Source organism: Burkholderia sp. AU44665, from assembly GCF_030504405.1.
Taxonomy (GTDB): Bacteria; Pseudomonadota; Gammaproteobacteria; order Burkholderiales; family Burkholderiaceae; genus Burkholderia; species Burkholderia semiarida.
Map to the genome: position 1 here is coordinate 1 of NZ_JAUJRI010000005.1, position 225,490 is coordinate 225,490.

A 225,490-nucleotide genomic window follows, 5' to 3' on the forward strand; every position below is an offset into this window, starting at 1 on the left:
CAGCCAGGAAAACCAGCCGCGTCCGCGCGGCCGCCGCGGCGGCGGTGACCCGCGCTCGGGCCGCGGCTCGGCCGGCGACGACTCACGGGCGCGCGCATCGGCCGCGGCCGGCAGGCTCGCAAGAATGCTCGCCCGCAGCGCGTCCGGCGCGCGGTGATAATCGGCCTGCCGCACGGCCTGCACCAGCGTGACGATCCGCGCGCGTTCGCGGCGGCACGCGTCGCACCCGTCGACATGCTGCTGGACCCGCAACGCATCGGGCGCCGACAGCTCGCGGTCGACGTCCGCGTCCAGCAACGCTCGCGCTTCGTTACAGTCCATCGATAGCCTCCGATGCGGTTCCGCCCGCCGGCGTCCGGCCCGGCCGGCCTTCGGTCGTCGGCGCCGGCGCGGCGCCCAGCAGCGCGGCGAGCTTGCGCCGGCCTCGCGCGAGCCGCGACATCACCGTGCCGACCGGCACGTCCGCGATCGCCGCGATCTCGCGGTAGCTGAGGTCCTCCATCTCGCGCAGCACGAGCACCTCGCGGTATTCGGTCGGCAGCTTCGCGAGCGCCGCATTCACGAGCCGCACGTTCTCGCCGCGCAGCAGCTGCGCGAGCGGGTCCTCCGTCGCCGGCTGCCAGTCGTCGGGCACGTCCGCGTCGTCGAGCGTGTCGGGCAGCGCCACCTCGTGCGCATGCGTGCGCCGCCGCCACTCGGTGTACCAGGTGTGGCGCACGATCGTCAGCAGCCACGGCCGCGCGTTGTCGCCGCGACACGAATCGACGAAGCGCAGCGCCCGCATGCACGCGTCCTGCACGACGTCGTCCGCATCGCCGGCGCTGCCGCTCAGCCAGCGCGCGAGGTTGTACGCGGCGTCGAGATGCGGCAGCACGAGCATGCGAAACCGCTCGCCGCGCGCGGCTGCATCGTCCGCCGCCCGTTCATCGACCGCCTGTCCGGCTTGCCCCACATGGCCTCCCTGGTCCCGGCGGCCGACGCCGCGCCCGTTCCGCGCCCGGCGCCCGGACAGACCGGCAACGTGCGCGCTCGATGACCTTACCGCTGCTGCGTCGAGTTTATTCCCGCGCCGCACGCATGCAGCGTAAAAAATCGCAGGCGGCCGGGCGCGCCGGCCGTTACGGCGTGGTGCGCCAGTAACCGGGGCGCGCATACGCTTCGCGCAGGTAATCGATGAAGTAACGCACGCGCGCCGGCACGTAGCGCTGCTGCGGGTAGACGGCGAGGATGTCGTAGTCGGGCAGCGCGTATTCGTCGAGCACGGTCTCGAGTTCGCCCGTTTCGAGCTGCGCGGCGATCTCCCACGTCGAGCGCCAGCCGAGCCCGAGCCCCTCGGCCACCCAGCGGTGCAGCAGCTCGCCGTCGTTGCAGTCGAGATTGCCGGTCACGCGCATCGTCGCGATCTTGCCGTGACGCTGGAAATACCAGCCGCGGTTCTGCCCGCCCTGCAGGTTGAACGCGAGACAGTTGTGCTTGAGCAGGTCGTCGAGCGATTTCGGCCGGCCGTGCCGGCGGAAATAGTCGGGCGTGCCGCAGACCACGCGCCGGTTCGACGCGAGCTTCACCGCGACGAAGTTCGGATCGACCGCGCCGCCGATCCGGATCGACAGGTCGTAGCCTTCGCGCACGAGATCGACGACGCGGTCGGTCAGGTTGAACGACAGCTGCATCTCCGGCTTGTCGGCCAGAAAGCCGGGCGCGTGCGGCGCGACGTGCTTGCGGCCGAACGCGGCCGGCGCCGACACGATCAGGTGCCCGCTGACCGCGCGCCGGCCGGCAGCCAGCTCGTTCTCGGCCTGATCCCATTCGGACAGCAACCCGCGGCAGCGCTCGAGGAACGCGGCGCCCTCCTCGCTGACCACCAGCCGCCGCGTCGAGCGGTACATCAGCTTCACGCCGAGGCGCTTCTCCAGCGCGTCGATGCGCCGCCCCAGCACCACCGGCGACACGCCCTCCTCCAGCGCCGCGGCCGCGAGGCTGCCGGCATCGGCCACGCGCACGAACGTCTCGATCTGCTTGAAGCGGTCCATCTCCCGTCTCCGTCTTGGCTCCGACACCGGCGGGAAGCCCCGTCCGGTCGTCATTCCATACTTTTAGTTTCGAAATAAGCGACTTCGGCTGATCTTATCAAACCTTTCCTGCATCCCTAAAGTGTCCCCAACAGACCGATTCGCACGATCCGCCATATTCAAGGAGACATTCATGGCCAAGATGAGAGCCGTCGACGCAGCCGTACTCGTGCTCGAGAAGGAAGGCATCCAGACCGCGTTCGGCGTGCCGGGCGCGGCGATCAACCCGTTCTACTCGGCCATGCGCAAGTCGGGCGGCATCAGCCACGTGCTCGCGCGCCACGTCGAGGGCGCATCGCACATGGCCGAAGGCTTCACGCGGGCGGCGCCGGGCAACATCGGCGTGTGCATCGGCACGTCGGGCCCCGCCGGCACCGACATGATCACCGGCCTCTACTCCGCATCGGCCGACTCGATTCCGATCCTCGCGATCACGGGCCAGGCGCCGCGCGCGCGCCTCTACAAGGAAGACTTCCAGGCCGTCGACATCGAATCGATCGCGAAGCCGGTCACCAAGTGGGCCGTCACCGTGCGCGAACCGGCGCTCGTGCCGCGCGTGTTCCAGCAGGCGTTCCACCTGATGCGCTCGGGCCGCCCGGGCCCGGTGCTGGTCGACCTGCCGATCGACGTGCAGCTCGCCGAAATCGAGTTCGACATCGACACGTACGAACCGCTGCCGGTCTACAAGCCCGCGGCCACCCGCGCGCAGATCGAGAAGGCGCTCGCGATGCTCAACGACGCGGATAAGCCGCTGATCGTGTCGGGCGGCGGCGTGCTCAACGCGGCGGCCGAAGACCTGCTCGTGCAGTTCGCCGAAACGGTCAGCGTGCCGGTGATCCCGACGCTGATGTCGTGGGGCGCGATTCCCGACGATCACCCGCTGATGGCCGGCATGGTCGGCCTGCAGACGTCGCACCGCTACGGCAACGCGACGATGCTCGCGTCCGACTTCGTGCTCGGCATCGGCAACCGCTGGGCGAACCGCCATACCGGCAGCGTCGAGGTCTACACGAAGGGCCGCAAGTTCGTGCACGTCGACATCGAGCCGACGCAGATCGGCCGCGTGTTCGGCCCGGATCTCGGCATCGTGTCCGACGCGAAGGCGGCCCTCGAGCTGTTCGTCGCGGTCGCACGGGAATGGAAGGCCGCCGGCAAGCTGAAGGACCGCGGCGAGTGGGTGTCCGAGTGCCAGGCGCGCAAGCGCACGCTGCAGCGCAAGACGCACTTCGACAACGTGCCGGTCAAGCCGCAGCGCGTGTACGAAGAGATGAACAAGGTGTTCGGCCGCGATACCTGCTACGTCAGCACGATCGGCCTGTCGCAGATCGCCGCCGCGCAGTTCCTGCACGTGTTCAAGGCACGCAACTGGATCAACTGCGGCCAGGCCGGCCCGCTCGGCTGGACGATACCCGCCGCACTCGGCGTGCGTGCGGCCGACCCGAGCCGCCCGATCGTCGCGCTGTCCGGCGACTACGACTTCCAGTTCATGATCGAGGAGCTCGCGGCCGGCGCGCAATTCAAGCTGCCGTACGTGCACGTCGTCGTGAACAACTCGTACCTCGGGCTGATCCGCCAGGCGCAGCGCGCGTTCGACATGGACTACTGCGTGCAGCTCGCGTTCGACAACGTCAACGCGCCCGAACTGAACGGCTATGGCGTCGACCACGTGGCCGTCGCGGAAGGCCTCGGCTGCAAGGCGCTGCGCGTGTTCAAGCCGGAAGAGATCGAGCCGGCGCTGCGCCAGGCGCAAACGCTCGCGGAAGAGTTCAGCGTGCCGGTGGTCGTCGAGGTGATCCTCGAGCGCGTGACGAACATCTCGATGGGCACCGAGATCGACGCGATCAACGAATTCGAGGAGCTCGCCGAAAAGGCCGAGCACGCACCGACCGCGATCTCGATGCTCGACTGAACCGCACGACATTTTTGACCGACCGAAGAGGCTTAGCTCATGCCGAAGTTTGCTGCAAACCTGACCATGCTGTTCAACGAAGTGCCGTTCCTCGACCGCTTCAAGGCGGCCGCGGACGCGGGCTTCGACGCCGTCGAGTTCCTGTTTCCGTATCCGTACGCGAAAGAAGAACTCGCCGAGCGGCTCGAGACGCACGGCCTGCGCCTCGTGCTGCACAACCTGCCCGCCGGCAACTGGGACCAGGGCGAGCGCGGCATCGCGTGCCTGCCCGATCGCGTCGGCGAATTCCAGGAAGGGGTCGGCCGGGCGATCGACTACGCGAAGGCGCTGAAGGTGCCGCAGCTGAACTGCCTGGTCGGCATCCCGTCGGCGAGCACGGCGCGCGACAAGACGTTCGTGACGATCGTCGACAACCTGCGCTTCGCCGCCGATGCGCTGAAGCGCGAAGGCATCCGCCTGCTCGTCGAGCCGTGCAACCGCTTCGACATCCCGGGCTTCGCGCTGAACCGCTCGTCGGAAGGCCTCGACGTGATCCGCGCGGTCGGGTCGGACAACCTGTTCCTGCAGTACGACATCTATCACATGCAACGCATGGAAGGCGAACTGGCCGCGACGATCGAACGCAACCTCGCGTCGATCGGCCACGTCCAGCTCGCAGACAACCCTGGCCGCAACGAGCCGGGCACCGGCGAGATCAACTACGCGTTCCTGTTCGCGCTGCTCGACCGGCTCGGCTATGCCGGCTACGTCGGCTGCGAATACAAGCCCCGCACCACCACGACGGAAGGCCTCGGCTGGCTGCAAAGCGTGGCCGGTTGCGCACCGGCCTCGGCGCGTCGCGCCGCCTGAGTCGCACCCTTTCCGTTTTCAGCCTCACAGGAGACTTTCACATGGCAACCATCGGTTTCATCGGCCTCGGCATCATGGGCGCGCACATGGCTCGCAACCTGCTCAAGGGCGATCATCAACTCGTCGTGAACGGCGCGTTTCCGATCCCGGACGATCTGCGCGGCAGCGCCAAGGTCGTCGCGAACTCGACCGAAGTCGCGCGGCACGCGGACATCATCATCTCGATGGTGCCGGACACGCCGGACGTGCGTAACGTGCTGTTCGCCGACGACGGCGTCGCGAAGGGCCTGAGCGCCGGCAAGCTCGTGATCGACATGAGCTCGATCTCGCCGCTCGACACGCAGGCATTCGCGAAACAGATCAACGCGCTCGGCTGCGACTACCTCGACGCGCCGGTGTCCGGCGGCGAAGTCGGTGCGCGCGAGGCGACGCTGACGATCATGGTCGGCGGCCCGGAGAAGGCGTTCGAGCGCGCGAAGCCGCTGTTCGAGAAGATGGGCAAGAACATCACGCTCGTCGGCGACAACGGCGCGGGCCAGACCTGCAAGGTCGCGAACCAGATCATCGTCGCGCTGAACATCGAAGCGGTCGGCGAAGCGCTGCTGTTCGCCGCGCGTTCGGGCGCCGATCCGGAACGCGTGCGCCAGGCGCTGATGGGCGGCTTCGCCGCGTCGCGCATCCTCGAAGTGCACGGCGCGCGCATGACCAAGCGCACGTTCGACCCGGGCTTTCGCATCGAGCTGCACCAGAAGGACCTGAACCTCGCGCTCGACGGCGCGCGCAAGCTCGGCCTCGCGCTGCCGCACACCGCGAGCGCGCAGCAGTTGTTCAGCGTGTGCGCGTCGCACGGCGGCAAGGCATGGGATCACTCGGCGCTCGTGCGCGCGCTCGAGATCATGTCGAACTTCGAGATCGGTCAGACGCCGGCCGCGTGACGCGGATGCCGCAACGCGCGTGTGCGCCGCGACGGCGGACGCGCGCGACGCATATACGCGACTCGGCCGCGGCCGGTCGCACAGATGCGCGGCGTACGCGCGCATCACGGTGGGGCGCCCCGCCCGGCTCGCCAACGGCAGGCGGGACGGGGCGAAAAAACGCCGCTCTGGGCTGAGAGCGGCGTGGTGGGGTCCGCAGCGGCACCCGGCGGCGCCGGGGAAGCCTTGGTCGGTCAGACGTCGTCGTCGGGTGTCCGCCTGTCGGATTTCGCGTATTACATTTCTTTACGTTCGAGCGTGCGATTTTTCATGCAATCGTCGCGTTGAACGCCTACACTTTCGCCACGCCTTTCGAGAAAACCGCCGCGCCTGCGTTTCCCTCCGGAGACCGCACCCAGCGCGGTGTTTTTTTCGCCACTTCACGGCGCGTTTTCTTTTCAACCACCTAAGGAGTGCAACGATGGGTCTTCTTTCGTTTATTAAAGAGGCGGGTGAAAAACTGCTGGGTCACGCCGATGCACAGGCAGCGGAAGATCCGAATGCCGCGAACCAGACCGCGGCCGATGCGATCAAGAACTACATCAACTCGCAAGGTCTCGACACGTCGAACCTGACCGTCGCGTTCGACGGCGCGTCGCGCACCGTCACGCTGTCGGGCAGCGTCGCCGATCTCGACACGAAGGCGAAGGTCAAGGTCGCGGCCGGCAACGTGCAGGGTGTCGCGGGCGTCAACGACGACGGCCTGCAGCCGGACGATCCGGAAGTGCGGTACCACGACGTGAAGCCGGGCGACACGCTGTCGGCGATCGCCAAGGAAGTGTACGGCGACGCGAACAAGTACCCGGCGATCTTCGAGGCGAACAAGCCGATGCTGTCGAGCCCGGACCGGATCTACCCCGGCCAGAAGCTCGTGATTCCGCCGCAGTCCTGAGCATTCGCGCAGCGCTGATGCAAAAAAGGCAGGCCGCTCGGCCTGCCTTTCTTCATGGGCGACGCGCACCGCGCGACCGGCGCGTGTCGATCTTCCCGTCATCGAATCACAGCGTATCGAACGCGCGCTGCAATGCGTCGCGATCGTGAATGCCGTTCGCGAGCGCGAGCATCAGCAGCACGCGCGCCTTGAACGGGTGCAGCGAGCCCGCGCTCACGAAACCGAGTGCATCGTCGCTCGCGGCGCCGTTGCGCATCACGTGCCCCGACCCGACGCGCGACGCACGAACCACCGCCACGCCCGCATTGACCGCGTCGGCGAGCGCCGCCTGCAGCGTCGCATGAATCGACCCGTTGCCGGTGCCCGCGACGACGAGGCCGCGCACGCCGGCCCCGACGAGCGCATCGACGGCCGTGCGCGTCACGCCCGCATAGCTCGCGACGACCTCGACCGGCGGCCAGCTTGCCGCGATCGCCAGTTGCGTGTCGCGCGTGCGCGTGATGCGGCGCGCGAATTCGACGCGGCCGTCCTGTACCCAGCCGAGCGCCCCGAGCTCCGGCGACTGGAACGCGTCGACCGCATAGGTGCTCGTCTTCACGACGTCGCGCGCGCCGTGGATCCGGTTGTTGAACGCGACCAGCACGCCCTGCCCGCGCGCGGCCGGATGGGCGGCCACCGTCACCGCGTTCAGCAGGTTCAGCGGGCCGTCGGACGACAGCGCGGTCGCCGGCCGCATCGCGGCCGTCAGCACGACCGGCTTGTCGCCCCGGACGACCAGATGCAGCGCGTACGCCGTTTCCTCGAGCGTATCGGTGCCGTGGGTGATCACGATGCCGTCGATCGCGGGATCGGCCATCAGCGCGTCGATCCGCGCGGCGAGCGTGTTCCACAGCGGCAACGCGAGATCCTTGCTGTCGATGCTGGCGATCTGCTCCGCGTCGATGCGCGCGACCGACGCAAGCGCCGGCACGGCGTCGACCAGGAAACTGACGCCGAGCGCGCCGGCCTGGTAGCCGGCCGTGCTGGCCGCGTCGGGCGCGGCGCCGGCGATCGTGCCGCCGGTGGCGAGTACGGCGATGCGCGGCAGCGTCGCCGCGGACGAAGGGGATGCGGTGTTCGGTGTATTCATGGCCGCGATTGTAATGGCTCGCGGCCGCGAGCCGGCAGGTTCCGGCGCGACGGGCCGGCGCCGGCCGCCGCGCGTCATGGTTTGTCCCGATCTCCTGGCCGCGTGCGCCGTCAACGGCCATGGCGTCCGCAACGTTATAGAAAGTGCCGTTTTGGTGTTTTCACCTTGATTTGCCATAATCGGAACGCGTGGTGCGATGTGGCCCTGTCCACGTCGCGTCGAGCTTCATGACGGCGTCGACCACGCGCAATTCACCCCATGGGAGTGTCGAAATGAAAATCCAATCGCTCGTAGCCGCACTGCTTCTCGGCGGCATGCTGGCTTCCCCCGCCTTCGCGGCGAACAGCCAGCAGGACAAGATGAAGGCCTGTAACACGCAGGCAGCCGGCAAGACGGGCGACGAACGCAAGGCGTTCATGAAGGACTGCCTGTCGGCGAAGCCCGCGAAGGCGATGACGCAGCAGGAAAAGATGAAGGCGTGCAACACGCAGGCCACCGGCAAGAAGGGCGACGATCGCAAGGCGTTCATGAAGAGCTGCCTGAGCAATCAGCCGGCCGCCTGAGTTCCGGCGCTCCCGTCTCGAATGCCGCGCACCGCTTCGGCGGGCGCGGCATTTTCATTTTCGTTGCACGCGCATCGACGCGCGCACGCCGCCTGTCCCTCCCCGTTTTCCGGCCCGCCGTCCCGACGCCGCCACAGGGGCGGTAATTCGGGTGCGGCAATTCGCCGCGTTTTCTTCTATGATGGCTGCAACGCGGCCCACCCAAGACCAAGAAGCGCCATCGGGCCGCCCTCGAGACGAACGCGCACGCGCGTCAAACGGAGGCCTGGATGGCATGGAGACAACACCGCTGGTTTCGCCGCTGGCTGATCGTGATCGTGTTCTGGGCCGTGCCCGTCGCGATCGTCGCCGTGCGCGAGATCCGCGAGGAAATGGCCTACAACAAGGCCGACCTGCAGCTCGCGCTGACCACCTGGCAGCTCACCGACGCGCAGCAGGCCGCCGGCGCCGCCGCGAAGTGCCGCGGGGATGCCGACGAGGCGCGCGCGGCCGGTTGCCCGGCCGATGTGCTGGCCGCCAACGCGCCGCGCCAGCAGGCGGCTCGCGACGAATACGTCGTGCGCCGCAATACGCTCGCCGGCTACCTGTGGCATGCGTTCGTCGGCTACTGGGTCGTCCCGGCCGCGTTCCTGTTCGCGTGCGGCGTCGTGATCGCGCTGATCCGTCGCGCGCTGCGCCGCCCGCCGATCAAGCCGCCCGTTCCCCCCGTCACGCACTGACACCGGCGCGCCGCGGGCGCCGCCCCTGCAATCGCCCGCACGTTCCCGCACGACGCCCCTGTGCGAGGCATGCGTCGCGCGGGCGCCGCTTCGTCCGTTGGCGCGCCGCGACACCCGCGCGCGATTTGACGCTTTTTCACGTGGCAACGAAAAGTGGCCCTGATCCGCTGTGATATAACTGCCGACGTGATCCGCTCCTTGAGCGAGACTCACTCCGAACATCATCCGATGGAGAACAACGATGCAAAAACGGACTCTTGTGCTCAAAGCCGCCGCCGCGCTCATCGTCGGTAGCCTCGCGCTCACCGGTTGCACCACCACCCCGGACAAGCCGGACAATGCCGCCACCAACGCGTCGAAGCGTCAGTCGATCGACGCGAGCGTCGACGCCACGCTGTCGCGCATGTACTCCACCGTCAAGGGCTCGCGCGAGCTCGTCGCGAAATCGCGCGGCGTGCTGGTCTTCCCCGAAGTGCTCCAGGCCGGCTTCATCGTCGGCGCCCAGTCCGGCAACGGCGCGCTGCGCGTCGGCGGCAGCACCGTCGGCTACTACAACACGTCGTCGCTGTCGGTCGGCCTGCAGGCCGGCGCGCAGTCGAAGGCGGTCGTGTTCCTGTTCATGACGCAGCAGGCGCTCGACGAATTCCGCAGCTCGGACGGCTGGGCAGCCGGCGCCGGCGCATCGGTCGCGCTCGTGAAGATGGGCGCGAACGGCGCGGTCGATTCCAACACGGCCACCGCGCCGATCCAGGTCGTCGTGCTGACGAACGCCGGCCTGATGGGCGACGTGTCGATCAACGGCACCAAGGTCACGAAGCTCAAGATCTGACGTTGACGCACTGCCCGGGCGCTGCGCGCCGGGCATGCGCAAACGGCGATGTCCTCGCGGGCATCGCCGTTTTTTTATCCGCCCGCGCCGCGCGTCAGGTCAGCCAGGCTGATCGGACCGCTCAGGTCGTCGAGTCGATCACCTTGAAGCGCGAGCGCTTCTGCGCGCGGATCACCGACTGGTACACGTCCACGTACTGCTGCGCCATCCGGCGCGACGTGAAGCGCTCCTCGAAGCGCTGCCGTACGCGCGCACGCGGCAGCAGGTGCAGCCGGTTCACCGCGGCCACCGCGCTGATTTCATCCTCGACGATGAACCCCGACACGCCCTCGTCCACCACTTCGGGCACCGCGCCGCGGTTGAATGCGATGACCGGCGTGCCGCACGACATCGCCTCGATCATCACCAGGCCGAACGGCTCCGGCCAGTCGATCGGAAACAGCAGCGCATGCGCGCCCGACAGGAATTCGGCCTTCTCGTGATCGGCGATCTCGCCGATGTATTCGACGTGCGGCAACGCGAAGAGCGGCTTGATCTCGCGGTCGAAGTATTCCTGGTCGGCCGCGTCGATCTTCGCGGCGATCCGGATCGGCAGCCCGCACTGGCGCGCGATGCGGATCGCGGTATCGACGCGTTTTTCCGGCGAGATGCGGCCGAGGAACGCGAGATAGCGCGGCTCGACGGGCTGCGGCATGTACAGCGTATCGGGCAGCCCGTGATAGACGGTCGTCAGCCATTTCGCCTGCGGCAGCGGCTGGCGCTGCGCATTGGAGATCGAGATCACCGGCGCCGTGTTGAAGGTGTCGAACACCGGCTGCTGCTCGGGCAGGTCGAGCCGGCCGTGCAGCGTCGTCACGTAAGGCGTTTCCTGCCGGTTGAAGACCGAGAACGAGTAGTAGTCCATGTGGAAATGGAGCACGTCGAAATCCTTCGCGCGGCGCGCGACCGTCTCCATCAGCAGCATGTGCGGCGCGACCCGGTCGCGGATCGACGAATCGAGCCGCAGCGCGCGCGGCCACACGGCCTCGAGCGTCGCCCGCGTCGTCGAATCGCCGCTCGCGAACAGCGTCACATCGTGGCCGAGGTCGACGAGCGCCTCGGTGATGTAGGACACGACGCGCTCCGTGCCGCCGTACAGCTTCGGCGGCACGGATTCGGTCAGCGGGGCGATCTGGGCAATTCTCATGGTCCACGTCTCCTGTGTCCTGTCCGTTGCGGTACGGCCGGCGGGATGGCGCGCTTGCGTACGCCCGCCGTGCGTCCATGCGGCGCCGGCCGGCGTGGCGCCAGCCGAATATCTCATTATTATTCGCGATCCCGATGAGCGGAACCGCTGGTCTTTCATTTTTTGGGGGTTGTTACAGACCGGATACATTCGGCCGACCGGTCACGGCCGCCTCGCAGCGGGCCCGGCCGGGCCGATCACGCCCCAGGCGCACCGTCAGGCTGTCAACGCGACGGCCACTTCCAGGCCGGCAGGTCGCGCGAGTCGGCATCGACGAGCGCGGTCGCGCCGAGCTGCTTGTCGAGCACCAGCGATTCGCAGCCGGCCTCGCGCTCGAGCGTCGCGATGAGCCGCGCCGCGTGCGACACGACCAGCACCTGGGAACGCCGGGCGGCCTGCGCGATCAGGCGGCCGAGCGCCGGCAGCAGATCGGGATGCAGGCTCGTCTCCGGTTCGTTCAGCACCATCAGCGCCGGCGGCCGCGGCGTCAGCAGCGCGGCCGCGAGCAGCAGGTAACGCAGCGTGCCATCCGACAGCTCGGCCGCCGCCAGCGGCCGCAGCAGCCCCGGCTGGCGCATCAGCACGTCGAAACGGCCGCGGCCGCCCGGGTTGTCGATCTCGACCGACGCACCGGGGAACGCGTCGTCGAGCGCCGCGTCGAGCGCCGCGGCATCGCCGATTTCGCGGATCGTCTGCAGCGCGGCGGCCAGGTCGGCGCCGTCGTCCGCGAGCACCGGCGTATGCGTGCCGATGTGCGACTGGCGCGCCGGCGCGTGCGCATCGGTCCGGAAATGGTCGTAGAAGCGCCACGAGCGGATCCGTTCGCGCACCGCGATCATCTCGGGCGCGCCGGTCGGATCGGCGAATTCGGTCATCATGCTGTCGAAGCTCGCGACCGGCTGCGGAATCGTCAGCCAGTCGCCCGACGCGGTACGCGCGCGGATCTGCGCGCCCTGCCGGTCGACCAGCAGCGTGGACGGGCGCAGCACCGCGCCGCCCCAGATGCATTCGCGCTTGACCACCGGGTCGAGCGCGAACTGCGAACGGCTCGGCAACGGCAGGCCGAGATCGATCGCATAGCCGAAATCGTCGCACGCGAAACCGAGCTTCAGGCTCACCGGGCCCTTGCGCACCGTGCCCGTCACCGGCACCTCGCCGGCCAGCATCGCGCGCGAGAAGCGCTCGGGGCCGGCCCACAACGTCGACGGCAAGCCGCCCTCGCGCGCGAGCGACGGGATCACGCGGCCCTGTGCGGTATCGGCGAGCAGCCGCAGCGCGCGGTACACGCTCGACTTGCCGCTGCCGTTCGGGCCCGTGACGACGTTGAGCGCCGCGAGCGGCACGATCAGCTCGCGCAGCGAGCGGTAATTGGCGATGGCAAGCGTCTTCAGCGCGGTCATGGGAACGGGAAATGGCAAGCAGGGGCCGGGACGCGCTCAGCGGCCTTCGACGGCCTGCGGGTCGGCGGCGGTGTTGGCCGCCGTGCTGGCGGCAGGCGAGCGCACGTGCGGCCGTTCGCGATTTGGCGCATCGGGCGCCGCGTCGTGCGGATACAGCTCCATCCGGCTGCGCGGCAGGCATTGCGGATAGCGGTCCTGCAGATAGGCGATCAACCCTTCGCGCACGCGGCAGCGCAGATCCCAGCACGACGACGAATCGGCCGCGCTGACGAGCGCGCGCAACTGCATCGTGCGCTCCGTCGCGTCGGTCACCTGCAGCACCTGCACGCGGCCGTCCCACTCGGGCGCGGCGTGGACGAGCCGCGCGAGTTCCTCGCGCAGCGGCGCGAGCGGCGTGCGGTAATCGACCGACAGGTAGACGGTGCCGATGATCTCCGCGCTGCTGCGCGTCCAGTTCGTGAACGGGTTCTCGATGATCCACTGCAGCGGCACGACGAGGCGCCGCTGGTCCCACAGCCGCACCGACACGAACGAGCCGGTGATTTCCTCGATACGCCCCCACTCGCCCTGGATCACGACCACGTCGTCGAGCCGGATCGGCTGCGTGAGCGCGATCTGCAACCCGGCAATCAGGTTGCCGAGCACCGGCCGTGCGGCGATACCGGCGACCAGCCCCGCGACGCCGGCCGACGCCAGCAGGCTCGCGCCGATCTGGCGCACGTTCGGGAACGTCATCAGCGCGGCGCCGGTGCCGATGATCACGATCAGCACCATCACGGTCCGCACGAGCACCTTGGCCTGCGTATGGACGCGCCGTGCCTGCAGATTGTCGGCCGTATCGATCGGATGGGCCTGGATGATCGCGTCGCCGACGCCGGCCGCGAGCCGCACCAGCAGCCACGTGAGCGACACGATCGAGCCGACCGCGGCCGCGGTGCGCATGCCGCGCACGAACGACATGCCGTCGTCGGCCTGGATCCACAGGAATTCAAGCGCCAGCAGCGCCAGCACGACGAGCGACGGCTTGTCGATGTAGCGCAGGATCGCGCTCATCAGCGGATACGGCTGCGCGATGCGCTTGACGATGCGTGCGCCGAGGCGGTGCACGACCGTGACGACCAGTATGACGATGACCGACACGCCCAGCGTGCCGAGCCACGAATGCAGCGGCGCATCGGCGATGCGCTGCAGTTCCTCGATTGAAATCATCGGCGCCCTCGAGTGATGAAGCCCACTGGCTTCGTCCTGGATGCGTCGGCGACGCCCGGGCCGCGCACGCGCCCGGACACGGCGTCAGATCAGCTGCCGTTCCTGCAGGGAAACGCCTTGCCGAGACCGAGCGACACCGCGGTGCTCGCGTTGTAGTCGGCCAGCTTCGGATTTTCCGCGATGTACTTGCGCACCGCGTCCGTCATCTGTTGCGCCCGGATGTCGGGCGGCAGGCAGAAATACTGGCCGACGCGCGGCCCCGTGGTGCCGCCGATCGCATCGATCGTGTTGTAGACGCCGTCGGCGGCGCCTTCGATATAGGCCGCGCACGACGCCCGCGACTTGACGTCCGTCTTCGCGCACAGCCGGTCGAGATCCGCGCCCGTGAAAGCCGCCGCCGACAACGGCACGGCAAACGCCGCGGCACAAAACATTGCGCGCAACATGGTGTTCCTTCTTATGTCAAGGCGGCCCGAGACCGCCTGCTGCGTTGGCCGGTGCGGCAACGGATGCCCTGCTCCGCCCGGAAGCCGGCTGGCCGGACAGGCGCCGCCGCACCAAAAACCGTTATTTTGCACTCTTTTGAGCATCTGCCGGCGTGCCCGCACCGATACGCGTCGTCCGCTTGCTCAGGATCTCGATCGCGTCCGGCGCGTTGTAGTGCTTCGCGAACTCGAGCGCGGTGATGCCGAGCTGGTTCTTCACCTGCGGATCCGCGCCCTGGTCGAGCAGCAGCGTGACCGTCGACGCATGATTGCCGCGCGCGGCCATCATCAGCGGCGTCGTACCGTTCGGCGATGCGGTGTCGATGTACGCGTCGTGGTCGAGCAGCACCTTCACGACCGCGTCCTGGCCGTTGGTCGCCGCGTAGTGCAGCGGCGCCCAGCCCTTCTTGCTGACTTCCGCGCCCTTGTCGATCAGCAGCTTGACGAGGCCGAGGTCGCCGTTCAGCGATGCGAGCATCAGCGCGTTTTCGCCGGCCTTGTCTTCCTTCTCGAGATCGACGTTCGGCGTCGTCGCGATCGCGGCCGCGACCTTGTCGGACTTCTCGCGCGCGGCAATCACGAGGATCGGGTCGCCGTTCGGCGCGACCGTGTTCGGATCGAGCTTGCCGCTCTTGAGCTGCTTGCCGATATCGGCGATGTCGTCGAACTTGACGGCCTTGACGATCGCGTCGAGCGACTCGGCATGCGCGCCGGCGGCGGCGAACAGGCCGCTCGCGACGAATGCGGCGGCAACGAGGGCGCGTTTGGACAGATGGTTGGTCGGCTTCGTCATTGTTGTGGGCTCCTTCCCTGGGTTGTCGGCTGCGCGCGCGTCGTTAGCGGGCGATCTTGAACAGCCGGAAAAAGTTCTGCGTCGTCGCATCGGCGAGCGCCTCGACGGCGATCCCGCGCTCGGATGCGATAAAGCGTCCGACATGGCTGACGTACGCAGGTTCATTCGGCTTGCCGCGATACGGCACCGGCGCGAGGTACGGCGAGTCGGTCTCGATCAGCAGCCGGTCGAGCGGCACGCGCCGCGCGACGTCCTGCACGTCGGTCGCGTTCTTGAACGTGACGATGCCCGACAGCGAGATATGGAAGTTCTGCGCGAGCGCCTGCTCGGCAACCGGCCACGGCTCGGTGAAGCAGTGCATCACGCCGCCCGGCACGTCCGCGCGCTCCTCGGCCATGATCCGCAGCGTGTCTTCCGACGACGCGCGCGTGTGGATGATCAGCGGCTTCATCGTCGCGCTCGCCGCGCGGATGTGCGTGCGAAAACGCTCGCGCTGCCATTCCATGTCGGCGATCGAGCGGCCTTCGAGGCGGTAGTAGTCGAGGCCGGTTTCGCCGATCGCGACGACCTTCGGGTGCGCGGCCAGCTCGACGAGCTCCGCGAGCGTCGGCTCGCGCGCGTCCTCGTGATCGGGATGGACGCCGACCGACGCGTACACGTTGTCGTGCGCTTCGGCGATCGCGAGCACGTCCGGCAGCGTCTCGAAATCGACCGACACGCACAGCGCGTGCGTGACGTCGTGCTCGCGCATGTTCTCGAGAACGGCCGGCAGGCGGTCGGCCAGGCCCTTGAAATTGATGTGGCAGTGAGAGTCGACGAACATCGTGTTTCCTGAATACGTGAGACGGGCGCTCATGCGCCCGCCGGCTGGCGGCGCCGGGCGACGTGCGCGGGCCGGGCGGCCACGGCCGCGCCGCAGCGGGACCCGTTCATCGTTTCGCAACCCATCGGAAACAATGCCGGATCAAGCGAACATTTCCCGATATCCGAGAAACAATTCCTCGAATACGAGCCGCGCGTTGAGCGGATGGTTCTCGACCGTCCGCTGCCGCGTCACGGCTTTCATGAAGCGCGCGAATGCGTTCGCGTCGACCGCTTCCGCGCAGCGCGCCAAGGCGGCCGCGTGCGTCGGGAAGTAGCGCGGCGCGCCGGCCATCCGCTGCGCGAGCAGATCGTACAGCCAGCGCTGCAGCCAGCCGAGCACCAGCGGCACCGGCAGCTTCTGCAGCGTCTCGCCGCATGCGAACGGGTCGCACGCCGCGCCGGCCGCGAGTTGCCCGAGCGTGTAGTCGCGCAGCGGGCGATTCTCGTCGCTCGCGAGCGCCAGCGCGGCGAGCGGCGCGCCGCCGGCTTCGGCGAGCAGCGCGCTGGCGTGGTCGACGCCCTGCGCCGCGAGCCACGCGGCGGCCGCCTCCGGCGCCGGCACGGTCATCGGCCACTGGCGGCAGCGGCTGATGATCGTCGGCAACAGGCGGTCGATGCGCGCCGACACGAGCAGGAACACGACGCCGGGCGGCGGCTCCTCCAGTGTTTTCAGCAGCGCGTTCGACGCGGCGACATTGAGCGCCTCGGCCGGATACAGCACGACGACGCGCGCGCCGCCGCGGTGCGAGCCGACCCCGCAGAAGTCGAGCAGCGCCCGCACCTGCTCGATCTTGATTTCCTTGCTCGGCGCCCGCGTCTTCTTGCCGCCTTCGTCCGCGTCGGCCGGCTTCGCGTCGTCGGCCGCGCCCGGCGCCTCGCCCGCCAGCGCCTCGGGCAGCACGATCCGGTAGTCCGGATGGTTGCCCTGCGAGAACCAGTTGCAGGCCGCGCAGGCGCCGCACGGCTCGCCGTTCGGCTGCGGCGATTCGCACAGGAAGCCCTGCGCGAGATGCTGCGCGAACTGCAGCTTGCCGATCCCGGCCTGACCGTGCAGCAGCAACGCATGCGGCCATTGCGCGCGCAGTTGCTGCAGGCGGTTCCAGTCGTCGGTTTGCCACGGATAGATCATGGGGTGCGTTCCTTGCGGGTTACAGCGCGGCGAGCACGCGTTCGAGCTGCTGGCGGATCTCGGGAATCGATCGCGTCGCGTCGACGATCGCGAAGCGGTGCGGCGCCTCCTCCGCTCGCCGCAGGTATTCGGCGCGCGTACGCGAGAAGAACGCATCGGATTCGCTTTCGAACTTGTCGGGCATGCGCGCGGCGCCGCGACGCTCGCTCGCCACCTGCGGCGCAACGTCGAACAGCACCGTGAGATCGGGCTGGAAACCGCCCTGCACCCAGCGCTCGAGCGTCTCGAGCTTGTCGCGCGGCAACCCGCGCCCGCCGCCCTGGTACGCGAACGTCGCGTCGGTGAAGCGATCGGACACGACCCAGTCGCCGCGCGCGAGCGCCGGCTCGATCACGAGCGCGAGGTGCTCGCGACGCGCGGCAAACATCAGCAGCGCTTCCGTCTCGAGATCCATCGGCTGGTTCAGCAGGATCTCGCGCAGTTTCTCGCCGAGCTGCGTGCCGCCCGGCTCGCGGGTGACGACGACCTGCCGGCCGGCCGCGGCCAGCCGGCCCTGGAGGCGTTCGCAGAACCATTGCAGGTGGGTGGTCTTCCCCGCCCCGTCGATGCCTTCGAACGTGATGAATTTACCGCTCGCCATTATTGACCTCGTATGTACTTGTCCACGGCCTTGTTGTGGTCGCCGAGCGTGTCCGAGAACACGCTCGTGCCGTCGCCCTTCGCGACGAAATAGAGCGCGCTCGTCGGGGCCGGATTGATCGCCGCCTGCAGCGCGGCGACACCCGGCAACGCGATCGGCGTGGGCGGCAGCCCGCGTCGGGTGTAGGTATTGTAGGGAGTGTCGGCCTGCAGGTCGCGCTTGCGCAGACGGCCGTCGTACGCGTCGCCGAGCCCGTAGATCACCGACGGATCGGTCTGCAGCGGCATGCCGATACGCAGCCGGTTCGCGAACACGGCCGCGACGAACGCGCGATCGGCCGCATGGCCGGTTTCCTTCTCGACGATCGACGCGATCGTCAGCATTTCGTAAGGCGACTTGTACGGCAGCCCCGGCGTGCGCGCAGCCCAGGCCTCGTCGACGCGCGCCTGCATCAGGCGGTAGGCGCGCCGGTAGATGTTCAGGTCGCTCGTGCCCTTGTCGAACAGGTAGGTGTCGGGGAAGAACAGCCCCTCGCCGCTGCCGCGCTGCACCGCGCTCTCCGGCGCGCCGATCGCGCGCAGCAGCTCGGCGTCGCTCATGCCGGCCGTCGCGTGCGTGAGATCGGGGTTCGCGTCGAGCTCCGCGCGCATCCGCTTGAAGGTCCAGCCTTCGATGACGGTCGCGACGTACTCGTTCACGTCGCCGCGCGCGATCTTCTGCAGCACGTCGTACGGCGTGATGCCGGTCTTGAATTCGTAGTTGCCCGATTTGAGCCGGCTCGACAGCCCGAGCAAGCGCGTCATCGCGACGAACGCGAACGGCTCGACCGGCACGCCGCCGCGCTCGAGCTGCAGCGCGACGCTCTTCACGCTGCTGCGCGGTTTGATCGTGACGTCGAGCGACGCCGAGCCCAGCAACAGCGGCCGGGTCGCCCAGTAATACCCGCCGCCCGCGCCGGCAGCGGCCACAACGACGGCCAGCGCCACGATCGTCGCGGCGCATTTCTTCAGTAGGGACATGGAAACGTGACTCAGGTAAGACCCATATAATACTTGCTCGCCTCCGTCAAAGTCAGGGTTGACTGTTCCCTCATTCCATGAGCACACCGTTCGCTTCACCGGCTGCCCAGGCCGCATCCGCCTCGCTCCCCGTTTTCCCCCGCCCGTCGGCCGCCGATTTCGATGCGCCGGCCGCCTGCATGCCGCTGCCGCAGTTCGGCGTGATCGACGTGGCCGGCGACGACGCCGCGACGTTCCTGCACAGCCAGCTCACCAACGACGTCGAGCATCTCGATGCCGGCAGCGCGCGGCTGTCCGGGTACTGCTCGCCGAAGGGCCGGCTGCTCGCGTCGTTCCTCGCGTGGCGCGCCGGCCACGACGTGCGCCTGCTCGTGTCGAAGGACGTGCAGCAGGCCGTGCAGAAGCGGCTGTCGATGTTCGTGCTGCGCGCGAAGGCGAAGCTGACGGACGCGAGCGACACGCTCGCGGTGGCCGGCTTCGCGGGCGACGTGCGCGACGCGCTGTCGGGCATCTTCGATGCGCTGCCCGACGGCGTGCACGTGAAGGTCGACGGCCCGGCCGGCGCGCTGATCCGCGTGCCCGATGCGGCCGGCCGCAAGCGCTATCTGTGGATCGGCCCGCGCGCCGAAGTCGACGCGCGCGTCGCCGCGCTCGCCGGCACGCTGCCCGTCGTGTCGCCCGCCGTGTGGGACTGGCTCGACGTTCGCGCGGGCGAGCCGCGCATCACGCAGCCGGCCGTCGAACAGTTCGTGCCGCAGATGGTCAACTTCGACGTGATCGGTGCCGTTAACTTCAGGAAAGGGTGCTACCCGGGCCAGGAAGTGGTGGCGCGCAGCCAGTACCGCGGCACGATCAAGCGCCGCACCGCGCTCGCGCACGTCGCCGGCGAGACCGATACCGTGCATGCCGGCGTCGAGCTGTTCCACAGCGACGATCCGGGCCAGCCGTGCGGGATGATCGTCAACGCGGCGGCCGCGCCGGCGGGCGGCGTCGACGCGCTCGTCGAGATCAAGCTCGCCGCGCTCGACAGCGGCTCGGTGCACCTCGGTTCGGCCGACGGCCCGGCGCTCGCGTTCGACGCGCTGCCGTACGCGTGGCCGACCGAAGCCTGATGCACTGACAACCCGTTCGCGCGCCGGCTCGCGAGTCGCAGCCGGCCCGCGACGTTTCCTGCGAGAGATTCGCCCGATGTGTCTGATTGCCTTCGACTGGCAGCCCGATGCCGCCGCCGGTCCCGTCTTTACCCTCGTGGCCAATCGCGACGAGTTCTTTCGCCGGACCAGCGCGCCGCTCTCGTGGTGGGAAGACGTGCCGGGCGTATTGGCCGGCCGCGACCTCGAGGCCGGCGGCACGTGGCTCGGCGTCTCGCGCGACGGCCGCTTCGCCGCGCTGACCAACTACCGCGCGCCGTTCGACATCCGCGCGGGCGCGCCGACCCGCGGCAAGCTGGTATCCGATTTTCTCGGCGGCACGCCGGTCGCGCCGCTCGACTATCTCGCGCAGCTTGCCGAGCATGCGGCCGTCTACAACGGCTTCAACCTGCTCGTCGGCGACTGGCGCCGGCGCGAACTCGCATGGTTCTGCAACCGCGCGCCCGAGGGCGAAAGCCGGGTCGCCGCGCCCGTCGCGATCGAGCCGGGCGTGCATGCGCTGTCGAATGCACGGCTCGATACGCCCTGGCCCAAAGTGGTGCGCAAGCGCGCGGAGCTCGGCACGCTGCTCACCGACAATCCGACCCCGTCGCTCGACGAACTGATCGCGCTGATGCGCGACCCGCACGTCGCGGACGACGACGCACTGCCGCACACGGGCATTCCGATCGAGCGCGAGCGCGCGCTGTCGGCCGCGTTCATCGAGACGCCCGAATACGGCACGCGCGGCACGACCGCGCTGCGCGTCACGATGAAGGAAGGCGTGCGGCTGACGGTCGAGGTCAAGGAGCGCAGCGACGACGACGGCTCGCACCGCACCGTGCGCCCGGGCGCGTTCGAGCGCGCGTTCACGTTCGATATCGACGCGGCGCGCCCGCGCTGAACGCACGCGTGGCGTGCTACGGCGCGCGCGCCATCTCGACGTGCGGCACGCCGGCTTCGACGAACGGTTCGCCCACCGCCGCGAAGCCGTGCCGCAGATAGAACGACACCGCCGAATCCTGCGCGTACAGCCGCACGACGGCTTCGCCGCGGCGCCGCGCGGCGTCCAGCAGCGCATTCAGCACGGCCGACCCGACGCCCTGCCCGCGCACGTCGGCCAGCACCGCGACGCGGCCGATCGTGCCGGACGGCAGCAGCCGCCCCGTCGCGATCGCGCGGCGCAGCCCGGTCGCCGCGTCGGTCCGGTACGCGACCGCATGCAGCGACAGCGGATCGTCGTCGTCGAGTTCCCATTCCGGCGGAATCTGCTGCTCGCGCACGAACACCGCGTCGCGGATCCGCGCAGCGTCGCCGCCCAGTACCGTCCAGTCGCCCGTTTCCACCCTGCCCACGCCGTTCGTCATCGCCATCCTCCCGCGGCGTGCGCGCCGTCAGGCGCTCGCCGTCAAACCTCGTCGAATGCGGCCTTCAGCGCCGCGACCGCATCGGCATGCGCGGCCCGCACCTCGGGCACGTAACCGCCCATCTTGAAGAATTCGTGGATCATCCCCGGATAGCAGACCAGCGTGACCGCGTTGCCGGCCGCGCGCAACTTGTCCGCGTACGCGGCGCCCTCGTCGCTCAGCGGATCGTACTCGGCCGTCGCGATCCACGCCGGCGCGACACCGGCGAACGACGGCGCGCCGCGCGTACCGTCGAGCGGCGCGAAACGCCAGTCGTCGCGATCGGCCCGATCGCGCACGTATTGCGTGAAGAACCACTGGATCGTGTCCTGCGTCAGCAGGTAGCCGCTCGCGAGCCGCGCGTGCGATTCGGTGTCCTGGTGGCCCGTCACGCCCGGGTAGATCAACAGCTGCAGCGCAAGACGAATGCCCGCGTCGCGCGCGAGCACCGCGCAGACCGTCGCGAGCGTGCCGCCCGCGCTGTCGCCGCCGACCGCCAGCCGCGCGGCGTCGATGCCGAACGTGGCGGCCTCGCGATGCAGCCACTGCAATGCGTCGTCCGCGTCGTTCACCGCGGTCGGAAACTTGTGTTCGGGCGCGAGCCGGTAGCCGACCGACAGCACCGCGCAGTGCGCGTCGTGCGCGAACATCCGGCACAGCGCATCGTGCGTGTCGACGCTGCCGACCGTGAAGCCGCCGCCGTGGTAGTACACGAGCGCGGGCAGCGGCTCCGCGAGGCTCGGCGCGACCGGCAGATACAGCCGCGCGCCGATCGTGCGGCTGTCGCGCGTCGGCACGACGCATTCCTCCACCGCATGCATCGGCGCCGGCGCGACGTCGAGGATCGGCGCGCTCTTCTCGTACGCGGCGCGCGCCTGCTGCGGCGTCTGATGGTGATACGACGGGCGTTTCGCGCGCTCGATCATGTCGAGCACCTGGGCGATCTTCGGATTCAGCGGCATCGGTGTGGACGGCGCCGGTGCGGCGTCGTGAACGGACAAGCGTCACATGATGCCACGCGCGCGCCGGGCAGGCGCGCCGTGCCATGTACCGTTATCCCGTGCTCCAAAACGAAACGGCCCTGCCGCATCGAAGAGACAGGGCCGTGCGTGGCGGATGCTTACGCGTCGCTCGGGCCGGGCTGCGCATCCGGCGCGGTGCGCGAGCGTTGCCGCTTGATGTCCCGGCCGACCGCGAGCCGTCGCATGTACTTGAACGTGCCGAGCGCCTTCGCGACGAAATTGCCGTCGCTGTCGCGCACTTCGCCTTCGCAGTAGGCCATCGTCGTCGAGCGGTGCATCACGCGCCCGTAAGCGCGCAGCTCGCCGCGGCCCGGCTGCATGAAGTTCACCTTCATCTCGACCGTGACGACGCCGACGCCGTCGTCGGTCAGGCTGCGCGCCGCCATCGCGAGCGCGATATCGGCGAGCGTCATCGTCACGCCGCCGTGCGCGATGCTCCACGTGTTCATGTGCCGCTCCTCGAGCGGCAGCACGATCTCGCTCGCGCCATCCTTCGCGGACACAAGTTGCACGCCGAGCAGATCGACGAACGGGCTTTCGATCGACGGGCCTTCCGTCGGAGTTGCCGCGTCGCTCATCACGCGTTGTCGACGATGTAGTCGACGCACTCGCGCGATTCGGCCACCGCGACGACGAATTTCTTCACTTCCTGGTGAACCGGATGCACCTGGTATGCGTCGAGCGCGGCCTTGTCGGCAAAATCGGAGACGAGCACGACGTCGGCGGTCGCATCGAGGCCCGGCGTCGCCACGCCAACGTCGATCTGCAGGGTGCCCGGCACGAGGTCGCGGCAGCCTTCGAGCTTTTCCTTCAGCTTCAGCGCGTTCTGTGCGCGCGTCGCGCCTTCGGCCGATTCCTTCAACTTCCACATGACGATATGTCTGATCACTTCGTTCGCTCCAGTTCGTGTTGGTTCGGCGATTGGCCTGTCGTCCTTGGCAGCCGGGCACTTTACACCCTTCCGGCGTTCGCTCACGGTCACCCTCCTGCCCGGCATCAGGATCCGACAAGCTCGCGCAGGCGACAAGCCTACCAAACTTGCCGATGGCAATGGACGGTATCTTGGGGCGGGCCCGTCCGCTACCTCGCTCCGGCGCCTGTCGACTCGGTTCGCGTTCCGGCGCCCCAATGCAAAAGCCCCGAGCGCGCTTGCACCCAGGGCTTTGACAGCGTCACATTCGACCACGCCGAACTAATCCCAAACCAGGTTCTCGAACGGCGTGAACCATCCATACGTTCTTGAGCTGACCACGACTTTCCCGCCGTACACGCCGTAGCAAACGTCCTTGCTATCCACGTTTCCCACCACGGGCGCGCCACTGTCACCCGGTTGGGTCTGCGCGTCGCCGTCCAGGTTGAGCAGGACGACGTTCTTGACCTTATCGTTGGTGCCAGGCACCGTGATATCCGCATCCGCCTCGGCAACCGAGCAATTCACGAGACCGGAGAGCGCACCTTGCAACCACAAACGGTGGCCCTTTACGGGACGAACGTTTGAGCCGAACTCCACCGGTTTTTTACCACTGTCCGTCCATATCTCATTGGCCGTTGCCTTGACTCCCGACAACACCGTCACGAGGGCGATATCCTGATTTTCCTCGAGGAAGTTGACGAGCAAATCGCCCACGTGGTTTGCGTCATCGGGCTGACCCACCTTCACATCCTTCTTTCCGAACACATGGCCCGCCGTCGCAAAGCACGTACCGCCGTCATATTCCACGACCAGACCTAAAGTGCCGATCTTGCTGGGGGTCACAATTTTGATCCCGCCGACCAAAGGACGAACTTTGAGATTGTTTGCAGGCATCACGGGCTCCGCTAACGGTTGAAAAAAGCGATTGATCATTGCCGGATGACTATCAAGAACGTTGAAACATGACGCTTGTGAACCTTGGACTGTCTAGCGATCAATCGACGATCCCTCGCCGTGCGGCACAGGCGCAGGAACACGGTTTGCTCGGCTTCGCGCGTGCCGCGATTTGCATGTCGGCCTGTCACGACACTGCCCGACACAACGCGGCGATTCATTTCCTGTTGGGCATCAATGCCCGGCCCGGCATCGTATTTCCGGTCGTTTTGTCACCGGATATCCGGAGTACGTTAATTCGAATCCATTGAATCGCACATTTTACCGAAGCGACTGGCAATAATTTCATCCCATTTTTCAATTCAACATTCGAAAACAAAAACATTATTGACTTCGACTTTCCCGCAAATTTATAATCGCCTACGACGGCTTACGCATCATTTTCCGCGCCGCCCCGGATTCGCCGCTCACCCGCGCGAAGGCTGGTCTCATCGCCTTTCCAGCGGGGCATCGACGCACACCTCTGCCGTTTTCGGCTTTCGGCATTTATCGGCCAACCGGTTATTTGCCAACCTGTTTCCCTTTAGAAGAAGCGCAACACCCCGATTAATTCCCGCCATTCGCCGGAGTGAATGCAAAACAGGATCAGACGGACCCAAGATCCGTCGATTGGAACATCCAGATAAAAAATCGCGAGTCATCAGGAGGGACATCAACATGCATCGCCTTGCGAAGTCGCTGTGTCTCGGGCTCGTCTGCGCCGGCCTGCTGTCGGCCTGCAACGACGACGACGTCAAATCGAACAGCCCGCCGTCGAACACCGCCGCGTTGTCGTTCCGCATGGACACCGGCGGCCAGATCAACGCGTTCTACCGGCAGGACAAGGTCGCCGCGCATCTGCTGGCGCGCTCGTCCACGAAGCCGCGTCTGCTCGTGGTCTTCCCCGCCGGCAACAGCGGCACCGGGCTGTGGTTCGACGACACCGCGCAGCCGGTGAACTGGAGCCTCGACACGCCGCCGGCCGCACTGTCGGCCCCGGACGCGCACGGCCGTCCGCTGTACGGCATCGGTGCCGACGTGTCGGTCAATACCGCTACGCTGACGATCCGCCAGGGCGTGCTCAGCAACGTGCGCTTCCTGCGCGACTTCAACGGCGGCGCGACGATTCCGCCGCAGATCCTCACCGCGCCGACGGTCCAGGGCAACACCGCGCAATGGCAACGCGACCGGCTCGACGGCGCGCCCGGCTATGCGCTGCGCATCACGCTGCGCGACGGCGGCAGCATCGCGCCGGCAGCGGGCGGCAAGCTCGTGCTCAACGCACCGGCGGGCTCGCACACGCTGAAGCTGCACATCGATGCGCTGTCGGGCGAGACGCCGCTGTCGCCGATCACGCACGCCGACCTGTTCGCGCCGTCCGTGAACCCCGACCCGGTCAGCCAGAACGTGCTCGAATTCCTGAGCTTCAACGACAAGCTGCTGGCCGGCTCGTGGCAGTACGACACGTACTTCGGCCGCGACACGCTGATCTCGGTCCGCATGCTGATGCCCGTGCTCGAACCGGCGGCGATCGAGGCCGGGCTGTCGTCGGTGCTGAGCCGCCTGTCGCCCGACGGCAAGGTCGCGCACGAGGAAGGCATCGGCGAATTCGCGCTGGTCGACAACCAGAAGAACGGGCGGCCGAACGATGCGACACCGACCTACGACTACAAGATGATCGACAGCGACTACCTGCTCGCACCGATCGCCGCCGCGTGGCTGATCGACGATACGCGCGGCCAGGCCCGCGCGGCCGCGTACCTGGCGCAGCGCGGCAGCGACGGGCACACCAACGGCAGCCGCCTCGTCGTCAACCTGCTGCACGTCGCGACGACCGCGCAGCCGTTCGCACAGCAACCGTCGGTGGCAAACCTGATCCACCTGCGGCCCGGCGAAATCGTCGGCAACTGGCGCGACAGCACCGACGGCCTCGGCGGCGGCGTCTACCCGTACGACGTGAACGCGGTGCTCGTGCCGGCCGCGCTGCGCGCAGCGAACGCGTTCCTCGCCCGCGGCCTGCTCGATCCGTATCTCGATGCGCAGCAACGCGCGACGCTCGCCAACACGGCGAACGAGGCGGCCACATGGGAAACGCAGGCGCCGCCGCTGTTCCAGGTCAGCGTGCCGGCCGCGCAGGCGGCGACCGACGTGTCGGCCTATGCGCCATCCGCCGGCGTGCCGGCCGGCGCCGCGCCCAATGCACCGCTGGCCTTCTACGCGCTGTCGCTCGACCAGCAGGGCAACCCGATTCCGGTGATGCATTCGGACGGCGGCTTCGCGCTGCTGTTCGGCACGCCGCCGGACGATCAGCTCCAGCGGATCGTCGGCGACGTCACGCGGCCGTTCCCGACCGGGCTCGTGACCGATGCCGGGATGCTGATCGCGAACCCCGCGTATGCGAGCCCGTCACTGTGGCCGAAGTTCACGAGCTCCGCGTATCACGGCACGGTAGTCTGGTCGTGGCAGCAGGCGATGTGGGTGGCCGGGCTCGATCGCCAGCTGGCGCGCGAGGACCTGTCGGCCACGACACGCACGCTGCTCGCGCAGGCGCGGCAGACGATCTGGCAGGTGATCTCGAACGGACGCGACATGCGCACGTCGGAAATGTGGACGTGGTCCTACGTGAACGGCAAGTACCAGACCGACGCATTCGGCACGCGCAGCGCCGATGCGACCGAAGCCAACGCGGCGCAACTCTGGAGTACGACGTATCTCGCGATCCGCGACCCGCAGCAGCGCGCGGGCAAATACTGGTGGCAGGCGTCGCAGCCGACGCAGGACGAACGATCGAAGCAGGTGACGGCCGTGGCGTCGCGCTAGCGCGCGTCGCCACGCGCGTGCAGGCCGGCACCGGCGCCGGCATGCGGACTAGCGCGTCACCACGCGGTTGCGCCCTTCCCGCTTCGCCTGGTACAGCCGCTCGTCGACCACCCGCAGCAGCGCATCGACCGTGCCGCCGTCGACGCCGTATTGCGCGACGCCGACGCTGACCGTCACCTGCACGCGCTTGAAGTCCAGCCCGAACGGCGCACTCGCGATCGACGAACGCACGCGCTCGGCCGTCATCCGCGCGCCCTCGAGCGGCATCTCGGGCAGGAGCGCCATGAACTCCTCGCCGCCCACCCGCGCGAGCGCGCCCGCCGGCCGGATCGCCTCGAGGCACTGGCGCACGACGCCGCGCAGCACCTCGTCGCCGATCTGGTGCCCGTAGGCATCGTTGATGTTCTTGAAATTGTCGAGATCGAGCGCGAGCAGGCAGAACGGCGTGCCGTCGCGCTCGGCCCGCACGATCTCGCGCTCGACCTGCGCGATGAACTGGCGGCGGTTCGACGCGCCCGTCATCGGGTCGGTCGCGGCCATGTACTCGAGCTTCTGGTTCGTGCGCCGCAGCTCCTGCAGCGCGCTTTCGGTGCGCGCCATCGATTCCGACAAGCGGCTCATCAGGTCTTCCTGGCTGTAGATCGCCGAGAACGAGCGCGTCGTCTGCAGCGCCTGCACGACGCCGTAACTGAGCAGGAAGAACCCGCCCGCGAAGATCGCATGCGCGAGCCACCACATGTGATTCCACGGCTTGCCGAGGATGAACGCGAGCGACGACAGCGCGAACGCCATGATCGACACGCCGTAGATCACCATCAGCGGCGAGCGGATCCGCCGCGCGAGCAGCAGGCACACGTTCAGCAGCGAGAACACCAGCGCGCCGCCTTCCATCGACAGCCGCGTGCCGAGCGCACCGGCAACCGGCGAATACGCGACGTACGCGACCACCACGTCGACGATCAGGAAGAGCACGATCCAAGGCAGCCACGTCCGTGCGCTCGTGCGCTTGTCGACCCGGTCGGGCGGACGCGAATACGACAACAGGCCCGTGAGCAGCAGCACGGACATCGCCAACCGCGACGCGGGCCCGTACAGCAGGAACAGCCAGATATTGTGATGCGCCATCCCGGTGAACGCGCCGTGCAGCGCATAGATCATCGCGAAACCGAGAAAGCCGAGCGTCAGCCAGCGCAGCAGCGGCTCGCCGGACGACCGGTAGCACACCCACGTCACATAGGTGACGAACGCGCCTTCGATCGTCGCCGCCGCGATCGCGATTTCATGGAAAGCGTGGTTCTCGAATACGACGCTCCGGTCGCTGAAGAACCACAGATAGGCAATCAGATACGCAGGCAGCAACGCGAATCCGACCAGCAGGCATTTCGCGTAGAGCCTTGCGGCCGCACTGACGACGCGCGGCGGTTCCCCGGCTGCATAGGTCGTACTCATTCGGTCCCCGGTCGGTCTGCTGCGTTGATTGGAGTCCTCGCGGCACGGATCGCGCAACGCATGATCTGACCCATCGTGCCGAAAGGCAAATGTCAGAGCAAGTATAGGTGGGGTAATTCGTTTGACAAGTCAGGGGAAACGGCATTGCCGGGTACATGCCTTTTGCTTCCCCGTCGTTGCGAATCGCGCATCGGTCGCGCCGATTCATCGTTGCGGCGTGCGGTGACGCCGCAGCGCCACCGCGGCCGCGGCCGGTCAAAGATCAGAGGATTTCGAACAGGCCGGCCGCGCCCTGCCCGCCGCCGATGCACATCGTGACGACCACGTACTTCACGCCGCGCCGCTTGCCCTCGATCAGCGCATGGCCGGTCAGGCGCGCGCCCGATACGCCATACGGATGGCCGACCGCGATCGCGCCGCCGTTCACGTTCAGGCGCTCCTCAGGAATCCCGAGCGTGTCGCGGCAGTACAGCACCTGCACCGCGAACGCCTCGTTCAGCTCCCACAGGCCGATGTCGTCGACTGTCAGCCCGGCCTGCTTCAGCAGCTTGGGCACCGCGAACACCGGGCCGATGCCCATTTCGTCCGGTTCGCAGCCGGCCACCGCGAAGCCGCGGAACGCGCCCAGCGGCTGCAGCCCTTCGCGTTGCGCGGCGGCGGCGCTCATCACCACGCATGCCGACGCGCCGTCCGAGAACTGGCTCGCATTGCCCGCGGTGATCACGCCGCCCGGCACGGCCGAACGGATCTTCGACACGCCTTCGAGCGTCGTGTCGGGGCGGATGCCTTCGTCGGCCGAGACCGTCACTTCCTGCGTGTACAGGCGGCCCGTCGCCTTGTCGGCGATGCCCGCGAGCACGGTGATCGGCACGATCTCGTCGCGAAAGCGCCCGGCTTCCTGCGCGGCCGCGGCACGCAGTTGCGACTGCACGCCATACGCGTCCTGCCGCTCCTTCGAGATGCCGTAGCGCTTCGCGACGTTCTCGGCGGTCTGGAGCATGTTCCAGTAGATCTCGGGCTTGTGCTGGACGAGCCAGCCTTCCTGGATCATGTGCCGGTTCATCTCGTTCTGCACGCACGAGATCGATTCGACGCCGCCGGCCACATAGATCTCGCCTTCGCCCGCGACGATCCGCTGCGCGGCCAGCGCGATGGTCTGCAGCCCCGACGAACAGAAACGGTTCACCGTCATCCCCGGCACGCTCACCGGCAATCCCGCGCGCAGCGCGATCTGCCGCGCGATGTTCGCGCCCGTCGCGCCTTCGGGATTCGCGCAGCCCATGATCACGTCCTCGACGCGCGCCGGATCGAGCTTCGCGCGTTCGAGCGCGGCCGCGACCACGTGGCCGCCGAGCGTCGCGCCGTGCGTCATGTTGAATGCGCCGCGCCAGGACTTCGCGAGCGGCGTGCGTGCGGTCGATACGATTACGGCTTCGGTCATGCGAGTCTCCTTCGGTCCTGCTTCATGTCCTGAATCGGATGGGAAATGCGCTACGCCGCCGGGCGCGCGCCGGCGGACGTCGCATGCGCGACGCCCGCTGCCTGCATCTGCTGCCATGCGTGCGCGAGCGACCCGTTCAGGTCGATCGCACGGCACGCATCGTTGATCACCGCGGCTTCGAAACCGGCCGCGCGCGCATCGAGCGCCGACCATGCGACGCAATAGTCGGTCGCGAGCCCGCAGCACCACACGCGCTTCGCGCCGAGCTCGCGCAGATAGCCCGCGAGCCCCGTGCGCGTCGTGCGGTCGGCCTCGACGAACGCGGAATAGCTGTCGACCTGCGCGTCGCCGCCCTTGCGGATCACGAGCCGCGCGTGCGGGATGTCTAGGTCGCGATGCAGCGCCGCGCCGTGGGTGTCCTGCACGCAGTGCACGGGCCACAGCACCTGCTCGCCGTACGGCAGCGACAGCGTGGAAAACGGCTCGCGGCCCGGATGGTTCGCCGCGAACGACACGTGCTCGCGCGGGTGCCAGTCCTGCGTGAGCACGACCTGGTCGAAGCGTTGCGCGAGCGCGTTGATCACCGGCACGACCGCATCGCCGTCGGGCACCGCGAGCGCGCCGCCCGGCATGAAGTCGTATTGCACGTCGATCACGAGCAGGACGTCGTCGGTGCGTTTCATTTCAATTCTCCTGGGTGAATCGGGCGCGCCGTCGTGCGAGATCGTCAGCCGTTGAACCCGCGGCCGGCCTTCGCCAGTTCCGCGATCGACGGCGCGAGCTGCCACGCGTCGCCGTTCGGCGCCGCCGCGTAGCGGCGAATCGCGCGCTCGACGTTGTAGAGGCCGACCGTATCCGCGTACAGCATCGGGCCGCCGCGCCACAGCGGGAAGCCATAGCCGGTCAGGTAGACCATGTCGATGTCGGACGCCTTCGACGCGATCTTCTCCTCGAGGATCTTCGCGCCTTCGTTGACGAGCGCGAACACGAGCCGCTCGACGATCTCGTCGTCGCCGATCTTGCGCCGCTCGACGCCGCGCTCCTTCGAGTACGCGACGACCATCTCGTCGACGAGCGCCGACGGCTTCGCCTTGCGATCGCCCGGCACGTAGTCGTACCAGCCGGCGCCCGTCTTCTGGCCGAAGCGGCCCTGCTCGCACAGGCGGTCGGCGATCTTCGAATAGTGCAGGCCAGGCTGCTCGACGTAGCGCCGCTTGCGGATCGCCCAGCCGATGTCGTTGCCGGCGAGGTCGCTCATCCGGAACGGCCCCATCGCGAAGCCGAACTTCTCGATCGCGCGATCGACCTGCGCGGGCAGCGCGCCTTCCTCGAGCATGAACAGCGCCTGGCGGATGTACTGCTCGATCATCCGGTTGCCGATGAAGCCGTCGCACACGCCCGACACGACCGCCGTCTTGCGGATCTTCTTCGCCACCGCCATCACGGTCGCGAGCACGTCCTTCGCGGTCCGCGCGCCGCGCACGACCTCGAGCAGCTTCATCACGTTCGCCGGGCTGAAGAAGTGCATGCCGACGACGTCCTGCGGGCGCTTCGTGAACGCCGCGATCTTGTCGACGTCGAGCGTCGACGTGTTGGACGCAAGGATCGCGCCCGGTTTCGCGACTTCGTCGAGCTTCCTGAACACCTGCTCCTTCACGCCGAGTTCCTCGAACACCGCTTCGACGATCAGGTCGGCGTCCTTCAGGTCGTCGTAGGACAGTGTCGGCGCGATCAGCGCCATGCGCGCGTCGAGCTTCTCCTGCGTAAGCTTGCCCTTCCTCACCTGCGCGTCGTAGTTCTTGCGGATCGTCGCGAGGCCGCGCTCGAGCGCGTCCTGCTTCGTCTCGAGCAGCGTGACGGGCAGCCCCGCGTTGACGAAGTTCATCGCGATCCCGCCGCCCATCGTGCCCGCGCCGATCACGCCGACCCGGCGGATCTCGCGCAACGGCGTATCGGCCGGCACGTCGGGAATCTTGCTTGCCGCGCGCTCGCCGAAGAATGCATGGCGCAGCGCGCGGCTTTCCGGCGTCATCATCAGCGCGACGAAACCCTCGCGCTCGGCGATGCTGCCCTTGTCGAAGCCGTTCAGCACGCCGGCCTCGATCGCGTCGATGCACTTGTGCGGCGCGGGGAAATTCGGCGCGGCGGCCCGCGCGGAATTGCGCGCGAACTGGATGAAGCCCGCCGCGTTCTCGTGGACGATCTTGCGATCGCGCACGCGCGGATGCGGCCCCTTCTGCGCGCCAACCTTGCGCGCGAACGCAACGGCCGCGTCGAGCAGGTCGCCGTCGGCCATTTCGTCGAACAACCCGCTCTTCGCGAGTTGCTCCGACGGCACCGGCGCGCCCGACACGATCATGTTCAGCGCGGTTTCAAGCCCGACCGCGCGCGGCAGGCGCTGCGTGCCGCCCGCGCCCGGCAGCAGCCCGAGCTTCACCTCGGGCAACGCGACCTGCGCGCCGGGCGCGGCGACCCGGTAATGCGCGCCGAGCGCGAGCTCTAGGCCGCCGCCCATCACGACGCTGTGCAGCGCCGCGACGACCGGCTTCGCGCTCGCCTCCACCGCGCGGATCACGGTGTGCAGCGTCGGCTCCTGCAGCGCCTTCGGCGTATTGAATTCGGTGATGTCGGCCCCGCCCGAGAACGCGCGGCCCGCGCCGGTCAGCACGATGGCCGTGACCGACGGATCCTGCGCGGCGCGATCGAGCGCGTCCATGACGCCCTGGCGGGTCGACAGGCCAAGCCCGTTGACGGGCGGGTTGTTGAGCGTGATGACGGCCACGCCGTCGCGAGTCGAGTAATCCACTGCCATCTGCCTGCCTCCATGCATCGCGCGCCGGATTGGCTGCGCTTCATTGTGCGCGGTCGAACGGCCGCATGTCCGGATGAACGCAGGCAGCATACAACGAAAAAGCACGATCGTTCAATTTGAATTGCGTTCCCGATTCGGGGACGGAGCGGGGCGACCGGCATCGGGCGACCGGCGTCGGGCGACCGGCGTCGGGCGACCGGCATCGGGCGACCGGCCCCGCGTGCCGGCGGCTGCCCGGGCGCGACGGCTTACGGCGCGCCCACCGCCGTCGGCAACACGTAATCGCGGAACGTCTCGCGCAACTTCAGCTTCTGAAGCTTGCCGGTCGCGGTGTGCGGCAGCGAGTCGACGAACACCACGTCGTCGGGAATCCACCATTTCGCGACCTTGCCCTCGTAGAACGCGAGCAGCGCGTCGCGGCTCAGGTTCGCGCCTTCACGCGGCACCACGACGAGCAACGGCCGCTCGGTCCATTTCGGGTGCGCGCACGCGATGCAGGCGGCCTCGGCCACGCCCGGATGCGCGATCGCGACGTTCTCGATGTCGATCGAGCTGATCCACTCGCCGCCCGACTTGATCACGTCCTTGCTGCGGTCGGTGATCTGCAGGAAGCCGTCGGGGTCGATCGTCGCGACGTCGCCGGTCGGGAACCAGCCGTCCGCCAGCGGCGATTCATTGCCGCGAAAGTAGTGGTCGATCACCCACGGCCCGCGCACCTGCAGTTCGCCGAACGCGACGCCGTCCCACGGCAGCTCGCGGCCGTCCTCGCCGACGATGCGCATGTCGACGCCGCAGATCACGCGCCCCTGCTTCTCGAGCAGCCGGCGCTGCGCGTCGAGCGGCCGCCGCGACTGCGCCCAGTTGAGCTTCGCGAGCGTGCCGAGCGGCGACAGTTCGGTCATCCCCCACGCATGGATCACGCGCACGCCGTACTCGTCCTCGAACGTGCGCAGCATCGCGGGCGGGCACGCGGAGCCGCCGATCACCGTGCGGTTCAGCGTCGAGAAACGCACGCCGGCCTCGCGCATGTAGTTCAGCAGGCCGAGCCACACGGTCGGCACGCCCGCGGAGAACGTCACGCGCTCGGCCTCCATCAGCTCGTACAGCGATTTCCCGTCGAGATCCTTGCCGGGCAGCACCAGCTTGCCGCCTGTGAGCGGCACCGCGTACGGCAGCCCCCATGCGTTGACGTGGAACATCGGCACGACGGGCAGCACGGCGTCCATCGCGGACAGGTTCATCGCGTCGGGCAGCGCGGCGCCGTACGCATGCAGCACGGTCGAGCGATGCGAGTACAGCACGCCCTTCGGGTTGCCGGTCGTGCCCGACGTATAGCAGAGCCCCGACGCCTGCTGCTCGTCGAGGCGCGGCCAGTCGTAGCGGCCGTCCTCGGCTTCGACGAGCGTTTCGTAGCACAGGAACGGCGTCGCGCCGGACGGCACGTGCGCGGCGTCCGTCATCGCGATCCAGCCCTGCACGTGCGGGCATTGCGGCGCGATCGCATCGACGAGCGGCGCGAAATTGATGTCGAAGAAGACGTAGCGGTCTTCCGCGTGATTGACGATGTACGCGATCTGTTCGGGGAACAGGCGCGGATTGATCGTGTGGCAGACGGCACCCATCCCGCCGATCCCGTAATACGCTTCCAGATGCCGGTAGCCGTTCCACGCCAGCGTGCCGACGCGGTCGCCGGTGTCGACGCCGAGCCGCGCGAGCGCCTGCGCCAGTTGCTTCGCGCGGCGTTCGCAATCGCGGTACGTATAGCGATGCAGGTCGCCCTCCACGCGCTTCGACACGATCTCCGTGTCGCCGGCGTGCCGCGCGGCATGCGAAATCAGCGACGACACGAGCAACGGCACATCCATCATCTGGCCCAGCAACGGCTTACCCATCGTCTTGTTCTCCGTGAAGGATGCGAATCGGTGACCGGCTCCCGCGGCGCGCCCGTCGGCGGCCCGGACGGGCGCGGCGCACGGTGCGCGGGCCGCCATGCGGGCGGCGCGGCGCCGCCTTACAATATCGGCTTACCCAGAGGCGCTCAACATGTCGTTTTCCCGAAGCGCAGCCGATGCGGCTGACACCCTGCCCGACCTCGCCGCGACGCTCGGCGAGCCCGCCGAACGTGCGTTCGTGACGCTCGGCGACGCGTTTCATACGCGGCTGCCGGCCGCGCCGCTCGCCGCGCCGTACGTCGTCGGCTTCTCCGACGAAGTCGCGCGACTGCTCGACCTGCCGCCGTCGATCGCCGCGCGGCCCGGCTTCGCCGAGCTGTTCGCCGGCAACCCGACGCGCGACTGGCCCGCGCACGCGATGCCGTACGCGTCGGTCTATTCCGGCCATCAGTTCGGCGTGTGGGCCGGCCAGCTCGGCGACGGGCGCGCGCTGACGATCGGCGAACTGCCCGGCGCCGACGGCCGGCGCTACGAACTGCAGCTCAAGGGCGGCGGCCGCACGCCGTATTCGCGGATGGGCGACGGCCGCGCGGTGCTGCGCTCGTCGATCCGCGAATTCCTGTGCTCGGAAGCGATGCATCACCTCGGCATCCCGACCACGCGCGCGCTGACGGTGATCGGCTCCGACCAGCCGGTGGTGCGCGAGGAGATCGAGACGGCGGCCGTCGTCACGCGCGTGTCGGAAAGCTTCGTGCGCTTCGGCCACTTCGAGCACTTCTTCTCGAACGATCGCCCCGACCTGCTGCGCCAGCTTGCCGATCACGTGATCGACCGCTTCTATCCGGCCTGCCGCGACGCGGACGATCCGTACCTCGCGCTGCTCGAAGCCGCGACGCTGCGCACGGCCGAGCTCGTCGCGCAATGGCAGGCCGTCGGCTTCTGCCACGGCGTGATGAACACCGACAACATGTCGATCCTGGGCGTGACGATCGACTACGGTCCGTTCGGCTTCGTCGACGCATTCGACGCGAACCACATCTGCAACCACTCGGACACCGGCGGCCGCTATGCGTACCGGATGCAGCCGCGCATCGCGCACTGGAACTGCTATTGCCTCGCGCAGGCGCTACTGCCGCTGATTGGGCTGCAGCACGGCATCGCCGACGACGATGCGCGCGCCGAGCGCGCGGTGAACGATGCACAGGCCGTACTCGCGACATTCCCCGAACGCTTCGGTCCCGCGCTCGAACGCGCGATGCGCGCGAAGCTCGGCCTCGAGCTCGAGCGCGAGAACGACGCCGAACTCGCGAACAAGCTGCTCGAGACGATGCACGCGAGCCACGCGGATTTCACGCTGACGTTCCGCCGGCTCGCGCAGCTCTCGAAGCACGACGCGAGCCGCGACGCGCCCGTGCGCGACCTCTTCATCGACCGCGAAGCATTCGACGCATGGGCGAACCTCTACCGCGCGCGGCTGTCCGAGGAGACGCGCGACGACGCGGCACGCGCGGTTGCAATGAACCGCGCGAACCCCAAATACGTGCTTCGCAACCATCTGGCCGAAGTCGCGATCCGGCGCGCGAAGGAAAAGGATTTTTCGGAAGTCGAGCGGCTCGCGCGAATCCTGCGCCGCCCGTTCGACGAACAACCGGAGCACGAAGCATACGCGGCGTTGCCGCCCGACTGGGCGGGCTCGCTCGAAGTGAGCTGCTCGTCGTAAGCCCGCAACCCGCGCATCTCGACCGACCGATCAGGAGAACCTCATGTCCCACGATTCCGACGACAAAACCTACCCGTACCAGAAGGACGACGCCGAGCTGCGCCGCCGGCTCACGCCGATGCAGTACGAGGTCACGCAGCACGCGGCGACCGAGCGCGCGTTCACCGGCGAATACACCGACACCGAGGATGCCGGCATCTACAAGTGCGTCGTCTGCAGCACGCCGCTGTTCGAATCCGGCGCCAAGTTCCACTCGGGCTGCGGCTGGCCCAGCTACTTCAAGCCGCTCAACGGCGAGGTGATCGACGAGAAGGTCGACTACTCGCACGGGATGGTGCGCGTCGAGGTGCGCTGCAACAACTGCGGCGCGCATCTGGGCCACGTCTTCGAGGACGGCCCGCGCGACAAGACCGGTTTGCGGTACTGCATCAATTCGGCTGCGTTAAACTTCGAGTCCCGACCCGAAAACGAATGAGCGGCGCCGGGCGGATCTGCCGGGCGGCCAGCCTCGAGCCGGACCGCCCCGATCCGCGACGGCGATGCCTGGCGGGTCCCTACAACGGTGACGGGCCGCATGAGCGGCCCGTCACGCAGCTGCGAGCGCCATGAAATTCCTGTTCGATCTGTTTCCGATCATCCTGTTTTTTGTCGCCTTCAAGGTCTGGGGCATCTTTACCGCCACCGCCGTCGCGATCGTCGCGACGCTGGCCCAGGTCGCGTGGGTCGCCTTCCGGCACCGGAAGGTCGACACGATGCTGTGGGTCAGCCTGGGCGTGATCGTCGTGTTCGGTGGCGCCACCCTCGTCCTGCATGACGAGAAATTCATTCAATGGAAACCGACCGTGCTGTACTGGCTGTTTGCGATCGGGCTGCTCGCCGCGCGTTATGCGTTCAGCAAGAACCTGATCGAGAAGATGATGGGCAAGCAGCTCACGCTGCCGTCCCCCGTGTGGGACAAACTGAACGTCGCGTGGGCGCTGTTCTTCGCGGTGCTCGGCGTCGCGAACCTGTACGTGGTGCACAACTTCACCGAATCGCAATGGGTGAACTTCAAGCTGTTCGGTACGACGGGCGCGATGGTCGTATTCATCATCCTGCAGAGCCTGTGGCTCACGAAGTACCTGAAGGACGAATGACATGAGCGACGCCTTTCTCCACGCCTCCGCCGACGAACGCATCGCGCTGATCGAAGCGCGCCTCACCGCGTCGCTCGCGCCGCTGTCGCTCACCGTGCGCGACGACAGCGCGCAGCACGCCGGCCACGCGGGTGCGGCCGCCGGCGGTCATTTCACGGTCACGATCGTATCGTCCGCGTTCGCGGGCAAGCCGCGCGTCGCGCGGCACCGGCTGGTGTATGATGCGCTCGCTGATGCGATGCAGCGCGGCATTCACGCGCTCGCGATCGTGGCTTACACGCCCGAAGAATTCAACGAATCTTCAATCTAGTCTCATTAGGAATTCCCGATGATCCTGAAATCCCCCCGCCTGTGGGTCGCGGCGGCTGCGTTTGCAGCGGCGCCGGCATTCGCCCAGAACATCGCCGTCGTCAACGGCACGCCGATTCCGAAATCGCGCGCCGACGCGATGGTCGCGCAGCTCGTCCAGCAAGGCCAGACCGACGGCCCGCAACTGCAGCAGGCCGTGCGCCAGGAACTCGTGAACCGCGAAATCCTGATGCAGGAAGCGATCCGCGAAGGCATCCCGAATCGTCCGGACGTGAAGGCGCAAGTCGCCGTCGCGCAGCAGACCGTCGTGCTGCGCTCGATGATCGAGAGCTTCCTGAAGAAGAACCAGCCGACCGACGCCGAAGTGAAGGCGCGCTACGACGAACTCGTCAAGGGCGTGGGCGGCAACCGCGAGTATCACCTGCACCACATCCTCGTCGAGAGCGAACAGCAGGCGAAGGACCTGATCGCGAAGATCAAGGGCGGCGCGAAATTCGAGGATCTCGCGAAGCAATACTCGAAGGATCCGGGCTCGGGCAAGAACGGCGGCGATCTCGACTGGTCCGATCCGAAGGCGTACGTACCGGAATTCGCGGCGGCCGCGCAGAAGCTGCAGAAAGGCCAGATGACCGACGCGCCGGTGAAGACGCAGTTCGGCTGGCACATCATCCGCGTCGACGACATCCGCGACATCGCCCCGCCGCCGTTCGACCAGGTGAAGGCGCAGATCGCGCAGCAGCTCGTGCAGCAGAAGCTGCAGGCGTTCGAGGAAGGTCTGCGCCAGCAGGCGAAGATTCAGTAACGCCGGCGCGCGTCATACGCGCATCGCAAAGCCGCTCTTCGGAGCGGCTTTTTCTTTTGGCGCGCGCGAACATGTGTCTCGCGATGCGGCGACGCGCGGCCGACGTGCAATAAAAAACCGCTCCGAAGAGCGGCTTTGCCATGCCAGGTGTGACCGCACACCGCGTTCGCTACGCGGCGGGATAGAACACGTCGTGGTAACGCACGTTACCTGACGGCACCGGTGCCGATTCGTCGAACGACAGCGCGAGGAAATACTCGGCCGGCACGCCCGGAAACACGATGTCGCCGTGCGGTTCGAACCCGAAACGCGCGTAATACGCGGGCTCGCCGAGCACGACACAGCCACGCGCGCCGAGCCGCCGCAACGCGTCGAGCCCCGTGCGCACGAGCCCCGCGCCGATGCTTTGCCGCTGGCATTCGGGCCGCACCGCGAGCGGCGCGAGCCCGTACCACTGCTGGCTGGCGGCCGGCTCGCCGCCGATCGCAACCGGCGAGAACGCGACGTGCCCGACGATACGCCCATCGCGCTCCGCGACGAGCGACACGCTCAGCGCACCGTCGGCGCGCAGCGTGTCGACGATGCGCTGCTCGAACTGCCCGCCCTGCGGCTCGCCCGCGAACGCCGCGCGGATCACGCGGCCGATCGCGTCGGCCTCGCTCGCACGCGCGTCACGCAGCGTGACGACCTCGACCGGCGCGTTCGGGTCGAACATCATCCCCGGATCAGCCGATCCAGCGGCGTGCGTTGCGGAACACACGCATCCACGGGCTCGCCTCACCCCAGCCTTCCGGGTGCCAGCTCATCGTGACCGTGCGATGCACGCGCTCCATGTGCGGCATCAGCACCGAGAAGCGGCCGTCGGCCGTCGTGACCGACGTGATGCCGGCGGGCGAGCCGTTCGGGTTGAACGGATAGCGCTCGGTCGCTTCGCCGCGGTGGTCGACGTAACGCATCGCGACCGCGACGCGATCGATGTCGCCCTGCTGCGAGAAGTCCGCATAGCCTTCGCCGTGCGCGACCGCGACCGGAATCCGCGAGCCTTCCATCCCCGCGAAGAAGATCGACGGCGACTTCTCCACTTCGACGAACGAGAAGCGTGCCTCGAACTGCTCGGACTTGTTGCGCGTGAACTTCGGCCACGCCTCCGCGCCCGGGATCATCGACGCGATGCTCGACAGCATCTGGCAGCCGTTGCAGATGCCGAGTGCGAACGTATCGGGACGCGCGAAGAACGCCGAGAACATGTCGGCGAGGTTCGCGTTGAACCGGATCGTCTTCGCCCAGCCTTCGCCGGCGCCCAGCACGTCGCCGTACGAGAAGCCGCCGCACGCGACCGCGCCCGCGAAATCGGCCAGCGTCGCGCGGCCCGCGAGCAGGTCGCTCATGTGCACGTCGTGCGCATCGAAGCCTGCGCGGTCGAACGCGTACGCCGTTTCCAGATGCGAGTTCACGCCCTGCTCGCGCAGGATCGCGACGCGCGGCCGAGCGCCCGTCGCGATGAACGGCGCGGCGATGTCCTCGGCCGGATCGAACGTCAGCACCGGCGAGATGCCCGGATCGGCCGCGTCGAGCAGCGCGTCGTATTCGGCATCCGCGCAGGCGGGGTTGTCGCGCAGGCGTGCGATGCGCCAGCTTACTTCGCTCCATGCGCGATGGAGTTCGGTACGCGGCGCGTCGAAGATCTTCTTCGCATCGCGGTACACCTCGATCACGTCGCGATCGTTGACCGAGCCGATCACGTGCGAGCACGTCGACAGGCCGAACTCGCGCAGCGCGCCGAGCACCGCGTCGCGGTCGGACGCGCGCACCTGCACGACGGCGCCGAGTTCTTCGGAGAACAGCGCGCGCAGCGTGCGGTCGTCGCGACGGCCGCTCGTCTGCTTCGCCCAGTCCTTCGCGTCGCCGTAGTCGGATTCGTGGTTCGGGTCGAGCGTCAGCATGTCGACGTTCAGCGACACGCCCGCGTGGCCCGCGAACGCCATTTCGCACACGGTCGCCCACAGGCCGCCGTCCGAGCGATCGTGGTACGCGAGCAGCAAGTCTCGCGCATTGAGCGACTGGATCGCGTTGAAGAAGCGCTTCAGGTCTTCCGCGTCGTCGACGTCCGGCGTCGTGTCGCCAACCTGCTGCGTGACCTGCGCGAAGATGCTGCCGCCCATCCGGTTCTTGCCGCGGCCGAGGTCGATCGCGATCAGCACGCTGTCGCCCGCATCCGCCACGCGGCGCAGTTGCGGCGTGAGATGGCGGCGCACGTCCTCGACCGGCGCGAACGCGGAGATGATCAGCGACACCGGCGACACCACTTCCTTCGCGACGCCCTGCTCGTCCCACTTCGTCTTCATCGACAGCGAGTCCTTGCCGACCGGGATGCCGATCCCGAGTGCCGGGCACAGCTCCATGCCGATCGCCTTGACCGTGTCGAACAGCGCGGCGTCTTCGCCGGCCGTGCCGCACGCGGCCATCCAGTTCGCCGACAGCTTCAGCTTGTCGAGCGACGCGATCGGCGCGCTCGCGATGTTCGTGATCGCTTCGCCGACGGCCATGCGGCCCGATGCCGGCGCATCGATGACCGCGAGCGGCGTACGCTCGGCCATCGTCATCGCCTCGCCCTTGAAGCCGGCGTAGTCGAGCGCGGTGATCGCGCAGTCGGCCACCGGCACCTGCCACGGGCCGACCATCTGGTCGCGCACCGACGTCCCGCCGACGGAACGGTCGCCGATCGTGATCAGGAACGACTTGCTGCCGACCGTCGGGTGCTTCAGCACGTCGAGTGCGACTTCCGACAGCGCGATGCCCGTCACGTCGACCGGCGCGCGCTCGGTCTTCACGCGCACGACGTCGCGGTGCATGCGCGGCGGCTTGCCGAGCAGCACTTCCATCGGCATGTCGACCGGGTATTCGCCGGCGCCCGTCGCTTCGTCGTCGACGAGCTTCAGCTGGCGCTCGTCGGTCGCGACACCGACCACCGCAAACGGGCAACGCTCGCGCGCGCAGATCGCCTCGAAGCGCGGCAGGTCGGCCGGCGCGATCGCCAGCACGTAGCGCTCCTGCGCCTCGTTCGACCAGATTTCACGCGGCGACAGGCCCGATTCCTCGAGTGCGACCTTGCGCAGCTCGAAGCGCGCGCCCTTGCCCGCGCCGTCGACGATTTCGGGGAACGCGTTCGACAGGCCGCCCGCGCCGACGTCGTGGATGCTCAGGATCGGGTTTTCCGCGCCGAGCTGCCAGCAGCCGTTGATCACTTCCTGCGCGCGACGCTCGATTTCCGGGTTGCCGCGCTGCACCGAGTCGAAGTCGAGCTCGGCCGTGTTCGCGCCGGTCGCCATCGAACTCGCGGCGCCGCCGCCCATGCCGATCCGCATGCCGGGGCCGCCGATCTGGATCAGCAGCGAGCCCGCCGGCACGTCGTGCTTGTGCGTGTGCTGATCCGCGATGTTGCCGAGGCCGCCCGCGATCATGATCGGCTTGTGATAGCCGCGCACCGTGCCGCCGACGTTCTGTTCGTACACGCGGAAGTAGCCGCCGAGGTTCGGGCGGCCGAATTCGTTGTTGAATGCGGCGCCGCCGAGCGGGCCGTCGATCATGATCTGCAGCGGCGACGCGATGCGGTCCGGACGGCCGTACGGGCCGTGCGCTTCGTTCGGGTTGCGCTCGGCCATTGGCTGCGCGGCGTCGCGATCGTTTTCCCACGACCGGCGGGCGTCAGGCAGGTCGAGGTTCGACACGGTGAAGCCCGTGAGGCCGGCCTTCGGACGCGCGCCGCGGCCCGTCGCGCCTTCGTCGCGGATCTCGCCGCCCGCGCCGGTCGCCGCCCCCGGGAACGGCGAGATCGCCGTCGGGTGGTTGTGCGTCTCGACCTTCATCAGCGTGTGCGTGAGCTCGGTGTGGCGGCCATAACGTTCACCCGGCTCGCCCGCGGCACCCGACTTGCGCGGGAACCAGCGCTCGGCTTCGGCGCCGACCATGATCGACGAATTGTCCGAATACGCGACGATCGTGCCCTGCGGGCTCAGCTTCTCGGTGTTGCGGATCATCGCGAACAGCGACATGTCCTGCGCTTGCCCGTCGATCGTCCACTGCGCGTTGAAGATCTTGTGGCGGCAGTGTTCGCTGTTCGCCTGCGCGAACATCATCAGCTCGACGTCGGTCGGATTGCGTTCGAGCTTGCGGAACGCGTCGACCAGGTAGTCGATCTCGTCGTCGGCGAGCGCGAGGCCCAGCTCGACGTTCGCCTGCTCGAGCGCGGCGCGGCCGACACCCAGCACGTCGACGGTCGACAGCGGCTTGGCCGGCAGCTCGTCGAACAGATGCTTCGCGTCGTCGCGGGCCGCGACCACGCTTTCGGTCATCCGGTCGTGCAGCGCGGCCGCGACGGCCGCACGGGCGTCGTCCGACAGCGCCTTCTTGCCGCCGAGCAGGCCCGACTTCAGCGTGACCGTGAATTCGACGCCGCGCTCGATGCGCCGCACGTGCGTGAGGCCGCAGTGCTGCGCGATGTCGGTCGCCTTGCTCGCCCACGGCGAGACCGTGCCGAAGCGCGGCAGCACGACGAAGGTCTCGGTCGCGCCCTTCTCGCCCGTCGGCTGGAACGGCTCGCCGTAGTGCATCAGCGCGTCGATGCGCGCGCTGTCGTCGGCCGACAGCGGCTCGGCCGCATTGACGAAGTGCAGGAACTGGCCGCGCACCGCGACGATGTTGGCGTCGATTTGCCTGAGCGTGTCGAGCAGACGGGTTTGACGGAAATCGGAGAGGGCCGAAGCGCCGGGAAAACACGAGAAGTGAGCCATGGGCTGGACTGACGTCGAAGAGTCGCGCGAGGTGGCGACGTGGGGCGAAAGGAAGGCCGTAATTATACCCGGAAGTCGGGCGTCCCAGACCGGCCGATCGGTGCGCCTCATGCACCGCACCGGTGCCCGCGCGCGGGGCGCGCACGGCCGCCGGCCGGGCCGGCCCGAGCAGCCCGTGCGCCGCGCCGTCGTGGCGCGCCCGCACGACCCATGCTCGGCCGGCGCCGGCTCGCGCACTTTTGGCGCTATCATTCCGGGTTCACCGGGCCCGGGCCCTCAGCGAATTCTCACCGGGCGGCGTACGCGCCGCCCGTCATCGAAGCAATCCATGGATGTGATCGTCATCGGCGGCGGGATCAGCGGCGTCGCCACCGCCTACCAGCTGCGCGCGGCCGGCCATCGCGTGTGCGTGGTCGAACGCCACGCGACCGTCGCGCAAGGCGCGACCTACGGCGACGGCGGCGCGCTGCTGCCGAGCCCGCTCGACGTCTGGTTCGGCCCGACTTTCATGCGCCAGCGCCAGCCGCGCGACAGCGGCATCGTCTACAAACCGGGCTTGAACGGCGGCGTGCGCCGCTTCGTCAAGCAGCTCGGCGCGCTGCGCGAGCCCGACGCGTTCGCCGCACAGTACGCGCGGCTGCGCCCGCTGATCGACGTGTCGCGCGACACGCTCGCCGATATCGAGGCGCGCCTGGAACTCGAATTCGAGCAGAAGCCGGGCATCCTGCACGTCGTGCGCGATCCGCGCGACTGGGACGCGCTGCAACCCGCGCTCGACCTGCTGCGCACGCTCGACCAGCCGTACCGCACGCTCACCGCCGACGAATGCACGGCGCTGGAGCCGTCGGTGCCGGCCGAACCCGGCTTTGCGGGCGGCGTGCTGCTCGAAACCGAGCGCACCGGCAACTGCCCGCTGTTCGCGAAACTGGTCAAGCAGACGCTCGACGAGCACGGCGTGCAGTTCCGCTTCGGCGCGGACGTCGCCGCGATCCGCGTCGACAACGGCCGCGCCGCGGTCGAACTCGTGCCGCCGGGCAATGGAAACCCGGCGAAGGCGCGCGAGGTCGACGTGATGTCCGCCGACGCGATCGTGGTCGCGGCCGGCGCCGGCAGCCTTGCGCTGCTCGAACGGCTCGGCTGGCGCCTGCCGCTGCACCCGGTGCGCGTCCATACGCTCACCGCGCCGGTTGCATACGAAGAGCATGCGCCACACCTGAGCGTCGTCGATTCGATCAAGCGGATCTCGATCACGCGCACCCATCAGCGGCTGCGCATCGGCGGCGGCGCCGTGCTGCAGAGTCTCGCCGATACCGCGAAGCCGCTCGCCGAGCCGCTGTCCGAGGCCGCGCTCGCGCTGCTGGGCCAGGCCGTCCACGATTGGGTACCCGGCGCGGCGCGGATTTCGGCCGCCCTGTCGTGGCAAGGCATGCAACTGCTGTCGCCGGACGGCCTGCCCGTCGTGGGTCCGACCCCGCATCCACGCGTGTTCGTCAATTTCGGCCATGGCCCGGCCGGCTGGGGGCTCGCGTGCGGGTCTGCTAAAGTGGTGGCCGACTATCTGGGTGGCAACGTCCAGCACTGGCCCGCCGACACGCTCGCCGCGCTGAGCGCCGGCCGCTTCACGACCTGACCGCCGCGGGCCGTCCCGGGGCGGCATCCCTGCCAGCCGCCACGATCCCGCGATGACCGTTACCCACCCGCTTCCCGATTCCGATCCGATCGCGCTGCTGCGCGTCGCCGACCTGCGCGCGGCCGAAGCCGACGCCACCGCGGCGCTGCCGCCGCACACGCTGATGGGTCGCGCCGGCGCCGCCGCCGCACACTGGCTGTCCGAGCGCATGGCCGGCGACGAACGCGCCGTCTGGTTCGCGGTCGGCCCCGGCAACAACGGCGGCGACGCACTGGTGGCGGCCGCGCAGCTCCAGCAGCTCGGCGTCGCGACGCATGCGTGGATGCCGGTGCCGGTCAAGCCGGACGATGCGCAATGGGCGCTCGGTCTCGCGCGCTCGGCCGGCGTGCCGTTGTCGGCCGCCCCGCCCGCGTCGCTCGACGGCTATGCGTGGGTCGTCGACGGGCTGTTCGGCATCGGTCTCGGCCGCGCGCTCGACGGCGCGTTCGCCGAGCAGGCCGCGCGCATCGCCGCCCATGCGCGCGGCGGCGGCCGCGTGCTCGCGCTCGACGTGCCGAGCGGGCTCGACAGCGACACGGGCCAGATCGTCGGCGCGGGCGTCGCCGTCGCGGCCACCCACACGCTCACCTTCATCGGCGCGAAACCCGGCCTCTACACGGGCGACGGCCGCGACCTCGCCGGCGAGATCCACGTCGCGTCGCTCGACGTCGCGCCGCCGGCCGCGCCGGCCATCGTGCTGAACGCAGTCGCGCGGTTCGCCGCGGCGCTGCCCGTGCGCGCGTTCGCATCCCACAAGGGCACGTACGGCAGCCTCGCGGTGCTCGGCGGCGACACGGGCATGTGCGGCGCGCCGATCCTCGCCGCCCGCGCCGCGCTGTTCGCCGGCGCCGGCAAGGTGCACGTCGGCTTCCTTGGCGCGGGTGCGCCGCCGTACGATCCGCCCTTTCCCGAACTGATGCTGCATCCGGCCGACACCCTCGACCTCGGCGCGATGACCGCGATCGCGGCCGGTTGCGGGCTCGGCACGCGCGAGGCCGCGGCGACGCTCGTGCGCGACGTGCTCGCGCACGACACCGCGACGCTGCTCGATGCCGACGCACTGAATCTCGTCGCGACGCACGCGGACCTCGCGGCCGCGGTCGCCACGCGCGGCGCGCGCGGCAATCCATGCGTGCTGACGCCGCATCCGCTCGAAGCCGCACGCCTGCTCGGCAGCGACACCGCCGCCGTGCAGCGCGATCGCGTCGCGGCCGCACAGGCGCTCGCCGCCCGTTACGCGGCCATCGCCGTGCTGAAAGGCTCGGGTACGGTGATTGCGGCGCCCGACGGCCGCGTGACGATCAACCCGACCGGCAACGCGGCGCTCGCCACCGGCGGCACCGGCGACGTGCTCGGCGGCCTGATCGGCGCGCTGCTCGCGCAGCGGGTCGCGCCGTACGAGGCCGCGCTGGCCGGCGTCTACCTGCACGGCCTCGCGGCCGACACGCTGACCGCGAACGGCACCGGACCGGCCGGGCTGACCGCGGGCGAGCTCGCGCCGATGGTGCGCACGCTGATCAATCGCCTTTTTTATCCGTCGCCGCGCGCCGACACGTAACGCCGCTATACTGACTGCCCCGCCGCACGGCGGGCCTTCTCGTCCGCCGGCTTTCCGATCCCGATGAGCCGGCGCGGCATTCCTCCCGATTCACGCTTCACTCGAACCGCCATGACGCTGAAATCGCTCCCCGCCTGGACTGCCCTTCAATCCCACTTCGAACAGATCCGCCACGCGCGGCTGCGCGACTGGTTCGCGCCGGAAAACGACCGCGCGCCCACCCGCGCCGAGCGCTTCACGATTGCCGGCGGCGGTCTCGCGGCCGATTTCTCGAAGAACCGTATCGACGACGAAACGGTACGTCTGCTGGTGCAGCTCGCGCGCGACGCGGGCGTCGAAGCGCGCCGCGACGCGATGTTCGCGGGCGAGATCGTCAACCCGACCGAAGGCCGCGCCGCACTCCACACCGCGCTGCGCGCGACCGACCCGCAGGCGCCGTTTCACGCGCAGGTGAGCGCCGAGCGCGCGAAAATGGCGACGTTCGCGCGCGCCGTGCGCGGCGGCACGTGGACGGGCTATACGGGCAAGCGTATTCGCCACGTGATCAATATCGGCATCGGCGGCTCCGATCTCGGGCCGAAGATGGTCGTGCATGCGCTGCACCACGTCGCGACGCCCGAGATCTCGACCCACTTCGTGTCGAACGTCGACGGCGCCGATCTCGCGCGCGTGCTCGAACAGGTCGATCCCGAGGAAACGCTCGCGATCATCGTGTCGAAGACGTTTACGACGCTCGAGACGATGACCAACGCACGCTCGCTGCGCGACTGGTTCGTCGCGCGCGGCTGCCCAGAGGACGCGCTCGCGAAACACTTCGTCGGCGTGTCGGCGAACCCGGCCGAAGTCGTGAAGTTCGGCATCGCCGCGGACAACGTGTTCGAAATGTGGGACTGGGTCGGCGGCCGCTATTCGCTGTGGTCGGCGGTCGGCCTGTCGATCATGATCGCGGTCGGCCCCGAACGGTTCGACGAGCTGCTGGCCGGCGCGAACGACATGGACCGCCACTTCCGCGAAGCGCCGCTCGAGCGCAACCTGCCGGTGCTGCTCGGCCTGATCGGCATCTGGTACCGGAATTTCTTCGGCTCGCAGAGCTATCTCGTCGCGCCGTATTCGGAAGCGCTGCACTACCTGCCGTCGTACCTGCAGCAGCTCGAAATGGAGAGCAACGGCAAATCCGCGCGCCTGGACGGCACCTTCGTCGACTACCCGACGTCGGCCGTCACGTGGGGCGAGCCGGGAACCAACGGCCAGCATGCATTCTTCCAGATGCTGCACCAGGGGCCGACGATCGTGCCGATCGATTTCATCGCGGTGCTGACGCCCGAACATCCGCTGGCGAGCCATCATCCGAAACTGCTCGCGAACTGCTTCGCGCAGAGCGAGGCGCTGATGCTCGGCCGCACGCTCGAAGAAGCGCGCAAGGTGGCCGGGCCGGGCAAGGAAGCGCTCGCGCCGCACCTGACGTTCCCCGGCAACCGCCCGACCACGACGCTGCTCGTCGATGCGCTGACGCCGCGCACGCTCGGCGCGCTGATCGCGCTTTACGAGCACAAGGTGCTCGTGCAGGCGACGGTGTGGGACATCAATCCGTTCGACCAGTGGGGCGTCGAGCTCGGCAAGATTCTCGGCAAGGTCGTCGAAGCCGACCTGTCGGCCGAATCGGTCGATCCGGCGAAGCACGACTCGTCGACCACGGCGCTGATCGAGCGCGCCCGTGCGGCGCTCAAGCGTTGAAGAAGGACTGACGCGACGGCGTCGCACCCGTGCCGGCCGCGCAATTCACCATGCGCGGCCAGCACGGATATTCACGCGTCACGCGGAGCGATTGTGTGCGGCGCGACGATGCGCCCGGCGTCGATGGTGACTGTCGTCGCGCAGCGGCGCGCGAGTTCGGTATCGTGCGTGACGAGCACGAGCGTCGCGCCATGCGTGCGGTTCAGCTCGAACATCAGGTCGATGACCGCGTGCCCGGTGGCCGCGTCGAGGCTGCCGGTCGGCTCGTCGGCGAACAGGATCGCCGGGCGCGTGACGAACGCGCGGGCGAGCGCGACGCGCTGCTGTTCGCCGCCCGACAGCAGCTTCGGATAATGCGCGGTGCGTTCGCCGAGACCGACCTGCACGAGCAGCGCGCGGGCGCGGTCGGCCGCGTCGCGCGCGCTGATGCCGCCCTGCAGTTCGAGCGGCAGCATCACGTTCTCCAGCGCCGTCAGGTGCGGCATCAACTGGAACGACTGGAACACGAACCCGACCGCGCCGTTGCGCAGCGCCGCGCGTTCGTCCTCGTCGAGCGGGTCGAGCGCGCGGCCGAGCAGGCGAACCGTGCCGCTCGTCGCGCTGTCCAACCCCGCAAGCAGGCCGAGCAGCGTCGATTTGCCCGAGCCCGACGCGCCGACGATCGCGAGGCTGCTGCCCGGCTGCACGGCGAGCGTGATGCCGTCGAGGATCGTCAGCTCGCCCGTTGCATCGGCAACCCGCTTGCACACGTCATTGACTTCGATGATCGGATCGGTAATCTTGAACATGGACACGACATTTCGCTGGAAAAGACGCGCGGCGGCCGCCGCGCTGCTGGGCACGCTGCTGGCCGTCACCGTACCCGCACGCGCCGCGACGGCGCCGGCATCGAGCCCGCCCGTGATCGTCGTGCTCGGCGACAGCCTGTCGGCCGAATACGGATTACCGCGCGACACTGGCTGGGTGGCGCTGCTGCGGCAACGGCTCACCACCGAGCGAATCGATTATAGCGTCGCGAACGCCAGCGTCAGCGGCGACACCACGAGCGGCGGCCGTGCGCGGCTGCCGGCGGTGCTGCAGCGGCTCAAGCCGTCGATCGTCGTCGTCGAACTCGGTTCGAACGACGCGCTGCGCGGCGTACCGCTCGCGACGACCGAGCAGAACCTGCGCGACATCATCGCCGGCGCACGGCGTGCACAGGCAAAGGTCGTGCTGGTCGGCATGTACGTGCCGCCCAATTACGGCCCCGACTACACGCAGAAGTTCCACGCGCTCTATACGCGGCTGTCGAAGGACCTCGGCGTGCCGCTCGTGCCGTTCCTGCTGGCCGGCATCGAGAACAAGCCCGAGATGTTCCAGGCCGACCAGATGCATCCCGCGCAGCAGGCCCAGGGCATTCTGCTCGACAACGTGTGGCCGACATTGAAGCCGCTGCTCGGCAAGCCGCGCGGCTGACCGCAGCCGACGCACCGGAAAACGAAAAGCCCCGCTTCGAGCGGGGCTTTTCGATGGTTGCGGGCGAAACGACGCTCAGTTGTCGCCGTCCTGCTGCTGGCTGGCCGTCGTGCTGCCGTACAGCTTCACCTTCGAGCGATCGCGCAGCGCGGCGAGGTACGCCTCGCCTTCGCTTTGCGCGTCGACCTGGGCCATCTGCTGCTGCGCGGCCGCCAGTTGCTGCGGATCGACCGCCGAACCCGGAATGACCGCGTTCACGCGATAGATCGCATAGCCGTCCGCGCCGAGGTCGACACCGACGTAAGCCGGCAGCGTCTTCGCATCGACCTTGTAGACGGCGCTCAGCGCAGCCGGCGTCAGGCCCTGCGACTGCGTGCGCGACACCTTCTGCGCGGCCGTAAAGCCGTCCGTCGACTTCGACTTCTGCAGTTCGGCCAGCTTCGCCGCACCGTCCTTCTTCGCGAGTTCCGCGGCCTGCTCGGCGATGACCTTCTGGCGCACGACATCCTTGATCGCGTCGAGCGCGGGCACCGCGGCCGGCTTGTGCTCGGTCACGCGCGCCGAGATCAGCGTGTTGTTGCCGACGTCGATCGCCTGCGTGTTGTTCTGGTTCTTCACCGCGTCGTTCGCGAACACGGCGGCCAGGAACTTCGGATTGTTCAACGGGCTCGTCGGCGGCAGTTGCGGATTCGGCGTCGGCGTGACCGTGGCCGTCTGGATCGTCAGCTTGTACTTGTCCGCGGCCGGCTGCAGCGTCTTCGCCTTTTCGTAGACGGTCGACGTGAAGCCTTCCGCGTTGTCCGAGAACGCCTTCGATGCGTACTGCTGCTTCAGGTCGACCGCGATCTGGTCCTTCACTTCCGCGAACGGCTTGACGACGGCCGGCTTCACTTCGGTCGCCTTCAGGATGTGGAAACCGAGATCCGACTGCACGATACCGCTGACGTCGCCCTGCTTCAGCGAGAACGCGGCATCGTCGAACGCCTTGCCGCCCGCGGTCGAGCCGCGCGTGATGAAGCCGAGGTCGCCGCCCTTCGCCGCCGACGGTGCGTCCTGCGAGTTCTTCTGCGCGATCTGCGCGAACTGGTCCGGATGCGCCTTCACGTCGGCGAGCAGTTGCTCGGCCTTCGCCTTCGCGGCTGCCTTGTCGGCCGCGCTCGCGTTGCCCGGCGCGGCGATGAAGATGTGGCTCACGCGCACCTGCGCTTCGGTACGGAAGTGCGTCGGGTTGTCGTCGTAGAACTTCTTGATGTCCGCCTCGGTCGGCTGCGCGCTCGCGGCCGCCGCTGCCGGCGAATAGACGAGGTACTGGATCGTCGCGGTTTCCGGCGTCGCGAAGCTCTGCTTGTGCGCGTCGTAGTACGCGGCGAGCTGCGCGTCGGTCGGCTGGACCTTCGCTGCGAAGTCGCTCGTCTTCAGCACGAGCGCCTGCACTTCGCGCTGTTGGGCGGCGAGTTCGGACAGGCGTTGCGCGAGGCTCTTCGGCGTGAACGCGCTCGACACGATGCTTGCGGGAATCTGCTGCAGCGCGAGGCTGTAACGCACCCGCTCCTGGTACTGCTCGGGCGTCATCCCCTGGAACGACAGCAGTTGCGCATAGCGTTCGACGTCGATCGTGCCATCGGGCTTCTTCAGCGACGCGATCATCGGGTCGCTCATCAGCGCGTCGCGCACGGCATTGTCGGAGGCGGTCAGGTGCAGGCGTTGCGTCTCGTCGGCCAGCACGCGTTGCTGGATCAGGCCGTCGAGCACCTGCTTGCGATGCTCGGGCGTATCGAACATCTTGATGTCGAACTGCCCGCCGAGCGCCTGGCGCGCCTGGTCGATCTGCTGACGGAACGCGCCGTCGAATTCGACCCGCGTGATCTTGTGTCCGTTGACCTCCGCGACGTTCGCACTGTCGTCGAAGAAGCCGCGGAAGCCTTGGATCCCGACGAAACCCAGCCCCGGCAACACGATCAGGAGCAGGAGCGCCATCATCAGGCGCTGGTGATTACGGAAGAAATCGAGCATGCGTGACGGGAAAATTGGACAAAACGTCCGATATTACAACATACGGGGTGGGACGGGATAAAACGCAGGCGGCTTCCTCCGCTTCGCAGTCACGCGCCCGCCAGCGGGCGCAAAACCACAACGTACAAACAGCAATGCCCGCACGAAGCGGGCATTGCTGTTTGTTTGGCGGAGCGGACGGGACTCGCCTACATCCCGCAGGCCGCGGCTGCGCTTGCAAGCGCAGCCCTTCGAGTCCCGCCGGAAGCCGCGCAGGCGGCTTCCTCCACTCCGCAGTCACGCGCACGCAAGCGTGCGCAAAACCACAACGCACAAACAACAATGCCCGCACGAGGCGGGCATTGTTGTTTGCTTGGCGGAGCGGACGGGACTCGAACCCGCGACCCCCGGCGTGACAGGCCGGTATTCTAACCGACTGAACTACCGCTCCTTGGTCTGGCTGAATCGTGAAACTGGTGGGTGCTGAGGGGTTCGAACCCCCGACCTACGCCTTGTAAGGGCGCCGCTCTACCAGCTGAGCTAAGCACCCGCTTCCGATTCGTTCCGACTGCGATCTGCGTTTCCGCATCAACAATCAGCGAGCCCGCAAGTTTAATTCATCCCCGATCATTTTGCCAAGCCCGTGCGTGAATTTTTTTAACGCCCGCGCTCGCACGATGCCGACGCGCATAAAAAAACCCGCGGGCATCGCCGCGGGTTTCGTGAACAACCGTCAACAACGACGGTCGTCAGGGTCTCAGTGCTTGACGACTTCCGTCGAGCCGGCATCCTTCGCCGCCTCGCCGACCGGCGCCGCTGCCTTCGCTTCTTCTTCCGGCGGCAACGGAGTCGGCGAACGCTCGAGCGCGAGCTCCAGCACCTTGTCGATCCAGCGGACCGGCACGATCTCGATCGCGTTCTTCACGTTGTCCGGAATGTCCGCGAGATCCTTCACGTTCTCTTCCGGAATCAGCACGAGCTTGATGCCGCCGCGATGCGCCGCCAGCAGCTTCTCCTTCAGCCCGCCGATCGGCAGCACTTCGCCACGCAGCGTGATTTCGCCCGTCATCGCGACGTCGGCCCGCACGGGAATACCCGTCAGCACCGACACCAGCGCGGTCGTCATCGCACCGCCGGCGGACGGACCGTCCTTCGGCGTCGCGCCTTCCGGCACGTGGATGTGGATGTCCTGCTTCTCGAACGCTTCGTCCTTGATGCCGAGACGCCGCGAACGCGAGCGCACGACCGAACGCGCAGCCTCGACCGACTCCTTCATCACGTCGCCGAGCGAGCCCGTACGAATCACGTTGCCCTTGCCCGGCATCACCGCGGCTTCGATCGTCAGCAGGTCGCCGCCGACTTCCGTCCACGCGAGGCCCGTCACCTGACCGACCTGGTTTTCCTTCGCCGCGAGGCCGAAGTCGTACTTGCGCACGCCGAGGAATGTGTCGAGGTTCTCGCCATCGACCTTGATCGCACCCGATGCCTTCTTCAGCAGCAGCATCTTCACGACCTTGCGGCAGATCTTCGACACTTCCCGCTCGAGCGAACGCACACCGGCTTCGCGCGTGTAGTAGCGGATGATGTCGCGGATCGCCTGTTCGGTGACCTCGACCTCGCCTTCCTTCAGCCCGTTGTTCTTCTTCTGCTTCGGCAGCAGGTAACGCTGGGCGATGCTGACCTTCTCGTCTTCCGTGTAGCCCGACAGACGGATCACTTCCATCCGGTCGAGCAGCGGCGGCGGGATGTTCAGCGAGTTCGACGTCGCGACGAACATCACGTCCGACAGATCGAAATCGACTTCGATGTAGTGGTCGGCGAACGTGTGGTTCTGTTCCGGATCGAGCACTTCGAGCAGCGCCGACGACGGATCGCCGCGGAAATCCATGCCCATCTTGTCGACTTCGTCGAGCAGGAAGAGCGGATTGCGCACGCCGACCTTCGCGAGGCTTTGCAGGATCTTGCCCGGCATCGAACCGATGTACGTGCGGCGGTGACCGCGGATCTCGGCTTCGTCACGCACGCCGCCGAGCGCCATCCGGACGAACTTGCGGTTCGTCGCACGCGCGATCGACTGGCCGAGCGAGGTCTTGCCGACGCCCGGAGGCCCGACGAGGCACAGGATCGGCGCCTTCACCTTGTCCACGCGCTGTTGCACCGCGAGATACTCGAGGATCCGTTCCTTGACCTTCTCGAGGCCGAAGTGATCCTCGTCGAGCACCTGCTCGGCGTTCGACAGGTCGTTGTTGACCTTGCTCTTCTTGCGCCACGGCAGGCCGATCAGCGTGTCGATGTAGTTGCGCACGACGGTCGCTTCCGCCGACATCGGCGACATCAGCTTCAGCTTCTTCAGCTCGGCGTCGGCCTTCTTCTTGGCTTCCTTCGGCATGCGCGCGGCGTTGATGCGCTTCTCGAGTTCCTCGAGATCCGCGCCCTCCTCGCCCTCGCCCAGCTCCTTCTGGATCGCCTTGACCTGTTCGTTCAGGTAGTACTCGCGCTGGCTCTTTTCCATCTGGCGCTTCACGCGCCCGCGGATGCGCTTTTCGACCTGCAGGATGTCGATCTCGGCTTCGAGCTGCGCGAGCAGATGCTCGAGGCGCTCGATGACCGGGAACATCTCGAGGATGTGCTGCTTCTGGTCGAGCTTGAGCGGCAGGCGCTCGGCGATCATGTCGGCGAGACGGCCCGCTTCGTCGATGCCCGACAGCGACGTGAGGATCTCCGGCGGGATCTTCTTGTTCAGCTTCACGTACTGGTCGAACTGCGACACGATCGCGCGGCGCAGCGCTTCCGTTTCAGCGCTGTCGGCGTGATCGGGCTCGAGCGGCATCACGTCGCAGGAGAATTGCGTCTCCTGTTCCTCGATGGACAACGCCTTCGCGCGCTGCAGGCCTTCGACGAGCACCTTCACGGTGCCGTCCGGCAGCTTCAGCATCTGCAGAATGTTGGCAATACAACCGACCTCGTACATGTCCTTTTCGGTCGGTTCATCCTTGGCCGCGGTTTTCTGGGCGACGAGCATGATGTGCTTGCCGCCTTCCATCGCTGCTTCGAGGGCCTTGATCGATTTCGGCCGGCCCACGAAGAGCGGAATGACCATGTGCGGGAAAACGACGACATCCCGCAGCGGCAGCAGCGGGAGCGTGATGCGTTCCGGCGGGAGAAGTTGGGTGCCTGACATTTCATTTCCCCATGAGTGGAATCAATTGTTCGGTAATTGAGGCCGCCACAACGAATTGCAAGCCTTCAAGTGCGGGAAATATTCGGTAAGAAAGTAACCACCGCGTGTCGAGTCAGAGTTACCCACAAGATAAACGAAAAAAAGCCGCCCACGGACTCATGAACGGCCTTTTTCGATGGACATCGTCGGCAAGCCGGTCAGTTCGAACCCGCCACCTTCGGCGTGTCCTCGTAGATCAGCAAGGGCTTGCCGTCCCCATCGATGACGTTCTCGTCGATGATGACCTTGCTGACCCCTTTCATCGTCGGCAGCTCGTACATCACGTCGAGCAACGCCTGTTCGATGATCGAACGCAAACCGCGCGCGCCGGTCTTGCGGCGGATCGCCTTGCGGGCGACTGCCTGCAACGCGCCCGGCCGGATTTCCAGCTCGACGCGCTCCATTGCGAACAGCTTGTGATACTGCTTGACGAGCGCATTCTTCGGCTCGACCAGGATCTTCATCAGCGCGGCTTCGTCGAGCTTGCCGAGCGTCGCGACCACCGGCAGGCGGCCGATCAATTCGGGGATCAGACCGAATTTGATCAGGTCTTCCGGTTCCGTTTCGCGCAGCACCTCGCCCGCGTCGCGTTCCTGCTTGCTCTTGACCGTCGCGCCGAAGCCGATGCCGGTTTTCTCGGTACGATCGGTGATCACCTTTTCGAGACCGTCGAACGCGCCGCCGCAGATGAACAGGATGTTGGTCGTGTCGACCTGGATGAAATCCTGGTTCGGGTGCTTGCGGCCGCCCTGCGGCGGCACCGACGCCATCGTGCCCTCGACGAGCTTCAGCAGCGCCTGCTGGACGCCCTCGCCCGACACGTCGCGCGTGATGGACGGGTTGTCCGACTTGCGGCTGATCTTGTCGATTTCGTCGATGTAGACGATCCCGCGCTGGGCCTTGTCGACCTCGTAGTTGCAATTCTGCAACAGCTTCTGGATGATGTTCTCGACGTCCTCGCCGACGTAGCCGGCTTCGGTCAGCGTCGTCGCGTCGGCGATCACGAACGGCACGTTGAGCAACCGCGCGAGCGTCTGAGCGAGCAGCGTCTTGCCGGAGCCCGTCGGGCCGATCAGCAGGATGTTGCTCTTCGACAGCTCGACGTCGTCCTTCTTGTCGAGGTGCTTCAGGCGCTTGTAGTGGTTGTACACGGCCACCGCGAGGATTTTCTTCGCGCGCTCCTGGCCGATCACGTACTGATCGAGGATGTCGCGAATTTCCTGCGGGCTCGGCAGATCCGACCGGGACAGGCTGGCCTCGACGCCGGCGGCAGCCGCCTCGTCGCGAATGATTTCGTTGCAGAGGTCGATACATTCATCGCAGATGAACACCGACGGGCCCGCAATGAGTTTTTTCACCTCATGCTGGCTCTTCCCGCAAAACGAGCAATACAACAGCTTTTCGCTGTTCGAACCTTTTTTGTCCGCCATGAATGTAGAGCCTCCGGACAGGTAGATGACATGATACGCCGATTGCTCCGGACGCCGCGCCTAGGGCGCGACCGGAGCCGGCTGGATGCGCTTGCCGCAGATGCTCAGAGCACTCGGGACGTTTGAGGGCGCCGGCCCGAATCGGGGCGGCACCCCGTTTAAGCTCACGGGCGCTTCAGCAGCACCTGATCGATCAGCCCGTACGCCTTCGCGTCCTCGCTCGACATGAAGTTATCACGGTCGGTGTCGCGCGCGATGCGCTCGACGTCCTGGCCCGTGTGCTGCGCGAGCAGGTTGTTCAACCGCTCCTTCAGGTAGAGGATCTCGCGTGCCTGGATCTCGATGTCGGATGCCTGGCCGCGCGCGCCGCCGAGCGGCTGGTGAATCATCACGCGCGAATTCGGCAGCGCGAAGCGCTTGCCCTTCGCACCCGACGCGAGCAGGAACGCGCCCATGCTGGCCGCGAGGCCCATGCACAGGGTCGACACGTCCGGCTTGATGAACTGCATCGTGTCGTAGATCGCCATGCCGGCCGACACCGAGCCGCCCGGGCTGTTGATGTAGAGGCTGATGTCCTTGTCGGGATTCTCGCTCTCGAGGAACAGCAATTGCGCGACCACGAGGTTGGCGGTCTGGTCGTTCACTTCGCCGACCATGAACACCAGGCGCTCCTTCAGGAGACGCGAATAGATATCGTACGAACGCTCGCCGCGGCCGCTCGTTTCGACGACGATCGGCACCAGCCCCAGCGCTTGCGCCTCGAAACCCTGCGGCGCGTTCGAAGCAAGCATGTCCAGCAATTCAGCGCGAGTGATCATTCAATGAACCTTGTTCGATTGGAAAATTGAACGGAAGGAAGCCGCCCGCTCAATCGCCATATTAATGGCAACCGTGCGCTTGACGTAAAAACGGCGTGCGGGCCGTCGCTCCGACAGCCGGCACGCCGCAAGAGCGACAGTTACGCTTGCGCCGATGCGCTCGCGAGTGCCTCGAAGCTCACTTCCTTGTCCGTCACCTTTGCCTTGCCCAGCACGAAGTCGACGACGTTGCTTTCAACGACGAACGCTTCCATCTCGGCGAGGCGCTGCTGGTTGGAATAATACCAGCGGACCACTTCCTTCGGGTCTTCGTAGCTCTTCGCGAACTCGTCGACTTCCGCGCGGATCTGCTCCGGCTTCGCTTCGAGGCCGTTCGCCTTCACCAGCTCGGCCAGCACGAGGCCCAGCTTCACGCGGCGCTCGGCCTGCTCGGCGAACATTTCGGCCGGGATCGGTGCGTCCTTCGCGTTCGGCACGCCGCGCTGCGCCAGATCCTGGCGAGCCATTTCGACGAGACGTTGCTGGTCCTGCTCGATCAGCGCCTTCGGCACGTCGAGTTCGGAAATCTTCAGCAGCGCGTCCATCACCTGGTTCTTGACGATCGACTGCGTGCGGCGCTTCGCTTCGCGCTCGAGGTTTTCCTTGATCTCGGCGCGCATCTTCGTGAGATCGCCGTCTTCGATGCCGAGCGACTTCGCGAATTCCGCGTCGATTTCCGGCAGGTGCGGCCATTCGATCTTCTTCATCGTGACCGTGAACTGCGCCGTTTTACCGGCGACGTCCTTGCCGTGGTAGTCGTCCGGGAACTTGAGGTCGAACGTACGCTGTTCGCCGACCTTCAGGCCGAGCGCCGCCGTTTCGAATTCCGGCAGCATGCGGCCTTCGCCGAGCACGAACGGGAAATCTTCGGCCGTGCCGCCCTGGAACGCGACGTCGTCGATCTTGCCGACGAAGTCGACCGTCACGCGGTCGCCGTTCTTCGCCGCGGTGTCCGCGCCGCCGTCGCCGTGCTCGCCGGCTTCGCCGCGTGCGTGGTAGTGCACGCGCTGCTTGCGCAGGATGTCCAGCGTGCGGTCGATTTCGGCGTCGCCGATCGTCGTGGTCGAGCGCTCGACTTCAGCCGTCGCCAGATCGCCGATCTTCACTTCCGGGTAGACCTCGAACGTCGCGTCGAACGCGTATGCGTCCTCGGCCTGCTCCTGCTTCGGCTCGAAGCTCGGCTGGCCGGCGACGCGCAGGTTTTCCGCGCGGCTGATCGTGAAGAATTCCTGGCCGATCTTGTCGCTCAGCACTTCCGCCTCGACCTGACCCGCGTACTGTTGCGCGACCATCTTCAGCGGCACCTTGCCCGGGCGGAAACCCGGCATGCGCACGTTCTTCGCGAGTTTCTGGATGCGGGCGTCGATTTCCTTCTGCACGGTGTCTTTCGGCAAAGAAATCGTCACACGGCGTTCAAGCTTGCCGAGGTTCTCAACAACGTTAGCCATGGCTTCAATCGTCCTAAAATTATTCGAGCGAATCGGGTTTTCCTTGCCGTGCCTGCCTGCGGCGCGAGGTGCGCACACTCACACGCCGCGCCGGGGCGCCACGCCATCCCTGCACGCGCCGGATGGCTAGCGCAAGCGGCTCGGAGCACGGCTTTGGCCGGAAGAATCGACTATTCTAGCAAACAATTTTCCTCATACCGCCAGATCGGCGCGACACAGGTTGTCCCGGCCCTGTCTGCGGCCCGTCGCACGCCCCTGCACGCGGATCGCCGCTATGCCGAACGGCGTATCCTCCCCGGCCCCGCCATCCTGTAAGCTCCGATAACGTGCGAGCCACCGTCGTGGCCCGACCTTCATACCAATCACGCCTTTTGGAGACACCATGCCGCACCGCCCGTCCGCGCCTGTCGTCGTCATCGCGCCCGATTCGTTCAAAGGCTCGCTTTCCGCCGAGCAGGTCGCGGACGCGATCGCCACCGGCATTCGCCGTGCCCGGCCCGACGCCGTCGTGCGCTGCTGCCCGATGGCCGACGGCGGCGAAGGCACGCTCGACGCGATGCTGGCGGGCGGCGGTACGCGGCGCACGCTGCGGGTGGCCGGCGCGTCGCTCGCGGCGCGCGATGCGGCGGTCGGCGTGATCGACGCGCGCACCGCGATCGTCGAGACGGCGGAGATCGTCGGCATCACCGACCCGGTCGGCATGAGCGTGCCGGTCGATGCGCGCAGCACGCGCGGGATGGGCGAAGCGATCCGCCTGCTGCTCGACGAAGGCGTGCGCCGCTTCTTCGTCGCGCTCGGCGGCAGCAGCACCAACGACGCGGGCGCGGGGCTTCTCGCGGGCCTTGGCCTGCAGTGCCTCGACGCGAGCGGCCAGCCGGTCGAGCCGGTGCCGTCGCGGCTCGCCGACGTCGCGCGCATCGACGCGTCGGGGCTCGATCCACGACTGAAGGAAACCGAATTCATCGGCATGTCCGACGTCGACAATCCGCTGACGGGCGCGCATGGCGCCACCGCAGTGTTCGGTCCGCAAAAGGGCGTGACGGCAACGCAGGTCGCGACCCTCGATGCCGCCCTTGCCCGCTTCGCCGATCTGCTCGAGGCCGCGCTCGACCGCCGCGGCCGCGATCTGCCGGGCGCGGGCGCCGCGGGCGGCCTCGGTTTCGCGCTGCACATGCTCGGCGCACGCTTCGAGGCAGGCGCCGAAGTCGTCGCGCGCCAGGTCGGGCTCGACGCCGCACTGGCCGGCGCCGACTGGCTGATCACCGGCGAAGGCCGCTCCGACGTGCAGACGCTGCACGGCAAGGCGCCGTTCATCGCGTGCCGGCACGCGCGGGCCGCCGGCGTCCCCGCGTCGCTGCTGTCGGGCGCGATCGATCCGGCCGCGCTGCCGCGCCTGTCCGAGCATTTCTCCGGCTGCTTCTCGCCGGCTCCCGGGCCGATCACGCTCGACGTCGCAATCCGCGATGCGGCGAATCTGCTCGCGAACGAAGCAGAACAGTTGACACGGCTGAAGTACGGCGCACACTGACCGTTGACCCGAGCGCGCGATACAGGAACAATCGGGCCCGCCCTTTTTCTTCAGGATTCGACATGAAAGGCCGCCAAGCCGGGCTCGATCAGTTTCTGACCTATCGCCTCCATGTGCTCACGAAGCACTCCGACCGCGGAATCGGCGAGGTGTACCGGCACAAGCTCGACATTTCGCTGCCCGAGGCGCGCGTGATCGCCGCCGTCGGCGCGTTCGGTCCGTTCTCGATCATGGATCTCGCACGCCACACCAATCTCGACAAGAGCCAGGCGAGCCGCGCGGCCGAAGCGCTGCTGCGCCAGGGGCTGCTCGAGCGCGGCGCGAGCGAGGAGGACGGCCGGATCGTGCTGATCGCGCTGACTGCCGACGGCCGCGCGCTGTATCGCAAGATCATGCCGATCGTGCGCAAGTGGAACGACGGCTTGCTCGCATGCCTGTCCGACAGCGAACGTCAGACGTTCGAGCGGCTGCTCGACAAGGTCGTCGCGCACGCGACCGAGCGCGACGACTGAGCGTCGCGTCGGCCCCGGCATCGCCGGACGGCCGCTTGCCGCGAGCCGCATTGATCCGATGAATCAGACTGGCCGCGCGGGTCGCGTCACACGCGATCCGGGCGGCCGGTTTTGCATCATGCGGCGATCTCGCGCGAAGCGCGCGTTGCCGGCAGCCGCGCATTCGCGCCGGCCTGGCGCACACTACAACCCGCTGTTCGTCGCGCGCTGACGCAACAATCCGAGCACTGCGTCGCAGTACGGGGTCGGCACGCCAAGCTTGCGGCCGAGTTCCGGAAACACGCCGAGAATCGGCCCGATCTCGAGCGGGCGCCCCGCTTCGAAATCCTGCAGCATCGACGTCTTGAACGCGCCGAGCTTGCGCGTGACCGCGATCCGCTCGGGACCGCTCATCCCGGTGGACAGGCCGAGCTTCGCGCCGATCGCGGCCGCCTCCTCCATCATCCGCAACGCCAGATCCTGCGTGAACGGATCATCGAGCAACTGCTCGGCCGTTGAACCGGTCAACGCGCTCAGCGGGTTCATGTTCATGTTGCCCCAGAGCTTCGTCCAGATCTCGGTCCGGATCGCGGGTGTCGACTCGACGTCGAAACCGCCGGCCGAGAGTGCCGCGGCGAACCGCGCCGTGGGCACGTCGAGCCGCGGATCGGGGGTGCCCACGATCAGCCGGTTGCCGCGCCCGCGCCGCACGACGCCCGGCGCGTCGGTACTCGACGACAAGTGCACGACGCAGCCGATCGCCCGCGCGGGCGGCAATGCCGCCGACACCGCACCGGCCGGATCGACCGCCTCGAGCGGCACGCCGTCGAGCGCTCCTTCGAGCCCGTGCGTGAACCACCACGGCAACCCGTTCATCGCCGCGACGATCACGGTGTCGGGCCCGACCAGCGGCGCAATGCGCGCGGCCAGCGCCGGCAGCGCCTGCGCCTTCAGCGCGATCACCACGTAGTCCTGCACGCCGAGCGCGGCCGCATCGTCGCTTGCCCGCACCGGCACCGACGACGTTGCGCCCGCCTCGTCGATCACGCGCACGCCATGCGTATTCAGCGCATCGAGCGTCGCGCCGCGTGCGTACGCGCTCACGGTCATGCCGGCTCTGGACAACGCGGCCGCGAGCAATCCGCCGATCGCGCCGACCCCGACCACCGCCGCGCGCACCGACCCTGAATTCGTGTCGTTCATGATGGGATTCCGTCTTCCGAGAGCAGACGAGCATAACGCTCAATAGTTGCGGGCACAACCATTCCGACAACGCCGGCCGCTCCCTGCGGCACCCGGTCATGCGTGCGCGTCAGCGCGGCATGCCGCCGGCTTCCACCGCCTCGTCGTCGGCCGTACCGCCCGTCGTCGCACCGAGCACGCCGGCTATCTGGCTCTTGTCGTGCATGCCGAGCTTGCGGTACGCGCAGCGCAGGTAATGGCGCACGGTCGTCGGCGAGATCGCCATCTGCTGCGCGACTTCCTTGTGCGAGCGCCCGGCACCGTAATAGCGGATCGCCGCGAGCTCGCGCGGGCTGAGCCGGTCGAGCAGCGAGCGTGGCCGTGCCTCGATCTGGAACAACCCGGCGACGGGCACGCACTGGATGCGCAGCGCGTCGCCGACGAACGGCTGGCCCGACTGGCGTCGCAGGTGCGCGACGAGCGCCTCCGGCACGCGCGGGCCCGCCCAGGCCGGCCACTCGGCGCGCAGCACGTCGTCGAAACCGGGGTCGGCATGGTGCAGCACGCCGAAGTTGTCGCACAACGCTCGCGCGGCCGGGGCGACCGTGTCGGCGCGCTCGCGTTCGCGCGTGAGCTGCGCGGCGCGATTGATCGTCAACGCCGCCGCGAGGTGCGGAATGAGTTCCTCGAAACGATGTGCGTCGTTGTCGCCGAACGGCCGATTCAGGCCCTGGCGGTAAATCGACACGAACGTCGTCAGGCCGAAGCGGCGATCGATCGTACAGACGAACATCAGTTGCGCGAGCCCGTACTTCACGCACCAATCGCGAAATCGTGCATCGAGCCCCGGCTCGATGACCGTCAGCCGCACCGCGCGACCGTGCGCGCCGTGCAGCGTGCGGTGCGCGAGCGGATCGCAATCGCGCACACGCTTCCAGTCGGTGAAGAACGCGTGCGGCAACCGGTACAAAAAGCTGTTGTGCATCACGGGGCCGGTCGGCACGTGGGTCGCGACGCCCGTCCACGCGGCGTCGAACGGAATGAGGGCCTGCAGCAGCGAAAAGAACCGGTACTCGAATTCGCCGATGGCGGACTGCGCGGCCACCGCGTACAGGTCGAGCAGCATCAGGCCGAGTTCGCGCTGCGGCGCGTCGCCACGCGTGACGCCGTCGAAATCGGCGCGCCGGGACGGCCGCGTCGGCCACGCGAATTCGTCGAGCACGATGGCGGCCGGCACGTCGCGCAGCGCGTCGAGGTCCTGCCCGATATCCGTCGTGATCCTCACTTTCCGCTCCCCTGCCCGGTCGGGCTGCTGATGTGCGCAACGACACCGGCCGATTATAGCGAGCCGCTTTTTTGGCGGGCCACGGTGCCGGAACGCTCGTCAACCCCATCCATTTGAACGGTGCACCGCGCATTGCTGCTGCGCAGCACCGCGCGCGCCGGCATCGCACGGCGTTCATGCGGGGCACCGCGGGTTTTCCGCACCGTTCATCTGGACGACTGTTCGAAGGTTTTCCCGCTACGGACACTGCGTCGCGACAACACCAACGACAAATCGATGCAGCACGGTATGGAGAACCCCACGTGACGACACCCCGCTTCATCCGCATGGCCGCGGCCGCCGCGACGCTCGCCGCATGCGGCGGCGCCGCGCACGCGCAGTCCGCCCTCACGCTGTACGGCGCGCTCGACGCCGGCGTGCAGTACCTGACGCACGCCGACGGACATCAGTCGGCCGTGCGATTGCAAAACTACGGCATCCTGCCTTCGCAGATCGGGATCAAGGGCCACGAGGATCTCGGCGGCGGCTGGCGTGCGCTGTTCAAGCTCGAACAGGGCCTCGACCTCAACGATGGCACCGCGACCGTGCCCGGCTATGCGTTCTTTCGCGGCGCATACGTGGGGATCGCGGGGCCAGTCGGCACCGTCACGCTCGGCCGCCAGTTCAGCGTGCTGTTCGACAAGACGCTGTTCTACGACCCGCTCTGGTATGGGTCGTACAGCGGCCAGGGCGTGCTCGTGCCGATGAACGCGAACTTCATCGACCACTCGGTCAAATACCAGTCGCCGACCTTTGCCGGCTTCGACGTCGAGGTGCTCGCCGCGACCTCCGGCGTCGCCGGCAATACGCGCGCCGGCCGCGTGCTCGAGCTCGGCGGCCAGTACACGAGCAACGGCCTGTCGGTCGGCGCGGTGCTGCACCAGGCGCACGGCGACGTATCGGCGGCCGGCGATGCATCCGCGCGGCGTCGCGAACTGGGCACGCTCGCCGCACGCTATGCGTTCGCCGCGCTGCCGCTCACCGCCCATGCAGGCGTCGAACGCCTGACCGGCGACCTCGACGCGGCGCGCACGATCGTGTGGGGTGGTGCGCGTTACCTGATGTCGAACGGGATTGGCCTGAACGCCGGCGTCTACCACACCGATTCGCGCACGCCGGCGATCGGCCACCCGACGCTGTTCATCGCGAGTACCACGTACGCGCTGTCCAAACGCACCGTCGCCTACGTGAACCTCGGCTATGCGCGCAACGGCGGGCAAAGCTCGCAGACCGTCTACGAATACGACCCGACACCGCTTGCCGGCGCGTCGCAGTTCGGCGCGATGGTCGGCATGTACCACCTGTTCTGATTCCCTCGACGAGATCCCGCCATGAAAATCCTGTCCCCGGACGCCGCCCGCTCGCCCGACGGCCGCGCGTCGACGTTCGCACGCTCGACGCTCGTCGCGCTCGTCGTGTTCGCGGCCATCACGCCGCTGTTGCTGCTCGTGGCGCCCGCCGTCGCCGGCCAGCTCGCGACGCAGCTCGGCTTGACCGCATCGCAGATCGGCACCTACTTCTTCGTCGAACTCGGCGCGTTCAGCCTCGCGACCGTGCCGTCGTACCTGTGGCTCGGCCGGGTCGACGCGCGCCGCGTCGCCGCGTTCGCCATCGCGCTGTTCGGCGCGGGCAACCTGCTGACCGCGCTGTGGATGCCCGGTTTTGCCGCGCTGCTCGCGCTGCGCGCCGTCACCGCGCTCGGCGGCGGCTCGCTGATGGTGCTCTGCATGACGAGCGCCGCGACGAGCGGAAACAGCGACCGCGTGTACGGCCTGTGGGTCGTCGGCCAGTTGATCGCGGGCGCGATCGGCCTGTTCGTGCTGCCGCACGTGTTCGCCGCGTTCGGGCTACGCGCGCTGTACGTCGCGCTCGCCGTGCTCGCGCTGCTCGCGGCGCCGCTGTCGCGCGGGTTTCCGTCGTCGCTCGGCATGCGAACGGCATCCGCGCGCACCGCGCACGGCGACGCGCCCCGCACGCCCCGAAGCTTCGTGGTGCTCGCCATCGGCGCGGTGCTGACGTTCTATCTCGCGATCGGCAGCGTATGGACGTTCGCGAGCCGCGCGGCGGCCGAGGCCGGGCTCGATCCGCAGTCGACCGGCAACGTGCTCGCGATCTCGAGCGTGATGGGCATCGCCGGCGCGGCGCTCGCATCGTGCGCGGGCGGCCGGCTCGCGCGGCGCGCGATGCTCGCGGCCGGCTACGCGCTGCTCGCGGCATCGCTCGTCGCGCTCGCCGCGATGCGCCACGGCGGCAGCTACAGCGCGGCGATCTTCGCGTTCAAGTTCGCATGGACCTTCGTGCTGCCGTTCATTCTCGCGACGGTCGCGCAGATCGACACGTCTGGGCGGCTCGTCGCGACGCTCAACTTCGTGATCGGCGCGGGGCTCGCCGCGGGCCCGCTGCTGGCCGGCCTGATGCTCGACGCCGGCGGCACGATGCGCGCGCTGTTCGTGGCCGCGACGGCCGTCGCGATCGTGTCGTTCGCCGCGCTGCGCCACATCGATCGCCGCGCGCGCCCCTCCGTTTCCTCCCAACCGTGACAGGTCAAGCACCCATGAATCGCACTGCCTTCTTCACCGACGAACGCACTTTCTGGCACACCGGCGGCACGCACGCGCTGTTCCTCCCGGTCGGCGGCTGGGTCCAGCCGCCGTCGAGCGCGGGCTACGCGGAATCGCCCGATTCGAAGCGCCGCTTCCTGTCGCTCGTGCAGGCGTCGGGGCTGGCCGCCCGGCTCGACCTGCGCGGCGCGGCACCCGCGACGACGGCCGACCTGCTGCGCATTCACCCGGCGCACTATCTCGACGCGTTCCGCGCGCTGAGCGACGCGAGCGGCGGCGACCTCGGCGATCTCGCGCCATTCGGCAAGGGCAGCTACGAGATCGCCGCGCTGTCGGCCGGCCTCGCGATCGCGGCGGTCGACGCGGTCGTCGGCGAGCGCGCGGCGAATGCGTTCTCGCTGTCGCGTCCGCCCGGCCATCATTGCCTGCGCGACCGCCCGATGGGCTTCTGCCTGCTCGCGAACATCCCGATCGCGATCGAGGCCGCGCGCGCGAAGCACGGCATCGAGCGCGTCGCGGTGATCGACTGGGACGTGCATCACGGCAACGGCACGCAGTCGATCTACTACGACGATCCGGATACGTTGACGATCTCGCTGCACCAGGATCGCTGCTTTCCGCCCGGCTACAGCGGCGCGGACGACCGAGGCGAAGGCGCGGGCATCGGCTCGAACCTGAACGTGCCGCTGCTCGCGGGCAGCGGCGACGATGCCTACCGGTATGCATTCGATCGGATCGTGCTGCCGGCGCTCGCCCGTTTTCGCCCCGAGCTGATCGTCGTCGCGAGCGGCCTCGACGCGAGCGCGGTCGATCCGCTCGCGCGCATGCAACTGCATACCGACAGCTACCGGTTCATGACCCGCGTGGTGAAGGACGCCGCGCAGCGTCATTGCGGCGGGCGGCTCGTGATCGTTCACGAAGGCGGCTATTCGGAGGCGTACGTGCCGTTCTGCGGGCTCGCGATCGTCGAGGAACTGGCCGGCATTCGCACCGAGGTCGCCGATCCGATGCTCGATCTCGCGATCGCGCAGCAGCCGGGCGAACGGTTCGTCGCGTTTCAGCGCGAACTGCTCGACGAACTGGCCGCGTCGTTCGGGTTGTAACGGGCGGGAACGGACGTGGCAAGGGCCGGCCCGCGCCGGCCCTTGCGCGATCCGCGCGGATGGGGTTTCCTGTGCCTTTACCCTTGTTCCGGCACGAGGCCGCACTCTTCCGATGAAATCGTCCCCGCGCGATCACGACGACAACACCAAAACGCGCCGCCAGCCGTCGAAGCTGGCCCTGAACATCGCCGCCGTGACGGTCGGCCTGATCACGTTCGCGATCGGTGCGGCGTGGGTGATCTATAGCTGGGTCGTCGATCGCGAAGCGCAGTATTTCGCGATTCCGCTGGTGTTCTCGGTGCCGGTGATCGTGGCCGTCGCGATCCGCAGCTTCTGGGAATAGGCGTGGCGGAAACGACGAAGCGGCGCGCTCGGGCGACGCGCGGCGCTTGCTTGTCGAACGACGCAGCGCTCATCTACGAGCCATTTGCAGGCCGGCATGCGGTTCCGGATTGTTGCAGCCTGCCCTTCGATACAACACTGAGCGCGGACACGGCCAGCACCGTACCGACCGATTTCAGCACGGACTCCGCGGAAGGACGCTCGCCGCCTGCGATCCGCCACCCCGCAGAAGTGGAAGTGGAAATGGACGTGGGGCAGTCAAGCGGCTTCCGGGCGGTCGGCCCGGGGCTCGTGCTCCACGCCACGTTGTCGGCAGGCGTGGCCGCGACAGCCGGCATCGCCAGCATCAGCGCCAAAACGCCGATCGTGCGTACGGTGTTGGTCATCGACGGTCCCCGGTTGAACAGCCCGCGTGCATGAATGGTTGCGTCATATTACACATCGCCGATTTACCGTGCCTGCGCGAACGGCATCATCGCCGCTGAGGGCCATCAACAAAAAAGCGCTGCGGTCAGCCGACCGGCAGCGCTTTTTCGCGAACGGCCCGTGACGGGACACGTTCGACTTCTGGTGCGTGAGGCCGGACTCGAACCGGCACACCCTTGCGGGCGTCAGGACCTAAACCTGGTGCGTCTACCAATTTCGCCACTCACGCGCATTCCGTCGCCTGACCGCGCGGCACGCAAGATGCGTGCTCCACGCGCCCGGGACTTCACGCCGGCCCGAAAACCGGCACGCCCGATCAGGCGAGCGCGAGATTCTACCCGATCCCTGCGGTCTTGTCTCGCCCTGCCGGCGCCCGTCGTGCCGCGGTGCTAGAATGCCGCGCTCGACGTTTCGGCAACGCGCCGCCGCGCGTCCCCCGAACCCGCCCCACCCGATTCAGCCCGTGAACTTCGACGACTACTGTCAGCAAAAGGCCGCCCCCGCAGGCTCCAGCGTCTACTACGCGCTGCGCCAGGCGCCGCTCGCCACGCAGCCGCGCCTGACCGCGCTGTTCGCGCTGCGCCGCGAACTCGAGGAAACCGTCAAGGAAACCAGCGATCCGACGGTCGGCCACACGAAGCTCGCCTGGTGGCACAAGGAACTCGCGGCACTGGCCGACGGGCAGCCGTCGCACCCCGTCACGAAGGCGCTCGCGCAGCATCACCCGGCGATCGCCGCCGAAGCCGATGCGTTGCGCACGCTCGTCAACGGTTACGGGATGGATCTCGAACAGGCGCGCTACCTCGACTTCGCGAACCTGCAGCGCTATATCGCGCAGGTCGGCGGCACCTTCGCGTCGCTGGTCGCGCGCGCCAGTTCGGCGAATCCGGCCGCACCGCAACCGTGGGCCGCGGACGTCGGCCGCGCGCTGATGCTCGCGCAATTCGTGCAGGAGCTCGGCAACGACGCGCGCCACGGCCGTATCTATCTGCCGATCGACGAACTGCAGCGCTACAACGTAACCGCGGCCGATCTGCTGAACCGCCGCTACAGCCCGGCCTTCACCGAATTGCTGCAATTCCAGACGACCCGTGCGCGCGACGCGCTCGCGGCGGCCGATGCGGCGATCCCCGCCGCCGAACGCCGCGCGCAACGCACGCTGCGCGCGCAGATCGCGCTGGCCGGCGCGCTGCTCGACGAAATCGCGCGCGACGGCTACCAGGTGCTGCACCAGCGCATCGCGCTGACGCCGATCCGCAAGCTGTGGATCGCGTGGCGCGCCGCGCGCCGCCGCTGAGCGGCGCGCCTCACGCCTTCAGCAGCGGCAGCGTGTCGAAGCGCTGCTGCAGCACGCGCGTCGCATCGAGCCCCCACCAGGACCCAAGCACGGTGGCGTAAAGCTGGCGGAAATCGACCGCGACCGGCAGGTTGCCGTTGCCGTCGAGCCGCCCGAGCGCCGGCGGCGCGCCGTACAGCCCGCCGGCCACGCGGCCGCCCATCACGAAGTGCGGCGCGGCCGTGCCGTGATCGGTGCCGTTGCTCTGGTTCTCGCGCACGCGCCGCCCGAATTCCGCATACGTCATCACGAGCGTCTCGTTCCAGCGCCCGAGTTCGATCAACGCGGCGCGCATCGCGCTCATCCCTTCCGCGAACTGCTTGAGCAGCGCGGCGTGCTGCGCCGGCTGGTTCTGGTGCGTGTCGAAGCCGTTGAGCGTCAGGCGCAGCACCGCGACGCCGTCCTGCACGCCGGGCCCCGACGCTTCGCACGCGGCCAGCACCTGCATCGCGGTCTTCACCGACGTGCCGAATGCGCCGGCCGGAAAGGTCGTCCTGAATTCACGCATCCCGCCGCGCGGGCGCAGCCGGTCGGCCGCTTTCACGATGTCGTTCTCGACGTCGATGATGTGCGCGAGCGCCGGGTTCTGCTCGCGCAGCGACGACGGCTCGGCGAGCCGGGCCGCACGGATGAACTGCGCGGGATTGACGAGTGCGATCGCGCGCGCGCCGTTCGACAACGGCCCCATCTCGGCGCTGCCGAGCACGACGCCGTCCGCCGCGAAACCGGGCGGCACGGGCGCCTGCGCGAACGTGCGCGTGAGCCAGCCTTCGTGCAGGTACTGATCCGAGCGCGACGCGGTGTCCCAGATCTCGATCGAGCGGAAATGCGACAGGTTCGGCTGCGGATAGCCGACGCCCTGCACGACCGCGACCTGACCGTCGCGCCACAGCGGCATCAGCGGCGCGAGCGACGGATGCAGCCCCGTCCGCGCGTCGAGCTGCAGCACCTGGTCGCGCTTGATGCCGATGCTGCGTCGGCACTGGTAGTACAGCGGATCCGCGTACGGCACGACCGTGTTGAGGCCGTCGTTGCCGCCCTTGAGCTCAACGAGAATCAGCACGTTCGCATACCCGGCCGCCGGCTTTCGCTCGGCCGGCGTCGCGCCAGCCGCCGTCGCGGGCGCCTGCCACATCGACACGCCGGCGGCGGCCGCGGCACCGGTCAGCGTCAGAAAATCACGTCGGTTCATCGCACATCCTTCGGTTCTCCGCCCGGCGCCTTGGCCGCGGCGGCTGCCCGCTTCGTCATCGTTCGCATCATTTCAGTTGATAGGCCGGATCCATCAGCAGCGCCTCGAGATACGCGCCGCCGGTCGAATCCGTGTCGATCGCGGCGACCGGCGAGAGTTGCAGCACCGCATGCTGCAACTGCAGCTCGGTCGACAATCCCGCGATCGCCTGCGGCCGCGCACGATACTGGGCCAGCCAGCGCTCGAGATCGAACCGCAGGCCGCTGCGCGCCGGCTTCGCGGGCGTGCCGCGCATACCGGCCGACGCCGCGTCGGCCACCGGCATCGCCTGTGCCCGCGCGTTCGGCGGCGCCGGAACCGCACGGGCCGGCGGCCGCATGCCGGCCGTCTCGGTCGCGCGGAACAGTTGCTCGACGAACTGCTTGCGCGACAGCAGCGTGGTGCTGTTGATCCACAGCGCGCCGCCCGGCCAGCCCTTCACGTTCGGCGGATAGAACAGGTTCTGCCCGAGCGTGCGCACGGTGTTCGCGAGCATCTGCGGATCGCCGTACGCGACGTCGAACAGCCGCACCGAGCCGACGACGAATTCCACCGGCGACTTGACGAGCACGCCGCGGTTGCGCGGATCCCAGAACGCGTCGGTCGACCACAGCGCGGCGAGCGCCGCGCGAATGTCGTAGCCGCTCGCGCGAAACCGGTCGGCCACCGCATCGAGCGCACCCGGCTCCGGCGTATCGGACACGAACTCGCGCCACAGCTTGCCGGCGATGAAGCGCGCGGTGTCCGGCCGCTTCAGCAGGATGTCGAGAAAGCCGTCGCCGTCGAACGGCCCGGTTTCGCCGAGGATCGTCTTGTCGCCGGCATCGTGCCAGTCGGGCCGCACCGCGAAGCGCAGCGTGTCGGGATCGACCGTCCAGCCCGTCATCGCGCGCGCGGCTTCGGTCACGTCGTGTTGCGTGTAGTGCCCTTCGCCGAGCGTGAACAGCTCCATCACCTCGCGCGCGAAATTCTCGTTCGGCCGCCCCTTGCGATTGCTCGCGCCGTCGAGATACTGCAGCATCGCCGGATCCTTCGCGACCGCGTGCAGCAGCGTGCCGAAATTGCCGAGCGCCTCGCGGCGAAACAGCGCGTTCTGCGCGGCCATCGTCTGCGGGTAAGGCACCTTGTCCTGCCCCGACGTGAAGTGCCCGTGCCAGAACAGCGTCATGCGCTCGGTGAGCGGCGACGGCGTCGCGACCATCTCGTTGATCCAGGTCGCCCGCAACGCATCGTAGCGGCGATTGCGCTCGCGCTGCTCGTCGCGCCGCATGTCGGGCGTGAGCGCCTGGCGCTGCGCGCGCGTCGGCGGCGGCTCGGCGAGCCAGTCGGGCCACGTCGTGACGGGCTCGCGTCGCGCATTGCCGAGCGTGTCGGCCACGACCTGCGCACGCGTCATGCCGACGATGCGCGCGACCTCGGCGGGTGCGGGAGAGAAACCGGTGCGGCTGAGGAAAAACAGCGCGTCGTCGGCATCGAGCGGCGACTGCATGGCAGGCGACGGCGCCGGTGCGGCAGCGTTCGCTTTCATCGTCATGGACTCCCGGAACGCACCGGCGGTGCGGATGCCCGTACAACGGCATTCGGCGGCCGAAAGTTGACGGAAAAAGTGCTACGAATTCTTTCCGCGCGGGCATTTCCGCGCAGGAAAAACGACGGCACGCATCAGCGCTTGTACAGCTCGCGAACGGCGTCTTCGATGTGTTGGCGCAACAGGTGCCGCTCTTCGGGCGTCATGTGCCCGTCGCGGCGGCGCTGTTCGAGATCGGGAGGCACGGCGGAACGGGCCGTCATGTCGGCGGCGCGATCGGGTTGCGACGCTTTGCCGCGCGGCAGCTTGCGCGACGGTGCGCCCTGCTCGGGGCGCTGCGCATACGCGAAGTTCGACGCATACGGACCGGCAAGCGCGATCGTCAGCATCAGTGCAATCCGGGCAGATCGCATGACCGTCCTCGCTTCTTTGGTCGATTTGTTCCCTTCGTCACGCGGCAACCGGCTACCTCTGGTACTTGAAAAACCCTGCGGAATTCGGGTGTGCAAAGATGAAAGATGGAGTGCAGGGGAGTATCTACCGAATTTCGGCTTCGAGTAAAGGAATCTATATAGCCTGCCTTTACTCGGCGCGACACTACGGGTAAATTTTGTAACCGACTGTAACGCACGAAAATACGCGGCCGTGCGTCAATTCCCATTCGCGATAAGATGCCGATCATGGAAACGAAAAACCCCTCCAAGATTCTCGTCGTCGACGACGACCCTCGCCTGCGCGATCTGCTGCGCCGCTACCTCGGCGAGCAGGGTTTCAACGTCTACGTCGCGGAAAACGCGACCGCGATGAACAAGCTCTGGGTACGCGAGCGTTTCGACCTGCTCGTGCTCGACCTGATGCTGCCCGGCGAAGACGGCCTGTCGATCTGCCGCCGCCTGCGCGGCAGCAACGACCGCACGCCGATCATCATGCTCACAGCGAAGGGCGAAGACGTCGATCGCATCGTCGGCCTCGAGATGGGCGCCGACGATTACCTGCCGAAGCCGTTCAACCCGCGCGAGCTGGTCGCGCGCATTCACGCGGTGCTGCGCCGCCAGGCGCCGGCCGAACTGCCGGGCGCGCCGTCGGAAACCACCGAGGTGTTCGAGTTCGGCGAATTCTCGCTGAACCTCGCCACGCGCACGCTGACGAAGTCCGGCCAGGAAATTCCGCTGACCACCGGCGAATTCTCGGTGCTGAAAGTCTTCGCGCGTCATCCGCGCCAGCCGCTGTCGCGCGAAAAGCTGATGGAGCTCGCGCGCGGCCGCGAATACGAAGTGTTCGACCGCAGCCTCGACGTGCAGATCTCGCGCCTGCGCAAGCTGATCGAACCGGATCCGGGCAGCCCGCGCTTCATCCAGACCGTCTGGGGCCTCGGCTACGTGTTCATCCCGGACGGCGCCGCCTGAGTTTTTTCTTCCCGGTTTCGCCCCGCCCACGGCCCGTCCCATGCGTATCGACCGGCGCCTTCTGCAGCTCGCGTTCGGCGGGCTGTTCTGGCGCACCTTCCTGCTGATCGCGCTGCTGATCTCGGTCAGTCTCGCCGCGTGGTTCCAGAGTTTTCGCGTGATCGAGCGCGAGCCGCGTGCGCAGCGCGTCGCGCTCCAGCTCGTCGCGGTCGTGAAGCTCACGCGCACCGCCCTGCTCTATTCCGATCCCGACTTGCGGCGCGCGCTGCTGCAGGATCTCGAGAGCAACGAGGGCGTGCGCGTGTACCCGCGCGAGAAAACCGACAAGTTCAAGCTGCAGCCCGACGAATCGCTGAACCGCCTGATCGAGCACGACATCCGCAGCCGCCTCGGCGACGATACCGTGATCGCGCAGTCGGTCAACGACATTCCCGGCGTATGGATCAGCTTCAAGATCGACGACGACGATTACTGGGTCGCGCTCGACCGCGACCAGCTCGACAACGTCACGGGCCTGCAGTGGGCCGGCTGGGGGCTGTTCGCGCTCGCGCTGTCGCTGTTCGGCTCCGCGTTCATCACGAGCCTCGTGAACCGGCCGTTCTCGCGGCTCGCGCTCGCCGCGCGCCAGGTCGGTTCGGGCCAGGCGCCCGAGCCGCTGCCCGAGCGCGGGATGGGCGTCGCGGCCGAAACCAACCGGAGCTTCAACCAGATGGTGCGCGACCTCGAACAGCTCGAGGCCGATCGCGCGCTGATGCTCGCGGGCATCTCGCACGACCTGCGCACGCCGCTCGCGCGGCTGCGGCTCGAAACCGAGATGAGCCCGTCCGATCAGGCGACGAAGGATGCGATGGTCGACGACATCGAGCAGATGGACCGCATCATCGCGGCCTTCATCGACTACGCACGCCCGTCGCAGCGCAAGCCGGAACCGGTCGACCTGTCGTCGATCGCGCACGAAGTCGCCGCGCGCGTGTCGGGCGAGGACGGCGTCGAGATCCGCACGCGGCTCGCGCCGAGCGCGATCATCGAAGCCGACGAGACCGACATGCGTCGCGTGATCGGCAACCTCGTCGAGAACGCGCGCAAGTACGGCCAGAGCAAGCAGGACGGCATCTCGCGCATCACGCTCGAGACGCGCGTGTCGCATGCGCGTGTCGAACTGGCGGTGAGCGACGAAGGCCCCGGCATCCCCGAGGATCAACTGCCGCTCGTGATGCGGCCGTTCTACCGCGTCGACACCGCGCGCACCAAGGCGGACGGCACGGGCCTCGGGATGGCGATCGTGCTGCGGCTCGTCAGCCGTTATCGCGGCGCGCTGCGCCTGCGCAACCGCCACCCCGAAGCGGGCCTGGAAGTCACGCTCGAGTTCCCGGGCGCCGGCAAGGCGCGTGCGACCGCGTGACACGCTCGCGCACGCATCTTGCGCGTCACACTATCGGCCCGGTTGATAAAAGCTATGAGGGTAGTTAGTCAAAATCTATTGAAGTGCCTTATTAATAGTGTTATAGTCCTCAGCATGCTGTCACATCATCGTTGCAGCACCGAGGTAGCTTGACTCAGTCTTCTTCCCAACTCACACAGGAGTATCCGCATGAAAACCGTGGGCGATAAACTCGAAGCATTCACCGTCGTAGCCGCGAAGCCGGGCTTCAACAATCATGAGGAAAACGGCCAGTCGGCGTTCGAGACGATCACCGAAGCGTCGTTCCCGGGCAAGTGGAAGATCATCTACTTCTATCCGAAGGATTTCACGTTCGTGTGCCCGACGGAAATCGTCGAATTCGCGAAGCTCACGAAGCAGTTCGAAGAGCGCGACGCCGTCCTGCTCGGCGGCAGCTCGGACAACGAATTCGTCAAGCTCGCATGGCGCCGTGAGCACAAGGATCTCGACAAGCTGAACCACTACTCGTTCGGCGACGTCAAGGGCGAACTGATCGACCAGCTCGGCGTGCGCGACAAGGAAGCCGGCGTGGCCCTGCGCGCGACGTTCATCGTCGATCCGGACAACACGATCCAGCACGTTTCGGTGAACAACCTGAACGTCGGCCGCAGCCCGGAAGAAGTCCTGCGTATTCTGGACGGCCTGCAAACGGACGAACTGTGCCCGTGCAACCGTGCAGTCGGCGGCGCAACGCTGTAAGCGCATCGATGCACGAAGCCCGCGGCGCACGTCCTGCCTGCGGGCTTTTTTAACGGCCAACCCATAGGAGATATCAATGGAATTCATCGACTCGATTAAGGCGCGTATCCCCGACTACGCGAAGGACATTCGCCTGAACCTCGACGGCACGATCTCGCGCTCGTCCCTCGAAGGCACCGACGCGGTCGGCGTGGCGCTGGTGGCGGCCATCGCGGCGAAGAGCACGGTGCTCGTGAAGACGATCCGCGAAGCCGGCGTGCTGTCGCCCGAAGAGACGAACGCCGTGCTGACGGCGGCCGCGCTGATGGGGATGAACAACACGTGGTATCCGTATGTCGAGATGGCCGACGACGCCGACCTGAAGACGCAGCGCGCCGAATTGCGGATGGGTGCGTATGCGACGCACGGCGGCGTCGACAAGCGCAAGTTCGAGATGTACGCGCTTGCCGCGTCGATCGTCGGCAAGTGCCACTTCTGCGTGAAGTCGCACTATGCGCTGCTGAAGAACGAGCAAGGGATGACCGTCACGCAACTGCGCGACGTCGGCCGCATCGCGTCGGTGATCAACGCCGCCGCGCAGGTGATCGCCGCCGAAGGCGAATGAGCGAATGAGCGGTTGCGCGGCGCTCGCCATACGCGGCGCCCGCTTCCAACGAAAATGCCACGCATGCGCGTGGCATTTTTCATTTCGGCGGCGCGGCGTGCGGCGCGAACCGCACGCCGCCACGGCCGGACGTCAGCCGCCCTGCTTCACCAGCAGCGCGGCGGCCTGCGCCTCGATCCCCTCGCCGCGGCCGAGATAGCCGAGCTTCTCGTTGGTCTTCGCCTTCACGTTCACGCGCTCGAGCGGCAGCCCGAGATCCGCGGCGATGTTCGCGCGCATCCCGTCGATATGCGGCGCGAGCTTCGGCGCCTGCGCGATCACGGTGCTGTCGACGTTCTGGATCGCGAAGCCGGCCGCCTTCACGCGCTCGGCGCACGCGCGCAGCAGCACGCGGCTGTCGGCGCCCTTGAACGCCGCGTCGGTGTCGGAGAAATGGCGGCCGATGTCGCCGAGCGCCGCCGCGCCGAACAGCGCGTCGGTGATCGCGTGCAGCAGCACGTCCGCGTCCGAGTGGCCGAGCAGGCCGCGCTCGTACGGAATCGTCACGCCGCCGATGATGAGGGGGCGTCCTTCGACGAGCTGGTGCACGTCGTAGCCTTGTCCGATTCTGAAATCCATGCGTGTTCCGATTGAGAGGAGTGAAAGTCAGGAAGCGTTTTCGGGGCGCGCGAGGATCGCCTCCGCGAGCGCGAAATCTTCCGGGTACGTGACCTTGAAGTTGCGCAGGCTGCCCTGCACGACGCGCGGCGTATGGCCGGCCCATTCGATCGCGCTCGCTTCGTCGGTCAGGTCGTGCCCTTCGCGCTGCGCGCGCAGGATCGCTTCGCGCAGCATGCCGATACGGAACATCTGCGGCGTCTGCGCCTGCCACAGCGCGTCGCGCGGCTCCGTGCGCGCGATCGCGTCGCCGCCGGCCGGCACGCGCTTGAGCGTATCGGCCACCGGCAGCGCGACGATCCCGCCGACCGGGTCATCCTTCAGCGTCGCGACGAGCGTGCGGATCAGCGCCGGCGTGATGCCCGGGCGCGCGGCGTCGTGCACGAGCACCCAGTCGTGGTCGGTCGCGCCGAATTCCGCCAGCTCCAGCAGCCCGTTGAGCACCGACGCCTGCCGCGAGCCGCCGCCGCAGCGACGCACCGCGAAGCGCAGGCCCGCGAAGCGGCGCGCGTCGAAATGGGTATCGTCGGGCGCGAGCACGACGAGCGTCTGCGCGAACTCGCTGCACGCGTCGAACGCGGCGAGCGTGTAGTGCAGCAGCGCGCGGCCGGCCAGCGTGCGGTATTGCTTCGGCACGGCCGAACCGGAACGGCTGCCCGTGCCGGCACAGGGAATCAGGGCGAAAAGTCGGGGAGTCACGAAGGGAAACGCCGGAAAGGTGAAATCGAGAAGCGGATTTTATAATAGGTCTTTCGTCTCGACCGGCGCACCGCGATGCGCCCGTGCACGCCACCCCTGTCGTCCCTATGCCAGATAACGCTTCCACCCCGTCCGCTTCACCCGTTGCCCGCGTCAAGCCCGGCCAGCGTTTCGCCTTCGACGGCGCGCACGGCTCCGCCGACGCGCTCGCCATCGCCCGTTATCTCGCCGACAACCGCCAGGACGTGCCGCTCCTCGCGGTGATCTGCGCGAACGCGGTCGACGCGCAGCGGCTGTCGCAGGAAATCCACTACTTCTCGCCCGACGCGCGCGTGCGCCTGCTGCCCGACTGGGAAACGCTGCCGTACGACACGTTCTCGCCGCACCAGGACCTCGTGTCCGAGCGGCTGGCGACGCTGCACGACCTCGGCGAGGGCCGCTGCGACATCCTGCTGGTGCCCGCGACCACCGCGCTGTACCGGATGCCGCCCGCGTCGTTCATGGCCGCGTACACGTTCGCGTTCGCGCAGGGCGAGCGGCTCGACGAGGCTAAGCTGAAATCGCAGCTCACGCTGGCCGGCTACGAGCACGTGAGCCAGGTCGTGCGGCCCGGCGAATACTGCGTGCGCGGCTCGCTGATCGACCTGTACCCGATGGGTTCGCCGCTGCCGTACCGGATCGACCTGTTCGACGACCAGGTCGACTCGATCCGCGCGTTCGACCCCGACACGCAGCGCAGCCTGTACCCGGTGCGCGACGTGCGCCTGCTGCCCGGCCGCGAGTTCCCGTTCGACGAGGCCGCGCGCACGGCCTTCCGCAGCCGCTGGCGCGAAACCTTCGAGGGCGACCCGAGCCGCGCGCCGATCTACAAGGACATCGGCAACGGCGTGCCGTCGGCCGGCATCGAGTATTACCTGCCGCTGTTCTTCGACGAGACGGCCACGCTGTTCCACTACCTGCCGCAGGACGCGCACCTCGTGTTCACCGGCGATCTCGAAGCGTCGATCCGCCGCTTCACGGCCGATACGAAGCAGCGTCACGCGTTCCTCGCGCACGATCGCGAGCGGCCGATTCTCGAGCCGCAGCGGCTGTTCCTGTCCGACGAGGATTTCTTCGCGTTCGCGAAGCCGTTCGCGCGCGTCGTGCTGCCCGCGCAGCCGGCCGGCGGCTGGGCGACCGCGCTGCCCGAGCTCACCGTCGACCGCCATGCGGAGGATCCGCTCGCGTCGCTGCGCACGTTCGTCGAATCGTCGGGCAAGCGCGTGCTGCTCACCGTCGAATCGGCCGGCCGTCGGGAAACGATCCTGCAACTGCTCGCGGAACATCACCTGCGGCCATCCTCGAACGACGATTTCGCGAGCTGGCTCGCGAGCGACGCGCGCTTCGCGCTCGGCGTCGCGCCGCTCGCGAACGGTTTCGCGGTGCCGGGCGAAGGTTACGCGATCGTCACCGAAACCGAGCTGTACGGCGCGCTCGGCCGCCGCGCGGGCCGCCGCCGGCAGGAACAGGCGAGCAACGTCGACGCGATGGTGCGCGACCTGTCCGAGCTGAAAGTGGGCGACCCGGTCGTGCACGCGCAGCACGGCATCGGCCGCTACATGGGCCTCGTGTCGATGGATCTCGGCGAAGGCGAGACCGAATTCCTGCACCTCGAATACTCGGGCGACAGCAAGCTCTACGTGCCCGTCGCGCAACTGCACGTGATCTCGCGCTACAGCGGCGCCGATCCCGACAGCGCACCGCTGCACGCACTCGGCTCCGGCCAGTGGGAGCGCGCCAAGCGCAAGGCCGCGCAGCAGATCCGCGACACGGCCGCCGAGCTGCTGAACCTGTACGCGCGCCGCGCGGCCCGCGAGGGCCACGCGTTCGCGCTCGACCCGCGCGACTACGTGAAATTCGCGGAAAGCTTCGGCTTCGAGGAAACGCCCGACCAGGCCGCGGCGATCGCGGCCGTGATCGGCGACATGACGAGCGGCAAGCCGATGGACCGCCTCGTGTGCGGCGACGTCGGCTTCGGCAAGACCGAGGTCGCGCTGCGCGCCGCGTTCATCGCGGTGATGGGCGGCAAGCAGGTCGCGCTGCTGTCGCCGACGACGCTGCTCGCCGAGCAGCACACGCAGACCTTCGCCGACCGCTTCGCGGACTGGCCGGTGCGCATCGTCGAGCTATCGCGCTTCAAGACCGCGAAGGAAGTGAACGCGGCGATCGCGCAGATCAACGAAGGCAGCGTCGACATCGTGATCGGCACGCACAAGCTGCTGTCGTCGGACGTGCAGTTCAAGCGCCTCGGCCTCGTGATCATCGACGAGGAGCACCGCTTCGGCGTGCGCCAGAAGGAAGCGCTGAAGGCGCTGCGCGCGGAAGTCGACGTGCTGACGCTCACCGCGACGCCGATCCCGCGTACGCTCGGCATGGCGCTCGAAGGGCTGCGCGATTTCTCGGTGATCGCGACCGCGCCGCAGAAGCGGCTCGCGATCAAGACCTTCGTGCGCCGCGAGGAAGAAAGCGTGATCCGCGAGGCGATGCTGCGCGAGCTGAAGCGCGGCGGCCAGGTGTACTTCCTGCACAACGAGGTCGAGACGATCGAGAACCGCAAGGCGATGCTCGAGGCGCTCGTGCCCGAGGCGCGCATCGTGATCGCGCACGGCCAGATGCACGAGCGCGAGCTCGAACGCGTGATGCGCGATTTCGTCGCGCAGCGCGCGAACGTGCTGCTGTGCACGACCATCATCGAGACTGGCATCGACGTGCCGAGCGCGAACACGATCATCATGCACCGCGCGGACAAGTTCGGCCTCGCGCAGCTTCACCAGTTGCGCGGCCGCGTCGGCCGCTCGCACCACCAGGCCTACGCGTACCTGCTGGTCAACGATCCGCAGTCGTTGACCAAGCAGGCGCAGCGCCGGCTGGAAGCGATTCAGCAGATGGAGGAACTGGGCTCGGGCTTCTATCTCGCGATGCACGACCTCGAGATCCGCGGCACCGGCGAGGTGCTCGGCGACAAGCAGTCGGGCGAAATCCACGAGATCGGCTTCCAGCTCTATACGGACATGCTGAACGACGCGGTGAAGGCGCTGAAGAACGGCAAGGAACCCGACCTCACCGCCCCGCTCGCCGCGACGACCGAAATCAACCTGCATGCGCCCGCGATCCTGCCGGCCGACTACTGCGCGGACGTGCAGGAGCGACTGTCGCTGTACAAGCGGCTCGCGAACTGCGAGCACGGCGACGCGATCGACGGCATCCAGGAGGAACTGATCGACCGCTTCGGCAAGCTGCCGCCGCAGGCGCACGCGCTCGTCGAGACGCACCGGCTGCGGATCGCCGCGAAGCCGCTCGGCATCGTGAAGATCGACGCGAGCGAGGCCGCGATCGGACTGCAGTTCGAGCCGAACCCGCCGATCGATCCGATGCGGATCATCGAGATGGTGCAGAAGCATCGCCACATCAAGCTCGCGGGCCAGGACAAGCTGCGCATCGAGACGCGCTCGCCCGACCTCGCGATCCGCGTGTCGACGATCAAGGAAACGCTGCGCGCGCTCGCCCCGAAACAGGGGGCGGCCGTCGCGGCCCGTTGATGCAGCGCCGACGCGGCGCCGATGCGATCCTGACGGGCGCGACGTTGCTGCACCGCATCGCGCCCGGCGAAGGCGGCCGGGCGCGTTTTTGAGTATGATTTCCTATTCATCAGACGGAGTTTTGCCATGTCCACTCCCGACGCGACGGCGCCGTCCGCCGCCACCGAAGGCGACGCATTGCTCGTCAGCCTGCCCTGGGTCAAGCAACTCGTGTCGATGGACACGACGAGCCGCGTGCCGAACCTCGGCCTGATCGAGACGGTGCGCGACGCGCTCGCCGCGAAGGGCATCGCGTCGACGATCACGCACGACCCGCGCGACGGCTGGGCGAACCTGTTTGCCACCGTGCCCGCGCACGACGGTTCGACGAACGGCGGCATCGTGCTGTCGGGCCATACCGACGTCGTGCCGGTCGACGGCCAGCAATGGGACAGCAACCCGTTCGCGCCGGAAATCCGCGACGGCCGCCTGTACGGCCGCGGCACCTGCGACATGAAGGGCTTCATCGGCGCGGCGCTCGCGCTGCTGCCCGAGATGCAGGCGACGAAGCTCGCGAAGCCGATCCATTTCGCGCTGTCCTACGACGAGGAAATCGGCTGCGCGGGCGCGCCGCTGATGATCGCGGATCTCGTGAAGCGCGGCGTGCAGCCGTCCGGCTGCATCGTCGGCGAGCCGACCAGCATGCGGCCGATCATCGCGCACAAGGGCATCAACGCGTACCGCTGCTGCGTGCGCGGCCACGCCGCGCATTCGTCGCTGACGCCGAAGGGGCTCAACGCGATCGAGTATGCGGCGCGCCTCATCTGCCACATCCGCGACATCGCCGAGCGCTTTCGCGCCGAAGGCCCGTTCGACGAACTGTACGACGTGCCGTTCACGACCGCGCAGACGAGCACGATCCAGGGCGGCAACGCGATCAACACCGTGCCGGCCGAGTGCCGCTTCGACTTCGAATTCCGCAACCTGCCGACGCTCGATCCCGAACAGATCTTCGCGCGCATCGAAGCCTACGCGCAGGAAACGCTGCTGCCGCAGATGCTGCGCGAGCATCCGGGCGCCGCGATCGAGTTCTCGAAGATCGCCGCGGCGCCCGGCCTCGACGCGACCGAACAGGCGGCGATCACGCAGCTCGTGCGCGCGCTGACGGCCGACCAGGACAAGCGCAAGGTCGCGTACGGCACCGAGGCCGGGCTGTTCGCCCGCGCGGGCATCCCGAGCGTCGTGTGCGGGCCCGGCAACATCGAGCAGGCGCACAAGCCGAACGAATATGTCGAGCTCGCGCAGCTCGCCGGCTGCGAGCAATTCCTGCGCAAGTTCATCCGCAGCATGTCGGTCGACGCGCACTGACTGCCTCCCGCCACGCCGGCCCGCGTGCGCGGGCCGGCCCACTCCGCCACCCGCCACGTCATGTCGACTGAACAACAGGGCACGGCCCATACGACGATCGACGGCGAGCCGATTCCGACGCTCGACGAGATTGCCGCGCAGCATTTCGCGTTGTCGCCGTGGGTCGCGCGCACGCCCGTATTCGAGCGCGCCGACCTGCCCTCCCTCGAAGGCACGCACGTCAACTTCAAGTTCGAGCTGCTGCAGGCGAGCGGCAGCTTCAAGGCGCGCGGCGCGTTCACGCACGTGCTCGCGCTCGACGAAGCCCGCAAGAACGCGGGCGTCACCTGCGTGTCGGCCGGCAATCACGCGGCGGCCGTCGCGTACGCGGCGATGCGGCTCGGCAGCAGCGCGAAAGTCGTGATGTTCCATACCGCGAGCCCGACGCGCATCGCGCAGTGCAAGCAGTACCGCGCGGAAGTCGTGCTCGCGGGCAGCGCGTCGCAGGCATTCGACCTCGTGCGGCGCATCGAGGCCGAGGAAGGCCGCTTCTTCATTCATCCGTTCAACGGCTATCACACGATTCTCGGCACCGCGACGCTCGGCTACGAATGGGCGACGCAGACGCCGGACCTCGACGCGGTGATCGTGCCGATCGGCGGCGGCGGGCTCGCGGCCGGCATGGCGACCGCGCTGCGGCTCGCGAATCCGCGCGTGCACGTGTACGGCGTCGAGCCGGAAGGCGCCGACGCGATGAGCCGCAGCTTCGCGGCCAATCACACGATCAAGATGAGCGCGATGCAGTCGATCGCCGATTCGCTGATGGCGCCGCATACCGAGGAATACAGCTATCAGCTGTGCCGGCGCCATCTCGATCGCATCGTCACCGTCTCCGACGATGCACTGCGCGCCGCGATGCTGTTCCTGTTCTCGCACCTGAAACTGTCGGTGGAGCCGGCCTGCGCGGCCGCGCTCGCGGCGCTCCTCGGCCCGCTGCGCGAAACGCTGCAGGGCAAGCGCGTCGGCGTGCTGCTGTCGGGCACGAACACCGATCCCGCCACGCTCGGCATGCACCTCGCGCACGCGCAACTGCAGCACTGACCACGCGTCGTGCGTGCGCAAACCGACCCGGGGTTATCCCCAGATTATGTTGACAGCCCTGTTGATAACCCGCCGGACAAGCGCGCAAGTGGTTGAGCGGGCGGCGTTTTGCGCGCGCGAAGGTCGATCGTCACGAAATGGGCAGATGCGGCGGCTGGCCGCATGCGCTGCGGTGCTCGCCCTGCTCGCCGGTTGCGCGGCGCCACCCTCGTCCACCTCCCCCGCGCAATCTGCGTCCTGCGCGCGGCCGGGCGAAAGCCGCATGCTGCAGGCCGACCTGCTGTTCGGGCGCGACATCGCCGGGCGCGGCCCCGTCACCGATGCCGAACGCGCGGCATTCCTCGCCGACACGGTCACGCCACGCTTCGCCGACGGCCTCACGTACTGGGACACGCACGGCCAGTGGCGCGACCGCGCGAGCGGCGCGATCACGCGCGAAGACAGTTTCGTGATCCGTATCATCGCCGACGATACGCCCGACACGCGTACGCGGCTCGCCGCGATCCGGCAAGCGTACGTCGAGCGATTTCATCAGCAATCGGTCGGCATGACCGTCGTGCCGGCCTGCGCGTCGTTCTGATTCACCGTCTTTGCTGCCCGGCCGCACGCAAAAAAAACGGGCGCCCGAAGGCGCCCGTCGCATGCGCGGAGAACGGCGTATCGCTTACTTGCTCTCGAACATGTCCATGATCTGCTGCTTCTCCTGCGGCGTGACGGGCGGCGGCGCCAGCCCTGCCGCGCCGGCGGAACCGAGGGCGTCGTTCGCGCTGATCGCGTTCTCGGCCGGGTTGATGTCGACGTTCGCGACGAAGCCGTTGCCCGGCGTGCGATCGGCGTAGTACAGCTCGCCGTCGATCGTGGTCAGGCCGTCCGGCATCGGCATCTGCTGCTCGGGCACGCCGTTCAGCGCGGTGCGCATGTAGTTCACCCAGATCGGCAGCGCGAGCTGCGCGCCGAATTCGCGGCTGCCCAGGCTCTTCGGCTGGTCGAAGCCCATCCAAGCCACCGCGACGAGCGACTGCTGGTAGCCGGCGAACCAGCCATCCTTCGCATCGTTCGTCGTACCCGTCTTGCCCTGCAGGTCGTTGCGGCCCAGCGCGTTGGTGCCCGCGCCCGTGCCGGCCGTCGCGACCGAATGCAGCAGGCTGTTCATCACGTACGCGTTGCGGCCTTCGATCGTGCGCGGCGCCGTGCTGCCCGCGACCACCGGCTGCGACTTCTGCATCGGCTGGCCGCGCGCGTCGTCGACTTCGGCGATCAGGTACGGGTCGACCTTGTAGCCGCCGTTCGCGAACACCGCGTAGCCGGTCGCGAGCTGCAGCGGCGTCACGAGCCCCGCGCCGAGCGCCATCGGCAGGTACGGCGGCGTCTTCGCCGGATCGAAGCCGAAGCGCTGCGTCACGTACTGCTGCGCGTACTGCGTGCCGATCGACGCGAGGATCCGGATCGACACGAGGTTCTTCGAACGCTGCAGGCCGGTGCGCATCGTCATCGGGCCGTCCGGCTGGTCGTCGTCCTTCGGCTCCCACGCGGTGCCGCCCGGCACGCTCGGCGGGAAGTACAGCGGCGCGTCGTTGATCATCGTCGCCGGCCCGAGCCCCTTGTCGAGCGACGCCGAGTAGATGAACGGCTTGAACGACGAGCCCGGCTGCCGCCACGCCTGCGTCACGTGGTTGAACTTGCTCTTGTTGAAGTCGAAGCCGCCGACGAGCGAGCGGATCGCGCCGTCCTGCGGCGCGATCGCGACGAGCGCGCCTTCGACCTGCGGCAACTGCACGACCTGCCAGCCCGCCTTGCCGTCCTTCAGCACGCGCACGACCGAGCCCGGCTTGATGCGCAGCGCGTTGTTCGCGCGCGGGCCCAGCGCGGCCGACACGAAACGCAGCCCGGCCGGGCCGATCGTCGTGGTCGCCCCGCCGACGAACTGCACCTCGACCGCATTCGGCGACGCCGACAGCACGACCGCCGATTGCAGGTCGCCGTTGTCCGGGTGATCGGCGAGCGCGTCGTCGATCGCCTCGTCGCGCTCGTCGCCGGCCGCAGGCAGGTTGATCGACGCTTCGGGGCCGCGATAGCCGTGGCGGCGCTCGTAGTCGAGAATCCCGCGACGCACGGCCTGGTATGCGGCTTCCTGGTCAGCCGAATTGATCGTCGTCGTGACGGTCAGCCCGCGCGTGTAGGTTTCGTCCTTGTATTGCTCGTACATCATCTGCCGCACCATCTCGGCGACGTACTCGCCGTGCACCGCGTATTGATTGCCCGGCGTGCGCACGTGAATCTCTTCCTTGATCGCTGCGTCGTACTGCGGCTGCGTGATGTAGCCGATGTCGAGCATGCGCTTCAGGATGTATTCCTGACGCACCTTCGCGCGCTTCGGATTGACGACCGGGTTGTACGCGGACGGCGCCTTCGGCAGCCCCGCGAGCATCGCCGCTTCCGCGAGCGTGATGTCCTTCAGGTCCTTGCCGAAGTACACGCGCGCGGCGGCCGCGAAGCCGTACGAACGCTGGCCGAGATAGATCTGGTTCATGTACAGCTCGAGGATCTGGTCCTTCGTCAAGGCCTTCTCGATCTTGTACGCGAGCAGCATTTCGTAGATCTTGCGCGTGTAGGTCTTCTCGCTCGACAGGAAGAAGTTGCGCGCGACCTGCATCGTGATCGTACTCGCGCCCTGACGCGCGCCGCCGTGCATCAGGTCGGCCACGCCCGCGCGCAGGATGCCGAGGAAATCGACGCCGCCGTGCTCGTAGAAGCGGTAGTCCTCGATCGCGAGCACGGCCTTCTTCATCACGTCGGGAATGTCCTGGAAGCGCACGAGGCTGCGGCGCTCCTCGCCGAACTCGCCGATCAGCACGTGGTCGGCCGTGAACACGCGCAGCGGCACCTTCGGCTGGTAATTCGTCAGCGCATCGAGCGACGGCAGTTGCGGCGCCATCACGACGAGCGCGTAACCGACGATCAGCGCGCCGACCACCGCAAGCGTCGCGATGAGGCCGACGAACCACAGCGCGACGCGCGAGCCGAACGTGCGGCGGCGCCCTCCGCCTCCGCCACCGCGCTGCTGCGCACGGCGGCCGTCGTCGCGATCGTCGTCATCGGGGTAATAGGCTCCGGACGGCGAACGGCGCAGCGTGTAGTGGGGTTCGTTCCTGTCGGAAGAAGAAGGCGGTCGTTTGATAATTGGCATGTCGGAATGGCGGGCGGTCGTGGCGCCCTCGGACGCATGCGGAAATGCAAGCGGATGAATCAGAGTGGGTGCATCGAGATGCGGCTGTCACGTCGACAGACCCCGCCGCGCGGCGATCCGTTCCCGCGACGTGACAGCGCATTTTAATGAAATCGACCGGGGGCCTTCGCGATTTTTTGTAAAAATTCCCGCAATGGCGTGATTTGCGGCACGTATTGTCGGCATCCTCGGCCTATGATGGACACGCGACACGGCGCGTGCGCACGCGTTTCTTTCAGCCGCGAAAGGTTGGGCGTCCTGATGCACGAGCCGCTTGAACTCGCGCGTTTAAGCCGTATTTAAGTGAACCGGTGGTGTAATATCCGCCGGCTCACGCGGGCCGGAACCGTAGCGGGACCGAAGCGGGACCGTAGCGGGACCAGCTCGCAGCGGGCATTGCCGCGGTCACGCGGCGCCTTTCAACCACGGAGGATTTCATGTCGCTTTTCGACTCTATTTCGCGCACGATCAAAGGCCTGCTGAACGATGCGGCCGATTCGGTACAGGATCCGTCGCGCGACGCACGGCAGATCGTGCGGGAGCTCGACGACAGCATCGGCCGTGCCGAGAATTCGCTGATCGAAATCGAGGCACAGGTCGCCACCCAGCGCAGCAAGCGCGATGCGGCCGACGACAAGGTGAAGAAGTACGAGGACGGCGCGAAGCGTGCGCTGCAGGCCGGCGACGAAGCGCTCGCCCGCGAGGCGCTCGCCGCACAGTCCAACGCGGAAGCCGAGCGCGATGCGCTCGCGGCCGAACTGGCGACGCTCGAGCCGTCGGTCGACAAGCTGAAGGGGCAGATCGCCGACATGCGCCAGCGCCGCAACGACCTCAACGCGCGCTCGAACATCCTGCAGGCCAAGCAGGAAATCGCGCAGGCGAAGGACGTGGCCGCCAGCGCGCTGGGCGGCATCGGCGGCAAGAACCTGTCCGAGGATTTCCAGAAGCTCGAGGACAAGGTCGCGCTGCAGAATGCCCGCTCGGACGCGCGCCTCAATTCCGCCGACACGTCGAGCGGCAAGGCGCTCGAGGACAAGCTCGCCGCGTTGAACAAGGGCCCGTCGGTCGAAGATCGTCTCGCCGCGCTGAAGAAGCAGCTCGATACGCCCGCGCAGTAACCGCCGCCGCGAGCCCCCGCGTCGCGCCCCGGCCCGGGCGCGCGGCGCGAACCGATCGTCAGGAGACGGGCGCGTCGCGCCCGGTTCGACCATGAAGAAATCTCTCGCCGCACTCGGCCTCTCGCTGATGTTGCTGTCGTCCGCCGCGTTTGCGGTCCCGTCGCTGCAGCAGGTCGAGCAATCGATCGCGCAGCGCAACTGGCAGCAAGCCGACACGCAACTGTCGCAAGTCATCGACGCCCATCCGAACAACGCGCACGCGCGCTACCTGTATGCGCAGGTGCTGGACCGCGAAGGCCGCGCGTCCGACGCGCTCGCGCAACTGCAGCGCGCGAAATCGCTCGATCCGCAACTGAAGTTCACCGACGCGTCGCGCTTCGCGCAGACGGAGTCGCGCATTCGCGCCGATGCCGCGCGCGTGAGCGGCAACGCGCCGTCGGCCGCGCAGGCGGGCACCCTGCAGCCGGGGCTCGCTCCCGCCGTCGCGCCGGCCGAAAAACACGGCCCGTCGACCGGCATGTGGATCGGCCTCGGGCTGATCGTCGCCGTGATCGCGCTGGTGCTGCGCTGGACGCTGCAACGCGCGCGCACGGCCGACGACGGCCGCGCCGACGACGAACGCCGCACGCAGCTCAAGCGCGCGACCGACGTGCTGAACGACATCCGGCCGCTGAAGCTCGATGCGAAGCTGTCGACGGCGCCCGGCGCCGCGGCGCTGACCGGCGAGCTCGAAGCGATCGAGAACGACGCGCGCACGCTCGTCGAGACGCTCTCGAGCGGCAAGAATCCGGTGCCGCCGTATCGCGTCGATGAACTCGAACAGCGCCACGCCAGCGTGAAGGCGCGCGTCGAAGGCCGTCCCGACCCGGCGGCGCAGCCCGCGGCGCCGGCGAACGGCAGCGGCTCCGTGTACGCGCAGGAAGCCGACCGCATGACGGGCGCCCAGGGCCAGCCGTATCAGCAGCAGCCCTACCCGCCGCAACAGCCCTATCCGCAACAGCAGCCGCCCGTCGTGATTCAGCAAGGCGGCGGTTTCGGCGGCGGGATGGGCGGGCTCCTGACCGGCGTGCTGCTCGGCGAAGCGATGTCGGGCGGCCGCGAGCGCGTGGTCGAACGCGACGTGATCGTCGACGGCGAACGCCACCGGCAGGAGGCCGACCCGGGCTTCGACCTCGGCCGCGGCGACGATTCGAGCTGGAGCGACGGCAATGGTGGCGGTGGGGGCATGGACCTCGGCAGCAACGACGACGGTTGGACCGACGACAACACCTGAAGCACCGACGGCCAGGCGTCGACGTCCGTCTCGACGCCCGGCCGCGCACGCCGCGCGCTGCCGCATGGCCGCCCGCTGCCGACGCGCGGATTTGTCAATCATTTCAAGATGGACTACCGGCAATGGGGCACGTTCGCTATCATGCGGCCATCGGCGTGCCACCGACCCTCATTCGACGCAAGGCAATCCTGCGCGTCGCGGCACGCCTCCCCCGCCCCAAACAGGAGAAAGCCGCTCATGAGCATCATCAAGGAATTCAAGGAGTTCGCCGTCAAGGGCAACGTGATGGATCTCGCCGTCGGCGTGATCATCGGCGGCGCGTTCTCGAAGATCGTCGACTCGGTCGTGAAGGATCTCATCATGCCGGTCATCGGCGTGCTGACCGGCGGCCTGGATTTCTCGAACAAGTTCATTCTGCTCGGCACCATCCCCCCGTCGTTCAAGGGTAATCCCGATTCGTTCAAGGACCTGCAGGCCGCGGGCGTCGCCGCATTCGGCTACGGCTCGTTCATCACCGTGGCGATCAATTTCGTGATCCTCGCGTTCATCATTTTCCTGATGGTGAAATTCATCAACAAGCTGCGCAAGCCGGAAGAAGCCGCGCCGGCCGCGACGCCGGAAGACATCGTGCTGCTGCGCGAGATCCGCGATTCGCTCAAGCAGCGCTGATCGCGCCGCGTTTCGCGTGCCAGGCCCGCCCCGTGCGGGCCTTTTTATTGCGCATGCGATGCACCGCCGCATGCGGCCCATCTCACTTTTTTGTGACGGGCGAATGCACGCGCGGGAAAAGCAGGTCTATGATGGAGACTAAACGACAGTACGGGCGCCAAGACGCTGGCTGTGTCGATCATGGCGAGCAGGTCGACGGGAGACATTGATCGTCGTACTGCACGAATGCAGCATTTTCGTGTGCTATAAAGGATCGACATGCGGCGTACATAGCCGGGAGTGGGTCGCATGAAAGTGCCGCATTTCTTGCAATTGTTTTTGAGGCGAGTGTTTATGTCCTTCCCGAAAAAACGTCGGCGTGCGCCGCAGGATGGCCAGGAGTCGTTCCTCGCGGTCTTGCGCCACTCGAAGCCGTTTGCCCAGCTCGACACCAAGATTGCCCGCGCCCGCGCGCAGGACGAGCCCGTCCTCTATGCGCACGTGCTGCCCGGCCTCGACGTGCTCCTGTGCAGCGTGCGCGGCGCGCAGCCGCCCTATCCGGCCATCGCCGAGCTGCGCAAGCGCTGCATCGAATCGATCGCCAACGCGCTCGAGCAACCGCTCGACGGCCTCGAGAACGGTGGTTACTGGTACGAAGCGAACGGCTTCGGCTTCCTCGTGTTCGCCAGCCGCGCGCGTGCGCGCATCCTGCCCGAGTTTGGTGCGGGCACGAAAGCGAGCCTGCGCGGCGGCCTCGGCCGCCAGAACGCCGGCGATACGACACCCCGCTCGCTCGGCTGATCCCCCAGTCATTCGATGGGCCGCCTCCGGGCGGCCCATCTGCCATTCACACGCCCTGCTTGCCCGTCACGACGCCTGCCGGCGACCGTTGCCCGGCCGCACGATGTCGATGAACGCGGCGAAATCGGCACCGGCCAGCCCCTGCGCGGCGCCGAGCCTCAGCACCTGCTGCACGGTGGCCGACACGGGCATCACCGCGCCCGTGTCGCGCGCGGCGTCCGCGATGGCATCGACATCCTTTTGAAACGTACTCAGCGCGCCGATCGCAGGATGGCCGCCCGACGTCATGCGCGGCACGAACGTCTGCAGCAGCACCGAATCGGCCCATCCGCCGGCCAGCGCCTCGGCCAGACGCGCGGCATCAATGCCGCTCGCCTGCGCGAGGCCCACAGCCTCGGCGATCGCGGTGACCGTCGCGGTGACGATCGCCTGGTTGCACAGTTTCGCCGTCTGGCCCGCCCCCGCGTCGCCCATGTGCGTGATGCGCGACGCGTACGTATCGATCAACGGGCGCACCGCGTCGAGATCGGCCGCGCGGCCGCCGGCCATCACCGCGAGCGTGCCGGCCTGCGCGCCCGGCACGCCGCCGGACACCGGCGCATCGACCCAGCCGACGCCGAGCGCGGCCGCACGCGCCGCATAGTCGCGCGTGACGGCGGGCGGAATGCTCGAATGATCGACGATGCGCCGCACGCGACGCGCGCTCGCGTCACCGGAAAGCAGCCCGTGCTCGCCGAACACGACGTCGCCGACTGCCCGGCCGTCGAGCACGCACACGAACGCCGTCTCGACGCGCTCGGCCAGCTCGCGCGGCGTGCCGACCACCTGCGCGCCGTCCTTCACCAGCGCCTCGGCCTTCTCGCGCGAGCGGTTCCACACGCTCACGCGATGCCCGGCCGCCAGCAAATGCCGAATCATCGGCGCGCCCATCAATCCCGGTCCGCAAAATCCGACTTCCACGTTCGTCGTCTCCGATATGGGTTGCAGTTGCCGCCCATCATACCTATCACTCAAGAAGCCGGGCACGCACCGGAACCGTAGCGGGACCGTAGCGGGACCGAAGCGGGACCGCCTCGGGACCGCGCCTTGCACCGGCAAAACAGATCGATATCCCAGGGAGGCATCATGAGCGACCACGTGTACAAGATGATCGAGCTGACCGGTTCGTCGCGGCAATCGAGCGACGACGCGATTCGCAACGCGATCTCGAAAGCCGGCAAGACGCTGCACAACCTGCACTGGTTCCAGGTGACCGAAACCCGCGGCCACATCGAAGGCGATCAGGTCGTGCACTGGCAGGTCACGCTGAAGGTCGGCATGCGCATCGACGACTGACGCACCCGTCGCCACCCGCCGCGCCGCGGTCCGGATCCGCGCAATACGGATCCGCGCGGCGCCGCGCGCCCATCCGTTCAGGCCCCTTGTCGCGGCCCGGCCGGCGGATACCTGCGGGTATCCATCTCTTGACGCTGATTTTCGTTCATATTAAAAACGATATACCCCACCCACTCCTCGATCAGCCCAGCCATATAACCCGGAGATAACATGAGTCAGCAACGCGAGGCGATCGACACGTACCTCTTGCGCGTCTTGCACACCTTGTTGATGGAGCGCAGCGTCACGCGCGCGGCCGTCAAACTGAACCAGTCGCAACCGGCAATCAGCGCCGCGCTGCGGCGCCTGCGCGACATCACCGGCGATCCGCTGCTGGTGCGCGGCAAGTCCGGCATGGTGCCGACCGAATACGGGCTGCGCCTGCTCGAGCCCGTGCAGAACGCGCTGCGCGAAATCGAGCGCATCAAGTTCCAGCAGCACAACTTCGACCCGGCCACGTCGATCCGCTGCTACCGGATCGGCTGCCCCGACTACCTGAACGTGCTGTTCGTGCCGACCGTCGTCGAACGCTTTCGCCTGGCCGCGCCGAATGCGACGCTCGAGTTCCACTCGCTCGGCCCCGCGTTCGACTACGAGCTCGCGCTGGAAGACGGCAAGCTCGACATCGTCGTCGGCAACTGGCCCGAGCCGCCCGAGCAACTGCACCTGTCGAACCTGTTCGTCGACGAAATCGTCTGCCTGATGAGCAACACGCACCCGTTCGCGAAGCGCGGCGGGCTCACGCTCGACCAGTACCTGAACGCGCCGCATCTCGCGCCGACGCCGTACTCGGTCGGCCAGCGCGGCGCGATCGACGTGCATCTCGCGCGCGAACGGCTCAAGCGCCACGTGGTCGTCACGCTGCCGTACTTCAACCTCGCGCCTTACGTGCTCGTGAAGTCGGACCTGATCTTCACGACCACGCGGCTGTTCGCCGATCACTACGCGAAGTTTCTGCCGCTGTCGGTCGTGCCGGCGCCGCTCGACTTCCCGCCGATGCAGTATTACCAGCTGTGGCACGAGCGCTGCCATTACTCCGACGAAGTGCGCTGGCTGCGCAGCCTCGTCGCCGAAGCCACCCGCACGCTGATCGAGGCGTAGGCGCACAGGGCGCGCCCCGCGCGCGCGCCGGTCACGCCGTTGTGCGTGGCCGCGGCGGGTTGCGCGGCGGGCGGTGGCCGCCACGGCCGCGCAACCGATCCGCAACGTGCTGCGCGATCTCCGCGCCGACGCGTCAGCGCGACGCTTCCACGAGCGCGTGCGCGAGCGCGTTGTGGCGCTCGATCACGGGCGGCAGATCGAGCGTGGCCAGCCGCCCTTCGCGCACCACCACCTTGCCGTTCACCACCGTGTACGCCGTCTGCGACGGCGCGCAGAACACGAGCGCCGCGACCGGATCGTGCAGCGCGCCCGCGAACAACGGCTGACGCAGGTCGAACGCGGCGAAATCTGCGGCCATGCCGGGCTTCAGCGCGCCGATGTCGTCGCGGTTGAGCACCTTCGCGCCGCCGAGCGTCGCGATCTCGAGCGCCTCGCGCGCGGTCATCGCGTCGGGCCCGAAGCCGACGCGCTGCAACAGCAGCGCCTGGCGTACCTCGGCGACCATCTGCGCGCCGTCGTTCGATGCGGAACCGTCGACGCCGAGCCCCACCGGCACGCCCGCGAGTCGCATCTTCTTCACCGGCGCGATGCCGGACGCGAGCCGCATGTTCGAACAAGGACAGTGCGCGACACCCGTGCCGGTGCGCGCGAACAGGCCGATGCCCGCATCGTCGAGCTGCACGCAGTGCGCATGCCACACGTCGTGGCCGACCCAGCCGAGGTCTTCCGCGTATTCGGCGGGCGTCATCCCGAACTTCTCGCGGCTGTACGCGATGTCGTTGACGTTCTCCGCGAGGTGCGTATGCAGCGACACGCCGTATTCGCGCGCGAGCACGGCCGCGTCGCGCATCAACTCGCGGCTCACCGAGAACGGCGAGCACGGCGCGACCACCACGCGCAGCATCGCGTAGCGCCCTTCGTCGTGATAGGTCTCGATCAGGCGCTGCGTGTCGCGCAGGATATCCGGTTCGCGCTCGACGACCGAATCGGGCGGCAGCCCGCCGTCGCGCTGGCCGACGCTCATCGCGCCGCGGCTCGCGTGAAAGCGCATGCCGATCCGCCGCGCGGCGCCGATGCTGTCGTCGAGCCGGCTGCCGTTCGGATAGATGTACAGATGGTCGCTCGACGTCGTGCAGCCCGACTGCAGCAGCTCGGCCATCGCGGTGAGCGTCGACACCTCGATCATCTCGGGCGTCAGGTGCCCCCAGATCCGGTACAGGTTCGTGAGCCAGCCGAACAGTTCGGCGTTCTGCGCGGCCGGCACCGCGCGCGTGAGGCTCTGGTACATGTGGTGATGCGTGTTCACGAGCCCCGGGATCACGAGGTGGCCGCGCAGGTCGAGCACTTCGTCGGCCGTGTCGGGCAGCTCGGCGCTCGGGCCGACCGCGACGATCCGGTTGTCTTCGATGTAGAGTCCCGCGTCGCGCAGCTCGCGGCGCGTGTCGTCCATGGTCACGAGCACGTCGGCGTGCTTGACCAACAGGGTCGTCGGGCGGGATGAGGTGGGGTTCGGCGCGCGTGCGCCAGCGTGCTGCTCGAGATTCATGCGTTCTCCGCGTCGGTCTGCCTCCCGGGTTGCCCTGGAGGCGGTCACACAGCCGTTCGAACGCTGAATCGCGGCACGCCCCGGTGCCTGCGTCCGTTCGAACGCCCTGGCCCGGTTACCCGGCGTGCTCGCCGTCTTCGGGGTACGCGCGGGCCACGGGCCGACGCGCACGGCGGGAGGATCGCCCAAGCGCGCGCCGCGCACAATGCGCGATCCCGAATACCGTCCTTCAGGGATTCGGTATGGTACGCCGCCCGCCACCCCGCCGGGCGCCCGGCATCCACGCGCGAAGCCCTGTCGGGCGGGCCGTCGACAGCCGCTCATGCGCGGCGCATTATCTTCGATATCGCGCACGTATTTGCACGGGGAACCTTTTTACAATGCCTGCACGGCGCTCGCTTCACGCTCGCCGACGGGTATGTAGCCACGTGACGTGGAGCCTCGATCCGCCGCACAGTCATGGATCGGGTCGCCGCCGAACCTCGCATTCACACAAGGACACAACGAATGGGAAAGCTCACTACCCACGTACTCGATACGGCGCACGGCCGTCCCGGCGCGGCCATCAAGGTCGACCTCTACGCGCTGGACGGCGAATCGCGCCGCGCGATCAAGACCGTGCTGACCAATAGCGACGGCCGCTGCGACGAACCGCTGCTCGAAGGCGCCGCGCTCGCCGCCGGCGAATACGAACTCGTGTTCCATGCCGGCGACTACTTCGCGTCGCTCGGCGTGAAGGTGCCCGAACCCCGCTTCGTCGACCGCGTCGTGCTGCGCTTCGGCATCGCCGACACCGGCGCGCACTACCACGTGCCGCTGCTCGTGTCGCCGTGGTCGTACAGCACCTATCGCGGCAGCTGACACACGAATCAGCGCCTGCATCAAGACAAACGATCTGAGTCTGGAGGAGTTTCATGGAAGGCTTCATCACCGACTGGCTGAACCTCGCGCTGCGATGGCTGCACGTCATCGTCGCCATCGCGTGGATCGGCGAGTCGTTCTATTTCGTCGCGCTCGACAACAGCCTGAAACCGCCGACCGACGCGAACCAGCGCAAGCGCGGCGTGTTCGGCGAGCTGTGGCACGTCCACGGCGGCGGTTTCTACAACATGCAGAAGTACACGGTCGCCCCGCCGGAAATGCCGGACGACCTGCACTGGTCGAAGTGGCCGTCGTACACGACGTGGCTGTCGGGCTTCACGCTGTTCTTCGTGCTGTACCTGCTCGCCCCGAACACGTACCTGATCGACAAGAACGTGCTCGACATGGGCCCGGTCGTCGCCGTCGCCTCCGCGCTCGGCTTCCTCGCGGCCGGCTGGATCGTCTACGACTCGCTGTGCCGCATCCTCGGCACCAACGACCGCGTGCTCGGCATCTGCGTGGGCCTCTACGTCGTCGCCGCCGCGTACCTCGCATGCCACATCTTCTCGGGCCGGGCCGCCTACCTGATCGTCGGCGCGATGCTCGCGACGATCATGTCGGCGAACGTGTTCTTCGTGATCATCCCGGGCCAGCGCAAGATGGTCGACAAGATGCTCAAGGGCGAGGAGCCGAACCCCATCTACGGCAAGCGCGGCAAGCAGCGCTCGGTGCACAACACGTACTTCACGCTGCCGGTCGTGTTCGCGATGCTGTCGAACCACTATGCGATGACGTACACGAACAAGTTCAACTGGGTCGTGCTCGTGCTGATCATGCTGGCCGGTGCGCTGATTCGCCAGTTCTTCGTGATGCGCCACCGCGGCAAGCAGCTGTGGTACCTGCCGATCGGCGGCGTCGCGCTTCTGGCGGGCGCGCTGGTGTGGACGATGCCGAAGCCGGTCGCGCCGGAAGCGCAAGCGGCCAACGCACCGAAGATCGTGATCAACGACATCATGCCGATCCTGCAGCAGCGCTGCGTCGCGTGCCACTCGGCCAAGCCGACGCTGATGGGCAGCGCGCCCGCCGGCGTGATGTTCGACACGCCCGACGAAGTGTCGAAGAACGCGCAGCGCATCTACGACCAGGCCGTGCGCCTGAAGGCAATGCCGATCGGCAACGTCACGCACATGACCGACGACGAGCGGACGAAGCTCGCCGCGTGGTTCGAGGGCGGCGCGGTCAAGTAAGCCGCCCGCCGGGCGCCGGAAATCATTCGCCGGCGCCAGCCTCTCGTTCTCGGGCCCGGTGACGGGCCCGTTTTTTTGCCCGCGCGGGGGTGAATGCGCTTCGCGCGTCAGCCGGGCGAGTGGACGTGCCGACCCCGTTCGCGCGCCTGATCCTGATCCCGGCGCTTCCCGCGTTTCATGCGCGCCATCCGGACATCCAGCTCGACATGGGCGTGAGCGACCGCGTGGTCGACGTGATCGGCGAGAACGTCGATTGCGTCGTGCGCGGCGGCGAGCCGACCGACGGCGCGCTGGTCGCACGCCACATCGGCGACCTGCGGCTCGGCATGTACGCATCGCCCGCCTATCTCGCGCGCGCCGGCACGCCATCGCATCCAGATGAACTCGAGGATACGCATCACCGGGTCGTCGGCTTTCTGTCGGCGCGCACCGGCAAGACGCTGCCGTTCGCGATGGCACGCGACGGCGAGCAGGTCAACGTGCGCGGGCGCTACGTGCTCGCGGTCGACGACGGCAATGCGTACCTCGAAGCCGGCCTCGCGGGGCTCGGCATCCTGTGGCTGCCGGACTACATGGCCGCCGCGCATCGCGCGAGCGGCGAGCTGGTGCCGCTGTTCGAGCAGTGGCAACTCGAACCGATGCCGATGTATGTCGCCTTCCCGCCGAATCGGCACGTCAGCGCGAAGCTGCGCGTATTCGTCGACTGGGTGGCCGAGCTGATGGCGCGGCATGCGCCGGTCGCGAGCCGCCGCCGCGGTCAGGGTGCGCGCGATACGCGCAAGGGCACGGCGGCCTGATTCGCCTGAAAACAACGCGCATGAAAAAACCCGCGCGAATGGCGCGGGTTTCGATCGACGGACGATCGGCCCGACTCAGGCCGTCAACGCATGCAGCGCGTCGTCGGTGAGCCACAGCGATTCCGGCAGATCCTGCTCGTTCAGGTTCAGGCCGTCGCCGCCGCGATCGACGACGATGAAGTCGCTGACGCCGCCGAGCGCGATCAGCGGGTGATGCCACACGCCCTTCGCATAATTCACGCCCTGCCAACCGCTCGTGACGAACGCGCGGATCTTCGCCGGATCGAGATCGCCCGCCGGCGCGACGACGACGAGATACGGCCGGTCGTTCAGCGGCACGAACGCCTGGCTGCCGAGCGGGTGCCGCTCCAGCATCTTCACTTCGAACGGCAGCGTGCGCGGCTGGCCGCGAAACAGGTTGACGAGCGGGCGGCCGCCTTCGTCGGCCACGTCGACTTTCGCGAGATCGTGAAAGCGGATCGTCGTGCCGAGGTTGATCGGGATCTGCTTCGCCCCTTCCGTTTCGATCACGTCGCCGAACGGCGCGAAGGCTTCCCTGGTCAGCGGTTCGATGGCAAGCGTCTTCATTTGTCGAGCGTCCCCCACAGGCGCAGGCGCGACACGCCGCCGTCCGGAATGATGTTCAGCCGCACGTGCGTGACCGGGCCGAGCGACGCGATCTCATGTTCGAAGTAGTGCTGCTTGTCCATCTGCAGCTTCTGCTCGCCGAGCAGCACCGGCCAGAACATCGACTGCGTGATCAGCGAGCTGTCGGTGCCGCCCGACACGTACGCGGCCTGGATCGAGCAGCGGTCCGGGTAGTTGCCCTTGAAGAACGCGGTATCGACTTCGATCTTGCGGATCACGCCCGGCTGCGCGAGCGCGATGATCGCCCAGTCGTTGCCCGGTTCGCGGCGGCGGCGGGTTTCCCAGCCGTCGCCCATGTTCACGCCGCGGCCCGGCAGCAGCAGGTTCGACGCGACGCCGAAGTGCTGGTTGTTCGCGGCCACCACGTAGCCGCCGTTTTCCATCGCCGCGAGATCGAACTGCTCGGTCGCGCTCGCGCCGGCCCAGTCGAGCCGCGGCTGGCCGTACACGCGCAGGCGCGCGATGCCGCCGTCCGGGTAGATGTTCACGCGCAGGTGCGTGAACGCACGCGCGTCGCTCGCTTCGACGTAGTGGTGGCTGTTGCCCTGCAGCGTCGTCGACGGCACGATCTCGACCCAGTCGGTCGCCTGCGTCGGCGCGCCGTCGGCCACGAACGCGGCCTCGATCGACGCGGCCGGCGGGAAGTTGCCGGTGAAGTGGCTCGTGTCGATGTCGAAGCCCTTGATCACGCCCGGCCGCGCGAGCTTGACGATGCACCAGTCGTAGCCGGTCGTACGCTTGCGGCGCGTTTCCCAGCCGTCCATCCACTTGCCGTGATCGTCGTACTTGCCGGGAATGAAGACGGCCGGCTCGGGGTTCAGCATCCGCTCCTTCGGCGCGAAGAAATCGTCGCTGGCCTCGAGCGCCTGCGCACCGAGACGCGGGTCGGCAAGGTTCACGTAGCGCCGCGTGAAATCGGGTGCGTTCGGATCGAGAAGCGGAACAGCCATGATGTTTCCTTGTTTCAGTGAAGCGATCGGGCCGCCGCGACGCGGCGGCCCAGAGTGCGGTGTCAGGCGTCGACGTCAGGCGTCGATCAGGTCGTCGAGGCGAAAGCGCGCGATCCGGTAGATCTGGTCGAGGCTCGCGCGCAGCTCCTCGTCGCGCGAATGATTCACGCGCGACTCGAAGTTCGCGATGATGCCGTGCCGGTCATAGCCGCGCACCGCGAGGATGAACGGGAAGCCGAATTTCTCGCGATACGTGCGGTTCAGCGTCAGCAGCTTGTCGAATTCTTCCTGCGTGCACTGGTCGAGGCCCGCGCCGCTCTGCTCGCGGGTCGACTCGGCCGTCAGCTCGCCGCGCACGGCGGCCTTGCCGGCCAGCTCCGGGTGGGCGTTGATCAGTGCCAGCTGGCGCGCTTCGCCGCCGGTTTCCACCGCATCCGACATCGTCTCGTGCAGCGCGTCGATGCTCGCGAACGGCCGCTTGCCCGCGGCGACCTCGGCCACCCACGGCGAATGTTCGAAGATGCCCGACAGCGCCGCGACGAATGCGCCGGGCGCCATCGTGTTCAGTTGCTCCAACGTGTAACGCATCGCCTTCATGCTTTCCCTTCGTTTCGATGATTGGGCTGATACGGATGATGTTCACGCCAGTGACGCGCGATATCGACACGGCGCGTCACCCATACGCGATCGTGCTGCTCGATGTGGTCGAGAAAACGCTGCAGCCCGCGGAACCGGCCCGGCCGGCCGAGTAGCCGGCAGTGCATGCCGATCGACAGCATCTTCGGCGCCTCGTCGCCCTCCGCGTACAGCACGTCGAAGGCGTCGCGCAGGTACTGGAAGAAGTGGTCGCCGGTGTTGAAGCCCTGCGGCGTCGCGAAACGCATGTCGTTCGTGTCGAGCGTGTACGGCACGATCAGTTGCGGCGACGTGCGGCCGCCCGACACCTCGACGTCCATCCAGAACGGCAGGTCGTCGCCGTAGTTGTCGGAGTCGTACAGGAAGCCGCCGTATTCGGCGACCAGGCGGTGCGTATTGGGGCTGTCGCGGCCCGTATACCAGCCGAGCGGACGCTCGCCCGTCACGCGCTCGATCGCCTCCATCCCGAGGCGCATGTGCTCGGCTTCGAGCTCCGGCGTCATGCTCTGGTAGTGGATCCAGCGCCAGCCGTGGCACGCGATTTCATGGCCGAGCTCGACGAATGCGCGCGCAAGCTCCGGATGACGCTCGATCGCCATGCCGACGCCGAATACCGTCAGCGGCAATCCGCGCTTCTCGAACTCGCGCAGGATGCGCCACACGCCGGCCCGCGACCCGTATTCGTAGATCGACTCCATGCTCATGTGGCGGTCCGGGTACGCGGCCGCGCCGACGATTTCGGACAGGAACTGCTCGGAGCCCGGATCGCCGTGCAGCACGCAGTTCTCGCCGCCCTCCTCGTAGTTCAGCACGAATTGCACGGCGACGCGGGCGCGCCCCGGCCAGTTCGCCTGCACGGGATGGCGGCCGTAGCCGATCAGGTCGCGAGGATAATTGGGATCGAGTGGCATGGGTTCGAGGTGCGGCGAAAGCCTTGCTGAAGTAATGGGTTCGCATCGGCTGCACGGCGCCCGAGGCCGGCCGCACGAGCCGATGCGATGACGGCCCAGTGTAGCGAAAACGCTCATACGCGCCCATACAGCGGCGCAGATAGTGCGTGTCAGACGGTGTGTATGTGCGGTTGCGGCAAATTCGGGCCCGGCTCCGCCGCTTCGCCATCCGGCGGGCTGAAGCGGGCGAACGCGCCGTCGTAGCGCTTCGGCAGCGGGCGCGCGTAGTCGCCGCGCTTCGCGGTCGCGAGGCGCAGCGCGACGAGCGCCTCGGCCCACTTCACGGCCGCCGTGACGCCCTCGACCACCGGCGCGCCGATCTGCTGCTCGATCTCGTGCGCGAATTCGGCCATGCCCGCGCAGCCGAGCACGATCGCGTCGGCGCCGTCCTCGTCGAGCGCGCGCCGGCATTCGTCGGCGATGATCCGGCGCGCGGCCGAGCCGGGCCGGTCGAGTTCGAGCACCGCGACGTCGGTCGCGCGCACGTTGCGGCAGAACCGCTTCATCCCGTAGCGTTCCGCGAGGTGCCACGCCATCCCGCAGGTGCGCGCGAGCGTCGTCACGACCGAAAATCCCGGCGCCAGCACACTCGCCGCATGCATCGCGGCCTCGGCGATGCCGATCACCGGCCCGCGCGCGAGCTCACGCGCCGCATACAGGCCCGGATCGCCGAAACACGCGATCACGTACGCGTCGCAACCGTCGCGCTCGCCTTGCGCGATCTCGGCAAGCAGCCCCGGCGTCGCGAGCGCCTCGTCGTAATACCCTTCGATCGACGGCGGACCCATCGGCGGGCTCACGGCCACGATCTCCGTGCCGGCGGCCGCGACCTCGCGCGCGCAGCGGCCCATCGCGTCGGTCATCCGCTGCGTCGTATTCGGATTGATCAGTCGGATCTTCATCGCCCGCTCCTTACGCCTTCGCACTCGCGAGCATCCGGTAGAACACGAAGCCGAGCCCCGCGCCGATGAACCACGAGAAATTCGCGACGCCCTCCCAACCCGGCACCATCACGCAGGCGACCGCGATCACCGCGGCCGGCAGCAGCGCGGCAAGCGCGCGGCGATTCACGCCGCCCGTATACCAGTAGGCGCCGCTTTCCGACATCGTGTACAGGTCGTCGCGCACGAGGCGGCCGCGCTTGACGAGGTAGAAGTCGGCGATCAGCACGCCGTACAGCGGGCCGATGAACGCGCCAAGCACGTCGAGCGTGTAGTGGATCACGGCCGGGTTGTTGAACAGGTTCCACGGCGTGATGAAGATCGACGCGACGGCGGCGAGCATCCCGCCCGCGCGCCAGCTGATCAGGCGCGGCGCGACGTTCGAGAAATCGAACGCGGGCGACACGAAGTTCGCGACGATGTTGATGCCGATCGTCGCGATCGTGAACGTCAGCGCGCCCAGGATCACCGCGGTCGGATGGTCGATGCGGCCGACCGTCTCGACCGGGTCCGTGATGAGCTGGCCGAACACCGGCAGCGTCGCGGCGGTGGTGATCACCGTGACGAGCGAGAACGCGAGGAAGTTGACCGGCAGCCCCCAGAAATTGCCGCGCTTCACGTCGCCGAACGAGCGGCAGTAGCGCGAGAAATCGCCGAAGTTCAGCATCGGCCCGGAGAAGTACGACACGACGAGCGACACGGCGGTGATCATCACCGGAATCACTTCCGCGCCGTGATACTTGACGCCGCCGAGGTTGATGCCGATGTTGCGCCAGCCCGCGCGCCACACCATGTAGCCGGCGAGGATGAACATCACGACGTAGACGGCCGGGCCCGCGAAATCGATGAACTTCTTGATCGTCTCCATCCCGTTCCAGAACACGAACGCCTGGAGCACCCACAGCAGCATGAAGCCGGCCCAGCCGACCGCCGACAGCCCGAGAAAGCCGTAGCGATGGACGTCCGCGTACGGCAGCCATTGCGGGAAGAATTTCAGCACGACGATCACGAGCGCGCTCGACGCCAGATACGTCTGGATCCCGTACCACGCGATCGCGATCAACCCGCGGATCACGGCCGGCACGTTCGCGCCGAGCACGCCGAACGTCGCGCGGCACGCGACCGGATACGGCACGCCGATCTGCTGGCTCGGCCGCGCGATCAGGTTGCACAGCGCGTTCACGAGGCCGATGCCGACGATCAGCGCGATCAGCACCTGCCAGCTCGTCAGCCCGAGCGCGAACAGGCTGCCCGCGAACACGTAACCGCCGACGCTGTGGACGTCCGACATCCAGAACGCGAAGATGTTGTACGCGCCCCATGTCTGATTCTTAAGGGGTGCCAAATCTTCGTTATACAGACGTTCGCTGTAACCATCCGGCAGTGCCGAACCACCGCCCTCGCCGCCTTCTTCCGCCGGATAGGCGCTGTCGTGCGCCACACTGAACTGAGCCATGACTTCTCCTTGACGCGGCCGCAAGGCCGCTCCACCGTCATCGATATCGCCCCGGATCGTCGCCCGGAGTCGGACCAGCGGCCCGCGGCAAACGCCGCGGGCCTGCATTTCGCTCGTTCTGTGGCGCGCGGCCGGGTTCGCGTCGCCGCTCAGGCGCCGCCGAACACTTCGCGCAAATCGACCTGCCCTTGCGCGGGCCGGTCCAGCATCTTCAGTTCGACATGCTGCAGGTGGCGCGCCATCAGCGTCACCGCCTGCTTCGGATCGCCCGCCTCCAGCGCGGCGAGGATCTCGTCGTGGTCGTCGCACGAGCACGGGCTGCGCCCGTGCGATTCGTACAGCGCCGACATCAGCGTCGAGCGTGCGACGAGCCCTTCGAGGCACTCGCTGAGCGTCGCATTGCCCATCAGCGCGGCAAGCGCCGTATGGAATTCGCCCGACAGCCGGATCCACGCCGCGAAGTCGTGCCGCTCGAACGCCTTGCGTTCCTTGTCGATCAGCGCGGCGACGCCCTTCAGCCGCCTGGCGCCGGGGCCGGTCGCGAGCCGCTCGACCACGGCCAGCTCGATGATCCGGCGCATCTCGAACACTTCGTGCACGTCCTGCAGCGTCGGGCTCGCGACGAACGCGCCGCGGTTCGGCTCCAGGTCGACCAGCTTGTCGGTCGCGAGCTGCGCGAGCGCCTGGCGGATCGTTCCGCGCTTCACGCCGAACACGTCGCAGAGCTGCGCCTCCGTCAGCTTCGCGCCGGGCGCGAGCCGATGCTCGAGGATCGCGGTGCGGATCCGCTCGGCGATCGCTTCAGGGCTGGCCGCACCGGACGGAGGGGAATCGGGCTCGTTCATGATCGGCATCGTGTGATGGTCCTCATCCTAGGGTGGACATAAAGATTGTCAACAATTCTTTTGAAGGATTTCGCACAATCGGCGTGCGCCGGCGTGCCTGCATTCGGTGCAATGCGCACGAAATCCATGCATATCACGCCTCACAGGCAAGACGGAGGCCCTTCTCGTCGTATACCCGTGCGGCCATTTTGTTGACAAAAATGGTGCAAAACCGGGCGAAACTCAGGTCGGCGTCAATGAAAAATATCGACGGTTAGTTGCGTATTTGCATAAAGAAAAAGGCGGAAGCCCGCCTTTCGATCGATCGCGCCGGCATCGCCGGCGTCAGCCGAGATGCGGATAGTCCGACAGCGTGAGCCGGAACCCGTGCGCATTCGCGACCAGTTGTGCCTGTGCGCCGAACGGCAGCGTCAACAGGTCGGGCACATGGCCGAACTGGAGCCCCGTGACGACCGGAATCCCGACCACCGCCCGTACCTGGTCGATCATCGCCTGCATGTCGTAGCCGTTGTCGTACTCGAACGGCCGCGCGCCGGTGAACTGGCCGAGCACGAGCGCCTGCTGGCGCGCGAGCAGCCCCGACAGGTGCAGTTGATAGATCATCCGCTCGATCCGGAACGGCTGCTCGTTGACGTCTTCGATGAACAGGATGCCGCCCTCGATGTCGGGCATGTATGGCGTGCCGACCAGCGACGTGAGGATCGCGAGGTTGCCACCCCACAGCGTGCCCGTCACGTTCACCGCCTGCACCTGCGGGGCGTCGGCCACGATCGTCGTGCTCGGCTGCGTGAGCGTCTGCCAGAAATGCTGCATCGTGAAGTCGCTCGGCGTTTCCGCGCCGAAATCGGCCGACAGCATCGGGCCGCCGAACGTCTTGATGCGCGCCTTCGCGTACAACGCCAACTGGATCGCCGTGAAGTCGCTGTGACCGACGAGCGCGACCGGCTGGTCGCGCAGCCGGCGTTCGAGCCCGCGATAGTCGAGCCCGTGCAGGATGCGCGCGGCGCCGTAGCCGCCGCGCACCGCGAGCCCGATGTCCGGCAACGGCCGTGCGGGATCGGCGAGGCGGTTCAGGTCGCCTGCCCGCTCGCCGTCGGTGCCGCCGAAACGCTGGAAGCGACGCTGCGTCGCCTCGATGTTCTCGATGCGCTGCTGCGCGGTGCTCAGGCGCTCGAGCGCGCGGTTGATCGCGTCGGGGTCGTGCGGATAGCCGGACGGCGCCAGCAGGCGGATGGTATAGGACGCGGCGGGCTGGAAGGACATGGCGGAAGGTGTCGGAGGTCGTCAAAGCTGCTTAGAGGGTCCGAACCGTGGGCGGTTCACGAAACCATGCGCGCCCACAACGACGGGCGCGGCGGCGACGCGCCTATGACGCGCCGGATTCGGCGTCGCGGGCAAGCCGTGCTTCGCGCAGCGCGCGTCGGCGCTCGGCGAAGAACGACTTCAGCGCGGCGCCGCATTCGTCGGCGAGCACGCCGCCCGTCACTTCGGTGTGGTGGTTCAGTTGCGGATTCGCGAATGCGTCGATCACGCTGCCGCACGCGCCCGTCTTCGGGTCGGCCGCGCCATAGACGACCCGCGCGATGCGGGCATGCATGATCGCGCCCGCACACATCAGGCACGGCTCGAGCGTCACATACAGCTCGCAGCCGGGCATCCGGTAATTCCGCAGGTGCTGCGCGGCCATGCGCAGCGCGGCCATTTCGGCATGCGCGGACGGGTCGTGCCCGCCGATCGGATGGTTGAAGCCGCGCGCGATCACTTCGTCGCCGCGCACGAGCACCGCGCCGACCGGCACTTCGCCGGCCGCGCGCGCCTCTTCGGCGGCGGCCTGCGCAAGACGCATGAAATGCAGATCGCGCGCCGAGATGGGCGCGGCTTCCAGAACGGGAGAATCGGCGGCGGGTTCGGCGCCCGAGGCGGGTGCCGCAAGGCCAGCAGGGGCTGCGTCGGGCAGCGCGCCGGACGTCACATCGGCCCCGCTTCGGCGGGCGCTTCGTCGAGCCCGCGCTCGCACAGGCGTTCCGCGATACGCCGGCAGTAGTCGCGCGGCATCACCATCGGGCCGCCGCGCAGCGATTCGAGCGCCATGTCGAGCGCGAGGATCTTCGCTTGCAGCCGGCAGCGCGCGGCGCGGTCGCTGACCGCCTGCACCTCGTCGTGCAGGTTGCGCAGCGCGCGCAGTTGTTCGACGGCCGGCGGCACGAAGCCCGCATTCTTCAGGATACGGTTGGCCACCCGCACCTCCTCGGGCACGAGCAGGTCGTCATCCAGCGCCTGCGGCGCGCCGGTACCCGGCAAATCGTCGAACTCGCCCCGCGCGGCGGCGGCGGCAATACGTTGTTCGACCAGAGCGTCAAGCAATCTCATCAGTCAATCGGAACAATGCGGCAGGCCGAATTCTATCAGGGTGACGCCGGTATGACAGGCCCTTCGAATACATGCTCGATATTGTGCTTTTAGGGGCCGAATCGCAGCGCATGCGCGCCGATCGCAGCCACTTGCCGCGCTGCTGCGCCGCAGCAGGCCGAGCGCCGTTCGGCCGCGTCCGACCGGGCGCGATGTCCGACCCATTTTTTATAGCGCCAGGGCGGTGGCCGCTGCCCACCCCGAGAAAACGCGAGGCGCCCCACTCCCAGCCCGATTACGCAGCCACCGTTTCCTGTCGCGCTTTCGCGAACGGGCGGAACAGCGTCGCGATCAGGAACGCGCCGATCCCGATCGCGAACGAGCCGAGGTACAGCCAGCCGTAGCTGCCGAGCGCATCGACGATCAGCCCGCCGGCCACCGGGCCCGCGGCCATCCCCAGGCTGCCGGCCATCGCACAGCCGCCAATCACCGTGCCCATCATGCGCAGCGGGAAATTCTCGCGCGCGAGCACCGAATACAGCGGCATCACGCCCGCATAGATGAAGCCGAACAGCGTCGCGACCGCGTAGAAGCCGTCGAGCGTGCGCACGAAGTAGTAGCCGAGCGCGCCGAATGCCTGCGCGAGCAGTCCGGCGACCAGCATGCGCTTGGCGCCGAGGCGGTCGCCGAGTATCCCGAACGCGATCCGGCCGCCCATGCCGGCCAGCCCTTCGACGCTGTAGATCGACACGGCGACGATCAGCGGAATCCCGCAGGTCACCGCGTAGCTGACCGTATGGAAGATCGGGCCCGAATGCGTCGCGCAACAGAAGAAGTTGGTCAGCACCAGCACCATGAACTGCGGCGAGCGCAGCGCATCCGCGACCGACATCGTCGGGGCCGGCGCGCCGGCAGGCGCCGACTCGGCCGCCGCCTGCGCGGGCGCGTACTCGAGCGCGGGCGCCCGGCGCACCAGCAGCGACACCGGAATCATCACGACGGCCGCCAGCACGGCGATCAGCAGCATCGACATGCGCCAGTCTCGCACCGACACGAGCCACGCGGCCAGCGGCGCCATCGTCATCGGCGCCATTCCCATGCCGGCCGACACGAGCGACACCGCGAGGCTGCGGTGCGTGTCGAACCAGCCGGTCACGCACGCCATCATCGGTGCGAATATCGCGGCCGTCGCGCTGCCGACGGCCAGCCCGAAGGTAAGTTGGAACACCAGCAGCGACGGCGCGCGGCTCGCGAGCGCCAGGCTGGCCGACAACAGCACGGCCCCCGCGATGACGACGGGCCGCGTGCCGACGCGGTCCGACAGGCTGCCCCACGCCATGCTCGCAAACGCCATCGCGATGAAGCCGAGCGTCATCGCCGCGGAAATACCGGTCATCGACCAGCCCGTATCGTGCGCGATGGACCGCAGGAACACCGGCAACGAAAACATCGCGCCGATCGCGACGCAGCCCATCAGGCCGCCCGCGGCGACAATGACCCAGCGGTATCGGGAATCCGGCATGTGGCGTGTCATGGGGTCTCTCCTCGTTCGTTGCGCCATTCGCGGAAAACCGGGGTGCCGGCCGCATGGCGCGGCGCACTGCCCGGTCGATATCGATACGACGGGCGACGCATCCGGGAATCGACATGCGGCGCGCATCGGGCCACGTTTTTTTATTGTCGGCGATCCCGCTCGCCTCGCAAGGGTCGGTTCACCCGCTCACGTCGCCGCCCCCTTTTTCCGCCACGGGAAATCGAAATCAGAAATGCTTGGTTGGGGCGCGCCCTTGCGCTGGCTACACTCGCCTCATCTTGTCATAACAAGTTGACCGATGCCCCCACCCAACGTCGTGCCGCTGTCAGCGGCCCCGCTCTACGTGCAGATCAAGGACACGCTGCGCGCGCGCATTCTCGACGGCACCTATGCGCCGCACAGCCGGATGCCGTCCGAGCACGAACTGTGCGCGATGTTCGACGTCAGCCGCATCACGGTGCGCCAGGCGCTCGGCGACCTGCAGAAGGAAGGCCTGCTGTTCAAGCTGCACGGCAAGGGCACGTTCGTGTCGAAGCCGAAGGCCTTCCAGAACGTGACGTCGCTGCAAGGGTTCGCCGAGGCGATGTCGTCGATGGGCTACGAGATCGTCAACCAGTTGCGCAGCCTGCGCACCGTGAAGGCCGATCGCCATCTCGCGACGAAGCTGAACGTGCCGGAAGGCGCGCCGCTCGTCGAGATCCATCGCGTGCGGCTGCTGAACCGCGAACCCGTGTCGCTCGAACAGACCTGGGTGCCGGAGGCGCTCGGCAAGCGGCTCGCGGGTGCCGATCTCGCGACCCGCGACATCTTCCTGATCCTGGAGAACGACTGCGGCATCCCGCTCGGCCACGCCGACGTGTCGATCGACGCGATCCTCGCCGACGACGACATCGTCGACGCACTGCACGTCGAGGAAAGCAGCCCCGTGCTGCGCATCGAGCGCCTCACGCACGACGCGTCGGGGGCGCCGATCGACTACGAACACCTGTACTTCCGCGGCGACGCCTTCCAGTACCGGTTGCGCGTCGACCGGCAGAAGGCGCGCAAACCTGCAAGGAACCCACGATGAACACCCATGTGCACGAATACGACATCGTCGTGGTCGGCGGCGGCACGGCCGGGCCGATGGCGGCCATCAAGGCGAAGGAGCGCGATCCGTCGCTGCGCGTGCTGCTGCTCGAGAAGGCCAATGTCAAACGCAGCGGCGCGATCTCGATGGGGATGGACGGCCTGAACAACGCGGTGATTCCCGGCCATGCGACGCCCGAGCAGTACACGCGCGAGATCACGATCGCCAACGACGGGATCGTCGATCAAGCGGCCGTGTACGCGTACGCGGCGCACAGCTTCACGACGATCGAGCAGCTCGATCGCTGGGGCGTGAAGTTCGAGAAGGACGGCACCGGCGACTACGCGGTGAAGAAGGTCCACCACATGGGCTCATACGTGCTGCCGATGCCGGAAGGACACGACATCAAGAAGGTGCTGTACCGGCAACTGAAGCGCGCACGCATCGCGATCACGAACCGGATCGTCGCGACGCGCGTGCTGACCGACGCGCAGGGCCGCGCGAGCGGCGTGCTCGGCTTCGACTGCCGCACCGCCGAGTTCCACGCGATCCGCGCGAAGGCCGTGATCCTGTGCTGCGGCGCGGCCGGCCGCCTGGGCCTGCCGGCGTCGGGCTACCTGATGGGCACGTACGAGAACCCGACCAACGCGGGCGACGGCTACGCGATGGCCTATCACGCGGGCGCGGCGCTCGCGAATCTCGAATGCTTCCAGATCAATCCGCTGATCAAGGACTACAACGGTCCGGCGTGCGCGTACGTGACGGGGCCCCTGGGCGGATTCACCGCGAACGGCAAGGGCGAACGCTTCATCGAATGCGACTACTGGAGCGGCCAGATGATGTGGGAGTTCTACCAGGAACTGCAAAGCGGCAACGGCCCGGTATTCCTGAAGCTCGACCATCTCGCGGAAGAAACGATCCAAACCATCGAACAGATCCTGCATACGAACGAACGGCCGAGCCGCGGCCGCTTCCATGCGGGGCGCGGCACCGACTACCGCCGCCAGATGGTCGAGATGCACATCTCCGAAATCGGCTTCTGCAGCGGCCACAGCGCATCCGGCGTGTACGTGAATGCACGCGCGGAGACGACCGTGCCGGGGCTTTACGCAGCGGGCGACATGGCGGCCGTCCCGCACAACTACATGCTCGGGGCGTTTACGTACGGCTGGTTCGCCGGGCAGAACGCGGCCGATTACGTGGCCGGCCGCGACCATGCGCCGGTGGACGACGAACAGGTCGACGCCGAGCGCACCCGCGTGCTCGCACCGCTGCTGCGCGAGCGCGGCCTCGCGCCGGCGCAGGTCGAGTACAAGCTGCGCCGCATGGTGAACGACTACCTGCAACCGCCGAAGGTGACGCGCAAGATGGAAATCGGGCTGCAACGCTTTGACGCCATTACCGAGGATATCGAAGAGATCAAAGCAAACCATCCGCACGAGCTGATGCGCGCGGCCGAAGTGCGCGCGATCCGCGACTGCGCGGAAATGGCCGCACGTGCATCGCTGTTCCGCACCGAAAGCCGCTGGGGGCTGTACCACCATCGCGTCGATTTTCCGCATCGCAACGATGCCGAATGGTTCTGCCACACCTGGCTGCGCAAGGATGCCGCGGGCGCGATGCGCAGCGAGAAGCGGCCGGTCGAGCCGTACGTCGTGCCGCTTGCCGACGACGAACGCGGCGCCTACGCGCAATTGCGCATCCGCGAACCGGCCGCGCTCGCGGCCGCCCTTTGAGGAGCCTTGCCATGCCGCATACCCCGCACGACATCTTCCAGCGCAGCAGCGCGCCCGTGACGATCGACGAGTCGCTGTGCATCGCCGACAAGGGCTGCACCGTGTGCGTCGACGTATGCCCGCTCGACCTGCTCGCGATCGACGTCACCAAGGGCAAGGCCTACATGCAGTTCGACGAATGCTGGTACTGCATGCCGTGCGAACGCGATTGCCCGACCGGCGCGGTCAGGGTCGACATCCCTTACCTGCTGCGCTGACACGGCGCGCGGCCCCGCACCGGCGACGGCACGACCGAGCCGGCTTTCGTCGACATCGAGCGCCGCTGTCTCGCGCTATTGCGCGAGCGTCGCATCAGTACGCATGCCGGCCCGTTCACCGCACCGACTTTATCCATGACCGCTTCTTCCTCCGCTTTTCCGCTTCCGGGCGTGCCGGCCGGCGATCACGCCGATCACGCCGATCACGCCGCGCTCGTCGCGCGCCTTGCCGCAGCCGATGCATCGGTGCGCCGCATCGCGCTGCTCGAACTCGCCGATCTCGAAGCGCCCGAACTCGTGCCGTCGTTCGTCGCGGCGCTGCGCGACGATGCGTCGGCCGATGTGCGCCGCGAGGCTGCACGCGTGCTCGACGCGTGGGAGCAGCCCGATGTCGTCGACGCGCTGTGCCACGCGCTGCTCGATCCGGACGGCGGCGTGCGCGCGACCGCCGCGCAAAGCCTGTCCGAACTGAAGAGCGCGGCATCGGGCGCCGTGCTGTGCCGCTGGGCCGACCGGCCCGAGCCGTTCGTGCGCGCCGCCGTGCTGCGCGGCTTGCGCGAGTTGCGCGACCCCGATGCGTTCGCGCCGGCGCTGCGCGCGCTCGATGCAAGCGATGCGGACGTCCGCGCCGAGGCGGTCGTCGTGCTCGGCTGGCTCAAGGACGGCCGCGCGCTGCCGCCGCTCGCGCGCGTCGCGACCACGGACACCGATGTGGACGTGCGGCGCGCCGCGGTCGGCGCAATCGGATTTGCTTCGGCGAGCGATGCGGCCGTCGTCACCGCATTGCTCGCCGCGCTGCGCGACGCCGCATGGCAGGTACGCGAGGAAGCCGCTGCCACGCTCGGCAAGCTGCGCGCCGCCGTTGCGCGCGACCCGCTCGTCGCCGCGCTCGACGACGATTACTGGCAAGTGCGCGTGCGCGCCGTCCGCGCACTCGGCCAATTGCGCGATGCGGCCGCGGCATCGGCCGTCGTCGCGCTGCTCTCGCATGCGATCAGCAATCTGCGCAAGGAAGCCGCACTCGCGCTCGGCGAATTGCGCAACCGGGAAACGCTGCCGGCGCTGCACGGCGCACTCGACGATCGCGACCCCGAAGTACGCAAGGCCGCACGGATCGCGATCGGACAGATCGACGAGGCGTCGCGATGATCGCGCCGACCGAAATTGCACTCGATCACCCCGCGCATGCACTGACGTTGCACTGGCCCGGCGGCGTCACGCAACGCATCGGCTATGCGCGGTTGCGCGGCGATTGCCCGTGTGCGCAATGCCGGAGAATCCGCTTCGATGGCGGCCATATCGACGCGCGGGCCAGCCTGACGTTGGACGGCGTGGAAGCGCTCGGCTACGGCGTGCGCTTCCTGTTCGGCGACGGCCATGCACGCGGCATCTATCCGTGGCCGTACCTGGCGGAGATCGCGTCGCGGCGATGACCCGGCTGCCGCGGTCGCGCGGGCCGGATGGCAGGCATGCGCAAACGCTGCGATACTGACGCCCACGATCGCATCACTCACCGTGGGAGCAGCATCATGCAAACCGCAGTCGGATTCATCGGCCTCGGCGTGATGGGCACGCCGATGGCGCTCAATCTCGCGCGGGCCGGCACGCCGCTCGTCGTGTGGAGTCGTTCGCACGGCAGCGACGATGCACTGCGCGACGCCGGCGCACGGGTGGCCGACGGCATCGACGACGTATTCGCGTCCTGCCGCACCGTGATCCTGATGCTCGCGAACGACGCGGCCATCGATGCCGCTCTCGCCCGCGGCACACGTGCTTTTGCCGCGCGGGTCGGTGGACACACGATCGTCAACATGGGCACGAATGCGCCCGAGTATTCTCGCGCGCTCGCCGACGACGTCGCCGCCGCGTCGGGCCGCTACGTCGAGGCGCCGGTATCGGGCTCGCGCAAGCCGGCCGAAGCCGGTCAGCTCGTCGTGATGCTGGCCGGCGCGCCGGACGATGTCGATGCCATCCGCACGCTCGTGAAGCCGCTGTGCCGCGACAGCTTCGTGTGCGGCGAAGTGCCGGCGGCGCTGACGATGAAACTCGCGGTCAACCTGTTCCTGATCACGATGGTCACCGGTCTCGCCGAAGCCACGCACTTCGCGCAACGTCACGGCATCGACCTCGCGCGCTTCGCCGACGTGCTGAATGCCGGCCCGATGGCGAGCGACGTGTCGCGCGTGAAGCTCGGCAAGTTCGTCACGGAAGATTTCTCGGTGCAGGCCGCGATCAGCGACGTGCTGAAAAACGCGCGCCTCGTCGCCGAGTCCGCGCGCGGCATCGGCATCGCGTCGCCGCTGCTCGACATCTGCCATGCGCTTTACGGCGAAACCGAACAGGCCGGACATGGCGCGGCCGACATGGTCGCCGTGATCCGCGCGATCGAACGGCGTACCGGGGACATGCGATGAGCGGCGTGCACACTCACCTATTCGTTCGCAGCGGCAGGTAGGCACAACCATGTCCGCAACCGGCACGTCCGCAACCGGCAACGCTGCACCGTTGCGCCCCGTTCCCGCCGTGATCGGCATCGTGCTGCGCGAGCGCGACGTGCTGCTCGTGCGCCGCGCGAACCCGCCCGATGCCGGCTGCTGGGGCTTCCCCGGCGGCAAGATCGAGCCCGGCGAGCCGCTTGCCGAGGCGGTCGTGCGCGAGATCGCGGAAGAAACGACGATCGACGTGGAGGCGCTCGACGCCTTTACCGCGCTGGACGCGTTCGATTACGATGCGCACGGCGCCGTGCGCCAGCATTTCATCATGGTCGCGGTGCTGTGCAGATGGCTGCGCGGCACGCCAGCCGCCGGCGACGACGCGCTCGACGCGCGCTGGTTCGGCCTCGACGAACTCGACCGCGACGATTTGCCGATGAGCGCGGGCGTGCGCGATGTCGCGCGACGGGCGATCGAGCGGGCGGCGGTGCTGGAGCACGCGCGGCAGCCATCCGCGTGACACTTCGCTGTCGCTTGTGCATTACCGCGACGCGTTCGCTCCGTCACCGAGGCGGCCCCAGCCGAGCGCCAAGTCATCCCATATCAAACCATGATCAAAATTCGACAATCCACCGAGGCCGACGGCACACGCGTACTGGACATCTGGCGCCAAGCCGTCGATGCCACGCATCACTTCCTGAGCGAAGACGATCGTCGCGCGATCGAATCCGAAGTCGTCGCGTTCCTGCCGAGCGCACCGCTCGATCTGGCCGTCGACGAAACCGATCGCCCGATCGGCTTCATGCTGCTCGACGGCAGCCACATGGAAGCGCTGTTCGTCGATCCCGCCCACCATCGCGCGGGGGTCGGGCGGCTGCTCGTCGAAGAGGCGATCAAGCGCCATCCCGACCTGTCGACCGACGTCAACGAACAGAACGAAGCGGCGGCACGATTCTATGAACGGCTCGGATTCGAGCGCTGCGGGCGATCGGAGCTGGATGGACAAGGGCGGCCTTATCCGCTGATTCACCTTCGTTATCGCGGGTGCGGTCGAGACTGAAAATCATCCCGACGGGCTGAGATTTTCATTATCGTCAATCGGCAGCCTGCCCACTCGCCGCTCGACGAACCCGCCGTTCGCGCGCCCGAAGATGCTACCCTCTCGGCCACACTCGACATCTTCTAATGAAGCACCCGAATTCAACCATGCAAACCGTCGCGGTACTGGACTTCGAAACAACCGGGCTGTCGCCGAATCTGGGCGACCGTGCAACCGAAATTGCCGTCATCCTGCTGCGCGACGGGCAGGTCGTCGACCGTTTCCAGAGTTTGATGAATGCAGGCCGACGCATCCCGTCCGACGTCGTCGCGCTCACGGGCATCACGAACGACATGATCGCGGCGGCGCCCCCGGCTTCCGAAGTCATGAAGGAAGCGGCGGCGTTCGTCGGCCAGCATGCGGTCGTGGCCCACAACGCCGGTTTCGACAAGCGCTTCTGGCAGTCGGAACTCGGGATGCTCGGCATGTCGGCCGACCATGCATTTGCGTGCACGATGCTGGTGGCGCGACGGATCTACCCGGACGCGCGCAGTCACCGCCTGTCGAGCCTGGCCGAGATGCTGCGGCTGCCGCAATCGGGCCGTGCGCACCGCGCGATGGTCGATGCGGAGATGGCTGGCCATCTGTGGTGCCGGTTGCAGCAGGACATTTCGCGGACTTATGGGCTGGATCGCATCGATCATGCGCTGATGTCACGGGTTCAGGCGACGACCAAGGCGAAAGTGCCGATGTATCTGCGGTCGCTCGGGCGGGCGCATGTGTGACGTATCCGGTCCCGGAACGGAAAACGCCACGCTCGCCGATTTCATGCGTTAACGCAAAACGGCCTGGCAATCCATTGCCAGGCCGCTTCTTGCCCCTGCGTGAGCCGGGGCAGCAAGCCAACCGAATCGGTCATCCGCTTGCGAACTATCGCGACATCAAGCGATGCGCCACGACACAAGCGGAATCGAACGCCGATTTAGCCGAAATGCTCACTCCCACTCGATTGTCAACAAGCCGGCCAAACCCTTACGGGCATTGGCTTTCAAGACTCGCTGCATTCGCCGTACCGTCGCGGATACCGTCAGGCTGCACATGCATTCCGCACCGTGCGGCCTGACACATCGAACAGGCTTGCTACCTGCGCGACGGCGTACCCGTTCGGCAATCCCTCGCCCACCATCTCGCCAACCATGCGCGCCATTTGCTGGTCGCGGTATCGGCGGTAAATCTCGCTGCAGTTTGGTGGGTTCAGATTTAGGCCGCCGAACTCGCGGCAAAGCGCTTCGGCGTCGGCGCGGCCCAAGATGCGCACCAGGTCATGATCGTCCCGCAGGCGCTGCGGCGTCGGCACGTACAGGATGACCCGCGACGATTGCTTGCCACTCACGCCGCCAACGTATCGCGGCAGTTGGCCAATCAGATACAACGCGCGTTCACGCCCTATCACGTCCGCTATTTCTTGCACGCTGGCAGGCAATTGCATGGCTCGGTCCACGTTGTCCCATTGAGACGGCATGATACCGCTTGGTGCAGTCCAGCGCAAGAAATCCGTTAAAAATCATACGCTTAGTTCACGAACGTGAATACTCGGTGCTACTGCATTGCTGTGCCACGTCCAGCGAGAGCGGCCTTCACCTTCGTGGTCGAGTGAACCGCCAACACGTTGCACACAAAGCGCGTGCCGCTGTTACGCGCTCCAATGGCGCACACAAGGTACTGCAGGCCAAACAGCCCGCCAGCGATCCATCGGCTTGTGGACGGCGCCCCAGCGTACCAAAGCGCGGCTGGCACCAGCGGGATTAACAGCAACGACATGGCCGCCATGTCCCGATACATCAGGTAGAGCTTGTGTGCGTGCGACACGGCTGGGTCATCGCCCACCAGGCGATAGAGCTTGTACCACTTCGCATTCTGTTCGCCTGGATCGGTCGGCAAGGCACCGACATTCTTTGCCAGCGCCTTCATGTCGATGCGGGCATCTGCCGGTGCGTACTTCGTGAACGCCTGGCTACCTGGCAGCGGATTTTTGATCCTCCAGTACACAAGCCGCGCCTTAGCATCGTGCGACAGAAGACCTGTCAGCAACAGAATCACCACGGGCAACAGCGGCGCTGCACTGGCGCGGAGCATCGCCATCTTGCTGGCGTCCACCAACTCAGGCGCAATGAAAAGAAGCACCACAGCCGCGTCCAGGATGGCCAGCATAACCAGCCACTTAATGTTCGCGTCCTTCAGGACATTCGAGCGGGCTTTCATCCTTGGCACTCCGTATCGATGAAACAGACGCCGTTGTCATCCACTTCGAACTGAATCCAGCCATCTCGCCTGGTGGTCAAAACATGGCGTCGCTTGCCGGTCGTTCTCACTATCACGCCGCTGTCGCGCACGACGGCCCGATAGTCCGGCACAGTGCGCTGCGTGTCATGGACAATTGGCTTGTCGGAAATGACGACAGCATGCGGCCAGCAGTGGTCGAATACTTCCTGACAGAACCCGTTTTCCCGTCCGTGGTGTGATGCCATCAGGACGCCTACGTCACCCAGGCGGACGCGGAAATCTGGCCGCTGCAGCAGCGCAAGCCATCCGTCACGCTCCAAGTCGCCTGGGAAAAGAAAAGTCGTGCCTGCATAACGGATGAACACCACCAGGCTTAGATTGTTGGTATCCGTGAATCTCGGAAACGGATTGCTGAATACCTCGTAGGTGATCCCGTTCATGCACTGATTGAACGGGGCCTGGGTGGGCACACTGTAGCTATCGCACGCCCCCACGTACCATTCAGCGTCCCCAGTCAATGGGCCGCCGCCTAGTTTGATCGCGCGCATTGCGGCGCCAGTGTAAGAGGTGTTGCGGATGAGCGTATCGACGGTCACGCCAGCCCGTTCCAGGCCGCGCAGGTCGCTCATGTGGTCCTGGTCCGCGTTCGTGATGAACAGGTAGTCGAGTGTCGTCCTGCCCAGGACATACCGAATGTAGGCGCTGGGCGACCATGTACCGGAATCCCCGGAATCGATCATCGCCAGCTTCCCGCCGACATCGCCAGTAGGTGTCGGCGTGACATGCTGAATCATGGCGCAAGCGCCGTGCTCCACGTCCCAAACGCGGAGCCGCATAACCCCAGGCATAGTAGCCCCCAAGTCCCAAGACAGGAGCTAATGTAATGCCTGGTGCCTGCAGCCGCTAGTTTTGGCGGACTGCCCCCTCAACTTACCAACAGGTCCGCCGCCATTTGCCCTTCCCCAGCGGCGCGTAGGGCTGCGGCAGCCAGAGCCAGCGCATTGGTGCGCCGCTGCTCACGGTCGCGCTGCGTCACCACCGGGCCTAGTAGCCCAGCCACCGCCGTATCCCACAATTCCGCGTCCGTCATCAGCACAGCCGTGGGCGCGCGGTAGGCTTGGCCCTTCATCGCGCCACCAGTTGCAAGGCGCGGCCAACGGCCAGCAGCGCAGCGTCACGCGTCAATCCGTTGCGTTCGAACAGCCGGCCGAACGCGGCCAGGTCGTCTTCGCTGGGATTGTCGTTTGTGCCGGACAGCCAGCCCAGTGCCATCAGCGTGTCGCGGTCGGGGCGCTTGCGCAGGTTGCTCGCGCGCTTCTCACCCACGCGCAGGTTCAGCAGCCAGGCAACGTCAAACTTGCCGCGCTCGACGGTCGGCAGCAATTGGTCGTCGCGGTATTGGCCGATGCGGCGTGGCGTAAGTCCGAACATCTTCGCCAGTTCCAGCGCGGTCATTGCGAAATCGTTCATGCGGCTTTCTCGTCGGGCTTGGTGGGGGTCGGCGTCGGTGCTGGCGTCCAGTCGCGGAAGGCGAACGATGCGCCCCGCCATGTTTTCATCGCCTCGCCGATGAGCCTCGCCTTTTCGCGATCCGCCGCCGTTTGGCGCGTGTCTTTGGCAATCTCGGCAGCGGTGCTTGCAGCCGTAGTAATCAACGCAAACAGATTTTTTTCATCGACCATTTTTTGCTCCACGTGCTTGTTCCAGCCAGGGGCCGTTCGGATCGATCTTGCGAGTACCAGGCGATGCGCGGCGTTTGACGCGTTTCAGCTTCCTGCGGTCCTGTCGCGGCTTGGTGTCGGCAAGTGCCAACGGAGTGATTGACGGTGCAGTAGGCGCTGTGTCCTCGTTGCCCTGGCGGGCACGGATGAGCTTCAAAATCATTTTCAGCATGGATCAACACTCCAAGGTGGAACGGTGGCTTCTTGCTGCCTCGCGCTGGGTGTTCGCCAGGTCGATTGCCAGCACTTCTAGTTCGGTGACTACAGCGCGAATTTCTGCGACTGAATCCACCGCCGCTTGGCTCAGCAGATCAGCGGTGGCCAGCACATTTCGGCGCACCTTTAGGTGCTCGATGGCGCTGTTTAAACGGGTTGCAAATTCTGTGGTTCTCATTGGGCTTCTGGTCTGTGAGGGGTGGCAGACTATTTCCGGCGGTCTGCCAGCGCGGATACAGCCGCGTAGGCATCAAACGTCCTGGTGCGGCAAACTCCCAGGCTCGCGCGCTTTCTCAACCAAGGCAGCGCGAGTAGCCTTGTCCGCTTACCCAGCGGCCGGGGACAGATCGGTTTGCGTCGTCAGCGCGCGCTGCAGCAACGCTTGCGCGGTCTGGCTCAGCGTCAGGTCGCATCCCGTGCGTTCGCTCATGGTGCGGCGTTGGGCTTCAAGCTGCGCCCGCAGCGCAGCGGGCAGCGTGATGGATACTTTTTCGCGTTGCATGTCATGCTTCCAGGTCAAAGACGTTCAAGCGGCGACCAGTCCTTCCAGCGATAGCCGCGACGTTCTGCAGCGGCTATCGCTGCATGCTCGCGCTGGGCTTCCAGAACGCGCGCATCCAGCAACTGAAGGGCGCGGATGGTCTGCGCTTCGCTCAATTCCGCCCAGTTCGCCGCAAGCCAGGCGCGTGGTTGCTTGTCGTCGCGCCAGAAGCTGCCGCGCGCGGTTTGCACCAGGATGCGCGGGCTGTTCTCGTCGGCACCCTCCCGCTCCATGACGCGGGCCGATGCAATGACGGTCTGCAGTTCCGGCGGCAGCATGTCGGTGGGCGTTGCGGTGGGCTGTTGGCCGCCCACCAGGGCGCTGAGGCGGCCGAACATTACGCGCTCACCGTCCAGAAGTCGGCGGCGTTCGGCAACACGGCCTGCGCATTTGCGAACACGGTCAGTTCGCTGTCGCCGTTGGCGTTCAGCCGCTTGACATGCACCGACAGTTCCGGCCGGAACGCAATGGCGGCGCGATTAAACAGGCCGACCACGGTCTTGTCGGTCGCGGCGGTCAGTTCTGCGAAAACGCCGGCAGCGCGGAACGAACCATCACCAGCGATTTCCGCACCGTTGCCAGCCGTGCCAACCAGGGCGCGAAGTTCGTCAATCTTTGCGTGGCGCGCAGCGGCGGCGCCAAACGTGAACGCGGCCGGGGTGGCTGCCAGGATCGCGGTAAGCAGCAGCTTGTCGGCCAGTTCGCCCAAACCACGCAGCACCGAAATCATGAAAGCGTCATGCAATTGGTCGCCGCCGATAGCACGGTGGTCTGCACGCGTGATCTTTGCGCGGAATGCCTGGTGCGGCGTGGTCCCCCAGCCAAAGGCTGCGTCGTGGATCGGCATCGCGGAAAGCGTCGCATCGGCGCCATCAACCACAGTAGCGAAGGCCGCCGGGTCAACTACGCGCACCAGGGCGGCGTCACGATAGAACGCCGGCTGACCGTCGAAAGTCGGCGCAGGCTTCGGGTGCGCAATGATGACGCGCGCACCAGCCGTCACCACGCGGCTATTCGCTTCGATGACGCTGCGCGGGTCCAGGTCGGTCGTTTCGCCGGCCGGCACCATGTTCAGGCCGTACACGCCCTCGGGAGTGGCACCCAGCGTCAGGGCACGCGACAGGTCCATGCTGCTGCTGGCAACGGCAGGCGCTGGGATGCGCTTCGGCTCGTCAAAGCCTGGCGTGTGGTGTTCACGGAAGCCCATGGCGTGGCGCGCTTCGGCAGCGGCGTGGGCGATGGGGTTTTGCTGCGTCGTGTAGTGGTTCAGGTCGGGCATGTTGTCGCTCGGTTTCGGTTCAGGAATTACGCGCTGTTGTTGCGCCGTTCCTGAATCATCCTCCGCTAGCGAACACGTTTCCTCAGGTGGAATTGCACGAAGCCTCACGCTGCATCACGGTTGACGGTCCCGGATGCCATGCCGATTCCACATTATGAGAAACGGAAATGCGCTTAAAAAACCCACGCAGATGTCAGAAGCGGCGGGACCGCTGCTCCCGTAGGCCGCACCCCTTCTGGAAGGACCCGCTACGTCACATAGCCCTGCCAGCCGCCTTGGCAGCCCGCCTGCGCCCTTCATCGGTCAGCATGTACCTGCGTCTGCCATCCCTCGCCACCAGCCCAGCACGCACCAGTAGCGCAAGCCTGCGCACCACTGTTCCGTATGGCATGCCCACATACGCCGCCAGCTTGTACGCGGTGAACGGCTTTGCCTCCAGGTCGCCAATGGCCACGCCAACCAGCAGCAGCACATCACCCGCGTTCGACGCAAACCGGCGCTCTCTAAGCAGAGCGAATGACAGGTGGCGCATGTCATCCAGGACACGGTGCAGTGCTGTTCGTTTGGACATTCGCGAGGTAACGGGTAACGGTTGATAACGGGGCTCTCTATAGCCTTCCCAAAAACAACATGTTCACATTCGTGAATACACCTTTTTTCTGGTCTAACTGGAAAGAGCGTTACCTACCGTTACCGTTACCTCAACGCAGGGCCACGGAATGTCACGCAGCGCAACTCGCTTCAATTCCACGTAATCTGCGCCCCCAACAAAAAACCCGCCGTGGCGGGTTGTGTCGTCGTTGCCTGGAGGCATTCAGAATGGCCGTTCTTCGCGCTCCGGTGCAGACAGCACATCCATTGCGGATTCCCATCCATCCGGCCTGGCACGCGCAATCTCTGCGGCCAGTTCAAACGACTTCGCGTCGATCCATTTGTCCGCGTTCCTGAGGATCCAGCACTTCGTCGGCTTGTATCGGGTTTTGATGGTGCGGCCGACTGCTAGCGCGCCCAGTTCATCAAGCACCCGTCGCATTGCGGCCGTCACGCTCTTTTCCGCGCCGTCCCCCAGCACGGCCACAATGTCATCGTTCATCACCACGTCAGCGGGCCAGTGCGCAATCAATTCTTCCGCGTTGCGCTGGATGATGGATTTCGACGCATCCAGGGCGGCGCGCTTCGCCTCGCTCATAGGCGGCCGTTCGCCAGGATTGAACGCGCCGATATCGCGCTCACGCAGATACACGCCCACCGCGTTGATGAATTCGTCATCGTCCAGCATGGCGTAAAGCTTCGCATACGTCTCTGGCGAGCGCGGCGCGGCGTTGTGGCGAACCACGCGCCAGCGGCGGTCAGTGTCGTTCAGCGGCAGCGCGTTGTCGTGGTTGCTGAACACCAGCCAACGGCAGGAATTGTGTTCCTTGAACTGGCGGCCGAATTTTGGGTTGATGATCCGTTCTTCGGCGTTGACCAGCGACTTCAGCCGGTTTGCGTGGCGGAATTGGTTTTCGCCGCCGCCTTCCTGCACTTCGTCAACCATCGCCAGCACGCGGCCAGCCAGCGCGCCGTTGAACTGGCTTTCCAGCAGTGCCGGCAGGTCTACGTTAGGCGCAACATAGCCGCGCCACACACGCGCCAGGACGGAAGCCAGCCAGTTACGGCCAGTGCCGGTGTTCTTGGCGATGTGCAGCCAGCCATAGTGCGGCAGCACGCCAGGGCGCTGCTCGATGTGGGCCAGCCAATCCAGGAACGCCGCGCGCTCAGTCGCGTCCTCGACCAGATATTCAATCTGCTCCAGGAATAGACCGATATCAGACGCCGCCGGCCGACGTTCGATAGGCCGCCAGGAATTGATTGCCTGTTCGCCATCAGGGTCGCGGCAGATTTCGCCAGCGCCAGCGTGGAACGTGCGCGCGTGCACCGTCTTGCGGGCCGCGTCCTTCTTCCACAGCACCGCGTTCGGCACCTGACGCGGCTTCGCCTTGCTGTCCGGGTCGCTCACTTCGGTGGTGTTGCACGCCGTCCAATCGCAAAACTCCCCGAACGACAAAACCGTCTTCGGCGCGCTCAGTCGGCCTACCTGGCTGCCCGCCGCAATCCATACGCAGTCTGCCAGCATATCTTCCACGGTCATGACAGGCGGCAAAACGCTAGCGGGATCGTCCTGGATGCGAGCGTTTTCCTCTCGTTGCCGGCGGCGCCGTTCTTCGTCGCGCGCTTCCCGCTGCTGCCTCTCCCACTCCAGCAGCGCTTCGGGCTTCGGAGTACGCGGCGGCGTCGGCTTCTTCTTCGGCTTCGGTGCGGCCACAACTGGCGGCGTATCAATACCGGCCAGGCGCTTGAATTCAGCATCCAGATTAGCGTTTTCCGCAAAGGTCATTTCGCCCCCTTGCGGTCAACCCAGCCAAGTTCGCGGAACAGTTCGCGCGCCACTTCCGAGTAGACGGCCGGCCAGTATTTCGGGCGCATGCAATCGCGGAAATATCCGTCACCTGCATCCTGGATGCTGGCACCGAAACGGACGCGAGATTGCAGGTAGTTCAACGCCTTTTCTGCCGCCAGGGTTCGCATCCTGGTTTGCTCGACCTTGATGGCTGCGTTGTTGGCGACGTACCACGCTTTGAAATCGGCGGCTGTTTGCATTTGGTCAGTGCTATTATTGGGTTCACGCAGAGTTTTTACTTCAGGGGTGTTCTTCATTGAGCGCCCCTTTTTTATTGCGCATTCGCAGCTTCCAACTGCGCGCGCTGCCATTCTTGAATGTCGCTCAGCTTCCAGGCGGTTACGCCTGCGGAAAGCTTCACCGGCTGCGGAAAACTCTTGTCCCGGACCTTCCGCCAGAGCGTTGCCTTCGTGAACGGAACGAAGCGTTCGCCAAGCAATTGCGATTCGCGGAGAAAGACCTCAAGACCCAGCTTTTTTGCGTTGAGCATTTGTTGCGGCTCCAAGTGAGATTGCATGGAACCAATTCTCTTGATCCGTGCTGCTCAATTCCCCAGGTGGGATTTGTCTAAGCTTCATCCGCCGTCACGCCCATTCACTTCCGAAAAGCCGCCGCATAAAAAAACCCGGCCGAAGCCGGGTTCTCATGTGAGCGCACTGCTTTACAGGTCGTCATCCAGGTCATCTTCGTGGACTTCGGCCGCCCGTCGCTTTGCATCGGCAATTAGCTCGCGCGCAGACTCACCGCGCATCCAGGCGTCAATCATGTCCGCCCAGCACTGCAGCATGATTTTCCGTTCCGACAGGTAGCGGTTCACGTTGTAGACGGCGGCAATCCGGTTTCGCGGTGCGTGCGCCAGCGACATTTCAATCCAGCGCTCGTCAAACTTCGCACGGTTCAGACCGGTGGAGAATGTCCGCCGCAGGTCGTGCACGCCAAAAGTCTGGAATTCCGGGTCATCCTTTCGAATGCGCTCCACGGCTGCATCGATGACACGATTTAGCGTCGCGTTGCTGATTGGCAAGTCGTGGTCGTAGCGGCCTGGATGCAGGTAGTTACTCGCGCCAAAGCAGGACCGTAGCGCTACCAGAATATCCAGCGCCTGTTCACTCAGCGGGATGACATGCGCCTTCCCGGCTTTCATGCGTTCGGCCGGGATGGTCCAGCGTTCGGCGTCGAAATCGACTTCGGCCCACACGGCGTCGATGAACTCGCTTTTCCGCACGCCAGTCAGCAAAACGAACTTCAGCGCCAGGCGCAGTGTTGGCGTCGTGGCCACCTGCTCCAGCGCCGTCAGGAACGTGCGAATTTCGGCCGGAGACAATGCGCGGTCGCGCGGCTCAAACGTGGCGATTGTGCTGGCGCGGATGGCTTCTGCCGGATTGCTCACCGCCTGGCCGCTGCCTTGTGCATGCCGGAATACCGCCTGCACAACCTCACGAACGTGCACCGCCACGGCAGGCCCGCGTCGCTCTTTCGTGCCGTCACACAGGCGCTTCAGCCGTTGGGGCGTCACTTCCTCCAGGCGAAGTTTGCCGAACTCCGGTTCGATAACGCGGCGATAGGTGGAGCGCCGGAACGCCAGGGTGCTGTCCGCCAGTTGCTCGGCGCCACTCTTTGGGTCCGCCTTGTGGGTGAAATAGCTTTCGGCCCAGCCGCCGAACGTAAGCGCGTCGGCCGCTGCCGTGCGCTTTTCCACCTTGGCGCGTGACGGCGATGCGCCCCGCTCCACGTCGCGCCTGGCACGGTCAAGCAGCGTGCGCGCCTCGCGCAGCGACATGTCCATACCGTATTCGAGCGCGTCCGGCTCGCGGGTCGGCGCGCGCGCCAGGTCGGCATCGTACCGACCGATGGCCAGCGTTTCGCGGCGCCCGTTCAGGCGATAGTCGTAGCGAAAGGAAATGGTGCCGGTGGGAAGGACGGCGGCATACATGCCGTCACGGTCGGTCACCTTGAAGGTTTTATCCCTGGGCTTGAGGGTGCCCAGTTCTCTGTCTGTCAGCAAAATCGGCCTCCGGTCTGGTTTGCCGCACGATACCGTCAGACCGTCTGACGGTACTTCGTGTGGCTTTTCCAGCCGTCTCATGCCGTACCGTCATTCGTACCGCCCGAATGACCGAGATTGAGTGATACGGGGTGACACTCCCTGAATCACTCAAACCCTTGATCTAAAAGGCTCACGGCCGATTTTTGATACCGCTTGAGACGACGTGAGCCGAGTTTGAATCACTCCCACTCAATCGTCGCCGGCGGCTTCCCCGAGATGTCGTACACGACCCGGTTGATCCCGCGCACTTCATTGATGATCCGGTTCGACGCGCGGCCGAGCAGCGCATACGGCAGATGCGCCCAATGCGCGGTCATGAAGTCGGTCGTCTGCACCGCCCGCAACGACGTCACATAGTCATACGTCCGCCCATCGCCCATCACGCCGACCGACTTCACCGGCAGGAACACCGCGAACGCCTGGCTCGTCAGGTCGTACCAGCTCTTGCCGACGTCGGCGTCGCCGCACAGGCCGGCCGCCGCATCCTGCGCGGTCGCGACCGTGCCGCGCAGTTCCTCGATGAAGATCGCATCCGCGCGGCGCAGCAGATCCGCGTACTCGCGCTTCACTTCGCCGAGAATCCGCACGCCGAGGCCCGGGCCCGGGAACGGATGGCGGTACACCATCTCCGGCGGCAGGCCGAGCGCGACGCCCAGCTCGCGCACTTCGTCCTTGAACAGGTCGCGCAGCGGTTCGAGCAGCTTCAGGCCGAGCGTTTCCGGCAGGCCGCCGACGTTGTGGTGGCTCTTGATCGTCGTCGCCTTCTTCGTCTTCGTGCCGCCCGATTCGACCACGTCCGGGTAGATCGTGCCCTGCGCGAGCCACTTCGCCTTCGACAGCTTCTTCGCTTCCGCCTGGAACACCTCGACGAACTCGCGGCCGATGATCTTGCGCTTCGCTTCCGGATCGGTCACGCCGGCCAGATGGCCGAGGAACTGGTCGGACGCGTCGACGTGCACGACCTTCGCATGCAGGCGGCCCTCGAACATGTCGAGCACCATCTTGCCTTCGTTCAGGCGCAGCAGGCCGTGGTCGACGAACACGCACGTCAGTTGATCGCCGATCGCACGATGGATCAGCGCGGCCGCGACGCTCGAATCGACGCCGCCCGACAGGCCGAGAATCACTTCCTCGTCACCGACCTGCTCGCGGATCTTCGCGACGGCTTCCTCGATGTGGTTCTTCATGATCCAGTCGGGCTTCGCGCCGGCGATCTGCAGCACGAAGCGTTCGATGATCTGCCGGCCCTTCACCGTGTGCGTGACTTCCGGGTGGAACTGCACCGCGTAGTAGCCGCGCGCCTCGTCGGCCATACCGGCGATCGGGCAGCTCGGCGTCGACGCCATCAGCGCGAAGCCCGGCGGCAGCTCGGCCACCTTGTCGCCGTGGCTCATCCAGACCTTCAGCATCCCGTGGCCTTCGGCCGTCGTGAAATCCTCGATGCCGTCGAGCAGGCGCGTATGGCCGTGCGCACGCATTTCCGCATAACCGAATTCGCGATGGTCGCTCCACTCGACCTTGCCGCCGAGCTGCACGGCCATCGTCTGCATCCCGTAGCAGATGCCGAGCACCGGCACGCCGAGATCCCACACGGCCTGCGGCGCACGCAGCTGGTGGTCTTCATACGTGCTCGCGTGGCTGCCCGACAGGATCACCGCCTTCGGCGCGAACTCGCGGACGAAGTCGTCGGACACGTCGTTCGGGTGAATTTCGCAGTAGACGTGCGCTTCGCGCACGCGGCGCGCGATCAGTTGGGTGACTTGCGAACCGAAGTCGAGAATCAGGATTTTGTCGTGCATGGCTGCGGACGGGATGAAGAGAATAAGAAAAGCAGCGCATCGAGCGCTGCGTCAAAAACATGGACAGCGGCGTCGGGCGGCAGGCGGCTCGCGCGACGCATCGCCGGTCAATCCTGCGACGGCGGGCGCGCGTCGAACGCGACGCTGCCTGACGCACGGTCGGATGCGGCCGACGGGGTAGCCGCGGCCGGCGCCGCAGGCGCCACCGGACGGCTGACGACCGGCTCGACTCGCGGCTGCGCCACGGAGGCCGGCGCCGGTTCGACCGGACGCTTCGCATCGCGGCCCTCGAGCGCCTGCGCCTTGTCGGCCCTTTCGCGCCGGCGCACGGCCGATGCGAGCCGCACGCCGCCGAGGCCGAGCACGATCAGCGCGACGCCGGCCACGGCCGACAGCACCCGGCCGGCGGCCGCGAGCGCCGGCCCGCTGCCGGCGCCGATCGACCACACGACCGTCAGCACGCCGGTCAGCCAGTACACGTGGCCGACCGGGCGCGCGACGGGCGCCGTGAGATCGCCGTTGAACGCCGCATGAAACGCGAGCCACGCGAGCCCGAGCAGCGCGATGCCGAACGCCTGGCCGAGCATCGCGGGCTGGATGTTCGCCAGTTGCAGCGCATTGAACAGCGCCTGCCAGGGCGTCAGCACGAACAGCGCGCCGAACGCCAGCAGCAGTACGGCATCGACGATCAGCACGGCTCGCAGCAGCGGTTTCATCGGCGATCAGTCCACGTGGTAGTTCGGTGCTTCCTTCGTGATCTGCACGTCGTGCACGTGCGACTCGCGCATGCCCGCCGCGGTGATCTGGACGAATTCCGCCTTCTCGTGCAGCTCGTCGATCGTGCGGCAGCCGCAGTAGCCCATGCTCGCGCGCACGCCGCCGACCAGCTGGAACAGGATCGCGTTGACCGAACCCTTGTACGCGACGCGGCCTTCGATGCCTTCCGGCACGAGCTTGTCGATGTTCGCCGAGTTGTCCTGGAAGTAGCGGTCAGCCGCGCCGTCCTTCATCGCACCGACCGAACCCATGCCGCGGTACGACTTGTACTGGCGGCCCTGGTACAGGAACACGTCGCCCGGCGCCTCTTCCGTGCCCGCGAACATGCTGCCCATCATCACCGCGTTCGCGCCGGCCGCGAGCGCCTTCGACACGTCGCCCGAGAAGCGCACGCCGCCGTCGGCGATGCACGGCACGCCGGTGCCCTTCAGCGCCTCCGCGACGTTCGCGATCGCGCTGATCTGCGGCACGCCGACACCCGCGACGATCCGCGTCGTGCAGATCGAGCCCGGGCCGATACCGACCTTGACCGCGTCCGCGCCGTATTCGACGAGCGCCTTCGCGGCGGCGGCCGTCGCGATGTTGCCGCCGATCACCTCGACGTGCGGAAAGTTCTGCTTGACCCAGCGCACGCGCTCGAGCACGCCCTTGCTGTGGCCGTGCGCGGTATCGACGACGATCACGTCGACGCCGGCCTGCACCAGCAGTTCGACACGCTCTTCGTTGTCCGGGCCGACGCCGACCGCCGCGCCTGCGCGCAGCTTGCCGTGTTCGTCCTTGCACGCGTCCGGGTGCTCGGTCTGCTTCGTGATGTCCTTGACGGTCATCAGGCCGCGCAGCTCGAACGCGTCGTTGACGACCAGCACGCGCTCGAGGCGGTGGCTGTGCATCAGCGCCTTCGCTTCGGCGAGCGGCGTGCCTTCCTTGACCGTGACGAGGCGCTCGCGCGGCGTCATGATCGACTTGACCGGCTCGTCGAGGCGCGTTTCGAAACGCAGGTCGCGGTTCGTGACGATGCCGACGAGCTGCGGGCCTTCGACGACCGGGAAGCCCGAGATGCCATGCTGGCGCGACAGCGCGATCACGTCGCGCACCTTCATTTGCGGCGGCACCGTGATCGGGTCGCGGACGACGCCCGACTCGAAACGCTTGACCTTCGCGACTTCGCGGGCCTGCTCGGCCGGCGTGAGGTTCTTGTGGACGATACCGACGCCCCCCTGCTGCGCCATCGCGATCGCGAGGCGACCTTCGGTGACCGTGTCCATCGCGGCGGACACGAGCGGCATGTTCAGGGAGATGTTGCGGGTCAGCTTGGTCTTGAGGCTGGTGTCGCGCGGGAGAACGTCGGAGAAGGCGGGAACGAGGAGCACGTCATCGAAAGTGAGTGCTTTTTGGATCAGACGCATGGCAAATCCTATGGGCGCAAAAGCGAATTATACGCGAAGCGCCGTGATTTTTCACAACACGAACAACGGCTTAGCCGGTTTCGGCGGTTCGGGGGCCGAATCGTTCGGATCGCCGTTCGGTTCGTTTTCGATCGACTTTCGTTTCACCGCTGCGTCGAGCCATTCGCGCAGCCGGCGGCCGGACGGCACGTGCGCGTGTCGCGGCGAGGCGACACGTGCGCGACGGCGGCGGCCGCGCACGGCCGGCGACCCGCACGCCGAAGCGGCTTGCCTGCCCGACCTCACGCCAGACCGGCCGCACGGGCGATCATCGCGATGCCGCCCGCCACCGTCCCGCAACCGACGATCCGCCACACGCGCCAGCCGGCAGGCGCAACGCGTTCGGCGGCGATCGCGACCGTCACGGCGGCCATCACGCGCAGGTCCATCATGCCGGCCGCCAGCGCGACCGCCATCAGATTCCCGCAACATGCGCCGCATCGGATCGCGGCGTGCACGCCGTACCGCCATGCCGTGACGCCCGCTGCCCGTGGCCGATGCACGTCGTGCGCCGTCGGGTGGCGGCAGCACGCGAGCCGCCGCGCCTTCCATTCGGTGAATTGCAACGTGCCCGCGGCCAGCACGACGGCGCCGGCCACGAACGGCATCGCCCCGACGAGCGCCGGCAGACGGGCAGCGGCCGCCGTCAGCGCAGCGCCGGCCGGCAACACGAGCGCCCCGAGCGCCATCCAGACCGAGAAATATCCCGCCCCCGCGACGACGACGAGCCAGGCCGACCGCGCCGCCGCCTGCGGGCCGATGCGCCACCGGTAATGCCAGAGCTGCGGCGCGAGCACCGGCAGCATCATCGTCACCGTCATCGCGCCCCACATTCCGGCGAACGCCGCGAATGCGCGGCCGGCGCCCTGGCCGCACGGTCGCAGCCATACGGCCGAAGCCATCCAGCCGCCGGGCATCGGTTCGCCGCCCATCGCACTCATCGACGCGTGCTGCGCCAACGTCGCCATCGCGGCGAGCGCGAACACGGCGGTGGCCGCCACGCCGAATGCCCACGGACCGGGGGCCGCCTCGCCGGTTGCCGTTCGCGTCATCGCGCGCTCCCGCCCGTGGCCGGCCCGCTCAGCCACGCGCGTATTCGTCGTGACGGCGCCACCACGGGCCGGCCTCGTTGCGTCCGCGCGGCGCGCGATCGAGCCACTGGTACATCCCCCACAATCCGTCGAGGCCGCGCGCGTAGGTCGAATACGTGTGATAGACGGCGCCGTCCTCGCGCACGAACGCGCTCATCCCCGGCCGATCGAGCGCATACGTGACCGGATCGGTGCCGCACGTGGCCGCGAACTGCACGACGGGCGCCGGCGGCGGATCCATGTCCATCGCGTGTCCAGCCTTTGCATAGTTGTATTCGACGTCGCCCGCGCGCTGCTGCGCTTCGGTGAACGACACGTTGAAGTCGAAGTTGAAATCGCTGCCGACCGACGACGCCCACGGGAACGTCCACCCCATCCGCTGCCGGTACGCGAGCAGTTTCGCGAGCGGCGCGCGCGACACGGCCGCGAGCGTCACGTCGTGATGCGCCAGATGCACGGCAAAGCCGTCGAAGCCGTCGGCGAGCGCGGAGCACGACGGGCAGCCCGCCTTGTAGTCGGGGCCGAACATGAAGTGATAGACGAGCAGTTGCGAACGGCCGCCAAACAGGTCGTCGAGCGTCGCCTGCCCTGCTTCGGTGTCGAACCGGTAGGTCTTGTCGACGCGCACCCACGGCAGCGCCTGGCGCTGCCGCGCGAGTTCGTCGCTGTGCCGCGTCAGCGCCTTTTCCGCGTCGAGCAGCGCGCGGCGCGCGGCCAGCCATTCGTCGCGGGTGCCGGTGAGATGGGTCGTCATGGTGGGGTCCTCCTTCCGATGGGTGTCCGGGCACGGCGTACGGGCCGTGTGCGTGGTGCTAGATTAGTGGCGGGCATCGGACCGAAGGGAGTGACAAGTGTGTCGGGATTCGAATGGATTCGCTGATCACGGCGGCCGCGCACGCGCTCGCGGCCGGTGACGCGCTCGGCGCGCTGAACCGCGTCGCGCTGCGCGACGATGCGCCGGCACTCGCGCTGCGCGGGATCGCGCTGGCGCAGCTCGGCGATTTCGAACGTGCACGGTCGCTCGTGCGCGGCGCCGCACGCGCATTCGGCGCGAAGGAAGCGGTCGCACGGGCGCGCTGCGTCGTCGCGGAAGCGGAAATCGCGCTCGCGTCGCGCGACCTGCGCTGGCCGACGCGCGCGCTCGACGCGGCCTGCGCGACGCTCGACGCGCATGGCGACCGCGCGAACGCCGCGCATGGCCGCTATCTCGGCGTCCGCCGCTTGCTGCTGATCGGCCATCTCGACGAGGCCGAGCGGCTGCTCGCGCATCTCGACCCCGCGCCGCTGCCGCCCGCGTCGCGCGCCGCCCATGAATTGATCGCGGCCGGCATCGCGATGCGCCGCATCCGCACGCACGCGGCCCGCGCGGCGCTCGACCGCGCACGGACAGCCGCCCGCGCCGCCGGCATCGCCGCGCTGGCGGCCGAGGTCGACACCGCGGCGCGCGTGCTCGACGCACCGGCCGCGCGGCTCATCGCGCGCGGCACGTCGCGGCTCGTGCCGCTCGACGAAGTCGAGACGCTGTTCGAGTCGAATGCGCTCGTCGTCGACGCGTGCCGCCACACGGTGCGCGATGCGCGCACGAGCGTGTCGCTCGCGCGGCGCCCGGTGCTTTTCGTGCTCGCCCGTGCACTCGGCGAGGCCTGGCCGGCCGACGTGTCGAGAAATGCGCTCGTCGCCGCCGCGTTCCGCGCGAAACATGCCGACGAATCGCACCGCGCGCGGCTGCGTGTCGAGATCGGCCGGCTGCGCGCGGTGCTGCGCCCGCTCGCGAACGTCGTCGCGACGCCGCGCGGCTTCGCGCTCGAACCGCTCGGCGTGCGCGAAACCGTCGTCCTCGCGCGGCCGGTCGACGATCGGCACGCGGCCGTGCTCGCGCTGCTCGCCGACGGCGAAGCGTGGTCGAGCTCCGCGCTGGCGCTCGCGCTCGGCGCCAGCCAGCGCACCGTGCAGCGCGCGCTCGATGCGCTCGCGCAAACCGGCAAGGTGCAGACACTCGGCCGCGGACGCGCGCGCCGCTGGCTCACGCCGCCGCTGCCCGGATTCGCGACGACCTTGTTACTCCCGCTTGCGCTGCCGGGCGATTAGGATGGCCCCATCGAACGACGAGGTGACGAACATGAAGCGCTCCACCGCAGACATCCTTCACGAGTACGGCCCGTTTCCGGGCGTCGACGGCGTGCACGGCGTCACGTTCGACGGGCGGCACGTGTGGTACGCGTCCGGCGACAAGCTGAATGCGCTCGACCCCGAGCGCGGCACGATCGTCCGCTCGCTCGACGTCGCCGCGCACGCGGGCACGGCGTTCGACGGCCGCCACCTGTTCCAGATCGTCGAGGACCGCATCGAGAAGATCGACCCCGAATCGGGCCGCGTGCTCGCGACGATTCCGGCGCCCGGCGGCGGCGCCGATTCGGGGCTCGCGTGGGCGGAAGGCACGCTGTGGGTCGGCCAGTACCGCGAGCGCAAGATTCATCAGGTGGATCCGCAATCGGGCGCCGTGCTGCGCACGATCGAGTCGAACCGCTTCGTCACCGGCGTGACGTGGGTCGACGGCGAGCTGTGGCACGGCACGTGGGAAGCCGACCGCAGCGACCTGCGGCGCATCGATCCGCGCACGGGCGAAGTGCTCGAGCAGGTCGACATGCCGCCCGGCGTCGGCGTGTCGGGCCTCGAATCCGATGGCCGCGACCGCTTCTACTGCGGCGGCGGCAACAGCGGCAAGCTGCGTGCCGTGCGCCGCCCGACGCGCACGGATGCTGCCGGCGACGGCACGCGGCCAACCCCCGATTCGGCGGACGAATGATTCGCCGCCCGCCGAAGCCGCGTGACGGCCGCAGCCGGCCGCGAGTGCAGGAATGAACAAGACGCCGCCGCGACGGCATCGCTAAGATGCGCGCACCTCAGTCATTCGTTCGGAGCGGTCGATGCAGCGCGGCGTGGTGTACGGTGTCCTGGCAGGCGCCCTGTGGGGCATGGTGTTTCTCGTTCCGCGGCTGCTGACCGATTTCTCGCCGCTGCTGCTGAGCGCCGGCCGCTACACGATGTACGGCCTCGTGTCGCTCGCGGCCGCGCTGCCGGCCGCCCGCTCGCTGCTCGATCGGCTGACCCGCGCGGATCTCGTCGCACTGGTGAGGCTCGCCGTCATCGGCAACGTCGCGTATTACATGCTGCTGTCCGGCGCCGTGCACCTGATCGGCATCGCGCCCAGTTCGCTGATCGTCGGCGTGCTGCCGGTGACCGTCACGCTCGCGGGCCTCGGCGACCACGGCGCAATGCCGCTGCGGCGGCTCGCCGCCCCGCTCGCGCTTGTGATCGCGGGCATCGTCTGCATCAACGTCGATCTGTTTACGTCCGAAGCCGCGCACGCGACGACGCTCGCCCAGAAGCTCGCGGGCATCGCCTGCGCGGCGGGCGCGCTCACGAGCTGGACCTGGTATGCGGTGGCGAACACACGCTACCTGCAGCGCCATCACCGCTTCGGCGGCAACGAATGGTCGGTGCTGTGGGGTGTCGTGACGGGCCTGATCGGCGGGCTCTGCTGGCTGGCGATCCTCGCGCTGCCCGCCGGGACGGTACAGGCGGCCGTCCCCGCCTCGCGCTGGCAATTGTTCTGGCTGCTGAACCTCGTGCTTGCGATCGGTGCGTCGTGGCTCGGTAACGGACTGTGGAATGCCGCGTCGAAGCGGCTGCCGCTCACGCTGTCGGGCCAGTTGATCGTGTTCGAAACCGTGTTCGCGATGCTGTATGCGTTCGTGTACGACCAGCGGATGCCGCGCGCACTCGAGGTCGCCGCGCTCGTGCTGCTGCTCGCGGGCGTATACGGCTCGGTGCGACGGCACGGCGACACGCCGGGCGGCGCGCCCGCAAACGCAAACGCCGCGGCCCACTGAGCGCCGCGGCGTTTGATCGGACCAACCTGAGCGGACGACGCGTCAGCGCGCGTCCTTGTGCATCCACTTGCGGCCCTCGATCGAGCCGTCGCGGCGCGATTTGTCGACACGCCGCTGGCGTGCGAGCTTCGGATCGACGATCAGCGGACGATAGATCTCGACGCGGTCGTGATCGACGAGCGGCGCATCGAGCGGCGCGAGCTTGCCGTAGACGCCCGTCTTCGCGTGCGCGAGATCGATCTCCGGGTGCAGCGCGAGCACGCCGCTCGCGTCGATGGCCGAGCGCACGGTCGCCCCTTCGGGCAGCGACAGCGGAATCAGCGTCTGGCGGTCCGGCAATGCGTAGCAGACTTCGATCGACAGCATCGCGTCACCCCTTTCCGTACCGCTGGTCCGCACGCTTCACGAACGAATCGACGAACGTGTTCGCGATGTGGCTGAACACCGGCCCGATGATCTTCTCGAGCAGGATGCTCGAAAATTCGTAGTGCAGCGCGAATTCGATCTTGCACGCGTCGGCGCGCAGCGGAATGAAGCGCCACGAACCCGTGAACTTCTTGAACGGCCCGTCCGCGAACTCCATGTCGATGCGGGTCGGGCGCTGCTGCGTGTTGCGCGTCGCGAAATGCTGCTTGATGCCCTTGAAGTTGATGTCGATGCGCGCTTCCATTCCGCTCTCGTCCTGACGGCGAATCTCGACACCGCCGCACCAGGGCAGGAAATTGGGGTAGTCGGCCACGTCGGTGACGAGGTCGAACATCTGTTCCGCCGAATGGCGAATCAATACGGTTTTCTGGACATCTGCCATAAATCGCGCGGCATCGCTGAAAGTGGAAACGCCAAGCCGGGCAATTGCCGCCCCGCTTTGCTAAAATCGTGATTTTAAACGAGTTGGCCCAATCCTTTCATGAGCATCATCGACAACAGGAAAGCGCACTTCGATTATCACATCGAGGAACGCTACGAAGCGGGGCTCGTGCTGGAGGGCTGGGAAGTCAAGGCGCTGCGCGCCGGACGCGGCCAGATCAAGGAAGGCTACGTCGTGGTGAAGAACGCCGAGATCTTTCTGATCGGGACCCATATCAGCCCGCTGCCCGAGGCTTCGACGCACATCAAGCCCGACCCGGTTCGCACGCGCAAGCTGCTGCTGCACCGCGAGGAAATCAAGAAACTGATCGGCAAGGTCGAGCAGCGCGGCTACACGCTCGTGCCGCTGAACTTCCACTACAAGGGCGGCCGCGTGAAGTGCGACATCGCACTCGCGAAAGGCAAGAAGCTGCACGACAAGCGCGAAACCGAGAAGAAGCGCGACTGGGAACGCGAGAAGGCACGCATCATGCGCGCCGGCACCTGACGCCCACCGCATTCATCGCACACGACACGGCCCGCTCGAAGCGGGCCGTGTTGCTTTGGACGCGGTGAATCGCACCGGCCGGTCGCGCGGCTGCGCGACGATTCGCCGCACGACGACGCGCACGCGGCAACCGCGCGCGCGTCGATGTCGGCTCAGCCCTTCGCACCCGACGCCGCGCCCGCGCTCTTGACGATCGTCAGCGCCGACGAGATCGCGGTGCCGAGATCCGACAGGTTCGACGGCACGATCAGCGTGTTGCCCTGCTTCGCGAGATTCGCGAACGCGCCGACATACTGCTCGGCGACCTTCAGGTTCACGGCATCCATCCCGCCTTGCGACTGGATCGCGCTCGCGATCTTCTGGATCGCCTGCGCGTTCGCCTCGGCCACCGCCAGAATCGCGGCGGCTTCGCCCTGCGCCTGGTTGATCGCGGCCTGCCGCTCGCCTTCGGACTTCTGGATCGCTGCTTCGCGCGCACCCGACGCGAGGTTGATCTGTTCCTGCTTGCGGCCTTCGGAGGCGGCGATCAGCGCGCGCTTTTCGCGCTCGGCGGTGATCTGCGCCTGCATCGCATGCAGGATTTCCTTCGGCGGCGTCAGGTCCTTGATCTCGTAGCGCAGCACCTTCACGCCCCAGTTCGCCGCGGCCTGATCGAGCGCCGACACGATGTTGTGGTTGATGAAATCGCGTTCCTCGAACGTCTTGTCGAGTTCGAGCTTGCCGACCACCGAGCGCAGCGTGGTTTGCGCGAGCTGCGTGATCGCCAGCACGAAGTTGCTCGACCCGTACGACGCCTTCATCGGATCGGTCACCTGGAAGTACAGCACGCCGTCCACCTGCAACTGCGTGTTGTCGCGCGTGATACAGACCTGGCTGGGCACGTCGAGCGGAATTTCCTTCAGCACGTGCCGGTACGCGATGCGATCGACGAACGGCAGCACGATATTGAGACCGGGCGACAGCGTCGCGTGATAGCGCCCGAAGCGCTCGAGCACCCATGCATGCTGCTGCGGCACGATCTTCACCGTCTTCGACACGATCACGATCGCGATGACGAGCAGGACAACCCAGATGATCAGCGAATCCATGAAATATTCCCTCCTTGTTGTATTGGCGGACGATCAGCCCGCGGGTTTCGCCACGACCACGAGACAATTGCCGCGCACGGCGCTCACCTGGTACACGTGCGCATCGTCGCGCTCGCCGTGCGCGAGCTCGACGTCCCAGTCGGCGCCGCGATACTGCACGCGCGCGCGGCCGTCACGCCACGCGTCGATCGTGACGGTCGAGCCGATATCGAGATTGACGTCGGGATTCGCCGACGTGTCGCGCTTCTGCTTGCGGCCGAGCCCCGACCGGCGCAGCACGATCATCGCGACGATCGCCACCGCGGCCGCCGCGCCGAACTGCACGTGCGGCGCGAAACCGGCCAGTTGCAGCAAGCCGCCCGCGAGAAAGCCGAGTGCGATCATCAACAGATAGAACGTGCCCGTCAGCAACTCGGCGACGACCAGCACGCCCACCGCGACCCACCAGAACAGATGCCCCGACATCATTGTGGTCTCCCGAAAAACGCCCCCGATGCTCACTATATTCGCCGCGCTCGCAACTGGGCGAAGCGGCCGGCGCGTACCGACGAAAAAAAACACCCCGGTGCTTACCGGGGTGTTTATAGCATGAACCTTGCATTTTGCCTTCAACGAAAGCGCGGTGGACCGCCCTTTCGCCGAAGTCGCATGACGGATCGTTACTTCCGGTTGGCGAGCGCCTGCCACGTATCGATGATCGTGTCCGGGTTCAGCGAGATCGACGCGATGCCTTCGTCGGTCAGCCATTGCGCGAAATCCGGGTGATCGGACGGGCCCTGGCCGCAGATACCGACGTACTTGCCCATCTTGCGGCAGGTATCGATCGCACGCTTCAGCAGGAACTTGACGGCCGGGTCGCGTTCGTCGAAGTCGACTGCGAGCAGTTCCATGCCCGAATCGCGGTCGAGGCCGAGCGTGAGCTGCGTGAGGTCGTTCGAGCCGATCGAGAAACCGTCGAAGTGTTCCAGGAACTCTTCGGCGAGGATCGCGTTGGTCGGGACTTCGCACATCATCACGAGGCGCAGGCCGTTTTCGCCGCGCTTCAGGCCGAACTTCTCGAGCAGGCCGACGACGCGCTCCGCCTGCTTCACGGTCCGCACGAACGGCACCATGATCTCGACGTTGGTCAGGCCCATCTCGTCACGCACGCGCTTCAGTGCACGGCATTCCATCTCGAACGCCTGCGCGAAGTCGTCGGCGATGTAGCGCGACGCGCCGCGGAAGCCCAGCATCGGGTTTTCCTCGTCCGGCTCGTAGCGCGAACCGCCGATCAGCTTCTTGTACTCGTTCGACTTGAAGTCGGACAGACGCACGATCACGGGCTTCGGATAGAACGCCGCCGCGATCGTCGCGACGCCTTCCGTCAGCTTGTCGACGTAGAACTGACGCGGCGACGCGTGGCCGCGCGCGACGCTCTCGACCGCCTTCTTCAGGTCCTGGTCGATGTTCGGGTACTCGAGAATCGCCTTCGGGTGCACGCCGATGTTGTTGTTGATGATGAACTCGAGACGCGCGAGGCCAACACCACCGTTCGGCAGTTGCGAGAAGTCGAACGCGAGCTGCGGATTGCCGACGTTCATCATGATCTTGACCGGGATTTCCGGCAGTTCGCCGCGCTGCACTTCCGTGACTTCCGTCTCGAGCAGACCGTCGTAGATCTTGCCTTCGTCGCCTTCCGCGCACGACACGGTGACGAGCGCGCCGTCCTTCAGGATGTCGGTCGCATCGCCGCAGCCGACCACCGCCGGCACGCCGAGCTCACGCGCGATGATCGCCGCGTGGCAGGTGCGGCCGCCGCGGTTCGTGACGATCGCCGCCGCGCGCTTCATCACCGGCTCCCAGTTCGGGTCGGTCATGTCGGCCACCAGCACGTCGCCCGGCTGCACGCGTTCCATTTCCGACGGATCCTGGATCACGCGCACGGGGCCCGCACCGATCTTCTGGCCGATCGCACGGCCCGTCGCGAGCACCTGCGACTGACCCTTCAGCTTGAAGCGCTGCTCGGCCTTGCCGGATGCCTGGCTCTTCACAGTTTCCGGGCGTGCCTGCAGGATGAAGATCTTGCCGTCGCGGCCGTCCTTGCCCCATTCGATGTCCATCGGACGCTGGTAGTGCTTCTCGATGATGACCGCGTACTTCGCGAGCTCGATCACGTCTTCGTCGGTGATCGAGTAGCGGTTGCGCTGCTCGTGCGGCACGTCGACCGTCTTCACGCGGCCCGGCTCGCCCGGCTGCGTGAATTCCATCTTGATCAGCTTCGAGCCGATCGAGCGGCGGATGATCGGATACTTGTCCTGCGCGAGCGTCGTCTTGAACACGTAGAACTCGTCCGGGTTCACCGCGCCCTGCACGACGGTTTCGCCCAGGCCGTAGCTCGACGTGATGAACACGGCGTCCTTGAAGCCCGATTCGGTATCGATCGTGAACATCACGCCGGCGGCGCCGACGTCCGAGCGGACCATGCGCTGCACGCCGGCCGACAGCGCGACTTCGGCGTGCGTGAAGCCCTTGTGCACGCGGTACGAGATCGCGCGGTCGTTATACAGCGACGCGAACACGTGCTTCATGCGGTCGAGCACGTCGTCGATGCCGACGACGTTCAGATACGACTCCTGCTGGCCCGCGAACGATGCGTCGGGCAGGTCCTCCGCGGTCGCCGACGAGCGCACGGCGAACGACAGCTCGCTCGGCGAGCCGTTCTTCAGCACTTCGAACTGCGCGCGGATTTCCTGCTCGAGGCGCGGCTGCAGCGGCGCGTCGACGATCCACTTGCGGATTTCGGCACCGGCTTCGGCGAGCGCCTTCACGTCGTCGATGTCGAGCGACTCGAGACGCTTGGCGATGCGATCGGTGAGGTCGTTGTGCTTGAGGAAATCGCGGAATGCGAGCGCGGTCGTGGCGAAACCGGTGGGTACGCGAACGCCTGCTTCGGAAAGCTGGCTGATCATCTCGCCGAGCGACGCATTCTTGCCGCCCACGATTTCCACATCGGTCATCCGCAACTGCTCGAACGGAATTACATACGCCTGGTCCTTTGCGACGTTTGCTGCGTTAGTCATACAAGCCCCTAAGTGTGAAAAAAATGCTCGATCGCGCAAGTGGGCTCGAACGCTGGCGCTTGCAAAAAGGCGCGGCGCGTCTTGCGCAACCTGTTAGATAAGCACTCGCAGCGGCGAAAATGTTCCGACCCGATTTGCAAAAATCCCGGCAGAAGGGCGATATTTGCAGACAAATCGCCAGACTTGCCGGGAATTCTGGAATCGTGCGGCCCAGCTACGGGCCGCCGTTCGCGCCCCGCCCCGCAATTGCTTATCCAACAGGTTGCCGCTATTCTACCGTGCCGGCTGCCGGATGTGGCGCGACCTTGTCACTGCGTGTGGAGGCGAACCTCCAGCGGTCCGCGCAACCGCCCTTCACGCTCGACGTCCAGATTCATGCTGCCTACCGTATTCATCGTCTCCGACGGCACCGGGATCACTGCCGAAACCTTCGCGCACTCGATCCTCTCCCAGTTCGACCAGAAATTCCGCCTCGTGCGCGTGCCGTTCGTCGACTCGCTCGACAAGGCCTACGCGACCGTCGAGAAGATCAACGAGGCCGCCGTGCACGACGGCCGTCGCGCGATCGTGTTCACGACGCTCGTGGACAGCGAGTCGAACGACATCGTCAAACGCTCGAACGCGCTCGTGCTCGACATGTTCCAGCGCTTCGTCGAACCGCTCGAGCAGGAACTGGAGCTCAAGTCGAGCCACGCGATGGGCCGCGGCCACCAGAACGCGGACACCGAGGAATACAAGACGCGGATCGAGGCGATCAACTTCTCGCTCGCGCACGACGACGGCCAGTCGAACCGCAACCTGTCGGAGGCCGACGTGATCCTGGTCGGCGTGTCGCGCAGCGGCAAGACGCCGACGAGCCTGTACCTCGCGATGCAGTACGGCGTGAAGGCCGCCAACTATCCGCTGATTCCGGAGGATTTCGAACGCGGCAAGCTGCCGTCGGCGCTGGCGCCGTACAGCGAGAAGCTGTTCGGGCTGTCGATCGACCCGCAGCGCCTGTCGGAGATCCGCAACGAACGCCGGCCCGGCAGCAAGTACGCGGCGCCCGAGAACTGCCGCTACGAGATCAACGAGGCCGAGGCGATGATGCGCCGCGAAGGGATCAAATGGCTGTCGTCGACGCACAAGTCGATCGAGGAAATCGCGACGACGATCCTGCAGGAAATCCGCCTCGACCGGCAGTCGTACTGAGCGCGGATGAGCGGGAGGCTGTCCAGCCGCCGCCGAAAGCAACAAGGCCGCGTCGAACGCGGCCTTGTTTCGTTTTACGGTAATCAATTGCGCGCGTGCGGCGTCACGCGGGCCGCTGCTGCCGCACCTGCTCGAACAGGCACACCGCGGCGGCGGCCGCGACGTTCAGCGACTCCATCCCGCCCGGCTGCGGAATCGTCACGCGATGCGTGGCCGCGTCGCGCCAGAATGCCGACACGCCGGCGCCTTCGTTGCCGAACACCCATGCGACGGGCCCCGACAGATCGCAGTCGTAAACCGCCCGCGCGCCGTGCGAATCGGTCAGCGCGACCGGTACGTCGAGGCGTTCGGCAAGCGCCGCGGCTTCGACGTCCTCATGGATCGACAACAGGAAATGCGCGCCCATGCCCGAGCGCAGCACCTTCGACGACCACGCATAGGCCGTCCCCGGCGCGCAGAACACGTGACGCACGCCGGCCGCCGCCGCGCTGCGCAGGATCGAGCCGACGTTGCCGGCATCCTGCACGCCGTCGAGCACGATCGACGTATGCGTCACGCGCGCGGGCAGCGGGTGCGCCGGCCGGTCGACCAGCAGCAGGAAGCCGACGCCGTTGACGACGTTCGACAACTGCCCGAACAGCGCGTCCGGCAGCGAGACGACCCGCTGCGCGTCGATGCGCGCGACGATCGCCTGCGCCTCCGCGTGGCCGAGCGCACCTTCGGTCGTGACGCACAACTCCGGCGTCGCGCCCGTATCGAGGTACGCGCTCGCGAGATGGAAACCTTCGAGCAGCGCCTGGCCGCTGCGGCGCTGCTGGGGCGTCGAACCCGCGAGCGCCTTCAGGCGCTTGTACAGCGGGTTGTCGCGGGAAGTGATGCTTTTCATCGAATCAGATCGAGCGCCGCACGAACCGGCGCGAACGAGCGCCGGTGCGCTTCGCACGGGCCGTGCTCGCTCAGTGCGGCAAGATGTTTCGCGGTGCCGTAGCCCGCGTGCACGTTGAAGCCGTACACCGGGAAGCGTTCGTGCAGGTCGACCAGCATGCGGTCGCGCGTGACCTTCGCGAGGATCGACGCGGCCGAGATGCTCGGCACGAGCGCGTCGCCGCTGACGATCGCCTCGGCGCGCACGCTCAGCGTCGGGCAGCGGTTGCCGTCGATCTGCGCAAGCGTCGGCAGCACCGACAGGCCCTCGACGGCCCGCTTCATCGCGAGCATCGTCGCGTGCAGGATGTTCAGCGTATCGATCTCGTCGACACTCGCCGACGCGACGCAATACGCGTGCGAACGCGCGACGATCAGCTCGTACAGCATGTCGCGCTTCTTCGCGGACAGCGCTTTCGAATCGTCGAGCCCGTCGATCGGCCGAGCCGGATCGAGGATCACCGCGGCGGCCACCACCGGCCCCGCGAGCGGGCCGCGGCCGGCTTCGTCGACGCCGCAGACGATCTCGTCCGGGCGGCTGAAATCGAAACCGCCCTGCACGTCGGCCGACGGGTTGCGACGTGGCGCACGGACTGCGGTCATGCGCGCCCCTTGCGTTGTTCGAGCACGCGCACGACGGCCTCGGCCGCCTTCGCGGCCGTGTTCTGCCGCAGCGAAAGATGCATTTCAGTAAACACTTCGGTCAGCGTGCGGCGGTTCGCGTCGTCGCGCAGTTGCGTGAGCGTCGCATCGGCGAGCGCCTCGGGCGTCGCGAAATGCTGCAGCAGCTCCGGCACGACGAAGCGCCCCGCCAGGATGTTCGGCAGGCCGACATACGGCAGGTAGCCCTGCCGGCGCATGATCTGCCCGGTCAGCCAGGGCACCTTGTACGAGATCACCATCGGCTTTTTCAGCAGCGCGGCTTCCAGCGTGACGGTGCCGCTCTTCACGAGGATCGCGTCGGCGGCCGTCATCGCGACCTGCGAACGGCCGTCGGTGATCGTCAACGCGAGCTGCGGATGCGCGTCGACGAGCGGCTGCAGCAGTTCGCGCAGCGCGGGCGTCGCGGCCGGCATCACGAATCGCACGCCGGGCTCGCGCTGCTGCATCAGCGCCATCGCCGCGAAGAACGTCGGGCCGATCAGCGCGATCTCCGAGCGCCGGCTGCCCGGCAGCACCGCGATCACGGGGCCGTCGGCCGGCAGGCCGAGCGCAATGCGCGCGCCGTGCGTATCGGGTTCGAGCGGGATTTCGTCGGCGAGCGGATGACCGACGTAGGTCGATGCGACGCCGGCCTTGTCGAGGATCGCCGGTTCGAACGGGAACAGGCACAGCATGTGGTCGACGGATTTCGCGATCTTCTTGATCCGGCCGCCGCGCCACGCCCAGATCGACGGGCACACGAAGTGGATCGACGGGATGCCTGCGTCGCGCGCGGCCTGTTCGACGTTGAAGTTGAAATCGGGCGCGTCGACGCCGATGAACGCGTCCGGCCGCTCGGCGAGCAGTTGGCGCTTCAGTTCGCCGCGAATCCGCAGGATCTCGGGAATCTGGCCCAGCGCCTCGACATAGCCGCGCACGGTCAGCTTGTCCATCTGCCAGTGCGAGTCGAAGCCCTGCGCGATCATGCGCGGCCCGCCGATCCCGTAATACTGGGCCGATTCGGGCAGCCGCTCGCGCAGGCCGCCGAGCAGCGAGGCCGCGAGGAGGTCGCCCGACGGTTCGCCGGCCACCATCGCGAGCCGGAGCTGGTTGGTCGGAAGCGGCATCGCTTAGCGGATGATGCCGCGTTGCGACGCGTCGATGAACTCGACGAGCGCCTTCACCGGTGCATCGCCGTCGCCGCCCGCTTCCGCGAGCTCGCGCAGTTGCACCTTCGCTTCCTCGAGCGACAGGCTGTTCTTGTACAGCACGCGGTACGCGCTGCGCAGCGCCGAGATCGCGTCGGCCGAGAAGCCGCGCCGGCGCAGCCCTTCGACGTTGATCCCGTGCGGCTCGGCCTTGTTGCCCGCCGCGATCACGAACGGCGGGATGTCCTGCACGAGCGCCGACGCGCCGCCCAGCATCGAATGCGCGCCGATGCGCACGAACTGGTGCACGCCCGACATGCCGCCGATGATCGCGAAGTCGCCGATCTCGACGTGGCCGGCCATCTGCGCGTTGCTCGACAGGATCACGTTGTTGCCGACGCGGCAGTCGTGGCCGATGTGCACGTAGGCCATGATCCAGTTGTCGTCGCCGAGCGTCGTCACGCCGACGTCCTGCACGGTGCCCGTGTGGATCGTCGTGAATTCGCGGATCGTGTTGCGGTTGCCGATCACGAGCTTCGTCGGCTCGTCCTTGTACTTCATGTCCTGCGGACGCCCGCCGACCGACGCGTAATGGCCGATGCGGTTGTCCTCGCCGAGCGTCGTATGGCCTTCGATCACGCTGTGCGAGCCGATCGTCGTGCGCGCGCCGATCGTGACGTGCGGGCCGACGATCGCGTACGGGCCGATCTCGACCGATTCGTCGATCTGCGCGCCCGGCTCGACGATCGCGGTAGGATGAATCCTGGTCATGCGCCGTTGCCTCTCGATATGATGTGTCGCGTTGCTCGCGTTATGTTGCCCATGCGTGCCGCGTCGCTCAGGGCGCCGCGTCGGCCGTCTTGACCGTGCACATCAGCTCGGCTTCCGCCGCCACCTTGCCGTCGACTTCCGCCACCGCCTTGAACTTCCAGATGCCGCGAATGTAGCGTTCGAACGTCACGTTCAGGATCAGCTGGTCGCCCGGTTCGACCACGCGCTTGAAGCGCGCACCGTCGATTCCGACGAAGTAGTACAGCGTGTTCTCCGGATCCTTCGGCTGCTCTTCCGCGAACGTCAGCAGCGCCGCGGCCTGTGCGAGCGCCTCGAGGATCAGCACGCCCGGCATCACCGGCCGCTTCGGGAAATGCCCCTGGAAGAACGGCTCGTTGATCGACACGTTCTTCAGCGCTTTGATCCCTTTGTGCGGTTCGAGTTCGAGCACGCGGTCGACGAGCAGAATCGGGTAGCGATGCGGCAGCAGCGTGAGGATCTTGTGGATGTCGAGATTGATTTTTTCAGTGCTCATGATGGTTCGTCTCACGCAGAGGCTGCGCGGTGGTGATGCAAAGGCTGAAGCGGGCCGCCGCGCGGCCCAGTCTGGCAAACCGGGCCGGTTGCGCTGGCCGTGCCCGGTTCGTGATCTCGCATGATGGGCTCAGGCGTGGGTGCCGCCCTGGGCGGCGAGCGCGGCTTCGAGCGCCTTGATGCGCTCGCGCAGCTTGTCGAGGTTGCGCACGAGCGCGGCGCTCTTGTTCCACTCGCCGTGGTCGACGGCCGGGAACGCGCTGGTATAGATGCCGGCCTTCGGCAGCGACTTCGATACGCCCGACTTCGCGGTGATGATGACATAGTCGCCGAGCGTCACGTGGCCGGCGATCCCGGCCGCGCCGCCGATCATGCAATGGCGGCCGATCGTCGTGCTGCCCGCGATGCCGGCGCTGCCGGCGATCACCGTGTACGCGCCGATCCGGCAGTTGTGGCCGATCTGGACCTGGTTGTCGATCTTCACGCATTCCTCGATGACGGTATCCGCCATCGCACCGCGGTCGATCGTCGTGTTCGCGCCGATCTCGACGTCCGGGCCGATCGTCACGCCGCCGACCTGCGGAATCTTGACCCAGCTGCCGGTGCGCGCGTCGCCGTCGCCGACGAAATCCGGCGCGAAGCCGAAGCCGTCGGAACCGATCACGGCGCCCGCATGGACGATCGCGCGCGGGCCGATCTTGCAGCCGTGGTACACCGATGCGTTCGGATAGAAGTGCGAGCCGGCGCCGATCGTCGTGCCGCGGCCGACGAATACGTTCGCGTCGAGCTGCACGCCGTCTTCGATCACCGCGCCGGCCTCGACCGTCACGTGCGGGCCGATCACCGCGGTCGCGGCGACCTTCGCGGCCGGATCGATCGTCGCGCTCGGATGCACGCCGGCCGCGCGCGGCGGCGTGGCGAGATCGATGAACATCTGCGCGACGCGCGCGAAGTACGCGTACGGATTCGGCGTCACGATGAAGTTGCGACCCTTCGCGGCCGCGCCCAGCTTTTCCAGATCCTTCGGCGCGATCAGCACCGCGCCGGCGCGGGTCGTCTCGACCTGCGACAGGTACTTCGGGTTCGCGAGGAACGCGAGCTGCTGAGGGCCTGCCTGGTCGAGCGGCGCGAGGCCGCCGACCGTGCACTGTGCATCGCCGGCGATCTCGCCGCCGAACCGCTTTACGAGTGCCTCAAGCGTCAATGCCATTCGTCGTCTGCTCCGTTCAGTTCGTCGAGCCGGACGCGAGCGCCTTGAGCACCTTGTCGGTGATGTCGATGCGCGGGCTGACGTACACGGCTTCCTGCACGATCAGGTCGTAATTCTGCTGCTCGGCGATCTGCTTGATGACCTTGTTCGCCCTTTCCAGCACGGCCGCCAGCTCTTCGTTGCGCCGCTGGTTCAGGTCTTCGCGGAACTCGCGCTGCTTGCGCTGGAAGTCGGTGTCGAGCTGCGCGAGATCGCGCTGCTTCTGCGCGCGATCGGCCGCCGACAGCGACGTGCCGTTCTTGTCGAGCGAATCGGACATCGACTTCAGACGGGCCGCCAGGTCCTGCAGATCCTTGTCACGCTTCGCGAACTCGGCTTCGAGCTTCGTCTGCGCCGCCTTCGCGGGCGCCGACTCGCGCAGGATCCGATCCGAATTGACCGCCGCGATGCGGGCGACGTCCTGTGCGTGCACCGTTGCCGCGCCCAAGGCCAGCGCAACGGTCAGCGCGCACATCACTCGTTTCGAAAACTTACCGGTTAGCAAAATTACCCTCTCGTTGCTGTTGTCATGCGTTCGGTCAGAACGCCGTCCCGATCTGGAACTGGAATTTCTGGTACTGGTCGCCTTCGTGCTTCTGCAGCGGGAAGCCGAGGCTCAGCTTCAGCGGGCCGATCGGCGAGATCCACGCGAGACCCACACCGTAGCCGTAGCGCAGGCCGTTGGCGCCCGTACTCGTGCCGCCCGGCGCGTTGCCCCACACGTTACCGCCGTCGAGGAACGTGAACACGCGCAGCGTGCGGTCGTAGCCGGTGCCCGGCAGCGGGAACGTCAGCTCGATGTTGCCGACCAGCATCTTCGAACCGCCGATCGGGTCGTTCGTCTTCGTGTCGCGCGGGCCCAGCGAGCTCGGCTCGTAGCCCCGCACGGAGCCGATACCGCCCGCGTAGTAGTTCTTGAAGATCGGGTACGGGTTGCCGATACCGTTACCGTAGCCGCCTTGCAGGTTCAGGCCCAGGATGAAGCCGCGCGAGAACGAATAGTAGTACTGCGCCTGCAGGTCGGCCTTGTAGTACTGGATCTTGCCGACCGGCACGCCGTACTCCATGTTCGCCTGCGTGAAGTAGCCGCGGCTCGGAATCAGCGCGCTGTCACGCGCGTCGCGCGACCATGCCACCGTCAGCGGCACCGTGTTCGACACGCGGCCGAACTCGTTCACGTAATCCTGGTAGCTCTGCGGCGTGTTCGAATCGACGTCGAGGCGGTTCTGTTCGAAGCCCGCGCCGAAGTAGACGGTGTCGACTTCCGAGAACGGAATGCCGAACTTCAGGTTGCCGCCCGCGCTGATGATCCGGAAGCTCGAGCTCGTCGAATAGTAGAGCGGCTGGTACGTGCGGTAGTAGACGTCGGTGATCCGCTTGATGCCGTCGACCGTGAAGTACGGGTCGACCTGCGTGACGGTCAGCGTGCGGTAGCTCTTCGCGGTGTTGACGTTCACCGACAGGCTCGTGCCCGAGCCGAACACGTTGTCCTGCGACACGCCGGCCGACAGCACGACCTTGTCCGTCGACGAGAAGCCGGCGCCCAGCGTGATCGCGCCGGTCGGTTTTTCGTCGACCTTCACGTTCACGTCGACCTGGTCGTTCGTGCCTTCGACCGGCACCGTCGTCACGTCGACGTTGGTGAAGTAGCCGAGGCGGTTCACGCGGTCCTTCGACAGCGCGAGGCGGTTCGAGTCGAACCACGAGCTTTCGAGCTGGCGCATTTCGCGGCGCACCACTTCGTCGCGCGTACGCGTGTTGCCGACCACGTTGATGCGGCGCACGTACACGCGGCGGCTCGGATCGACGACGAGGTTCAGGTTCACCTTGTGGTTCGCCTGGTCGATGTCCGGCTGCGCGTTGACGGTCGCGAATGCGTAGCCGTATTCGCCGAGCTTGTCGACGATCGACTTGGTGGTCTGCTGCAGCTTTTCGGCCGAGAAGCGGTCGCCCGGCTTGATCTTGATCAGCTTGTTGAGTTCGGCCTCGCGATCGAGCAGGTTGCCCGACAGCTTGATGCCCGACACCGTGTACGGCTCGCCTTCGTGCAGCGTGACCGTCAGGTACATGTCCTTCTTGTCCGGCGAGATCGACACCTGGGTCGACTCGATGTTGAACTCGAGGTAACCGCGGTTCAGGTAGTACGAGCGCACGGCCTCGAGGTCGCCCGTGAGCTTTTCCTTCGAGTACAGGTCGTTCTTCGTGTACCAGGAGAACCAGTTCGGCGTCGACAGCTGCATCTCGTCGCGCAGCGTGCTCGTGCTGAACGCCTTGTTGCCGATGAAGTTGATCTGGCGGATCTTCGCGCTCGGGCCTTCGGCCACCGCGAACAGGATCGACACGCGGTTCGCGTCGACCGGCGTGATCGTCGTCTTGACTTCGGCCGCATAGAAGCCGCGCGTCAGGTACTGGCGCTTGAGCTCCTGCTCCGCCTTGTCGACGAGCGCCTTGTCGTAGTAGCGGCCGTCGGCGAGGCCGACCGCACGCAGCGCCTTCGTCAGGTTGTCCTTGTCGAATTCCTTCGTGCCGGTGAAGTCGATCGACGCGATGGCCGGCCGCTCCTGCACCTGCACGATCACGACGTTGCCCTGCGTGGCGACGCGCACGTCGTTGAAAAAGCCCGTCGCGTACAACGCGCGGATTGCTTCGGATGCCTTGTCGTCCGTGAAGGTATCGCCCTGCTTGATCGGCAGATAGGCGAACACCGAACCCGCTTCGACGCGCTGCAGCCCCTCGATCTTGATGTCTTGCACCACGAACGGTGCCGCTGCATGCGCCGCGAGGCCGTGCGCGGCGAGCGCGGCCGCTGCAACTGTCTTAGGTACAAAGCGATGAGGTTTGAACAACATGCATCCCCAATATTTAGCTGCATCAAATCGGGCGGCTGGCCAGCGGCCGCCGCCTGACGCTTCAGAAATGGATTAACCGAGCCAGATCGTTGAACAGCGCGATCGCCGACAACGCGACGATGCAGATCAACCCGGCTCTTTGCAGAATCAGCTGCCAGCGTTCCGAGACGGCTTTCCCGGTCGCGGCTTCAACCGCATAATATAACAGATGCCCCCCGTCCAAAACGGGAATCGGCAACAAGTTCAGGACGCCAAGGCTAATGCTGACAAGGGCGAGGAACGACAGGAACGCCGACGGACCGAGCCGTGCGCTCTTGCCTGCGTAGTCGGCGATCGTCACCGGGCCCGACAGGTTCTTCAACGACGCGTTGCCCGTGATCATCCGCCCGAACATCTTCAGCGAATACACGGAAATGTCCCACGTGCGGTGCGCGCCGAGCCGCAGGCTCTCGATCGGCCCGTAGCGCACGTCCACCGACGGTGCGTGCATCGACAGCGCCGCGCCGATGCGGCCGACCTGCTGCCCCGATTCGTCGTCGCGCTGCATCTGCGGCACGATCGACACCGTCCGCGCGGCGCCGTTGCGTTCGATCTGCAGCGCGAGCGGCTGGCCCGCATGGTGCTTCACCGTATCGATGAAACGCGACGCGCCGCCGATCGGCTTGCCGTCGAGCGCGACCAGCTTGTCGCCGGCCTTCAGGCCCGCCTGCTCCGCCGCACTGCCCGGCTGCACCGACGCGACCGACAACGTGCCGCCGCCGGCCTCGAAGCCGAGATGGGCCATGAAGTCGTCGTCGAGCTGGCTGTCGGGCACGTTGCGCAGGTCGACGCGGAAATCGAACGTCGCATTGCCGTCCCGCGCGCCGAGCACGACCTCGCGATGGTCGAGCGCGGCCGACAGCAGCTTCCAGCGCAGGTCCGACCACGATCGCACCGGCTCCGACTCGCCGCCCTGCGCGTCGCCCACGCGCACGTCGCGGATCGACACGACCGTCTCGCCGCCGTCGAAGCCCGCGCGAGCCGCCACCGTGCCGGCGGCCGGCGGCGCGACGATCGCGGTCGGCTCGGTCACGCCGGTGGCGAATATGGCGGAGAACAGCACGATTGCCAGCAGGAAGTTCGCAATCGGTCCGGCCGCGACGATCGCGATGCGCTTGTAGACCGACTGGCGGTTGAATGCCTGCCCGAGTTCCTCGGGCGGAATGCCGCCCGGGCCCGGATCGCGCTCGTCGAGCATCTTCACGTAGCCGCCGAGCGGCAGCGCGGACAGCGTCCACTCGGTGCCCGTCCTGCGGCTGACCCAGCGCGCGACGGGCTGGCCGAAGCCGATCGAGAAACGCAGCACCTTCACGCCGCACCAGCGCGCGACGCGATAGTGTCCATACTCATGCACGACGACCAGCACCCCGATCGCCACCGCAAACGCGACCAGTTCGACCAGTACGTTCATGAGCACTCCATTCAGACCGCACGCTCCACGCGTGGCGCAGGCGCTTTCGCAATGATCGCGGCGGCGAGGCGGCGAGCCTCGGCATCCGCCGCGAGGACGTCGTCGAGCCCGTCGGGCGCGCGGTTCGGCAGCGTGTTGAGCACGGCGTCGACCGTCGCCGCGATCGCCATGAAGCCGATCCGGCGCTCGAGAAATGCTTCGACCGCCACTTCGTTCGCCGCGTTCAATGCGGCGCTCGCGATACCGCCTTCCTCGAGCGCCTTCAGCGCGAGCGCGAGGCACGGGAAGCGCGCGTAATCGGGCTTCTCGAACGACAACTGGGCGATCTGCGCGAGGTCGAGCTGATCGACGCCCGCGTCGACGCGCTCGGGAAACGCGAGCGCGTGCGCGATCGGCGTACGCATGTCGGGGTTGCCGAGCTGCGCGAGCACCGAGCCGTCGCGATACGACACGAGCGAATGGATCACGCTCTGCGGATGGATCAGCACGTCGATCCGGTCGCCCGGCAGCCCGAAGATCCAGTGCGCCTCGATCACCTCGAGGCCCTTGTTCATCATCGTCGCGGAATCGACCGAGATCTTGCGGCCCATCACCCAGTTCGGGTGCTTGCACGCCTCGTCCGGCGTCACGTCGACGAGCGTGGCCGGCTCGCGCGTGCGGAACGGGCCGCCCGACGCGGTCAGGATGATCTTCGAGATCCCGCCGTGCTCGGCCGCGTCGCGCGGCATGCACTGGAAGATCGCGTTGTGTTCGCTGTCGACCGGCAGCAGGATCGCGCCATGGTCGCGCACGGCGTCCATGAAGATCGCGCCCGACATCACGAGCGCTTCCTTGTTCGCGAGCAGGATCCGCTTGCCGGCGCGCGCGGCCGCCAGGCTCGGCGCAAGGCCGGCCGCGCCGACGATCGCGGCGACCACCGTGTCGCAGCCGTCGCTCTTCGACACGTCGACGAGCGCCTGCGGCCCGTGCAGCACGACCGTCCTGCTGCCCGCCGCGCGCAGTTTCGCGTCGACGTGCGCGGCCGTCGCGGCATCGCCGACCACCGCCACTTCAGGCGCGAAGCGCAGACACTGCTCGACGAGCTTGTCGCCGTTGCGGTGCGCGGTCAGCGCGTAGACCGAGAAGCGCTCGGGATGGCGCGCGACCACGTCGAGCGTGCTGTCTCCGATCGAGCCCGTGGAACCGAGCAATGTCAGGCGTTTTTGCATAACAGAAATAATGGTTTAACCAAGCAGCAGCATCGCGAGCGGCAGCACCGGCAGCAGCGCGTCGACCCGATCGAGCACGCCGCCGTGGCCCGGCAGCAGTCCGCTCGAATCCTTCACGCCCGCCTGCCGCTTCAGCAGCGACTCGAACAGGTCGCCAATCACGCTGTATGCAACCAGCAGCGTCAGTGCGGCCCACGCGCCGGGCATTCCGTAGCGCGCGGCGAGTGCGGAAAACAGGGTCGGTTCGAAAGCGTGTACGGCCATCGCGACACCGGCGACGACCATCACCGCGAACCAGCCGCCGATCGCGCCTTCCCAACTCTTGCCGGGGCTGATCGTGATGGCCAGTTTACGCTTTCCGAAGGCCTTGCCGGCGAAGTATGCGCCGATATCGGCCAGCCAGACGACCAGAAGCAGCGACAGCACGAACGGCACGCCCTGCGCGCGGGCTGCCACGAGCGCGTGCCAGCAGGCGGCGAACACGACGAGGCCCGCGGCCAGCAGGAACGGTCGCCACACGCCGCCCGCGAGTTCGGGCTTGCGCCGCAGCGCGAACGGGCCGACCAGCAGCCAGAACACGCCAGCCGCGATGAAAAGGGGACGGGACGAAGCCGCGTCGACGCCGAGCGGCGCGGTGGCCGCGAGCGCGAGCGCCGCGACGAGCGCATAGACGACCGGCGCGGCGCCGCCGAGCTTCAGCAGGCGCGCCCACTCCCACGCGGCGAACACCAGCACGACGCCGATCAGCGCGCCGAACCCGGCGAGCGGCGCGAACAGCGTCACCGGCAGCAGCACGGCCAGCATCACGATCGCCGTGATCACACGGGTTTTCAGCATGAAAGGGAGTCGGCGTTCTGCGATTGCGGTTCGAGCTGCGCACTCGTGCGCCCGAAACGGCGCTCGCGCTCGGTATACGACGCCATCGCGTCGGCCAGTGCCGCGCCGTCGAAATCCGGCCAGTACTTGTCGGTGAAATAGAATTCGGCGTACGCGAGCTGCCACAGCAGGAAGTTGCTGACGCGCTGCTCGCCGCCCGTGCGGATGAAGAGATCGGGCTCCGGCGCGTAGGCCATCGCCAGGTGCGGCGCGAAAGCGTCCTCGGTCACTTCGATCTCGCGACCTTCGCGCACGGCCTGCTCGACGAGCTTCTTCGTCGCCTGCAGGATGTCCCACCGGCCGCCGTAGTTGGCCGCGATGGTGAGCGTCAGACGGGTATTGCGCGCCGTCTTGGTTTCGGCGCGGCGAATCAGTTCACGGATGCGCGGCTCGAAACGGTCGAGATCGCCGACGACACGCAGGCGGATCCCGTTCGCATGCAGCTTGCCCACCTCGCGCTCGAGCGCGGTGATGAACAGCCGCATCAGGAACGACACTTCGTCGTTCGGCCGGCGCCAGTTTTCCGAACTGAACGCGAACAGCGTCAGGTATTCGACGCCGGCGCGCGCGCAGCCTTCGACCACCGCCCGCACGGCATCGACGCCGCGGGTGTGCCCCGCGACGCGCGGCAAGCGGCGTTCGGTCGCCCAACGGCCATTGCCGTCCATGATGATCGCGATGTGACGCGGCACGACGCCGACGTCAGGCACGCGAACGGTAGAGCTGGTATAGGTCATGGCCGTTGAGACAGTAATGCGGGAAGAAGGCGGCGCGCGAGGACGGTCGTCAGACCGTCATGATCTCGGCTTCCTTGGTCTGCACGAGCTTGTCGACTTCGGCCACGTGCTTGTCGGTCAGCTTCTGCACGTCGTCGCTTGCGCGGCGCTCGTCGTCTTCCGAGATTTCCTTGTCCTTCACGAGCTTCTTGAGCGCTTCGTTCGCGTCGCGGCGCAGGTTGCGGATCGCGACCTTGGCCGTTTCGCCTTCGCTCTTCACGACCTTGGTCAGCTCGCGGCGGCGCTCTTCCGTCAGCGCGGGCATCGGCACGCGGATCAGGTCGCCGGCCGTGGCCGGATTCAGGCCCAGATCGGCTTCGCGGATGGCCTTCTCGACCTTCGCGACCATGTTCTTTTCCCACGGCTGCACGCCGATCGTGCGCGCGTCGACGAGCGTCAGGTTCGCGACCTGCGAGATCGGCACCATCGAGCCGTAGTAGTCGACCTGAACGTGATCGAGCAGACCGGTGTGTGCACGGCCCGTACGGATCTTGGCCAGATCGTTCTTGAACGCTTCGATCGAGCGCTGCATCTTTTGCTCGACGCCCTTCTTGACATCAGCGACACTCATTTCAACCTCCGAACCTTCAAACCTTCAAAGAACGCGAGCGCCGACCGGCGCATGTCGCGCGCCGCGGCCGGCAACCCGCAGCCAGTCGCACATAGCCGGTGGCCCGCCGTCAGTCGCCCGCATCCGCGGGAGTTTACACGTGGACGAGCGTACCTTCGTCCTCGCCCAGCACGATGCGCTTGAGCGCACCCGGCTTGTTGATCGAAAACACGCGAATCGGCAGCTTCTGGTCGCGGCACAGCGCAAACGCCGTCGCGTCCATCACCTGCAGGTTGCGGCTGATCGCCTCGTCGAAGCTGATCGTCGTATAGCGCGTAGCCGACGGATCCTTCTTCGGATCGGCAGAATATACGCCATCGACCTTGGTCGCCTTCAGCACGACTTCGGCGCCCACTTCCGAGCCGCGCAGCGCGGCCGCGGTATCCGTCGTGAAGAACGGGTTGCCGGTGCCGGCCGCGAAGATCACGACACGGCCTTCCTCGAGCTGACGGATCGCGCGGGGCCGGATGTACGGCTCGACGACCTGGTCCATCCGCAGCGCCGACTGCACGCGCGCCTCGATGCCCGCGTGGCGCATCGCGTCCTGCAGCGCCAGCGCGTTCATCATCGTCGCCAGCATCCCCATGTAGTCGGCCGTCGCGCGGTCCATGCCGGCCGCGCCGCCCGCGACGCCGCGGAAAATATTACCGCCACCGATCACGACCGCGAGCTGCGTGCCGAGGCGCACGACTTCTGCGATATCCGCCACCATCCGCTCGATCGTCGCGCGATTGATGCCGAAGGCGTCGTCGCCCATCAGCGCTTCGCCGGAGAGTTTGAGGAGGACGCGTTTATAGGCATTGGACATAGGGGCTTCCGAGCGACGAGAGGATGACAACCACGAACTGTAGGGGCGAAATACTGATTCGGGCAAGCGCCGACGACCGGGCCGGGGTTCCCGGCCGGCCGGCGGCGCCGCCGGCCGCGGCGGAGCGGACGCCCGCCGCGGTTACTGCCTGACTGCTTACTGCTGCTTTGCTGCTGCGACTTGCGCGGCCACTTCGGCGGCGAAGTCGTCCTGGCGCTTCTCGATGCCTTCGCCGACGACGAACAGCGCGAACTTCTGCACCGCGGCATTCGCTGCCTTCAGCATCTGCTCGATCGTCTGCTTGTCGTTCTTCACGAACGTCTGGTTCAGCAGCGACACTTCCTTCAGGTACTTCTGGACGCTGCCGTCGACCATCTTCGCGACGATTTCGGCCGGCTTGCCCGATTCCGCGGCCTTCTGCTCGGCCACGCGGCGTTCCGTCTCGATCAGTTCCGCCGGCACGTCGGCCGACGACAGCGCGACCGGCTTCATCGCCGCGATGTGCATCGCGACGTCCTTGCCGACCTGCTCGTCCGCGCCCGTGTACTCGACGATCACGCCGATACGCGCGCCGTGCAGGTACGTGGCGATCTTGTTCGCGGTTTCGAAACGGACGAAACGGCGGATCGACACGTTCTCGCCGATCTTGCCGATCAGCGCCAGACGCACTGCGTCGACGGTCGAGCCGTCGAGCGGCAGCGCCGACAGTGCCGCCACGTCGGCCGGATTTTGCGTCGCGACGAGTTCCGCCACCGTCTTCGAGAACGCGAGGAAGTCGTCGTTCTTCGCGACGAAGTCGGTTTCGCAGTTCAGTTCGACCAGCGCGCCTGCGTTGCCGCCGACGAACGATGCGACGACGCCTTCCGCCGTCACGCGCGACGCGGCCTTGCTCGCCTTGTTGCCGAGCTTGACGCGCAGCAGTTCTTCAGCCTTGGCCAGATCGCCGTCGGCTTCCGTCAGCGCCTTCTTGCACTCCATCATCGGTGCGTCGGTCTTTGCGCGCAGTTCTGCCACCATGCTTGCGGTAATTGCCGCCATCATTCGCTCCTTGAGTCTGTATTCACAACGCCGCCCGCTTGGACGCGAACGGCCGAGATTCGTTTCCGGACCCGCGCCGATTCGGCGCGATCAGGTCCGGCGCACAAGCTTAAAAAAAGGGGGCCTGTTGAGAGCCCCCTTTTTGCGCCGGCTCGGGGCCAGTTACGCGTTTTCCTCGACGTACTCGTCGTCGCCGCGTGCAGCCTGGACCACTTCGTTGACCGCGTTCGCACGGCCTTCGAGGATCGCGTCGGCCACGCCTTCCGCGTACAGCGCGACTGCCTTGCTCGAGTCGTCGTTACCCGGGATCACGTAATCCACACCTTCCGGCGAGTGGTTCGTATCGACCACGGCGATGACCGGCACGCCCAGCTTGTTCGCTTCCGTGACGGCGATCTTGTGGTAGCCGACGTCGACGACGAAGATCGCGTCCGGAATGCCGCCCATGTCCTTCACGCCGCCGATCGACTTCTGCAGCTTGGCGATTTCGCGTTCGAACAGCAGCGCTTCCTTCTTGCTCATCTTCTCGAGCTCGCCTGCCTCGACAGCCGCTTCCATGTCCTTCAGGCGCTTGATCGACACCTTCAGCGTCTTGAAGTTGGTCATCATGCCGCCGAGCCAGCGTGCGTTGACGTACGGCATGCCCGCACGCTGCGCTTCCTGGGCGATCGTGTCACGCGACTGGCGCTTCGTGCCGACGAACAGGATCGTGCCGCGGTTCGCTGCCAGCTGGCGCACGTACTTCTGTGCGTCCGTGAACATCGGCAGCGTCTTTTCGAGGTTGATGATGTGAATCTTGTTGCGGTGACCGAAAATGAACGGAGCCATCTTCGGGTTCCAGAAGCGCGTCTGGTGACCGAAGTGGACACCCGCTTCCAGCATTTGGCGCATCGTGACTGCCATGTAAATTCTCCACGAGGGTTGGGTCTTAAGCCGGCTGCCGTACCGCCGCGCGAACCCGCCCGAAGGGCGCGGATACCGCGCGGCCGGCACCCTGGTTGCGCCGGCTTGCGATTCGGCACGTGCAAAACGCCCGTGCCGTAAGCCTTTCATCGTGATGCCGCCCCAAGACGGGGAAAATTCGGCGTTTGGATATCGACTTAGCCAGAGAGTATAGCACGCGGAATTGTCCGCTCTCAAGTCGCGCGGCACTTTCGCGTGCCGTGCGGCAGCGGGCCGGACAATCCGCGAAAACCCGCATCCGCGCGGCCGGCAGGGGCTGCGAGGCCCGCCATAAGGTGCGATAATCCGTCAATTCACCGCATTGCAGGCATACCTCGATGGCTATTACGCTCAAAAACGAACACGATATCGCCCAGATGCGCGTCGCCTGCCGTCTCGCGAGCGAAGTGCTCGACTTCATCACGCCGCACGTCGTCGCGGGCGTCACGACCGCCGAACTCGACCGCCTCTGCCACGAGTACATGCTCAACGAGCAAGGCACGATCCCCGCGCCGCTGAACTACCAGCCGCCCGGCTATCCGCCGTACCCGAAGGCCACCTGCATTTCGGTCAACGACGTGATCTGCCACGGCATTCCGGGCGAGAAGGTGCTCAAGAACGGCGACGCGCTGAACATCGACATCACCGTGATCAAGAACGGCTATTTCGGCGACACCAGCCGGATGTTCATCGTCGGCGAGGGGTCGATCCTCGCGAAGCGCCTCGTGCAGACCACCTACGAATGCATGTGGCTCGGCATCGACCAGGTCAAGCCCGGCGCGCACCTCGGCGACATCGGCTACGCGATCCAGAAGCACGCGGAAGCGCAAGGCTACAGCGTCGTGCGCGAATACTGCGGCCACGGCATCGGCACGGTGTTCCACGAGGATCCGCAGGTCGTCCACTACGGCCGCCCGGGCACCGGCGTCGAGCTGAAGGCCGGCATGATCTTCACGATCGAGCCGATGATCAACGCCGGCAAGCGCGACATCCGCACGATGCCCGACCAGTGGACGGTCAAGACGCGCGACCGCAGCCTGTCCGCGCAGTGGGAGCACACGGTGCTCGTCACCGAAACCGGCTACGAAGTGCTGACCGTGTCGGCCGGCACGCCGGCGCGCCCCGTGTTCGCGCAACCGGCCGCCGCCGTCTGAGCGACGTCACGCCAGCCCGCCCCACTTTCGCACCTGAACGGCTGCCCATGAGCGCTCACGCTGCCCCCTCGCCCGAAGCGCTGTCGCGGCGCGCCGAATTCAAGGCCGCCAAGACGGAAATGCTCGAGCGTTTTCGCCGCGCGGCGAACGTCGCGTCGCTGATGCACGCGCTGTCGAAACTCACCGACGACGCGTTGAAGCGCGTGTGGGACGAATGCGGGCTGCCCGCGACGCTCGCGCTCGTCGCCGTCGGCGGCTACGGGCGCGGCGAGCTCGCGCCCTATTCCGACGTCGACATCCTCGTGCTGCTGCCCGATGCGCACGACGCGGCGCTCGACGCGCGCATCGAGCGCTTCATCGGGATGGCGTGGGATCTCGGCCTCGAGATCGGCAGCAGCGTGCGCACGGTCGCGCAGTGCATCGAGGAGGCGTCGCAGGACGTCACGGTGCAGACCTCGCTGCTCGAAGCGCGCCGCATCGTCGGCAGCACCGCGCTGTTCGAGCGCTTCACCGTGCGCTACCACGAAGCGCTCGACGCCCGCGCGTTCTTCACCGCGAAGGTGCTCGAGATGCGCCAGCGCCATGCGAAGTTCCAGGACACGCCGTACAGCCTCGAGCCGAACGTGAAGGAAAGCCCGGGTGGGCTGCGCGACCTGCAGACGATCCTGTGGATCGCGCGCGCGGCCGGCTTCGGCAGCAGCTGGCGCGAACTCGACACGCGCGGGCTCATCACCGACCGCGAAGCACGCGAGCTGCGTCGCAACGAAGGCTTCCTGAAGACGCTGCGCGCGCGGCTGCACGTGATCGCCGGGCGCCGTCAGGACATGCTCGTGTTCGACCTGCAGACGCAGGCCGCCGAGAGCTTCGGCTACCAGCCGACGCAGGCCAAGCGCGCGAGCGAGCAACTGATGCGCCGCTACTACTGGGCCGCGAAAGCCGTCACGCAGCTCGCGACGATCCTGATCCAGAACATCGAGGCGCAGCTCTTCCCCGCGACGAGCGGCATCACGCGCGTGCTGTCGGCCGATCGCTTCGTCGAGAAACAGGGCATGCTCGAGATCGTCGACGACGGCGTGTTCGAGCGCCATCCCGACGCGATCCTCGAAGCGTTCCTGCTGTACGAGACGACGCGCGGCGTGAAGGGCCTGTCCGCCCGCACGCTGCGGGCGCTGTACAACTCGCGCGAAATCATGAACAACGCGTGGCGCCGCGATCCGCAGAACCGCCGCACGTTCATGCGGATCCTGCAGCAGCCCGAAGGCATCACGCATGCGTTCCGGCTGATGAACCAGACGAGCGTGCTCGGCCGCTACCTGCTGAATTTCCGCCGTATCGTCGGTCAGATGCAGCACGACCTGTACCACGTGTACACGGTCGATCAGCACATCCTGATGGTGCTGCGCAACATCCGCCGCTTCGCGGTGGCCGAGCATGCGCACGAATACCCGTTCTGCAGCCAGCTGATCGGCAACTTCGAGCGCCCGTGGGTGCTGTACGTCGCGGCGCTGTTCCACGACATCGCGAAGGGCCGCGGCGGTGATCACTCGACGCTCGGGATGGCCGACGCGCGGCGCTTCTGCCGCGAGCACGGGATCGACGGCGACGACGCGGCGCTGATCGTGTGGCTCGTCCAGCATCACCTGACGATGAGCCAGGTCGCGCAGAAGCAGGACACGAGCGACCCCGAGGTCATCAAGCGCTTCGCCGAAGTCGTCGGCAACGAACGCTACCTCACCGCGCTCTACCTGCTGACCGTCGCCGATATCCGCGGCACGAGCCCGAAGGTATGGAACACATGGAAGGGCAAGCTGCTCGAGGATCTGTACCGCATCACGCTCGCGGTGCTCGGCGGCGCGAACCCCGACGCACATTCGGAGCTGAAGTCGCGGCAGGAGCAGGCGCTCGCGCTGCTGCGCCTGGAAACCGTGCCCGACGACGCGCACCGCGCATTGTGGGATCAGCTCGACGTCGGCTTCTTCCTGCGTCACGACGCGGCCGACATCGCGTGGCAGACGCGCGTGCTGTACCGGCACGTGAACGCCGAAACCGCGATCGTCCGCGCGCGGCCGTCGCCGATCGGCGACGCGCTGCAGGTGCTCGTGTACGTGAAGGACCGCCCCGACCTGTTCGCGGGCATCTGCGCGTATTTCGACCGCAACGGGCTGTCGGTGCTCGACGCGCGCGTCAGCACGACGCGGCACGGCTATGCGCTCGACAACTTCATCGTCACGCAGACCGAACGCGACGTGCGCTACCGCGACATCGCGAATCTCGTCGAGCAGCAGCTCGCGACCCGGCTGGCGGAAACCGCATCGCTGCCGGAGCCGTCGAAGGGCCGCCTGTCGCGGCTGTCCCGGACGTTTCCGATCACGCCGCGCGTCGACCTGCGGGCCGACGAGCGCGGTCAGTACTACATCCTGTCCGTGTCGGCCAACGACCGGCCGGGCCTTCTCTATTCGATCGCGCGCGTACTCGCCGAACATCGGATCGGCGTCCATGCGGCGCGGATCAATACGCTCGGCGAGCGCGTCGAAGACATCTTCCTGCTCGCGGGTGCCGGCCTGTCCGACAACCGCCTGCAGATCCAGCTCGAAACCGAATTGCTGCGTGCGATCGCAGTCTGAATGAATCCCAGCGTTTATGCGCACCAAATTAACCGTCAAGAATCCGAAGCCGGCGTCGCCGACTCGCGCCCCCGTCCGCTCCGGCAGCCTCGTCGCCCGCAAGGCGGTACGCCCCGCCGCGCCGCCCGCGGCGGACAAGCCGGCCCGCCCGAAGAAGGCGCCCGCGGCGGCCGCCACCGGCGAGCGCTCGTTCAAGCCGCGCGGCGCCGCCGGCGCCGAACGCCCCGGCGCGGATCGCGCACCGGCCAAGCGCGCGCCGCGTGACGGCGGCGCCGAGCGCGGCACGCGCGCGCCGTATCGCGACAATGCGGCCGGCGAAGGTGCGAAGCGCGGCTTCGGCGAGCGTCGCACGTCGTCGGATCGCCCGCCGCGCCGCAGCGATGACGATGCGCGGCCGCGCCGTGCCGGTGGCGACGAAGGCAAGCGTCCGTCCTACCGTGACAACGCGGCCGGCGAAGGCGCGAAGCGCGGCTTCGGCGAGCGTCGCACGTCGTCGGATCGCCCGCCGCGTCGCGATGACGACGCACGTCCGCGTCGCGCGGGTGGCGACGAAGGCAAGCGCCCGTCCTATCGCGACAACGCATCCGGCGAAGGCGCGAAGCGCAGCTTCGGCGAGCGTCGCACGTCTTCCGACCGCCCTCCCCGCCGTGATGACGACGCCCGTCCGCGTCGCGCAGCAGGCGGTGACGACAGCAAGCGCCCGTCCTATCGCGACAAGGCCGCCGGCGAAGGTGCGAAACGCAGCTATGGCGACCGCAATACGTCATCGGATCGCCCGCCGCGCCGCAGCGACGACGATACGCGTCCGCGCCGTGCACCGGGCGGTGACGACAGCAAACGCCCGTCCTACCGCGACAAGGCCGCCGGCGAAGGCGCGAAGCGCAGCTATGGCGAGCGCCGTACGTCGTCCGATCGCCCGCCCCGTCGTGATGACGACGCACGCCCGCGCCGCACGGCAGGCACCGACGACGGCAAACGCCCGTCCTACCGCGACAAGGCCGCCGGCGAAGGCGCGAAGCGCAGCTTCGGCGATCGCCCGGCCCGCCCCGCGCGCGACGGCGAGCGCCGTTCGTTCGGCGCGGTGAAGACCGCGCAACCCGTCAAGCGCGCGGTGGCGGCCGATGTCGACTACGGCGACGAAACGGGCCTGATGCGCCTGTCGAAGCGGATGTCCGAGCTCGGCATGTGCTCGCGCCGCGAAGCCGACGAATGGATCGAAAAGGGCTGGGTGCTCGTCGACGGCGAACGCATCGACACGCTCGGCACCAAGGTGCGCGCCGATCAGAAGATCGAGATCGACGAGCGGGCGAGCGCCGCGCAGGCCGCGCAGGTGACGATCCTGCTGCACAAGCCGGTCGGCTACGTGTCGGGCCAGGCGGAAGACGGCTACGAGCCGGCGTCCGTGCTGATCACGCGCGCGAACCGCTGGAGCGGCGATCATTCGCCGCTGCGCTTCTCGCCGCAGCATCTGCATGCGCTTGCGCCGGCCGGCCGTCTCGACATCGACTCCACCGGCCTGCTCGTGCTGACGCAGAACGGCGTGATCGCGAAGCAGCTGATCGGCGAGCAGTCGGACATCGACAAGGAATACCTGGTGCGCGTGCGCTTCGGCGAACGACTGATCGACATCGACCAGCACTTCCCGGCGGAATCGCTCGCGAAGCTGCGCCACGGCCTCGAGCTCGATGGCGTTCCGCTGAAGCCGGCGATGGTGAGCTGGCAGAACGGCGAACAGTTGCGCTTCGTGCTGCGCGAAGGCAAGAAGCGCCAGATCCGCCGCATGTGCGAACTGGTCGGCCTCGACGTGATCGGCCTGAAGCGCGTGCGGATGGGCCGCGTGATGCTCGGCGCGCTGCCGCAGGGCCAATGGCGCTACCTGTCGGCCGACGAGACGTTCTGACCTCGGGCACGCGCGACGTGCGCCCCGCCATGACGAAGCCCGCTTGTGCGGGCTTTTTCTTTTCCGCGCAAAGCGCGGACGATCAGTCGTCGTCGGCCGGATCGAGCCCCGGGAACAGCACCTCGGTGAAGCCGAAGCGCGTGAAGTCGGTAATCCGCATCGGATACAGCTTGCCGATGAGGTGATCGTATTCGTGCTGGACCACGCGCGCGTGGAACCCTTCGGCGACGCGATCGATCTTCTGGCCGAACTGGTCGTAGCCGCTGTAGCGCACCTTCGCGTAGCGGCTGACGACGCCGCGCATGCCCGGCACCGACAGGCAGCCTTCCCAGCCCTCTTCCATGTCCGGCGGCAGATACTCGATCTTCGGGTTGATCAGCACGGTCTCGGGCACCGGCGGCGCGTCCGGATAGCGGTTGTTGTTGCCGAAGCCGAAGATGATGATCTGCAGCCCGATGCCGATCTGCGGCGCGGCCAGCCCGGCGCCGTTCGCGTGATGCATCGTCTCGAACATGTCCGCGACGATCTCGTGCAGCTCGGGGGTATCGAACCGCTCGACCGGTTGGGCGATTTCGAGCAGGCGCGGATCGCCCATCTTCAGGATCTCGCGAATCATGGCGTATTGCCCTCCAGGAGTTGGTGCAGACCGTCTTCGTCCAGCACGGGGATGCCGAGTTCCTCGGCCTTCGCGAGCTTGCTGCCGGCTTCGGCGCCCGCGACCACGTAATCCGTCTTCTTCGACACCGAACCGGCCACCTTGGCGCCCGCCGCTTCGAGCATTTCCTTCGCCGCATCGCGCGTGAGAGTCGGCAGCGTACCCGTCAGCACGACCGTCTTGCCGGCCAGCACGCCCTGCGGCGCCTTCGGCGCGGGCGGGCCTTCGGGCCACGTGACCTTGCCCGGCGCGCGCAACTGCTCGATCACGGTCCGGTTGTGCTCTTCCGCGAAGAACTGGTGGATCGACTCGGCGACGATCGGCCCGACGTCGTTGACTTCGAGCAGTTCCTCGATCGACGCATCCATGATCGGCGTCAGCGAGCCGAAATGCTTCGCGAGATCCTTCGCGGTCGATTCGCCGACATGGCGGATGCCGAGCCCGTAGATGAAGCGCGCGAGCGTCGTATGCTTCGCCTTCTCGAGCGAATCGAGCAGATTCTGCGCGGATTTCTCGGCGAACCGGTCGAGTTCGGCCAGCGTCGCGAACCCGAGATTGAACAGGTCGGCCGGCGTGCGCACCAGATTCAGCTCGACGAGCTGGTCGATGATCTTCTCGCCGAGGCCGTCGATGTCGAGCGCGCGGCGCTGCGCGAAATGCCACAGCGCCTGCTTGCGCTGCGCCGGGCAGAACAGCCCGCCCGTACAGCGCGCGATCGCCTCGTCCGGCAGGCGCTCGATCTTCGAGCCGCACACCGGGCATTCGGTCGGCATCACGAATTCGGCCGCATCCGCCGGGCGCCGGTCGAGCAGCGCGCCGACCACTTCCGGAATCACGTCGCCCGCGCGGCGCACGATCACGGTGTCGCCGATCCGGATGTCCTTGCGGCGCACTTCGTCCTCGTTGTGCAGCGTCGCGTTGGTCACGGTCGCGCCGCCGACGAACACCGGCTCGAGACGCGCGACCGGCGTGATCGCGCCGGTGCGGCCGACCTGCACGTCGATCGCGACGAGCTTCGTCAGCGCTTCCTGCGCGGGGAACTTGTGTGCAAGCGCGAAGCGCGGCGCGCGCGACACGAAACCGAGGCGCTCCTGCTCGTCGCGCCGGTTGACCTTGTAGACGACACCGTCGATGTCGTACGGCAGCGACTCGCGCTTCTCGCCGACCTTGCGGAAGAAGTCCAGCAGGCCTTCGGCGCCGTGCACGACCGCACGCTCGCGGTTCACCGGCAGGCCGAGCGACTCGTACCAGTCGAGCAGCGCGCTGTGCGTGTCGGGCATCGGCATCCCGTCGAGCACGCCGATTCCGTATGCGAAGAACGACAGCGGCCGCTGCGCGGTGATCTTCGAGTCGAGCTGGCGCAGGCTGCCGGCCGCCGCGTTGCGCGGGTTCGCGAATTCGCGCTGCTCGGCCGCGCGCTGGCGTTCGTTCAGGCGCGCGAAATCGCGCTTGAACATCAGCACCTCGCCGCGCACGTCGAGCACGGCCGGCACGTGCTTACCCTTCAGCTTCAGCGGAATCGAGCGGATCGTGCGCACGTTCTCGGTCACGTCCTCGCCGGTCGTCCCGTCGCCGCGCGTCGCCGCCTGCACGAACACGCCCTGCTCGTAGCGCAGCGAAATCGCGAGGCCGTCGAACTTCAGTTCGCACGCATATTCGACGGGGTCCGTCACCGAGCCGGCGAGATCGGTCGTCTTGGCGAGCGCGTCGGCGACGCGCTTGTCGAACGCGACGATGTCCTCGTCGGCGAAGCCGTTGTTCAGCGACAGCATCGGCGCATCGTGGACGACCGGCGTGAAGCCGCCAGCCGCTTCGCCGCCGACGCGCTGCGTCGGCGAATCGGGCGTCACGAGTTCGGGATGGTCGGTTTCGAGCTGCTGCAGCTCACGGAACAGCCGGTCGTATTCGGCGTCGGGCAGATCCGGCTGATCGAGCACGTAATAGGCGTAGTTCGCCCGCTCGAGTTGGTCGCGCAGCCACGCGGCGCGCGCGTCGGGCTGGCTGGCTGGCGGTTCGGCTTGGGTTCGGGCCATGCTGGCGGCAGATTCGTTCTGAAAAATCGGATTTCCGATTATCTCAGTTTGACGCCGCGGCGGGGTGCGCAATGCGGGCCCGATGGCATGCTGCGGCGCACACCGAGCGGTGTGCGCCGCGGCGACGAACGACGGCGCCAGGGGCCGCCGTCCGCGCGATCGCGTTACTGGCTGAAGAGGCGGCGCGTGACCGGCGAACCGGCCGGAATGCCGGCTTCCTCGAGCTTCGCGTACAGCTTCATCAACTGCTGCTCGATCGCGAGCAGCGTCGACTCCGGCAGCGGCCGGCGCGAATCGTCGACGACGCGCGCGCCGATCCGCTCGGACAGCGACTTCGCGTAATCGCACATCAGCCGGAACGGCAGGATGTCCTCTTCGGCCACCGGCACGTCGAGCACCAGCGTGATCATGTTGCCGCCCTTGTACGTCAGGTCGTCGCGCAGGAAGTTCGTATCGCCGAACTGCAGCATGAACACCGGATTCTGTTTCGCGTCGAGCTTCACGAAGCGCGTGCCGTCGCGCGACAGCAGCAGCCCGTCCTGCGACGCGACCGCCTGCACGTAGTTCGCGGACCACGGCGCGCCGTCCGACATCACGTTGATCGACAGTTGCGCATCGCACTGCGCGGCAAACGCGTCGAGCTCGCGCGCCATCGCGACCGTTTCCATCATGTCCGGGAATTCCGGCGCGCCGTCGATCGCATCGGCGAACTGCTGGACGCCCGTCACGAATTCGGAGAATTCGAGCTCGTTCAGCGCGCCGCCGCGGTTCGCGAGCTGCGCGGCTGCGCGCAGCTCTTCGTAGCGCACGCCGTTCTGCAGCAGCTCCCATTGGCCGCCTTCCGGCTTGCCTTCGATGTGCACGGGCTTGCTGCCCGCGCGGCGCAGCCGCTGCGCGATCGGCAGGATCTTGTCGCCCGGCAGCGGCCCGGTGAGACGGATCGGCACGATGCAGTCGATCCGGCGATCGACGATCGCGGGCGGCGCCGACGAGATCGTCGTCGCGGCCGGCAACACCGGCTCGGTCGGCTCGGCCGCCGCCTCGTGCGTGGCGGCGGGCACGGCTTCCTCGCCCGCGGCCGGTTCGGTCGGTTGGGCCGACGTGTCGACGCCCGTCGCCTCGGCCTGCAGGTCGGCCGGCGTATCGGCCGGCGCGGCGCCGCCCGCGGCCGCACCGAAGGTGGGCTCGACGCGCGCGGCTTCGGCCGTGGCCGCCGTACCCGCGGAGACCGGCGCCGCGGGCTCGCGACGCACCGGCTGACGCACCGGCTCGATGAACGGCGGCTCTTCGTCGCGCTCGGGGCGGTTCATCGCCTCGGCCGCTTCCTCCGGCATCGGGCGCGGCATCCTGCGCCGCACTTTCGCGCCCTGCCATGCGTTGTAGACCACGACGCCGCCCACCACGACGGCGCCCGCGCCGATCAAACCGAGTGTCAACTCGTCCATGCACGCTCCATCAGCAATTCTTTTTCGTCGGGACCGCGAACGGGCGCCCATGCGCCGCGCGAACGCGGTCCGGTTTCGTCAAACGTCAATTCTGGGCAAAACCCGCGGCGGTTTCCATGTCCACCGCGACGATCCGCGACACGCCCTGCTCCTGCATCGTCACGCCGATCAGCTGCTGCGCCATTTCCATCGCGATCTTGTTGTGCGAGATGAACAGGAACTGCGTCTTGTCGGACATCGCGCGCACGAGATTCGCGAAACGCTCGGTGTTCGCATCGTCCAGCGGCGCGTCGACCTCGTCTAGCAGGCAGAATGGCGCCGGGTTCAACTGGAACATCGCGAACACCAGCGCGGTCGCGGTCAGCGCCTTCTCGCCGCCCGACAGCAGGTGAATCGTCGCGTTCTTCTTGCCCGGCGGCTGCGCCATCACCTGCACGCCGGCATCGAGAATCTCGTCGCCCGTCATGATCAGCTTCGCCTGCCCGCCGCCGAACAGGCGCGGGAACAGATCGCTGAAATGACGGTTCACCTCGTCGAAGGTGCCCTGCAGCAGCGTGCGGGTCTCCTGGTCGATCTTGTGGATCGCGTCCTCGAGCGTCGTGATCGCGTCGATCAGGTCGGCCGACTGCGCGTCGAGGAACACCTTGCGTTCGCTCGCGGCCTTCAGCTCGTCGAGCGCGGCCATGTTCACCGGCCCGAGCGCGTTGATCGCGTTGTTCAGGCGCGTGACTTCGCCCTGCAGGTACGACGGCTTGAGATCCGGCGTCAGCTTCGCGGCCAGCGCGGCCTCGTCGACCTCGGCGGCCGCGAGCTGCTCGGCGAACTGCTCGACGGACAGGCGCGCGGCCTGCTCCTTCAACTGCAGCTCGGTGATGCGGTCGCGCAGCGGTTGCAGCGAACGCTCGGCGACGAGCCGTTGCTCGTCCGACGCGCGCAGCTTCGCGGTCAGGTCGTCGAGCTCGATGCGCGCGGCCTGCAGCGCTTCCTCCTTCACCGCGCGAATCTCGAGCGCGTCCTGCAGGCCCGTGTGCGCGGTCTGCTCGTTGATCGTCTCGAGTTCGGCGCGCGCGTCTTCCAGCGACGCGGCGACGCGCTCGCTCTGCTCGTGCGCGACCTGGATCGTGCGCTTGAGTTCGTCGATGCGGGTCGCCGCGTTGCGTGCGGCAAAGCGCGCGTCGTTCGCGCCGCGCTCCAGGTCGCGCGCTTCCTGACGCGCCTGCGTCAGCGATTCGTCGAGCGACTCGAACGCGAGCTGGTTGTCCTCGAAGCGCGCCTGCAGTTCCGCGAGCTCGCCGTCGAAGCGCTCGAAATTCGCTTCCGACTCCGCGCGCAATGCACGCTGCTCCTCGATCTGCGCGCCGATTTCCTCGAGTTCCTCGCGGATCTGCGTGCTGCGCTGCGTATAACGCTCGTGCGCCTGCGCGAGCTTCAGCACGTCCATCTGCAGCGCATGCACGCGCTGCGTCGCGCGCTCGGCCTGCGCGCGCACGTCGCCGAGCGCCTGCGTGGCCTGCGTGTGCGCGGCTTCCGCCCGCACGGCCGCCGTGCGCGCCTCGTCGGCGAGCAGCGCCTGCGCGCGCACCTGGCGTGTCAGGTTTTCGATTTCCTGCTGGCGGGCCAGCATCCCGGCCTGCTCCGAATCGGCCGCGTACAGCTGCACGCCGACGCGCGTGACGATGTGGCCGGCCTTGACGACGAACGCGCCGCCTGCCGGCAACTGCGTGCGCGTGGCGAGCGCCTGCGCGACGTCGTCGGCGACGTACACGTTGCCGAGCCAGTCGTTCAGCACCGCGCGGATACCGGCGTCGTCGATGCGCACGAGCGACAGCACCGGCCGCAGCCCGGCCGCCGCGGCGGGCGGCTCGCCGGCCGCGGGCGGCGCATAGAACGCGAGCTTCGCGGGCGGCGCGTCGGCCGCGAATGCCTTCACCCAGTCGAGATTCGACACTTCGAGCGCGGCGAGGCGCTCGCGCAGCACGGCCTCGAGCGCCGCTTCCCAACCGGCCTCGACGTGCAGCTTCTTCCACAGCCGCGGCAGCGCACCGAGCTCGTGCTTGTCGAGCCACGGCTGCACCTTGCCTTCGGTCTGCACGTTCTCCTGCAGCTGCTTCAGCGCGGCGAGGCGCGCCTCGAGCTGGTGGATCTGCGCGGCTTCGGCCTGCACGCGCTCCTGCGCGGCACGACGTTCGCCGTCGAGGCGCGGCACCGTTTCCTGCGCGTCCGCGAGGCGCGCCTGCGCTTCAGCGAGAATCTCTTCCTGCTCGGCCAACTGCATACGCAGCTCTTCGAGCTGCGTCTCGTCCGGCGCGTCGAGCCCGCCCGCTTCGCTCTTCAGGCGCTCGTGGCGCTGCTGAAGCTGCTGGAGCTGCTGGTCGGCGTTGCGCTGGTGCGCGGCTTCGAGCTTCAGCGACTGCTCGGTCTGCGCAATCCGCGCGCGCTCGTCGTTGAGCTGCGCCTGCGCGTCGCGCCACTTCGCTTCGAGCGCCGGCAGCGCATCGTGCTTCGCGGCCGCGTTGTCTTCGGCGAGCGCGGCCTTCTCGTCGGCCATCGCGCGCGCCTCTTCGGCTTCCTCGAGCTCGTCCTGCGACTTCTCGGCCTGCGCGCGCCACTGCTCGCGCTGCGCGTTCAGCGCGGCGATCTGCGCCTGCACGCGATTGCGCGATTCGACGATGAACTTGATTTCCGCTTCGAGGCGGCTCACCTCCGCGTTCGCCTCGTAGAGCGCGCCCTGCGCGCCCTGCATCGCGTCGCTCGCCGAGTAGTGCGCGACGCGCAGCGTCTCGAGCTGCGCCTCGACTTCGCGCAGCTTGGCCGTCTGCGCCTCGAGGTCGATCTGCGCCTGCTCGATCGCGCGCTGCTGCTTCTGCTGCTCGCCGGCGGCCTCGTTCTTGCGCAGCAGCCACAAGAGGCGCTGCTTCTCCTCGCCGTCGGCGACGAGCTCCTTGTACTTGGTCGCGACCACCGCCTGCGCCTCGAGCTTCTCGAGGTTCGCGCCGAGTTCCCGCACGATGTCCTCGACGCGCGTCAGGTTCTCGCGCGTGTCGTGCAGACGGTTCTCGGTTTCGCGGCGGCGTTCCTTGTACTTCGACACGCCGGCGGCTTCCTCGAGGAACACGCGCAGCTCTTCGGGCTTCGCCTCGATGATCCGCGCGATCATGCCCTGCCCGATGATCGCGTACGCGCGCGGCCCGAGGCCCGTGCCGAGGAAGATGTCCTGGATGTCGCGGCGGCGCGCCGGCAGGTTGTTGATGTAGTAGCTCGACGTGCCGTCGCGCGTCAGCACGCGCTTCACGGCGATTTCGCCGTACTGGCCCCACTGCCCGGCCGCGCGGCCGTCGGAGTTGTCGAAGATCAGTTCGACGCTGGCCCGGCTGCCGGGCTTGCGGGCGGTCGAACCGTTGAAGATCACGTCCTGCATCGATTCGCCGCGCAGCTCGGACGCGCGCGACTCGCCGAGCACCCAGCGCACGGCATCGATGATGTTGGACTTGCCGCATCCGTTCGGGCCGACCACGCCGACGAGCTGGCCCGGAACCTGGAAATGCGTGGGATCGACGAAGGATTTGAAGCCAGCGAGTTTGATCGAGCTCAGACGCACGGCGGTATCGGATGTGAAGAAGGTGTGAGACGGACGGGGCCGCACGGCGCGGGGCCGGAGAGCCCCTGCGCGCCACGCGCCCCGGAATTCAAAAACGGGGCCGCGCGCATCCAGCGTTGGGCCCCGCAAACGGCGTCCATCATACCATCGCGCGTGCGCCGTCCCGACCGGCGTCGGGTTTGTCCGGCGCCGGCGCGGCACGATGGACCCGGCTCGACAGCAGCGTCGCCAGCACGATGCACGCGCCACCCGCCCACTCGCGCGCGCTCGGCAGCTCGTTCGCGAACACCCACGCGGACAGCGCGGTGATCACGATCTCGAACAGCATGATGATCGATGCACGGTTCGCCGGCACGCGCGCGAGGCCGTACTGGACGAGCAGGTTGTTCGACGCCATCGTCACGCCGATCGCCGCGATGATCAATGCGGCCACGCCAAGCTGGCCGCTTGCCGGCGCGGCCGGCAGCCCCTCGAACAGCGACGCGATCGCGCCGAACACGGCCGCGCCGCCGAACAGCGTCGCGGTGCGCATTTCCGCGCGCATGTCGGGCAGCTCGCGGCTCGCCTTGATCACCAGCACGTTGCTCATCGCGAAGCTCAGGCCGGCCGCAAGGCCCGCCCATTCGGCCGGGTTGGCCGGCAGCGGCAAGCCCAGCGTCGGCGACCACAGCATCAGCATCGCGCCGCCGATCGACAGCGCCGCGAGCCCCGCGCCGGCCCAGGTCAGCCGCTCGCGCAGCAGGAAGTGCGCGTAGATCGCGGTCCAGGCCGGCGTCAGGTAGAACAGCAGCATCACGCGCAGCACCTCGCCGTGGATCGTGCCCCACACGAAACCGAGGTTCGTCACGCCGGCCGTCACCGCGATGCCCGGCAGCACCCAGTGCCAGCGCAGCGTCGCGATCGTGCGGCGCCGCGCGACGATCACGAACAGGAATGCGACGAGGCTCGTCAGCGCGCTCGCCAGCGTGCCCGTCACGCCGAGCGACGCGAGGATCCGCAGCGGATACCAGATCAGGCCCCATACCGACGCGCCGATCAGGATGGCCAGCGTCGGCAGGCTGCCGCGTACCGCGTTGTTCATCAGAATTTGCTCCGAGAAACCCCGCCATTGATGGCGGGAAGGAAAGGCGTGCTGTTGACAGGCAGCTTTTCCCACAAGTTAGGATCACCGGCATGATCCTTGTCTACCGCTACCGGGTGAAATCGCTCAACGGACTGCTTAACAAGCAGAGCCGCGCGGTGAACTACGTCTGGAACTTCTGCAATGACACGCAGAAGCACGCGCTCAAGTGGAGCAAGAAGTGGCCGACGGGGTTCGATCTGAACGTGCTGACGACGGGGAGCAGCAAGGAACTCGGCATCCACTCCGGCACGATCAACGCGACGTGCGAGCAATATGCGAAGTCGCGCAGTCAGCACCGACGGCCCTACCTGCGCTATCGCGGCAGGAAATCGCTGGGCTGGGTGCCGCTGAAGGGCCGTGACCTGAAGCGCGAGGGTGACGCGTTCCGTTTCGCCGGCAACACGTTTCGCGTGTTCAACAGCCGACCGCTTCCCGAAGGCAAGATCAAGGACGGGACCAACTTTGCGCAGGATGCGCGCGGCAACTGGTTCCTGAACATCGTGATCGAGATGCCCGATGTGCAGGCCCGCCCGATCCGTTCCGGCGTCGGCATCGATCTCGGTCTGAAAGACTTCGCCACACTTTCGACCGGCGAGAAGCTGCCCAATGAACAGTTCGGTCGACGGGCGGCGGAAAAGCTGGCGAAAGCGCAACGGGCGCGAAAGCACAAGCGTCATATCGCGAAGTTGCACGCCAAGGTCGCGAATGCCCGTGCCGATTTCCAGCATAAGCTCGCGCTCGATCTGGTGCGGCGTTTCGATTACATCGCTGTCGGCGACGTATCTGCCGTCAAACTTGCCAGAACCAGGATGGCGAAGAGCGTCTACGACGCATCCTGGTCGTCCTTCCGAAACAAGCTCCGCTACAAAGCGATCGCGCACGGGGCCACGTTCGAGGAAGTCGACGAAAGCGGTTCGACCCAGTCCTGTTCGTCGTGCGGGTCGCAAGACAGCACGACGCGGCCGAAAGGTATCGCGGGACTGCGAATAAGAGAGTGGACCTGCAGTGACTGTGGTGTCGAACATGATCGTGATATCAACGCTGCGCTGAACATTCTCCGATGCGGACGTGCATCGCCAGGTGTGGGAATCCTCCGCCTTTAGGCGGACGAGGACGTCAATTGGTTCGATACCCTTTATTCGAGCGGCCCCGGCCGCCGCGCCGGCAGGCCGTGACCGTATTCCGTCACGCTATAATCGTCCGCTGCGACCCGCGCCCCGGCGCCCGTTCGCAGCCGCGCGGCGCGCCCGCCGCTTCTTTCGCTCCAACCGGCCGCGATGGCCGCTTCGCCCGTGAACCCTCGACTCGACTCGCTCCAGCCCTATCCCTTCGAAAAGCTGCGCGCCCTGTTCAAGGACGTGACGCCTTCCGGCGACCTGAAACCGATCAGCTTCGGCATCGGCGAGCCCAAACACGCGACGCCGACGCTGATTCGCGACGCCGTGGTGGCCGCGCTCGACGGCCTCGCGTCGTATCCGGCCACCGCCGGCTCGGACGCGCTGCGCACGTCGATCGCACGCTGGCTCGAGCGCCGCTACGGGCTGCCGGCCGTCGATCCGGCCACGCAGGTGCTGCCGGTGTCGGGCTCGCGCGAGGCGCTGTTCTCGCTCGCGCAGACCGTGATCGACGCGCGCACGACCGCGGACGGCAAGAAGGCGATCGTACTCTGTCCGAATCCTTTCTATCAAATTTACGAAGGCGCGGCGCTCCTGGCCGGTGCCGAACCCTATTTCGCGAACAGCGACCCGGCCCGCAACTTCGCGTGCGACTACGCGGCCGTGCCCGACGACGTGTGGGCGCGCACGCAGCTGCTGTACGTGTGCTCGCCGGGCAACCCGACAGGCGCCGTGCTGACGCTCGACGACTGGCGCGAGCTGTTCGCGCTGTCCGACCGCCACGGTTTCGTGATCGCGTCCGACGAGTGCTACTCGGAAATCTATTTCGACGAAGCGGCGCCCCCGCTCGGCGGCCTCGAGGCCGCGCACCGCCTCGGCCGCGGCTTCGAGCGCCTCTTGATGCTGTCGAGCCTGTCGAAGCGCTCCAACGTGCCGGGCATGCGCTCGGGCTTCGTCGCCGGCGACGCCGCGCTGCTCAGGAAATTCCTGCTGTACCGCACGTATCACGGCGCCGCGCTGTCGCCGGTGTGGCAGCACGCGAGCATCGCCGCGTGGAACGACGAGGCGCACGTGCGCGAGAACCGCGCGCTGTACCGGCAGAAGTTCGATACGGTCACGCCGATGCTCGCCGACGTGATCGACGTGAAACTGCCCGACGCCGCGTTCTACCTGTGGGCCAACGTGTCGCGCACCGGCCTGTCGGACACCGAGTTCGCCCGCCGCCTGTACGCCGACTATAATGTGACGGTTCTGCCCGGCTCGTACCTCGCGCGCGATGCGCACGGCGCGAACCCGGGCCGCGATTTCATCCGGATCGCGCTCGTCGCGGGCACCCCCGAATGCGTCGAGGGCGCGCAACGCATCGTCGATTTCTGCCGGGCTCTCGCGCGGTAAGACGTCCATCCCGATCAATTCCATCCATCTCCTGCGAAAACGAACATGTCGCAACAACTTCAGCAAATCATCGATACCGCCTGGGAAAACCGCGCCGAGCTGTCGCCGAAGGCCGCGCCCGCCGACGTCCGCGAGGCCGTCGCTCACGCGATCGAGCAACTCGACAAGGGCGCGCTGCGCGTCGCCGAGAAAATCGACGGCAACTGGACGGTCCACCAGTGGCTGAAGAAGGCCGTGCTGCTGTCGTTCCGCCTGGAGGACAACGCGCCGATGCCGGCCGGCGGCTACTCGCAGTTCTACGACAAGGTGCCGTCGAAGTTCGCGAACTACACGGCCGAGGATTTCGCCGCGGGCGGCTTCCGCGTCGTGCCGCCGGCCATCGCGCGCCGCGGCTCGTTCATCGCGAGGAACGTCGTGCTGATGCCGTCGTACACCAACATCGGCGCGTACGTCGACGAAGGCACGATGGTCGACACGTGGGCGACGGTCGGTTCGTGCGCGCAGATCGGCAAGAACGTGCACCTGTCGGGCGGCGTCGGCATCGGCGGCGTGCTCGAGCCGCTGCAGGCGAACCCGGTCATCATCGAGGACAACTGCTTCATCGGCGCGCGCTCGGAAGTCGTCGAAGGCGTGATCGTCGAGGAAAACTCGGTGATCTCGATGGGCGTGTACCTCGGCCAGAGCACGAAGATCTACGATCGCGAGACGGGCGAGGTCAGCTACGGCCGCATCCCGGCCGGCTCGGTCGTCGTCGCCGGCAACCTGCCGTCGAAGGACGGCTCGCACAGCCTGTACTGCGCGGTGATCGTCAAGAAGGTCGACGCGAAGACGCGTGCGAAGGTCGGCCTGAACGAGCTGCTGCGAGGCGACTGATGGCGAAGCCGCACACCGTGGTCGTCTACGGCATTCCGAACTGCGACACCGTGAAGAAGGCCCGCGTGTGGCTCGACGATCACGGCGTCGAATTCGAGTTCCACGATTTCAAGAAGCTCGGCGTCAGCGCGCCGCTGATCGAAGACTGGCTGAAGGACGTGTCGCTCGACGCGCTCGTGAACAAGCGCGGCACGACGTGGCGCGGCCTGGACGACGCGATGAAGGCGGCCGCCGAAACGAAGACCGGCGCGGTCGCGCTGATGATCCACAAGCCGTCGGTCATCAAGCGCCCCGTGCTCGTCGTCAACGGCCGCGTGAAATCGCTCGGCTTCGCGGCCGACCAATACGCGGCGCTGTTTGCCGCATAGGGCTGCCCGCGCCGCGCCTGCGGGCGGGCCTGTTCACGCTAATAACGGGCTTGCGCTGGCCCGACGCCCTGTCGCTGCCGGCCACCGCGCCGGCATTTTTTATCGAAAGTGGTCCGAACCATGTCCGCCACCCTAGCCCTTACCGAACAGCTGATCGCCCGCGCGTCCGTGACGCCCGACGACCAGCACTGCCAGCAGATCATGACCGAGCGCCTCGCCGCGCTCGGCTTCGAATGCGAGACCATCGCGTCGCACGGCGTGACCAACCTGTGGGCCGTCAAGCGCGGCACCGACGGCCGCGACGGCAAGCTGCTCGCGTTCGCGGGCCACACCGACGTCGTGCCGACCGGCCCGCTCGAACAGTGGACCTCGCCGCCGTTCATCCCGGCCCATCGCGACGGCAAGCTGTATGGCCGCGGCGCGGCCGACATGAAGACGTCGCTCGCGGCGTTCGTCGTCGCGTCCGAGGAATTCGTCGCGGCCCATCCAGGCCACCGCGGCGCGATCGCGTTCCTGATCACGAGCGACGAGGAAGGCCCGGCCACCGACGGCACCGTGAAGGTCGTCGAGCTGCTGCAGGCACGCGGCGAGCGGCTCGACTACTGCATTGTCGGCGAGCCGACGTCGACCGCCGAGCTCGGCGACGTCGTCAAGAACGGCCGCCGCGGCTCGATGTCCGGCGAACTGGTCGTCAAGGGCGTGCAAGGCCACATCGCGTATCCGCACCTCGCGAAGAACCCGATCCACTTGCTCGCGCCGGCGCTCGCCGAGCTCGCCGCCGAGCAGTGGGACGCCGGCAACGAATACTTCCCGCCGACCACCTGGCAGGTGTCGAACCTGCACGCCGGCACCGGCGCGACCAACGTGATCCCCGGCCACGCCGACCTGCTGTTCAACTTCCGCTTCTCGACCGCGAGCACGGTCGAGGGCCTGCAGGCCCGCGTGCACGCGATCCTCGACAAGCACGGCCTCGAATACACGCTGAAGTGGTCGGTGAGCGGCCTGCCGTTCCTCACGCCGCGCGGCGAACTGTCGGGCGCGCTGGAAAACGCGATCCGCGCCGAGACCGGCATCACGACCGAGCTGTCGACGACGGGCGGCACGTCGGACGGCCGCTTCATCGCGCGCATCTGCCCGCAGGTGATCGAGTTCGGCCCGCCGAACGGCAGCATCCACAAGATCGACGAGCACATCGAGCTGCGCTTCGTCGACCCGCTGAAGAACGTGTACCGACGCGTGCTCGAACAACTGATCGCCTGACGGAGCCTCGCATGACGACACCTTTTGCCACGGTCCGCGACCTGCTGCGCTACGCGGTCACGCGCTTCTCGAAAGCGAAGCTCGCGTTCGGCCACGGTTCCGACAACGCGTACGACGAAGCGGCCTACCTCGTGCTGCATACGCTCGACCTGCCGCTCGACACGCTCGAGCCGTTCCTCGACGCGCGCCTCTTGCCCGACGAAATCGCGGCCGTGCTCGCGGTGATCGAACGACGCGCGACCGATCGCGTGCCGGCCGCGTACCTCACGCACGAAGCGTGGATGCATGGCCACCGCTTCTACGTCGACGAACGCGTGATCGTGCCGCGCTCGTTCATCGGCGAACTGCTCGACGACGGGCTGCAGCCGTATGTCGCCGATCCCGAGCAGGTTGGCGCGGTGCTCGAACTGTGCACCGGCTCCGGCTGCCTCGCGATCCTCGCGGCGAGCGCGTTCCCGAACGCGGAGATCGACGCGGTCGACCTGTCGGACAAGGCGCTCGAAGTCGCGGCAATCAACGTGCGCGACTACGGCCTCGAAGATCGCATCGGGCTGCACCGTGGCGATCTCTACGCACCGCTGCCCGCGTTCCGCACCGATCCCGAATCGCGCTACGACGTGATCCTGACGAACCCGCCGTACGTCAATGCCACGTCGATGGCCGCGCTGCCGCCCGAATACCGGCACGAGCCGGAAATGGCGCTCGCCGGCGGCGACGACGGGATGGACATCGTGCGACGCATCGTCGCCGAAGCGCACCGCTGGCTGCACGACGACGGCGTGCTCGTCGTCGAGATCGGCAACGAACGCGAGAACGTCGAAGCGGCGTTCGGCGGCCTCGAGCTCACGTGGCTGCCCACCAGCGCGGGCGACGACGCGGTGTTCCTGATCCAGGCATCGGACCTGCCGCGCAAGGCCTGAGCGTGTGCGGGCCACCCGCCGTGCGGCGCACCGTTGCGCCGCACGGTTGGGTAAGATGCGCGTAGGCGGCCGCCCGGCCGCACGCCCTGCGGAATCCCTTCGGGAGCTCTCCCGGCAGCACCCCGGCAGTTCTTTACGCGCTCATGACCCTCGACTGGCTACATCTCGGCACCCTGATCCTGATCATCCACGTGCTCGGGATCGTCGCGGCGTGCCACGCAATTATGAACACGCGCACGTCGCAAGGCGCGATCGCGTGGGCCGTGTCGCTCACGGCCATGCCGTACCTGACGCTCGTTCCGTACCTGTTCCTCGGCCGCAGCAAATTCTCCGGCTACGTCGACGCCCGGCGCCACGAGCTGGAAATGTTGCGCACGCACACGCCTCGCTCGCCGTGGCGCACCGCCGACGCGACCGACGGGCCGGCCGCGGACGCGCTGGGGCAGGCCGCCGTGCTCGCGCTCACGCGGCTCGGCGGCATGCCGTTCCTCGGCGGCAATTCGGTGCGCACGCTCGTCAACGGCGACGCGACGTTCTCGGCCATCCTGGCGGCGATCGACGCCGCGCGCGACTACGTGCTCGTCCAGTTCTTCATCGTGCGCGACGACGCGCTCGGCCGGATGCTGCGCGACTCGCTGCTCGCGCGTGCGGCGGCCGGCGTGCGCTGCTGCGTGCTGTACGACAGCATCGGCAGCTTCGACCTGCCGCACCGCTACGTCGACGCGTTGCGCCGGGGCGGCGTCGAGGTCCATCCGTTCGCGACCAACCGGAAATTCGTCAACCGCTTCCAGCTGAACTTCCGCAACCACCGCAAGATCGTCGTCGTCGACGGCAATCGCGCGTTCGTCGGCGGCCACAACGTCGGCGTCGAATATCTCGGCGCGAATTCGCGGCTGTCGCCGTGGCGCGACACCCACATCGAGATCCGCGGGCCCGTGGTGGCGAGTATTCAATACGTGTTCGCCGAAGACTGGCACTGGGCGACGCAGAAGCTGCCGCCCATCGCGCTGCCGCCGCCCGCGCAGCCTGGCGACGGCATGCATTGCCTCGCGGTGCCGATGGGGCCGGCCGACAAGCAGGAAACCGGCTCGCTGTTCTTCGTCGAATCGATCAATGCCGCCCGCGAACGGGTCTGGATCACCACGCCGTACCTCGTTCCCGACGAAGCCGTGGTCTGCGCGCTGAAGCTCGCCGTGATGCGCGGCGTCGACGTGCGCATCCTGATCCCGAGCCGGCGCGATCACTACGTCGTGTTCGAGGCGTCGAAGCTTTACGCACGCGAGCTGGTCGATGCGGGCGTGAAAGTGTTCCGCTACCGGCCCGGCTTCCTGCACCAGAAGGTCGTGCTGATCGACCGCATCGCGGCGGCGGTCGGCAGCGCGAATCTCGACAACCGCTCGTTCCGCCTCAATTTCGAGGTCATGGTCATGACCGTCGATCGCGCGTTCGCCGACGAGGTGGAAACGATGCTCGATGCCGACTTCGCGCAGGCATACGAGGTCGATGCGGACGAATACCGTCGGTCGCCCGCCTGGCGGCGCATCGCGATGCACGTCGCGCGGCTGTTCGCGCCGATCCTGTAACGGCCGCGGCGCATGCCGCGCGTCACCGTCAAAGCAGCTTGTCGATGTCCGCGGCGATTTCGTCGGGCTTGGTGGATGGCGCATAGCGCTTGACGATGCGCCCTTCGCGGTCGATCAGGAATTTCGTGAAATTCCACTTGATCGCCTTGAGGCCGAGAATGCCGGGCGCCTCGTCGGTCAGGTAGCGATACAGCGGATGCGCATGGTCGCCCTTCACGTCGATCTTCGCGAACATCGGGAACGTGACGCCGTAGTTGCGCTCGCAGAACGCACCGATCTGCGCGGCGTCGCCCGGCTCCTGCCTGCCGAACTGGTTGCACGGGAAGCCGAGCACGAAGAAGCCGCGCGCCGCGTACTGGTCGTACAGCTTCTGCAGCCCAGCGTACTGCGGCGTGAAACCGCACTCGCTCGCGGTATTGACGATCAGCAGCACCTTGCCGCGATACACGTCGAGCGATACCGGCGCACCGGCGAGCGTCTCCGCGCTGAACGAATACAGGGTGGACATCGGGCACTCCTTTTACGAAACCGGATCGACGTGGAGTCTAGGCGAAATTGCGCCGTTGCGGCATCCGCCGATCGGCCGATGCCCGACGCACGCGGCGCGCAGTCTAGAATAGCGGTTTTGGCCAGCCATTTCCGCCGTGATCCGTTTCAATCAGTTCAGCCTTGCGCGCGGCACCAAGCCGCTGTTCGAGTCGGCCTCGTTCGTGCTCAATCCCGGCGAGAAAGCCGGCCTGATCGGCGCGAACGGCGCCGGCAAGTCGACGCTGTTTTCCGTCCTGCGCGGCGAGCTGCATTCCGACGGAGGCGATTTCTCGATGCCGCCGTCGTGGCGGATCGCCCACGTGTCGCAGGAAACGCCCGCGGTCGACCGCTCGGCGCTCGACTACACGCTCGACGGCGACACCGCGCTGCGCGAGATCGAGGCGCGCATCGCCGCCGCGTCGGCCGCGCATGACGGCGCAGCCGAAGCCGACGCGCACGCGGCGTTCGCCGATGCCGACGGCTACACCGCGCCGGCCCGCGCCGAAGCGCTGCTGCTCGGCCTCGGCTTCACGCTCGCGCAAACGCGCGAATCCGTCGCGAGCTTCTCCGGCGGATGGCGCATGCGCCTGAACCTCGCGCAGGCGCTGATGTGCCGCTCCGACCTGCTGCTGCTCGACGAACCGACGAACCACCTCGACCTCGACGCGATCGTCTGGCTCGAAGACTGGCTGCACCGCTACGCCGGCACGCTCGTCGTGATCTCGCACGATCGCGAGTTCCTCGATTCGATCTGCAACGTCACGCTGCATCTGGAAAATCGCCAGGTGAAGCGCTACGGCGGCAACTACTCGCAGTTCGAGGTGCTGCGCGCGCAGCAACTGGCGCTGCAGCAAAGCGCCTACGAAAAGCAGCAAAAGACGATCGAGCACCTGCAGAGCTTCGTCGACCGCTTCAAGGCCAAGGCGACCAAGGCCAAGCAGGCGCAAAGCCGGATGAAGGCGCTCGAGAAGATGGAGCTGATCGCGCCCGCGCACATCGCGTCGCCGTTCACGTTCGAATTCCGCACGCCCGACGCCGCGCCCAACCCGATGATGGTGATGGAGGACGTCCGCTGCGGCTACCATGCCGACGACGGAACGGACATCCCGATCGTCGAGCGCGTCTCGCTGTCGATCCAGAACGGCCAGCGCATCGGCCTGCTCGGTGCGAACGGCCAAGGCAAGTCGACGCTGATCAAGACGCTGGCCGGCACGCTCGCGCCGCTGTCCGGGCACGTGCGCGACGGCAAGGGGCTGACGATCGGCTATTTCGCGCAGCACCAGCTCGAAACGCTGCGCGAGGACGATTCGCCGCTCGCGCACCTGGCGCGGCTCGCACCCGACACGCGCGAACAGGAATTGCGCGACTTCCTCGGCGGCTTCAATTTCTCGGGCGACATGGCGACCAGCCCGGTCGGGCCGTTCTCCGGCGGCGAGAAAGCCCGCCTCGCGCTGGCGCTGATCATCTGGCAAAAGCCGAACCTGCTGCTGCTCGACGAACCGACGAACCACCTCGACCTCGAAACGCGCCACGCGCTGACGATGGCGCTCGCGCAATTCGAAGGCACGCTGATCCTCGTGTCCCACGATCGCCACCTGCTGCGCGCGACGACCGACCAGTTCATGCTGGTTGCGAAGCACCGGCTGCAGCCGTTCGACGGCGACCTCGACGACTACCGCGACTGGCTGCTGCAGCATGCGGCCGAGCAACGCGCGGCCGCGAAGGCCGACAGCGCGGCAGCCGCGGGCGCCGATCCGGGCGTCAACCGCAAGGATCAGAAACGCCAGGCCGCCGAGGAACGCCAGCGGCTGTCGCAACTGAAAAAGCCGCTGCAGAACCGCATCACGAAGCTCGAAAAGGAAATGGAGACGCTGCACGCGGAGAAAGCGCGCCTCGACGCGTTCGTCGCCGATCCGGCGAGCTACGAGGCCGCGCGCAAGACGGAGCTGACCGACGCGATCCGCAAGCTCGGCGAAGTCACGACTCGGCTCGAGACGGTCGAGGCCGACTGGCTCGCCGTGCAGGAAGAACTCGAGCAGATCGGCTGAACGCGGCGCGGGCGTCGTCAGCCGATCGCTTCATCGGCGGCGGGTGCGCCGCGGCGGTCGGGGTGTCGACGCCCCACGAACCCGCCTGGCCGCGGCCCCGCCCCCTGAAACGACGAGGCCGGGCGCGCCGGCCCGGCCTCTTTGTCACGGCTGCGTCCGACGCGGCTGCATCGGCCGGCCCTTATGCCCGCCGCACCATCCGCTCAGCGGCGCGGCAGCGTGTCGCGCGGCATCTGCTCGTCGTCGCCCATCAGGTGCCGGCGCCCTTTGATCGGCCGGCGGATCGCCGCGGCGACTTCCGCTTCCGTCACGTCCTCGGACACGACCTTGCGCGCCAGCCGCCCTTCTTCGTCGATCCATTCGACGATCCGGCATCCGCCACCCCACGGCTGGCGGATCGGCTCCGACACGCGGCAGCCGCGCAGGTTGTAAAGGCGTCCGCCAGGCGCTTCCCCATACGATTTCAACATAGGTTCCCTTCGCATTGCGCGGTTCGACAATCCGGCCAAGGATAGGGAAAAGCGATGTCCGGCGGGTTACATCAGCCTACATATTCTTTACAGCGAATTACGCGACAGATCGCCCGGCTCGATACGGCCCGTGCACGGGCCGGGCCGCTCATTCAAGATCGCGCACGCGGTCGATCGCCTGCTCGAGCCGCTCGACGGCCATCACGTTCAGCCCTTCGATCGGCTGCTTCGGCGCATTCGCCTTCGGAATCAGCGCGGATGTGAAGCCGAGCTTCGCCGCTTCGCGCAGCCGCTCCTGCCCGCGCGGGGACGGCCGGATCTCGCCCGCCAGACCCACCTCGCCGAACACGATCAGCCCTTTCGGCAGCGCCTTGTTGCGCATCGACGAGTGAATCGCGAGCAGCACCGCGAGGTCGGCGGCCGGCTCGGTGATCTTCACGCCGCCCACCGCGTTGAGGAACACGTCCTGATCGAAGGCCGCGATGCCCGCGTGCCGGTGCAGCACCGCGAGCAGCATCGCGAGCCGGTTCTGCTCGAGGCCGACCGCGAGCCGGCGCGGGTTCGGCACGTGCGCCGTATCGACGAGCGCCTGGATTTCGACGAGCAACGGGCGCGTGCCTTCCTGCGTGACGAGCACGCACGAGCCGGGCACGACCTGCTCGTGCTGCGACAGGAACAGCGCGGACGGGTTGGCTACGCCGCGCAGCCCGCGCTCGGTCATCGCGAACACGCCGAGCTCGTTGACCGCGCCGAAACGGTTCTTGAACGCGCGCACGAGCCGGAACGACGAATGCGTGTCGCCCTCGAAGTACAGTACCGTGTCGACGATGTGCTCGAGCACGCGCGGGCCGGCAAGGTTGCCCTCCTTCGTCACGTGCCCGACCATGATGATCGCGGTGCCCGACTGTTTCGCGATGCGCGTGAGCTGCGCCGCGCATTCGCGCACCTGCGCGACCGAACCGGGCGCCGACGTGAGCGCCTCGGAATAGACGGTCTGGATCGAGTCGATCACGGCCACGTCCGGCCGCTCCGCATCGATCGCGGCCTGGATCTTCTCGAGCTGGATCTCGGCGAGCAGCTTCAGTTCGGCCGCCGGCGCGCCGCCGTCGAGCAGCGCGAGCCGTTGCGCGCGCAACGCGATCTGCGCGGCCGATTCCTCGCCGCTGATATAGAGCGCGCGCCGCTCGCTCGCGATATCCGCGAGCGACTGCAGCAGCAACGTCGACTTGCCGATGCCCGGATCGCCGCCGATCAGCACGACGCCGCCCGGCACCAGCCCGCCGCCCAGCACGCGATCGAATTCGCCGATGCCGGTCGAGAAGCGCGGTACGTCGGCGGCCTCGATGTCGACGAGGCGCTGCACCGGCGCGCGCTTCGCGAGCGACTGGAAACGATGGGCGGCCGGCGACTCGGCAACCGATTCGACGAGGGTGTTCCACGCCTGGCACGACGGGCACTGGCCCTGCCATTTCGGGGTCTGTCCGCCGCACTCGCTGCAGACGTATACGGTTTTCTGTTTGGCCACGCGCGACGCCCTTATTCCGCTCGCACCGGCACGCGGGCAGCGACCGCGCACATCAGCTCGTAGCCGATCGTCCCGCAATGGCGCGCGACGTCGTCGATCGGCAGCGCATTGCCCCACAGCTCGACGCGCGCGCCGACGCCGGCCTGCGGGCACGGCGTCAGGTCGACGGTGATCATGTCCATCGACACGCGGCCGACGATCCGCGTGCGGATGCCGTCGACGATCACCGGCGTGCCTTCGGGCGCGACGCGCGGATAGCCGTCCGCGTAGCCGCACGCGACGACGCCGATGCGCATCGGCGCCTGCGCGGAGAACGTCGAGCCATAGCCGATCGCCTGCCCCTTTCCGATCGTCTGCACCGCGATCAGCTCCGACGCGAGCGTCATCGCCGGCTTCAGCCCCGTGTCCGCGATGTCGGATGACAGCCCGGACGGCGACGCCCCATACAGCACGATCCCCGGCCGCACCCAGTCGAAGTGCGTATCCGGATGCCACAGCACGGCCGCCGAATTCGCGAGACTGCGCGCGCCGGCAATGTTTTCCGCGCCGCGCTCGAACGTCGCGAGCTGCTCGGCGACGCCGCGCTCGTTGTCCGCGTCCGAAAAATGGGTCATCAACGTGATCTGGCCGATGCCGGGGCACGCGCGGGCACGCTCCCAAGCGGCGCGGTATTTCTCCGGCACGTAACCGAGCCGGTTCATCCCGCTGTTCATCTTGAGCTGCACGTTGACGGGCTTCGACAGCCGCGCCGTTTCCAGCATCCGCATCTGCTCGTCGTTGTGGACCGTCGTGGTCAGGCTGTAGCGGTCGATCACGTCGATGTCGGTCGAGCGGAAGAAGCCTTCGAGCAACAGGATCGGGCCGGCCCAGCCGAGCTCGCGCAGCTTCACGGCCTCGTCGAGGTCGAGCAGGCCGAAACCGTCGGTGCCGCGCAGGCCCGGAAACACGCGGGCGAGACCGTGGCCGTACGCGTTGGCCTTGACGACCGCCCAGACCTTGGACGGGCCGGCAAAGCGGCGGACGACGGAGAGATTGTTCGCGAGAGCGGCGGTGTGGATGGTGGCGGAGATCGGGCGCGGCATGGGAAATTTACGTAAAGACGCTTGCGAATCATCAGCTTACCGCGCCTTTTGAGCACCGAAGCCGACAATTTGCGGAACGATCGGGGAATCTTGCTAGTCCGAATTCGCGTATTTTCATGTTATAAAGCCGTGCGCACAACCCATTTCGAACGGAATAAGCCGATCGCATACCAGGCGGCCTACGCGGCCCTGCCGCAGCGACGAAAGCATCGCATCAGATGAAAAAAGGTTTTTACACCATCATGGCCGCGCAGTTTTTTTCGTCGCTGGCCGACAATGCGCTCCTCATCGCCGCCATCGCCCTGCTGAAAGATCTCCACGCCCCCAACTGGATGACACCGCTGCTGAAGCTGTTCTTCGTGTTGTCGTATGTGGTGTTGGCGGCGTATGTCGGTGCGTTCGCGGATTCGCGTCCGAAGGGCCGCGTGATGTTCATCACGAACTCGATCAAGGTGATCGGCTGCCTGATCATGCTGTTCGGCGCCCACCCGCTGATCGCGTACGGCATCGTCGGCTTCGGCGCGGCAGCCTACTCGCCGGCCAAGTACGGCATTCTCACCGAGCTGCTGCCGGCCGACCGGCTGGTCGCCGCGAACGGCTGGATCGAAGGCACGACCGTCAGTTCGATCATCCTCGGCACCGTGCTCGGCGGCGCGCTGATCAGCCCGCACATCGCGTCGCACGTGATCGCGCACACGCCCGCCTGGATCGGCACGCCCGCCGAAGCGGCGATGGCGATCATCATGGCGATCTACGTGGTCGCCGCTCTGTTCAACCTGCGCATTCCCGACACGGGCGCCCGCTATCCGAAACAGGAGCGCGGCCCGGTCAAGCTGCTCACCGATTTCGCCGACTGCTTCATGGTGCTCTGGCGCGACAAGCTCGGCCAGATCTCGCTCGCGGTCACGACGCTGTTCTGGGGCGCGGGCGCGACGCTGCAGTTCATCGTGCTGAAGTGGGCCGAGGTGTCGCTCAACATGTCGCTGTCCGAAGGCGCGATCCTGCAGGCCGTGGTCGCGGTCGGCGTCGCGGCCGGCGCGATCGCCGCCGCCGCCCGGATCCCGCTGAAGAAGTCGCTGACCGTGCTGCCCGTCGGCATCATCATGGGCATCGCGGTGATGCTGATGGCGTTCTACACGCGCGACCTGTTCCCGTCGCACTGGGCCGTGCATGTCGGCCACCTGCGCCTGCCGTTCTACCTGATCGTCGCCTACATCTTCCTGATCGGCGTCGGCGCGCTGTCCGGGTACTTCGTCGTGCCGATGAACGCGCTGCTGCAGCATCGCGGCCACGTGTTGCTGTCGGCCGGCCATTCGATCGCGGTGCAGAACTTCAACGAGAACCTGTCGGTGCTCGTGATGCTGTGCCTGTATGCGGTGCTCGTGTGGCTCGACGTGCCGGTCGGCGTCGTGATCGTGCTGTTCGGCACGTTCGTCTGCCTGACGATGTGGCTCGTGATGCGCCGCCATCAGGCGAACCAGCGCCAGTTCGACTCGGTGGCACTGATCGGCGAATCGCGGCACTGACGCTACACTGTCCGTTTCCGTCCGCCGGCGCCGGGCCTCGAACCGGCGCATTGCCCTCATGACGCACCCGATACCCAACATCCTGACGATCGCCGGCTCCGATTCGGGCGGCGGCGCGGGCATCCAGGCCGACCTGAAGACGTTTTCCGCGCTCGGCGCGTATGGCGCGAGCGTGATCACCGCGCTGACCGCGCAGAACACGCGCGGCGTGACGGGCGTGCACGCGCCGGACGCCGCCTTCGTGACCGCGCAGCTCGACGCGGTGTTCGGCGACATCCGCATCGATGCGGTCAAGATCGGGATGCTCGCGAACGCGGCGATCGTGCAGGCGGTGGCCGACGCGCTGCGCCGTTACGCGCCGCGCTTCGTCGTGCTCGACACGGTGATGATCTCGAAGAGCGCGCACGCGCTGCTCGCGCCCGATGCCGTCGACGCGCTGCGCGACACGCTGCTGCCGCTTGCGACGGTCGTCACGCCGAACCTGCCCGAGGCAGCCGCGCTGCTCAACGACGCACCCGCCACCACCGAAGACGACATGGTCCGGCAAGGCCAGGCGTTGCTGCAGACGGGCGCACGCGCCGTACTGATGAAGGGCGGCCACCTGCCCGACGCGTCCGCGAGCCCCGACTGGCTCGTCGAAACGACGCGCACCGTGCGGCTCGACGGCACGCGCGTGCCGGTCAGCAACACGCACGGCACCGGCTGCACGCTGTCGTCGGCGATCGCGGCGCTGCTGCCGCAGCAGCCCGACCTCGAAAGCGCGGTACGTGAAGCCAAGACCTACCTGACCGGCGCGATCGTCGCGAGCGCCGACCTCGACGTCGGCCACGGCGTCGGCCCGGTCCACCACTTTCATCGCTGGTGGTGAGCGGCCGCTCGCGCGGCGTCAGCGATCCTGTGCGGCGAACGCCTGCGCGCGCGCCGGCCAGTCGTCCGGCACGACGAAACCGCGCGCCGTCTCGCGCCACGTGCCGTCGCCGGTCCTTTCGTGGATCGCGATCAGGTCGGGCGCTCCGCGCGCCGCCAGCACGGCCGGCAACTCCGGTGCGCTCGCCAGCGGCTCGGGCTCGAAACCGGCGCCGGCGACGGCACGCCGCGGCGCCAGCCACGCCAGTCGCGGCAACACGCTCCATGCGGCGCCGTCACGCTGCGCGGCCGCCCACGCCGGCCACTGCGCGTGCGTGAGCCAGAAACCTCGCGGGTGATCCGGCGCGATTTCGGCGGATACTGGCAACACCGGCGCGCCGTGCGGATGGAACAGCCAGCCCTTGATGAACATCTGCGCGTCGGACGGCGCGCCGTAGCCGAGCCGGGCAAAAGCGTCGTGCTGGCCGAGCCGCAACTGGTGGTCGAGCAGCCGGCTGCGCTTGCGGTCGAAGCGGTCGACGAGATTGGGGCCGACGAAGTCGGCGAGCGCCGCGCCGCCGCGCACCGGCGCGCACAGATAGCACTTCACCGCGAGTTCCCAGTGCAGGCGCCGGCCGTCCGGCGCATCGACCAGAAAATCGACTTCACCGAGCGTGCGGCCATTGCTGCGCAGCGGCAGATTGGCCGCGACGAGCCGTAGCGCCGGCCCGTGCGTCAGAAAGTATTCGAGCAGGCATTCGGCGTAGCGGCCGAGCCGCGTGGGCCGGAACCCGTCGAGCGCGCGATGCAGCGGCCCGGGGTGCGCATCGAGCGCGGCAAGCCAGGCTTCGACGGCCGCTTGGCCCGCCGCATCCGGCCACGGGCGCGCGAGCGGCGCGCCCGGTGCCGCGGTGAGCAGGCTCGGGCTGGCCAGCAGCCAGCCCAGATCGCGCACCGCGACGTCATGCAGCGTATCGACGAACGCGTACGCCGCGCCGGTCGTCATGGCCCGGTCGGACCGTTCGCGTCGGCGCCTTGCGCACGCCGGAACGTGTCGCGCGCGAGGCACAGGTCGGCCCACGCCTTCGCCTTGTCCTGCAGGCTGCGCAACAGGTAGGCCGGGTGGTACGTGACGATCACCGGCACGCCCTCGTACGCATGCACGCGGCCGCGCAGCGACGCGATGCTCGCGTCCGTCTTCAGCAGCGTCTGCGCCGCGAAACGGCCGAGCGCGACGATCAGCTTCGGCTTCACGAGCGCGACCTGGCGCTGCAGATACGGCTCGCAGCGCGCGACCTCGTCCGGCTCCGGATTGCGGTTGCCGGGCGGCCGGCACTTGATCACGTTCGCGATGTAGACGTTGTCGCCGCGCTTGAGCGACAGCGACTGCAGCATGTTGTCGAGCAGCTTGCCGGCCTGGCCGACGAACGGCTCGCCCTGCTTGTCCTCGTTCTCGCCCGGCGCTTCGCCGATCAGCATCCAGTCCGCTTCGCGGTCGCCGACGCCGAATACGGTGTTGGTCCGCTTCTCGCAGAGGCGGCACAGCGTGCAGCCGGCCACGCGCTCGGCCAGCGCATCCCAGTCGAGCGCGGCGACCGGCATGCCGGCGGGGCGCGATTCGACGGCCGGCACGGGCACGGATTCGCCCGGCGGCGCCGCGTCGAACCACGCGAAATCGTCGTCACCTGCCGGCGGCGCGTCACCCTTCGGCGGCATCGTATCGGGCGATGCCGCCGATGCGGTCGATGCGGCCTGCGCGGGCGGGCGATCGCGATCGACGACGCCGTGCGCCGCCGGCGACTCGCGAGCCGGCACACCGCCGGCCGCGCCATGCGCGACGGCCGCGGGCGCATCGTCCCGCACCGGCGCCCGCGCGGCGCGCACCGGCCGCTCGGCCGCGACGGCGTGACCATCGTCGGCCGTCGCGGCCTGTACGACGGCCGGCGCGTCGGCGGCCGCGCCTTCGTCCGCGCGCTGCCCGCGCCGCACCCAGATTTGCGCGAGACCCAGTTCCTCGAGCGCCGCTTCAGCCCACGCCATGCGTGTCCCCCTCGTCCTTGTTCAGCGTCAGACGCATCACGATCGCGTCCTCCCGGCTGCGATGCTTCGCCGGATAGTAATTCTTGCGCCGGCCGATCGTCACGAAGCCGAAGCGTTCGTACAGATGAATCGCGCGCGAATTGGTCGGCCGCACTTCGAGCAGCACGCCGTCGAGCCCCTCCGCGCGCGAAATGCGCACCGCCTCGCGCAGCAGCGCGAGGCCCGCGCCCGCGTGCTGCGCGGCCGGCGCGACGCACAGGTTCAGCAAATGCATCTCGTCGATCACGGGCATCAGCACGCAATAGCCGACGAGCGACCCCGTCACGTGCCGCAGGCACACGCCCAGATAGCCGTTGCGCAACGAATCCTCGAAGTTGCCGCGGCTCCACGGAAATTCGTACGCGACGTGCTCGATCGCGACGACCTCGTCGAGATCGGCGTCCGTCATCGGCGCCAGATAGCGGTCGCTCAGCAGGACGCCCGTCATCCCTTCGCCCCGCCCGTCTGTGCCGCTCGTGCCGCGACGCGCTCGGCCGTCGTCTGCGCGACCTTGTCGCGCACGTACTCGGGCGCGGCCTGGTCGGCCGGCACCGCGCGCCCGGCGCGAAACGCGCGCAGCGCGGCATGCGCGACCGCCAGCGCATGCGGCAACGCATCGCCGTCGATCGAGGCTGCCCGCGCGGCGGCCGGCAATTGCGCGCCGAACGCCGCGGCCGCATTGCCGGCGAGCGTGAACGGCGCGTCGGGCACGCCGACGGCGCCCGGTGCGTCGAGCGACGCCGGATGCCGCGTGCGCCAGTCGCCGGCGGCGGCGTCCCATTCGAAATCCGCCCAGTAGGCTTCGTCCATCCGCGCGTCGAGCGCGGCGAGCACGCGGGTCGTACCGGGGGTACGCAGCCGCGCATGTTCGGCGCACGCGAGCAGCGTGCCGATCGGCACGACCGGCAGCCCGGCGCCGAACGCGAGGCCCTGGGCAATGCCCGTCGCGGTCCGCAGGCCCGTGAACGAGCCCGGGCCCGCGCCGAACGCGATCGCGTCGCAGTCGGCGAGCGTCAGCCCGGATTCGGCGAAGAGTTCCTGGATCGCCGGCAGCACGCGCGTGCTCGACACGGCGCCCGTCAGCTCGTGACGGACCCAGGTTTGCGGGGGGGAAACGGCGTCATCGGCGTGGGCCGAGCGCAGCAACGCGACCGAGCAGTATTCGGTCGACGTATCGATGGCGAGGAGCACTGTTTGCGTCATGGGCGACATTGTAATGCGCCGCCCCGCTCCCACGGGCGATCGGGCCCGATCTGTCGCGCGTGCGGCGTCGCCCGCGGTTTGGAAGGATCGCTCGACCCCGCGCGGCGGTCCGCTTGTTAAGATCGGCCGACCTGAAACCCTTACGGAGACACCCGATGAGCGACCTCACCGCGCAATTCGACCAGGCCCAGATCGACGTCAAGCAACTGACCGAACGGCCAGGCAACCTGACCCTGCTGCGCCTGTATGCGCTCTTCAAGCAGGCGACCGACGGCGATGCGCACGGCGACAAGCCCGGCTTCACCGACATCGTCGGCAAATACAAGTACGATGCCTGGGAAGCCCTGAAGGGCACGTCGCAGGATGCGGCGAAGCAACAGTACGTCGAACTCGTCGAATCGCTGAAAAACGGCACGGCGTCCTGACCGAATCGCCGTCATCGCAATAGGCAATCAAATCAGTGGCGCAGCGCAGCAAATTTCTTTATAATGCTGCCTGCGTCATCTCCCGCGCTCGGCTCGCAAGCCGTTCCGGCCCGACGCCTCGTAGCGTTAAGCTCCAATCCGGTTTAGAACCTGTCCCCTCCTGCTTCGACCCTTGCGGTCGTCAACTAGGCTGGCGGCCCCGCTCCTGAAGCGCGCCGCACCCAAAACAGCTTCTAATGCCTCATCCGCCGACGGTTCGGCGGATTGCACCCGTTTCCCGATTTGCTCGCTGAATCCGACGACTTGGGTATGCGCGATTGGCGCCGACGTTTCACCCACTGTGTTTCAAGGATTGTTATGACTTCGAGCATCAACACCAGCCCGCTCAACGCGATCGCCGACGAGGCGCTCGGTCTCGACGACGCCGCCGCACCGGCCGCGGTCGAACCGGCGTCGGACGAGCCGAGCTTCGCGTCGCTCGGGCTGTCGCCGGAGATCGTCTCCGCGCTGCAGGCCGCCGGCTACGTGAAGCCGACGCCGGTCCAGCAGCGCGCGATTCCGGCCGGCATCGCCGGCCGCGACCTGCTGGTGTCGAGCCCGACCGGTTCGGGCAAGACGGCCGCATTCATGCTGCCCGCGATCGAACGTTTCGCGCAGCTCCAGAAGACGCAGGCGCAGCAACCGCGCGCGCCGCGTGAACCGAACCAGGGCGATCGCCGCGCGCGCCGCCCGCAACCCGTCGCGCGCCCGGGCCTGCTCGTGCTGACGCCGACCCGCGAACTCGCGATGCAGGTCACGACGGCCGCGTCGACGTACGGCAAGCACCTGAAGCGCCTGCGCACGGTCAGCATCCTCGGCGGCGTCGCCTATGGCCAGCAGCTGATGCTGCTCGCGAAGAACCCGGAAATCCTGGTTGCCACGCCGGGCCGCCTGCTCGACCACCTCGAGCGCGGCCGCATCGACCTGTCGGAACTGAAGATGCTGGTGCTCGACGAAGCCGACCGCATGCTCGACATGGGCTTCATCGAAGACATCGAAACGATCGTCGCCGCCACGCCGGAATCGCGCCAGACGATGCTGTTCTCGGCCACGCTCGACGGCAAGATCGGTTCGCTGACGAGCCGCCTGCTGAAGGATCCGGAACGCATCGAGATCCAGCAGCGCCTCGAATCGCGCGCGAACATCGCGCAGACCGTCCACTACGTCGACGACCGCGATCACAAGGATCGCCTGCTCGATCACCTGCTGCGCGACGACGCGCTCGACCAGGCGATCATCTTCACGGCGACCAAGATCGACGCCGACCAGCTCGCCGGCCGTCTCGCCGACGCAGGCTTCGAATCGGCCGCGCTGCACGGCGACCTGCCGCAGGGCGCGCGCAACCGCACGATCCGTGCGCTGCGCGAGCGCCGCGTGCGCGTGCTGGTGGCCACCGACGTCGCGGCACGCGGCATCGACATCCCGGGTATCACGCACGTGTTCAACTACGACCTGCCGAAGTTCGCGGAAGACTACGTGCACCGTATCGGCCGTACCGGCCGCGCAGGCCGTTCGGGTATCGCGGTGAGCCTCGTGCATCACGCCGAGCAAGGCGCGCTCAAGCGCATCGAGCGCTTCGTGCGCTCGCCGCTGCCGGTCAACGTGATCGAAGGCTTCGAGCCGCGCAAGGCGCCCCCGCGTAACGGCGGCACCGGCGGCCGCGGCCGTCCGGGCGGCGGTAACGGCGGTCGTCGTTTCGGCGGCAAGCCGGGCGGCGGTTATGGCGGCAGCGGCAACGGCCGCAGCTACGGCGGCGGCAATGGCGGCGGCTGGAGCGGCAAGCCCGGCGGCAGCCGCGACGGCGGCCCGCGTCGCGACGGCCAGCGCAGCGGCGGCCCGCGCCGCAGCAATTCGGCATCGTAAGCACACACGGGCGGCCGTCGGCCGCCCAGTGGATCGGCAACCCGCCCATCCCAGCCGACCGGCGCATCCGCGCCGGTTTTTTTCGCCCCTTCCGCATATTTCACAATACGAAAAAAATTTTTGTGTCGTAAAAAATCATGCTGCACGGCACAACCCACGCGATTGCAGGATAGGAAAATGCATTTCTTATCTCGAAACTACGCGCGCAAGCCATTGATTCAAAACAATTAAAAAATTACGCGCGTCACGAACCGGCCCCTGTTTCACTCCCGTCGATTTGCCTAGACTCTTATACAAGACCTCGCGAAACGGAACGCATTGCTTCCCCGCTTCGCGAACGGCATCACCGTCAGATTCGGCAGGCATACATCGCATCAAGGAGCTCATCATGTCGCGTCAGCAACAGGCACAGGAACTGCAACAGCAATGGGAAACCGATCCGCGCTGGAAGGGCATCAAGCGCAGCTACTTGGCTGAGGACGTGGTCCGCCTGCGCGGCTCGGTCCCGATCGAGCACACGCTGGCCAAGCGCGGTGCGGAAAAACTGTGGAGCCTCGTCAACAACGAGCCGTTCGTCAACGCACTCGGCGCGCTGACCGGCAACCAGGCCATGCAGCAGGTGAAGGCCGGCCTGAAGGCCATCTACCTGTCCGGCTGGCAAGTGGCCGGCGACGCCAACGTCGCGGGCGAAATGTACCCGGACCAGTCGCTGTATCCGGCGAACTCGGTGCCGCTCGTCGTGAAGCGCATCAACAACACGCTGACGCGCGCCGATCAGATCCAGTGGTCGGAAGGCAAGAACCCGGGCGACGAAGGCTACGTCGACTTCTTCGCGCCGATCGTCGCCGATGCGGAAGCCGGTTTCGGCGGCGTGCTCAACGCGTTCGAGCTGATGAAGGCGATGATCGAGGCAGGCGCTTCGGGCGTTCACTTCGAGGACCAGCTCGCGTCGGTGAAGAAGTGCGGCCACATGGGCGGCAAGGTGCTCGTGCCGACGCGCGAAGCCGTCGCGAAGCTGTCGGCCGCGCGTCTCGCGGCCGACGTGATGGGCACGCCGACCGTGCTGATCGCGCGCACCGACGCGGAAGCGGCCGACCTCATCACGTCCGACGTCGACGACAACGACAAGCCGTTCCTGACGGGCGAGCGCACGGTGGAAGGCTTCTTCCGCACGAAGCCGGGCCTCGAGCAGGCGGTCTCGCGCGGCCTCGCGTATGCGCCGTACGCGGACCTGATCTGGTGCGAAACGGGCAAGCCGGATCTCGAGTACGCGAAGAAGTTCGCGGAAGCGATCCACAAGCAGTTCCCGGGCAAGCTGCTGTCGTACAACTGCTCGCCGTCGTTCAACTGGAAGAAGAACCTCGACGACGCGACGATCGCGAAGTTCCAGAAGGAACTCGGCGCGATGGGCTACAAGTTCCAGTTCATCACGCTGGCCGGCTTCCATGCGCTGAACTACTCGATGTTCAACCTCGCGCACGGCTATGCCCGCACGCAGATGAGCGCGTTCGTCGAACTGCAGCAGGCCGAGTTCGCGGCCGCCGACAAGGGCTTCACGGCCGTCAAGCATCAGCGCGAGGTCGGTACGGGCTACTTCGACGCGGTCACGCAGACGGTCGAACGGGAAGCGTCGACGACCGCGCTGCACGGGTCGACCGAGGACGAACAGTTCTTCGACGGCAAGAAGGTCGCGTAACGCACGCAGGCGCTACGCCGATGCCCGCCGCGTCTCGCGACGCCGCGGCGTCGGCCACCGGAACAACAATCAGGGAGGAGACGGCAGGCGCGCGAGTCCCATCGCGCGACCGGCCGCGCGGCCTGCGGGCCGCCAGCAACGATGCGCGCCGGCTTGGTCCGGCGCGCCCTTTTTCCGCGGTGCAGCCGCCCGGCCACGGCCGGCGCTGCCCTACCGATAGACGATCACCGGAATTTTCGTATGGGTCAGCACGCGCTGCGTCTCGCTGCCGATCAGCAGGCTGCCGAGCCCGCGGCGTCCGTGGGACGCCATGAAGATCACGTCGCACCCGCCGCGTTCGGCCGCCTCGATGATGCCGAGATACGGCGACGGATGCACGCTCGTCCACGTGTCGCACGCGACCCCGGCCGCCTTCGCGGCCGCTTCCACCTCGTCGAGATGCGCACGCGCCTCGCGCTCGCTGCGCGCGCGGAAATCCGCGGGCGGCTCGATGATCACTTCGGAAAACGGCGAGTACGGGTATTGCGGCAGGCACGCGTAGGCCGTCACGCGCGCGCCGACCGCGCGAGCCAGGTCGATCGCACCGTCGATCGCCTTTTGCGACAGTTCGGAGCCGTCGGTTGGAACGAGGATGTGCCGGAACATCGCGCCCTCCTTCGTCGATTGCACGCCACGCGCCGCGGCGCCGGCCGAGCCGGCCGCGACACGGCGCGCATGCCTCTTACGATTGTAGTGCGCGAAACCGCGCACGCCGCGCCGCCAGCGGGTTCGCCCTCATATCGGAAACACGCGGGCGCGCGTCGCCTACCCGCCCCAATAGCCGGGCCGCTCGTACGTATGCTTCAGGTAATCGAGAAACAGGCGCACGCGCAACGGCAGATGCCGGCGCTGCGGAAACACCGCATGGATGCCGATCGGCGGCGCGGCGAATGCATCGAGCACGCTGACGAGCCGGCCGGCCGCGATGTCCTCGCCGACTTCCCACCACGAGCGCCACGCCAGGCCATGGCCGGCGAGGCACCACTCGTGCAGCACCGCGCCGTCCGAGCATTCCATCGTGCCGTTCACGCGGATCGACACGACCTTGCCGTCCTCCTGGAACGTCCAGCCGCGCTGCTGGTTCGCGTTCGCCGCGAGCGCGAGGCAGTTGTGCCGCGCCAGTTCCGCGAGCGTGACCGGCATGCCGCGCCGCTCGAGATACGCGGGAGACGCGACGCACACGCGGCGATTCTCGCCGAGCTTCAGCGATACCAGCGACGAGTCGGGCAGCTCACCGAGCCGCACCGCGCAATCGAATCCTTCGTTGACGAGATCGACCATCCGGTCGGACAGGTCGAGCGTGACCGACACGTCCGGGTGCCCGACGCTGAATTCGGGCACGAGCGGCGCGACGTGCCGGCGGCCGAAGCCGGCTGGCGCGGAAATGCGCAGGTGGCCGCTGGCCTTCACGCCGCCGGCGGACACGCTCGCTTCCGCGTTCTGCATGTCGTTGATGATGCGCTGGCAATCCTCGAGGAACGCCGAACCCTCGAACGTCAGCGTGAGCTTGCGCGTCGTGCGCACCAGGAGCTTGACGCCGAGCCGCTCCTCGAGCGCGTCGAGGCGGCGGCCGATGATCGCCGGCGCGACCCCTTCCGCATGCGCGGCCGCCGACAGGCTGCCTTTTGCCGCGACCGCGGCGAACGTTTCGATCTGTTTGAACCGGTCCATGACGCTCGCGAGAGGACGGCATCGCCGCCCTTCAAATAGCTTGAGCCGCTCAGATTAGGTATATGAAAGTAAAAGATCAAGTGATGTTTAGCGTATTTTTTAGCATCTTCTATCACGAATACAATCGACCCGACCTCTGAAACTGGAGCGCAAGGCTATGTCGGCCACAACGACACTCTCCTCTCCCGACGCCATTCTCTTCGACGCATTCGGCACGTTGTTCGACGTGCGTGCCGTGCTGGCCGCGGCAGAGCAGATGTTCCCCGGACACGGGGAACGGTTGTCGCAGCTGTGGCGACGCAAGCAGATCGAATACTCGCAGCTGCGCACGCTCGCCGATCCGGCCGGCGCGCACTACCGCCCGTTCCGGGACATCACGCTCGATGCGCTGCGGTTCGCCGCGCGCCGGCTCGGGCTCGCGCTGAACGGCGCGGCCGAGAAGCGGCTGATGGACGAATACGCGTGCCTGTCCACCTATCCCGACACGGTGCCCGCGCTGCGCAAGCTGCGCGCGCTCGACCCGCGCCCGCCGCTCGCGATCCTGTCGAACGGCACCCCGCAGATGCTCGACATCGCGATCAAGAGCGCGGGCATGTCCGGCCTGTTCGATCGCGTGCTGTCGGCCGACACCGTGCGCGCGTACAAGCCGAGTCCGGCCGCCTATGCGCTCGGCACCGCCGCGTTCGCAGCGAACCCGCGCGACATCGTGTTCGTGTCGTCGAACGCGTGGGACGTCGCCGGCGCGACCTGGTTCGGCTACACGACGTTCTGGCTCAACCGCACGGGCGCGCCCGCCGAGGAACTCGGCGCGCCGCCCGACGGCACCGGCACCGGCATGGCCGACCTGCTCGCCTTCCTCGCCACACCCGCCCCGGCTCCGTCCGGCAGACCCGCGAACCGCACGCGCCCCGGCCCGGGTGCATGACGCTCGCGGATGCCGCCTTCCCCCTTCACCGAAACCGCAACTGACCGACCAAGGAGATGAGACTCATGAGCACCCCGATCACGCTGCCGCAAGGCATGACGATCACCGGCGAAATCAAGCCGGGTTACGAAGCGATCCTGACGCCCGACGCGCTGGCACTCGTCGCGGCGCTGCACCGCACGTTCGAATCGCGTCGCCAGGCGCTGTTGCAGGCCCGCGTCGAGCGCACGAAGCGCCTCGACGCGGGCGAACGCCCTGATTTCCTCGCCGAGACGAAGGCGATCCGCGAAGGCGACTGGAAGGTCGCGCCGCTGCCGGCCGACCTGCAATGCCGCCGCGTCGAGATCACGGGCCCCGTCGAGCGCAAGATGATCATCAACGCGCTGAACTCGGGCGCCGATTCGTACATGACGGACTTCGAGGATTCGAACGCGCCGAGCTGGACGAACCAGATCGACGGCCAGATCAACCTGAAGGACGCGGTGCGCCGCACGATCTCGCTCGAACAGAACGGCAAGTCGTACAAGCTGAACGACAAGGTCGCGACGCTGATCGTGCGCCCGCGCGGCTGGCACCTCGACGAGAAGCATGTGACGGTCGACGGCCAGCGCGTGTCCGGCGGCATCTTCGATTTCGCGCTGTTCCTGTTCCACAACGCGAAGGAACTGCTCGCGCGCGGCTCGGGCCCGTACTTCTACCTGCCGAAGATGGAAAGCCATCTCGAGGCGCGCCTGTGGAACGACATCTTCGTCGCCGCGCAGGAAGCGGTCGGCGTGCCGCGCGGCACGATTCGCGCGACGGTGCTGATCGAGACGATCCTCGCCGCGTTCGAGATGGACGAGATCCTGTACGAGCTGCGCGAGCACAGCTCGGGCCTGAACGCCGGCCGCTGGGACTACATCTTCTCGGCGATCAAGAAGTTCAAGAACGACCGCGACTTCTGCCTGGCCGACCGTTCGAAGATCACGATGACGGTGCCGTTCATGCGTGCATACGCACTGCTGCTGCTGAAGACCTGCCACAAGCGCAACGCGCCGGCGATCGGCGGGATGAGCGCGCTGATTCCGATCAAGAACGATCCGGAAGCGAACGACAAGGCGATGGGCGGCGTGCGCTCGGACAAGCAGCGCGACGCGACCGACGGCTACGACGGCGGCTGGGTCGCGCACCCGGGCCTCGTGCCGATCGCGATGGAGGAATTCGTCAAGGTGCTCGGCGACAAGCCGAACCAGATCGCGAAGCAGCGCGACGACGTGCAGGTCGAAGCGAAAAACCTGCTCGACTTCCAGCCGGAAGCGCCGATCACCGAAGCCGGCCTGCGCAACAACATCAACGTCGGCATCCACTACCTCGGCGCGTGGCTCGACGGCAACGGCTGCGTGCCGATCCACAACCTGATGGAAGACGCGGCGACGGCCGAGATTTCCCGTTCGCAGGTGTGGCAATGGATCCGCTCGCCGAAGGGCGTGCTCGACGACGGCCGCAAGGTCACGGCCGAGCTCGTGCGCGAATTCGCGAAGATCGAACTCGACAACGTGAAGCGCGCGGTCGGCGGCAACACGCAGCCGTACGAACGCGCCGCGGCGATCTTCGAGCAGATGTCGACGTCGGAAGGCTTCACCGAATTCCTGACGCTGCCGCTGTACGAGGAAATCTGACGGCACGTCCGTTGCGATCGGCGGCCGGCCCCACGCCGCACCGCCGGCCGCATGGAGGACGGCATGAAGGAAGCGCCCCACGGGGCGCTTTCTTTTTGCAGCGATGCCAGCCGCCACCGGCAGGCACGCTCAGGCGGCGGCTTCCTGCTCGCGCCGGTGCTGGACCCAGTCGCCCGACGTGATGCGCGGGCGCCCGGCTGCCGCGTGCGCGGCGACCGGATAATACAGGCAGGCATACTGCCGGCCGCCGAGCTCGACCGTTACCTCCTCCGGCTTGAACAGCGAGTCGACGCCCGGATAGACGCGCTCGATTTCGTCGAGCACCGGGACGAGCCGCTCGTCGACCTCGTAGACGTCGCCCCACACCAGCGACTTGCCGGCCGTCCCGGCAATCATGCCCGGATACGTGCCGAAATCGTACAGCTCACCCGGCAGCGCGGCCGCGCCCAGCAGCGTCGGCGCGGCGATGCCGTGGCGGGCGGCCGCATGGCCGATGTCGTTGGCCTGTCCGGCTCTCAAGGTGCCATAGACGAATACGTGGCGCATCGTGGTTCTCCTCTTCAATTCGTGTGTTGCCGTGTTTGCGTGCGATCGGTGCGCGATGGGCGCGACCTGGCGCACGCATCGATAGACCGCGATACCGGCCCGATGGTTCGAACGGTCGGCACGCGCGGCGGCGGCAGCCGCCCCGGATTCGCCGATGCCCACACAAAGTTCATTTGAACCCGGCATGATGACCCGACAAACCGCCGCACGCGCACGCGCTGCGCCTTCTAAAATGACGGCAACGCCGCCGCGCCGCCCGAACCGTTCATGAATCCGCCCGCTCCAGCCGACGTATCGAACCCGTACGACGTCATCGACATCCCGCCGGAATTCGCACCGACCGCCGTTCATCCGATGCGCGTGCGCGCACGGCGGGTCGATGCCGGCCACCGCATTCCGCTGCACACGCATGCGTGGGCGCAACTCGCATACGCATCGCGCGGCGTGCTGCGCGTGGCGACGACCGGCACGACCTGGATGGTGCCGCCGTCCCGCGCGATCTGGGTGCCGCCGCACGTGACGCACGAAGTCACGATCGTCGAAGAGGCCTACTTGCGCACGCTGTACATCGACGAATCGATCGTGCCGGGCGGCCTCGATGCGTGCCGCGTCGTCGAGGTGACGGGGCTGCTGCGCGAACTGATCGTCGCACTCGATGCGCGCGAACTGAGCACCGCGCGCGAGCACCTGCTGTGCGGGCTCGTGCTCGACGAACTGAGTCATGCCGAACCGTTGCCGCTCGCAGTGCCGATGCCCGACGAGAAACGGTTGCGCCTTCTGTGCGAATCGGTACTCGCGCACCCTGCGCATGCGGAGTCGCTCGAACACTGGGCGAGCGAGGTCGGCGCGAGCACGCGCACGATCTCTCGGCTCTTCAAGCAGGAACTCGGGGTGAGCTTTTCGCAGTGGCGTCAGCAGGCGCTGCTCGCACGGGCGATCCCGCTGCTGAACCAGGGGCGCCCGCTGTCGCATATCGCGCGCGAACTCGGCTACCAGAGCCAGAGCGCGTTCTCGGCCATGTTCCGCCGGGCATTCGGCGAAAGCCCGCGTGCGTTCATGCTGCGCGGCTACGAACATCGAGGCCCGGAAGGCCGCGGCGCGGACGACGACGCGCGGGACGGCGACGGCGCGATCGACACTGTGCGCTGATCCTCGCGCGCCAGCGCGCCGGGCCGTCAGACCGGCCGCACCATGTGGCGGATCGAGCCGAGTTGCGCGAGCCGCGGGCCGGTCACCTGGTAGCCCATGCGCAGGTACAAACGCGCGGCAGGGTTGTCGACGAACACGCGCAACTGCAGTTCGTGCAGCCCGCGCGCACGTGCCCAGCGATGCGACATCTCGAGCATGTAGGTGCCGGCGCCCTGCCCGCGATGGCCGGCCGCGATCTGCACGTCGCGGATATGCAGCGAATCGCCCTCCTCGGTCACGCGCAGCACGCCGATGCGCTCGCCGTCGGCCTCGAGGATGAAGTTTTCGGATTCGCGCCAGCTCGCATAGAACAGGTCGCTGCGCCATACGAGCCCATGGCGCTTGTAGTAGCCGCCCATGTTGCCGTGCGTCAACGCTTCGGCATACGGAAAATCATCGCGCTCCGCGGGCCGGAGCTGATACAGGAGTCGCAGGTCGGTCGGATCGAGCATCGCGCAGGAGTCGGAAACGCATCCCGCCACGATAGCGCAGTCGCGTACGGATGCAATCGCGAATTTCTCGTAGGGGCGCGGTGCTCGATGCAGCATGCGGGACCACAACGCACAAACAACAATGCCCGCACGAGGCGGGCATTGTTGTTTGTTTGGCGGAGCGGACGGGACTCGCCCACATCCTGCAGGCTGCGGCTGCGCGTGCACGCGCAGCCCTTCGAGTCCCGCCGGAAGCCGCGCAGGCGGCTTCCTCCACTCCGCAGTCACGCGCCCGCCAGTGGGCGCAAAACCACAACGCACAAACAACAATGCCCGCACGAGGCGGGCATTGTTGTTTGTTTGGCGGAGCGGACGGGACTCGAACCCGCGACCCCCGGCGTGACAGGCCGGTATTCTAACCGACTGAACTACCGCTCCAGTCTTGCTGCTTGCCTGGCAGGTGTCGGTTACCTCCTGCCGGCGCGTCGTTTGTTCGAACGACGCCGAAATCTGGCGTCCCCTAGGGGATTCGAACCCCTGTACTCACCGTGAAAGGGTGATGTCCTAGGCCTCTAGACGAAGGGGACAACGTACTGCTTACATCCTTAACGAGAAAGCCCGTTCAAAAAACGCTTTTGAACGGGCTTCGTTCTGGCGGAGCGGACGGGGCTCGAACCCGCGACCCCCGGCGTGACAGGCCGGTATTCTAACCAACTGAACTACCGCTCCAGCTTTCTGCACTACCGCCTGCAGGATCTCGTCACGTTCCTGCGGGCGCTGCGACACTTCCATGAAACGCCGCTGAATCTGGCGTCCCCTAGGGGATTCGAACCCCTGTACTCACCGTGAAAGGGTGATGTCCTAGGCCTCTAGACGAAGGGGACAACGTACCGCTTACATCTTTAATACAAAAGCCCGCTCAAAAACGTCTTGAACGGGCTTCGTTCTGGCGGAGCGGACGGGACTCGAACCCGCGACCCCCGGCGTGACAGGCCGGTATTCTAACCGACTGAACTACCGCTCCAGCTTTCTTACCCAACCTGCGGGACGTCGGTTACGTTCCCGCAAGCCTCGCGACACTTCCATGAAACGCCGCTGAATCTGGCGTCCCCTAGGGGATTCGAACCCCTGTACTCACCGTGAAAGGGTGATGTCCTAGGCCTCTAGACGAAGGGGACAAAATCTTTTCAGATTTGTCTGACTTCCGCTATTTACTTTCAGTCAACAGCGAAGGCCGAAATTCTAACTGCTTTGAATCATTTTGTGAAGCATTTATTACTACCGCTGCTTCGCCAATCAATTCGGTTTGTTCTGATGGTGGAGGTAAGCGGGATCGAACCGCTGACCTCTTGCATGCCATGCAAGCGCTCTCCCAGCTGAGCTATACCCCCTTGCAGAACAGAAATGAGATTATATGGACCTACTTTGATCTTGTAAATACCCTTTTTGCGATTCGTGCGAAATTTTTTGCGAAGCTGCCGCGCGCTCACGCGCAGACAGCTTCAATGACGCACGAACTCAGGCCAGCGCGGCCTCGATGCGCGACACCACGACGTCGCGCCCGAACAGCACGAGCACCGCGTCGATCGACGGCGTATGCGTCGTGCCCGCCACCAGCAGACGCACCGGCATCGCGAGCTGCGGCATCTTCAGCTTGTGCGCGGCGAGCGTCGCCTTCAGCGCGGCGGACACCGCCTCCTTCGTCCACTCGGCCGCCTTCAGCGCGGCGACGAGATCCGCCAGCGCCGGCCGTACCGCATCGGTCACGTGCTGTGCGAGCGCGTCCGCGTCGGGCGCCGGCACACGGTAGAACATCGTCGCGCCTTCCGCGATCTCCTTGACCGTCGTCGCACGGTCCTTCATCAGGCCGACCACCGCATCGAGCGCCGGGCCCGTCGCGATCGCCGCGTCGTCGATGCCGAGCGCGTCGAGAAACGGCTTCGCGAGTTCCGCAAGGCGTGCGTTGTCGGCTTCCTTGATGTAGTGCGCGTTCAGCCAGCTCAGCTTGCTGTGGTCGTACTGCGCGGGCGACTTGCCGAGATGCTCGAGATCGAACCATTCGACGAACTGCTCGCGCGAGAAGATTTCCGCATCGCCGTGCGACCAGCCGAGACGCGCGAGATAGTTGACCACGGCTTCAGGCAGGAAGCCCGCATCGCGGTACGCCATCACGCTCATCGCGCCATGCCGCTTGCTCATCTTCTCGCCCTGCTCGTTCAGCACGGTCGGCAGGTGCGCATAGACGGGCGGCTCGCCGCCGAGCGCCTTCAGGATGTTGATCTGGCGCGGCGTGTTGTTCACGTGGTCGTCGCCACGGATCACGTGCGTGATGCCCATGTCCATGTCGTCCACCACCACGCAGAAGTTGTAGATCGGCGTGCCGTCCGGGCGCGCGATCACGAGGTCGTCGAGTTCCTCGTTCGAGATCTCCACACGCCCCTTCACCGCGTCGTCCCACACGACCGTACCCGTCAGCGGATTGCGAAAGCGCAGCACCGGCTTCACGCCGGCCGGCGGCTCCGGCAGCACCTTGCCGGGCTCCGGACGCCACGTACCGTCGTAGCGCGGCTTCAGGCCGGCCTCGCGCTGGCGTTCGCGCAGCGCGTCGAGTTCCTCGGCCGACATATAGCACGGATACGCGAGGCCCTTCTCGAGCATCTGCGCGAGCACTTCGCGATAGCGGTCCATCCGCTGCATCTGGTAGATCGGACCTTCGTCGAAGTCCAGCCCGAGCCATTGCATCCCTTCGAGGATCGCATCGACCGCTTCCTGCGACGAGCGCTCGACGTCGGTATCCTCGATGCGCAGCACGAACGTGCCTTTCATCTTGCGGGCGAACGCCCACGGATAGAGTGCGGAGCGGATGTTGCCGAGGTGGATGAAGCCGGTGGGACTCGGCGCGAAGCGGGTACGGACAGGACGGGTCATAAACGGTAACTCGAACGCCTGGGGCGCATGAATGATTCGACGCGGGACGGTGGCGGCAGCGTGGACAGCAACGGAGCCGGCGACGCCCGGAACGGGAAAGAAGCCGGAATTATACTCGCGCCGGACATCGCGCCAAGCGCGCCGCTTGCTTTATGATGTGCGCGCCGCGGCCGCCAGCCGGCGCCGCGCCGGCCGCACGGAACCCGCCGCGCGGCCTCGGAAACCATCGCAGCCGCGGGCCGCACGACCCGCCGCGCCAAGCCGCCGGAGAACCATTCGATGTCGTCCCCTCGCCTGTCGCGCCGCCACTTCACGATCGCGTGCGCGTCCGCCAGCCTCGCCGCCTGTACGTCCATCGGCGACAAGTCCCGCCCCGGCACGGCATTGCCGCAGGAGAAGCCGGTGAAGATCGGCATCGCGCTCGGCGGCGGCGCCGCGCGCGGCTTCTCGCACATCGGCGTGCTGAAGGCGCTCGAGGCGCGCGGCATCCCGATCGAGATCGTCGCCGGGACGAGCGCGGGCTCGGTGGTCGGCGCGCTCTACGCGTCGGGCATGAACGCGCTGCAGATCAACAAGATCGCCCTCGACATGGACCAGGCGTCGATCAGCGACTGGGCGTTGCCGTTCCGCTCGCGCGGCCTGCTGCAAGGCGTGGCGCTGCAGAATTTCCTGAACAAGACACTCAACAACCGGCCGATCGAGAAGATGGCGAAGCCGCTCGGCATCGTCGCGACGGACCTCCAAAGCGGCCAGCCGATCCTGTTCCAGCAAGGCAACACGGGGCTCGCGGTGCGCGCGTCGTGCAGCGTGCCGTCAGTGTTCGAGCCGGTGAAGATCGGCAGCCGCGAATATGTGGACGGCGGCCTCGTGAGCCCGGTGCCCGCATCGTTCGCGCGCAAGATGGGCGCGAGCTTCGTGATCGCGGTCGACATCTCGGCCCGGCCCGACGGCGCGGCGACCAACAACCCGATCGAGATGCTGTTGCAGACCTTCACGATCATGGGTCAGACGATCAAGACCTACGAACTCGACAAGTATGCGGACGTCGTGATTCGTCCGAACCTCGCGGCGATGGGCGGCAGCGACTTCAACCAGCGCAACGCGGCGATCCTCGCGGGCGAGGAAGCGGTCGCGCGCATCATGCCGGAACTGCAGCGCAAGCTCGCGGCGGCGCGTGGCGTGACTGCCGCCGCATAACACGATGGGCGGGAGGCCGCGGCACACGCGCCTGCCGGTGGCCGACGGAACGATTTCCGCCTCGTCCGTCGTCCGCGCCGGCCTCAAAACAAAAAACCCTGCCGCCTTCCGGTGACAGGGTTTTTTATTGTCCGGCCTGACCGACCGGCCAACGTCAGTTGCTGCCGTTCGCCGAATCGTCGCCGAGCGTCGCGCGCACGCGCTGACGCAGGTCTTCGGGCTTCATCGGGAATTCCGATTCGATCCGGCGCGCGCCGGTGAAACGCTTTTCCCAATAGCCGCTGTCGAGATCGTCGACGCGGACGGTGCTGCCCGTCGACGGCGAATGCACGAACTTGTTGTCGCCGATGTAGATGCCGACGTGCGAGAACGTGCGGCGCATCGTGTTGAAGAACACGAGATCGCCCGGCTTCAGGTTGCTCATGCTCACCTTCTCGCCGACACGGCTCATCTCTTCCGCGCGACGCGGCAGCGACATGCCGAGCGTGTCCTGGAACACGTAGCGCACGAAACCGCTGCAGTCGAGGCCCGAATCCGGCGAGTTGCCGCCCCAGCGATACCTCACGCCGATCATGTTCAGCGCGCCGACCACCACGTCGCCTGCCTTGCCCGCCATGCCGGCAAGGAACGACTTCGCGCCGCCGCTGGACGGCTGCGCGCTGGTCTGCTGGAGGGAGGAACTCGACCCGATCTGAGTCGAATTGGTGACATTCTGGTTAAAACTGCTGACTTCGTCGGCGAACGCGCCGGGAGCTGCTGCGAACAGGGCGCCGATGAATAGCCCGGCGATGGTGCGCGCGCATGCCTGGGTCAGGGATCGATGCTGCATTGGTCGATGGAATGTGCTTAAAAATCAGCTGATTGGCGGAAAATTTCGGTCGATACTAGCCAGCGCGTAATCGTTTGTCAAAACAAATTAAAAAATACAATCGAGATGGTCAGACCATTGGACGCCTATCACGCTTTCCAGACCGCTTTCAACAGCTTTTGTGTGTAAGGATGTGACGGTCTCGCGAAGACGTCGGCCACCTCCCCCGACTCGACGACGGCGCCGTCCTGCATCACCGCGACGCGGTGCGCCATCGCGCCGATCACCTCCAGGTCGTGGCTGATGAAGACGTAGCCGAGGTTGTATTTCTGTTGCAAATTCGCGAGCAGCTTCAGCACCTGCTGCTGGATCGACACGTCGAGCGCCGAGGTCGGCTCGTCGAGGATCAGGATGCGCGGCTCCAGCACCAGCGCGCGCGCGATCGCGATCCGCTGGCGCTGGCCGCCCGAGAATTCGTGCGGATAACGGTGCAGCACCGTGCGGTCGAGGCCGACTTCGCGCAGCACCGCGAGCGATTTCGCGCGGCGCGCATCGGGCGTCATGTCCGGGCGGTGCAGCTCGAGCCCCTCGCCGACGATCCGCTCGATCGTGTGACGCGGCGAAAGCGAACTGAACGGATCCTGAAAGACCACCTGCATGTTCGAGCGCAGCGCGGTCTGCTCGCGGCCGCGATAGGTCGACAGCGCGCGTCCCTGGAATTCGATCTCGCCGCCGGCCGTCTTCTGCAGCCCGAGCAGCGCCATCGCGAGCGTCGACTTCCCCGATCCCGATTCGCCGACGATCCCGAGCGTTTCGCCCTGCCGCACCGACACCGACACGTCGGCCACGGCCGTCACCGGCACCGTGCCGAACCAACCCGCGAAGCCCGGCCGCTTGCGCGCGAACTGCACGCTCACGTGGCGCGCGTCGAGCACGACGGGCGCGATCGGCATCACCGGCGTGACCGCCCGCTGCGGCCGGCTGTTCAGCAGCCGCTGCGTATACGGATGCTCGGGCGCCGCGAAGATCCGCTCGACGGGCCCGCTCTCGACCAGCCGGCCGTGCTCCATCACCGCGACGCGCTGCGCGAAGTGCCGCACGAGATTCAGGTCGTGCGTGATCAGCAGGATCGCCATCCCGCGCTTTTCCGCTTCCTCGCGCTGCAGTTCCAGCAGCAGATCGACGATCTGCGCGCGGATCGTCACGTCGAGCGCGGTGGTCGGCTCGTCGGCGAGCAGCAGGCGCGGCCGGCACGCGAGCGCCATCGCGATCATCGCGCGCTGCCGCTGGCCGCCCGACAACTGGTGCGGGTAGCTGTCGACGCGCTTGTCCGGCTCCGCGATGCCGGTGCGCGCGAGCAGCGCGATCGCCCGCTTGCGCGCCTCCACGGCCGATACGCCGTCGTGCAGCACGATCGTCTCGCCGATCTGCACGCCGATCGTGTACAGCGGATTGAGCGCCGTCATCGGCTCCTGGAAGATCATCGCGATGTCCGAGCCGCGCAGCCCGCGCATCTCGCGCTCGCTCCTGGCCGCCAGATCCTGCCCCGCGAAGCGGATCGCGCCCGTGACCTCGGCGTCGCGCAGCAACCGCAGGATCGACAGCGCGGTCACGCTCTTGCCGGACCCCGACTCGCCGACGAGCGCGACGCGCTCGCCGCGCCCGATCGCGAGCGTCACGTCGTCGACCGCGACCGTGTCGCCGAAACGGACGTGCAGACGCTCGAGCGACAGCAGCGGCTCGTGTTGCGTCGATACGGTCGACTCGCTCATCGCTGCCCTCCCGCCGCGCGCACCGAATCGGCGATCCGCGTGTCGAGCGCGTTGCGCAGCGCATCGCCCATGAAGGTCAGCAGCAGCAGCGTCGCGACCAGCACGCCGAACGTCGACAGCGAGATCCACCACGCATCGAGATTGCCCTTGCCCTGCGCGAGCAGCTCGCCCAGGCTCGGCGTCGGCGGCGGTACGCCGAGGCCGAGGAAATCGAGGCTGGTGAGCGCGAGGATCGAGCCGCTCATCCGGAACGGCAGGAACGTGATCACCGGCGTCAGACTGTTCGGCAGCACGTGGCGCCAGATGATCTGCCAGTTCGTCAGCCCCATCGCGCGGGCCGCGCGCACGTAGTCCTGCGTGCGGTTGCGCAGGAATTCCGCGCGCACGTAGTCGGCGAGCCCGATCCAGCCGAACAGCGACAGCAGCACGATCAGCAGCAGGAAGCTCGGCTCGAAGATCGACGCGAAGATGATCAGCAGGTACAGCTCCGGCAGCGAGCTCCAGATCTCGATCAGCCGCTGCCCGACGATGTCGATGCGCCCGCCGAAGAAGCCCTGCACCGCGCCCGCGGCGATCCCGAGCAGCGTGCCGATCGCGGTCAGGATCAGCCCGAACTCGACCGACACGCGGAACCCGTACACGAGCCGCGCGAGCAGGTCGCGGCCCTGCGCATCGGTGCCGAGCCAGTTCTCGCGCGACGGCGGCGCCGGATTCGGCACGTTCGAGAAGTAGTTCAGCGTGTCGTAGTAATAGCGGTTCGGCGGATAGACGACGAAGTTGCCGGGCGCCTCGAGCCGCTTGCGCACGTACGGATCGAGATAGTCGGCCGGCGTCGGGAAATCGCCGCCGAAGGTCGTCTCCGGGTACGCATGGAACATCGGGAAATAGGTCTGGCCGTCGTAGCGCACGACGAGCGGCTTGTCGTTCGACCACAGCGGCGCCGCAAGGCTCGCGGCAAAGGCCACGACGAAGATCACGAAGCTCCAGTAGCCGAGGCGCTGCTGCCTGAAGCGCTGCCACACGCGGCGCGCGGGCGACGGCGACACGCGCGCGCGCGCGGCATCGATGCGGGGGGATGCGACGGCCCGGTTCATCGCGCGCCTCGCCCGATGACGCCGGGCATGCGAACGGCTCGTTTCATGTCAGCGCTCCAGGTTGTCGAATTGAATGCGCGGATCGACCCACACATAGCAAAGATCGGAGATCAGCTTGGTCGCGAGCCCGATCAGCGTGAACAGGTACAGCGTGCCGAGCACGACCGGGTAATCGCGCCGCACGACCGACTCGTACGACAGCAGGCCCAGGCCGTCGAGCGAGAACAGCGTCTCGATCAGCAGGCTGCCGGTGAAGAACGCGCCGATGAACGCGGCCGGAAAGCCGACGATCAGCGGCAGCATCGCGTTGCGGAACACGTGCTTCCACAGCACGCTGCGCTCGGAGAGCCCCTTCGCGCGCGCGGTCAGCACGTATTGCCGGCGGATCTGGTCGAGGAACGCGTTCTTCGTGAGCATCGTGACGACCGCGAAACTGCCGACGACCGACGCGGTGATCGGCAGCGCGATGTGCCACAGGTAGTCGAGCACCTTGCCGGCGAGCGACAACTGCGCGAAGTTGTCCGACGTGAGGCCGCGTAGCGGAAAGAGCTGCCAGAACGAGCCGCCGCCGAACAGCACGAGCAGCAGCACGCCGAGCACGAAGCCCGGAATCGCGTACCCGACGAGCACGACGAGGCTCGTCGCGACGTCGAACGGCGAACCGTTGCGCACGGCCTTCGCGATGCCGAGCGGCACCGAGATCAGGTACGTGAGGAAGAACGTCCACAGCCCGATGCTGATCGACACGGGCAGCTTCTGCACGACCAGCGCCCACACGCTCTGGTGGCGGAAGTAGCTGTCGCCCAGATCGAAGCGCGCGAAGCGCTTCAGCATCAGCCAGTAGCGTTCGAGCGGCGGCTTGTCGAAGCCGTACAGCGCCTTCAGTTGCGCGAGCTGCTGCGCGTCGACGCCGGTGTGCGCGCGCATCCCGAACGGCGTCGCGCCCTGCTCCGTCGCGCCCTTGCGCAACTCCTGCACGGCCTGCTCGACCGGGCCGCCCGGCACGAACTGGATCACCGCGAACGTGAGCGTCAGCACGCCGACGAGCGTCGGGATCATCAGCAGCAGGCGTTTGAGGATGTAGCTCCACATAGGGCGTCGACTCGTGATCGGTGGCGGGTTGGTTGAAGGGCCGGCGCGGGTCAGTGATCGGGCTTCGCCCACCAGGTCGACACGACCCAGCCCTCGGCCGAATAGTACAGCGGCAGCGTCCGCGGATAGGCGAGCGTGCGCTTGTACGCGATGCGGTGCGTCGTGCTGTACCACTGCGGGACCGCGTAGTAGCCGTGCATCAGCACGCGGTCGAGCGCGTGCGTCGCGTCGAGCAGCTCCTCGCGCGTCTGCGCGGCGCCGAGCGCGTGCAGCAACGCGTCGACGGCCGGCGATTTCAGCCCGATGAAGTTGTCGGAACCCGGCTCGTCGGCGAACTTGCTCGCGTAACGCGAGTACTGCTCGGCGCCCGGCACCTGCACGCCCGGCAGGCGGATCGTCGTCATGTCGTAGTCGAACGCATCGAGGCGCTTTTGCAGCAGCGCGTAATCGGCCGTGCGAAACCGCACGTCGATGCCGAGCTTCGCCAGGTTGCGCTGGTAGGCCGTCACGATGCCCTCCATCGCGCCGCCCGCGTCGTCGAGGATCTCGAACGCGAACGGCTCGCCCTTCGCATTGCGCAGCGCACCGTCGCGATAGGTCCAGCCGGCCTGCGCGAGCAGCGCACGCGCCTTCAGCAGGTTCGCGCGCAGCGAGCCCGGCGGGTTCGTGTCCGGCTGCGTGACCATCGGGCCGAACACGGCCGGATCGAGCTGCGCGCGCAGCGGCTCCAGCAGCTTCAGCTCGCCTTCGCCAGGCGTACCGGTCGCCTGCAGGTCGGTATCGGCGAAATAACTGTTGAGGCGCGTGTACGCGCTGTAGAACAGCTGGCGGTTCAGCCATTCGAAGTCGAACGCGAGGTCGAGCGCCTGGCGCACGCGCACGTCGCGGAACAGCGGCCGGCGCAGGTTCATGAAGAAGCCCTGCATGCCGGCGCCGTTATGCTGGCGGAATTCGCGCTTGATCAGTTCGCCGCTGTCGAAGCGCTTGCCGACGTCGCGCCGCGCCCAGTTGCGCGCGATGTACTCGACGAGCACGTCGTATTCGCCGGCCTTGAACGCCTCCAGCCGCGCGACGCCGTCGCCGTACAGCTTGTAGACGATCCGCTCGAAGTTGTGGGTGCCGACCCGCACCGGCAGGTCGGCGCCCCAGTACGCGGGGTTGCGCCGGTAGGTGATCGTGCGGCCGTTGTCGTAGCGCTCGATCACGTAAGGGCCGCTGCCGATCGGCTGCTCGAACGCGAGCTGGTCGAACGGGATGCGCGAGCCGTCCGCCCGCAGGCCCCATTTGCGCGAGAACACGGGCACGCCGCCGGCGATCAGCGGCAGCTCGCGATTCGCGCTGCGGAACTCGAAACGCACGGTCGCCGGATCGACGACCACGGCCTTCGCGATCTCCGCGAAATACGCGCCGAACTGCGGCGCGGCCTGCTTGCTCTTCAGCGTATCGAACGAAAACTTGACGTCGTCGGCGCTCACGCGATCGCCGTTCGAGAAGCGTGCGCGCGGATTCAGGTGGAACGTGACCGAACGGCGGTCCGGCGCGACGTCGATGTCGTCGGCCAACAGCCCGTATGCGGACGCCGGTTCGTCGGAGCTGCCCGTCGTGAGGCTCTCGAACAGCATGTCGATGCCGGGCGCGGCGTTGCCGCGCATCGTGAACGGATTGAACTTGTCGAACGACGTCAGCCGGTTCGGGTTCGCCAGCACCAGCGTGCCGCCCTTCGGCGCGTCGGGATTCACGTAGTCGAAATGCTTGAAGCCCGGCGGATACTTCGGCTCGCCGTACTGCGCAATCGCATAGGCCGCGTGCGCGGCCGGCGCGGCGAGCGCCGCGTGCAGCGCCAGCACCGCGGCCACGCGGCCGGCAGCCCGCAGCACGCCGAAGCGGGCGCGCGTGGCGGCGGCCCGGGGCGAACCCTTCGTCATAGAGGCCCTGTCGTCGAATGAGGGTAGTAACGTGGAGCGATTCTACCCATTCATCCGTCGAGCCAAAAGAAAACCGCCGACGCGAGCGGTCTTCTTCGCGAGCAGTTGTCGCGCACGCGGCACGCATGCACGAGCCGCCCGTCAGCGCCAGCCGTTGTGGCGGCCGTGATCCCAGTGACCGCGATCGCCCCAGCCGCGACCATGGTGGCGATACCATTCGTCGCGGCCCCAGTAGCGGCGGCCGTCCCAGTAGCGGTCGCCGTGCCAGCCGATCACGATCGCCGGCGCCGGCCCGTACACGGGCGCCGGCGCATAGACCGGCGCCGGCTGGTAGACGACCGGCGGCGGAGGCGGCGGCGCATACACGGGCGCGGGCGCGACGTAGACCGGTGCCGGCACGCCGACGTTGATCCCGACATTGACTCCCGCCATTGCTGCGCCCGACACGAGCAAGGCCGTCATACCGGTCAGGAGCGAGGCAACACGCAAAGTCTTCATGGATTCCTCTTCTGGTTGTGTCATGTGTGATTCGACTATAGCGGCAAGCGCCGCGCCCGCATATTTCAAGTTTGTAAGAACTGATGCGCGGCATCGCAACGGGAAGCCCGCGCTAACGTCTTGTAACAATCGGCCCCCGCCCCCGTCCCCCGCTCTTTCCTCCCTTGAACATCCTTCATCCCGCGTCGCGCCCGGCGTCAAGCGGCCCCACGCCCTCCGGGCGGGCCGGACCGGGCCCGTCTAACCCCTTCTTGCCGAGCGCCGATATCCGTCACCCGCCCGTATCGAACCGGAAACCGAATCTCGCGACCGTTTCGATCCGGGCGGAGAACGCGTGTGCAACCAGCTTGCGCCGCAACCGCACGACCAGCGCATTGACCGTCTCGGGTTCGATGTCGGCATCGTCCCACGCATAACGCAGCACGGCGTCGCGGCCGACCGGCCGCCCCGCTTCACGCAGCAGGCATTCGACCACGCGAAATTCCCGCGCGGTGAGCGCGAGCCGCCGGCCATGCTCCTCGAGCGCGCGCGTGGCCGTATCGAGTCGAACCGATTCACGCGTGGCGACGACGCCCGCGCGGCGCCACAGCGCGCGCAACCGCTCGTGCAGTTCGACGAACGAACACGGATGGGCAAGACATACGTCGCAGCCGGCCTTCAGCAGTTGCGCGCGCCGGGCGGGCGTGGCGCCGGCGACGATCGCGGCAATCGTCGTGCCGCCGGCCGACGCGGCGAGCCGCGGTAATCCTTCGAGAATCGCCGGGCGCGCGGCGGCATCGGTCGCGACGATCACGATCGCGTCGAACCGGCCCTGCGTCGCCGCAAAACAGCCATCGCGCCATTCGTCGACGCGCTCGACGCCGTGCATGCTTTCCCGAAACGCCTTGTCGAGCCGCGACGCGCCCGGGCTCGGCGGCGCAATCAGCAGGATGCGCATCGATCGGGTTCCTGCGCCGTCACGCGAGCGAGCGCGGCCAGCATTCGACCGTGATCGCCGCACCGGCCGGCCGCGCATCGCCGATTCGCAGCGCGAAATCGTGCACGCGCATCACCGCCGATACGACGCTCAACCCGAGCCCGGAGCCGTTCACATGACGCGTGCGTTCGCCGCGATAGAAGCGTTCGAGCACTGCATTGCGCTCGGCGGGCGGGATACCGGGCCCGGTGTCCTCGAACCGGACGAGCGGACCGTGCGGCGTCGCCTGGAGCATGACGCGCACACGGCCGCCCGGCGGCGTGAACTTGATCGCGTTGTCCGCGAGATTGCTGAACGCCTCGAACAACAACGCGCGGTCGCCATGGATGCCGTCGACCGCGGCCGCCTCGAGCGCGAACGACACGTCGACGGCCTCGGCCAGCGGTTCGTAAAGCTCGCACACATCGCGCAGCAAGGCCGCGACGTCGACCGCGGCAAAACCGCCGCGCCGGCTCAGCGTGCCGATCTCGGAGATGCGCAGCATCGCGCGAAAACGTTCGAGCAGCCGGTCGGTCTCGTCGCGCGCCGACGCCAGCAGCGCCGCCGACGCGGGATCGTGTGCGCAGAACGGCTGGCCCGAGAGCCGCGCCAGCATCGTATGCACGCGTGCGAGCGGCGTGCGCAGGTCGTGCGCGATCCCGTCGCAGGTATGCCGCACCTCGCCCATCAACCGCTCGACTTCGTCGAGCATGTGGTTCACCAGATGCGCGAGCAGATCGAGTTCGTCGTAGCCGCCCACCGGCAGCCGCTTGCCGAGATCGCCTTCGGCGATCTGCCGCGTGACGCGCCGGATCGCGGCGACGCGGCGCATCTGCCGCATGCCGAGCATGCTGCCGCCCGCGACGCCCGCGATCAGGATCATCACGCCGCCGATCACGAGCCCGCGAATCGCGACGTCGCGGATCTGGATGAAATGCGACAGGTCGCGCGCGACCACCAGCGTCATCCCGTTGTCGCGGCGCACGGCCATCGCGCGCGCGATCGGCGACGATTGGCCGTCGAGCAGCACCAGCGTGCGGTTCAGCGTGCGGCCGTGGCGATCGGTGCGCAGCGCGGGCGGTGTCGTGATGTCGCCCGCCACGCGGCGCCCGCTCGCATCGAACAGCCCGTAGAAATTCGTGTGCATGTGCTCGTGCTCGAGCCGCCGATGGATCGCGAGCGGCAGCTCGGCATCGGGAATCGAATCGAAATAGATCAGTTGCCACGCGAGCACCTCGTCGGTGTCGCGCGTCATCGTGTGGGTCGCGGCCACGCTGATCACGCCCGCGAGCAGCAGTAGCGACACCGAGAAGATCGCCGCGTACGCGCACAGCCAGCGAAACGTCGTCGTATGCCAGCGGCGCGTGAAGTTCGCCGCGCGGGCTGCGTCCATCCGTGCCTCCGTCAAGCGAGCATGTAGCCCGATCCGCGTACCGTCTGGATCATCGGGTTCGCGCCGGGCGGATCGATCTTCTTGCGCAGCCGGCCCATGTGGACGTCGATCAGGTTGGTGCCGGGATCGAAGTGATAGCCCCACACGGCCTCGAACAGCATCGTGCGCGTGATCGTCTGGCCTGCGTTGCGCATCATGAATTCGAGTACGCGGAACTCGGTCGGCAGCAGCGCGATCTCGTCGGCGCCGCGGCGCGCGCGGCGCGAAATGAGGTCGAGCTCGAGCGCGCCGACCTTCAGCAGCGTCTGCTGCGGCACGCCCGATGCCTGCCGGCGGCGCAGCAGCACTTCGATGCGCGCGCTCAGTTCGCCGGAATCGAACGGCTTCGTCAGGTAATCGTCGCCGCCCGCGCGCAGCCCGCGAATGCGCTCGTCGACGTCGCCGAGCGCGCTCAGCATCAGCACCGGCGTGTCGATGCCGACCGTGCGCATCGCGGTCACGATCGCGAGACCGTCCGCGCCCGGCAGCATCCTGTCGAGCGTGATCGCGTCGTACGACGCGCTCATCGCGCGCATCATCCCCTCGCGACCGTTGTCGATCCAGTCGACCGCGAAGCCGCGTGCGGTCAGTTCGCCGACGATTTCGTTCGCGGTCACCGCATCGTCCTCGACCGTCAGTACTCGCATGGTTGCCCTCGCAATGAACTTCGAGACGGGCGCATACGACGCGCCCGCCACTATCGTAAGCGCCGCGATCGCCGTGCGGCGCAAGATGAAAATAGCTTCATCCGGCATCGCGGCAAGCGCGCGTGAAAAATGTTTCATCCGTCCGTCGCCTGCCCCGCGACCGCGGCCGTCTACGCTGACATCGTGCGGCAACGGGCCGCGAAACCAGGAGCTACCGGATGAAACTGTCGACCACCCTCGCCTGCATGCTGCTCGCATGCGCCAGCACCGCCGCGTTCGCGGGGCCCCACCTCACCCCGCAGGAATGCACCGCGTACCCGTTCGTGCACACGGGCAGCGGTGTCACGCGCGCGGACCTCGTGCGCGAGCTGACCGAACTCGAACAGGTCGGCTACGAGCCGGCCCACGCCAGCCCGTATTACCCCGACGATCTCGCCGATGCGAAGCATCGGCTCGCCGCCGAATACCGCGCCGACTGCACGCACGCGCTGACGGCCGACGCGGGCGCGCACCACTGACCGCACGGCCGGCGCAACGCAGCCGGAAAGCAAAAAGGCGGCACGCGCGTGCCGCCTTTCTTCATGAACGCGCATCGACGTGGACGCGACGCGCCACGCCGGCGCTCAACGCGACATCATGTTCATGCTGACGTTGTGCATCACCCACAGCGTGCCGACGATCAGGATCGCCGCGGTCAGCACCGTATAGCTGAACGCCATCACGTTCCAGCGCTGGCCCGACGAGCCGTTCATGTGCAGGAAGTACACGAGGTGCACGACGATCTGCACGAACGCGAGCACGGCGAGCCCGATCAGCGACGCATGCGGCGACAGCACGCCGCCCATCACGAGGCCGAACGACGCGGCCGTGAGCAGCACCGACAGGATGAAACCGGCGACGTAGCCGCCGACGCTGCCGTGCCCTTCTTCGAGTTGAGACGAATGCGAATGGGCCATTTAGATCACGCTCGCGAGATAGACAAAGGAAAACACGCAGATCCACACGATGTCGAGGAAGTGCCAGAACAGGCTCAGGCACGTCAGGCGCCGCAGGTCGCGATCGGTCAGGTCGCCGCCGCGCGACATGATCTGCGCGGCGAGCACGATCATCCACAACAGGCCCGCCGTCACGTGCAGCCCGTGCGTGCCGACCAGCGTGAAGAACGCCGACAGGAACGCGCTGCGCTGTGGGCCGGCGCCTTCCGCGATCAGGTGCGAGAACTCGCGCAGCTCCATCGCGAGAAACGCCGCGCCGAGCACGAACGTCACCGCGAGCCAGGCGAGCAGCGCGCCGCGCCGCTGCTTGTACGCCGCGAGCATCGCGAAACCGTACGTGATGCTCGACAGCAGCAGCGCGGCGGTTTCCACCGCGACGCCCGGAATGTCGAACAGGTCCTTCGCGGTCGGACCGCCCGCGTACTGATTGCCCAGCACCGCGAACGTCGCGAACAGCGCCGCGAAGATCACGCAGTCGGTCATCAGGTACAGCCAGAACCCGAACACCGAATGCGACGGCGGATGGTCGTCGTGCTCGAGCAGGGTCGCGCTCAAGGTTTTCTGCAACATCAGTTGGCCTCCAGTTCCACGTCGTCGACGCGCGCGACCGTGCGCCGCGTCGGCTGCTTGTCTTCGGTCTTGCGTACCGTCGACGCAGGGATGTAATAGCCGTCGTTATCGCGCGAGCTGTAGATCACGAGCGTCGCGATGATGCCCACGAGCCCGCCGATCGCCATCCACCAGATGTGCCACACCAGCGCGAAGCCGAGCACCAGGCTGAAGATCGCGATCACGAGGCCCGCACACGTATTCGACGGCATGTGGATGTCGCGAATCGCCGCCGGGTTCGGCCGGCCTTCGCCGCGCGCCTTCATGTCCGCGTACGCGTCGAGCGTGCGCACCTGCGGGATCACCGCGAAGTTGTAGTCGGCCGGCGGCGACGACGTCGCCCACTCCAGCGTGCGGCCGCCCCACGGGTCGCCCGTCGTGTCGCGGTACGCGGGCAGGTTGCGATTGCGGATGCTGACCACCAGTTGCAGCAGCTGGCACGCGATGCCGATCGCGATCAGCACGGCGCCGAACGCGGCGACCAGCAGCCACGGATGCCATGCCGGGTTGTCGTAGTGGTTCAGGCGGCGCGTCATGCCCATGAAACCGAGCACGTAGAGCGGCACGAACGCGACGTAGAAGCCGACCTGCCAGAACCAGAACGCGGCCTTGCCGAGCTTCTCGTTCAGCTTGAAGCCGAACGCCTTCGGGAACCAGTAGTTGAAGCCCGCGAGATAGCCGAACAGCACGCCGCCGATGATCACGTTGTGGAAGTGCGCGATCAGGAACAGGCTGTTGTGCAGCACGAAGTCCGCGCCCGGAATCGCCATCATCACGCCGGTCATGCCGCCGAGCGTGAACGTGACCATGAAGCCGATCGTCCACAGCACGGGCGTCGTGAACTCGATCCGGCCGCGATACATCGTGAACAGCCAGTTGAATACCTTCACGCCGGTCGGGATCGCGATGATCATCGTCATGATCCCGAAGAACGCGTTCACGTTCGCGCCCGAGCCCATCGTGAAGAAGTGATGCAGCCATACGAGGAACGACAGCACCATGATCGCGCAGGTCGCGTACACCATCGTCTTGTAGCCGAACAGCGGCTTCTTCGCGAACGTCGCGATGACTTCCGAGAAGATCCCGAACGCCGGCAGGATCAGGATGTACACCTCCGGATGGCCCCACGCCCAGATCAGGTTCAGGTACAGCATCGCGTTGCCGCCGGCTTCGTTCGTGAAGAAGTGCATGCCGAGGTAACGGTCGAGGCCGAGCAGCGCGAGCGTCGCGGTCAGGATCGGGAACGACGCCATGATCAGCACGTTCGTGCAGAGGGCCGTCCACGTGAACACCGGCATCTTCATCAGCGTCATGCCCGGCGCGCGCATCTTGATGATCGTCACGAAGAAGTTCACGCCGGTCAGCAGCGTGCCGACGCCGGAGATCTGCAGCGCCCACAGGTAGTAGTCGACCCCTACCCCCGGGCTGAACTGCAGCTCCGACAGCGGCGGGTACGCGAGCCAGCCCGTCTGCGCGAATTCGCCGATCACGAGCGACACGTTGATCAGGATCGCGCTGACCGCCGTCATCCAGAACGACAGCGAGTTGATGAACGGGAACGCGACGTCGCGCGCACCGATCTGCAGCGGCACGACCAGGTTCATCAGGCCGACCATGAACACCATCGCCATGAAGAAGATCATGATCACGCCGTGTGCCGTGAAGATCTGGTCATAGTGGTGCGGCGGCAGGTAGCCGGGCGCGTTGTACGCGAGCGCGAGCTGCATGCGCATCATGATCGCGTCGGCGAAGCCGCGCAGCAGCATGATCAGCGCGACGATGATGTACATCACGCCGAGTCTCTTGTGGTCGACCGTGGTCAGCCATTCCGTCCACAGCCATTTCCAGCGGCCGGTGATCGTCAGCGCGGCGAGAATGCCCAGCACGACCAGCCCCATGAAGGCGCCGGCCCCCATGATGATGGGCTGATCGAACGGGATCGCCGAAAGTGTGAGTTTGCCGAACATGCGTTACCCCTTCGTGCCGCAGGCGGCGTCCTTCAGGTCGAGGACGTGGCCATCGTTGTATTTCGCGATGATGTTGTGGAAGAGCCGCGGATCGACCGACGAGAAATAGCGCACCGGCGCCTTCTCGCTCGGCTGCGCGACGGTGCCGTACACCGTCGCGTCGAGCCGTTCCGGCGACGCCTTCACCTTCTGCACCCACGCATCGAACTGCTCGCGCGGCTCGGCGAGCGTGCGGAACTTCATGTCGGAGAAACCGCGGCCGCTGAAGTTGGCGGACGTGCCCGCGTAGTTGCCCGGCTCGTCGGCGATCAGGTGCAGGCGCGTCTGCATGCCGGCCATCGCGTAGACCTGGCCGCCGAGCTGCGGGATGAAGAACGAATTCATCACCGAATCCGACGTGATGCGGAAGTTCACCGGCGTGCCGACCGGAATCGCGAGCTGGTTCACCGACGCGATGCCGAGTTCCGGATAGATGAACAGCCACTTCCAGTCGAGCGCGACCACCTCGACGTCGATCGGCTTCACGGCCGATTCGAGCGGCTTGTACGGATCGAGCTCGTGCGTGGTCTTCCACGTGAGCACGCCCAGGAACAGGATGATCAGCGTCGGCACCGTCCAGATCACGACCTCGATCGCGGTCGAGTGCGACCAGTTCGGCGCGTACGCGGCGTTGCGGTTCGACGCGCGGTAACGCCACGCGAACCACAACGTGAGCAGAATCACCGGCACGACGACGATGAGCATCGCCCAGGTGGACGTCGCGATCAGCGCCTTTTCGGCCGCGCCCACGCTTCCTTTCGGATTTAGTACATCTAAATTACAACCTGACAAGCTCAGCGTCGCGCCGATTGACATCAGCGCCGCCCAGCCTCTTGAAGCTCTTCTTCTCATCACACAGCCCCGCGGGTCATTGAATCCGTTTGCGTATGCCCGATGCGCATTCGATTCACGAAATTGGCCGAATCATACGTCGCGCGAGTGCGATGAAAAACCGGTGCATGCGGCAAATCATCATTGCAAAATCTGCCGTGAGTCACATTGTCGCGGGGCAATTTCACGCAGCCGGAAGCGGGCCCGGCACCTTGCCGTGCCGGGCTGCGGATCGATGCGCGCGCAACCATGCGCGCCGCGCGATGCGGCGGGCTGGCGCGGCGTGGCGCGGCTCGACGTGCCGCGATCAGTCGTGCGTCGACGCCATGTACGACGGCAGCGCCGGCGCGGGGGCGTCCCCTGCCGGCACTTTCGAATGGCTCGCTTCCTGGATCAGCTTGCCGACGGTCGGATCGATCGCATCGGTGAACGGCTTCGGATCGATGCCGACCGCCAGCACGATCAGCGCGAGCGACGCGAACATCACGATCTCGCGACGGTTCAGGTCGGCGAGCTTCGCGATCTGCTGGCTCGCGACCTTGCCGAACACGACGCGCTTGAGCATCCACAGCGTGTACGACGCGCTGAGGATCAGCGTGAGCGCCGCGATCGCGCCGATCCAGAAGTTGAAGCGGATCGCGCCCATGATCACCATGAACTCGCCGACGAACCCCGACGTGCCCGGCAGGCCGACGTTGGCCATCGCGAACAGCAGCGTGAAGGTCGCGAAACGCGGCATCACGCCCGCCACGCCGCCGTACGCGGCGATCTCGCGCTGGCGGGTGCGGTCCACGAGCACGTTCACGCACAACAGCATCGCGCCCGCGACGAAGCCGTACGACACGAGCTGCACGATCGCGCCTTCGACGCCGATCCGGTTGAACAGGAACAGCCCGAGCGTGACGATCCCCATGTGCGCGACCGTCGAATACGCGAGCAGCTTGCCGAGATCGGTCTGCGCGAGCGCGATCAGGCTCGCGTAGACGATCGCGAACAGGGACAGCGCGATCACGGCCGGCGCGAAGAAATGACTCGCGTCGGGCGTGATCGGCAGCGCGAAGCGCAGGAACCCGTACCCGCCGAGCTTGAGCATCGCGAGCATCAGCGCGGCGCCCGTCGGGCCGTCGGTGTACACGTCGCTCAGCCACGTGTGGACCGGCCACATCGGCACCTTGACCGCAAACGCGGCGAAAAAGCCGACGAACACCAGCAACTGCGGCGCGAAGCCGAGCTGCAGCGTGCGCCACACGGCCATGTCGAACGTATGCGACTGCGCGTACAGGTACAGCATCGCCATCAGCAACAACAGTGAGCCGGCGAACGAGATGAAGAAGAACTTCACGGCCGCATACACGCGGCGCTCGCGCCCCCACGTGCCGATCAGCAGGTACAGCGGGATCAGCGTCGCCTCGAAGAAGATGAAGAACAGCAGCCCGTCCTGCGCGACGAACACGCCGACCATCAGCCCCGACAGGATCAGGAACGACGCGTAGTACTGCGCGACGCGCACCGTGACCGATTCCCACGACGCGACCACCACCACGAGCGTCGTGAACGCGGTCAGCACGACGAGCCACAGCGACGCGCCATCGATGCCGACCCGCCATCCGGCATTGAATGCCGCGAGCCAGTCGCGTCTTTCGACGAACTGCATCGCAGCCGAATGCGCGTCGAAGCCGGCAACCAGCGGCACGACGGGCGCCAGTCCGGCGATCGCGCCGACCAGCGCGATCAGCCGTATTCGCCGTGAATGCTGGTCGGAACCGGCGCGCAGCAGGCCCGCGCCGAACAGTATCGGAACCCAGATGGCCAGGCTCAGGAAGGGAAAATCATGCATGTCAACAACGCCTTGAGGAAGTCGCACCCTGCATCGGGGACAGGCGCGACGAAAGGAACGAAATCAAATCGACAGGTAGATTTCGTGAATCGCCAATGTTGGCTAAATGTAAAGCGACATCAGCGGAAAACTTGATGCCGCTCAAACGCGATCGGGTTAACCAGCATAAGGCGATTGATTATTTTCTGCAGCGCAGCAGAACGTTGTTTTTTGGCGTCGGCGTAGTTCGCTGATTTTTATGAGTAATTTTTTGTATTGCTTGAGATTGGGCGCGACGGAAATAGACGCAGCGCCGCATTTTTGAGGTTGACCGGTCATTTTGAAGGGTCGGAACGGCATGGTCGGCATTCCGCGATCTCACGATCGCACGGCACACCATTCCTTACGGGCGTGCTTTCATTTCCACTTCATTCGATTCGTGTAGCGCATATCGGGAGAAGAGTCGCCTTCGCCCGCCGCTTCTCGCCCGGCCCCTCCTAACGCGGATAAGTCGAGCGGTCCCATACACGCATCGTCACCGCGCGAGAGTGATCGACGGTCTGGAGTGACGGTGTCTTAATCGATTCGATCGCCGGGGCGCGGCCGCTCATGGCGCGCCAGGCGCCCGGAATGACGAGACGTGAACGGGGCGCCGGCGCCGGATTACGACTTCCGTTACGTAACGGCGTTCGTCGACGATGCCGAACGGCCCCAGCGCTGGGCTGCCGCGATCGGCTTCGACGCGTTTCCACGCCATCACCAGATTCGCCCTCGCGAGCGCCTGCGCAAGCAGGTCATCTCGCTCTGAACCTCCGGTTTCGAATCGCACCGACCGTGCTTCATCACGCATTACTTCAGGCGCGGCTTCACGTCGCCCTCCCGCGTTCGCCCGGCACTCGCGGGCTTCTGATGCTCTGCACCTCAGAGCGACACGGCCTTCGGCCTTCCCACTCGCTTGGCCTTTCGCCCACAACCGGCAGCGACTACAACCTGTGCTGACTTTTCGCTCCGGCTTGCCACCGTCGCCCTTTCAGGCATGAGGCGAGATCTCCCCATTGGGTAAGAACGCACTCCTTCGCTGCACAACCGCCAGATTTACGCCACTTCGCCTTGATCACAAGAGCTTCGCGGCTCTTTGCCTGGTCGCCCTGCTCGGCAGCGCCTTCTATCCGATTCTTGTCCATCGGCTCGCAGCTTGCGCTCCACGCTTCCTCCCTACGCTCGGTCACCCTCCCGCAGTTGCGCTTCGCTTCATTCGCTGTGGTCAACTCATGGCGAGACTTTCACTCGCAGGAGTTCGCCCATGCTGGGCGCACAAAGAAAAAGCCCCGCAAGTCCGAGAACTTGCGGGGCTTTGTCACCGCTTTTGGCGGAGACGGAGGGATTCGAACCCTCGATCCAGGTTTTGGCCCAGATGCTCCCTTAGCAGGGGAGTGCCTTCGACCTCTCGGCCACGTCTCCCAAACTTTCGCTCGCACCAGGGAGGCAGTGCGACGAGAACGAAATAATATAGGGTTTCGAACCGTACGTCAAATTCCGTGATGCATTTTCTTCAATGCATCACGAAAAATTCACGATGCCTGGTCGAGTTCGAAAGCCTTGTGCAGCGCGCGGACGGCCAGCTCCATGTATTTCTCGTCGATCAGCACCGAGATCTTGATTTCGGACGTCGAGATCATCTGGATGTTGATGCCCTCTTCCGACAGCGTGCGGAACATCTTGCTCGCGACGCCCACGTGCGAACGCATGCCGACGCCGACGACCGACACCTTCGACACCTTCGGATCGCCCTGCACGCGCTCGGCGCTCACATGGCCCTGCACCTGGTTGGTGAGGATGTCCATCGCCTTCTGGTAGTCGCCGCGACCGACCGTGAACGTGAAGTCGGTTTTGCCTTCGACGCTCTGGTTCTGGATGATCATGTCGACGTCGACGTTCGCATCGGCCACCGGGCCGAGGATCTGATATGCGATGCCCGGCTTGTCGGGCACGCCCATCACCGCAATGCGTGCTTCGTCGCGCTGGAACGCGATGCCGGAAATGACTGCCTTTTCCATGGTCTCGTCTTCTTCAAAAGTAATCAGGGTGCCCGAGCGCATTTCTTCGTCGAGCGCAATCAGCGGATCGGTCAGGCTCGACAGCACACGCGTCTTCACCTGGTATTTGCCGGCGAATTCGACCGAGCGGATCTGCAGGACCTTCGAGCCGAGGCTGGCCATTTCCAGCATCTCCTCGAACGTCACGCGGTCGAGGCGGCGCGCCTCTTCGACGACGCGCGGATCGGTCGTGTAGACGCCGTCGACGTCGGTATAGATCAGACACTCTTCGGCACCGAGCGCAGCCGCCACCGCCACCGCCGACGTGTCCGAGCCGCCACGGCCCAGCGTCGTGATGTGACCGTCCGGATCGACGCCCTGGAAGCCCGTGATGATCACGACCTTGCCCGCGTTCAGGTCGTCCTTCACGCGCTCGTCGTCGATCGAGTGGATGCGTGCTTTCGTAAACGCGCTGTCGGTCTTGATCGGCACTTGCCAGCCGGCATAGCTCACGGCCTCGACGCCGATTTCCTGCAGCGCGATCGACAGCAGGCCGACGCTGACCTGCTCGCCGGTCGACGCGATCATGTCGAGCTCACGCGGGCTCGGCTGGCTCGAAATCTCTTTCGCAAGACCGAGCAGACGGTTGGTTTCGCCGGACATCGCCGAAGGCACGACCACCATCTGGTGCCCGGCCCGATGCCATTTTGCGACGCGTTTCGCGACGTTCTTGATGCGCTCGACCGAGCCCATCGAAGTGCCGCCGTATTTGTGTACGATGAGTGCCATTGTCGTTCTGAACTGGAGGAGAAGCCGCACGGGCGCGCTGGGCAGGCCGCATAGCCGTTCGGTCACGCGGCTTGTGGCTGTGGACGGACGACAAGGGGGACGGCTGGGACGCAACACGCAAGCGTGACGGATTTTGCCCGGAAGGCCGATCAGGCCGCGCAAACCGGGTACGTCACGCGGAAAACCTGCACAAAACGCTCAAAAATCGAGCCGAGCAAACGACCGAGCGTACCCGATAGAAGCCCGCTTGACAAGCCGCGCGCCGTGGCGGCCACCGTTCCGGCGCTGTTTACCAAATGGTGAAAATGGGCGCGCCATCGCGCCGCCGGAAGCGTGCCGCCGTTACGCGATCAGCAGATCGGGACGCCACTCGATCCGGCGCCATGCGGCGGCGCCGGGCGCCGCCCCGTCAGGCATGCCGATGTCGCGATTGACACCCAGCCGCGGCACGTAGATCAGCCGGTCGCCCGCGAACAGCAGCGGCACGTCGCGTTGCCAGGCCGGCACCCCGCGCTCCTGGAACAGGTTCTTCAGCGTTCGGCCCGGGCCGCCCGGCGACGTACGCATCCGTTCGCCCCCGGCCCGGGCGCGCGCCGCCAGCCGCGCACCGCGCAGCAGCTCCTCCGGCACCGCGTCGGCGCTGCCCGCGTCGGCGGGCGCAAACACGAACGTGCCGCGCCATTGCGGCAGGTGCCACACCTGCTGTCCGTCCCATGCGAGCGCCGCCTCCGGTTGCGGCGTACCCGTACCGTCGTCGGCCGGTTCGCTGCTGTCGCCGGCTTCCCAGTAGACGACGTCGCGATAGAGCCGCAGGCACTGCCCCGCGTGATCGACGCGCAGCGCATGCGCGTCGTGCGCCGCGCGCAGTTGTCGCATCATGTTGGCGAGCCGGGCGGCCGACGCGCCCGGCAAACCGAGCCGGCGCATCCAGAAGCGCAGCAGGTTCGCGCCGCGCGTGTCGTCGAATCCGATCAGCGCGTCGCGCGACAGCGCCTGCCCGTCATCGCGCGCGGCGACGGCGAAATCCAGCTCGGCCAGATCGTCGAGCAGCCGCTGAGCCGCCGCCGCGTGCTGCGCCGCGCGACCGAGCGCATCGCGAAAGCCCGGGAAATGCACGGCCAGCGCCGGCAGCACGTCGACGCGCAGCGCATTGCGCGCATAGCGCGTGTCGCCGTTCGATTCGTCGTCGATCCACGCGAGCGCGTGCTGCTCCACATAGCGCTCGAGTTGCGCGCGCAACAGTCGCAGCAACGGGCGCACGCGCTCGATGCTCACGCCGTCGGGGCGATAACGCGGCGCCATCGCGGCAAGCCCCGCGATTCCCGCACCGCGCAACAGTTGCAGCAGCACGGTCTCGGCCTGGTCGTCCGCATGTTGCGCGAGCCACAGCGCCGCCACGCCATGGCGTTCGCCCATCGCGTCGAGCGCCGCGTAGCGACGCTCGCGCGCCGTCGCCTCGATACCGAGCCCGCTGTCGCGCGGTACGTCGACGCGCATCGATTCGAATGCGACGCCGAGCCGCGCCGCCTCCGCTTCGGCATGCGCGACCCATGCGTCGGCATTCGCGCTCAGGCCGTGATGCACGTGCAACGCGACGCAGCGCGATGCGCCCGCGACGCGCACGGCCGCATCGAGCAGCACCGTCGAATCGAGGCCGCCGCTGTAGGCGATCGCGATGCGCGCATCCGGCGGCAGGCCGGAAAGCGCAACGCCGACCGCGTCGAGGACGACACGGTCGGCGGAGAATTCGGTGGGCGGGATCACGAGCGGGACGCGCGCGCCGCGGCGCGCGCATTGAATACACGGCCGGTCATGCGCCCGGCGTGGTTTCCTTGAACTTGCCGTAGGCCATCAGGCGCTCGAAGCGGCGCTCGCGCAGCGCATCGATGCTCATGCCCTGGAACTGGCGCAGCGAATCGGCCAGCGCGCGGCGCAGCAGCGCGGCCATGCCCTTCGGATCGCGATGCGCGCCGCCGAGCGGCTCGTTGATGATCTTGTCGATCAGGCCGAGCGCCTTCAGGCGGTGCGCGGTCAGGCCCAGCGCTTCCGCGGCTTCGGGCGCCTTCGCGGCGCTCTTCCACAGGATCGACGCGCAGCCTTCCGGCGAGATCACCGAGTAGGTCGAGAACTGCAGCATCATCACGG

The 225,490-nt window shown here is 67.2% G+C and carries 208 protein-coding genes, 11 tRNA genes and 2 pseudogenes (1 of these 221 cut by a window edge); 82 read left to right on the top strand and 139 right to left on the bottom strand.

The window, feature by feature from the left end:
- The 3 genes from QZM15_RS12800 to QZM15_RS12810 form a co-directional block, all read right to left on the bottom strand.
- Positions 1-321 (bottom strand): anti-sigma factor (locus QZM15_RS12800; protein ID WP_302106513.1); only part of this gene is annotated, 321 nt, incomplete at its 3' end.
- Positions 311-952, bottom strand: coding sequence for an RNA polymerase sigma factor (locus QZM15_RS12805; protein ID WP_059585261.1), 642 nt, complete (start codon positions 950-952; stop codon positions 311-313). The genes QZM15_RS12805 and QZM15_RS12800, both read right to left, overlap by 11 nt.
- Before the next feature lie 166 nt (positions 953-1,118).
- Positions 1,119-2,030, bottom strand: coding sequence for a LysR family transcriptional regulator (locus tag QZM15_RS12810; RefSeq protein WP_059645602.1), 912 nt, complete (start codon positions 2,028-2,030; stop codon positions 1,119-1,121).
- Between the two features lie 172 nt (positions 2,031-2,202).
- Between QZM15_RS12810 and gcl the strand changes: the two genes are divergently transcribed.
- The 4 genes from gcl to lysM all read left to right on the top strand — a co-directional run bounded on the left by gcl (position 2,203) and on the right by lysM (position 6,693).
- On the top strand, positions 2,203-3,978 hold the full coding sequence (gcl, locus tag QZM15_RS12815; protein ID WP_302106514.1) for a glyoxylate carboligase: 1,776 nt from the start codon (positions 2,203-2,205) through the stop codon (positions 3,976-3,978).
- Between the two features lie 39 nt (positions 3,979-4,017).
- Positions 4,018-4,827 carry a hydroxypyruvate isomerase gene (gene hyi / locus QZM15_RS12820; protein ID WP_059645599.1) on the top strand — a complete coding sequence of 270 codons (810 nt, stop codon included), beginning with the start codon at positions 4,018-4,020 and terminating at the stop codon, positions 4,825-4,827.
- A gap of 41 nt (positions 4,828-4,868) precedes the next feature.
- Positions 4,869-5,762 (top strand): 2-hydroxy-3-oxopropionate reductase, encoded by an 894-nt coding sequence (locus tag QZM15_RS12825; protein WP_059585257.1) that lies wholly within the window; start codon positions 4,869-4,871, stop codon positions 5,760-5,762.
- Between the two features lie 460 nt (positions 5,763-6,222).
- Positions 6,223-6,693, top strand: coding sequence for a peptidoglycan-binding protein LysM (gene lysM / locus QZM15_RS12830; protein ID WP_059585256.1), 471 nt, complete (start codon positions 6,223-6,225; stop codon positions 6,691-6,693).
- 106 nt (positions 6,694-6,799) lie between these two features.
- Here the strand turns inward: lysM and QZM15_RS12835 are convergent, their stop codons facing one another.
- Positions 6,800-7,822 (bottom strand): asparaginase, encoded by a 1,023-nt coding sequence (locus QZM15_RS12835; RefSeq protein ID WP_059645590.1) that lies wholly within the window; start codon positions 7,820-7,822, stop codon positions 6,800-6,802.
- 272 nt (positions 7,823-8,094) lie between these two features.
- Here QZM15_RS12835 and QZM15_RS12840 point away from each other — a divergent pair, with 272 nt between their 5' ends.
- From QZM15_RS12840 to QZM15_RS12850, 3 genes are all read left to right on the top strand, one after another.
- On the top strand, positions 8,095-8,385 hold the full coding sequence (locus QZM15_RS12840; RefSeq protein ID WP_059585254.1) for a PsiF family protein: 291 nt from the start codon (positions 8,095-8,097) through the stop codon (positions 8,383-8,385).
- Positions 8,386-8,654: 269 nt separating this feature from the next.
- Positions 8,655-9,104, top strand: a complete 450-nt coding sequence (locus QZM15_RS12845) for a hypothetical protein (protein ID WP_059585253.1) — start codon at positions 8,655-8,657, stop codon at positions 9,102-9,104.
- Positions 9,105-9,345: 241 nt separating this feature from the next.
- Positions 9,346-9,933 carry a YSC84-related protein gene (locus QZM15_RS12850; RefSeq protein WP_059585252.1) on the top strand — a complete coding sequence of 196 codons (588 nt, stop codon included), beginning with the start codon at positions 9,346-9,348 and terminating at the stop codon, positions 9,931-9,933.
- 121 nt (positions 9,934-10,054) lie between these two features.
- Here QZM15_RS12850 and QZM15_RS12855 read toward each other — a convergent pair whose 3' ends face one another.
- The 9 genes from QZM15_RS12855 to mltG all read right to left on the bottom strand — a co-directional run bounded on the left by QZM15_RS12855 (position 10,055) and on the right by mltG (position 18,697).
- Positions 10,055-11,119: a glycosyltransferase family 4 protein gene (locus QZM15_RS12855; protein WP_060316529.1), complete on the bottom strand. Its 1,065-nt coding sequence runs from the start codon at positions 11,117-11,119 to the stop codon at positions 10,055-10,057.
- 263 nt (positions 11,120-11,382) lie between these two features.
- Positions 11,383-12,558, bottom strand: coding sequence for an AAA family ATPase (locus QZM15_RS12860; RefSeq protein WP_226225707.1), 1,176 nt, complete (start codon positions 12,556-12,558; stop codon positions 11,383-11,385).
- A 36-nt stretch (positions 12,559-12,594) separates the two neighbouring features.
- Positions 12,595-13,767 carry a mechanosensitive ion channel family protein gene (locus QZM15_RS12865; RefSeq protein WP_124861793.1) on the bottom strand — a complete coding sequence of 391 codons (1,173 nt, stop codon included), beginning with the start codon at positions 13,765-13,767 and terminating at the stop codon, positions 12,595-12,597.
- 89 nt (positions 13,768-13,856) lie between these two features.
- Positions 13,857-14,213, bottom strand: a complete 357-nt coding sequence (locus QZM15_RS12870; protein WP_059585248.1) for a Rap1a/Tai family immunity protein — start codon at positions 14,211-14,213, stop codon at positions 13,857-13,859.
- 121 nt (positions 14,214-14,334) lie between these two features.
- Positions 14,335-15,045 (bottom strand): ankyrin repeat domain-containing protein, encoded by a 711-nt coding sequence (locus QZM15_RS12875; protein WP_302106515.1) that lies wholly within the window; start codon positions 15,043-15,045, stop codon positions 14,335-14,337.
- Positions 15,046-15,088: 43 nt separating this feature from the next.
- Positions 15,089-15,868 (bottom strand): TatD family hydrolase, encoded by a 780-nt coding sequence (locus QZM15_RS12880; RefSeq protein WP_059645574.1) that lies wholly within the window; start codon positions 15,866-15,868, stop codon positions 15,089-15,091.
- A gap of 141 nt (positions 15,869-16,009) precedes the next feature.
- Complete coding sequence (locus QZM15_RS12885; protein WP_059585245.1) at positions 16,010-17,038, bottom strand: DNA polymerase III subunit delta'; 1,029 nt, start codon at positions 17,036-17,038, stop codon at positions 16,010-16,012.
- 19 nt (positions 17,039-17,057) lie between these two features.
- Positions 17,058-17,678 (bottom strand): dTMP kinase, encoded by a 621-nt coding sequence (gene tmk / locus QZM15_RS12890; protein WP_006478605.1) that lies wholly within the window; start codon positions 17,676-17,678, stop codon positions 17,058-17,060.
- On the bottom strand, positions 17,678-18,697 hold the full coding sequence (mltG, locus tag QZM15_RS12895) for an endolytic transglycosylase MltG (RefSeq protein WP_226225709.1): 1,020 nt from the start codon (positions 18,695-18,697) through the stop codon (positions 17,678-17,680). Before mltG ends, tmk begins: the two co-directional genes overlap by 1 nt.
- A 77-nt stretch (positions 18,698-18,774) precedes the next feature.
- Between mltG and QZM15_RS12900 the strand changes: the two genes are divergently transcribed.
- Complete coding sequence (locus QZM15_RS12900; protein WP_060316546.1) at positions 18,775-19,809, top strand: folate-binding protein YgfZ; 1,035 nt, start codon at positions 18,775-18,777, stop codon at positions 19,807-19,809.
- Positions 19,810-19,885: 76 nt separating this feature from the next.
- A complete protein-coding gene (locus tag QZM15_RS12905; protein ID WP_059585242.1) occupies positions 19,886-20,731 on the top strand; it encodes an NRDE family protein in 846 nt (281 codons plus the stop codon).
- A 16-nt stretch (positions 20,732-20,747) separates the two neighbouring features.
- Here QZM15_RS12905 and QZM15_RS12910 read toward each other — a convergent pair whose 3' ends face one another.
- The 5 genes from QZM15_RS12910 to QZM15_RS12930 all read right to left on the bottom strand — a co-directional run bounded on the left by QZM15_RS12910 (position 20,748) and on the right by QZM15_RS12930 (position 24,062).
- Positions 20,748-21,194: a GNAT family N-acetyltransferase gene (locus QZM15_RS12910; protein WP_302106516.1), complete on the bottom strand. Its 447-nt coding sequence runs from the start codon at positions 21,192-21,194 to the stop codon at positions 20,748-20,750.
- A gap of 41 nt (positions 21,195-21,235) precedes the next feature.
- On the bottom strand, positions 21,236-22,195 hold the full coding sequence (locus QZM15_RS12915) for an alpha/beta hydrolase (protein WP_226225716.1): 960 nt from the start codon (positions 22,193-22,195) through the stop codon (positions 21,236-21,238).
- A gap of 158 nt (positions 22,196-22,353) precedes the next feature.
- Positions 22,354-22,833, bottom strand: a complete 480-nt coding sequence (locus tag QZM15_RS12920) for a PaaI family thioesterase (protein WP_006483907.1) — start codon at positions 22,831-22,833, stop codon at positions 22,354-22,356.
- Positions 22,833-23,144, bottom strand: coding sequence for a Dabb family protein (locus QZM15_RS12925; protein WP_124861800.1), 312 nt, complete (start codon positions 23,142-23,144; stop codon positions 22,833-22,835). The genes QZM15_RS12920 and QZM15_RS12925 overlap by 1 nt, the downstream gene beginning before the upstream one ends.
- Positions 23,145-23,447: 303 nt before the next feature.
- Positions 23,448-24,062 carry a hypothetical protein gene (locus QZM15_RS12930; protein WP_302106517.1) on the bottom strand — a complete coding sequence of 205 codons (615 nt, stop codon included), beginning with the start codon at positions 24,060-24,062 and terminating at the stop codon, positions 23,448-23,450.
- 68 nt (positions 24,063-24,130) lie between these two features.
- Here QZM15_RS12930 and QZM15_RS12935 point away from each other — a divergent pair, with 68 nt between their 5' ends.
- Entirely contained in the window at positions 24,131-24,373 is a 243-nt protein-coding gene (locus QZM15_RS12935) for a hypothetical protein (protein WP_226225713.1), read from the top strand.
- A 406-nt stretch (positions 24,374-24,779) separates the two neighbouring features.
- Complete coding sequence (locus tag QZM15_RS12940; protein ID WP_302106518.1) at positions 24,780-26,921, top strand: hypothetical protein; 2,142 nt, start codon at positions 24,780-24,782, stop codon at positions 26,919-26,921.
- Between the two features lie 48 nt (positions 26,922-26,969).
- On the opposite strand, the gene QZM15_RS12945 is transcribed toward QZM15_RS12940, so the two are convergent.
- The 5 genes from QZM15_RS12945 to QZM15_RS12965 form a co-directional block, all read right to left on the bottom strand.
- The gene (locus QZM15_RS12945; protein ID WP_124658603.1) at positions 26,970-28,370 is read right to left on the bottom strand and encodes a GGDEF domain-containing protein; all 1,401 of its coding nucleotides are present in this window, start codon (positions 28,368-28,370) and stop codon (positions 26,970-26,972) included.
- A 262-nt stretch (positions 28,371-28,632) separates the two neighbouring features.
- The gene (locus QZM15_RS12950; RefSeq protein WP_089464845.1) at positions 28,633-29,811 is read right to left on the bottom strand and encodes an acetyl-CoA C-acyltransferase; all 1,179 of its coding nucleotides are present in this window, start codon (positions 29,809-29,811) and stop codon (positions 28,633-28,635) included.
- A 50-nt stretch (positions 29,812-29,861) separates the two neighbouring features.
- Entirely contained in the window at positions 29,862-30,494 is a 633-nt protein-coding gene (gene pncA / locus QZM15_RS12955; protein WP_302106519.1) for a bifunctional nicotinamidase/pyrazinamidase, read from the bottom strand.
- A gap of 44 nt (positions 30,495-30,538) precedes the next feature.
- Positions 30,539-32,623 carry a 3-hydroxyacyl-CoA dehydrogenase NAD-binding domain-containing protein gene (locus QZM15_RS12960; protein ID WP_060966923.1) on the bottom strand — a complete coding sequence of 695 codons (2,085 nt, stop codon included), beginning with the start codon at positions 32,621-32,623 and terminating at the stop codon, positions 30,539-30,541.
- Positions 32,624-32,871: 248 nt separating this feature from the next.
- On the bottom strand, positions 32,872-34,515 hold the full coding sequence (locus QZM15_RS12965) for a 3-(methylthio)propionyl-CoA ligase (protein WP_302106520.1): 1,644 nt from the start codon (positions 34,513-34,515) through the stop codon (positions 32,872-32,874).
- A 151-nt stretch (positions 34,516-34,666) separates the two neighbouring features.
- Here QZM15_RS12965 and QZM15_RS12970 point away from each other — a divergent pair, with 151 nt between their 5' ends.
- The 5 genes from QZM15_RS12970 (at position 34,667) to QZM15_RS12990 (ending at position 38,482) form a co-directional block, all read left to right on the top strand.
- Complete coding sequence (locus tag QZM15_RS12970; protein WP_302106521.1) at positions 34,667-36,235, top strand: YdiU family protein; 1,569 nt, start codon at positions 34,667-34,669, stop codon at positions 36,233-36,235.
- A gap of 43 nt (positions 36,236-36,278) precedes the next feature.
- Positions 36,279-36,710, top strand: a complete 432-nt coding sequence (msrB, locus tag QZM15_RS12975) for a peptide-methionine (R)-S-oxide reductase MsrB (RefSeq protein WP_302106522.1) — start codon at positions 36,279-36,281, stop codon at positions 36,708-36,710.
- Between the two features lie 130 nt (positions 36,711-36,840).
- Positions 36,841-37,371: a septation protein A gene (locus QZM15_RS12980; protein WP_059585190.1), complete on the top strand. Its 531-nt coding sequence runs from the start codon at positions 36,841-36,843 to the stop codon at positions 37,369-37,371.
- A gap of 1 nt (position 37,372) precedes the next feature.
- Positions 37,373-37,681: a BolA family transcriptional regulator gene (locus tag QZM15_RS12985; protein WP_050013273.1), complete on the top strand. Its 309-nt coding sequence runs from the start codon at positions 37,373-37,375 to the stop codon at positions 37,679-37,681.
- Between the two features lie 18 nt (positions 37,682-37,699).
- Positions 37,700-38,482 (top strand): peptidylprolyl isomerase, encoded by a 783-nt coding sequence (locus QZM15_RS12990; RefSeq protein WP_050013274.1) that lies wholly within the window; start codon positions 37,700-37,702, stop codon positions 38,480-38,482.
- A 169-nt stretch (positions 38,483-38,651) separates the two neighbouring features.
- Here QZM15_RS12990 and QZM15_RS12995 read toward each other — a convergent pair whose 3' ends face one another.
- Both QZM15_RS12995 and purL read right to left on the bottom strand, forming a co-directional pair.
- A complete protein-coding gene (locus QZM15_RS12995) occupies positions 38,652-39,200 on the bottom strand; it encodes a GNAT family N-acetyltransferase (RefSeq protein ID WP_302106523.1) in 549 nt (182 codons plus the stop codon).
- Between the two features lie 7 nt (positions 39,201-39,207).
- A complete protein-coding gene (purL, locus tag QZM15_RS13000; protein ID WP_302106524.1) occupies positions 39,208-43,272 on the bottom strand; it encodes a phosphoribosylformylglycinamidine synthase in 4,065 nt (1,354 codons plus the stop codon).
- A 328-nt stretch (positions 43,273-43,600) separates the two neighbouring features.
- On the opposite strand from purL, the gene QZM15_RS13005 reads away from it, so the two are divergent.
- From QZM15_RS13005 to pgi, 3 genes are all read left to right on the top strand, one after another.
- A complete protein-coding gene (locus tag QZM15_RS13005) occupies positions 43,601-44,902 on the top strand; it encodes an FAD-dependent oxidoreductase (protein ID WP_124658600.1) in 1,302 nt (433 codons plus the stop codon).
- Between the two features lie 52 nt (positions 44,903-44,954).
- Entirely contained in the window at positions 44,955-46,499 is a 1,545-nt protein-coding gene (locus QZM15_RS13010; protein ID WP_226225157.1) for an NAD(P)H-hydrate dehydratase, read from the top strand.
- A 111-nt stretch (positions 46,500-46,610) separates the two neighbouring features.
- Complete coding sequence (pgi, locus tag QZM15_RS13015) at positions 46,611-48,233, top strand: glucose-6-phosphate isomerase (RefSeq protein ID WP_059585184.1); 1,623 nt, start codon at positions 46,611-46,613, stop codon at positions 48,231-48,233.
- A gap of 71 nt (positions 48,234-48,304) precedes the next feature.
- Here the strand turns inward: pgi and QZM15_RS13020 are convergent, their stop codons facing one another.
- Entirely contained in the window at positions 48,305-49,021 is a 717-nt protein-coding gene (locus QZM15_RS13020; RefSeq protein WP_302106525.1) for an ABC transporter ATP-binding protein, read from the bottom strand.
- Here QZM15_RS13020 and QZM15_RS13025 point away from each other — a divergent pair.
- The gene (locus QZM15_RS13025; RefSeq protein WP_059645533.1) at positions 49,020-49,688 is read left to right on the top strand and encodes an arylesterase; all 669 of its coding nucleotides are present in this window, start codon (positions 49,020-49,022) and stop codon (positions 49,686-49,688) included. The two genes, QZM15_RS13020 and QZM15_RS13025, sit on opposite strands and share 2 nt — an antisense overlap.
- Positions 49,689-49,763: 75 nt before the next feature.
- Here QZM15_RS13025 and QZM15_RS13030 read toward each other — a convergent pair whose 3' ends face one another.
- From QZM15_RS13030 to tig, 7 genes are all read right to left on the bottom strand, one after another.
- Positions 49,764-51,701 (bottom strand): SurA N-terminal domain-containing protein, encoded by a 1,938-nt coding sequence (locus QZM15_RS13030; protein WP_302106526.1) that lies wholly within the window; start codon positions 51,699-51,701, stop codon positions 49,764-49,766.
- 353 nt (positions 51,702-52,054) lie between these two features.
- Positions 52,055-52,131 (bottom strand) — tRNA-Asp (locus tag QZM15_RS13035).
- Positions 52,132-52,154: 23 nt separating this feature from the next.
- Positions 52,155-52,230: transfer RNA gene (locus tag QZM15_RS13040), tRNA-Val, on the bottom strand.
- 207 nt (positions 52,231-52,437) lie between these two features.
- A complete protein-coding gene (lon, locus tag QZM15_RS13045) occupies positions 52,438-54,861 on the bottom strand; it encodes an endopeptidase La (protein ID WP_059585180.1) in 2,424 nt (807 codons plus the stop codon).
- A gap of 197 nt (positions 54,862-55,058) precedes the next feature.
- Complete coding sequence (clpX, locus tag QZM15_RS13050) at positions 55,059-56,330, bottom strand: ATP-dependent Clp protease ATP-binding subunit ClpX (protein WP_006489345.1); 1,272 nt, start codon at positions 56,328-56,330, stop codon at positions 55,059-55,061.
- Positions 56,331-56,494: 164 nt separating this feature from the next.
- Positions 56,495-57,148: an ATP-dependent Clp endopeptidase proteolytic subunit ClpP gene (clpP, locus tag QZM15_RS13055; RefSeq protein ID WP_006496351.1), complete on the bottom strand. Its 654-nt coding sequence runs from the start codon at positions 57,146-57,148 to the stop codon at positions 56,495-56,497.
- 140 nt (positions 57,149-57,288) lie between these two features.
- Positions 57,289-58,635 (bottom strand): trigger factor, encoded by a 1,347-nt coding sequence (tig, locus tag QZM15_RS13060; RefSeq protein WP_059585179.1) that lies wholly within the window; start codon positions 58,633-58,635, stop codon positions 57,289-57,291.
- A gap of 382 nt (positions 58,636-59,017) precedes the next feature.
- Here tig and QZM15_RS13065 point away from each other — a divergent pair, with 382 nt between their 5' ends.
- Positions 59,018-60,163, top strand: a complete 1,146-nt coding sequence (locus tag QZM15_RS13065) for a glycerate kinase (RefSeq protein WP_302106527.1) — start codon at positions 59,018-59,020, stop codon at positions 60,161-60,163.
- Positions 60,164-60,225: 62 nt separating this feature from the next.
- On the top strand, positions 60,226-60,675 hold the full coding sequence (locus QZM15_RS13070) for a MarR family winged helix-turn-helix transcriptional regulator (protein ID WP_060316602.1): 450 nt from the start codon (positions 60,226-60,228) through the stop codon (positions 60,673-60,675).
- 183 nt (positions 60,676-60,858) lie between these two features.
- Here QZM15_RS13070 and QZM15_RS13075 read toward each other — a convergent pair whose 3' ends face one another.
- Both QZM15_RS13075 and QZM15_RS13080 read right to left on the bottom strand, forming a co-directional pair.
- Complete coding sequence (locus QZM15_RS13075; protein ID WP_089464854.1) at positions 60,859-61,857, bottom strand: 2-dehydropantoate 2-reductase; 999 nt, start codon at positions 61,855-61,857, stop codon at positions 60,859-60,861.
- A gap of 109 nt (positions 61,858-61,966) precedes the next feature.
- The gene (locus tag QZM15_RS13080; protein WP_060316608.1) at positions 61,967-63,121 is read right to left on the bottom strand and encodes a LuxR C-terminal-related transcriptional regulator; all 1,155 of its coding nucleotides are present in this window, start codon (positions 63,119-63,121) and stop codon (positions 61,967-61,969) included.
- Between the two features lie 302 nt (positions 63,122-63,423).
- Between QZM15_RS13080 and QZM15_RS13085 the strand changes: the two genes are divergently transcribed.
- The 5 genes from QZM15_RS13085 (at position 63,424) to QZM15_RS13105 (ending at position 67,586) form a co-directional block, all read left to right on the top strand.
- Positions 63,424-64,470, top strand: a complete 1,047-nt coding sequence (locus tag QZM15_RS13085) for a porin (RefSeq protein ID WP_302106528.1) — start codon at positions 63,424-63,426, stop codon at positions 64,468-64,470.
- A 21-nt stretch (positions 64,471-64,491) separates the two neighbouring features.
- Entirely contained in the window at positions 64,492-65,700 is a 1,209-nt protein-coding gene (locus tag QZM15_RS13090; RefSeq protein ID WP_124658595.1) for an MFS transporter, read from the top strand.
- Between the two features lie 14 nt (positions 65,701-65,714).
- Positions 65,715-66,824 carry a class II histone deacetylase gene (locus tag QZM15_RS13095; RefSeq protein ID WP_302106529.1) on the top strand — a complete coding sequence of 370 codons (1,110 nt, stop codon included), beginning with the start codon at positions 65,715-65,717 and terminating at the stop codon, positions 66,822-66,824.
- A gap of 112 nt (positions 66,825-66,936) precedes the next feature.
- A complete protein-coding gene (locus QZM15_RS13100) occupies positions 66,937-67,167 on the top strand; it encodes a hypothetical protein (RefSeq protein WP_059585171.1) in 231 nt (76 codons plus the stop codon).
- A 50-nt stretch (positions 67,168-67,217) separates the two neighbouring features.
- Positions 67,218-67,586 (top strand): hypothetical protein, encoded by a 369-nt coding sequence (locus QZM15_RS13105; protein WP_302106530.1) that lies wholly within the window; start codon positions 67,218-67,220, stop codon positions 67,584-67,586.
- Between the two features lie 148 nt (positions 67,587-67,734).
- On the opposite strand, the gene QZM15_RS13110 is transcribed toward QZM15_RS13105, so the two are convergent.
- Positions 67,735-67,821: transfer RNA gene (locus QZM15_RS13110), tRNA-Leu, on the bottom strand.
- Between the two features lie 234 nt (positions 67,822-68,055).
- Here QZM15_RS13110 and hpnD point away from each other — a divergent pair.
- On the top strand, positions 68,056-68,889 hold the full coding sequence (hpnD, locus tag QZM15_RS13115; RefSeq protein WP_059585325.1) for a presqualene diphosphate synthase HpnD: 834 nt from the start codon (positions 68,056-68,058) through the stop codon (positions 68,887-68,889).
- A 10-nt stretch (positions 68,890-68,899) separates the two neighbouring features.
- On the opposite strand, the gene QZM15_RS13120 is transcribed toward hpnD, so the two are convergent.
- The 3 genes from QZM15_RS13120 to QZM15_RS13130 form a co-directional block, all read right to left on the bottom strand.
- Positions 68,900-70,120, bottom strand: a complete 1,221-nt coding sequence (locus QZM15_RS13120) for a DUF1501 domain-containing protein (protein ID WP_059585170.1) — start codon at positions 70,118-70,120, stop codon at positions 68,900-68,902.
- 67 nt (positions 70,121-70,187) lie between these two features.
- Positions 70,188-71,687 carry a DUF1800 family protein gene (locus QZM15_RS13125; protein WP_302106531.1) on the bottom strand — a complete coding sequence of 500 codons (1,500 nt, stop codon included), beginning with the start codon at positions 71,685-71,687 and terminating at the stop codon, positions 70,188-70,190.
- 134 nt (positions 71,688-71,821) lie between these two features.
- Positions 71,822-72,100, bottom strand: coding sequence for a hypothetical protein (locus QZM15_RS13130; RefSeq protein ID WP_059585169.1), 279 nt, complete (start codon positions 72,098-72,100; stop codon positions 71,822-71,824).
- 267 nt (positions 72,101-72,367) lie between these two features.
- Between QZM15_RS13130 and ompR the strand changes: the two genes are divergently transcribed.
- From ompR to QZM15_RS13150, 4 genes are all read left to right on the top strand, one after another.
- Positions 72,368-73,093, top strand: coding sequence for a two-component system response regulator OmpR (gene ompR / locus QZM15_RS13135; protein ID WP_004199523.1), 726 nt, complete (start codon positions 72,368-72,370; stop codon positions 73,091-73,093).
- A 40-nt stretch (positions 73,094-73,133) separates the two neighbouring features.
- Positions 73,134-74,495: an ATP-binding protein gene (locus QZM15_RS13140; protein WP_059585168.1), complete on the top strand. Its 1,362-nt coding sequence runs from the start codon at positions 73,134-73,136 to the stop codon at positions 74,493-74,495.
- A 189-nt stretch (positions 74,496-74,684) separates the two neighbouring features.
- Positions 74,685-75,233 (top strand): peroxiredoxin, encoded by a 549-nt coding sequence (locus tag QZM15_RS13145; RefSeq protein WP_034207560.1) that lies wholly within the window; start codon positions 74,685-74,687, stop codon positions 75,231-75,233.
- A gap of 76 nt (positions 75,234-75,309) precedes the next feature.
- Positions 75,310-75,837, top strand: coding sequence for a carboxymuconolactone decarboxylase family protein (locus QZM15_RS13150; protein ID WP_302106532.1), 528 nt, complete (start codon positions 75,310-75,312; stop codon positions 75,835-75,837).
- Positions 75,838-75,969: 132 nt separating this feature from the next.
- Here the strand turns inward: QZM15_RS13150 and ispF are convergent, their stop codons facing one another.
- Complete coding sequence (gene ispF / locus QZM15_RS13155) at positions 75,970-76,455, bottom strand: 2-C-methyl-D-erythritol 2,4-cyclodiphosphate synthase (protein ID WP_059585167.1); 486 nt, start codon at positions 76,453-76,455, stop codon at positions 75,970-75,972.
- Between the two features lie 27 nt (positions 76,456-76,482).
- Positions 76,483-77,193, bottom strand: coding sequence for a 2-C-methyl-D-erythritol 4-phosphate cytidylyltransferase (gene ispD, locus QZM15_RS13160; protein ID WP_059585166.1), 711 nt, complete (start codon positions 77,191-77,193; stop codon positions 76,483-76,485).
- A gap of 107 nt (positions 77,194-77,300) precedes the next feature.
- Here ispD and mfd point away from each other — a divergent pair, with 107 nt between their 5' ends.
- The 4 genes from mfd to QZM15_RS13180 all read left to right on the top strand — a co-directional run bounded on the left by mfd (position 77,301) and on the right by QZM15_RS13180 (position 83,778).
- Positions 77,301-80,771, top strand: coding sequence for a transcription-repair coupling factor (gene mfd / locus QZM15_RS13165; RefSeq protein WP_059585165.1), 3,471 nt, complete (start codon positions 77,301-77,303; stop codon positions 80,769-80,771).
- Between the two features lie 126 nt (positions 80,772-80,897).
- Complete coding sequence (argE, locus tag QZM15_RS13170) at positions 80,898-82,118, top strand: acetylornithine deacetylase (protein WP_302106533.1); 1,221 nt, start codon at positions 80,898-80,900, stop codon at positions 82,116-82,118.
- 60 nt (positions 82,119-82,178) lie between these two features.
- Positions 82,179-83,198, top strand: a complete 1,020-nt coding sequence (locus tag QZM15_RS13175) for a threonine/serine dehydratase (RefSeq protein ID WP_124658588.1) — start codon at positions 82,179-82,181, stop codon at positions 83,196-83,198.
- Positions 83,199-83,343: 145 nt separating this feature from the next.
- On the top strand, positions 83,344-83,778 hold the full coding sequence (locus QZM15_RS13180) for a DUF3574 domain-containing protein (protein WP_059585162.1): 435 nt from the start codon (positions 83,344-83,346) through the stop codon (positions 83,776-83,778).
- 84 nt (positions 83,779-83,862) lie between these two features.
- Here QZM15_RS13180 and QZM15_RS13185 read toward each other — a convergent pair whose 3' ends face one another.
- Complete coding sequence (locus QZM15_RS13185; RefSeq protein ID WP_226225140.1) at positions 83,863-86,385, bottom strand: penicillin-binding protein 1A; 2,523 nt, start codon at positions 86,383-86,385, stop codon at positions 83,863-83,865.
- Between the two features lie 476 nt (positions 86,386-86,861).
- On the opposite strand from QZM15_RS13185, the gene QZM15_RS13190 reads away from it, so the two are divergent.
- The 4 genes from QZM15_RS13190 (at position 86,862) to QZM15_RS13205 (ending at position 90,264) form a co-directional block, all read left to right on the top strand.
- Positions 86,862-87,542, top strand: coding sequence for a PspA/IM30 family protein (locus tag QZM15_RS13190; protein WP_059585160.1), 681 nt, complete (start codon positions 86,862-86,864; stop codon positions 87,540-87,542).
- A 91-nt stretch (positions 87,543-87,633) separates the two neighbouring features.
- Positions 87,634-88,815 (top strand): tetratricopeptide repeat protein, encoded by a 1,182-nt coding sequence (locus QZM15_RS13195; RefSeq protein ID WP_302106534.1) that lies wholly within the window; start codon positions 87,634-87,636, stop codon positions 88,813-88,815.
- A 237-nt stretch (positions 88,816-89,052) separates the two neighbouring features.
- Positions 89,053-89,484, top strand: coding sequence for a large conductance mechanosensitive channel protein MscL (gene mscL, locus QZM15_RS13200; RefSeq protein ID WP_059585158.1), 432 nt, complete (start codon positions 89,053-89,055; stop codon positions 89,482-89,484).
- 333 nt (positions 89,485-89,817) lie between these two features.
- A complete protein-coding gene (locus QZM15_RS13205) occupies positions 89,818-90,264 on the top strand; it encodes a hypothetical protein (RefSeq protein ID WP_006488003.1) in 447 nt (148 codons plus the stop codon).
- A 66-nt stretch (positions 90,265-90,330) separates the two neighbouring features.
- Here the strand turns inward: QZM15_RS13205 and QZM15_RS13210 are convergent, their stop codons facing one another.
- The gene (locus tag QZM15_RS13210) at positions 90,331-91,224 is read right to left on the bottom strand and encodes an NAD(P)-dependent oxidoreductase (protein WP_059645485.1); all 894 of its coding nucleotides are present in this window, start codon (positions 91,222-91,224) and stop codon (positions 90,331-90,333) included.
- 165 nt (positions 91,225-91,389) lie between these two features.
- Between QZM15_RS13210 and QZM15_RS13215 the strand changes: the two genes are divergently transcribed.
- Both QZM15_RS13215 and QZM15_RS13220 read left to right on the top strand, forming a co-directional pair.
- Positions 91,390-91,599 (top strand): dodecin, encoded by a 210-nt coding sequence (locus QZM15_RS13215; RefSeq protein WP_006493215.1) that lies wholly within the window; start codon positions 91,390-91,392, stop codon positions 91,597-91,599.
- A gap of 210 nt (positions 91,600-91,809) precedes the next feature.
- Positions 91,810-92,739 (top strand): LysR substrate-binding domain-containing protein, encoded by a 930-nt coding sequence (locus QZM15_RS13220; RefSeq protein ID WP_006478550.1) that lies wholly within the window; start codon positions 91,810-91,812, stop codon positions 92,737-92,739.
- A 133-nt stretch (positions 92,740-92,872) separates the two neighbouring features.
- On the opposite strand, the gene QZM15_RS13225 is transcribed toward QZM15_RS13220, so the two are convergent.
- Positions 92,873-94,285, bottom strand: a complete 1,413-nt coding sequence (locus QZM15_RS13225; protein WP_302106535.1) for an 8-oxoguanine deaminase — start codon at positions 94,283-94,285, stop codon at positions 92,873-92,875.
- Positions 94,286-94,792: 507 nt separating this feature from the next.
- On the opposite strand from QZM15_RS13225, the gene uraH reads away from it, so the two are divergent.
- From uraH to QZM15_RS13240, 3 genes and pseudogenes are all read left to right on the top strand, one after another.
- Entirely contained in the window at positions 94,793-95,146 is a 354-nt protein-coding gene (uraH, locus tag QZM15_RS13230) for a hydroxyisourate hydrolase (RefSeq protein WP_060966249.1), read from the top strand.
- Between the two features lie 53 nt (positions 95,147-95,199).
- Positions 95,200-96,393, top strand: coding sequence for a urate hydroxylase PuuD (locus QZM15_RS13235; RefSeq protein ID WP_302106536.1), 1,194 nt, complete (start codon positions 95,200-95,202; stop codon positions 96,391-96,393).
- Between the two features lie 116 nt (positions 96,394-96,509).
- A pseudogene (locus QZM15_RS13240) lies at positions 96,510-97,190 on the top strand (LysR substrate-binding domain-containing protein); the annotation flags it as partial.
- A gap of 75 nt (positions 97,191-97,265) precedes the next feature.
- On the opposite strand, the gene QZM15_RS13245 reads toward QZM15_RS13240, so the two are convergent.
- The 11 genes from QZM15_RS13245 to QZM15_RS13295 all read right to left on the bottom strand — a co-directional run bounded on the left by QZM15_RS13245 (position 97,266) and on the right by QZM15_RS13295 (position 107,487).
- Positions 97,266-97,778 (bottom strand): ureidoglycolate lyase, encoded by a 513-nt coding sequence (locus QZM15_RS13245; RefSeq protein ID WP_059585151.1) that lies wholly within the window; start codon positions 97,776-97,778, stop codon positions 97,266-97,268.
- Entirely contained in the window at positions 97,775-98,788 is a 1,014-nt protein-coding gene (alc, locus tag QZM15_RS13250) for an allantoicase (RefSeq protein ID WP_059645470.1), read from the bottom strand. Before alc ends, QZM15_RS13245 begins: the two co-directional genes overlap by 4 nt.
- Positions 98,789-98,863: 75 nt before the next feature.
- On the bottom strand, positions 98,864-99,385 hold the full coding sequence (uraD, locus tag QZM15_RS13255) for a 2-oxo-4-hydroxy-4-carboxy-5-ureidoimidazoline decarboxylase (protein ID WP_059585149.1): 522 nt from the start codon (positions 99,383-99,385) through the stop codon (positions 98,864-98,866).
- On the bottom strand, positions 99,382-100,335 hold the full coding sequence (gene puuE / locus QZM15_RS13260; RefSeq protein WP_059585148.1) for an allantoinase PuuE: 954 nt from the start codon (positions 100,333-100,335) through the stop codon (positions 99,382-99,384). Before puuE ends, uraD begins: the two co-directional genes overlap by 4 nt.
- A 149-nt stretch (positions 100,336-100,484) precedes the next feature.
- Positions 100,485-101,276, bottom strand: a complete 792-nt coding sequence (locus QZM15_RS13265) for an aspartate/glutamate racemase family protein (protein ID WP_059585147.1) — start codon at positions 101,274-101,276, stop codon at positions 100,485-100,487.
- 10 nt (positions 101,277-101,286) lie between these two features.
- Positions 101,287-102,771, bottom strand: a complete 1,485-nt coding sequence (locus QZM15_RS13270) for an NCS1 family nucleobase:cation symporter-1 (RefSeq protein WP_302106537.1) — start codon at positions 102,769-102,771, stop codon at positions 101,287-101,289.
- A gap of 149 nt (positions 102,772-102,920) precedes the next feature.
- Positions 102,921-103,625: a GntR family transcriptional regulator gene (locus tag QZM15_RS13275; RefSeq protein ID WP_060316692.1), complete on the bottom strand. Its 705-nt coding sequence runs from the start codon at positions 103,623-103,625 to the stop codon at positions 102,921-102,923.
- Positions 103,626-103,940: 315 nt separating this feature from the next.
- Positions 103,941-104,879, bottom strand: coding sequence for a muramoyltetrapeptide carboxypeptidase (gene ldcA / locus QZM15_RS13280; protein WP_059608799.1), 939 nt, complete (start codon positions 104,877-104,879; stop codon positions 103,941-103,943).
- 103 nt (positions 104,880-104,982) lie between these two features.
- Entirely contained in the window at positions 104,983-105,501 is a 519-nt protein-coding gene (gene tadA / locus QZM15_RS13285; RefSeq protein WP_264160052.1) for a tRNA adenosine(34) deaminase TadA, read from the bottom strand.
- Positions 105,502-105,584: 83 nt separating this feature from the next.
- Positions 105,585-105,986 (bottom strand): DnaJ family domain-containing protein, encoded by a 402-nt coding sequence (locus QZM15_RS13290; RefSeq protein WP_012328731.1) that lies wholly within the window; start codon positions 105,984-105,986, stop codon positions 105,585-105,587.
- Positions 105,987-106,260: 274 nt separating this feature from the next.
- Positions 106,261-107,487 (bottom strand): MFS transporter, encoded by a 1,227-nt coding sequence (locus QZM15_RS13295; RefSeq protein ID WP_302106629.1) that lies wholly within the window; start codon positions 107,485-107,487, stop codon positions 106,261-106,263.
- A 310-nt stretch (positions 107,488-107,797) separates the two neighbouring features.
- Here QZM15_RS13295 and QZM15_RS13300 point away from each other — a divergent pair, with 310 nt between their 5' ends.
- The 10 genes and pseudogenes from QZM15_RS13300 (at position 107,798) to QZM15_RS13340 (ending at position 114,817) form a co-directional block, all read left to right on the top strand.
- Positions 107,798-108,568 carry a GntR family transcriptional regulator gene (locus tag QZM15_RS13300; RefSeq protein WP_059573723.1) on the top strand — a complete coding sequence of 257 codons (771 nt, stop codon included), beginning with the start codon at positions 107,798-107,800 and terminating at the stop codon, positions 108,566-108,568.
- Positions 108,565-110,304: a fumarate reductase/succinate dehydrogenase flavoprotein subunit gene (locus QZM15_RS13305; RefSeq protein WP_060316695.1), complete on the top strand. Its 1,740-nt coding sequence runs from the start codon at positions 108,565-108,567 to the stop codon at positions 110,302-110,304. Before QZM15_RS13300 ends, QZM15_RS13305 begins: the two co-directional genes overlap by 4 nt.
- 11 nt (positions 110,305-110,315) lie before the next feature.
- Positions 110,316-110,561: a ferredoxin family protein gene (locus QZM15_RS13310; RefSeq protein WP_124864134.1), complete on the top strand. Its 246-nt coding sequence runs from the start codon at positions 110,316-110,318 to the stop codon at positions 110,559-110,561.
- 6 nt (positions 110,562-110,567) lie between these two features.
- Positions 110,568-110,648, top strand: a pseudogene (locus QZM15_RS33990) (ABC transporter ATP-binding protein); the annotation flags it as partial.
- A gap of 48 nt (positions 110,649-110,696) precedes the next feature.
- On the top strand, positions 110,697-111,710 hold the full coding sequence (locus QZM15_RS13315; protein WP_302106538.1) for a HEAT repeat domain-containing protein: 1,014 nt from the start codon (positions 110,697-110,699) through the stop codon (positions 111,708-111,710).
- Positions 111,707-111,994, top strand: a complete 288-nt coding sequence (locus QZM15_RS13320; RefSeq protein WP_059573720.1) for a gamma-butyrobetaine hydroxylase-like domain-containing protein — start codon at positions 111,707-111,709, stop codon at positions 111,992-111,994. Before QZM15_RS13315 ends, QZM15_RS13320 begins: the two co-directional genes overlap by 4 nt.
- A gap of 36 nt (positions 111,995-112,030) precedes the next feature.
- Complete coding sequence (locus QZM15_RS13325) at positions 112,031-112,975, top strand: NAD(P)-dependent oxidoreductase (RefSeq protein ID WP_302106539.1); 945 nt, start codon at positions 112,031-112,033, stop codon at positions 112,973-112,975.
- A gap of 49 nt (positions 112,976-113,024) precedes the next feature.
- Entirely contained in the window at positions 113,025-113,513 is a 489-nt protein-coding gene (locus QZM15_RS13330; protein ID WP_302106540.1) for an NUDIX hydrolase, read from the top strand.
- A gap of 90 nt (positions 113,514-113,603) precedes the next feature.
- On the top strand, positions 113,604-114,053 hold the full coding sequence (locus tag QZM15_RS13335) for an acetyltransferase (RefSeq protein WP_302106541.1): 450 nt from the start codon (positions 113,604-113,606) through the stop codon (positions 114,051-114,053).
- 146 nt (positions 114,054-114,199) lie between these two features.
- Positions 114,200-114,817, top strand: a complete 618-nt coding sequence (locus QZM15_RS13340; RefSeq protein WP_059645438.1) for a PolC-type DNA polymerase III — start codon at positions 114,200-114,202, stop codon at positions 114,815-114,817.
- Between the two features lie 302 nt (positions 114,818-115,119).
- On the opposite strand, the gene QZM15_RS13345 is transcribed toward QZM15_RS13340, so the two are convergent.
- The 20 genes from QZM15_RS13345 to QZM15_RS13440 form a co-directional block, all read right to left on the bottom strand.
- Positions 115,120-115,521, bottom strand: coding sequence for a hypothetical protein (locus QZM15_RS13345; protein ID WP_302106542.1), 402 nt, complete (start codon positions 115,519-115,521; stop codon positions 115,120-115,122).
- A 110-nt stretch (positions 115,522-115,631) separates the two neighbouring features.
- The gene (locus QZM15_RS13350) at positions 115,632-116,294 is read right to left on the bottom strand and encodes a hypothetical protein (protein WP_302106543.1); all 663 of its coding nucleotides are present in this window, start codon (positions 116,292-116,294) and stop codon (positions 115,632-115,634) included.
- A complete protein-coding gene (locus QZM15_RS13355; protein WP_302106544.1) occupies positions 116,291-117,109 on the bottom strand; it encodes a ComEC/Rec2 family competence protein in 819 nt (272 codons plus the stop codon). The genes QZM15_RS13350 and QZM15_RS13355 overlap by 4 nt, the downstream gene beginning before the upstream one ends.
- A gap of 331 nt (positions 117,110-117,440) precedes the next feature.
- On the bottom strand, positions 117,441-117,785 hold the full coding sequence (locus QZM15_RS13360; RefSeq protein ID WP_302106545.1) for a hypothetical protein: 345 nt from the start codon (positions 117,783-117,785) through the stop codon (positions 117,441-117,443).
- A complete protein-coding gene (locus QZM15_RS13365; RefSeq protein ID WP_302106546.1) occupies positions 117,782-117,997 on the bottom strand; it encodes a hypothetical protein in 216 nt (71 codons plus the stop codon). Before QZM15_RS13365 ends, QZM15_RS13360 begins: the two co-directional genes overlap by 4 nt.
- Positions 117,987-118,208, bottom strand: coding sequence for a hypothetical protein (locus QZM15_RS13370; protein WP_302106547.1), 222 nt, complete (start codon positions 118,206-118,208; stop codon positions 117,987-117,989). The genes QZM15_RS13365 and QZM15_RS13370 overlap by 11 nt, the downstream gene beginning before the upstream one ends.
- 3 nt (positions 118,209-118,211) lie before the next feature.
- The gene (locus QZM15_RS13375; protein ID WP_302106548.1) at positions 118,212-118,430 is read right to left on the bottom strand and encodes a hypothetical protein; all 219 of its coding nucleotides are present in this window, start codon (positions 118,428-118,430) and stop codon (positions 118,212-118,214) included.
- 147 nt (positions 118,431-118,577) lie between these two features.
- Positions 118,578-118,754: a hypothetical protein gene (locus QZM15_RS13380; RefSeq protein ID WP_302106549.1), complete on the bottom strand. Its 177-nt coding sequence runs from the start codon at positions 118,752-118,754 to the stop codon at positions 118,578-118,580.
- 14 nt (positions 118,755-118,768) lie between these two features.
- The gene (locus QZM15_RS13385; protein WP_302106550.1) at positions 118,769-119,131 is read right to left on the bottom strand and encodes a hypothetical protein; all 363 of its coding nucleotides are present in this window, start codon (positions 119,129-119,131) and stop codon (positions 118,769-118,771) included.
- Positions 119,131-120,072, bottom strand: coding sequence for a hypothetical protein (locus tag QZM15_RS13390; RefSeq protein ID WP_302106551.1), 942 nt, complete (start codon positions 120,070-120,072; stop codon positions 119,131-119,133). The genes QZM15_RS13385 and QZM15_RS13390 overlap by 1 nt, the downstream gene beginning before the upstream one ends.
- A 253-nt stretch (positions 120,073-120,325) precedes the next feature.
- Positions 120,326-120,643, bottom strand: coding sequence for a hypothetical protein (locus QZM15_RS13395; RefSeq protein WP_302106552.1), 318 nt, complete (start codon positions 120,641-120,643; stop codon positions 120,326-120,328).
- Positions 120,644-120,886: 243 nt separating this feature from the next.
- Positions 120,887-122,449: a primase-helicase family protein gene (locus QZM15_RS13400; RefSeq protein ID WP_302106553.1), complete on the bottom strand. Its 1,563-nt coding sequence runs from the start codon at positions 122,447-122,449 to the stop codon at positions 120,887-120,889.
- Entirely contained in the window at positions 122,446-122,769 is a 324-nt protein-coding gene (locus QZM15_RS13405; protein WP_302106554.1) for a hypothetical protein, read from the bottom strand. Before QZM15_RS13405 ends, QZM15_RS13400 begins: the two co-directional genes overlap by 4 nt.
- Before the next feature lie 14 nt (positions 122,770-122,783).
- Positions 122,784-123,029 carry an AlpA family transcriptional regulator gene (locus tag QZM15_RS13410; RefSeq protein ID WP_302106555.1) on the bottom strand — a complete coding sequence of 82 codons (246 nt, stop codon included), beginning with the start codon at positions 123,027-123,029 and terminating at the stop codon, positions 122,784-122,786.
- A 144-nt stretch (positions 123,030-123,173) separates the two neighbouring features.
- Positions 123,174-124,598, bottom strand: a complete 1,425-nt coding sequence (locus tag QZM15_RS13415; RefSeq protein WP_302106556.1) for a site-specific integrase — start codon at positions 124,596-124,598, stop codon at positions 123,174-123,176.
- Positions 124,599-124,738: 140 nt separating this feature from the next.
- Positions 124,739-126,358, bottom strand: a complete 1,620-nt coding sequence (gene guaA / locus QZM15_RS13420; RefSeq protein ID WP_059573715.1) for a glutamine-hydrolyzing GMP synthase — start codon at positions 126,356-126,358, stop codon at positions 124,739-124,741.
- A gap of 107 nt (positions 126,359-126,465) precedes the next feature.
- Positions 126,466-127,074: a hypothetical protein gene (locus QZM15_RS13425; protein WP_302106557.1), complete on the bottom strand. Its 609-nt coding sequence runs from the start codon at positions 127,072-127,074 to the stop codon at positions 126,466-126,468.
- Positions 127,075-127,080: 6 nt separating this feature from the next.
- The gene (gene guaB, locus QZM15_RS13430; protein WP_034207642.1) at positions 127,081-128,541 is read right to left on the bottom strand and encodes an IMP dehydrogenase; all 1,461 of its coding nucleotides are present in this window, start codon (positions 128,539-128,541) and stop codon (positions 127,081-127,083) included.
- Between the two features lie 281 nt (positions 128,542-128,822).
- Positions 128,823-129,632 carry a DUF2182 domain-containing protein gene (locus tag QZM15_RS13435; RefSeq protein WP_302106558.1) on the bottom strand — a complete coding sequence of 270 codons (810 nt, stop codon included), beginning with the start codon at positions 129,630-129,632 and terminating at the stop codon, positions 128,823-128,825.
- A gap of 28 nt (positions 129,633-129,660) precedes the next feature.
- Positions 129,661-130,425: a DUF899 domain-containing protein gene (locus tag QZM15_RS13440; RefSeq protein WP_059573712.1), complete on the bottom strand. Its 765-nt coding sequence runs from the start codon at positions 130,423-130,425 to the stop codon at positions 129,661-129,663.
- Between the two features lie 113 nt (positions 130,426-130,538).
- On the opposite strand from QZM15_RS13440, the gene QZM15_RS13445 reads away from it, so the two are divergent.
- The 3 genes from QZM15_RS13445 (at position 130,539) to QZM15_RS13455 (ending at position 133,564) form a co-directional block, all read left to right on the top strand.
- Complete coding sequence (locus QZM15_RS13445) at positions 130,539-131,759, top strand: helix-turn-helix domain-containing protein (protein WP_302106559.1); 1,221 nt, start codon at positions 130,539-130,541, stop codon at positions 131,757-131,759.
- Between the two features lie 31 nt (positions 131,760-131,790).
- Positions 131,791-132,477, top strand: a complete 687-nt coding sequence (locus QZM15_RS13450; RefSeq protein ID WP_059573731.1) for a PQQ-binding-like beta-propeller repeat protein — start codon at positions 131,791-131,793, stop codon at positions 132,475-132,477.
- 121 nt (positions 132,478-132,598) lie between these two features.
- Complete coding sequence (locus tag QZM15_RS13455; RefSeq protein WP_302106560.1) at positions 132,599-133,564, top strand: DMT family transporter; 966 nt, start codon at positions 132,599-132,601, stop codon at positions 133,562-133,564.
- A 42-nt stretch (positions 133,565-133,606) separates the two neighbouring features.
- On the opposite strand, the gene QZM15_RS13460 is transcribed toward QZM15_RS13455, so the two are convergent.
- Complete coding sequence (locus QZM15_RS13460; protein WP_050012887.1) at positions 133,607-133,930, bottom strand: RnfH family protein; 324 nt, start codon at positions 133,928-133,930, stop codon at positions 133,607-133,609.
- Between the two features lie 4 nt (positions 133,931-133,934).
- A complete protein-coding gene (locus QZM15_RS13465; protein WP_006483809.1) occupies positions 133,935-134,372 on the bottom strand; it encodes a type II toxin-antitoxin system RatA family toxin in 438 nt (145 codons plus the stop codon).
- A gap of 99 nt (positions 134,373-134,471) precedes the next feature.
- On the opposite strand from QZM15_RS13465, the gene smpB reads away from it, so the two are divergent.
- A complete protein-coding gene (smpB, locus tag QZM15_RS13470; protein ID WP_006478511.1) occupies positions 134,472-134,918 on the top strand; it encodes an SsrA-binding protein SmpB in 447 nt (148 codons plus the stop codon).
- A gap of 152 nt (positions 134,919-135,070) precedes the next feature.
- Here smpB and QZM15_RS13475 read toward each other — a convergent pair whose 3' ends face one another.
- The 3 genes from QZM15_RS13475 to ppsA all read right to left on the bottom strand — a co-directional run bounded on the left by QZM15_RS13475 (position 135,071) and on the right by ppsA (position 139,065).
- A complete protein-coding gene (locus tag QZM15_RS13475) occupies positions 135,071-136,006 on the bottom strand; it encodes an SPFH domain-containing protein (protein ID WP_059573709.1) in 936 nt (311 codons plus the stop codon).
- Positions 136,007-136,039: 33 nt separating this feature from the next.
- A complete protein-coding gene (locus QZM15_RS13480) occupies positions 136,040-136,474 on the bottom strand; it encodes an NfeD family protein (protein WP_302106561.1) in 435 nt (144 codons plus the stop codon).
- A 191-nt stretch (positions 136,475-136,665) separates the two neighbouring features.
- The gene (gene ppsA / locus QZM15_RS13485; protein ID WP_059573707.1) at positions 136,666-139,065 is read right to left on the bottom strand and encodes a phosphoenolpyruvate synthase; all 2,400 of its coding nucleotides are present in this window, start codon (positions 139,063-139,065) and stop codon (positions 136,666-136,668) included.
- A 375-nt stretch (positions 139,066-139,440) separates the two neighbouring features.
- Here ppsA and QZM15_RS13490 point away from each other — a divergent pair, with 375 nt between their 5' ends.
- Entirely contained in the window at positions 139,441-140,256 is an 816-nt protein-coding gene (locus tag QZM15_RS13490) for a pyruvate, water dikinase regulatory protein (protein ID WP_011549549.1), read from the top strand.
- A 103-nt stretch (positions 140,257-140,359) separates the two neighbouring features.
- On the opposite strand, the gene QZM15_RS13495 is transcribed toward QZM15_RS13490, so the two are convergent.
- From QZM15_RS13495 to rpsB, 16 genes are all read right to left on the bottom strand, one after another.
- Entirely contained in the window at positions 140,360-141,142 is a 783-nt protein-coding gene (locus tag QZM15_RS13495; RefSeq protein ID WP_060010462.1) for an RNA methyltransferase, read from the bottom strand.
- Positions 141,139-141,783, bottom strand: coding sequence for a ribonuclease HII (rnhB, locus tag QZM15_RS13500; protein WP_302106562.1), 645 nt, complete (start codon positions 141,781-141,783; stop codon positions 141,139-141,141). The genes QZM15_RS13495 and rnhB overlap by 4 nt, the downstream gene beginning before the upstream one ends.
- A complete protein-coding gene (lpxB, locus tag QZM15_RS13505; RefSeq protein ID WP_059573704.1) occupies positions 141,780-142,949 on the bottom strand; it encodes a lipid-A-disaccharide synthase in 1,170 nt (389 codons plus the stop codon). The genes rnhB and lpxB overlap by 4 nt, the downstream gene beginning before the upstream one ends.
- A 3-nt stretch (positions 142,950-142,952) precedes the next feature.
- Positions 142,953-143,741: an acyl-ACP--UDP-N-acetylglucosamine O-acyltransferase gene (gene lpxA, locus QZM15_RS13510; protein WP_059573703.1), complete on the bottom strand. Its 789-nt coding sequence runs from the start codon at positions 143,739-143,741 to the stop codon at positions 142,953-142,955.
- 67 nt (positions 143,742-143,808) lie between these two features.
- The gene (gene fabZ / locus QZM15_RS13515; protein ID WP_006495559.1) at positions 143,809-144,276 is read right to left on the bottom strand and encodes a 3-hydroxyacyl-ACP dehydratase FabZ; all 468 of its coding nucleotides are present in this window, start codon (positions 144,274-144,276) and stop codon (positions 143,809-143,811) included.
- Between the two features lie 129 nt (positions 144,277-144,405).
- Positions 144,406-145,485, bottom strand: coding sequence for a UDP-3-O-(3-hydroxymyristoyl)glucosamine N-acyltransferase (gene lpxD, locus QZM15_RS13520; protein ID WP_060966269.1), 1,080 nt, complete (start codon positions 145,483-145,485; stop codon positions 144,406-144,408).
- Between the two features lie 16 nt (positions 145,486-145,501).
- Positions 145,502-145,999 (bottom strand): OmpH family outer membrane protein, encoded by a 498-nt coding sequence (locus QZM15_RS13525; RefSeq protein ID WP_048248617.1) that lies wholly within the window; start codon positions 145,997-145,999, stop codon positions 145,502-145,504.
- Between the two features lie 64 nt (positions 146,000-146,063).
- Positions 146,064-148,373: an outer membrane protein assembly factor BamA gene (gene bamA, locus QZM15_RS13530; protein WP_059573701.1), complete on the bottom strand. Its 2,310-nt coding sequence runs from the start codon at positions 148,371-148,373 to the stop codon at positions 146,064-146,066.
- A 61-nt stretch (positions 148,374-148,434) separates the two neighbouring features.
- On the bottom strand, positions 148,435-149,823 hold the full coding sequence (rseP, locus tag QZM15_RS13535) for an RIP metalloprotease RseP (protein ID WP_302106563.1): 1,389 nt from the start codon (positions 149,821-149,823) through the stop codon (positions 148,435-148,437).
- Positions 149,824-149,834: 11 nt separating this feature from the next.
- On the bottom strand, positions 149,835-151,031 hold the full coding sequence (locus QZM15_RS13540; RefSeq protein ID WP_089464911.1) for a 1-deoxy-D-xylulose-5-phosphate reductoisomerase: 1,197 nt from the start codon (positions 151,029-151,031) through the stop codon (positions 149,835-149,837).
- A gap of 15 nt (positions 151,032-151,046) precedes the next feature.
- On the bottom strand, positions 151,047-151,868 hold the full coding sequence (locus tag QZM15_RS13545) for a phosphatidate cytidylyltransferase (protein WP_302106564.1): 822 nt from the start codon (positions 151,866-151,868) through the stop codon (positions 151,047-151,049).
- On the bottom strand, positions 151,862-152,644 hold the full coding sequence (gene uppS, locus QZM15_RS13550) for a polyprenyl diphosphate synthase (RefSeq protein ID WP_034201584.1): 783 nt from the start codon (positions 152,642-152,644) through the stop codon (positions 151,862-151,864). Before uppS ends, QZM15_RS13545 begins: the two co-directional genes overlap by 7 nt.
- A gap of 49 nt (positions 152,645-152,693) precedes the next feature.
- Entirely contained in the window at positions 152,694-153,254 is a 561-nt protein-coding gene (frr, locus tag QZM15_RS13555; protein WP_006483822.1) for a ribosome recycling factor, read from the bottom strand.
- A gap of 133 nt (positions 153,255-153,387) precedes the next feature.
- Complete coding sequence (gene pyrH / locus QZM15_RS13560; protein WP_006402648.1) at positions 153,388-154,101, bottom strand: UMP kinase; 714 nt, start codon at positions 154,099-154,101, stop codon at positions 153,388-153,390.
- Between the two features lie 156 nt (positions 154,102-154,257).
- Complete coding sequence (tsf, locus tag QZM15_RS13565; RefSeq protein ID WP_006483826.1) at positions 154,258-155,139, bottom strand: translation elongation factor Ts; 882 nt, start codon at positions 155,137-155,139, stop codon at positions 154,258-154,260.
- Positions 155,140-155,301: 162 nt separating this feature from the next.
- Positions 155,302-156,042 (bottom strand): 30S ribosomal protein S2, encoded by a 741-nt coding sequence (rpsB, locus tag QZM15_RS13570; protein ID WP_006483818.1) that lies wholly within the window; start codon positions 156,040-156,042, stop codon positions 155,302-155,304.
- A 377-nt stretch (positions 156,043-156,419) separates the two neighbouring features.
- Here rpsB and map point away from each other — a divergent pair, with 377 nt between their 5' ends.
- From map to QZM15_RS13585, 3 genes are read left to right on the top strand one after another with little or no spacing between them, the layout of a single operon-like run.
- A complete protein-coding gene (map, locus tag QZM15_RS13575; RefSeq protein WP_059573697.1) occupies positions 156,420-157,235 on the top strand; it encodes a type I methionyl aminopeptidase in 816 nt (271 codons plus the stop codon).
- A gap of 47 nt (positions 157,236-157,282) precedes the next feature.
- Positions 157,283-159,859, top strand: a complete 2,577-nt coding sequence (locus QZM15_RS13580; RefSeq protein WP_059573696.1) for a [protein-PII] uridylyltransferase — start codon at positions 157,283-157,285, stop codon at positions 159,857-159,859.
- A gap of 16 nt (positions 159,860-159,875) precedes the next feature.
- Positions 159,876-161,759 (top strand): pseudouridine synthase, encoded by a 1,884-nt coding sequence (locus QZM15_RS13585; protein WP_302106565.1) that lies wholly within the window; start codon positions 159,876-159,878, stop codon positions 161,757-161,759.
- Between the two features lie 82 nt (positions 161,760-161,841).
- Here QZM15_RS13585 and def read toward each other — a convergent pair whose 3' ends face one another.
- The 5 genes from def to QZM15_RS13610 all read right to left on the bottom strand — a co-directional run bounded on the left by def (position 161,842) and on the right by QZM15_RS13610 (position 170,571).
- Positions 161,842-162,375 carry a peptide deformylase gene (def, locus tag QZM15_RS13590; protein ID WP_059573695.1) on the bottom strand — a complete coding sequence of 178 codons (534 nt, stop codon included), beginning with the start codon at positions 162,373-162,375 and terminating at the stop codon, positions 161,842-161,844.
- Entirely contained in the window at positions 162,372-164,447 is a 2,076-nt protein-coding gene (gene ligA, locus QZM15_RS13595) for an NAD-dependent DNA ligase LigA (protein WP_059573694.1), read from the bottom strand. Before ligA ends, def begins: the two co-directional genes overlap by 4 nt.
- 164 nt (positions 164,448-164,611) lie before the next feature.
- A complete protein-coding gene (locus QZM15_RS13600; RefSeq protein WP_059573693.1) occupies positions 164,612-165,892 on the bottom strand; it encodes a cell division protein ZipA C-terminal FtsZ-binding domain-containing protein in 1,281 nt (426 codons plus the stop codon).
- 85 nt (positions 165,893-165,977) lie between these two features.
- Entirely contained in the window at positions 165,978-169,490 is a 3,513-nt protein-coding gene (gene smc / locus QZM15_RS13605; RefSeq protein WP_059645383.1) for a chromosome segregation protein SMC, read from the bottom strand.
- Positions 169,491-169,629: 139 nt separating this feature from the next.
- Complete coding sequence (locus QZM15_RS13610; protein WP_124863695.1) at positions 169,630-170,571, bottom strand: DMT family transporter; 942 nt, start codon at positions 170,569-170,571, stop codon at positions 169,630-169,632.
- 92 nt (positions 170,572-170,663) lie between these two features.
- Here QZM15_RS13610 and QZM15_RS13615 point away from each other — a divergent pair, with 92 nt between their 5' ends.
- The 7 genes from QZM15_RS13615 (at position 170,664) to cls (ending at position 178,127) form a co-directional block, all read left to right on the top strand.
- A complete protein-coding gene (locus QZM15_RS13615) occupies positions 170,664-171,716 on the top strand; it encodes an RNA-guided endonuclease TnpB family protein (RefSeq protein ID WP_059573690.1) in 1,053 nt (350 codons plus the stop codon).
- 174 nt (positions 171,717-171,890) lie between these two features.
- Entirely contained in the window at positions 171,891-173,123 is a 1,233-nt protein-coding gene (gene dapC, locus QZM15_RS13620; protein ID WP_302106566.1) for a succinyldiaminopimelate transaminase, read from the top strand.
- A 45-nt stretch (positions 173,124-173,168) separates the two neighbouring features.
- Complete coding sequence (gene dapD, locus QZM15_RS13625; protein WP_059573688.1) at positions 173,169-173,996, top strand: 2,3,4,5-tetrahydropyridine-2,6-dicarboxylate N-succinyltransferase; 828 nt, start codon at positions 173,169-173,171, stop codon at positions 173,994-173,996.
- The gene (locus tag QZM15_RS13630) at positions 173,996-174,364 is read left to right on the top strand and encodes an ArsC family reductase (protein ID WP_034207673.1); all 369 of its coding nucleotides are present in this window, start codon (positions 173,996-173,998) and stop codon (positions 174,362-174,364) included. The genes dapD and QZM15_RS13630 overlap by 1 nt, the downstream gene beginning before the upstream one ends.
- A gap of 120 nt (positions 174,365-174,484) precedes the next feature.
- Positions 174,485-175,624 carry a succinyl-diaminopimelate desuccinylase gene (gene dapE, locus QZM15_RS13635; RefSeq protein WP_059573687.1) on the top strand — a complete coding sequence of 380 codons (1,140 nt, stop codon included), beginning with the start codon at positions 174,485-174,487 and terminating at the stop codon, positions 175,622-175,624.
- A gap of 11 nt (positions 175,625-175,635) precedes the next feature.
- Positions 175,636-176,544 carry a 50S ribosomal protein L3 N(5)-glutamine methyltransferase gene (gene prmB / locus QZM15_RS13640; RefSeq protein ID WP_302106567.1) on the top strand — a complete coding sequence of 303 codons (909 nt, stop codon included), beginning with the start codon at positions 175,636-175,638 and terminating at the stop codon, positions 176,542-176,544.
- A gap of 143 nt (positions 176,545-176,687) precedes the next feature.
- Positions 176,688-178,127, top strand: coding sequence for a cardiolipin synthase (gene cls / locus QZM15_RS13645; protein WP_060010433.1), 1,440 nt, complete (start codon positions 176,688-176,690; stop codon positions 178,125-178,127).
- A 28-nt stretch (positions 178,128-178,155) separates the two neighbouring features.
- Here cls and QZM15_RS13650 read toward each other — a convergent pair whose 3' ends face one another.
- Positions 178,156-178,635 carry a glutathione peroxidase gene (locus tag QZM15_RS13650; protein WP_302106568.1) on the bottom strand — a complete coding sequence of 160 codons (480 nt, stop codon included), beginning with the start codon at positions 178,633-178,635 and terminating at the stop codon, positions 178,156-178,158.
- Between the two features lie 136 nt (positions 178,636-178,771).
- Here QZM15_RS13650 and QZM15_RS13655 point away from each other — a divergent pair, with 136 nt between their 5' ends.
- Positions 178,772-180,703, top strand: a complete 1,932-nt coding sequence (locus QZM15_RS13655) for an ATP-binding cassette domain-containing protein (protein ID WP_302106569.1) — start codon at positions 178,772-178,774, stop codon at positions 180,701-180,703.
- Positions 180,704-180,906: 203 nt separating this feature from the next.
- Here the strand turns inward: QZM15_RS13655 and QZM15_RS13660 are convergent, their stop codons facing one another.
- The 3 genes from QZM15_RS13660 to alr all read right to left on the bottom strand — a co-directional run bounded on the left by QZM15_RS13660 (position 180,907) and on the right by alr (position 183,780).
- Positions 180,907-181,173 (bottom strand): DUF2866 domain-containing protein, encoded by a 267-nt coding sequence (locus tag QZM15_RS13660; protein ID WP_006488228.1) that lies wholly within the window; start codon positions 181,171-181,173, stop codon positions 180,907-180,909.
- Between the two features lie 148 nt (positions 181,174-181,321).
- Entirely contained in the window at positions 181,322-182,698 is a 1,377-nt protein-coding gene (gene radA / locus QZM15_RS13665; protein ID WP_060316840.1) for a DNA repair protein RadA, read from the bottom strand.
- 11 nt (positions 182,699-182,709) lie between these two features.
- Complete coding sequence (gene alr, locus QZM15_RS13670) at positions 182,710-183,780, bottom strand: alanine racemase (RefSeq protein WP_059645348.1); 1,071 nt, start codon at positions 183,778-183,780, stop codon at positions 182,710-182,712.
- Between the two features lie 218 nt (positions 183,781-183,998).
- Between alr and lplT the strand changes: the two genes are divergently transcribed.
- A complete protein-coding gene (gene lplT / locus QZM15_RS13675) occupies positions 183,999-185,306 on the top strand; it encodes a lysophospholipid transporter LplT (RefSeq protein WP_059573680.1) in 1,308 nt (435 codons plus the stop codon).
- 58 nt (positions 185,307-185,364) lie between these two features.
- Complete coding sequence (thiD, locus tag QZM15_RS13680; RefSeq protein WP_302106570.1) at positions 185,365-186,174, top strand: bifunctional hydroxymethylpyrimidine kinase/phosphomethylpyrimidine kinase; 810 nt, start codon at positions 185,365-185,367, stop codon at positions 186,172-186,174.
- 18 nt (positions 186,175-186,192) lie between these two features.
- On the opposite strand, the gene QZM15_RS13685 is transcribed toward thiD, so the two are convergent.
- Genes QZM15_RS13685 through tsaB form a run of 4 tightly spaced genes read right to left on the bottom strand, consistent with a single transcriptional unit; the run spans position 186,193 to position 189,443 of the window.
- Positions 186,193-187,158, bottom strand: coding sequence for a DUF1853 family protein (locus QZM15_RS13685; RefSeq protein WP_302106571.1), 966 nt, complete (start codon positions 187,156-187,158; stop codon positions 186,193-186,195).
- Positions 187,155-188,192: a uracil-DNA glycosylase gene (locus QZM15_RS13690; protein ID WP_060316850.1), complete on the bottom strand. Its 1,038-nt coding sequence runs from the start codon at positions 188,190-188,192 to the stop codon at positions 187,155-187,157. The genes QZM15_RS13685 and QZM15_RS13690 overlap by 4 nt, the downstream gene beginning before the upstream one ends.
- The gene (rimI, locus tag QZM15_RS13695) at positions 188,179-188,679 is read right to left on the bottom strand and encodes a ribosomal protein S18-alanine N-acetyltransferase (RefSeq protein ID WP_059573676.1); all 501 of its coding nucleotides are present in this window, start codon (positions 188,677-188,679) and stop codon (positions 188,179-188,181) included. Before rimI ends, QZM15_RS13690 begins: the two co-directional genes overlap by 14 nt.
- On the bottom strand, positions 188,676-189,443 hold the full coding sequence (gene tsaB / locus QZM15_RS13700) for a tRNA (adenosine(37)-N6)-threonylcarbamoyltransferase complex dimerization subunit type 1 TsaB (protein WP_059645332.1): 768 nt from the start codon (positions 189,441-189,443) through the stop codon (positions 188,676-188,678). Before tsaB ends, rimI begins: the two co-directional genes overlap by 4 nt.
- A gap of 146 nt (positions 189,444-189,589) precedes the next feature.
- Between tsaB and QZM15_RS13705 the strand changes: the two genes are divergently transcribed.
- The 3 genes from QZM15_RS13705 to aceA all read left to right on the top strand — a co-directional run bounded on the left by QZM15_RS13705 (position 189,590) and on the right by aceA (position 193,457).
- On the top strand, positions 189,590-189,859 hold the full coding sequence (locus tag QZM15_RS13705; protein WP_011885170.1) for an acyl-CoA-binding protein: 270 nt from the start codon (positions 189,590-189,592) through the stop codon (positions 189,857-189,859).
- A gap of 357 nt (positions 189,860-190,216) precedes the next feature.
- Positions 190,217-191,761, top strand: a complete 1,545-nt coding sequence (locus tag QZM15_RS13710) for a DEAD/DEAH box helicase (RefSeq protein ID WP_302106572.1) — start codon at positions 190,217-190,219, stop codon at positions 191,759-191,761.
- Positions 191,762-192,149: 388 nt separating this feature from the next.
- Positions 192,150-193,457 (top strand): isocitrate lyase, encoded by a 1,308-nt coding sequence (gene aceA / locus QZM15_RS13715; protein WP_059645325.1) that lies wholly within the window; start codon positions 192,150-192,152, stop codon positions 193,455-193,457.
- 210 nt (positions 193,458-193,667) lie between these two features.
- Here aceA and QZM15_RS13720 read toward each other — a convergent pair whose 3' ends face one another.
- Entirely contained in the window at positions 193,668-194,102 is a 435-nt protein-coding gene (locus QZM15_RS13720; protein WP_011549516.1) for a universal stress protein, read from the bottom strand.
- A gap of 159 nt (positions 194,103-194,261) precedes the next feature.
- The gene (locus QZM15_RS13725) at positions 194,262-195,167 is read right to left on the bottom strand and encodes a LysR family transcriptional regulator (RefSeq protein WP_059573672.1); all 906 of its coding nucleotides are present in this window, start codon (positions 195,165-195,167) and stop codon (positions 194,262-194,264) included.
- A 157-nt stretch (positions 195,168-195,324) separates the two neighbouring features.
- On the opposite strand from QZM15_RS13725, the gene QZM15_RS13730 reads away from it, so the two are divergent.
- Both QZM15_RS13730 and aceB read left to right on the top strand, forming a co-directional pair.
- Positions 195,325-196,092 (top strand): haloacid dehalogenase type II, encoded by a 768-nt coding sequence (locus QZM15_RS13730; protein WP_060966285.1) that lies wholly within the window; start codon positions 195,325-195,327, stop codon positions 196,090-196,092.
- A gap of 65 nt (positions 196,093-196,157) precedes the next feature.
- Positions 196,158-197,750, top strand: a complete 1,593-nt coding sequence (gene aceB / locus QZM15_RS13735; protein ID WP_059573729.1) for a malate synthase A — start codon at positions 196,158-196,160, stop codon at positions 197,748-197,750.
- Positions 197,751-197,879: 129 nt separating this feature from the next.
- Here the strand turns inward: aceB and QZM15_RS13740 are convergent, their stop codons facing one another.
- Positions 197,880-198,296, bottom strand: coding sequence for a gamma-glutamylcyclotransferase (locus QZM15_RS13740; protein ID WP_124863709.1), 417 nt, complete (start codon positions 198,294-198,296; stop codon positions 197,880-197,882).
- Positions 198,297-198,563: 267 nt separating this feature from the next.
- Between QZM15_RS13740 and QZM15_RS13745 the strand changes: the two genes are divergently transcribed.
- Positions 198,564-199,445 carry a helix-turn-helix domain-containing protein gene (locus QZM15_RS13745; RefSeq protein WP_124863711.1) on the top strand — a complete coding sequence of 294 codons (882 nt, stop codon included), beginning with the start codon at positions 198,564-198,566 and terminating at the stop codon, positions 199,443-199,445.
- A 26-nt stretch (positions 199,446-199,471) separates the two neighbouring features.
- On the opposite strand, the gene QZM15_RS13750 is transcribed toward QZM15_RS13745, so the two are convergent.
- The 9 genes from QZM15_RS13750 to gltX form a co-directional block, all read right to left on the bottom strand.
- Positions 199,472-199,936, bottom strand: coding sequence for a GNAT family N-acetyltransferase (locus QZM15_RS13750; RefSeq protein ID WP_302106573.1), 465 nt, complete (start codon positions 199,934-199,936; stop codon positions 199,472-199,474).
- A gap of 340 nt (positions 199,937-200,276) precedes the next feature.
- Positions 200,277-200,353 (bottom strand) — tRNA-Asp (locus QZM15_RS13755).
- A 73-nt stretch (positions 200,354-200,426) separates the two neighbouring features.
- Positions 200,427-200,502, bottom strand: a tRNA-Glu gene (locus QZM15_RS13760).
- Positions 200,503-200,567: 65 nt separating this feature from the next.
- Positions 200,568-200,644, bottom strand: a tRNA-Asp gene (locus QZM15_RS13765).
- Between the two features lie 79 nt (positions 200,645-200,723).
- A tRNA-Glu gene (locus QZM15_RS13770) sits at positions 200,724-200,799 on the bottom strand.
- A 63-nt stretch (positions 200,800-200,862) separates the two neighbouring features.
- Positions 200,863-200,939 (bottom strand) — tRNA-Asp (locus QZM15_RS13775).
- Positions 200,940-201,017: 78 nt separating this feature from the next.
- Positions 201,018-201,093: transfer RNA gene (locus tag QZM15_RS13780), tRNA-Glu, on the bottom strand.
- Between the two features lie 137 nt (positions 201,094-201,230).
- Positions 201,231-201,306, bottom strand: a tRNA-Ala gene (locus QZM15_RS13785).
- Positions 201,307-201,433: 127 nt separating this feature from the next.
- Positions 201,434-202,843 carry a glutamate--tRNA ligase gene (gene gltX, locus QZM15_RS13790; RefSeq protein WP_060310058.1) on the bottom strand — a complete coding sequence of 470 codons (1,410 nt, stop codon included), beginning with the start codon at positions 202,841-202,843 and terminating at the stop codon, positions 201,434-201,436.
- Between the two features lie 279 nt (positions 202,844-203,122).
- On the opposite strand from gltX, the gene QZM15_RS13795 reads away from it, so the two are divergent.
- Complete coding sequence (locus QZM15_RS13795; RefSeq protein ID WP_099316541.1) at positions 203,123-204,040, top strand: patatin-like phospholipase family protein; 918 nt, start codon at positions 203,123-203,125, stop codon at positions 204,038-204,040.
- 154 nt (positions 204,041-204,194) lie between these two features.
- Here QZM15_RS13795 and QZM15_RS13800 read toward each other — a convergent pair whose 3' ends face one another.
- The 9 genes from QZM15_RS13800 to QZM15_RS13840 form a co-directional block, all read right to left on the bottom strand.
- Positions 204,195-204,869 (bottom strand): C40 family peptidase, encoded by a 675-nt coding sequence (locus tag QZM15_RS13800; protein WP_226226137.1) that lies wholly within the window; start codon positions 204,867-204,869, stop codon positions 204,195-204,197.
- 128 nt (positions 204,870-204,997) lie between these two features.
- Positions 204,998-206,620: an ABC transporter ATP-binding protein gene (locus tag QZM15_RS13805; protein ID WP_060966290.1), complete on the bottom strand. Its 1,623-nt coding sequence runs from the start codon at positions 206,618-206,620 to the stop codon at positions 204,998-205,000.
- A complete protein-coding gene (locus tag QZM15_RS13810; RefSeq protein ID WP_059573665.1) occupies positions 206,617-207,714 on the bottom strand; it encodes an ABC transporter permease in 1,098 nt (365 codons plus the stop codon). The genes QZM15_RS13805 and QZM15_RS13810 overlap by 4 nt, the downstream gene beginning before the upstream one ends.
- A 48-nt stretch (positions 207,715-207,762) precedes the next feature.
- A complete protein-coding gene (locus tag QZM15_RS13815; RefSeq protein ID WP_059573664.1) occupies positions 207,763-208,806 on the bottom strand; it encodes a microcin C ABC transporter permease YejB in 1,044 nt (347 codons plus the stop codon).
- Between the two features lie 50 nt (positions 208,807-208,856).
- Positions 208,857-210,731, bottom strand: coding sequence for an extracellular solute-binding protein (locus QZM15_RS13820; protein ID WP_302106574.1), 1,875 nt, complete (start codon positions 210,729-210,731; stop codon positions 208,857-208,859).
- A gap of 141 nt (positions 210,732-210,872) precedes the next feature.
- Entirely contained in the window at positions 210,873-211,229 is a 357-nt protein-coding gene (locus QZM15_RS13825) for a hypothetical protein (RefSeq protein ID WP_060310064.1), read from the bottom strand.
- 271 nt (positions 211,230-211,500) lie between these two features.
- Positions 211,501-212,166, bottom strand: a complete 666-nt coding sequence (locus QZM15_RS13830; RefSeq protein ID WP_124658730.1) for a winged helix-turn-helix domain-containing protein — start codon at positions 212,164-212,166, stop codon at positions 211,501-211,503.
- Positions 212,167-212,185: 19 nt separating this feature from the next.
- Positions 212,186-213,577 (bottom strand): HAMP domain-containing sensor histidine kinase, encoded by a 1,392-nt coding sequence (locus tag QZM15_RS13835; protein WP_302106575.1) that lies wholly within the window; start codon positions 213,575-213,577, stop codon positions 212,186-212,188.
- A gap of 11 nt (positions 213,578-213,588) precedes the next feature.
- Positions 213,589-214,263 (bottom strand): response regulator transcription factor, encoded by a 675-nt coding sequence (locus tag QZM15_RS13840; RefSeq protein ID WP_059573726.1) that lies wholly within the window; start codon positions 214,261-214,263, stop codon positions 213,589-213,591.
- Between the two features lie 218 nt (positions 214,264-214,481).
- Here QZM15_RS13840 and QZM15_RS13845 point away from each other — a divergent pair, with 218 nt between their 5' ends.
- Positions 214,482-214,781: a DUF4148 domain-containing protein gene (locus QZM15_RS13845; RefSeq protein ID WP_059643974.1), complete on the top strand. Its 300-nt coding sequence runs from the start codon at positions 214,482-214,484 to the stop codon at positions 214,779-214,781.
- A 105-nt stretch (positions 214,782-214,886) separates the two neighbouring features.
- On the opposite strand, the gene cyoD is transcribed toward QZM15_RS13845, so the two are convergent.
- The 5 genes from cyoD to QZM15_RS13870 form a co-directional block, all read right to left on the bottom strand.
- Complete coding sequence (gene cyoD / locus QZM15_RS13850) at positions 214,887-215,219, bottom strand: cytochrome o ubiquinol oxidase subunit IV (protein ID WP_059573658.1); 333 nt, start codon at positions 215,217-215,219, stop codon at positions 214,887-214,889.
- The gene (cyoC, locus tag QZM15_RS13855) at positions 215,220-215,828 is read right to left on the bottom strand and encodes a cytochrome o ubiquinol oxidase subunit III (protein ID WP_059573657.1); all 609 of its coding nucleotides are present in this window, start codon (positions 215,826-215,828) and stop codon (positions 215,220-215,222) included.
- On the bottom strand, positions 215,828-217,834 hold the full coding sequence (gene cyoB, locus QZM15_RS13860) for a cytochrome o ubiquinol oxidase subunit I (protein ID WP_099316544.1): 2,007 nt from the start codon (positions 217,832-217,834) through the stop codon (positions 215,828-215,830). Before cyoB ends, cyoC begins: the two co-directional genes overlap by 1 nt.
- 3 nt (positions 217,835-217,837) lie before the next feature.
- Positions 217,838-218,725 (bottom strand): ubiquinol oxidase subunit II, encoded by an 888-nt coding sequence (gene cyoA / locus QZM15_RS13865; protein WP_302106576.1) that lies wholly within the window; start codon positions 218,723-218,725, stop codon positions 217,838-217,840.
- Between the two features lie 286 nt (positions 218,726-219,011).
- Positions 219,012-220,541, bottom strand: a complete 1,530-nt coding sequence (locus QZM15_RS13870; protein WP_059573654.1) for a NuoM family protein — start codon at positions 220,539-220,541, stop codon at positions 219,012-219,014.
- A 619-nt stretch (positions 220,542-221,160) separates the two neighbouring features.
- On the opposite strand from QZM15_RS13870, the gene QZM15_RS13875 reads away from it, so the two are divergent.
- On the top strand, positions 221,161-221,328 hold the full coding sequence (locus QZM15_RS13875; protein ID WP_302106577.1) for a hypothetical protein: 168 nt from the start codon (positions 221,161-221,163) through the stop codon (positions 221,326-221,328).
- A 559-nt stretch (positions 221,329-221,887) separates the two neighbouring features.
- On the opposite strand, the gene QZM15_RS13880 is transcribed toward QZM15_RS13875, so the two are convergent.
- The 4 genes from QZM15_RS13880 to QZM15_RS13895 all read right to left on the bottom strand — a co-directional run.
- A tRNA-Ser gene (locus tag QZM15_RS13880) sits at positions 221,888-221,981 on the bottom strand.
- A gap of 110 nt (positions 221,982-222,091) precedes the next feature.
- Complete coding sequence (locus QZM15_RS13885; RefSeq protein ID WP_124658725.1) at positions 222,092-223,345, bottom strand: aspartate kinase; 1,254 nt, start codon at positions 223,343-223,345, stop codon at positions 222,092-222,094.
- Positions 223,346-223,687: 342 nt separating this feature from the next.
- Entirely contained in the window at positions 223,688-225,109 is a 1,422-nt protein-coding gene (gene tilS, locus QZM15_RS13890) for a tRNA lysidine(34) synthetase TilS (RefSeq protein WP_302106578.1), read from the bottom strand.
- A gap of 46 nt (positions 225,110-225,155) precedes the next feature.
- On the bottom strand, positions 225,156-225,490 hold the end of the coding sequence (locus tag QZM15_RS13895) for an acetyl-CoA carboxylase carboxyltransferase subunit alpha (RefSeq protein WP_006401892.1). 637 nt of this gene lie beyond the right edge of the window; the window shows 335 of its 972 coding nt (coding positions 638-972); its start codon lies off the right edge, out of view; its stop codon occupies positions 225,156-225,158.

Excerpts from the sequence above, each read along its gene's own strand:
- QZM15_RS13795 (WP_099316541.1), top strand. The coding sequence starts at position 203,123 with ATGTCGTCCCCTCGCCTGTCGCGCCGCCACTTCACGATCGCGTGCGCG.
- lpxA (WP_059573703.1), bottom strand. The coding sequence starts at position 143,741 with ATGACCAGGATTCATCCTACCGCGATCGTCGAGCCGGGCGCGCAGATC.
- thiD (WP_302106570.1), top strand. The coding sequence starts at position 185,365 with ATGACGCACCCGATACCCAACATCCTGACGATCGCCGGCTCCGATTCG.
- QZM15_RS13705 (WP_011885170.1), top strand. The coding sequence starts at position 189,590 with ATGAGCGACCTCACCGCGCAATTCGACCAGGCCCAGATCGACGTCAAG.
- dapE (WP_059573687.1), top strand. The coding sequence starts at position 174,485 with ATGTCCGCCACCCTAGCCCTTACCGAACAGCTGATCGCCCGCGCGTCC.
- QZM15_RS13145 (WP_034207560.1), top strand. The coding sequence starts at position 74,685 with ATGAAAACCGTGGGCGATAAACTCGAAGCATTCACCGTCGTAGCCGCG.
- QZM15_RS13095 (WP_302106529.1), top strand. The coding sequence starts at position 65,715 with ATGAATCGCACTGCCTTCTTCACCGACGAACGCACTTTCTGGCACACC.
- uraH (WP_060966249.1), top strand. The coding sequence starts at position 94,793 with ATGGGAAAGCTCACTACCCACGTACTCGATACGGCGCACGGCCGTCCC.
- hyi (WP_059645599.1), top strand. The coding sequence starts at position 4,018 with ATGCCGAAGTTTGCTGCAAACCTGACCATGCTGTTCAACGAAGTGCCG.
- QZM15_RS13480 (WP_302106561.1), bottom strand. The coding sequence starts at position 136,474 with ATGATGTCGGGGCATCTGTTCTGGTGGGTCGCGGTGGGCGTGCTGGTC.
- guaA (WP_059573715.1), bottom strand. The coding sequence starts at position 126,358 with ATGCACGACAAAATCCTGATTCTCGACTTCGGTTCGCAAGTCACCCAA.
- QZM15_RS13725 (WP_059573672.1), bottom strand. The coding sequence starts at position 195,167 with ATGGACCGGTTCAAACAGATCGAAACGTTCGCCGCGGTCGCGGCAAAA.
- QZM15_RS13270 (WP_302106537.1), bottom strand. The coding sequence starts at position 102,771 with ATGGCTCAGTTCAGTGTGGCGCACGACAGCGCCTATCCGGCGGAAGAA.
- QZM15_RS13220 (WP_006478550.1), top strand. The coding sequence starts at position 91,810 with ATGAGTCAGCAACGCGAGGCGATCGACACGTACCTCTTGCGCGTCTTG.
- frr (WP_006483822.1), bottom strand. The coding sequence starts at position 153,254 with ATGAGTGTCGCTGATGTCAAGAAGGGCGTCGAGCAAAAGATGCAGCGC.
- QZM15_RS13330 (WP_302106540.1), top strand. The coding sequence starts at position 113,025 with ATGTCCGCAACCGGCACGTCCGCAACCGGCAACGCTGCACCGTTGCGC.
- QZM15_RS12935 (WP_226225713.1), top strand. The coding sequence starts at position 24,131 with ATGACGCTTGTGAACCTTGGACTGTCTAGCGATCAATCGACGATCCCT.
- uppS (WP_034201584.1), bottom strand. The coding sequence starts at position 152,644 with ATGACCTATACCAGCTCTACCGTTCGCGTGCCTGACGTCGGCGTCGTG.
- QZM15_RS13380 (WP_302106549.1), bottom strand. The coding sequence starts at position 118,754 with ATGCAACGCGAAAAAGTATCCATCACGCTGCCCGCTGCGCTGCGGGCG.
- alr (WP_059645348.1), bottom strand. The coding sequence starts at position 183,780 with ATGCCGCGCCCGATCTCCGCCACCATCCACACCGCCGCTCTCGCGAAC.
- QZM15_RS13490 (WP_011549549.1), top strand. The coding sequence starts at position 139,441 with ATGCTGCCTACCGTATTCATCGTCTCCGACGGCACCGGGATCACTGCC.
- QZM15_RS13395 (WP_302106552.1), bottom strand. The coding sequence starts at position 120,643 with ATGTCCAAACGAACAGCACTGCACCGTGTCCTGGATGACATGCGCCAC.
- QZM15_RS12840 (WP_059585254.1), top strand. The coding sequence starts at position 8,095 with ATGAAAATCCAATCGCTCGTAGCCGCACTGCTTCTCGGCGGCATGCTG.
- QZM15_RS12910 (WP_302106516.1), bottom strand. The coding sequence starts at position 21,194 with ATGACGAACGGCGTGGGCAGGGTGGAAACGGGCGACTGGACGGTACTG.
- QZM15_RS13465 (WP_006483809.1), bottom strand. The coding sequence starts at position 134,372 with ATGGCAGATGTCCAGAAAACCGTATTGATTCGCCATTCGGCGGAACAG.
- QZM15_RS13075 (WP_089464854.1), bottom strand. The coding sequence starts at position 61,857 with ATGAACGACACGAATTCAGGGTCGGTGCGCGCGGCGGTGGTCGGGGTC.
- clpP (WP_006496351.1), bottom strand. The coding sequence starts at position 57,148 with ATGATCACTCGCGCTGAATTGCTGGACATGCTTGCTTCGAACGCGCCG.
- fabZ (WP_006495559.1), bottom strand. The coding sequence starts at position 144,276 with ATGAGCACTGAAAAAATCAATCTCGACATCCACAAGATCCTCACGCTG.
- QZM15_RS13820 (WP_302106574.1), bottom strand. The coding sequence starts at position 210,731 with ATGACGAAGGGTTCGCCCCGGGCCGCCGCCACGCGCGCCCGCTTCGGC.
- QZM15_RS13245 (WP_059585151.1), bottom strand. The coding sequence starts at position 97,778 with ATGAAGACGCTTGCCATCGAACCGCTGACCAGGGAAGCCTTCGCGCCG.
- gcl (WP_302106514.1), top strand. The coding sequence starts at position 2,203 with ATGGCCAAGATGAGAGCCGTCGACGCAGCCGTACTCGTGCTCGAGAAG.
- QZM15_RS13310 (WP_124864134.1), top strand. The coding sequence starts at position 110,316 with ATGCCGCATACCCCGCACGACATCTTCCAGCGCAGCAGCGCGCCCGTG.
- QZM15_RS13410 (WP_302106555.1), bottom strand. The coding sequence starts at position 123,029 with ATGCAATCTCACTTGGAGCCGCAACAAATGCTCAACGCAAAAAAGCTG.
- QZM15_RS12950 (WP_089464845.1), bottom strand. The coding sequence starts at position 29,811 with ATGACCGAAGCCGTAATCGTATCGACCGCACGCACGCCGCTCGCGAAG.
- QZM15_RS13130 (WP_059585169.1), bottom strand. The coding sequence starts at position 72,100 with ATGCGATCTGCCCGGATTGCACTGATGCTGACGATCGCGCTTGCCGGT.
- puuE (WP_059585148.1), bottom strand. The coding sequence starts at position 100,335 with ATGCCACTCGATCCCAATTATCCTCGCGACCTGATCGGCTACGGCCGC.
- QZM15_RS13745 (WP_124863711.1), top strand. The coding sequence starts at position 198,564 with ATGAATCCGCCCGCTCCAGCCGACGTATCGAACCCGTACGACGTCATC.
- QZM15_RS13685 (WP_302106571.1), bottom strand. The coding sequence starts at position 187,158 with ATGACGACCGGCGCGGCGTACGCGTTCGTCGATACGCTGCATGACGTC.
- QZM15_RS13750 (WP_302106573.1), bottom strand. The coding sequence starts at position 199,936 with ATGCTCGATCCGACCGACCTGCGACTCCTGTATCAGCTCCGGCCCGCG.
- def (WP_059573695.1), bottom strand. The coding sequence starts at position 162,375 with ATGATTCGCGAGATCCTGAAGATGGGCGATCCGCGCCTGCTCGAAATC.
- QZM15_RS13375 (WP_302106548.1), bottom strand. The coding sequence starts at position 118,430 with ATGAGAACCACAGAATTTGCAACCCGTTTAAACAGCGCCATCGAGCAC.
- QZM15_RS13845 (WP_059643974.1), top strand. The coding sequence starts at position 214,482 with ATGAAACTGTCGACCACCCTCGCCTGCATGCTGCTCGCATGCGCCAGC.
- QZM15_RS13425 (WP_302106557.1), bottom strand. The coding sequence starts at position 127,074 with ATGAAACCGCTGCTGCGAGCCGTGCTGATCGTCGATGCCGTACTGCTG.
- QZM15_RS13460 (WP_050012887.1), bottom strand. The coding sequence starts at position 133,930 with ATGCTGTCGATCGAAGTCTGCTACGCATTGCCGGACCGCCAGACGCTG.
- lon (WP_059585180.1), bottom strand. The coding sequence starts at position 54,861 with ATGTCAGGCACCCAACTTCTCCCGCCGGAACGCATCACGCTCCCGCTG.
- QZM15_RS13580 (WP_059573696.1), top strand. The coding sequence starts at position 157,283 with ATGAGCGCTCACGCTGCCCCCTCGCCCGAAGCGCTGTCGCGGCGCGCC.
- QZM15_RS13415 (WP_302106556.1), bottom strand. The coding sequence starts at position 124,598 with ATGAGACGGCTGGAAAAGCCACACGAAGTACCGTCAGACGGTCTGACG.
- QZM15_RS13120 (WP_059585170.1), bottom strand. The coding sequence starts at position 70,120 with ATGAACCGACGTGATTTTCTGACGCTGACCGGTGCCGCGGCCGCCGCC.
- QZM15_RS13125 (WP_302106531.1), bottom strand. The coding sequence starts at position 71,687 with ATGAAAGCGAACGCTGCCGCACCGGCGCCGTCGCCTGCCATGCAGTCG.
- QZM15_RS12835 (WP_059645590.1), bottom strand. The coding sequence starts at position 7,822 with ATGAATACACCGAACACCGCATCCCCTTCGTCCGCGGCGACGCTGCCG.
- ldcA (WP_059608799.1), bottom strand. The coding sequence starts at position 104,879 with ATGTCCTTCCAGCCCGCCGCGTCCTATACCATCCGCCTGCTGGCGCCG.
- aceA (WP_059645325.1), top strand. The coding sequence starts at position 192,150 with ATGTCGCGTCAGCAACAGGCACAGGAACTGCAACAGCAATGGGAAACC.
- tsf (WP_006483826.1), bottom strand. The coding sequence starts at position 155,139 with ATGGCGGCAATTACCGCAAGCATGGTGGCAGAACTGCGCGCAAAGACC.
- QZM15_RS13840 (WP_059573726.1), bottom strand. The coding sequence starts at position 214,263 with ATGCGAGTACTGACGGTCGAGGACGATGCGGTGACCGCGAACGAAATC.
- ppsA (WP_059573707.1), bottom strand. The coding sequence starts at position 139,065 with ATGACTAACGCAGCAAACGTCGCAAAGGACCAGGCGTATGTAATTCCG.
- aceB (WP_059573729.1), top strand. The coding sequence starts at position 196,158 with ATGAGCACCCCGATCACGCTGCCGCAAGGCATGACGATCACCGGCGAA.
- argE (WP_302106533.1), top strand. The coding sequence starts at position 80,898 with ATGTCCACTCCCGACGCGACGGCGCCGTCCGCCGCCACCGAAGGCGAC.
- mfd (WP_059585165.1), top strand. The coding sequence starts at position 77,301 with ATGCCAGATAACGCTTCCACCCCGTCCGCTTCACCCGTTGCCCGCGTC.
- QZM15_RS13100 (WP_059585171.1), top strand. The coding sequence starts at position 66,937 with ATGAAATCGTCCCCGCGCGATCACGACGACAACACCAAAACGCGCCGC.
- QZM15_RS12915 (WP_226225716.1), bottom strand. The coding sequence starts at position 22,195 with ATGCCGCTGAATCCGAAGATCGCCCAGGTGCTCGACATGATCGAGCGC.
- cyoD (WP_059573658.1), bottom strand. The coding sequence starts at position 215,219 with ATGGCCCATTCGCATTCGTCTCAACTCGAAGAAGGGCACGGCAGCGTC.
- QZM15_RS13325 (WP_302106539.1), top strand. The coding sequence starts at position 112,031 with ATGCGCAAACGCTGCGATACTGACGCCCACGATCGCATCACTCACCGT.
- tig (WP_059585179.1), bottom strand. The coding sequence starts at position 58,635 with ATGGCTAACGTTGTTGAGAACCTCGGCAAGCTTGAACGCCGTGTGACG.
- QZM15_RS13275 (WP_060316692.1), bottom strand. The coding sequence starts at position 103,625 with ATGCCGATCATGAACGAGCCCGATTCCCCTCCGTCCGGTGCGGCCAGC.
- QZM15_RS13020 (WP_302106525.1), bottom strand. The coding sequence starts at position 49,021 with ATGTTCAAGATTACCGATCCGATCATCGAAGTCAATGACGTGTGCAAG.
- QZM15_RS13185 (WP_226225140.1), bottom strand. The coding sequence starts at position 86,385 with ATGCCAATTATCAAACGACCGCCTTCTTCTTCCGACAGGAACGAACCC.
- QZM15_RS13390 (WP_302106551.1), bottom strand. The coding sequence starts at position 120,072 with ATGCCCGACCTGAACCACTACACGACGCAGCAAAACCCCATCGCCCAC.
- QZM15_RS13385 (WP_302106550.1), bottom strand. The coding sequence starts at position 119,131 with ATGTTCGGCCGCCTCAGCGCCCTGGTGGGCGGCCAACAGCCCACCGCA.
- QZM15_RS13090 (WP_124658595.1), top strand. The coding sequence starts at position 64,492 with ATGAAAATCCTGTCCCCGGACGCCGCCCGCTCGCCCGACGGCCGCGCG.
- QZM15_RS12875 (WP_302106515.1), bottom strand. The coding sequence starts at position 15,045 with ATGACGAAGCCGACCAACCATCTGTCCAAACGCGCCCTCGTTGCCGCC.
- QZM15_RS13195 (WP_302106534.1), top strand. The coding sequence starts at position 87,634 with ATGAAGAAATCTCTCGCCGCACTCGGCCTCTCGCTGATGTTGCTGTCG.
- QZM15_RS13265 (WP_059585147.1), bottom strand. The coding sequence starts at position 101,276 with ATGAAGATCCGACTGATCAATCCGAATACGACGCAGCGGATGACCGAC.
- prmB (WP_302106567.1), top strand. The coding sequence starts at position 175,636 with ATGACGACACCTTTTGCCACGGTCCGCGACCTGCTGCGCTACGCGGTC.
- QZM15_RS12845 (WP_059585253.1), top strand. The coding sequence starts at position 8,655 with ATGGCATGGAGACAACACCGCTGGTTTCGCCGCTGGCTGATCGTGATC.
- rseP (WP_302106563.1), bottom strand. The coding sequence starts at position 149,823 with ATGAACGTACTGGTCGAACTGGTCGCGTTTGCGGTGGCGATCGGGGTG.
- QZM15_RS13355 (WP_302106544.1), bottom strand. The coding sequence starts at position 117,109 with ATGATTCAGCATGTCACGCCGACACCTACTGGCGATGTCGGCGGGAAG.
- lpxD (WP_060966269.1), bottom strand. The coding sequence starts at position 145,485 with ATGGCATTGACGCTTGAGGCACTCGTAAAGCGGTTCGGCGGCGAGATC.
- QZM15_RS13205 (WP_006488003.1), top strand. The coding sequence starts at position 89,818 with ATGTCCTTCCCGAAAAAACGTCGGCGTGCGCCGCAGGATGGCCAGGAG.
- QZM15_RS13825 (WP_060310064.1), bottom strand. The coding sequence starts at position 211,229 with ATGAAGACTTTGCGTGTTGCCTCGCTCCTGACCGGTATGACGGCCTTG.
- QZM15_RS13600 (WP_059573693.1), bottom strand. The coding sequence starts at position 165,892 with ATGGACGAGTTGACACTCGGTTTGATCGGCGCGGGCGCCGTCGTGGTG.
- QZM15_RS12825 (WP_059585257.1), top strand. The coding sequence starts at position 4,869 with ATGGCAACCATCGGTTTCATCGGCCTCGGCATCATGGGCGCGCACATG.
- QZM15_RS13140 (WP_059585168.1), top strand. The coding sequence starts at position 73,134 with ATGCGTATCGACCGGCGCCTTCTGCAGCTCGCGTTCGGCGGGCTGTTC.
- cls (WP_060010433.1), top strand. The coding sequence starts at position 176,688 with ATGACCCTCGACTGGCTACATCTCGGCACCCTGATCCTGATCATCCAC.
- QZM15_RS13815 (WP_059573664.1), bottom strand. The coding sequence starts at position 208,806 with ATGTGGAGCTACATCCTCAAACGCCTGCTGCTGATGATCCCGACGCTC.
- QZM15_RS13810 (WP_059573665.1), bottom strand. The coding sequence starts at position 207,714 with ATGAACCGGGCCGTCGCATCCCCCCGCATCGATGCCGCGCGCGCGCGC.
- alc (WP_059645470.1), bottom strand. The coding sequence starts at position 98,788 with ATGGCTGTTCCGCTTCTCGATCCGAACGCACCCGATTTCACGCGGCGC.
- QZM15_RS13400 (WP_302106553.1), bottom strand. The coding sequence starts at position 122,449 with ATGACCTTTGCGGAAAACGCTAATCTGGATGCTGAATTCAAGCGCCTG.
- dapC (WP_302106566.1), top strand. The coding sequence starts at position 171,891 with ATGGCCGCTTCGCCCGTGAACCCTCGACTCGACTCGCTCCAGCCCTAT.
- QZM15_RS13830 (WP_124658730.1), bottom strand. The coding sequence starts at position 212,166 with ATGCGCATCCTGCTGATTGCGCCGCCGAGCCCGGGCGCGTCGCGGCTC.
- QZM15_RS13540 (WP_089464911.1), bottom strand. The coding sequence starts at position 151,031 with ATGCAAAAACGCCTGACATTGCTCGGTTCCACGGGCTCGATCGGAGAC.
- QZM15_RS12920 (WP_006483907.1), bottom strand. The coding sequence starts at position 22,833 with ATGAGCGACGCGGCAACTCCGACGGAAGGCCCGTCGATCGAAAGCCCG.
- ligA (WP_059573694.1), bottom strand. The coding sequence starts at position 164,447 with ATGGCCCGAACCCAAGCCGAACCGCCAGCCAGCCAGCCCGACGCGCGC.
- purL (WP_302106524.1), bottom strand. The coding sequence starts at position 43,272 with ATGGCTCACTTCTCGTGTTTTCCCGGCGCTTCGGCCCTCTCCGATTTC.
- QZM15_RS12810 (WP_059645602.1), bottom strand. The coding sequence starts at position 2,030 with ATGGACCGCTTCAAGCAGATCGAGACGTTCGTGCGCGTGGCCGATGCC.
- pyrH (WP_006402648.1), bottom strand. The coding sequence starts at position 154,101 with ATGTCCAATGCCTATAAACGCGTCCTCCTCAAACTCTCCGGCGAAGCG.
- QZM15_RS13070 (WP_060316602.1), top strand. The coding sequence starts at position 60,226 with ATGAAAGGCCGCCAAGCCGGGCTCGATCAGTTTCTGACCTATCGCCTC.
- QZM15_RS12855 (WP_060316529.1), bottom strand. The coding sequence starts at position 11,119 with ATGAGAATTGCCCAGATCGCCCCGCTGACCGAATCCGTGCCGCCGAAG.
- QZM15_RS12885 (WP_059585245.1), bottom strand. The coding sequence starts at position 17,038 with ATGATCTATCCGTGGCAAACCGACGACTGGAACCGCCTGCAGCAACTG.
- QZM15_RS13405 (WP_302106554.1), bottom strand. The coding sequence starts at position 122,769 with ATGAAGAACACCCCTGAAGTAAAAACTCTGCGTGAACCCAATAATAGC.
- QZM15_RS12880 (WP_059645574.1), bottom strand. The coding sequence starts at position 15,868 with ATGTTCGTCGACTCTCACTGCCACATCAATTTCAAGGGCCTGGCCGAC.
- tmk (WP_006478605.1), bottom strand. The coding sequence starts at position 17,678 with ATGGCGAGCGGTAAATTCATCACGTTCGAAGGCATCGACGGGGCGGGG.
- QZM15_RS13305 (WP_060316695.1), top strand. The coding sequence starts at position 108,565 with ATGAACACCCATGTGCACGAATACGACATCGTCGTGGTCGGCGGCGGC.
- QZM15_RS12980 (WP_059585190.1), top strand. The coding sequence starts at position 36,841 with ATGAAATTCCTGTTCGATCTGTTTCCGATCATCCTGTTTTTTGTCGCC.
- QZM15_RS13495 (WP_060010462.1), bottom strand. The coding sequence starts at position 141,142 with ATGAAAAGCATCACTTCCCGCGACAACCCGCTGTACAAGCGCCTGAAG.
- bamA (WP_059573701.1), bottom strand. The coding sequence starts at position 148,373 with ATGTTGTTCAAACCTCATCGCTTTGTACCTAAGACAGTTGCAGCGGCC.
- QZM15_RS13190 (WP_059585160.1), top strand. The coding sequence starts at position 86,862 with ATGTCGCTTTTCGACTCTATTTCGCGCACGATCAAAGGCCTGCTGAAC.
- QZM15_RS13150 (WP_302106532.1), top strand. The coding sequence starts at position 75,310 with ATGGAATTCATCGACTCGATTAAGGCGCGTATCCCCGACTACGCGAAG.
- QZM15_RS13435 (WP_302106558.1), bottom strand. The coding sequence starts at position 129,632 with ATGACGCGAACGGCAACCGGCGAGGCGGCCCCCGGTCCGTGGGCATTC.
- cyoA (WP_302106576.1), bottom strand. The coding sequence starts at position 218,725 with ATGAGAAGAAGAGCTTCAAGAGGCTGGGCGGCGCTGATGTCAATCGGC.
- QZM15_RS13365 (WP_302106546.1), bottom strand. The coding sequence starts at position 117,997 with ATGGTCGATGAAAAAAATCTGTTTGCGTTGATTACTACGGCTGCAAGC.
- gltX (WP_060310058.1), bottom strand. The coding sequence starts at position 202,843 with ATGACCCGTCCTGTCCGTACCCGCTTCGCGCCGAGTCCCACCGGCTTC.
- QZM15_RS12850 (WP_059585252.1), top strand. The coding sequence starts at position 9,346 with ATGCAAAAACGGACTCTTGTGCTCAAAGCCGCCGCCGCGCTCATCGTC.
- QZM15_RS13740 (WP_124863709.1), bottom strand. The coding sequence starts at position 198,296 with ATGCGCCACGTATTCGTCTATGGCACCTTGAGAGCCGGACAGGCCAAC.
- pgi (WP_059585184.1), top strand. The coding sequence starts at position 46,611 with ATGACGCTGAAATCGCTCCCCGCCTGGACTGCCCTTCAATCCCACTTC.
- smpB (WP_006478511.1), top strand. The coding sequence starts at position 134,472 with ATGAGCATCATCGACAACAGGAAAGCGCACTTCGATTATCACATCGAG.
- QZM15_RS13360 (WP_302106545.1), bottom strand. The coding sequence starts at position 117,785 with ATGAACGATTTCGCAATGACCGCGCTGGAACTGGCGAAGATGTTCGGA.
- lplT (WP_059573680.1), top strand. The coding sequence starts at position 183,999 with ATGAAAAAAGGTTTTTACACCATCATGGCCGCGCAGTTTTTTTCGTCG.
- QZM15_RS12900 (WP_060316546.1), top strand. The coding sequence starts at position 18,775 with ATGAGCACACCGTTCGCTTCACCGGCTGCCCAGGCCGCATCCGCCTCG.
- QZM15_RS13005 (WP_124658600.1), top strand. The coding sequence starts at position 43,601 with ATGGATGTGATCGTCATCGGCGGCGGGATCAGCGGCGTCGCCACCGCC.
- mltG (WP_226225709.1), bottom strand. The coding sequence starts at position 18,697 with ATGTCCCTACTGAAGAAATGCGCCGCGACGATCGTGGCGCTGGCCGTC.
- QZM15_RS13300 (WP_059573723.1), top strand. The coding sequence starts at position 107,798 with ATGCCCCCACCCAACGTCGTGCCGCTGTCAGCGGCCCCGCTCTACGTG.
- QZM15_RS13445 (WP_302106559.1), top strand. The coding sequence starts at position 130,539 with ATGGATTCGCTGATCACGGCGGCCGCGCACGCGCTCGCGGCCGGTGAC.
- QZM15_RS12965 (WP_302106520.1), bottom strand. The coding sequence starts at position 34,515 with ATGGGTAAGCCGTTGCTGGGCCAGATGATGGATGTGCCGTTGCTCGTG.
- QZM15_RS12960 (WP_060966923.1), bottom strand. The coding sequence starts at position 32,623 with ATGGCAGTGGATTACTCGACTCGCGACGGCGTGGCCGTCATCACGCTC.
- QZM15_RS12995 (WP_302106523.1), bottom strand. The coding sequence starts at position 39,200 with ATGATGTTCGACCCGAACGCGCCGGTCGAGGTCGTCACGCTGCGTGAC.
- clpX (WP_006489345.1), bottom strand. The coding sequence starts at position 56,330 with ATGGCGGACAAAAAAGGTTCGAACAGCGAAAAGCTGTTGTATTGCTCG.
- QZM15_RS13215 (WP_006493215.1), top strand. The coding sequence starts at position 91,390 with ATGAGCGACCACGTGTACAAGATGATCGAGCTGACCGGTTCGTCGCGG.
- QZM15_RS13885 (WP_124658725.1), bottom strand. The coding sequence starts at position 223,345 with ATGGCACTCATCGTACACAAATACGGCGGCACTTCGATGGGCTCGGTC.
- lysM (WP_059585256.1), top strand. The coding sequence starts at position 6,223 with ATGGGTCTTCTTTCGTTTATTAAAGAGGCGGGTGAAAAACTGCTGGGT.
- QZM15_RS13545 (WP_302106564.1), bottom strand. The coding sequence starts at position 151,868 with ATGCTGAAAACCCGTGTGATCACGGCGATCGTGATGCTGGCCGTGCTG.
- ispF (WP_059585167.1), bottom strand. The coding sequence starts at position 76,455 with ATGGATTTCAGAATCGGACAAGGCTACGACGTGCACCAGCTCGTCGAA.
- QZM15_RS13065 (WP_302106527.1), top strand. The coding sequence starts at position 59,018 with ATGCCGCACCGCCCGTCCGCGCCTGTCGTCGTCATCGCGCCCGATTCG.
- QZM15_RS13870 (WP_059573654.1), bottom strand. The coding sequence starts at position 220,541 with ATGCATGATTTTCCCTTCCTGAGCCTGGCCATCTGGGTTCCGATACTG.
- QZM15_RS13610 (WP_124863695.1), bottom strand. The coding sequence starts at position 170,571 with ATGAACAACGCGGTACGCGGCAGCCTGCCGACGCTGGCCATCCTGATC.
- guaB (WP_034207642.1), bottom strand. The coding sequence starts at position 128,541 with ATGCGTCTGATCCAAAAAGCACTCACTTTCGATGACGTGCTCCTCGTT.
- QZM15_RS13650 (WP_302106568.1), bottom strand. The coding sequence starts at position 178,635 with ATGTCCACCCTGTATTCGTTCAGCGCGGAGACGCTCGCCGGTGCGCCG.
- map (WP_059573697.1), top strand. The coding sequence starts at position 156,420 with ATGGCTATTACGCTCAAAAACGAACACGATATCGCCCAGATGCGCGTC.
- QZM15_RS13025 (WP_059645533.1), top strand. The coding sequence starts at position 49,020 with ATGGACACGACATTTCGCTGGAAAAGACGCGCGGCGGCCGCCGCGCTG.
- mscL (WP_059585158.1), top strand. The coding sequence starts at position 89,053 with ATGAGCATCATCAAGGAATTCAAGGAGTTCGCCGTCAAGGGCAACGTG.
- QZM15_RS13660 (WP_006488228.1), bottom strand. The coding sequence starts at position 181,173 with ATGTTGAAATCGTATGGGGAAGCGCCTGGCGGACGCCTTTACAACCTG.
- QZM15_RS12860 (WP_226225707.1), bottom strand. The coding sequence starts at position 12,558 with ATGACCGCGCTGAAGACGCTTGCCATCGCCAATTACCGCTCGCTGCGC.
- QZM15_RS13370 (WP_302106547.1), bottom strand. The coding sequence starts at position 118,208 with ATGCTGAAAATGATTTTGAAGCTCATCCGTGCCCGCCAGGGCAACGAG.
- QZM15_RS12970 (WP_302106521.1), top strand. The coding sequence starts at position 34,667 with ATGTCGTTTTCCCGAAGCGCAGCCGATGCGGCTGACACCCTGCCCGAC.
- rnhB (WP_302106562.1), bottom strand. The coding sequence starts at position 141,783 with ATGACCGCAGTCCGTGCGCCACGTCGCAACCCGTCGGCCGACGTGCAG.
- cyoB (WP_099316544.1), bottom strand. The coding sequence starts at position 217,834 with ATGTTCGGCAAACTCACACTTTCGGCGATCCCGTTCGATCAGCCCATC.
- QZM15_RS13730 (WP_060966285.1), top strand. The coding sequence starts at position 195,325 with ATGTCGGCCACAACGACACTCTCCTCTCCCGACGCCATTCTCTTCGAC.
- QZM15_RS13525 (WP_048248617.1), bottom strand. The coding sequence starts at position 145,999 with ATGTGCGCGCTGACCGTTGCGCTGGCCTTGGGCGCGGCAACGGTGCAC.
- QZM15_RS13320 (WP_059573720.1), top strand. The coding sequence starts at position 111,707 with ATGATCGCGCCGACCGAAATTGCACTCGATCACCCCGCGCATGCACTG.
- QZM15_RS13805 (WP_060966290.1), bottom strand. The coding sequence starts at position 206,620 with ATGAGCGAGTCGACCGTATCGACGCAACACGAGCCGCTGCTGTCGCTC.
- lpxB (WP_059573704.1), bottom strand. The coding sequence starts at position 142,949 with ATGCCGCTTCCGACCAACCAGCTCCGGCTCGCGATGGTGGCCGGCGAA.
- msrB (WP_302106522.1), top strand. The coding sequence starts at position 36,279 with ATGTCCCACGATTCCGACGACAAAACCTACCCGTACCAGAAGGACGAC.
- QZM15_RS13290 (WP_012328731.1), bottom strand. The coding sequence starts at position 105,986 with ATGAGATTGCTTGACGCTCTGGTCGAACAACGTATTGCCGCCGCCGCC.
- QZM15_RS12940 (WP_302106518.1), top strand. The coding sequence starts at position 24,780 with ATGCATCGCCTTGCGAAGTCGCTGTGTCTCGGGCTCGTCTGCGCCGGC.
- QZM15_RS13225 (WP_302106535.1), bottom strand. The coding sequence starts at position 94,285 with ATGAATCTCGAGCAGCACGCTGGCGCACGCGCGCCGAACCCCACCTCA.
- QZM15_RS13315 (WP_302106538.1), top strand. The coding sequence starts at position 110,697 with ATGACCGCTTCTTCCTCCGCTTTTCCGCTTCCGGGCGTGCCGGCCGGC.
- cyoC (WP_059573657.1), bottom strand. The coding sequence starts at position 215,828 with ATGTTGCAGAAAACCTTGAGCGCGACCCTGCTCGAGCACGACGACCAT.
- QZM15_RS13030 (WP_302106526.1), bottom strand. The coding sequence starts at position 51,701 with ATGCTCGATTTCTTCCGTAATCACCAGCGCCTGATGATGGCGCTCCTG.
- QZM15_RS13710 (WP_302106572.1), top strand. The coding sequence starts at position 190,217 with ATGACTTCGAGCATCAACACCAGCCCGCTCAACGCGATCGCCGACGAG.
- QZM15_RS12985 (WP_050013273.1), top strand. The coding sequence starts at position 37,373 with ATGAGCGACGCCTTTCTCCACGCCTCCGCCGACGAACGCATCGCGCTG.
- QZM15_RS13235 (WP_302106536.1), top strand. The coding sequence starts at position 95,200 with ATGGAAGGCTTCATCACCGACTGGCTGAACCTCGCGCTGCGATGGCTG.
- uraD (WP_059585149.1), bottom strand. The coding sequence starts at position 99,385 with ATGAAGGCGATGCGTTACACGTTGGAGCAACTGAACACGATGGCGCCC.
- QZM15_RS13450 (WP_059573731.1), top strand. The coding sequence starts at position 131,791 with ATGAAGCGCTCCACCGCAGACATCCTTCACGAGTACGGCCCGTTTCCG.
- QZM15_RS13340 (WP_059645438.1), top strand. The coding sequence starts at position 114,200 with ATGCAAACCGTCGCGGTACTGGACTTCGAAACAACCGGGCTGTCGCCG.
- QZM15_RS13835 (WP_302106575.1), bottom strand. The coding sequence starts at position 213,577 with ATGGACGCAGCCCGCGCGGCGAACTTCACGCGCCGCTGGCATACGACG.
- QZM15_RS13800 (WP_226226137.1), bottom strand. The coding sequence starts at position 204,869 with ATGCAGCATCGATCCCTGACCCAGGCATGCGCGCGCACCATCGCCGGG.
- QZM15_RS12905 (WP_059585242.1), top strand. The coding sequence starts at position 19,886 with ATGTGTCTGATTGCCTTCGACTGGCAGCCCGATGCCGCCGCCGGTCCC.
- QZM15_RS13475 (WP_059573709.1), bottom strand. The coding sequence starts at position 136,006 with ATGGATTCGCTGATCATCTGGGTTGTCCTGCTCGTCATCGCGATCGTG.
- QZM15_RS12870 (WP_059585248.1), bottom strand. The coding sequence starts at position 14,213 with ATGTTGCGCGCAATGTTTTGTGCCGCGGCGTTTGCCGTGCCGTTGTCG.
- QZM15_RS13180 (WP_059585162.1), top strand. The coding sequence starts at position 83,344 with ATGCGGCGGCTGGCCGCATGCGCTGCGGTGCTCGCCCTGCTCGCCGGT.
- QZM15_RS13295 (WP_302106629.1), bottom strand. The coding sequence starts at position 107,487 with ATGCCGGATTCCCGATACCGCTGGGTCATTGTCGCCGCGGGCGGCCTG.
- pncA (WP_302106519.1), bottom strand. The coding sequence starts at position 30,494 with ATGAAACGCACCGACGACGTCCTGCTCGTGATCGACGTGCAATACGAC.
- ompR (WP_004199523.1), top strand. The coding sequence starts at position 72,368 with ATGGAAACGAAAAACCCCTCCAAGATTCTCGTCGTCGACGACGACCCT.
- QZM15_RS12945 (WP_124658603.1), bottom strand. The coding sequence starts at position 28,370 with ATGAGTACGACCTATGCAGCCGGGGAACCGCCGCGCGTCGTCAGTGCG.
- QZM15_RS12990 (WP_050013274.1), top strand. The coding sequence starts at position 37,700 with ATGATCCTGAAATCCCCCCGCCTGTGGGTCGCGGCGGCTGCGTTTGCA.
- QZM15_RS13690 (WP_060316850.1), bottom strand. The coding sequence starts at position 188,192 with ATGGCGTGGGCTGAAGCGGCGCTCGAGGAACTGGGTCTCGCGCAAATC.
- QZM15_RS13630 (WP_034207673.1), top strand. The coding sequence starts at position 173,996 with ATGGCGAAGCCGCACACCGTGGTCGTCTACGGCATTCCGAACTGCGAC.
- QZM15_RS12930 (WP_302106517.1), bottom strand. The coding sequence starts at position 24,062 with ATGCCTGCAAACAATCTCAAAGTTCGTCCTTTGGTCGGCGGGATCAAA.
- QZM15_RS13440 (WP_059573712.1), bottom strand. The coding sequence starts at position 130,425 with ATGACGACCCATCTCACCGGCACCCGCGACGAATGGCTGGCCGCGCGC.
- QZM15_RS13175 (WP_124658588.1), top strand. The coding sequence starts at position 82,179 with ATGTCGACTGAACAACAGGGCACGGCCCATACGACGATCGACGGCGAG.
- QZM15_RS13720 (WP_011549516.1), bottom strand. The coding sequence starts at position 194,102 with ATGTTCCGGCACATCCTCGTTCCAACCGACGGCTCCGAACTGTCGCAA.
- QZM15_RS13010 (WP_226225157.1), top strand. The coding sequence starts at position 44,955 with ATGACCGTTACCCACCCGCTTCCCGATTCCGATCCGATCGCGCTGCTG.
- QZM15_RS12865 (WP_124861793.1), bottom strand. The coding sequence starts at position 13,767 with ATGATTTCAATCGAGGAACTGCAGCGCATCGCCGATGCGCCGCTGCAT.
- QZM15_RS13335 (WP_302106541.1), top strand. The coding sequence starts at position 113,604 with ATGATCAAAATTCGACAATCCACCGAGGCCGACGGCACACGCGTACTG.
- QZM15_RS13585 (WP_302106565.1), top strand. The coding sequence starts at position 159,876 with ATGCGCACCAAATTAACCGTCAAGAATCCGAAGCCGGCGTCGCCGACT.
- dapD (WP_059573688.1), top strand. The coding sequence starts at position 173,169 with ATGTCGCAACAACTTCAGCAAATCATCGATACCGCCTGGGAAAACCGC.
- QZM15_RS13615 (WP_059573690.1), top strand. The coding sequence starts at position 170,664 with ATGATCCTTGTCTACCGCTACCGGGTGAAATCGCTCAACGGACTGCTT.
- rimI (WP_059573676.1), bottom strand. The coding sequence starts at position 188,679 with ATGACGGGCGTCCTGCTGAGCGACCGCTATCTGGCGCCGATGACGGAC.
- QZM15_RS13350 (WP_302106543.1), bottom strand. The coding sequence starts at position 116,294 with ATGAAAGCCCGCTCGAATGTCCTGAAGGACGCGAACATTAAGTGGCTG.
- QZM15_RS13455 (WP_302106560.1), top strand. The coding sequence starts at position 132,599 with ATGCAGCGCGGCGTGGTGTACGGTGTCCTGGCAGGCGCCCTGTGGGGC.
- rpsB (WP_006483818.1), bottom strand. The coding sequence starts at position 156,042 with ATGGCAGTCACGATGCGCCAAATGCTGGAAGCGGGTGTCCACTTCGGT.
- tsaB (WP_059645332.1), bottom strand. The coding sequence starts at position 189,443 with ATGTCGCCCATGACGCAAACAGTGCTCCTCGCCATCGATACGTCGACC.
- QZM15_RS13345 (WP_302106542.1), bottom strand. The coding sequence starts at position 115,521 with ATGCAATTGCCTGCCAGCGTGCAAGAAATAGCGGACGTGATAGGGCGT.